Raw genomic sequence first — 226,650 nt, forward strand, 5'->3', positions numbered from 1 at the left:
TCCTGGCTCGATGGCTATGCCGAAGGCGGAGACAGCATCTATCGGCTGACCTATGGCGATCAAACCGTGGACACCGTCACGGGTGTGGTTGGTTTGCGCGCCAATTACGCCATCGACTATTCGTGGGGGCGCCTGACCCCCGGTGTCCGCGCCGAATATGCTCATGATTTTCAGGGCTCGAGCCGGGCCGCCATGGGATATAGCGCGCTTGGCGGGCTTCCCTATGCGCTCGATGTTGAAGGCGCGAGCAGCGATAGCGCCAATGTGGGGCTGTCGCTCGATTTCAGCTTTGATAATGCCTGGACCACAGGCGTCGAGTATCAAACCGGCTTTGGTGGCTCCGGCGCGCGAAACCACGCGATTGCACTGCGGGTTGGTGCGAAGTTCTAGTTTTTTGCCAGCAGGCTAGCAACGGGTGCTGACAGATAGAAAGCGGGGCTTAGGCTCCGCTTTTTTTCGTGAGGGAATATTAGCGATTCAGCGACTTACGGGGCGCTTTTTTATAGTATGTTGCCAGTTATTGGGGGCACATCGCATGTTTAATTTGCTTAGGATTTTATCTTTATGCGTCGCGACGTTGTCCGGATTTATCTTAATTAGCGGCGCAAACGAGCAACCATGGCAACGCGCAAAGAACGTGCCATTCCAGATCAAATCTGGACTTTTGCTTGCAGACGAGGCCTCTCAAAGGCGGTCCGCTACATTAAGTCTGGTTTGCGATAGCGACGGGCAATTGAGGCTTGTGTTAGTCACACGCTTGCCAGGACGCGATTTCGGGATTGTCCTCGGCCAAAACGTGCCAGCATCTCTCTTTGTTAACGGCATCAAACAAGAACAGGAAATTGCAGTAGATGTTGTTGCCGTTGGCAGACCTCTGGGGTTGGTTGAATCGTGGTTCAACGAGGAAGACGAGGCCGAACCTGACACCATAACAAGTCCACCACTTAGCCCCGGAGTTCTTAACAACTTGGAAAACTGGTTCATGCCGTCGCGGCCGAATAGGGTCTCCGTTATGGGAATCTACGAAACTGGAGTGTTTATGAAAGGGGTAGTCGACGGGTCCGAAATCAAACAGTTTCGAACGATTTGCAGATAAGTTGCTGAAAAAGATTGTCTAAATACGATGCACTACGATTGGTGCTGGGAGGGCGGGAGAAACCCGTCTGCTGGCAAGCCAGCACCAGCTGATCCACTTCCAAGTCTTTCCTACTGGCCTGGCTATGCGCGCGAAATCTCCGCCACCGTGCGGGGTTTTTCATCTCGATGAGATGCCAAGGCCTTCAATTAACTCGGGTCGGCCCAGTGCGTTAAACGCTTCCGCAACCGCTCGTCGAGTTGCGAGATGCTGCATTTTACTGACTCCGCTCGACCGCGAAGCTTGGGGCATCTTCGCCTTTCCCTTCCTGCAGAAAGTCCATCAGTTCGCCCATTAGAACCTCGGCGACCGGCTTTATCATACCAAGCTCAATGACACCCTTATCGGTCTTTATACTGAGAATTCCGAGCAACGGGTCATGATTTAGAACCTTGTATTTTGCGCCCAGCAGTTTATCGAATTGATAAGGTCCAAACTTTGACATTTAATTTCCCTTCGAATGGCATTTCCCTGCGCATCATAACAGGAAGGCGGTACGTCGTTCCTCTCTTTTTTATCCAGCGGCACAACCTACCGTCACAATCAAAATACAACCATAGGTAACGCGTAAGTGAGGTGCGTAGAGTCGATTTTCTCTGCTTCAACTCTACGCAAATGCACGCTGCTAAATGTGCGCAATCATCCTCATAGAGAGATTGCGCACTTGAGCGCGCAGCGCATCAAGTTGCGTTTTTTAACTTTACGCACTTTACGCACTTGCGCGGCAAGAAAAATACAACCTGATTTGAGGGCGGCCAAAATATTTGCCGGGCTGCGTCGGCCATTAACACCACATTTATTGAGACGTTCCACACTCCTCTTGCCGCCACCAACGGCATACCGCAATCAACACGAGGAGCTCACATGGCACGCAACCGCACGCGCGCGCCTTCGTCTACGACCACAACCGCCAGCAAAACCCAAATCGTCCGCATCAATGGCGCGCGCGTCAAGATTACCACCAAGGCAGGGAAGGTGACGACAAAGCCAGCCTTGCCGCTCGAATGGGAACTACAGGCGGCACAGGTGTCCGCACTTCGTCGCTTGCCACAGTTCCAGCGCCAGTTCCTGCTGGCGGGAGACATGAACGCCAGCAAGCGTGGGCCAAGGGCTCAGGCACTGGCACTCGCAACGGGAATGACCAGCGGCGAGCCTGACCTACGCATCTATGGCGAATACGGGCGTCTGCTGATGATCGAGAACAAGGTCGGGCAGGGAAGACTGTCACCAGCCCAGAAAGACCGCCACGCGGCCCTTGAGCGGCTTGGCTACACTGTTTTGGTCATTCGGGCCTCCACAACGACAGAAGCCGCTGAGCGGGCCGTTACGGCGGTTCTGGGGTGGCTGGCACAGGAGAAGGGGAAAGCAGTATGAGGCAGAAACTGAAAGACAAATACTTCGCCGCAAATGACAACTGCCCGATCGATGAAGACCAGCATTCATCACCTCCATATGCACGAGATTTGGAGCTAAGAGGCTGGCAGATCGCGGCAATAAAGCGCCGGGAAGAGTTCGAGTTCTACGCCGTCGACGGGGTTTATCTCGCAGACCTTTTGGAGGAAGCAGCTTGATGGGAAATGTGATCTATCTGGACCGAGCAGCACGGGCCAAGCAGGAAACCAAAGCAATGGCCACGCAACTGCGACGCATCAAACAGCGCCAGTCCATTGGAGATCCTTCCGCTCCTGCGAATGATAACGAGGATTTCCCACTGCTGGCGGTTTTGCGCCGGGACAAGCTGCACGGCTACATCGAACAGGTTATGCAATATCGTCGGATGGTCGCGATCGCCGAAGCGGAGCCCCTCAAAGGTCAGGACTATGGGTATGATGCTGGCCTGCACGCTGCTCAAGAAAGCAAACGCTTGAAAGGCACTGAAGAGGTTGAGGCTGCCGCGGCGCGGAACTGGGAAGGCGGAGTGAAGGGTGGAGATATCGAATATTCCGGCAAGCTTCGCAGAAGCAAGGGAGCATATGCCCTTCCTGCCATGCGAAAGGTGAATGTGAAAGTTGACGCCTACTTCGAGAACGACGATGGCACGGTTCCAATACCCAAGACCGGTAAGACGCCGAGCCTGAGTTTGAAATTCACCGACGATCTCCTGCTGGAGAAAATTGATACAAGACCGATACTTGCCTATCTGCGGTCAAGACTCGGGCCGCTCATCGAGCCATTCGAGGATGCGGTGCTTGGTGGGCAGACGCTAACCAAGATCGGGGAAAAGGAAGGCGCTAAGGGTGTCCAAGCCCCAGCTGTCGGACGGGCTCTGGTTCTGCGAGCGCTGTCAGCAGTGCAAGGAGCGATGGACGATCTGGAGCTTCACCCACTGGCGTATCGAAACATCTGGGAACTCGAAGACGCAGCTTAGCCACTTATAAGCCAATCCCCGCCAACTCCCCAATGAGGGGAAGACTACATCAAGGCCGCCATGCGCGGCCTTTCTCATTTCAGTGCGGTTACAAGAGCCGCCCCTGTCGGCATTGCCGGTGGGGTAACTATTCCAGCGCCGTTTCTCCTCCGGCTGCTGGTTCGGCGGGTTGAGTAGCCGTCGTTTTAGGTGCTACTCCCCGCCGATTGTATTTTAGCCAAGCGTGAAGAAGTCAAAGCCGTCTTTGTGGAAATACATAAACTCAATGACTTTACCGTTTTCGACGGTTGTCATTCTTTTCTGCATTGGGCTCACATACGGGAATTTCTTTTTGACAGCATTACCAAGTTGTACATGGTAGATCAGCTTATCCGACTCTGGAGTGTTGGCCCTTACCTTCACCAAACAACCCATCTTCCCTGGCCAGTATGTCACGAACATTGATTGGTCCGAGTTCGTGCCGCTTTGATATTGATAGGGTCCAAACATCCCCTTGCCGTGCTTGGTCTCGAAGTTTTTGATGCCGTGTCTAGCCGCAGCCGACTTGAGCGCAGATTCATTAGTTGGATAGCTGTTTAGGCAAATATCTTCAAAAATTTTGATAGCTGGATGTTGGGGTACGGCGTCGGCTTGCTGCTGAAAAGTGTTTGATGGAGTTTGGCAACCCGCAAGAGTTACAGCCACGAATACCGCACCAGTGAGCGTCAAGAACTTCATGATTTCCCCTACACAACCCGAATTAGCACGACTCATTTATGAGTCGATCTAGAAAATCAAGGATCGCAATTCTGAGTTGCGGGTGTGTTCACCATCTGATTTTATGCGGAGTAGAGAAGTGGTCATCTCGCCTGGCTCGTAACCAGAAGATCGTCGGTTCGAATCCGACCTGCCGCAACCAATCGACCTGTTCCAGGGCCTGGCCCGCGAGATCGCCTTTGCGGTCGCAGGTCAACCAATTGCCCGTGTAGCTCAGATGGTAGAGCAGCTGCCTTGTAAGCGGATGGTCCGGGGTTCGATCCCTCGCTAGGGCACCAGTTCGAAGGTAAGCATGGCCAGACGTGATCAGCGCAGCACGGAAGCAGCTGCTTACCGCAAGCTCTACAAGACCGCACGCTGGCAGCGCTTACGTGAGCGGCAACTGACCGCGCAACCCTTGTGCGCCTACTGCCTGCAGCAAGAGGATGTCACGCCAGCAACGGTGTGTGACCATGTCAGGCCACATAAAGGCGATGAGGCGCTGTTCTTCGACCCTGACAACCTCCAAAGCCTCTGCGCACCGTGCCATGACCGCATCAAGCAGCGGGAAGAGCTAGGGCAGGACGTTATCCGGTTTGGTCTGGACGGGTGGCCGGTCAGCTGACCACCCGGGGGGGGCATCAAAAAGTCCAAAAGCCAACAATTCCCGGACCGGCGGGGAACTCGAACGCGTTATCCCGCAAGTTTTGAAGTTTATTTTTGACAGGTGATATTTATGGGCGCCAGGGGTCCAAGGCCCGAAACGCCCGAAATGCAAGCGCTGAAGGGCAACCCGGGCAAACGAAAGAAAAGGGCGGCTTCGATCCGTCCTTCCGGTGATGTTTACATACCGAATTATCTGGATGATGACGCTCGCGAATGCTTCGAGATGATCGTTTCGGCCATGCCGCCAGAAACGTACGCCGCCACCGATGCGGGCGGTATTGCTGTTTATGCTGCGGCATGGGCCGACCACAAACGCGCGACTGAAGCACTTAAGACAGAACCGGCACTCGTTGCTGGTTCGACCGGCAATCTCACCGTGAATCCTTGGTTCAAGATCAAGAACGAAGCAGCGCGCATCATGATGAGCATGGGCGACAGGCTAGGCCTTGATCCAAAGGCACGCGCGGCTTTGACGCCGCAAAAGGAAAAGCCGAAGAGCAAATTCGCCGGGCTTATTGGCGGGGAGAAGTGATAATCCGTGAGTTTACAGCGGCCTGATTGGGCAAAGCGCGGACAAGGCGTCGACCAAGCGGGGCTGGACCGTGCGGAACAGGTTATTAAGTTCATCGAACTGCTACGCGTCCCCAGCGGTGAGGGACAGGGCGGGCCTATGCGGCTTCGTCCTTGGCAAAAGCAATTCATTCGAGATTTGTATGCGCCGCATGTTGACGGAAACCGGCGTGTTAGGCGCGCAATTCTCTCGGTTGCTCGTAAGAACGGCAAGACAGCGATTATCGCTGCAATCGCATTGGCTCATCTCATTGGCCCGGAAGCCATCAAGAATGGCGAAATCTATTCTGCCGCAAATGACCGCGAACAGGCGGGGCAGGTGTTCAAGTTTCTGCGTCAGCTAATTGATGCCGACGAGGAGCTTTCACAGGTTCTCGACATCGTGCCATCGACAAAGACGGTGGTTTGCAAGCAAAACGGTTCGTTCTATCGAGCGCTGTCGGCGGACGCCGGTACTAAGCATGGTTTGAACCCGTCTGTCTGGATTTATGACGAACTGGCACAGTCGCGTAATCAGGAACTCTACGAGGTAATGAACACTTCGCAGGGCGCCCGAAAAGAGCCGCTGGGCATAGTGATTTCCACACAGTCGCCAGATCCTGAGCACCCGCTTTCAAAATTGATCGACGATGGCTTGGTCGCAAATGATGCCACTGTTCTTGTCCATCTTTATTGCGCCCACGACGAAGCGGAAATTATGAACGAGGATGCGTGGAGGGCGGCGAACCCGGCGCTGGGAGACTTTCGTAGTGTCGAAGACCTGAGCGCGCTGGCTATACAGGCAAGCAGAATGCCGTCGATGGAAGCCAGCTTTCGGAACCTCTATCTGAATCAGCGCGTCGACCAGAATTCGCCGCTTATCCCGCGTTCTGAGTGGAAGGCCTGCCAAACCGGCGACACGCTAATGCTGGGCGAAGATATCTATCTCGCGCTCGATCTGTCTGGCGTGCACGATCTTACGTCACTGGTCGGCATATCCGCAGCGGTTGGCGAAGAACGGGTAAAGGCCTGGCACTGGAAGCCGCATGATTTCCTGTTTGATCACGCCAAGCGAGATCGTGCCCCATATGACTTGTGGGCGAAAGACGGCTGGCTCGAAACACCGCCCGGCCGTGCGATTGACTATTCCTATGTAGCCAGCCGCATCGCTGAAATCCGTGAGGACTATTCCATTCGCGGATTGGCATACGACCGCTGGCGCATCGAACAGCTACTGGTCGAATTCCAGCGGATCGGCGTCGACGCTTATATCGACGGCAAGGACAAGCCTTTCGACGGCGCGCTGCGGTTGGTGCCGTGGGGTCAAGGCTATCGCGATATGTCGCCAGCAGTAGAAGCGCTTGAGGCGTCATTTATCCATCGGCGCTTCAAGCACGACGGCAATCCAGTGCTAGCCTTCTGTTTTGCCAATGCAATCGCCGTCTCCGACGCCAGTGGCAATCGCAAACTCGACAAGAGCAAGACACGCTTTCGCATCGACGGTGCAGTCGCGACCGCAATGGCAGCAGGGCTTAAGGCTCGCGAGGTTGAGCCCGAGCAAATCGAGTCCGTCTACAAGAAACGCGGCATCCGAATGGCCGGCTAATCGGAACAAGGAATATCTATGGGAATTCTTGACCTGTTCCGGTCCAAACCGGAGGCAGCGCCTTCGGTCGCGCCGAAACGAGCGCCGCGAGCTGACTGGCAATATTTCGACGGCTTGGACGATCCAAGGTTAGCCGCCTTTCTTGGCGGAGGCGCAGAAACCGCAAGCGGCATGGCGGTGACGCCCAAAGCTGCTCTGTTCAACACAACAGTTTTTCGCTGTGTCGACCTCATCTCAGGCAGCATCGGGATGCTGCCTTTTTACTTGATGTACAAGGACGGGAAGGGGCGACTTCACCCAGCCGATGATCATACTCTGTTTGATGTTCTTCTTACGCAGCCGAATAACTGGCAGACGGCGTATGAATTCCGCCGACAGCTCCAGTCGCATGCACTGACCTACGGCAATGCCTACGCCCGTATTGTTCGAAGCGGTAGGCGCGTCGTTGCGTTGCAGCCTTTGCACCCGACCAATGTCACCGTCGAGCAGAAAGACGATCTGACCGTCATCTACAAGGTCGTATTGAAGGGCGGTCGGTATGTCGAGCTGCCCCAGTCGGAGGTATTTCATCTCCGTGACATGACGGACGATGGCGTCATCGGCCTTTCCCGTGTCCAGCAGGCAAAAGAGGCTATCGGCCTTGCCATGCAGACCGAGAAAGCCGCGGCTCGTCTGTTTAAGAACGGTACTATGGTCGGCGGTGCGCTCACGCATCCCGGCAAGCTTGGTGATGACGAGTTCGAAAACCTGGACACCAGCCTTAAGGATAAGTTCTCCGGTGCGGAGAACGCACATAAGTGGCTAATCCTCGAAGAGGGCATGAAGGCCGAGCCGTTCTCGCAGACGGCAAGAGACAGCCAGCAGATCGAGACAAGAAATCATCAGATCGAGGAGGTTGCGCGCGCTTTTGGTGTGCCGCGGCCGCTTTTGATGATGGACGACACATCGTGGGGCAGCGGTATTGAAACCCTTGGCCAGTTTTTCGTTCGCTATGGCTTGGCGCCGTGGTTCATCGCTTGGGAGCAGGCGGTTTCTCGGTGTCTGCTGACGCGCGAAGAGCGTCGATCGTATCAGGCTGACTTCGACGAGCGCGAATTGCTGCGCGGTTCGATTAAAGATCAGGCCGAATTCCTCGCCAAAGCGCTGGGTTCTGGCGGTTCCCGACCGTGGATGTCCCAGAATGAAGCTCGCGATTATGTGGGCTTGAGCCAGAGCGACGATCCAGACGCGGACAGCCTCAAAAATCCAATGACGCAGCCAGAAACTGGCCGCCTTCCTTCAGGAACACGCAATGAGCCTTAACAGAACGCCGGTTGCAGCCGTTGCGCGACCGAAGTCGTATCAGTGGGATGTGCCTCTCTCCGCCTTGGAGCGGTGGGAGAGCGCTCCACAAGCGGCAGAAGCTGACGATCCGAACACAATTTCGATCTTTGACGTGATCGGAGAGGATTATTGGAGCGGAGGCGGGTTTACGGCCAAGCGAGCCGCTGCCGCTCTTCGATCTATCGGGAAAAATCCAGTTACCGTGAACGTGAATTCGCCAGGCGGCGACATGTTCGAAGGGCTGGCGATTTACAATCTCCTCGCAAGCCATCCCGGCGAGGTCACCGTCAACGTAATGGGTTATGCGGCGTCTGCGGCATCAATCATCGCGATGGCTGGCGACAGGGTGATCATGTCGACCGGTTCGATGATGATGATCCATCGAGCGTGGGGTCTCGCGGTCGGCAACACGCATGATTTTACCGACGCTGCGACGTTGTTTCAGTCCTTCGATAGTTCAATGGCAGATATTTACGCCGCCCGAACCGGACTGGCGCAAGACGTCGTGCTTTCTCTATTGGATGGCCCGTCAAAGGCGTCGGACGGCACTTGGCTGTTAGCTGATGAGGCAATTGAAAAGGGCTTTGCGGACGAGAAGGGCGCCGGAACTGCCAAGTCTGACGCAAAAGCTGAACTTCCCGCACATATCGCAGCGATGCGCCGGATTGACCGGGCGTTGGCTGCCGCAGGTGAGACGCGCCGTTCGCGTACTCAACTTCTCCATGAAATTCGAGGCGAGCGCGATGCCGCCGAGAACGCCACGCGCGACGCTGGCAAGACCAGAGCCAAGGACATGACCGGCATCAAGGCCGCTCTTGTCAGCACAACGAATATTCTTTCCAAGGGATAACCAAATGGAACCCGATGAAATCAAGGCGCTCATTGAAGCGCAAGGCCGCGCATTTGAAGCGTTCAAGGCAGAACACAGCGCAGCTCTTAATGACGTAAAGAAGGGCACAGAAGATGTCGTTCGCACCGAAAAGGTCGAGCGCATCAATGCCACTGTAAGCGACCTTCAGGCGGCTCTCGATGAGCAGGCGCAGAAGCTCGCAGCTCTCCAGACGGCAGGTGCGTCCAAGCCTGGCGATGCCGTCAAGAATGCCGAATATACCAAGGCGTTTGACCGCTTCTTCCGTAAGGGCGATGAGGCAAGCATTGACGCATTCATTCAGGCCAATCCACAGGCCGCGATGAGCGTCGCCGTTCCAGAAGACGGCGGTTATACGGCTCCGACCGAATGGGACCGCACCATTACCGACAAGCTGAAGATCGTTTCTCCGATGCGCGGTATCGCTTCGGTCATTCAGATTTCTGGTAACGGCTTCTCCAAGCTCTACAATGACCGCGCTACGGCGTCTGGCTGGGTAGGCGAATCCGCTGCCCGTCCTGAAACCCCGGCTGCAAAGTTCGCCGAGGTGAAGTTCAACACCGGCGAAATCTACGCGAATCCTGCGGCAACGCAGCGCCTGCTGGATGATTCCGAAATCAACCTCGAAAACTGGCTTGCCGGTGAAGTCGAGACTGAGTTCGCATATCAGGAAGGCATCGCGTTCGTATCCGGCAATGGCACCGACAAGCCTAAAGGCTTGCTGACCTACACGACTGCGGCCTCGCATCCGTGGGGCGCAATCCCGACGGTGAATAGCGGTGACGCAGCTGGTCTTACGACCGATGGCCTCATTGATCTGGTTTACGACCTGCCAAGTGAGCGCACTCCGAATGCGCGGTTTACTATGAACCGCAAGACGCAGGGCGCCATCCGTAAACTGAAGGACGGTCAGGGCAATTACATCTGGCAACCGGGTCTGGTTTCTGGCCAGCCTGCGACGATCCTTGGATTCCCGGTCAGCGAGCTTGCTGCAATGCCGGACATTGCCGCTGACGCCATCCCGGTTGTCTTCGGTGACTTCCAGCGCGGTTATCTTGTGGTTGACCGCACGGGTATTCGCATCCTTCGCGATCCGTACACCAACAAGCCTTTCGTGCAGTTTTACACCACGAAGCGCGTTGGCGGCGGCGTTACCGATCCGACGGCCCTGCGTTACCACAAGATCGCAGCTGCTTAACAATACAAGGGCGCCTTCGGGCGCCCTTCCTACAGGAGGCGCTGATGGAAGTGCGTGTTGCGAAGGCATTCAAGGCGGTGCCTGAAGGCGAGGTTTATCCCCGCCAGTTTGAGGTTGGCGATACTGTGACTGGTCGCATGGCCGAGGTTGCGCGAACGCTGGGTTGCGTCGCAGATGAGCCTGCCAAAAAGAAGGGCTTCGACCGTGGCGGTGGATCTTGATCGGTTAAAGCGACATCTTCGAATTGAATTCGATGATGAGGATACGGAGCTTGAAGGTTATTTAGCCGCCGCTCAAGGGTCTGCGTTGCGCTATATGAACCGCGACGCCGTACCCGCAGGCGCCGAAGCCGAGGTGGATGCGGCTATCCTGCTTATTGCGGGAGACCTCCACGAGAACCGCGAGCGACAGTCGACTGTTGAACTATTCGAAAACAGGTCGGCGCGCTGGCTGCTTGATCCATATCGGCTGTTGAGGGTTTGAGATTGTTATCGTTCTAGCAATTGTGGAACATATGGACCTCTGAATGATTGGAGATCGCAATGGCCCGCACAGACAAGAATGATACCGGCTTTCGTCACGAGGTTGCAGAACGGTCGCTCAGGTACTTAGGGCGATCTGCGGATACACTGACAGCAAGAGAACAGTCTGTCCTAGCGCGATTGTCTGAGCGTCAAACGATTGCACGCGATGTAAACAGGTCGTTTGACGAGAAGCTGACCTATGGTCAACGGCTCGCAGATAAGGTCGCCGAATTCGGTGGTTCATGGACATTTATAATGCTTTTTGCTCTCGTGCTCGTCGCGTGGGTGGCTGCAAATTCAATTGTGGCGGCATTCGCTTTCGATCCCTATCCGTTCATCTTTCTCAATCTCGTGCTTTCGATGTTGGCCGCGGTGCAAGCGCCGATAATTATGATGAGTCAGAACCGCCAAGCTGCAAGGGACCGGCTGGATGCTGCACATGATTACGAAGTGAACCTCAAAGCTGAAATTGAAATAATGGCGCTACATGAGAAGTTTGACCAGTTGCGTTCGAACGAACTCAAGGCGCTCATTGAAAAGCAGCAAGAGCAATTGGATATTCTTACATCGCTGCTTGCGAAATCCACGCCAAATCAAAATTGAGGCTTCATGCCCTGGCTCCATTTCACAGCCACCTACGACTTCATCCCCAAGCCCGCGGTGACCATCCGCTATCCGGCAGGCTACGTCGGTTTAGTGACCACGCCTTGCGCTAATCGCGCCATCGCTGCTGGCAAGGCCGAGCAGCTTCCCACTCCTACGAAAGACGAGGCTGTAGCATGGCGAAGCGCGCAGGTGCCGGCAGCCTGAATTGCCGTTTGACGTTTCAGGTTCGGCAGGACGTGGATGATGGTTTCGGCGGAACACGCGGTGAGTGGGTTTACCAGTTTACCGTGCCCGGGAGGCTGGAACCGCGATACGGCAGCAATGCAGAAAGCATCATGGCCGCGCGAATGCAGTCAATGCAGCCCTACAATCTGACCATTCGCAGTAGCGCAGCGGCAAGACAGATTACGGCATCATGGCGGGCATACGACGCTCGGGCGGGGAAGACTGGGGGCAAGCCTAACCGGGTTTTCGGAATCAAGACCGTCGTCAATCCGGACGAGCGTGGGCAGTACATCGAGATGCTAGCGATTGAAGGCGAGGAAACTTGATGGCGGTAAAGATTAAAGGTCTGGACCGCCTACAGATCAAGCTAACGAAATTTCCGGAAGTTGCTGAAAAGCTTGTCAGAGCGGCGATGGAGCAAGGCGCTCAGGAAATCGTCAACATGATGCAAAACTTGGTTCCCGTCGATGATGGCGAGCTAATGGAAAGCATCGGCTGGACGTGGGGTAAAGCTCCAAAATACAGCCAGCGAATTGGCAGCGTTAAGTCTAACGATGGCAAGCTGACCATCACGATTTACGCTGGCAATTCTAAGGTGCGCTATGCCCATCTGGTCGAATTCGGCAGCGCGCCACATGTGAACGGCGGCATGTATCCGGGCACGATCAACCCTGGGGCAAAAGCACAGCCGTTCTTTTACGTCTCGTGGCGAGCCAAACGACGAAGTGCACGGGCCCGAGTGTCGCGCGCTATCACCAAGGCAGCCAAACAGATTGCGGCGGATCGCTAATGGACCCGGTTTTAGAACTTCAGGGCGCAATTATTCAGCGATTGCGCAGCTTTCCCGCGCTTGTCTCGCTGATTGATCAGCGTAGCTACGATAACCCGCCTACAAATGATCAAGGGCAGGTTTCGCCCTCTATCTTTCCTTACGTCAGTATCGGTGCGTCGAGCGCTCAACAGGTCAACGCCGACTGCATCTACGCCGACGATATCATTTTCCAACTGGATGTCTGGTCGATTGAGCCAGCAAAGAAACAGATGCGCGACGTCGCAAACGCAGTGCGTCTCGCAACGCGAGGGTGGGTTCCTGTTTTGACAGTAAACGCCCTCGTGACATTCGAATATTGGCGAACTGACTACATCAAGGACGGCGCAATCAATCACGCGTCGATCCGTTACACGGCGATTGTCGAGCAGCCTTAAGGCCTCCACGCCGATCACCCCGAAAACTACTAATGGCCGCCCTTTGGGTGGCCTTTTCGTATGGAGGCCTCAATGGCTCAACCTACTACGATCAAAGGCGGCAAGGTCCGCGTGAAGCTCGGCAAGGTTGGTGTGGGAGGTGAAATTACCTATACCGCACCGTGTGGTTTCACGCAGCGCTCTATAACCCTTACCAAAAACCTCAATGAAGTTTCGATTCCTGATTGTGAGAATCCTGACAAGGTGGACTGGATCGGTCGCGACGCCGCGTCGCTGTCGATGGGTATTAACGGTGAAGGCGTCTTGGCTGCGGAATCGGTCGAAGATTGGCTTGATGCAGGTGAAAGCATTGATTCCGTTCCCGTCCAGGTTGAATTGGAATTCCCTGCCACGACGTACACATACACCGGCAATATGCATGTCGAGAACCTCGATATTGGCGGCAATAACGGTGAGCGCGCGACGAACAATGTCTCGCTGCAGTCCGATGGCGAAATGGTGCGCACCTCTGCTCCCACGGCTCCGTAATGAGCAGAGATGCGAAAATAGAACTCGACTGGGCGGATGGTACTTATACCTTCCGCCTCGGTTGGGGCGAATTGGAAGCATTACAGGAGGCGTGCGATGCGGGTCCGTGGGTCATTCTGGAACGGCTATTCACCAAACAATGCCGCGTCGGCGATATCGCCCATGTTATCCGCCAGGGATTGATTGGTGGAGGCTTGGAGCCCACGGCGGCCACGAAACTGGTGAGAACCTACATCGAAAAACGCCCGCCTGCTGAGAACATCGTATTCGCCACCATCATTTTGCAGGCAGGTATTCAAGGCGTGCCGGAGGAGCCGGTGGGGGAGCCAGCGGCGGCAAATCAGACGGAGAACAACTTGACAGTCTCCCCAACGGAAAAGTCAGATTTGCCGCGGTCTACGGCAATGGTGCGGCGCTCGGCTTCACGCCGCAAGAAGTAAGACGAATGTCCATGTGGCAGTTCATGGCTGCCGTTGACGGTTACGTCAAAGCTAACTCGACCGACGATGGCGGTTTGAGCCAGGCGGAAAAAGACGAGCTTTGGGAGTGGGTGAGCGAGGGGTAGGGTGGGTTACTAATAGCAACCCAACTGCGTTGCCTCGGCCTGCGCCTGTGCGCGCTCCGCTTCCAGCAATCTTGGGATGTTAGCCCGGCTAAGCAGTTGCTGGCATCTCAGTTCTTTGTTCGCCGGGTCAGATGCCTTATTGCTGGCGCAACCGCCTATAGCCAGCATGATGGTGCAAATAGTGACGATGGCTTTCATGTGTGTCCCCCTCCTCGGACAATTTTCTAAGTTAATGGGTTAAAACCCGCACGCGCAATGATGTTTTCTTCCGCTCGGATCGCGTCAGCTTTCTGATAGATTCGGGTTCTAAGAGCATCGAACAATCTACTGTCTTGCTCATATATGATGATGTCATTGAGCGTTCCCATGCCGCCATAGCAGTGCAGGATCCGTATCACGCCGTGAAAGTCAGAAAGCCTGATTTCTGATGCGCCTTTTTCGAGCACACTCGCCCATCCATGCACATTATGGGCACGCAATATTGCTACGATCTCATCTACATCGGAGCAAAGAGACTCTAAGTCCGGGTGCATCGTAAATGCTTTCGCTAAAACGTCGGTTCCTTCACGCGAGATCCAGACTTGGTGCCGTCGACTCCCGTGGCAAATCCTTCGAAATCACGACCGATAATAATCAGCGGCAACGACGCCAGTGATGCGATGCCGCCAATGATCAGTAGCGCATACGGCATCAACATACTTTGATTGTAATAGCCGCCAAATTGGACGTTCTTCGCAACGGTCGCGATCATATCCCAGTAGCCATAAGCGGACACCAGAGGGCCGACGAATAGGAACGCGATTCCTAACCAGCCCACTCCATTAAATCTCTGTTCTATTTTCATAGGTGCCCCACCATGGCCACTGACTTAGAGACTCTTGTCGTTCAATTTTCCGCCGATTTCAAGCGATTGGAGAACGCGATTAATCGGCAGCGTGGTCAATTCACGCGGCAGATGGGCCAGATGGAGAAGTCAGCAAACGCAAGCGTGCAGCGCATAAATGCGGCGCTTGGCAACATCGGCAAGGGCGCGATGCAAGACCTCGCTGCTCCCATAACCGGCATTACTGCCGCATTGGGCACGCGCGAGTTGATGCAGTATGCGGATGCTTGGACGCAGGCTGGAAACCTCATTCGTTCGTCAGCGACGGCAGCTGGTGTTGGCGCACGTTCGCTGAATGAGTTGAAGGACGGTGCGAACGAAGCACGCACAAGTCTTGAAGCCTATACTGACTTATATGCTCGGCTGATCCGATCGGCCTCCGCCGTAGCCAAGTCGGAAGACGAGATCGCTTTGGCAACGTCGCTTGTTTCGAAAGCCTTTAAGGCTGGCGGTGCGTCCGCACAGGAACAAGCTGCTGGCATTCTCCAGCTCGGGCAAGCTTTGGGTTCTGGCGTGTTGCAGGGCGATGAACTCCGGTCGTTGCGTGAAAACGCGCCGGTAATTGCGAAGGCAATTGCTGACGAGTTCAAGACCACGATTGCTGGCTTGAAGCAGCTTGGCGCCGATGGAAAACTGACGTCCGATCGCGTGTTCAAGGCTATCCTGAATGCTCAAAAGGGCATTGAGGCTCAGTTCAAGGCCACCAACGCGACGATTGCCGACGCCTTCACGCAGATTAATAACGAGTTTACCGCTTATATCGGCAATGCCGATAAGTCAGCTGGCGTGAGTAGGCAGCTGGTTCAAGCGCTGCAGTATGTAGCTGACAACTTCAAAGAAATAGCGGATGTCGTCGCAGCCTTTGCGACAGTGCTGATTACCGCGTTCACCGGTCGGGCAATCGCTGGCGTAGTCGTCGGACTGGGCCAGGCCGTTGTTGCATTGGGCTCGTTCCTGACCGCACTTCGTACAGGTACGAGCGTAGTTGCCGCCTTCAGTGCATCGCTCGGCCCTATTGGTCTTCTGGCTGGTGCAGCCGCCGGGGCCGTCTATTTGCTCTATAACAATATGTCGTCTGGCGACCGTGCTGCGAAATCATTCAGCGATGCTGTCGACGAAAACAAGGTTGCGCTGGAAAATGCTGCTTCAGCTTCTCGTCAGTATCAGACTGAACTGACGAAGCAGATTAGTCTGCAGCTTGAAGCAGCCAAGGCGGCGTACACGCAGGCAAGCGCAGACGCCGACGCCGCCGACGAAAGAGCCAAAACATTCTATAGAATGACGGGTTTGAAATTCGAGCCGTTTGAATATGCCGCTGAAAGCGCTGGCAACAATGCTATCGCATTAGCCGGCGCGGTCGATAAGCTCGAAGTTCAGCAGAAGCGTGCCGAAAAGATCCTCGCCTCAACGCCTTCTGGCTACGGCGGCGGTATCGCGACCACACCAGACGACAAGAAGAAGGGCCGCACGAAGAAGACACCCGCGGAGCGGTTCGACAGTGACATCCAACGTATCACCGACCGCACATCGGCTCTTGTCGCGGAGACTGAAGCGCAGCGTCAGATCAACCCGCTGATTAATGACTATGGCTTTGCCATGGAGAAGGCGCGCACAGAGCAGGAACTGCTCAACGCCGCCCAAAAGGCGGGCGTTGCGCTCACTCCTGAGCTGCGAGCGCAGATTGCCCAGACCGCCGATCAGTGGGCACTTGCGAGTGCGGAGGCTAATAAGCTTGCCGAGGCGCAGAACCGTATTCGGGAAAACGCCGAAGACATGGCGGCCTTTCAGAAAGAATGGGTTGGAGGAATTGCCAGCGATCTTTTGAACGGGGCTGACGCAGCGGAGATATTTGCTAACTCTCTCGGACGCATCGCAGACAAGTTTATCGAGATCGGCCTTGCGAACATCTTCGATACCGACAAGGGCGGCTTCAACCTATTCGGCGCTCTGGGTGGCATTTTCCGCAAGAACGGTGGACCGGTAAAACGCGCAGGTGGTGGCATTGTCCGCGGTCCTGGCGGGCCGCGTGGCGATAAAATACCGGCGATGCTGAGCGACGAGGAGTTCGTCGTGAACGCAGCCGCCACTAAGCGCAACCGCGCCTTGCTGGAAGCCATCAACAGCGGCCGTGTTATCGGGCTGAAGGATGGCGGCCCACCTTTGCGCGCCCCATCCATGCCGATCCTGCGGTCATCTGCTGCGACGCAGCAAGCGCAATCCGGCATTGCCGACGTTCGTGTCTTTGTGGATCGCGACGGCAACTGGCAGGCCGAGGTCGAACGCATCTCGCAGCGGAACGTGAAACAGGGGCTTACTGCTTTTGACAAAACAGGCGCCATGCGAACTGCACGCGATCTACGGCAAGTCAATTCAAGGGGGCTGGCAAGGTAATGGCTGAACTTCTTCCGACTGGCCTTCGATATCAGCCGACTTTCCCGGTCCTGAATCGCCCGGTTTCCATGTCTCAGTACGGGGATCGGGCGATTTCAGCGATTGAGAACGGCGATCCTTTCTGGACTTGGACGGCCAAGATTACAGCGTTGACGAATGCCAAGCGCAATTTGCTCGAGGCGTTCATTGATCGGTGTCGGGGCGGTCTGGTTATGGTGCATTACACCCCAAAGCATGTTTGCATCCCGCAGGCTTATTGGAGCGACGCTAATAACCCGGCAATAACTGGCACCGCTACGCTGGCTGCGATCAACGGCAACTCGCTCACCTTAAATGGCGCGGTGGTCGGATTGAAACTGAAGGAAGGCGATTTGGTCGGGTTTACGGTCGGCGATTACAACTTCATCGCCCGCATCGTTGCTGATGCCACAGCAGCCAGCACGAGCGTGCAGGTGAAGATCGAGCCGTTCTTACCGTCCTACATCACCGTCGGCGCGGCAGTTCGCTTCAAGAGTCCGGTGATGAACATGCGGCTAATGCCGAACACGTGGGAAATTGGCGATGGCAAGTTTCCCGATGCGTCGTTTCAGTTGATTGAGGTGCCGAAGTAGGCTTGCCTACCGTTGGCGCCGAGCGCGAATAGCACGAATCCAAGTGTTGTTGAACATAATGGCGCCTATGACCAATGCGACGGCGCCAAGGGCGATCATGCCGAAAGCTACGCCTTGGTCTCCGAACTGCTGATATAACCAGCCCGTTTTTTCTACTGCTTGGGCTGGATTTCCAAGGCGAAGTACACCTTGGATCAAGGCACCAAAACCGACAATCAACATGCAAACGCTTCTAATCATGCCGGCCAGATATCATCTGGGCGCGGTTCAATCCACCCTTTCGATGATTTGGCGGTAACTAATGGCCTTCCCATCACGTCTACAGCAATTGCTCGACGAGGGCAGGGGTAAGATTGCCTCGGCCGTCAAAGTCGAATTCGGTACCGGCACCTATGGCTTTTTCTCTGGCAAGGGGAGCGTGAGTTATGCTGGCCTTACGTACAACGGAAACACGCTGATCGACATCGACGAGCCTATGTATGCGCTCGGTACGGCTGCCCAGCCGGTGACGATGCGGTTGCCCGCTGCTGCTGATTTTGGGCTCACACCCGATAAGCTGAAGCTGATTGAGCAGGAAGATTACAAGAACCGCCCTGTTACGTTCTATGACTTTTATTTCGACCCAGACACGAACGCGTTCCTTCACGCCGAGCCGACCTGGTACGGCTATGTCGATACCATCGACCACCGAGAGGAGGGCGACAATGTCTGGCTGGAAGGCAATATCGAGACCGGTGCAGTCGACAATTTCCGCGAAGGCTATCGTTATGCCTCGCACGAGGATCAGCAGCTTGTTTCGTTAGGCGACATGCTTTTCGAGTACGCAGCGAGGATCAAGAATGAATTCTTCAAAATCAGATTCGGCTAGGGTGCAAGGATGGGATCGGGCGCTGGAAGATATTGCGACGGCCCACGTATCCATCACTCCCGAATGGGGCATCTCGGACTGCCTCATGACTGCGGCAGATGCGATTGAAGCGGTTATTGGTGAACATCCGCTCGCCGAGTTTCGCGGCAAATACAAAACGGAAGCCGGCGCCGCTCGCAAGATGCGCGCCAATGGCTGCGAGAGCGTCAAGGATGTGTTCGAAACCTATCTCCAGCTTGAGCCCGTCAATCGACTTTCTGCCCGTCGGGGGGATGTCGGCGTGATGCTAATCAATGACGAATACGTCGCGGGGTTCATTTGCGGTTCTGGCTTTGCGGTCAAACAGCCTGCGGGCCTTGCGTTCTTTCCGGTGACCGAAATCGAGCAGGCCTACAGGGTCGGCAGCTAACCACCACGACAATCAGCGCCTTTGAAGGTCCGCCAGCAGCGGGCCTTTTTTGTTGCGCCTGCATGAGGTCGCCGTATGCCATTTTTAGCGCCTATCTTCACCGCTATCGGCGGCATCGTGTCGAGCGTGGCCGCGTGGGCTGCTGCCAGTCCGATTCTCGCCGGTATTGCTCAGACCGCATTCGGCATTGCACTTAAATATGCTGTAAACGCGTTATTCCCTCCTAAGACGCAGAGCCGCGCTTCCGAGCTGGAAACCCAGTACGGTGCGAATATCCCGCGTTCGGTAATTCTCGGCACGTGTGCGACCGAAGGCCATCATATTTATCGAAACAGCTACGGCAGTGGCGGGCGTCTCATTCAGGATGTGTTTGTTCTGTCGAGCTTTCGCATTACGTCTGTGCCTCGTGTTCGCTACAACGGTGAGTGGCGTACACTGATTGCGCAAGACGCTGACGGCTATTGGCATGTGCCGAACGAAGGCACCAGCGGCGACGATCACGATAACGTCCGCGTCAAGTTCTTCTATGGCACGATGGATCAGCAGGCGGAACCGACGCTGATCAATAATGCCCGACCTGCGGGTCGCTGGACTGCAAGCCATCGCGGCGCAGGCGTAGCCTATGCGATCGTGTTTTCGGAGTTGCGCAAGAATGGCGATGGACTGACCTCGCCCGCAAAGCTGTTGTTCGAAGTCGTTGGCGCGCCGCTCTATGACTGGCGCAAAGACACCACGATGGGCGGTGCGGGCGCACATCGCTGGGACGATCAGAGCACGTGGGAATACTCCGATAATCCGGTTGTGCAGATTTATAACCTGGAGCGAGGGTTCTTCAACGGTACGCAGCGCATGGTCGGCAAGGCGGTTCGTGCAAGCCGCCTGCCATTGGCAGAATACACCCAGGCGGCGAATATCTGCGATGAAGGTATGCCGGACGGTTCTAAGCGGTATCGCGCGCACGCGATTGCCAAGGACGGTCCCGGCGCGAACCACGACGCCAACCTGACGCCGATACTCGAAGCCATGTGCGGCTCGTGGGTGGAGCGTGTTGACGGCGAATTCCCGATTGCAGGCGCTCCACAGGCCATCGTTGCAACCATCACCGATGCCGATATCAAGCGTGGTGCACCGCTTCGCTTCAGTGCGAAACGCAAGCGCACCGAGCTAATCAACACGGTTGCGGCCTCTTACGTTTCGCCGGATGACTTCTATGAAACGAAGGACGCGGCAACCCGCATCGATGCTGGTGCATTAGCTGAAGATCGCGAAACGCTTGCCAGCGCCATTCCATATGCAGCCGTCACTGACGTGCGGCAGGTAGACAGGCTGGCTGATATCGCGATCCGTGGGGCGCGTTATCAGGCATCAGCGGAAATCGTCGTTCATCCGAAATTCCTCGACACAATCAAGGAAGGTCGATGGGTTCGCTGGAATAGTGCAAAATATGGCGACCGCACGTTTCAGGTGCTGACGCGCCAGCTTGGCGGGATCAATACCGATGGCGCTCGCGATATCTCACTGTCGTTGCAGCAGATCAGCAATGGTGTCTTTGATCCGACAGCTTACGAAACAAACCCGCCGAACATCATAGTCGTGCCGCCGCCACAATATCTGGCCGAAGTGCAGAATTTCTTCGCCATTCCAATTGTTGTCGTTGCAGATGGACAAGGCGAACTGCCCGGTGTGCGGCTAATCTGGGATCCGATTGATGATATCTCGGTCGTCGGCGTCGATATCGAATATTGGCCAGCGAACGACCCGTCGCAGGTGTTTAACAAGTTCGTGACTTGGGACGTGATCAACGTCCCAATAGTTGAAGGCCTGACTTCGCTGACTGACTGGTTCGTCCGGACTCGGTTGCGTGTCGACAATGGCCGGTCGGTCGCTTGGTCGACAGAAACGCCATTCACGACACTTAAGGCGGCAGGCGATGATAGCCCAGTCGATTACGAGCGCCTCGACGGTGACGTGAAGGGCCTCATTAACTGGATGACCGACGACCGGCGCGAAGCGCTTCGCCAGGCTCAGGAAAACGCCACCAAGACCGCTGACGGCATGCTGGCCGGTTATGCAGATAGTCGGTCGCTTCGCCGCGAGCTTGCCAGCACCTACGGCAAGGCAAGGGCTTCGTGGTCGGAAGATATCTATGTAGCGACCGGGCCCAACAGCGCCATTGTCCAGCAACTGACACAGTTGAACGCCGAGCTTGACGACAAGGCAGACGCAAGCGTTGTGACGCTTCTGTCCACGCGAGTGGATAATGTCGAAGGGCAGTACACAGCCGTCGCAGATGCGATCACTGACGTGAACGCGTCGGTCGACGGCACGGTGGCTAACTCGGGTTGGCGCATGACGGCGACGGTTGGCGGCGGTGGCACATCGGCCAGAATATCGGCTTACGCCCGCATCAACACAGGCGACACTTGGAAACAGGCAGGCTGGTTTATCAATGTCACCCCGACGGGTAGCCAGTTCATTGTTGTGTCCAACCAGTTCGCGATTGCCGATCCGAACAATAACGGCACCTTCACCTATCCGTTCGTTGTGCAGAATGGGCAGGTCTACATTCAGAATGCCCGTCTCGGAACGCTGTATTTCGACGTGCTCCAGTCCAACAACGGCAAGTTCATCATGCGCGGCTATGACAACTTAGCCGATCTGCGGATATTCACATGACCCAGACATTTATTGGCTACAAACCGGGCGTCGGCCCGGTTTTGAAGTGCCTGAAATATGACACGGATGATCCGCTGACACTGGCCAACACGGCATTTGACAGGTTCTTCTTCAATTCGGAGACGCAGAACCTGTCTTATGTGTTCCCGACCAACCCGTTTTTCTATCGCTCGGCAGAGCTATCCGCGCTTCCGGCGACATTCAACATCACCAATGATCGGGGCAATGTTGTTATTTCAGGTAGCAATGTTGGCAGTACGAGTGACGCGTTTTTTAACGTCAATACGTTCTATCGAATAACAAATGCGTACCCAAATATGGGGTATGTTCCGATGTCTGAATTCAGACAGGTTGATCTTCTGACCAATCGAGTTGAATGCGGTGCTTTTCAAAGCTACTACGCACTGGTCGGATCGACAAACCACAACGTTGTCACAGCAAGACAGTTTTATACTGTCATGGGAAGATTGGTTGGAACCACTAGCGGACAAACGACTTTCCCGACGGTCTACAATGGGATTATCAGCAGTTCACAATCCGGTTTCGTTGGGATGGGCGAGTGGTTTGTTTGGAAACAGCAGTTAATCTATAACGACAATAGAAATCCCAACGCCATTTATCCAAGTGTATGGGACTTGCCCGCCGACGCATCGGCCATGCGGACTTATACATCTGCTCCGAACCTCCTGTCGCTGGAGGCGAGTTCCAGCCGGTTTGTGCTGTCCAGACCAGGCTATGATGTGAACACGACGAATGAGTTCGGCACGATCATAAGCTCGAACAATCGTTCACCGGCTCTCTGCGTCATGAACGGAACGGAAAACAATATCCCGGCCAATGGATCGAGAACTATTGCAGCACCGGCTGGCGTCATTCTCTCGCAAAGGGCAGTTGTTGACGTGATGTTCCGTGTCTCCGGGCAGACGTGGCGCGTACCTGGGCTGCTGACCGATACAACGGCGGCGGGAACTTGGCAGCTGTCCTATGCCGTGTCAGGCAACAGCATCACGTTCTACAATTCTGAGAAAGATGCGGTTGACCTGCGGTACGTCGTCTTCAACGTGGATGACCAGCCGAAATCGACGGGCGGCAATCAGGTCATATTCCGGGGCAATGATGGAACGCGTGACTATGTGCAAATCAAAAAGCCGGGCACGAGTGACCCTGCCAGCCGTCCGAACGATATCCTGTTTGACAGCCGCTATCCGCAATTCCAGATCATCGCACAAGGCTTTATCCCGATATCGAGCTTTGGCAACTCGTCGGCAGGAGACGCGGTATATAAAGGCGTGAGAACCTATCGGCTGAACTTCAATAATGCCGGTTTCGTGCCTTACCTAAAATACTCAACCGTGTTCCCGAACTGTGTAACGACGCCGATCTATCGGGCCGAACGCGGGGTTGATGTTTCCAACATTTCCATGCTGGCCGAAGTGAACGACACCTATGTCGATTTCTTCTGTTCGCCCGATAGCGGTTGGTCTGATGCATTCAGTCAGGCCGGCAGCTGGACGCGACTTGATTACGGTGCCCGTATTCAGGGTGTCCGGTACTACATTTTTGGCATAACGCCGAACTGATCTCAGGAGAAAAATCTATGGCTACTTTGTCCGACTACATGTCGGGAACGATTTCGCTCGCCAATGGGTCAGTGACCGTTACGGGAACCGGCACGCTGTTCGAGGTAACGCGGTTTCGCGAAGGTGACACTCTTCAAATCCAGAACCTGACCGCTGTCATTGCCAGCGTCGATAGCGACACGCAACTGACGCTTGCAGAGCCGTGGACGGGCCTCGATATCGTCAACGGCGCCTACCGTGCCCGACAGCTGGGTGACGGCACGCGGGTTTCGACGCAAGCCGCAACCATTATCGAACTGCTTGGCAATGGCGTGTTGATGAACTTGGCCGAACTCGGCGTCGAGGAGGGGAAGGTTCCGGTCGGTGGGCCTACGGGTGAGTATGAGTTGGCGGACCTCGTGACAGACCCGAACGGCAGTCTCGACAAGCTGGCGGCGCTGACGTTGGCGGCGCGCCAGATATTGCAGACGGATGCTACGGGCGATCTGAAGCAAGTTGCACTGGCAGCCAATAAATTCTTGCGCACCGATGCGAATGGCGATCTGGCTGTAAGCGATTTGGGCGCGGCAGCAATCGCATTGCTTAATCTCAGCGGTACTGCTGCGGCAAACACGATGCCGTACCTAACAGCAGGGGATGCAGCGGGCTTAACGCCCTTGACGCCATTCATGCGCACTATTCTCGACGATCCAGATGTAGCCACTTTGCGAGCTTCTATCAGCGCCAATCGCCCGGCATTTCATACTCGACTGGCTTCAAGCGTAAATATCGCAAACGGCGACACTCTTATTTCGTTCACATCAACCCAGTTCAACATCGGTAACCACTGGAACGGAACGACATTCACAGCACCTGTTGCGGGTGTGTATTGGTTTGGCCTTTGGGTGCAAATCATAGACGGCACAACAAATATCGGGCAGGGAGGCTGCGCTATCCGCTTGAATGGTGCGACATACAACAGTTCGTTTCAAGCCAAAACGGGTTACTACATGCCGAATTCGGTTTCGTGCGCGATGAACTTAGCAGCTGGTAATACCGTGCAATTTTACACATCTCTGGACAGTATGTCTGGAAACCCTGCACTCCAGGGCGGTCGCACCTGGGCATCTGGCTTTCTTCTAGGGTGACGAAATGAAAAAGATCGTTTTCGGAACAGAGGGCTATCCGCTCTATTTTTATGACGACGCCACATATCCACCAAGCGACGACGGCAAGGAACACCCCGGCATACCGGGCAATGCTGTCGATGTGACGGACGAACAGTGGGAAGATGCGGCGCAAGGCTTGCTGTGGATATCGCAGGATGGTGTGTTAGGAAGCCCACCACCAATAAGTTCGACTGGCATGTCGCTGCAAGACTATGCAGCCGCCAAACGCTGGGAGCGCGAAGTTGGCGGAACCGTCTGGAATGGCTGGCCGGTTCTTTCCGACCGCAAAAGCCAGAGTAAGATCATTGCTGAGGCTGTTGCCATCGAAAAATGCGAACGTGTCGATGGCGATCCGTGGAAGTTTGCCGACGGTGGGTTTCGCCCCCTGACGAACGAACAAATGGACGATCTTGCCGCAGCCGTCCGCCTTCACGTCCGAAACAGCTACGGGATCGAGGCGCAATTGCTGGCCGCTATCGCATCTGGATCAATCACCACGCAAGCCCAGATCGACGCCGCATTTCAAGTTAAAATTTGAAGCAAATAACGAGCGATGCAGTTGTTTTTCCTCAAACTTAGAGTTTGGCCGAATATAATTAAATGCTTCGTCTACGACCGCAGTGGTAGGGTGCCGCGGCAATAATTAGTAGGTCCATCCGGTACGTGGAGAAAGAACTAGAATGAGATTGCTTTCTATGAGAGCAGGTGTTTTTTGACTATATTGAGATGTTTTTCCGGGGAATGCTGGTTACGGATTATTCGCAATGCATTTCTCCCTAGGGTGCACCGAACCTCTGGGCTGCTTCGAATGTGGCGAATGGCTTCGATATAGGCATTTACTAATCCATCGTCGGCCAAATATGGTTCTACGAGTACGCCTGTTTCTCCATCTATCACGATCTCAGGAATGCCACCCAAGCGGGGTGCGATCACCGGCATACCTACAGAGAGTGCAGACAGGATTACGGTCGGTATTCCGTCAAACCTAGAGGTATATATGAAAGCATCAGAACAACCGTACGGGATTTCTTCAAATGATTGGTAGGTGCCCTTTAGCTCGATATTCTTATGAGCAGCCAATTGGGAAATGTCGCCAGTCCCCAATACAGCGGCGCCCCATACCTCCAGTGTCACCGATGGAAACTCTTTTTCGAGGGCTTCTGCAAGTAATGGCAAGAGTTCCGGTCGCTTCTGATGGTCGAATCGAGATGCCCAAATTACCCTATCATGAAGTTGATCGTATCGCTCGTCTAACTCATCTTCCGTCGCAGCCGGGGTGGCAACGGAGTAAAGGACATCTTGCTTGCCCGATAGATGGGGCAGGCGTGCATGGTCTGCATCGTTGATGTAGCGATTGTCAGAAAGGATAAGCGTTAGAGTATCGCTGTACTCGGAGATGAAATTGAAATCGAAGCCCACCGTGAACGGCAGCGACTGCATTTCAAACGAACCATCGCAGAAGCGAAGTAGAGTGCTTTTTTGCCCGCTCAGGAGATCGCCGTAGCGCCCCCAGAAACGGTAAGCAAATGGTGAACTCTTAATATAGAGATTTGCACCAGGAGCGAACGCTTGAATAATTCTTAGGGTAAGCAGATCAACCGTTTCTTCGCGTGAAAGGCTGCAGAACTGCGACATATCGCAGATTGTAACTTGCTTTGGGAGCGTCTCTAACCACTGCGGCGCACTGGATTGCATGCCAAAAATGAACAATATCTCACGGTTCGCATCGACCGAAAGAATATCCTCGATGATATTCATAATGACCTTTTCAGCCCCGCCCATTGTGAAAAACGGCAGGATGAAAACATCAGTGTAGTTGGTTCTACCATTGAAGTGTTCACATATTTTGTAATAGGCACTTCCTGCGGTAAGATCGTCTTTGCGATTAGAGAATGAGTTTCCAGGCGATAGATGGCGAATATCGACGGCAGGGTCAATGACGTTGGCGGAAGAACATAGCTCTACTAAAGCTGTTGAAGATACGAATGAAGAGTAGATCATATCTGGAGGAACCTCAGTCCCCTCCATCACGCTTTTATAGTGCTGTTGCGCGGGGGCGCAAAGCTTCAAGAACTTCTCAGGAGCGAAATAGTCCGAAAACGGAATAACCTTGCTTGAAGATGCATTCACCGTATTCAACAAACTGACGCCCTTCTTGCGATAGAAGAACACGGTGTCTGGACATGTAGTCAGTTCAAATCCATTCGCAGCCAAGGTGGCGTTGTGGTGCCAGTCCTCATAAGCATATTGACCATTTGCCGGGACATCCGCCAGACGAATTTCTCTAGCGTGATCGCGGGCCAAAAATGAACGGGAAATAAAAGGATGGTGATCGAATAGAGCTAGTTCACTGACCTGATTAAGCGGGAACATTTTATAGAGGTGATGTTGCCCACCAAATGCAACAAGCCAACCCGGGAAAATGACAATCTTTCCACCATGTTTCTCAGCCTGCTGAAACATCTCTGAGATCATGTTGTAGGAAATTAAGTCATCCGCATCACTCAGTGCGACGTATTTCCCATAAGCGGCATCAATGCCGGCTTGGCGACACGGGCCAAGCGAGCCAACCGAAACCATCACTCTTTGCACATTAGCAAATGCAGAGTAGTCGCACTGGTCTAGTGCATGGGGTACCGTATCGTGGTGGTTGTCAAGAACTAGCACCAGCTCAGTTGAAATGCCCTGTAGGGATGCGAAATTTGCCGCCTCGGCGAAAGACCATATTGTCCGCGCCAAGAATTTTGCATCATTGTGAATGCTTACGATAATAGAAACATCATATTTGATTGGAGAGTACATAGACTTACCTAATAAAAATGTTAGAGATTTTTCTAGTAAGTCTTAATGCATGGCCGATAACTGGAACGCTATATAAACGGTTAACCAACCTTCCCGCTCGAACGAATTTCGATCTTCTATACATTTCTAATTCAGCTGTAAGCTGCTGAATTTGTTGAGCATTAGAGGAAAATCGAATGCCAGATTGTAACTTCTCAAAATCTAGCTCTTTCGCAAGGCGCAAGACCTTGGTCTTATAAGTGCTAGCCTCGGAGCGGACTTCGTTCAAGCGCTGGCTCAACGTTTCAACCATTTCTGTTCTGGCGGCCAGAGTTTTTTCGAGATGTTCAATTTTTACCCAAGGCGATATGAATGCGGGGTAGGATACAGGAGAAACGATCGAAGACCTTTGAGGTCGAGTACCCCACATGCCAACGAAGTACAAACAGTTCTGCTCGGAAGGGCTGATGTGCGAGGCGGGTGCAATAAACGACGATGAGTGGATATCTGCAGCTTCAGTAATATCCAATAGCTTCGCGTCTGTTTTTAATGCTAAGCTATCATTGAACGAGAAATTTACCATGCCTTGGGCTGGCGTGCCAAATAGCCATCCGCTTGCTTTGCCAAGAATCTTTTCGGTCAATGACTGGAACTCGTGGAACGAGTAAGCGGCAAGGTGATAAGGATTATCGTTTTCGCCAGAGAAATCGTTTTTCTCATTTGGGCAGCTTATGACGATTATCCCCTTCTTGTTTAGAAGCTTTTTAACGGCATAAAGGAACTTGGCAGGATCCTTTAGGTGCTCGATAGTCTCGAAACAAGCGACGATATCAAACTTCTTCGGTTTCAATCGTTCGTCAATCAAGTGGGCGTCGTGTTTAATAAAACTGACTGTTTCGCTTGCGAATAATTTGCTGGCGTTAGTTATCGCGTCGTCTGACACATCAACGCCGACGACTTCTCTCGCGCCCCACCGAGAAAGGAGTGCTGAGCCATAACCCTCGCCACAAGCAACGTCCAGAATAACCTTCCCTTCACAAAAGGGGCGCAACATCTCATAACGAGCTACGTGTTGGCTCGCATAGAACGGATCATAATGAGCATTCTCTAAGTGCATGCGTTCTTCGGACATTTGCCCCTCCAGAGGCGAAATCAAAATTGATAATTTGGATGGTGATGGAAATAGACGTACGAGCTTGCGCATTGCTTGTCGCAAATGCCAACGGTTGTCCAGAGTTAATCTGGAATTACCCATCGAAATCTGAAGTAACCGTTGTCGTTCATTGTCAAGAGCCATTATCTAGCGAGTTAAGTATTCGGTCTGATCAGGAGGGCATGTCCCGACACGTTGATCGTCGTAAGGGACATTAACCGAGTTTACAATGCCTTGTGTCGACAACATTCGTATTTCGGTGAATGGTACGCTAGCATGAGGTGATTATTCATCTCATGCAAACAACAATAGTATCATCTGTCTTCTCGATGCTCCAAAAAAGCGGGGAAGGGTTCACTTCGCAGGAATGTTCTGGAGGAAGAACACGGGTGTACTTGATCTGACTATTCAACCACAGTATGTTGTTGTTGCTCCAGTTCGTGGAGAAAGCGGATAGTCCGTTGTCGATGGAAATATAAGGGTTGATTGTGACGCCATTTTTCCAAGTGCTTTTTACAGCAATCTTCGTTTGTGGAGTGATAGCCGTTACTTTGTCGATATCTGACAGAATTTGTTTTGCTGCGAATTCATCAACCAGATTTTGAGCCATGGCTCCCGACATAACCTTGATTTGATGAGAAGACGAAACAGAGATAAATATAACAAAAGCTGCAAGAAGCCACTGCGCCTTCAGATACTTACTGTACCAGTTTATGAGAATGAAGAGCAGCCCTATTAAGAAAAACACGCTGGCGGAAATGCTTCTCGGCGACGGCCAGAATAAATCCGAAAACAAATTCAATGGGCTTGGAAATATCAAGTAAGCGCATCCTAAGGCGGTTACGGCCACAAATCCAGAAATGACGCTATGTCGTGAAAGATTGCGAATTACCGTGGCTAGACCGACAACAAATACAATGATGACGGCGATGCGCTGGATATGAGGATATATATTATTCGTTGCGGTAAGGCCGAATAGCATTTCCTTCAAGGTATAAAGGTAAGGCGGAATATTCTGGAAGAAGTTGCCGGGATCGACCGCCCTGCCTGTTCCGTCTGATAGCGCTTTTACGGTGAGTAGAAAGATTACCACGCCGCCAACAAAAGCAATCGGTGCCCTAATAACATCCTGAAAGATATCAGGGAAGTCTTCGGAGGCTCCGAGCCAGCGAGCCAAATAGCTAAGCGCTGCAGCGTGTAGAATGATGAGCGCAGCCGGTTGGTATGACATCAAAGCCAAGCCGACCAATACCGCAGAAGGGGCGGTCCAGAGCCAACCTTTTTTTGCTAGGCAGAGCACCGCAAGGCCCGTAAAAAGAAAGCCAAATCCGAAAACGGAATACGACATCGGATAGTAGAATATGTTCGTAAAGTAGCCGTGGACTGTTACAATAGCGATAAAGAAGGGAAGATATGACAGCGGCAGTTTGCAATATTTCAAAGTCGCAAAACACGCTACAGATATTCCGGTCACTAATGAAAAGACCCATAATGGCATGAATTCGTTGTAGTGAACGCCGAACTTCACAAATGGTTGAGAAATCACCACGATGAAATACCGGAAATTGTTCCAGTGAGTGACGATTGCCGAGAATGAAGTTGCCGGCTGCGCATTCTGGTGAATGTCATCTGGACTATTTACGCCGAGAAACAACGATATTACGGAAATAAGTCCGAGAATTGAAACCGCTGTCCATAACAGCGTTTCTTTGCCAAGTTTTACAGAGTTCACTTCTTAAACACCCAAGCCCGTGAAAGAATGAAAAATAGCACCGTGTATGAAGCCATTGCGATCAGTTGAGGTGTTAACACCTGATACTGAGCCAGCGGCAATGATAGATGCAAGATGTAGACATTTACGGCATAACAGATACCGAAGGCGACCAAAAAACGGATAGTTCGTCTCCAACTGGTATCAGATTTGAACGTCCACTTCATGTTTCCGAAGTAGCTATTCACAAGACCAGCACCGTAACCAATTGCATTTGCGACAAATGGAGAAGCGCCGAGCCACGTTAAAACAGCAATTACGATAAGTGTGATGAACGTGTTCAGAAGGCCCACCAGCCCAAATCGTCCAAACTGGATTATCACATTCATCGCGTGCCCGAGAGATTCTGTTTGAAGCCGCTTCTGACAGTTGTTAATCCACGGAGCAAGGGAATTTCGGGGCTTCTTATGATTTCTATTTCCATTATCGTGCCAGTTTACTCGGGGGAGGCTTATCTTCGACAGATTTGCCAGCGTGTGGCATCTGTGCGGACAAGGTTTCTCGATGACGGCGCACCGTTTCAGGTGTCAGAACTTATCTTTGTCGAGGACGGGGCAAAGGACGCGTCAGGTGCGATCATTGATGATCTTGGAACAGAATATGAGTGGGTGAAGCCGTACCACCTGTCGCGGAATAACGGCCAGCACGCCGCAACGGTGGCGGGCATCATGAAAAGTTCTGGCGACTGGGTTGTGACGATGGATGAAGATTTGCAACATCCACCAGAAGAAATCGAAGGCTTACTTGCCAAGACCGTTAAGATGGGTGGCGATGTTGTCTATGCCAACCCGGAAGAGGCGGTTCACCAGAGCTTTATGCGCGACTGGACGTCTAGAACATTCAAGTATCTGATGGTTCGTCTAAGTGGCAATCGAAATATCACGGTGTTCAACAGCTTTAGACTTATTCGCGGCAGCATAGCTCGTGAAGCCTCGCAGGCGTGCGGACACAGCACCTATTTCGACATGACGCTTTCGTGGTTCACGCAGCATTAACCGGGGCAGGCGCCTTAGGAAATCTAGCTGAAAGCAACGATAAGCGCCCCGTCCCAGATTAAAGGCACGATTGTTAGGATTTTAATTCCTGCTCAAAAAAAACCTCGGTGCGCGGAACGTCACATCCGAGGTAGCGCTGCAAGGGAGGGTAACCTCAGCGCGCTAACCCCAATTATCTCACAATTTAAAGTATAAACAACTGGCGGCTGTAGTGTTTACAGCGTCCATCCGTACACAGCGAGAGCAACGCCGCCGACCGCACCGATGACTGACCATCCAATCATGCTGATACCCATGAAGCTGTGATACGTGTCCGCTGAAATCTTCTTGAAAGCCGCAACCACCAAAAGGTTTGCTAATGCGCCAGCAATGAGACCGATACCGTTTGCGACATATGCCGCTGGATGAAGTGCCATGGTCTGCATGAAATACGGTCTCAACAGGAAAGTCGCCCCCAGCATACCTGCGATCAACACAAAAACGGAAACCATTCCGAAACCGGACCATCTTACGAGCATTTGGTGAATTACCTTTGTCTTGGAGAAGATCAGGCGGTAATGGCCCTTGCTCGCTCACCGGGCAACCCACCGATGACAAAATCCTCAAGAAAAACCCCGGCACAAGCCGGGGCTATTTGTCAGCGAACTTGCAGTACCTCGCCGGAATACCGGTCGATGACTACCCGCATTTCATCATCGTAACGGTCCACTCCGCGGACGATATAGACATTGCGTTTACGTGAGACGCTGTCAATTTCATCCATGCCCTCTCTCTGAGCGATGCGTGCCGCACGACGTTCGCTGATATCTTCGCGATATCGCGGGCGATCACTTTCAGGTTCTACTAGGCGGATGCCGTTCGGGCCGATTTCTATACTCTGCGCATGCGCAGGAAGAGCGGAAGCCAATACTGTTATCAGTGCTGCGAAAGCTGCAGTTTTGTACATTGTCTATCCAACATTCAGTGGTTCATATCGCCCGCCAATTACCGGCGGCTTTGTACATCGCCTCATCTCCGGTGAACACTGGCTTGTGGCTCAATTACGCTAACAAAGCGAATGATCCTGTGATGTCTTCAAGGCAGCCGACCGGATCCGCATTCTTGGTGGCGTTCGATATACTTCCGGTTCAGCAAATCGACAGCCTCCTTGGCGTCACTTTCGCTGAGACCGGACTGTTTATGGCCTTCAATAGAGACAATCTCGCCGTTGAACACGTCATACACGCACCAAGTCATATCGCTCTCCCGACGCATGTCGAAACCATTTCTAATCATACCCATTCCTCCAATGATCAGACTAACGGTCTCGAAATAACGAACGGGAGGATCTTTCGTTCGTTCAATTGGAATTACGCTTCAGAACGAACCGTGCGCACGGAGCGCTAATTGAGCTCCCAACTCCATTACAGGACATCCCCATGAACAAAACAACGTTCTTCGCGTATGCGAGGCGCGCGCCTTTTGGCGGGCGCTTGAGCCAAGCGCAGGTCGACGGCACGTCGGCAATTCTGGCTGAAGCTGAGCGCCGAGGCCTGCCTGACGAGCAGACCGCTTATGTGCTCGCGACGGCATTCCACGAGACCGGCGGCAAGATGCAGCCGATCGAAGAAAACCTCAATTACACCAGTTCGGCACGCATCCGGCAGGTCTGGCCGTCGCGCTTCTCCACTGTGCAGAGCGCCCAGCCTTATGTCCGCAACCCGCAGGCTTTGGCTAACAAGGTCTATGGCGGCCGCATGGGCAATGTTGGCGCGAACGATGGCTGGATATATCGTGGCCGCGCCTTGGCGATGATCACCGGCAAGGACAACTATAAGAAGTATGGCCTCTGCGATAACCCCGACGCTGCGCTGGAGATGGCCACGGCTATCAGCATCCTGTTCGACGGGATGATCAACGGCAAGTTCACGGGCAAGCGGCTGGCAGACTATTTCGGCGCCGGTAACGCTAACCCAGTGGGCGCCCGCGCTATCGTCAACGGCAGCGACAAGGCCAGCCTAATCGCCGGTTATTACCGCAATTTCCTCGACAGCCTTGTGGCTGCCCGTGAAATGAAGCCCGCCGCGGCCGAGGACGCCAAGCCTGATGATGTGCCGCTTCTCGAAAGCCCGGCCGTAAAGCTGATGCTGACAGGCGGGGCGGGCACTATGGCGACCAGCCTTATTGGCGCTGTGGCTAACCCGTGGGCATTCGCAACTGTCGCGCTTCTGCTGGTCGCAGCAGGCGCGGGCTTCTGGCTCTGGAAGAGCGGCAGGCTTGAGCTGAAGAGGGTGGCGGCGTGAGCATAATTACAGCAGCCATACAGTACGACACCGAAACCGAAGTAGCGTTGGTGCGGATCGGCAATAACCTACAGGAATGGCGCGACGCCAAGCTGACCTTCGCTCAGGGAATCACCGAGACGCGAGATGGCTACCTCATCCGCCGCGAATGCGACGGCAGTGCTTCCATTATGTTAACTGGAGTGCCGACATGACCCGGCTCTTATCCCTGCGCTCCAAGATCACAGGCTGGGCCGTGGCTATCGGTGCGGCCCTTGCGATTCTGGCGGGCGCTTACCTCAAGGGCAGGGCGGACAACGCCACAAGCGCAACTGCCGACCGGCTGAAGGCCGCCAACAAAGCAAGGAAAATCGAAGATGAAACCAGCAAGCTTGGCGGCGGTGATGTTGACGCTGCTCTGTCTCAGTGGATGCGTGACAGCCGGTAGCTACTGCGACATCGCGCGGCCTGTCCGCCCGAGCATCGAGGACAGCCTGACCGACGGCACGAAGCGCCAGATCCTCGCGGAGAACACGAAACTGGAAAAGCTGTGCGGGGTGAAGCCGTGAGGGCGCGAATGTGGCTGGCCTGCCTTTGGCTGGGTGTGGCAGCAAGGGGGATTATTGGATGACCGGCGCTGAAATCATGGCCGTTGTCGGCTTTATCGTGATGCTGATGGGCTTTTTGTTCGGGCTTTGGAAGTACGTCGAAAGCCAGATCGCGAAAGCTGAAACGCGCAACGCGGCGAAAGCGGACGCTGCAACGGCTCTTGCCAGCCTGACGCGGCAAGAGCTTTCCGACTACAAGCTGCGCTCGGCCGAAACTTTCGCCACGAAGGCGGGCATGCAGGAACAGACGTCCCAGATCATGCGGGCCATCGAAAGCGTGGCGCACCGCATCGATGGGCTTACCGAGCGGATTGATAATCTGATGCAGCCAAAATCAGTGAGAAGTAGAAATTAATTCCTAAAAAGTGGGAACAAAAGATACCGCATGCGCATTATACGTTCGCAAATGCCAAATATGAATGGAGAATAAAATATGCGTCGTATTTTGTTAGCTGCTGTTGCAACTGCCGCACTTGTTTCTTTTGCAAATGCGCAGAGCGCTACCGCAACGCAAGAAGAGGTATTTGTTACTGCAAAGCCTACCGACGTTATTACTAGTAATATTCTTAACCTTGATGTTACGAATTCTAACGATGAGAGCATCGGCAAGATCCAGGATGTAGTGATGGGCGACGGTGACGTCGAAGGCTATATCGTATCGGTTGGCGGCTTCTTGGGCGTCGGCGAAAAGTACGTAGTCGTTGATCCGGATGCCATCGAGATTGTCTATTCTGAGAATGATAAGAAATGGTCGGCGAAAATGAACGCCACCAAGGAACAGCTCGAAAAGGCCACCGAGTTTAAGTACGAAGGCCGATGGGCCAAGTAACTAGTTTTTGAGAGAGCGGCTTTCGGGCCGCTCTTTTCATTTTTGGTAAGCTGTAGGCGCCAAGAGCTCACTGCTGTTTTTCAGATAAGAGTACTCTTCGGATCATGTGAATGCAGACGGCTTAAAGAGAGCTGTCAGCCCCGCTGGGCCGTGGTTCCTATTTATGCAAGCGTGTAGAACCAGATAACTGGCGCCACGATGAGGAATGCGAGAACACTCCAGAAAGCGCGCCAGCCCACGCTCTTCGTTCCCAAGAATGCCGTTATGGCTATAGCCGCCGCTATCATCACGGTAATCGGCCAGTAGATTGACATATAGACGAGGGCGGCAACCCACCAAGAAATTGAAATCATACGCGCTTCTAGCTGGTGGGTAGTGCTTCGGCAATATTGTGGTTGTTGATAGCAAGCAAAAAAATATGACAACTATCGGGCCACTGTTTTTACTCTGGCGTCATAAACGCGGCGGAGGGGCCACAAGTAACGCATTCCGTATGATGTCGGATTTCAATCGTCCCGGACTGAGACCGTGACGTAATTTTCGTAAATTTCGACATATATCAGCGGCGTTCCGTTTAGCACCGCGCTTTCGGCGCCACCGAGGTAATGGCCGTTGGCGATCATTCGTTCGAGTCGGGCGCGGTTAGCCTTGTCAGAAAACGTATAATCCGAATCATCTTCACGATCGCGCTTCCCATAAACATGGAAGTTTGCTCGATCCTGCCGAATAATCGCTGCCGCTGTAGTTAGGCGCTCACCCGCTGAATTGAAATGATCTTCGGCGCTTAATCGAGCGTAGTACGACTCGATGGGTTTTTCTGCCGCGCCCACATAAATACTGGATACAAGTAACGCGCCTAGGGCCAAAATCGCACGCATTTAAACACCTATGTTGTTTAATTTTGAAGTATTTATGGTGAGTCGGCGGCCGTACTCCAGCCCAAATTTTAATTATGAAATCGTTTCTTACATGAATATTTATTACTGAAATCATTCTTTCATGCGCCGTTAACACCACATTTATCGAGACATTCCATCCTTCCTTTTGCGCCGCTCACCACGGCTACCAACCAAACACGAGGAGACTGTATGTCCCATGACAGACAGGGCGCGGGTGCGCGCCTTTCACACGAAGAACTCCTACGGCGCGCGGAGGCTTACCGCGAGCACGGCACGCTGGTTAAGGCTGCCGCTGCGCTCGGCATTAAGAAGTCGGCATTCCACGAGAGCATCAAGCGGGCGGCTGAACTGGGGCTGTTGGGTCCGTCGCCGACGTTGCCCGGCTATGCGATCAAAAGCCTGACCGAGACGCCGAACGGCACTTACATGCGCCAAACGAAAGAGGCTGGTCCGGTTTACGAGCCGACGGCCGGCCTCGCGGTCAAAGGCAAGACGACGCTCGTCAATGCCGAAGGCAGGGTGATCACTCAGCACATAATGGAGCGGGCTGACGTGCAACAGCAACGCGCCATTCTGGATGCAACTGTTGCAGCCCTGTCCGAAAGCCTGCCGCGTGTCAGCATTATGCCGGCTCCGCGCGGCACGAATGCCGACCTTCTCAATTTCTTCTGCTTGACGGATGCACATTTTGGGATGCTGGCATGGCGTGAAGAAACCGGTGCCGATTACGATATCGAGATTGCAGAGCAGCTTGTTACGGACTGGTTCGCTGCCGCGATTGATCTTGCGCCAGATGCGCACACCGCTGTTTTGGCGCAACTCGGTGACCTTGCCCATTACGACAGCATGGAAACGGTCACGCCTGCCAGTAAGCACGTGTTGGATTCGGACTCACGACTGCAGAAGATAATTCGCGTCATCATCCGGACCGTTCGGCGTGTCATCGACATGCTGCTGCAAAAACATCAGCACGTGCACATCATTATGGCGCAGGGCAACCACGACCCGGCCTCCTCGGCATGGCTTCGAGAAATGCTTGCAGCGATGTACGAAACCGAGCCCCGCATCACCGTCGATAACTCGCCCAGCCTTTATTACGCCTACGAGTGGGGCAAGACAGCGATCTTTGCGCATCACGGTCATAAGCGCGGCGTCAATAACGTCGATGCGACGCTCGCTGGCATGTTCCGCGAAATGTATGGACGGAGCAAATATGCCTATGCGCACATCGGCCATTTGCATTCGGACGAAGGGCGCAAGTCTGGTCTGATGTATGTCGAGCGCCACGAGACGCTGGCGGCGCCAGACGCATATGCTGCCGGCGGAGGTTGGCTGTCAGGCAGATCGGCGAAGGTCATCACGTACTCAAAGCTGTACGGCGAAGTTTCGCGCCTGACGCTCAGGCCTGAAATGGTCCAAGGCGCTGCGCGTTTGCTGGTGGCCGCGAATGATAACCAGCCTAAGCGGGCTGCAGCTTAAAAAGAAAAAGGCGGGTTTTGCCCGCCTCTCACTTCGTTGTCCTATTGTGCAGCAAGAATGCCTGCAATCAATCCGGTGGCACCTGCAATGAGAAGGTACTGATTATCGACCTTAACCCAATGTTGGCCACGACCAGGCTTACGAAGACCGTAGCGATTGTAGTCGCGGATTTCCTGATGGCGGCGCCAATCGCTGTAACGCTGACCCTTTGACCACTGATGACGGCCGTAGTCGCGGCGATCATGGCGATAGAACTCCTTGCCGTGATGCGGGCGCTGCGGCTCATAGCGCTGTGGAGCAGGCTTGCCGTGATGGTAATCGCGGGCCTGTGCCATTGGAGCGGCAACGAACGTCATAGCGATGGCGGCTAGTACAGCTTTCTTGAACATGAATGCTCTCCTTTGTTGTCCGCAAGATATCGGGCGCGAACTGAACGCTAGATGAACAGACGAAGGTGCAAACATTAAATAAAATCAATGTGATGTTAGTAAAATATTAACCAAAATACTAACCACCGCAGCCAAAAACACGAGGAGAGAATATGCTTGAAGAAGCAGAAGACCGCGCTGCACGAGCGGCTGTTGAAGGCCGGCAGATGAGGGCGGGTGGAGTGGTTATAAGTTTCCTGCCAAAACCTTATAACAACAACCCGCCAACTACCGGCAAGCCACTCGTCATCATCGAAAGCCCGTACGGGGGCAACGTCGTGCGCAATACCGAATATGCGCGCGCTTGCCTTCTAGATAGTCTGCGCCGGGGCGAAGCACCGATTGCGAGCCATTTGCTGCATACGCAGGTGTTGGACGACTTGCGGCCTGATGAACGTGAACTCGGCATCGATGCTGGCCTCGCGTGGTATCGGGTGGCGGATAAATGCGTTGTTTACGGTGACCGTGGCATTAGCGGTGGTATGATCGAGGGCATCGAGCGGGCCAAGCGGTACGGAGTGTTGGTCGAGTTCCGCAATATTGAAGCAAGCGCCGCAGGAGAAAACCCATGAGTAACCTTGAAACAGCAATTGCGGTAGCGGCAGCGGCGCATATGGACCAGAAGAGCGACAACGGCGACCCGTACATTCTGCATCCGCTGCGCGTCATGATGGCTCAGGAGACGCGTGAAACGCAGATCCTCGCAGTTATGCACGACATGATCGAGCACACGAATACCTCGCTGAACGATATCTATTCGTTCGGTTTTGATGACGACATCGTGCTCGCTCTAAACGCGATAACTCGGCGCGATGATGAAGACTATCTCGTCTACGTCAAACGGGCCTGCTCTAACCCTATCGCGCGACCGGTGAAGATTGCAGACCTGCGCGACAATCTACGTGCCTATGGCGACGATGAAGAGCACCGAGCGCGCTATACAAAAGCTCTCGAAATGATCGGGGAGGCGCCATGATCCCCTTCAAAGTTGGTGATCAGGTGGTCTGTATCGATGCCAAAGTCGGCTTCGAACAGTTCATCGAGATCAAAGAGGGCGAAGTTTATACCGTAAGCTGGATCGGCCCGTTCGAACACTACACGCAGGGCAGCTACATCGGCGTTCGTCTGAAAGGCGTCGATCGAGGAATCTGCCCGCAGTTCGGTTATGACAATCCGCCGTTCGCGGCGCGTCGGTTTCGCCCGCTTGTTCGCGATAAGCTTTCGTCAGTTCGCGGGTTACTCGCAGGCGGGCCAGTAACTGAGAAGTTCGAAGAGCCGAAGCGGAAGGTGAGGGAAGAGGTATGAGTTTCATCGTCGACAGCACAGCGCCTATTTATGCCGACCTCAAGTTTAAATCAGTCACCTCCGACGGCGGCAGCACGAGCTATTACGAGCTGCCTCCCCATGCGACCGAGCTAAACGACCTGATCGAGCACAAAGGCATGTCCTTCGCGCTCGGCAACATCTTCAAGGCTTGCTATAGGTTCGGTGAGAAAGACGCGGCCAGCCGAATGTACGATCTGAATAAGATTATTTATTTCGCGGAGAGGCTGAAGGCTTTGGAAACGAGAAGAAAAACGTAGCCAGTAACGCGGCTCCCTTGGGTTCTTATCTACGAAAAGAACGTTTTCGCGATGAGCCTCCGCACGACCGCCTAAGTATATTCGAAAGCTTTGTCCAATCTTCTGAGGGGGATGACATCTGTTTATGCGCGTCTTCAATATCGCGCTGCGTAGCAACAGCATTTTTCACCACGCTAAAGTTACTGTTCGGAATGGTAATTCCGATATTCACTTCATGGTTATTCATTCTAATCTCTCTTTCGTGTTGGCTCCCTTGCCGGGCAATAAAAAAGGTCGGGCTATTGCCCGACCCCAAAAGTCAACTTCTTCCGATTGTGCCAGTACATCCGTGGTCACTAGAAAGAAGAAACTTCATTCAAGCCGCCTGCAAATTACAAACGGACATTTTTCCAGACTTGCGATCCTGTTCAAGATCATAAGTCAGCTTCTGACCTTCACTGAGCGTATGCATACCTGCTCGCTCAACAGCGGAGATGTGAACAAACGCATCCAAACCGCCGTTTTCAGGCTGAATGAAACCAAAGCCTTTTGCTGCGTTAAACCATTTAACTGTGCCGGTGCTCATATGAACCCCTTTCATAGCAATATTGATATCCGCGTTTGAATTAAACGCAGAGATGAAACGATTTTTTAAAGGGAGTTTTCGTTCGGCGCGCAGTGCTAATCGCGCAGGGAGCAAATCTCAGCAAGAAAATCTCGATTTCTAGCTTTTATCAGCTTAAATAAATTTTGTCAAATTATTAATATCTCACGATCTCTTTCATAGAGAGAAAAACTTAAATCTATTACTATTTCTGTTGTCTTCATATAGAAGTAACGAGTTATTTGAGAGGCCCGGTGCGGGCTCCCTCAAATGATGATTGTTAAGCTGTGCCGTAAGAGAATGAGCCATCAGTGTGGGGGCCTGCATTCGCTTGAATGTCGCCCATGACCTCAGCCATAAAGCTATTTAAAATCAATACCGAGTCATTGTAATGAGGACCCGGCAGTGGCTTCATCCTGGCTGTTAGATAACCGGCTTTCATAATCATCTGCTTCAGTATGCGATGGTTTGAGTGAAAATCAATATTATGGATGTTGGAAGACATAGCGTCCTCCTTTCAAATTGCGGGCAAGGGCAGTTCAGCCCGCGTCAGCTGAGCCCGTATTCAATCAAAAGCTGACAACCTATGGTGGACGGACTGCACGCGAATAGCAAGCGGACAATTAAGGTCACTTAAGGGCAAACCGTACTTTGTACCAACGGCCCTACAATTGATTCATTAGCGGAAGTTTAATTCGTATCAAAAAGAACCCCGCAGCGAAAAACGCGCGGGGTAAGGCTACTGAGCCCTCTCTCCCAAGGGCGACAAAAATTTACCCATCTGGTCAAAAAAGTAAAGCCTGACATGAAGTCAGGCTTCAAACTTTCTGCCTTTCAGGGATGTAGGCCGCCTTCTTCGGCGGCTCGATGGCCGGCGGCCAAAGAGGTTGTCCATCTGGGAAAAAAATCAAAAGGGCCCCGGATTCCTCCAGAGCCCTTTTCGCCTAAGCGGATTGGTTATCTGTGGTAAGATAAGCCACCCCAAATTCTGCCTTCGTCGCGATGACGGCCTCCGTGTATGGCTCCGATGTAGGCTGCCACAGCGGCAACGAGAGCAGATGCTGCAAGCAGGAATGCAGTGAGAATGCCAGTTATTCTGGCCTTTTCAGCAGTTTCAGCCGCTTGAGCCTTTACTTCTTCAGCAGCTTTCTCGGCCTGTGCTTGAGCGTCGGCGAGTGCCTTCTTTGCTTCTTCCACTTTCGCCTGAGCTTCGGAGCGCAGAGCCTGAACGCGCTCAACGGTCTGGTTCACTCGCGTCTGGGCGTCATTTTGACTAAGTCCCGTCCGCGTGGCGACTTGGTTTGTGAGCCAAGCGCGGTCAGCGTCAGAAATTTCGCCAGTACTAAGCAGGTTTCCCAGAATGCCGCTTATCTGACGTTGGAAATCGGCCAAGTTCTGTGCTTCCTGACCGGCCACAGAGCTTCCTTGGGCGTCTGTGCGCAGCAGGCTATCTGTAAGATAGTCTAATGGGTTGGTTTTCAGTCCTTGCGGCAACATCTGCTCTACGGATGGAGCGGCCGCTTGCCCTGCGCCTTGCGCAAGCCCCGAGACAGCTTGCCCTGCACCTGAAACGATGCCGCCCGCTAACTGACCGGCGCCCTGAGCGGCGCTGCCAACAACTGTACCAGCGGTTTGTACTGCTGTCTCAGCCGCGCTTCCAACCGCTTTTGCGCCACCTGAAATAGCGCTGACGAGTAGTAGCGTGGAAACGATCGTTCCCAAACCCCATACAACCAAGCCGTTCAGGCCGTCCCGAACGGTTAGTTCGTCACGAGTTGCGGTTCCAGCGGGGCGGCGCATTCTTCCGGTGATATATCCGCCGAGCATATAAGAGGCGACCGTCGATATGACGATAAAGAGCGCCGTAATAACGAGCCATACCGTACTTATATCCCCGCCTTCATCGACGGAAAATGAGCTTGAGCCAAGGCCGCCGGCGAATGTGGTCAGGACGGCCATCACACCTGATGCCACTGTAGCGCCAGCAAAGATTGCCGCCCAGTCTACATAGCCGCGATCAGACGTCTTTTCTACGACAGTTGGATCTACCATCAACGTAACCCCAGAAAAGAGAGAATGAACAACACGATGACAACTAGTCCTACTAAATAGATGATAGAGTTCATGTTGATTGTCTCCTTTGCATAGATAAAAAATGCCCGAAGGTCGGGATTTTAGTGATCGATGGATTGTGCTCTGGAGATGAGAACTCGGCAGCTATTAAAAAGTTTCATTCAGTATGAATTTTATTTATTCTAAAAATACTTAGTCGGGTCGGTGGGCACTGTCCGAACTGCTTACTTCGACTTTCGTGTCTCGTTCTTCAACGAATTCCGCAAAGTGTCCATGATGTTAATCATAATCGGCTGGTTCCATATTGGAGTTTGCGGCGGGAAAATGATCTTCTGGATGCCGGAATTGATATTTCTGGTGTGTCAATTTGGCGGCCAATTCTGACATGTAGCCGAGGTCTCGAAGCCCGCTCTCATAAAGCATGATAATTGTGCCAGAGAGATCTATCCCCACATACTCTCTTTCGCTTTCATCGAGCAGGACAACAGCATCGGAATAAATCCGTCGCATAAAGTTCACTTCCTCGATTGTATAAATGCGGCTTCCCTCGCTAAAAAACGGCATGATTAGCCTCCCTTCAGTCCTCAACCAAAGCAAAAGCCGTGGGGCATTGATTCAAGTGATATAGGTTAATGCGGAACGGCCCAGAAGGTTTCTGAAAAGTATGCCCTTGGCGCAGAAAAGGCTATTCCATGGGTTTGATAGGTTCCATGGTGTCATCGCCAGTGTAGCGACTGTTGTTAACCTGGGGCGACACGCGCCACGCTTGCAGTACGTCGTCATTTGCGGGTTTGAGCAAATCTTCACGTGGCTCTGACAACCAGAGGTGCCAGTCCTTCTCGTCCAAGATGACGGGCATTCGGGTGTGAATTTTTGCCATGAAGTCGTTAGCGGCACAGGTGATTATCGTGCAGCTTTTCACCTCTTCGCCGGTGGTTCGGTCGCGCCATGTCTCATGCAGGCCTGCGAACGTCAGGGGCTTCCCGTCCTTAGCAGAGATGAACCAGGGGTGGCGCGCTTCTTTCGGGCCCGTCCATTCAAAAAAACCAGAAGCCGGGATAAGGCAACGGGTGCTTTTGAAGGCGGAGCGAAACATTGGCTTGCTGGCGATCTCTTCAGACCGAGCGTTGAAAGTAGCCGGTACACTCTTCAGATCCTTCGACCACCAGTTGGGCACGAGCCACCAACGCATTTCTGAATAGTCGAGTGCGCCGTCTTTCTGCGTTATGACGCCCACCTGCGTGGTCGGCGCGATATTGTAGCGAGGCTGGATATTCCGAGGCGTAACTGCCGTCAGATTGTACATCGCGTGGATTTCAGCCCACGTATAGGTCTGGGTAAATCGTCCGCACATGCGCGCCTCCGGTTGCTGGAAATGTAGTGCGCTTATTGTTTTCGTCCAGCCAGCGCGAAATACGGCGGATGGCGTATTTAATCTACAAGCCTGAATTGGTTGAATGTACTCCAACCTTCCGCAGGGGAAGGGAATATTGGAGGGTGCTATGAAATTTGCAATTATCGCGATGGCTTTACTCTTGGCTGGGGCATCTACAGCGTCGGCTATGGCTAGCTGGAAGCCAGAAAGTCACTGCCGTACCGGCAAAGGATGCAAGACTGGAAGGTAATTCCAACGGGCGCCTGTGAACGGGCGCCTATTTCTTTCTGCCTGCCAGCGCGTCTTCGCCTTCCTGTTTATGCTCACGGCAAAACCAGAGCTGTCCAAAGGCCGTCTTGTAGCCAAACGAACCCCACGCTTTGCAGCCCTTCGAATCACAGTAGTGCTCAAAAAGCTTGCCGCCTTTGGTTGCGACGGTGTTCTCGCTCTTATATCCGCTCATTTTATCTCGGTGCCTTTGTTATCCCGAATTGAGCATCGCCCTTGGCCGTGCAGGCCTTGCACCGCATTCGAGGGTGCAGATCCACGAAATAGGTGTGCGTACCGAATTTTCGCAGAATGATGGTTCTGTCTACGGACCCGATATGGCCGCATCGGCAGCAATAGCCGTAAAGCTCGTACCAGCCGAACAGATCCATTATCCGTGCTGAAGCAGGCATTTCCTTCAGGAAGGTCGGTCTTATTCTCATTTCTCAAAATACGTCTCCCACGGCTTGGAAGACTTGTCGTGCGGGTTATGTGCCTTGCCGCCATAAAGCCGGATGAATTCTTGCTGGCCTTCCTCGGTCTGGAACATGGCCGCGCTGAAATCTTTCTTATCGTGATACACACTTCTCCATAGCCGATACCCGCCTAATCTCTCCCGGTCGTTCAACATCTGAACGAGGTTTGTTCGGTGCCAATCTGTGAGGTAAAGCACGACTTGAAACGGATATTCTTTGTTGATGAGCGTCTTAGGCGGCTCACCGCGTGACCTGCCGCTCATTTTACGAACACCGTCGGCTTCCATCCGCGGGCAAAGCCCATCGACATTGCGAGGCTAGCATATTCGATTTCCTTCACCAGAAAATCGCGGTCTTTCAGCAAGGTCTCTATTGCAGCTCGCACGTCACCGTCATGGAAGGCGAGTACCAGATCAATTTCGTCCTGGTATCCTTCTTTTTGCGCAAGCGCGTTCATTTGTCGTGCTCCTCATAAGCAGACATCTTCATTTCCAAACCTGTCTGAAATTTTATTACCGGTGCCTGCCCTGTTTTCAGGCGCAGGCTCATTCATTATCGCACGACGATTTTTTCCCACTTGTCGGCAGATGCAGAGCCGCCGAATGGCTTCCCGCCGTGCCGTCGCATAAAGGCGCCCATGAGCCTTTCTGTTGGGAAGCTGAATACGCAGAAATCCACGCCCGACTTTCGCGCCATGCGATGAGGCAAACGGGCGCCAAGACGGTCAGCATCGCGATGCACTTCGCGCCGGGCACATTTCAGAGCGTAAGCTTCAGGAAGAGCGACTTGGAACGTTTTCATCACGCAGCCCTCTTAAAAAGGTCGGCGCGTTGGCCATGTGTTACGGCAAGGCGAGCGAGTTCAACTTCACGCGCCAGAAAGTCGCGGTCTTTCAAAAGCGCTTCAATGGCCGCGTGCACATCGCCACCGTGGTAGGCGAGAACCTGCTGAATTTCATCTTCGTAATTTTGCACAAGAGCGTTCATGGCTTCCTCCTGCTAATTTAGATGTTCCTATTTTGTTCTCATTGTACTCCGTCGTCAAGACGCTAAATTTGACGTACTTTAACGTGCAACAACCTGTGCAACTAATTGTGTAACAAACTGTGATACAATTACGGATGCGTAATTAAAATAATATAATAAAAACAATGACTAAGAGGTTAGTTTGATACCAACCGACCGTACCATTTTTCTCAGCCACTCATCAGAAATTATAGTGCTATGTCAACCGCTTAGGCGGATTGATTGCCGTCCCGGCATAGACACCCTAATGAGGCAGGCGCCACAAAAGAATGCCGCCAGCCACTGCGGCGACAATTGCGCCGATGAGCAGGAATATGTGGTCGTATAAAGCGATATCGAACATCGTTAGTCTCGCTCTCGTTCAGCCCAAGCCGTGAATCCGATGAGCGCGAACAGCGACACCATCATTGTGCCAATGAACCATAAAAACCAGCTCATACCGGGTTCCTCCGGCGACCAAACAACCCCGACCGGCAAAAGTTCATCCGACTTACGCAAATTGAACGAAAAACCCCGGCGACGCGGCGCGTTACCGGGGTTATGTCGTCAGCGCACTTCGAGCACTTCGCCCGTGCGGCGGTCTATCACAACGCGCATATCGTCATTTCGACGGTCCACGCCCCGAACAACATACACGTTTCGACGTCGCGACACGCTTTCTACTTCATCCATACCCTCGTTGCGTGCGATTCTGGCAGCTCTACGCTCGCTTATCTCGTCGCCGTAACCGCGTCGATCACGATCCATGCGCCGATTATCGTCTGGATTGACCTGAATCCCGTTGGGCCCGATTTCGATGCTTTGGGCCTGTGCTGGAACGGTCGCCACAAGCGCTGTCACCATCACCGCTGCGATTGCCGAAAACTTATACATGGCACCTATCCTTATCTCGCGCCCGCCGTGCAAATGAACGGCCAGACCCGCCTGTGGTTCCTGTTGGCGCGGTCAACTCTTTATAACGGGGCGATATATTGATCGTTGCGCTGTTGGGCGTGGCGCGGTGCAGCGTCCATGAGAACGACAACGGGGGCGAGAGGCATAAGTGGTGTAGAAATTATGCCTCTCGCGGGGGCGGGCAATTGCTTAGGCTGCCCGGCTCGGGACTTAATACTCACGTGTTTTAGCTGCAACTTTTAAACGCATAGCGTGTGTCTTATTCGATCAGAACGGGACATTTCTGGCACGATTAGACAAGAAAGGGGGCCAGTCCGCTGCTTGTGCCGCAGAACGGCCCGAGCGGATGAATAAAAAACCCCGGACAAGCCGGGGTTTCAAGCTATTGCCGCCGTCTGGTATCCCAGAAAAGCATCGATACGACCCAGAGAAACGCAAAGAGGATCGTTCCCTCAATCAGAAAATACCAATGCATTGCCATTCCCTCATACAGGAACGCGGCCACCGCCATTGCCATGCGAAATCATCCACGGCATGGCGGCTTCAGGTTTTTCGAGAATATTTCGCTTTCGCGCAAATCCTTCAAATGCGTTTTGCGCCACGATCAGCGGCTTTTGTCCGCTGTGAGCGTCGCAACAGGCGCTCCATGCCACTTCATAGATGATATCGCGATCATCCTGTGGCCATTCATAAAGAAAATCGATTGCGTCGATCGGGCCTGCAATCTCCCTGATTAGAAATTTGCCGTCCTTCACAAAAACAGGACTGTCAAACAAACGGTCGCTCATCGGAACCTCCATTTGATCGAACGATAAAGTTGGAATGACGGCTTCGATTTAGTAATCGCTCCGACGGTTTCAAGAACCCCACAGCATGAATTTCACGAAAGTGCAGCGAGCAAAACAACACGCTTCGCAGATGCGAGGCGCGTGTTTTTAGCGACTATAAGAGGCGGCAGGCTTCAGCTGCAGAGGGGCGCGGCCCTGCTGCATGTGCAGATCAGTTTGCGGCAAGCAGCGCGCTTATTTTCTTCGTTCAGCCATGTCGAAATACGACAGATGACGTATGGCGTTTCATCCGGCTTTGTCGTCCTCTGTGTCAAGATCGTGCACGTCACCTGCACGGTCGTTTCTGTGTTTGGCGAATTGCTGGCGAGACCAGCAGAGGAGGGCATATGAAAGCCATAGCGATAATAGCAATCGGATCGATGATGGTGTCTGGCACTGCGCTTGCTGCGGCACCGGTCGTGGGCGCACAAAAACCTGCGGTAGCGACCAGCAAGGAAAACGGTAAGCCTGTTTTGCTGGCGGTCGGACCGACGCGAAATATAGGTCCAGGCAAAATATTTGGTACCAAAGGCGCTTAGCAGAGGCATTTGCCCCGGTTGACAGCGGGGCAAGTCTTCTATGACCCCATTCGTATACCAACGGCATTTCAGCGGGATTGGACAATCCCGCCGTGAAGCCGTTGTCGCTTGCGCGAAATCTCGCTAAATATGGGGCCACAAACGGGTGCACTTATGGGTGCACAAATATCGGATCGTGTTTGTAGGACCTCGCAATGATTGGATGCCTGCCGCCGCTTATCCTGCTGATTTTAGGGGCTGGCATTGGGGCATTGATCGGCGGCAACACCGATGCCGTCTATGGCGGTTTGATTGGTTTGGCGATCGGCCTCGTCGTAATGATCGTTCTCATCTGGATTCTGATGAAGGCCCGCAACCGATAGGCTCAGAGGCGCGCGTCGTCCTCATGCGCGCGCACTGGTGATAGCCTTTCATGGGCGCAGAAATAGTGAACTATCTCTGGCAGTTTTCTGTGCAATATTAAAAATATAACTATGCGTCATCTGTTACAGGAGTGGCGCATGCAGCGTATCGTTTTATCAATATTCTTATTGTTTTTAAATTTTCCTTTGGCCAATGCTGCGGACAAGGCCGCGGGGGTTCAATATACAAATATAGACAAAAGCTTCACCTTTTTAGGCGGTGTCGGCTACGCTTGGGTCAAGGCGGACGAAATCGTCTACAATGGCGGAAACCGCATGAGCCATTTGTTTTGGCAGTCGCAAATGCCTGTGCTGACCGGCGCTTTCAGGGCCGAGCCCATGAATAATATAACTGTGGTTGGCCGTGTGAAAATCGGGCTGGGTGGCACCCACAAGATGGAAGACTACGATTGGTTAGCGCCATATTTGAAAAGTTATGATTTTGATGACTGGACAGATCGTTCGGTTAGCGATGAGACAGATCTGGATCGTTACATCAATCTGGATATTGCCGTTGGGCATGATTTCGAGATCAATCAACATAACGTCTTCAATCTGCATGGCGGGTTCAAATATACGAATGTGAAATGGACCAGCGGTAACTCGCAATATGTCTACAGCGAAGAGGGATTTCGCGATAAAACGGGCGTCCTCTCTGGGAAGGGGATCAGCTACGAGCAAAGTTTGCCAGCGCTGTTTGTGGGCGGCGAATGGCGTTCAACATTCGAAAAATGGTCTTTTTCGTTGCTGGGGCGCGTAGGAGCAACTGTCGCTGCCAAGGACATCGACGATCATTGGCGCGGGGATAAGCGTTTTACCGATACGTTCGGAAGCCGGGCGTTTCTGGATACGCAGGCCGAAGTCGCTTATGCCTTTACCGAGCGCACAAATGTCTATCTCTCGGCGGCTTATGAAAAATACTTCCGCATGAGGGGCGACACGATGATGGAAAACAGAACAACGGGGGAGGTTAAGAGCTTCCCCGATGATGCAGGCGCCGGCTTGCAGGCGTTCACGCTTGGCGGCGGCCTGAAAGTCAGTTTCTAACATTGCAAAAAGAAAATCGGCCAGAGTTTTGCTCTGGCCGATTTTTAGGAATACTGAGGCTGGCGGCTTACCGGCCAGCGAGAATGCCCGCGATGATGCCCGTTGCCGTGGTGACCAGCAGGAACTGGTTGTCAACCTTCACCCAGCGCTGGCCCGGACCCGGACGGCGCAGACCATAACGCTTGTAGTCGCGCACTTCCGGCTGGCGGCGCCAGTCATTGTAGCGCTGGCCCTTGGACCAATGCTGACGGCCATGGTCACGCGGGTCTTTACGACCGAATTCCTTGCCATGCGGCGGACGCGGCTTCTGGTCCATGCGGTGCGGACCCGGCTTGCGCTGATAATCCTGCGCCTGTGCGGCCAGCGGTGCGCCGATGAAGGAAAGGGCTACGGCTGCAAGAATGACTTTTTTGAACATCATGTTCTCCTTTGCTGTTGGGTGGACACTATTGGGAGACGAATGAACGGAAGATGAATGTCTGCATTTTGAAACATTAAATAAAATCAATGTGATATTAACGCTTTGTTAACCATGGCTTTATGCGCTTGGGCAAACCGCCAAATGGAAACAGAGCCACTTGACCTCAGCGCAATGCGAACGTAATAGTATTACGACGGTTCCCCGACCGAGAGTGAAGGGGATTAATAGGGAACACGGTGAGGACGACCCGAAAAGGGACCGAGACCGTGGCTGCCCCCGCAACTGTAAGCGGATTGCTGTTCATCCTTGTGACGCCGACGGGCGTCATGCCACTGTGTTCAACCGGCGAAAGCTGAAAGACACGGGAAGGCAGATGGAAGCGATTATCTGCAAGCCAGGAGACCTGCCGTCATAGGGCCTTTGGGCCATCATTATCCATTGTCACGGGCGGGGATGCCCGGAGCAGGAGCAGGTTATGACAGCACATCGCGCCGCAAGGCGCTTTCTTTCATCGTCATCCATATCCCCGGATATCTCCGTTTGCTCACGGCGTCTTATCGCCGTCGCTTGCTGACGTGGCCATTTCTCTCACCATTTCGGGGTTTCCCATGACATTGCACGGCAAGACGTCGTTTCGCATCGCTTTATGCGCTCTTTTTCTGTTTGCAGGCGCGCCAGCACTGCAGGCGGCGGAAACGCAATATCCGCTGACGCTGAAGAACTGCGGACGCGACGTTACTTTCAAACAGGCCCCGACGCGCGCAGTGGCTGTCGGTCAAAGCAGCACGGAGATTTTGTACAGCCTTGGTCTGGGTGACAAGGTGGTCGGTACGGCGGTGTGGTTCGGCCCGGTACTGAAAGGCTTTGAAGAGGTCAACGCCAAGGTCAAGCGACTGGCCGATAACGACCCGAGCTTCGAAAGCGTGCTGGCGCAGAAGCCCGATATTGTGACGGCGGATTTCCAATGGCATGTCGGGCCGAATGGCATTGTCGCCAAGCCGGAGCAGTTCGAGGAACTGGGCATCCCGGCCTATACCTCGCCTTCGGATTGTGTCGGCAAGGATAATTCCGGCGGTGGCGACGGCGTGCGCACGGCAGCCTTCACGATGGATATCGTCTATCAGGAAATCGGCGAGCTGGCCGCAATCTTCAACGTGCAGGATCGCGGTGAAAAGCTCATTGCCGAGCTGAAAGGGCGCGAAGATGCGGCGCGCCGCAAGATTGGCGCCAGCGGGGCCAAGCTTTCCGCTGCGGTGTGGTTTTCCAGCACGCAGATTGACGCCGATCCCTATATCGCCGGAAAATTCGGCGCTCCGGCCTATATCCTGTCGGCGCTCGGCATCAGGAATGTGGTCGACAGCCAGGAAGAATGGCCGACCATCGGCTGGGAAACCATCGCCAAATCTGGCCCGTCGATGATCGTGGCAGCAAAACTTGATCGTCGCCGCTATCCGGCGGACGATATTGCCGTGAAGCGCAAATTCCTCGAAAGCGATCCGGTGACAAGCCTGATGCCTGCCGTCAAGGACGGCCACGTCTTTGACATGGATGCGCAGTCGATGAGCACCTCGCTGCGGGTGATTGAGGGCATCGAAACGCTGGCGGCGGCCATCGCTGCCTCGGACCTCAACAAATGACGGCATTGGTAGCCATAGGAAGGCTTCCGTTCAGCAACAAGGTGAGCGCCGGGGTTCTGGCGCTCATCCTGCTGCTTGCCGCCTTGTGGCTGGGCGCAGCGATTGGCGAAACCGCCATACCGCTCGATGTGGTGGCAAAGACCGTCGCCAACCGGCTGTGGCATGCAGGCTATGTGCTCGATCCCATCGATGAAGGGATTGTGTGGAGCTATCGTCTCAGCCGTGCCGTGGTGGCGGCGTGCTGCGGGGCGGCGCTGGCGCTTTCCGGCGTTGTGCTGCAATCGTTGCTGCGCAATTCTCTCGCTGACCCTTATATTCTTGGCATTTCCGCCGGGGCCTCGACCGGGGCTGTCAGCGTCGCCATTCTTGGCATCGGCGCTGGCGTTCTCACTTTGTCGCTTGGCGCATTCATCGGGGCGATTTTTGCCTTTGTGCTGGTGTCGCTGCTGGCGTTGAAGGCGGGGCGGGGCAACAGCGCGATCATTCTGGCCGGTATTGCCGGATCGCAGCTTTTCAACGCGCTGACCTCGTTCATCGTGACCAAGGCGGCCAATGCCGAGCAGGCGCGGGGCATTATGTTCTGGCTGCTTGGCAATCTGTCCGGCGTGCGTTGGCCGGATGTGACGCTGGCGCTGCCTGCTTGCCTGATCGGGCTGGTGGTCTGCCTGTGGCATGCGCGTGCGCTCGACGCCTTCACCTTCGGCGCGGAATCGGCTGCTTCGCTGGGCATTCCAGTGCGGCGTGTTTATGCCGTGCTGATTGGCGCAAGCGCCATGATGACGGCGGTTATGGTCTCCATTGTCGGGTCCATTGGCTTTATTGGCCTTGTCATTCCCCATGCGGCGCGGATGGTGGTGGGTGTCCGGCATGGCGTTTTGCTGCCCACATCCGCTTTGATCGGTGCGATCTTCATGATCGCAGCAGACATCGTGTCGCGCATCATCGTGCCGGGACAGGTGCTGCCCATCGGTGTGGTGACGGCGCTGGTCGGCGCTCCGGCCTTTGCGCTGCTGCTTGGACAGAGGAGGGCGCGGGCATGATGCTGTCGGCACAGAATCTTTCATGGTCGGCAGGCAGCGTCGAAATCCTGCGCGGGGTTTCGCTCGATGTCGTTGAAGGCGAGTTTCTTGGCATTATCGGGCCGAATGGTTCCGGCAAGACCACGCTTCTATCGCTGCTTTCAGGTCTGAAGCGCCCGCGCAGCGGTACGGTTTATCTCGGCGAGGCGCCGATTGAACGCTTCAACCGCCGCGAGATTGCGCGCTTGCTGGCGCTGGTCGAACAGCAGGCGGAAACGACCGAGCGCATCACCGCCCGGCAGGCAGTGGAGCTTGGGCGCACGCCTTATCTCGGTGCGCTTTCACCATGGTCTGCGGAGGATGACGCCATCGTCGATCAGGCGCTTGCGCATGTGGACATGTCGCATCTGGCCAAACGCAACTGGCACACATTGTCGGGCGGTGAACGCCAGCGCCTGCATATTGCCCGCGCTCTGGCGCAGCAGCCGCGCATCCTGTTGCTGGACGAGCCGACCAATCATCTCGATATCGGCCACCAGATCGGCCTTCTCGATCTCGTCCGGCGTCAAAGTCGAACGATGGGCCTGACGGTAGTGGCAGCGCTGCATGATCTTAATCATGCAGCCATGTTCTGCGACCGCATTGCGGTGATGGACCGGGGGCGTCTGGCGGCGCTGGGCGCGCCGCGAGAGGTTTTAACCGTGGAACGCATTCGCTCCGTGTTCGGTGTCGATGTGGAGGTCGAGCATAGCGGCGAGCGCGGCTGTCATATCCGTTACTGCGCCTGCGCCGCTTGACGGCTTACAGCGCCGCTTTCAACCGGCGCTGTTCCAGACCGAGCCCCAGCTCTTCCGCCCGCGCGATGATGGGCGCAAAGCGGCGCTGCTTCTTTTCCGCGTGATTGGAAGCAATATCGGCGATGCGGTGCTTCAGGAACGGGTTGAGAAAACGATTGCGCACGGAAACCACATAGGCTTCCGCTTCCGCGCCAAGCCCGTCTGCTGCGAAAACCGGCAGCACTTCCTCACGCCACAGGGCTTCCAACTCGCTGCGGATGGTTTCATCCTGCATGGCTTCCAGCACGATTTCGTCTTTCGGGCGATTGCCCTTCAGCCAGCGTTCGGCAATGAAACTATGGCCGAGATTGAGCAGATAAAGCTTCAACCGCTCATAGCGCGCCAGATCGTCGGTGACGACGATATCCTTGTGACGGCACGGCAATGTCAGTCCGTCGGCCTGCTCGATGGCCCAGATCGCATAGGGTTCGGCAATAGCACCGACCGGTTCGATGGCCTCGGAGACGATGCGGTCCACCAGACTATTGGCAAAGATGCATCGCGTTTCCAGCCAGTGGGCAAAGCTGTCCGGCAGTTTCCAGTCCTGCGTCAGCCTGATCAGAATTGCGCGCAGCTTGTCGCCATTGCGGGAAATCAGCTCGCACGGAAAAATCGAGAGCGGTGCATCCGGGTTGTTCTGCCAGCGATGGTGCAGAAGCACGAGCAACTTGGCCGGAAAGCTTTTCGGCAGGGTCTGCGGATTGGCGATGAGCGATGCGTCGTCGCTTGCATCCAGCTCATAACCTTTGTCGCCGGTGTTCGAGAGAATCACCTGGACCGTCGCGCCGAGATCGAGAATCGCGGCCCAGTCGGTATGCGCGGAATAGGCAGCGGTCACGCCCCTGGCGTTGTGCTCTGTTTCCGACGGCTTGCCATCGACCAGACCACGGATCACGACCGGATAACCCTTGCCCTCGTTCAGTGCGGCGATGCGTTGCGCGCTTTGCGGATTGGAGGTGGTCTGCACCACGGCAATCGTGCCGATTGCATCGCCCGTTGCCAGCGCTTCGGCGACGAAGAAATCGGCATGGGCGAGCAGAAAACGGCTGGTGCCGAACTGAAGAATCGCTGGCTTGTCTTGCATGGAATGCTCCCGAATTTGCAGGACACAACTAAGCAATCCGCACTAAATTGGTCAAGCCAATAGGCTTTATAGCCCGAAAATAGCGTTGAACTTTTCGGTGGTACTGCGCGATTTGCCGCATTTTCGCACCGATTCAGGCATATTGCGCTTCGGGCTGACCGGAATTATGGTAAGGCCAATTTGGGAGCGACCATGAGCGACTTTGCGGCCACAGCGGAACCCCGCAGGCTTTACCAGCAGATTGCCGACCGGTTGAGAGGTCTCATTCAGGCCGGGCAGTTTCCGGCGGGAAGCAGGCTTCCGGCTGAGCGCGAGCTTGCCCAGCAATTGGGCGTGTCGCGCCCGTCGCTGCGCGAGGCGCTGATCGCTCTCGAAATTGCCGGCAATGTCGAAATCCGTATGGGTTCCGGCATTTATGTCAGCGCCGAGCCGGAAAAGCGCGTTGTGACGCAAGGCGTTTCGATCGGCGAAAGCCCGCTTGAAATCATGCAGGCGCGCGAGTTGATCGAAGGCAGTTTGGTGGTGATGGCCTGTGCGCGCATGACGCCGGAGACCTTGGCTGCCTTGCGCGCCACGCTCGACGAAATGCGCGCCCAGGTGCATGTCGACCGCCGGGCGATGGAGCTTGACCGGCAGTTTCACCTGTTGTTGGCCGAACAGGCAGGCAATTCGGTGGTGGTACGAATTATCCGCGATCTCTTCGATGAGCGGCACAGCCCGCTGACGTCGCAGATCAGAACGCGGTTTGAGAATAACGATACGTGGGTTCTGGCCTTGGCAGAACACGAAATCGTCTATGCAGCGCTGGAGGCGAGGAATCCGCTTCAGGCGCAGGCGGCCATGCGAACGCATCTGGAGCAATCCAAGCAGCGTTGGATGGATAACGAGCCGCGCGACAGATCGCCTATAGCGACATGACCGCGACGACATGAATTGGGAGTGAGGTCAGACCCATGAATATTTCCGTTTCTCCGGCTGCCGCAGCGCCGGTCATTCTCTTGCATCCGTCCGACGATGTCGCGGTTGCGCGTATTTCCGTTCGTGCTGGCGACCCCATCGGTCTGGAAGGCATCAATGCACGCGAACTGATTGGACGCGGCCACAAGGTGGCGATCCGCGCCATTCCAGAAGGCAAGGAAGTTCTGAAATACGGACAGGTCATCGGCGTTGCCACCAAGGACATTGCGCCCGGAGAGCATGTGCATCTGCAAAACCTCGCCATGCTGCCTTCCGAACATGAACACCAGTTCTCCATCGATATCGAAGAACGCGGCATGTTGCCGGAAGCCGAACGCCGCCATTTCATGGGCTATGACCGCGGCGCTGGTGGCGTGGGCACGCGCAACTATATCGGCGTCATTTCCTCGGTAAACTGTTCGGCCACCGTGTCGCGCTATATCGCTGACTATTTCAACCGCATGGGCGGTCTCGACGGATTCGACAATGTGGATGGCGTTGTGGCGCTGACCCATGGCAGCGGTTGCGCGCTCAACACCAAGTCTGAAGGCTATCGCCTTTTGACCCGCACCATTCAGGGTTATGCCAAGCACCCGAATTTCGGCGGTATCCTGCTGATTGGCCTTGGCTGCGAAACGAACCAGATCGCGCCGATCCTCGAACATTACCGCATGGAAGAAGGCTCGCGCCTGCGCACCATGACGATCCAGCAGCACGGCGGCACACGCAAGACCATTGATCATGCGATTGCCGAGATCAAGGAAATGCTGCCGCTGGTCAATTCGGCGGTGCGCACCAAACAGCCGTTGTCGAAGCTGAAAGTGGCTCTGGAATGCGGCGGCTCGGATGGTTATTCCGGCATTTCGGCTAATCCGGCGTTGGGCTATGCCTCTGACCTGATCGTGCGTAATGGCGGCACGACCGTTCTGGCTGAAACGCCGGAAATCTATGGTGCAGAACATCTTTTGACGCGCCGCGCCGTGACGCCTGCGGTGGCGGAAAAGCTGCTGCAGCGCATCCACTGGTGGCGTGATTACACGGCGCGCAATGGCGACGAACTCAATAATAATCCATCGCATGGCAACAAGCTTGGCGGCCTGACCACCATTCTGGAAAAGTCGCTCGGTGCCGTTGCCAAGGGCGGCTCGATGCCGCTCAAGGCGGTCTATGAATTTGCCGAAACCGTCACGGAGCCCGGCTTCGTCTTCATGGATACGCCGGGCTATGATCCGGTTGCCGTGACAGGACAGGTGGCGGGCGGCTGCAATGTCATTTGCTTCACCACGGGCCGTGGTTCGGTTTCCGGCTTCAAGCCCTCGCCCTGCATCAAGATCGCCACGAATTCCGAAATGTACGAGCACATGAAGGAAGACATGGACATCAATTGCGGCGGCATCGTCACCGGCGAGGAGACCATCGAGGAATCCGGCACGCGCATCTTCGAATATATCATCGCGGCCGCCTCCGGCGAAAAGACGCTGAGCGAAATCTACGACTATGGCGACAATGAATTCGTGCCATGGCAGGTCGGCGCCGTTACCTGATCCGCATCTTTCAATCTGTAACCGACAGGAATATCCGATGGTCAAAGCTCTGCGTATAGAGAGCGAAAACGTTACCCGCTTCGCCGAAATCGACGAAGCGCCGCTGCTCCCCGGTCATGTGCGCGTCAAGGTGCGCCATGTCGGCCTCTGCGGCAGCGATCTGAACACCTTCAAGGGTCTCAATCCGCTGGTGCAGCTGCCGCGCATTCCCGGCCATGAAATCGGCGGCGAAATCATCGAGGCCGGTGCGGGCGTCAGTGCGGCCTATGCCGCAGGCACGCGCGTCATCGTGCTGCCCTATACGAATTGCGGCGAATGCTCGTCCTGCCGCAAGGGACGTCTCAATGCGTGCCGCTACAACAAGACGCTCGGCGTGCAGCAGAATGGCGGTCTGGCCGACCAGATCGTGCTGCCAGCCGAAAAGCTGATCCTCAACGATACGCTGGAACCACGCCATTTGGCGCTGGTCGAGCCGCTTTCGGTCGGTTTCCATGCGGTTGCTCGTGGCCGCGTCGAGGCGGGCGATACGGTTGCGGTGCTGGGCTGCGGCATGATCGGCATGGGTGTGCTGATCGGCGCTGTGGCGCGCGGCGCCAAGGTGATCGCCATCGATCCGAGCGCCGAAAAGCGCGAGCTGGCGCTGCAATTCGGTGCCACGCATGTTCTGGCGAGCGGCGAGGATGTGGTGCAAAAGGTCTTGGAACTGACCGGCGATGACGGCGTGGATGTCGCTTTCGAAGCGGTTGGCTTGCCCATCACTTTCACGCAGGCCGTCGATCTTGCGGGCTTTGCGGGACGTGTGGTCTATGTCGGCTACTCCAAGGCACCTGTCACCTATCAGACCCAGTTCTTCAATCTGAAGGAACTCGACATCATGGGCTCGCGCAATGCGACGCTGACCGATTTCGAGGCGGTGGTTTCGCATCTGGAGAAGCTTGGTGCCGACGCCGACAAGCTGATTTCAAAGGTGTTCCCGTTCGATGAAGCCGAACAGGCGCTGCCCTATTGGGATGGCGATCGCAATGTGCTGAAAATCGTGATCGAGCGGGCGTAAGCCGTGGCAAATCGAATAAAGGGGAGCCGGTCTGGCTCCCCTTTTTTTATCGCTTTAGGCAATGCCGATTCTCTTTCAGACCGCATTTGCCGGACCTTGCGTAAAAATTTTTTTGGGCGCTGCCGCGAGAAACCGGCAGATACTTTCCTTCTGCCATCGCAAGGCCGTGCACCGAAAAAATACGGGCTTCGTCGGCCATAAGAGATACCGCTAAAAATAGCGGATTCAGCCCGTTTGGGCGCAAATGGGGCAGGTTTCTGCCCATTTTCATGTATAGACCAATACATATCGGACGACAGTATAATCATACTGTTTTTCTATAATTATAGCGATTTCGTCTTCAATCTATAGTCGTCGGTCTGATGTCGCAGCTGATGGCATATTTGTCGCATGCCGTTCGTGCAATTGAGTGGCGGAGGACTACTATTGTCCTCATGCTGGCCGACTTCGACCTACTTAAGTAATGCCCCGGCCAGCCTGCATATTTCGTCGCGCAACCTTTCAAAAAAGCATTAAAGGGGATGGGTGCGCTTGGATGAATTCACCGCAGTGGGTGGACATGTCGGGAAATGACCTATATAGAATCAGGCAATCTTTCGCTAATCATTCCGTGCGAACCGTTCGCGGTTCGCAGATTGTGTGTGCGCGATTCGCGCTGGAATGAAGTCATATCAATCTTGAAAAGGAGATTAAGTCCGCCAGCACAGCGGGGTTAAACTTAATGCATGGTATTTTATACAAGGATGAAAGTATGAAGTCGCCGGCTAAGACAAAGATAAGCTTGAATGGCGTGTTTAAAGTCTTCGGCGACGACCCGAAGCGTGCAATGGAAGCGTTGCGCGCAGGCAAGTCAAAAGCGCAGATTTACAGCGATCTCGGGGCCACAATCGGCGTCGATGATGCAAGTTTCGATATTTATGAAGGCGAAGTATTCGTCATCATGGGTCTGTCCGGCTCGGGCAAATCGACCCTCCTGCGCCTGCTCAACCGGCTTATCGAACCGACCGCCGGATCCATCGAAGTGGAAGGCCGCGATATCGTCAAAATGACGAAGCGCGAGCTGATCGATCTTCGCCGCCGCGACATGAGCATGGTTTTCCAGTCATTCGCGCTGTTGCCCAATCGTTCGGTGCTGAACAACGCCGCCTTTGGCCTTGAAGTGGCCGGGATGGGCGAAGCCGAGCGCCACGCCAAGGCGTTGACCGCGCTCGCAGCCGTCGGTCTCGAACCCTATGCCAACAGCATGCCGGACCAGCTTTCCGGTGGTATGAAGCAGCGCGTCGGCCTGGCGCGGGCTCTGGCCAGCGAGCCGACGATCCTTTTGATGGATGAAGCGTTTTCTGCGCTCGATCCGCTGATCCGCACCGAAATGCAGGATGAGTTGAAGCGCCTTCAGGCCGAGCATAGCCGCACCATCATCTTCGTCAGCCATGACCTTGATGAAGCGATGCGCATCGGCGACCGTATCTGCATCATGCAGCACGGCAAGGTCGTGCAGGTGGGCACGCCGAACGAGATCGTCTCGGAGCCTGCCAATGATTATGTCCGGTCCTTCTTCCGCAATGTGGATGTGTCGCGTGTCTTCAAGGCCGCCGATGTCGCCCGTGAGGATGAGTTGATCGTGTTTGAACCCGAACAGCTTGCCACCGCTCTTGAGCGCTTTGACGCCAGCGGCAAGACCTTTGGTGTGCTGATCGATGCAGACCGCACCTATCGCGGTCTTGTCAGCCGGGATGCGCTGGCCAAAGGCGTCCCCGCCGAGGCAGGAACGCGACTTGACGATGTGGCCGCCATCGAGGCGGAAGCGCCACTGTCGGGTCTCCTGACGCAGGTTGCCGCCAGCCCGTGGCCGATGCCCGTCACCGACCAGCATAACCGCTACGTGGGCGCGATCAGCAAGTCGGCATTGCTTGAAACCTTGGGCCGGGCGGGCTGATTGCCCGTCGCCAATTCGCTCTCGCACGCTTTGTGTGACGCATTTCCAGCAAAACCGGTTACCACTTTTGCTGGAAATGTTTCCCACCCAGTCCAGAAATACGGAAATGGACGGTAAAACATGGATTTGAATTTCAGTGTTGGTGGTGCGGCTGATGTTGTGGTCAATTACATTCTCGACCACTTCACGCCTGCACTCGACATAATCGCAGCGACCATCGGTTTTGTGACCGATGGTATTCAAAACGCTCTCATCGCTATTCCACCCGTTGCTGGTGTGGCCATCCTCACCTTGCTCGCGCTGTGGCGCGTGGGCTGGAAGTTTGCGATCTTCACCCTTCTCGCATTGGCGCTCATCATCCATATGGAATTGTGGAGCGGCACAATGGAAAGCCTGTCGCTGGTGCTGGCATCGACCGTCATCGCGGTGGTGATTGGCATCCCGCTTGGCATCGCCATGGCGCGCAGCGACACGGTGGCGTCAGTCGTGCGCCCGGTGCTCGACCTGATGCAGACGATGCCAGCCTTCGTCTATCTTATTCCGGCGGCGATGTTCTTCGGCCTTGGCGCCGTGCCCGGCACGATTGCGACGGTAATTTTCGCCATGCCGCCGGTGGTGCGCCTGACCAATCTCGGCATTCGGCAGGTTCATGCAGAATTCGTCGAAGCGGGTCTAGCCTTCGGCTGCACATCGCGCCAGCTTCTGTTCAAGGTGCAACTGCCAAACGCCATGCCGTCGATCATGGCCGGTGTAAACCAGACGATCATGCTGTCGCTGTCGATGGTGGTCATCGCATCGATGATTGGCGCGGGCGGCCTTGGAAATACGGTCCTGACCGGCATTCAGCGCCTCAATGTGGGGCTTGGCTTCGAAGGCGGACTGGCCGTGGTCATTCTGGCGGTCATTCTCGACCGGATTACCCAGAGCTTCGGCAAGGGAAATGGCACCGGTTTCTTCAAGAGACTGGCATCGTTGAGAAAGGCGGCGGACACACAATCCGCCTCATCCTTTCGCAAGCAGGAAGCATGAGACAACCAGAAACAATAACGGGAACTGAATCCAATCGAAAAGGAGTAGGCATGTTGAAGAAACTTGCAGGTTTCGGTCTGGCTGCAGTGGTGGCGGGTACCATGACAATGGGCGCGGCCTTTGCGCAAGATAGCAAGACGGTGAAGATCGGCTGGGCCCCATGGTCCGACGCCGAATTCGTCACCAAGCTGGCGAAGAAGCTGATCGAAGACAATCTCGGCCAGAAGGTCGAACTGGTGCAGACTGATGTTGCACCGCTTTATCAGGGCGTCAGCCGTGGCGATATCGACGCCATGATGATGGCCTGGTTGCCGGAAACCCACGCCGATTATTACAAGCGCGTCGAGGGCAAAGTCGAAGATCTCGGGCCGCTCTATGAAGGCGCAAAGCTCGGCTGGATCGTGCCGGATTATATTCCGGAAAGCGAAATCAGCTCCATCGCCGATCTGAAGAAGCCGGAAGTGAAGGAAAAGCTGAAAGGCGAAATTCAAGGCATCGATCCGGGCGCCGGTCTGACGCGCCTTTCGCAGGAAGCGATCAAGAAATACGGGCTTGATTACAAGCTCAATATTTCGAGTGAAGCGGCAATGCTCACGACTGTTGACCGCGCGACGCGCTCGGATGGCTGGTTCGTGGCAACCTCGTGGAGCCCGCACTGGATGTTCGGCAAGTATAAGCTGCGCTATATTGCCGATCCGGAAGGCGCGCTGGGTGGTGCTGAACATATCAACGCCATTGCACGCAAGGGCTTCAAGGAAGACAACCCGAAAGTTGCTTCGCTGCTGACCAAGTTCAGCATTCCGATCAGCGAACTCGAAGCGGCGATGTTCGATGCGCAGGAAACCTCCTACGAGAAGGCTGTCGATAAATATATCGCCGATCATCCGGACCGCATCAAGGAATGGCTTGCCGAATAATTAGGTAAGCTCTGACAGGAAAAAGCCCCGCTCACGCGGGGCTTTTTTAGCCCCTGCGGGCGATCAGAATACCGGCAATGACGATTGCGCCGCCCAGCCCCTGCATCATGCCGAGCGGTTCGGACAAAATGGTCCAGGCGAGAAACGCCGCCACCACCGGCTGAAGCAGCAAGGTGAGCGACGAGAAGGAAGCCGGCAGAAATGCAAGCGCATAGGCGATCATGCTTTGTCCGGCGGCATGGGTGAGCCATGCAAGTCCTGCCAGTATCAGCCAGCCGTAGAGCGTGGTGGGCACGATCTGCCCTTCGGCAAAATAGGCGACTGGCAGCGAAACGATCGCCGCTATGGCGCTGCTCCAGAGCATGATGCGCATGGTCGAAAACCGGTTGCGCAGGCGTCCGACCGCCAGAATGTAACCGGCATAGAACACGGCAGCCAGCAGTGCGAGCGCATCGCCCGATGATTGCGAATGCAGGAGTTCGCCCGGCCCGCCTTTCAGCACGACCACACCCAGAATGGCCACAACCAACCCGATGATGAAGGACTGGCTGACACGCGCCTTGTAGAGCAGCCATGCGGCGAGCGTGACGAAGATCGGCGCCATATTGGCCAGAAGCGTCGCATTGGCGACCGACGTATAATGCAGCGACAAATGCCACGCGCCGAGATCGGCGGCGATGAACAGGCCGGGCACGGCCAGCAGCAGGCAATCCGTGAGGGTGAGGCGCTTGTTGTCTTTTATGTCGCTGCGTTCGCGTCCGCTCATCAGCAGCAGCGGGATGACCGCCAACGCCACGCGCCAGAAGCCGGTGGCAAGGGGGCCGACTTCCGACAGGCGGACAAAGATCGGCGAACTCGCAATGGCAAAGCCACCGGCCACCAGAATGGGCATGGCCCAACGCTGGCCAAAGGTCTGGGCGCTTGAAGGGGACGGGCCCGTTACGGGGCTTTCTGGAGCGGTCGTCTGCGACATTATCAAACTCGGGTCAAACTCGGGCGAAACCGGCGTTGCAGAGCGAATTCAGCATATTTTTTCTGCAACACATGTTCTGAAACCGTCTGTCATGTCGCAAAGCAGTCGAATTATAGAAATTCTTGACTGTTGGCATGCAGACGCCGAGATGCTTATTCCTGTTTGATGACAGCGTCCAGAAGAAAGAATGCGGGCATGACTGCTTTGCAGCCGTTGCTGCCACAACGCTTTCAGGAGGACGGTGCGTACAAAAAAGCGCCCCGCAGGGCGCTTTCCGATTGTCGATCTATGGCGCGTTACCGATAGGGCGAGACACATTGTCTGCGCGGGCCGCTGTTCGGCTGGAAGGTGTTATCCGATACGCGATAGGTGCGATAACGGTTCTGACACCAACGAACGTGGTTGTTGCTGTGAACAACGCGGGGCTGGTTCAGCGCGCCGCCGACGATTGCGCCTGCCGTGAAGGCTGCCAGCGGATACCACCAGCCATCACTGTGGCGGCGATAGCCGTTGCGGTAGTAGCGCGAGCCGTGATGGCCATGCCAGTAACCGGGACGGTTCGACGGACGGTGGCTGCTATGGGGCGGGCGACCGGGGCGATGGGCATTGCTTGGAGGGCGGCCCGGCCTGTGGGCGTTGCTCGGCGGACGTTTGTGGCGCTGGGCATGACCGCGCGGCGGACGGCGATCATCGCGAACCTGTTCGACGTTCTGATTGAGAGCAGGACGCTCAAGTTTCATCGGCGCAGCCATGGTTGGTACGATGGATGTAAATCCAAAGACCAGCGCCAAGGTCCCCGCGCACGCCTTTTTCAGAATTTTCATATGCAACCCTCCGTATGGAATGACGCAACTAAACGCCTGAAAACACAATTGGTTCCGTTTCCAGGCGATGATTGGCCCACAATTTTGACCGGAGGATTGTGAAATCTATTCCGTGCCGATGCGCACGATCTTGTCGACCAGAGCGGACGCCAGATGGAGCGCGCTGCCGGTAGCAGCCACGATCTGGGGCAGGATCATCCATTCCAGCATCCATGCCGCGCCCGAACGTTCCTGCTCATGCACCATGGATTGATGCAGGCCGGAAACTTGCACCGCGTTGAAACGGGCAAGGCTGACCAGCACTTCCGCGCCGACCGGATTTTGCTTGTGCGGCATGGCCGATGATCCGCCGCCGCCCGAAAGCGAAAGCTCTGCGCCAAGTTCGGCCATCAGCGCAATGTCCTGCCCGAATTTGCCGAGCGTTCCCGTGATCAGCGACAGAAGGCTGCCGAATTCCGCGATGAAAGCGCGCTGGCTTTGCCATTGCGGGCGGTCGTGCAGACCAAGTTTCTCTGCCAGAAGCGCGCGCAGGGCTGGGCCGCTCTCGCCGAACTTTTCAAGCGTTCCCGCCGCGCCGCCAAATTGCAGCGGAAAGCCGAGGGTGCTGAGCTTCTGGTCGTAACCGCCGAGCGGCGTCTGCCAGCTCGCAATCCGGTCGGAAACCGTGACGGGAATGGCGGCCTGCATCCGGGTATAGGCGGTGAGGCTGTTTTTGCCGAAGGTCGCGTCAAGCCATTTGAAGCGGTCGGAAAGATGATGCAGCCGACCGCGCAGAATACCATTCACCGCCTGCAGCCGCAGCATCAGGCTTGTGTCGATGACATCCTGACTGGTTGCTCCGAAATGCAGCTGTGCGGCGAATTCCGGGCCTGTCGCCTTGCGCAGTTCCTTCACGAGTGCCGGAACGATCACGCCATCCCGTGCCGTCCCGCTTTCAAGAACGGACAGGTCCGGTTCGAAAGTCTCAGCCGCCAGCCTGATCGCATTGGCGGCTTCGACCGGGATTATGCCGAGCGAAGCCTGGGCATCCGACAATGCCACCTCGAAGCGGACCATTCCGGCGATGTCAGCCGCAGCCGTGAAGAGACTTAATATCTCTTCGTCATCGCCGAAAAGCCCGGCCAGAAACGGATGTTCGAATACCGAAATGCTCATGCGTCAAATATCGAAAAAGACGGTTTCTTTTTCGCCCTGCAAATAAATGTCGAAGTGATAGATGTCACCTTCGCGCTGGCCGATCAAGGTCTCAACGCGCGCACGATGCTCGACGCGCGCCAGAACCGGATCTTCCGCATTGGCGTCTGCCTCATCGGAAAAATACATCCGCGTCTGCAAGCCGAGATTGATGCCGCGTGCAACGATCCAGAACGTGATATGCGGCGCCATCAGGCGTCCATCCCGGAAGGGAACGCGACCGGGCTTGATCGTCTCGAACACGAACTCGCCAGTTTCCATATGGCTGGGGCAGCGGCCCCATCCACGGAAATTGGGGTCGGCCTTGCCGCCGGTTTCCGAAGGGCTGTTGTAAAGCCCCTTGGCGTCGGCCTGCCAGATTTCCACCAGCGCATCGCGCAGCGGCGCGCCCATGCCGTCGATAACGCGACCCTTGATGGTCACACGCTCGCCGGACGTCTTGTCGTTGGTGAGCGGGCCGGACCCGAGATCTTCCGCGAAAACGCCATTGATTCCGACGAAATTCGGCGTCAACCCGATATGGACGTAAGGGCCCGCAGTTTGCGATGCGCTTTCCTTGAGATAACCCAGTGGCTGTACCATATCAGTTGCCCTCCGGCCGGTTTTCAAAGAAGGTCGAGCGGCGTCCGCGCAACACTATGTCGAACTTGTAGGCCAGCATGTCCATCGGCAGGCTCGCATTCATGTCGAGCGGCGCAATGAGGCGCTCAACCGCGCTTCTGTCGGGAACAGTCTTGACGATCGGGCAACGCCAGATCAGCGGATCACCTTCGAAATACATTTGGGTGATCAGACGCTGCGAGAAGCCATGACCGAAGATCGAGAAATGGATATGCGCCGGGCGCCAGTCATTGACGCCATTTGGCCACGGATAAGCGCCGGGCTGGATCGTCTTGAACCAGTAATAGCCATTCTCGTCGGTGATCGTGCGGCCCACGCCGCCGAAATTCGGATCGATGGCCGCGAGATAGGTTTCCTTCTTGTGCCGGTAGCGACCGCCAGCATTGGCCTGCCAGAATTCGACAAGCGCACCAGGGATCGGGCGATTGCTTTCGTCCAGCACACGACCATGCACCAGAATGCGCGGGCCGACCGGCATTTCGCCGGGGCGCGCATAGTTGCGGATCAGGTCGTTATCGAGTTCGTTCAACATGCCATGGCCGAAAACCGGGCCGGTAATCTCGCTCTTGGTGCCTTCCAGCGAAAGCAGCGCGCGGGTGGGCGAGCGCAGAACGGATGTCTTGTACCACGGCGTATAGGCCGGTGGATGCATGGTGAGATCACGAGCGAAAAAAGGGCTCGTTTCCGGCGGTGTGTTTTTCATTTCTCGGCTTCCTCCGCTTCCATCTGCGCGTAGGTCTGTTTGGCGATCTTGAACGCGTGGTTCGATGCAGGCACGCCCGCATAAATCGCAACATGCAGCAGAGCTTCGCAGATGTCTTCCTTGGTTGCGCCCGTATTTTTCGTGGCGCGGATATGCATTGCAACTTCATCGTCCTGGCCAAGAGCGGCCAGAAGCGCAATCGTCACCATGGAGCGCTCGCGCTTTGTCCATTGCGGACGCGACCAGACCGTTCCCCATGCCGTTTCGGTAATAAGCTCCTGAAAGGGCGCATCAAGTCCCGTGGCAGCCTTCGATGCCCGGTCCACATGCGCATCGCCCAGAACCGAGCGACGGACGCTCATTCCAAGCTTGTAACGCTCGGAGCGCTCGACAGTGTCACCCATGGCTATTCTCCCTGTGGAAGCTTAATTTGAAAGTCGGGTTGAAAGAAAATCGCGCAATAGCGAGACATAGGCGTCTGGCTGTTCAACGCAGGGTATGTGGCCGCTATGCGCAATTTCAGCGAAATGCGCGCCGGGCACGAGGCTTGCCAGTTCCTTGACGAGCGCTGGCGGTGTTGCGCCATCCTGATCGCCGACGACACAAAGCACGGGCACGGCAATCGCCTTGGCCGCTTGCGTGAAATCCGCATCGCGCAGGGCTGCGCAGGTTGCCGCATAGCCATCGAGTGGCTGGCGCACGAACATGTTGCAATAGGCGCGGAAGGCGTCATTGTCGGGCTTGCGGAAATCGTCTGTGAACCAGCGCGGCATCGTGCCGTCGAGAATGCTGGCAAGACCGTTTTGCATAATGGCGTCGATGCGGGCGTTCCACATCTCCGCGGTGCCAATCTTGTGGGCGGTGTTGGACAGGACCAGACCGGCGACGAGATCGGGACGGGCGGCATAAGCGCCCTGCGCAATCAGTCCGCCGACCGAAAGGCCGCACAGAACCACGCGGCGGATGGACAGTTTTTCGAGAAGCGCGATCAGATCCTGCGCCAGAAGTTCGATGCTGTAGGGCGTATTGCCAATATCGGAAAGGCCGTGCCCGCGCTTGTCGTAAACCAGCGTCGGGATATCGTTGCCGAGCTTCGCCCTCACGTCATCCCAGATGCGCAGGTCGGTTCCCAGTGAATTGATGAAAACCAGAACGGGCTTTTCATCACCACTCCACTGCAAATCATAGTGAAGGACGATATCGTTGACGTTTGCGAACTGCACGGCTTTCTCCTCTTGATCAGCACTGTTGCGCTTTCCAATTGGTTAAGTAAAATGATATTATCAGTCAAAAACATAACTCATAGGTTATCCAATAAGTGATCGGAAACAGGATCAAGTTTCGCCATCTGCACACCTTTGTTGAAGTGGCGCGGCAGAAGAGCGTGGTCAAGGCGTCGGAAATTTTGAATATCAGCCAGCCCGCCGTCACCAAAACTATCCGTGAGCTGGAGGAGGTGCTGGGCGTTCCGGTTCTGGAGCGCGACGGTCGCGGCATTCGTATCACGCGGTTTGGCGAGGTATTCCTGCGCCATGCGGGCACGGCGCTGACGGCCTTGCGGCAGGGGCTGGATTCGGTCTCGCAGGAGCTCGACGGTTCCGGCCCGCCCATTCGTGTCGGCGCCTTGCCGACAGTTTCCACACGCATCATGCCCAAGGCCATGAGCCTGTTTCTGGCGGAAAAGGCGGGCAGCCGCGTGAAGATCGTCACGGGCGAGAATGCGGTTTTGCTGGAGCAGTTGCGCGTCGGCGATCTCGATTTGGTTGTCGGGCGTCTGGCCGCGCCGGAAAAGATGACCGGCTTTTCCTTCGAACACCTCTATTCCGAGCAGGTGCGGTTTCTGGTCCGGGCAGGGCATCCGCTGACCGACGGGCGACCCGTCTTCGACCATCTGGCGGATTATCCGGTGCTGATGCCGACTCAAAATTCGATCATCCGTCCTTTTGTGGAGCGGTTGCTGATTGCCAACGGCATTGGCGCGCTGCCCATTCAGGTTGAAACCGTGTCGGATGCTTTCGGGCGCGCTTTCGTTCGCGAGAGCGATGCAATCTGGATCATTTCCGAAGGTGTCGTGGCGCGCGATGTGGCGGAAGGCAAACTGGTCATGTTACCGATCGATACCAGCGAGACTGTCGGGCCGGTTGGTCTGACAATGCGGACGGATACGGTCAGCTCCGGGGCGCTGCAAATGCTTATCCAGATATTGCGCGACGTGTCCGGCGCGTCTCTGTCCCGCTCGTCCACAAGCAGACTGCGATGAGGCTAGTGGATTGAATTTGACGTTTGAATCCCGGCTGACATAGATGCTGTTTCAAACGTCAAATTCGAAAAATCCACTAGATACATATACTTGCTAGTGATCTTTTTGATTCCAACATTTGCTCAGCGCGTGAACCGAGGGATGCAAATGTTGGAATCAGACCACTAGTGGTGCAATAGTTCGCCCAGAAATTTGCGCGTGCGTTCCTGCTTCGGATTGGCGAAGAATTCGTCCGGGGGCGCCTGTTCAATAATCGCGCCTTCGGCCATGAAGATCACGCGGTCGGCCACCTGACGGGCAAAACCCATTTCATGGGTGACGCAGATCATCGTCATGCCTTCTTCGGCAAGGCTGACCATGGTGTCGAGCACTTCCTTGACCATTTCCGGATCAAGGGCCGAGGTCGGTTCATCGAAGAGCATGACCTTCGGCTTCATGCAGAGCGCTCGCGCAATCGCAACGCGCTGTTGCTGGCCGCCCGAAAGCTGCGACGGATATTTATCGGCCTGCTCGAGAATTTTCACCCGGTCCAGAAGCGCCCTGGCGCTTTTTTCCGCATCGGCCTTGCTGGCTCCAAGCGAGCGCATGGGCGCCAGCATGCAGTTTTGCAGCACAGTGAGATGCGGGAACAGGTTGAACTGCTGAAACACCATGCCGACCTCACGGCGCACCGCATCGATGGTTTTGCCCGCATGGCCGAGCAACATGCCGCCAACGTGGATTTCACCCTTCTGGTAGGTTTCGAGATGATTGATGCAGCGGATGAGCGTGGATTTTCCACTGCCGGAGGGACCGCAGAGAACGATCTTTTCTCCCTTGCGCACCGCCAGATTGACATCGTGCAAGGCTTGAAAATGGCCATACCATTTCTCGACATTCTGCAAGCGGATCATCGCTTCGGAGGGCTCGGCGGATGGCTGGTGGATCATCGGGTCACTCCGGGCATGGGTCAGGCTCAGCGGCTCGACGCGGCAAATTTACGTTCAAGATGCGCGCCGAAGATCGTCAGCGGGCAGCACATCAGGAAGTAGAGAATGCCCACAATGCCGAAGACGGTGAGCGGCTCGAAAATCTGGTTCGAAATGATGTTGCCAGCCCGCGTCAGCTCGGTGAAGCCGACGATGGAGGCAAGCGATGTTCCCTTGATAAGCTGCACCAGAAAGCCGATGGTTGCGGGCAGCGAAATGCGGATCGCCTGCGGCAGGATTACATCCTTCATGCGCCAGAAATAGCGAAGGCTCAGCGCTTTCGCGGCCTCCATCTGTCCCTTGGGAACCGCCTCAATCGAGCCGCGCCAGATTTCGCCAAGATAGGCGCTGGCATGCAGGGTCAGGCCGATGGCGACGGCCAGCCATGCATCGAGTTTCAGCCCGATCAGTGCAAGGCCATAATAGACGACGAAGAGCTGCATCAGGAGCGGCGTGCCCTGAAAGACCGCGATATAGCCAGCGGTCAATCGTTCCAGCACAGGAAAGCCCGATGTGCGAAGCAAGGCAATGCCAAGACCGGCCGTGCAGCCGCAGACGAAGCCCACGGCGGAGAGCGCGACCGTCCACTTCAATCCGATCAGCAGGAAGACGAATTCATCGTGACCCATGGGAATGCTCCTACTTGACCGGATAGGCGAAAAAGCGCGCCGAAATGAAGGAGAAGAGGCGCATCATGACCCAGGAAATCACCAGATAGAACGCCGTGACGGTAAAATAGACCTCGAAGCTGCGGAAGCTGTCGGATTCGATGCGCTGGGCAACTGAGGTCAGTTCATAGGCCGAGATTGCCGAGGCGATGCTGGTCGTCAGCGTCAACAGGATGAACTGGCTGGTCAGCGATGGGAAAATTGCCCGCAAGGCCGGTTTCAGCACGATCAATCGGAAGACCTGCGCCTTATGCAGACCAAGCGCGATGCCCGCCTCGATCTGGCCTTTCGGAATGGATTGAACACCGCCACGAATGATTTCGATGGCATAGGCGCCGCCATTGATGCCGAGCGCAATGATGGCGGTCGGCGTCGGGTCGAGCCGGACACCGGCCAGCGGCAGAGCGAAATAGATGAAGAATATCTGGACGAGAAAGGGCGTGTTGCGGATGAGTTCGACAAAGCCGATGACCAGCCATCGCAAAAACCAGTAGCGCGAACCGCGCAGCAGAACACCGCCAATGCCGATGACGATTGCCAGCAACATGCCGAATATGGCCAGGGTAAAGGTGCCCAGACAGGCAAGCAGCAGGCTGGGGAGGCCATCGATGACCGGCGTGAAATCCAGAGTATAATTCATCGTTCGCTCTGTCTGTTTTTATCAAGGCGCGGCGAGATCGCCGTTGCTCTCTTGCTCCAATTGACCGGCGCGGCTGGCCAGATGTCTGTCGGTCAGTCCTTGTCGACCATTTTCGCCATGGCTTGCACGGCCAGTTCATACCCATTCGCGCCGAACCCGATCAGGATACCGGTTGCGACACGCGAAATGAGCGAATTGTGGTAGATGCTCTCGCGGGCATGGACGTTTGAGATATGCAGCTCGATCTTCGGGCCGTCGAACATTTTCAACGCATCGAGCAGGGCGACCGACGTGAAAGTATAGCCCGCGGGATTGACGATGATGCCGCAGGCTCCTTTGCGCGCCTGATGCACGCTTTCCACCAGTTCGCCCTCGAAATTGGTCTGGCGAAAATCGACCGCAAATCCCAGCGTCTCGGCCACCTGTGTCGCGCGGTCGCGAATATCGGCAAGCGTCGTGGTGCCATAGACTGTCGGCTCCCGCTCGCCGAGCAGATTGAGATTGGGGCCGTTCAAGATAAAGATTGTTCTGGACATGGTGCTTCCCGAAACGGCGGGTAAGCCGTTTTTACGACATGAGGAAACGGTTGCAGACGCTGGCGTTTTTAGGATCGGATTGGCGCCCCCCGGTGCCAATCCAAATCTTGTTTTTATGCATTTGAACGCAAAGCGGCTTCGCGCTTTTGCCGGGAATGCTTTTTAGCCAGCGTCTGCAATCGGGATCGCTGAATTATCAGTTCGCCGTGAAGGAAACGCCTTCAAGCTTTTCCGGGAATTCCGGAACCGGCACCTTCATCCACTTGTCGTAGATTTTCTTCAGCTCGCCATTGTCCTTGATCTTGTCGATGAAGCTGTTGATGGCGGCGTTGAGTTCCTTTTCGCCCAGACGCGTGCAGGCGCCGTTATAGAGCTTCTGGAATTCCAGCTTGTTTTCGAATTCGCCCGGACGGGCCTTCTCGACGCGGTCCATGTAGAAGATGTTTCCGCCCAATGCCTGCACCTGACCCGAAGCCAGAGCCTGAACGCTTGGCGCATCGCCGTCATAGCGGCGGATGGTGGCGCTGGATGGTGCGTTCTTGGTCACCTGCGTGTCCTGCGCAGCGCCCTTCGCAACCGCGATGGTGAGATTGGCCATATCTTCATTGGTCTTGATCGACATGGATTTCGGGCCGATCAGCACAATGGCATTGGCCACATAGGGCTTGCTGAACTGTACCGCCTTGGCGCGTTCCGGCAGCATCGCCATGGTTGCGAACAGCACGTCGACGCGACCGGTGGTCAGCGCGGGAATGCGGTTGTTGACTTCGAGCGGTACGAATTCGACCGGCACGCCCAGTTCCTTGCCGAACAGATTGGCAATATCGGCGTCAAGACCGTCCTGCTGGCCAGCGCTCGTCACGAAACCCCATGGCGGATTGTCGCCCTGAATACCAACGATCAGCTTGCCGCGCGCCTTGATTTCCTCCGGCGTGATGGCGGATGCGGGCTTGGTCATCCCGGCGGCGGCAACCAGCGCCGCCGCACCCAGCATCATGTTGCGACGTGTCAGCATCGATTTAAACATTCGTTCCTCCTCCCAAAAACTGGCGCTCTGTCGATCCTCTCCCGTGGATCAGATGGCCGTATGAGTATATTTTTGTCAGATGATGCTTGGCAAATCAACCGAGTTTATAAAAATCATATGAGATTTTGTATTTTGCACAAAACGCATTTTTCCGACAGACAACCGACGGATATGTACGAGCGAATGCGGTTCAGACGATGCGCCCGCTTTTGAGAATATGATCCATGCCGCTCAGGATATGGCGGCGCACAACGGCTTGCGCGCCTTCGACATCGCGCGCCACGGCCAGTTCGAATAGCAATTTGTGGTCATCCACGACGGGCCGTCCGCGAAAGGTCTGCGCCAGCATGTGATAGCGCAAAAAGCGGTCGAACACCGAGGACAGCGCCGTCAGCAGTGTTTGCGAATCGCATGCCGAGACGATGGCCTGATGAAACTCCCAGTCGTAACGCACCCAGTCCATGGTGCGCGATGCATCGCCCGCAAGCAGCACTCTTTCCGCAGCGGCGAGCTTGTGGTGGGCCGCAACGATACGCCCTTCCCATTCCAGATCGCCGACCGCGAAGGAAAGCCCGATGGCGTGGGTTTCGAGAACCGAGCGCAGATCGGCCAGTTCCTCAAGCTCCTTGCGGGAAGCCGGGCTCACTTCAAAACCGCGCTGCCCTTCAGCGACGACCAGATTTTCCGTGGTCAGCCGGTTGAGGATCTCGCGCAGCGACGAGACGCTGATCGAATAGCGCTCCTTTGCCTGTTCCAGCTTGATCTTGGCCCGTGGCGGTAATGTCCCGGAGATGATGTCCTTGCGGATCTGCCGGAAAACTACATCGCTGACGGTTTCGGTGGGTGCGCTTTCTTCCCGCAGCATGGTGTTTCCTTTTCCGTGGCGGTCACGATCAACGGCAGTGGCAAATCAGGGCAAGGTGCCCCCGGCCAGCGCATGTTGGACGCCGCCATCTATGTGCTTGATAAGAATAGCTTTTGCTTCGGTCGCATTGCGCGCTAGCGCAGCGTCGAGCAATTGCTTGTGTTCCTTTTCGGCGACATCGCCGCGATAGGACAACGCAACCATCTGATAGCGCAGATATTTGTCGAAGACGGTGGCGTGGGTTTCCATCAGCAATCTTGAACCGCAGGCGGAAATTAGCGCCTGATGAAACTCCCAGTCATAGCGTTTCCATTCTTCCGCCCGGCTGGCGTCGCCTGACGCCATGATCTGCTCCATCCGCGAAAGCTTGTAGTGCGCGGAGACCAGTTGCGCCTCCCAATCCATCCCGCCGAAAGCGAAGGATTGCTCCAGCGCGTGGGTTTCGAGCAACAGGCGCAATGCAGCGATTTCCTTGAGATCGGCATCCGACATGGGCGCGACTTCGAAGCCGCGCTGGCCTTCGGCAACGACAAAACCTTCCGATGACAGCCGGTTGAGGATTTCGCGCAACGTACTCACGCTGGTGTCGTAGGAATCCTTCAGGCTTTCCAGCCGCAACCGCTGCGCAGGCGCCAGCCGCCCGAAAATAATATCGGTCCGAATGCGGCGATAGCAGCTTTCAGCAATGGACTCATTGGAAGATTCGTAACGCATTTGGAGATATCTCAGATATTCGACACTTTATCATACATGTCTCGCGCTGCGGTTACAATGTGATATCCTGTCTTGCGGCAAGGTCCGACATTTTCTCGGATGATTTTTGGATCGTCCCTGAATACGGAGGCTGACCGGCCTCCACGGAATATCGCGGCAGCAGCACGATACGGACAGATCATTTGATATATTGCTGTTGGTGGATCGTGCTTACGGTTGGCGCTGTTGCAAGCTGATGGCTCCGCCTCGTCTTCGACTTGGATGTGGTTGCGGGATAGGCGCTGTTAGTGAAATCCGTAAAGAAGTCGGCGAAGCGAAGCTGATAGTACGAGCGGCTTGGCTCTTCCTTCTTGGGGTGTAAACTCTCAATAGTTGCATCTTTAGGTGGCAAAATGTGGGAAGAAGAATTAATAGAGGAAGTCGGCGTTACCGGCGAGGTGATTGCCGCCAGAGAATCGCGTGCTGCGGCAAAAGGAATGCGCGGCAACTCATCGTCGCCGCTTCGGCGAACCCAAAGCTTATCGAGCGGCAGTCGCGATGTTATTGGGAGCTTTAGCGTTGAACCAGTAAGTTATGGAAAAAACTCTAAGGTTCTTGGGCGTGTCCCGACCAATGTGACGCATCGCGCAAGCAACGGTTTCTTTTCAGAATTGCAGGCTCGCTCGTCGGAATTTGGAAAAGCGGCCAAAGACATAAACGACCGATATTTGAATCATATTGAGGCGGCATGGTCCAAATCAGAAGAGATATTAATAAGCAGATTAACATATCCTATTCCTGTGAATATTTTGGCAGATTTTGCAAAGTTAAATTATGAGGAAGCGTTGTCAAAAAAATTTGGGTTGTTCTCTAAATCGAATCATATCTTCGCAATAACGATTCTATAAATTGGCATGGTGAAGGTATTACTCTACCAGAATTAAATTTAAGATGGAAAAAGTTTATTAAATGGAAAGATAGAGTAACTAGGGCTGAAGAAGGTATAAGGCCAATAATTGATGAGCTTTCTGAATTCAATCGAATAATTGTAAATCATAAATAATAACTTAAAATATGTTTTTTTTGGATAGTGATATTTTATGATTTTACATTCGGATCTTTGGATCTATATTATTTCTACGAGACGAAGGTTATTTGACTTCGCCCGACGTGGAGTTATCGTGCTACGAAAGCTTCAATAGCAACCGGCAGAAACCGGTGCTACGACTTCTGCCGATCTTCATTTCGTTCCCGGTAGAAATAGCATGACCTCACAAACACCTATCCGTAAACCGCGTGGCCGCGATCTTGGCATCCCTTTCACCGGGCGCACTGGTCCGCATAATGCGATCACCGATGTTGATGGCGTCGGTGTCGGCTTTCAAACGATCATCGAGAACGAGCCGCGCCCGGGCCGCAAGCGTCCTGTCCGCAGTGGCGTGACGGCCATTCTGCCGCACATGCAGTCGGAAACGCCTGTTCCAGTCTATGCTGGTGTGCATCGTTTCAACGGCAATGGCGAAATGACCGGCACGCACTGGATCGCGGATGGCGGTTATTTTCTGGGACCCGTCGTCATCACCAATACGCATGGCATTGGCATGGCGCATCACGCCACCACCCGCTGGATGGTTGACCGCTATGCCTCGACCTACAAGACCGACGATTTTCTCTGGATCATGCCCGTTATTGCCGAGACCTATGACGGCGTGTTGAACGACATCAACTGCTTTCCGGTTACCGAAGCCGATGTGCGCAAGTCGCTCGACAGCGTTGCCTCCGGCCCGGTGCAGGAAGGCAATTGCGGCGGCGGCACGGGCATGATCGCCTATGGTTTCAAGGGCGGCACGGGCACGGCATCGCGCGTCGTGGAATTCGGTGGTCGCAGCTTCACCATTGGCGCGCTGGTGCAGGCCAATCACGGCCAGCGCGACTGGCTGACCATTGCCGGTGTTCCGGTTGGCCAGCATATGCGCGACGGCACGCCGCAAAGCCAGTTGCAGGAGCGCGGTTCCATCATCGTGGTGCTGGCAACGGACCTGCCCTTGATGCCACATCAGTTGCAGCGGCTGGCACGTCGCGCAGCGATCGGCATCGGTCGCAATGGCACGCCGGGCGGCAACAATTCGGGCGATATTTTCCTGGCCTTCTCGACGGCCAATCAGCGCCCGATGCAACACCGTTCCGCGCCGTTCCTCCAGATGGAAGTGGTGAATGACGAGCCGCTCGATCCATTCTATCTCGCTGCGGTCGATAGCGTGGAGGAAGCAGTGGTCAATGCGATGCTGGCAGCTGAAGATATGGGCGGCACGCCTTACGACCGTCTGCGCGTTCAGGCTATCGATCACGACAGGCTGCGCGAAGTGCTGGCCCGTTACGGACGGCTGTCTGCATAAAGACGGCTGATTGCAAATATAGAAAGCAGCGACAGATGCGGGTTCTGTCGCTGCTCCCCCTTTTGTGATGCCCTTTTGACTGGAGGTCAGATCATCACAAACTGGTAGTGTTGGTGGGGCCCATTTTTGCCACTAGAACGACCGCTGGAAGCGCACCGTGCCGCCCCAGGCATCGTTGACCTTGTTGTCGCGAAAATCGGCTTCGTAACGCCTCCAGTTCCCACCGAATTTGGTGTAGTTGACTTCCGGCGTGATGGTGAAGCCGGGGACAATTTGGTAGGCAATATTGGCGGCAGCAGCCGTCTTGCCCCAATCGTCATGCGCACCTTGGAGATTGAACGCGACCTTGTCGGTTGCCAGGAATTTCAGGCCGCCCCAAACAGCCCAGTCGCCGCCCCATTGGCCGTACATCTGGTCCGGGTCTTCTTCCGAAGCATAGCCGCCCTGTAACCAGAGCGAGAAACGGTCGGTCAGATTGACGTCGCCGCGAAGCTTGGCCGCCCATTCTTCGATAACGGAATCATACGCAACGACGCCCGCAATAGAGCCCCAGCCGCCTGCATATTTCAGGCCGCCGACGACATGCGGCACATAACCGTCGATCGTGTAATGATGGCCTGTCGGATTTCTGTAACCGTTATCGTTGTCGCCGCCCTCTTCGAGAGCGATCACTGCGGAGAAGCCGCTGCTGCTTGCGAATGTGTAAGAGATCTTGCCTGTGCGATAGGCGCCGGGAGAAACCACGTCGTCGTTAATGACGTCGCCGAGATAGCCGGTGAAAGTGTGGAATTCTGACTCGTCGATGCCGACTTTGAGACCACCCAGTTCGATATAGGCGAATTGGAGAACGACTTCCGAGCCGCTCCAGCCATAAACGTCGGTTCTGCGCGAATTATTTGCCCAATAGTTGAATCGGGTCTCGGTGAAAGTCTTCAACGTGCCCAGTTCGGTTTCGGAAGCAGTCGAGGTGCGCAACGCAAAACGGGCGCCCTTGTCCCAGCCTTCTCGATCTATGCCCGAAAAGACATTATCAGCGCCATTCATGTCGTAACGCACATAGCCATGAATGCGCAGGCAGGTCTCGGTGCCGGGGATGTAAAAATAGCCCGCGCCATAGGTGTCGCAAACACGCACATATTCAACGGCTTCCGGCTCCGGTGCGATGATTGCGTCGGCAGCGTAAGATGAAAAAGACATCATCGTCGCTGCCGAAGAGATCAGAACGGTCTTCATTTTCATAAGAGTTGCCTCGATTCAGCGTGAACTTTGAGAGAGTTCATGTATATCGCGGCAAAGCTTCGGTCTCAATGGAACTTAAAGTAATTAAATCCAATAGAGTTGTTATGTTGCATAAGAGATACCAATTTATATAATAAATATCGATTTGTATTTTTACTTTTACATGATTAGATATGGATTACCAATAAATCAAACTATGAAATAGTTATATAACTAATTATAAAATTCTCATTATTTTTCAAAAAGTTGCGATTTTGCGAATTTGATTGATAGTATAATCATGCATTTCAAAATGAGAGGATTTAATCGTTCCTTTGGAGCGGCTAATTGGAAAAGAAGTTTATCGATGACGATTGACGCAGAAAAAATGATTTTATTGCGCGACTTGATGGCGAATATACTTGTCTCCGCGAAAATATGGCGATCACTGGCCAATGAGGCGCTGCTGGACCTTGGACTTGATTCCGGGGTTGCGGCCTGCCTGTTCTGGATCGCCTATGTGGGCGATGGCGCCAAGCAAATCGATATCGCGACGGAAATGGGGCTGACGGCTGCATCGCTGGTGCGGATGATCGATTCACTCGAAGCGCTGCAGCTGGCGCGCCGCGAGGTGGATGAGAACAACCGGCGGGCCAACCGGATCAGGCTGACCGACGAGGGGCGTCGTGTCGTTTCCATCATGCAGACGATCCTGGATAGTGTGCACCAGAATCTGTTCCGGGAATTTGAGAGTTCCGATATCAACACGGCCAATACTCTTTTGCGGCGCGTCATCAGTGAAAGGGCGTGATCCCTGTTCGATCACGGCCGAGCCGGCACGGTGTTGAAGAAACTGCGCCTGGTCCGGTTGTTGCCGGACAGGCGGTTCAAGGCTCATTTGTTGCGGAATGTTTCTGGCTTCGACGCGGAAATATTCGGTTACAAAAAAATGAAAACCGCCCGCCGTGAAGTGGCTATAGTGTTTTTCAACAACACCTGATTGATAACGTCACGAGCCCGAATGAGCGTTCCGCCCCATATACTGATCGTCGATGACGACCCGGAAATCCGCTCGTTGTTGTCGCGCTATATCAGCGAGCAGGGTTTTCGCGTTTCGGTGGCGGGCGATCGCCGCGAATGCGAAAAGCGTCTCACGGAGACCAACCCCAATCTGATTGTTCTGGATGTCATGTTGCCGGATGGTTCGGGCCTCGACATTTGCAGGCGGCTGCGTGACCGGGAGCCTAGCATTCCGGTCATCCTGCTGACTGCATTGAAAGAGGATGTGGATCGCATCATCGGTCTGGAAATCGGCGCGGATGACTATCTGGGCAAGCCGTTCAATCCGCGCGAACTGACGGCTCGCATCAAGGCTGTGCTGCGCCGCAGCCAGCATGTTCCATTATCCACTAATGATGATGTTACGCTTTTCCATTTCGGCGCCTTCGTCCTCGACCCGCAGCTGCGCAAGGTTGCGAGGGATGATGGCGCGCAGGTCGATCTGACGGCGGCTGAATTCGATCTGCTCAAAGTATTCGTGGAGCGTCCTGGTCGGCTATTGTCGCGTGACCAGCTGCTCGATTTCACACAGGGGCGGGGACGCGGCCCGCTTGATCGCTCGATTGACGTTCTTATGAGCCGGTTGCGCCGCAAGCTTGATGACAGTCAGGCTGGCGATGTATTCAAGACCGTGCGCAATGGCGGCTATCAGCTGACGATACCGGTCAAAACATCGGTTGTGACGCGATGAACACATTGCGCAATCGCATCGCTCTGTTGTTGATCTGCGCCATCGTCTCCGTTGTGGGACTGGCGACATTTGCGGCGGACCGCGTACTCAGTCCGCCGCCGCGCGAACTGACGTCTGATCCGCTGGCGCGCCAGATCATGCTGCAGGTGTCGCTGTTCACTCAGAACCCGGCAGCAGCGCAAGCCTATGGCCTTGTCGTTCAGGACAAACCCATTGATACGAATGTCGATGAGAGGGGAACCCGCTTCATCTCGCGCGCGCTGGCTGCAAACGGTAAGGACTGGCCGCTGATCGTCAGCCATGCGGACACGCCGAGGACGGACAATGTCTCGGTCAAACTTGGCGAGGATCGGTGGATCATTTTGCAAATTCCGCAAATGGGGCCGCCGGAAGGCGCCGCTCGCGTGCTGGCTTTGTGGGTCTGCCTGATTGTGCTGGGCAGTGCTGTCATTTCATTGTTCGCCGCTGCCAAGATCACGAAGCCGCTGCGCCTGCTCGAAGGGGCGGTGACGCGCATCGGGCCGGATGGCGTCCTGCCGCTGATCCCCGAAACCGGATCGGGCGAAGTGCGCGCAACTGCAAAGGCCATCAACCACCTGTCAACGAGGCTCAAGACGGCAATGGAAAGCCGCATGCGGCTGGTTGCCGCCGCCGGTCATGATCTGCGCACACCGATGACGCGGATGCGGCTGCGCGCCGAATTCGTCGCAGATGAGGCGGAGCGTGCGAAATGGCTGGCAGATCTCGAAGAGCTCGATTCCATCGCCGACAGCGCCATTCGTCTCGTGCGCGAGGAAGTGGACAGCAACGGCGCGACGGAGATTTTGCAGCTCGACCGCCTCGTGACCGAACTGGTCGCGGAACTGCGGGCGATTGGCTATTCGGCAGAGTTGCAGCCGGTGAAAACCGCGCAGCCCCTCGTCGTGCAGGCCAACCCGATTGCGCTGACGCGCGCCTTGCGCAACCTGATGATCAACGCGGCAACCCATGGCCATCACGCTGTTGTGTCGAGTGTTGAGAAGAACGGCGAAGCAGTCGTTCTTATAGAAGATAACGGTCCGGGCATTCCTGAAGAATTGATAGGGCGCATTTTCGAGCCCTTCTTCCGGGTCGATGCGGGACGCCGGAAAATGCATCCCGGTGCGGGGCTTGGGCTGGCCATCGCCAAGGAAATTATCGAGCGCATGGGAGGGCGCATCGATATCGCCAACAAAACGCCGAACGGCATCGCGCAAACCGTGACGCTGCCGGTCGCAACCAAATCGCTCAGTAAACAAGGTTTATAGTATGGTTCAGCCGCTGATTTCCCGTAGCAAACCGTGTCGCTTCCTCCCAGATGCGCGGTCTTTCGGAATGGCGCTGGCCGCCGCGTCGCTTCTGCTGGTTTCTGCCTGTTCGCAGGAGCAATCCCAGAAGGCGGGCACCAATGCCGCGGCGCTGCCGAAACCGGAGGTTGGCGTTGTGACCTTGCAGCCGCAATCGGTCTCGATCAATGCCGAAATGCCGGGGCGCACCACCGCGTCGCTAGTGGCGGAAGTCAGACCACAGGTTGGCGGTATCATCGAGCAGAGGCTGTTTACGGAAGGCAGCGAGGTCAAAGAGGGCGATGCGCTCTATCAGATCGAACCTGCCAGCTATAAGGCTGCCTATGAGAGTGCAGCTGCCGATCTCCAGCGGGCGGAAGCGACTGTACCCAGCGCGCAATCCATGGTGACGCGCTATCAGGGGCTGATCAAGCAGAACGCCGTCAGCAAGCAGGACCTCGACAATGCGGTTGCATCGCTGGCGCAGGCCAAGGCCGATGTTGCGGCAGCGAAAGCCGCGCTGGAAACGGCGCGTATCAACCTTGATTATACGTCGATCAAGGCGCCGATCAGCGGACGCATCGACCGCTCGACCCTGACGCCCGGCGCGCTGGTGACAGCCAGCCAGGACACGGCGCTGACCACCATCCGCACGCTTGACCCCATCAATGTCGATGTGACGCAATCGAGCACCAATCTGCTCAATCTTCGTCAGGCCATCCAGGATGGGCGCATCAAGATCAGTGGTGAAAATGTCAGCGTGCGGCTCAAGTTGGAAAACGGCGCGATCTATCCGCTGCCGGGCAAGCTGGAATTTGCAGAATCCGCAGTCAGCGAGACGACGGGCACCTTTACGCTCCGCGCCACATTCCCCAATCCGGATCGACTGCTTCTGCCGGGCATGTACGTGCGCGCGCTGGTGGAAGAGGGCGTTGCGCCCAACAGCTTCCTCCTGCCGCAGCGCGGCGTTTCGCGCAATGCCAAGGGCGAGCCGACCGGCCTTTTCGTCAATGCCGAGAACAAGGTAGAGGAGCGCGTCCTCGAAGTCCGCCAGAGCGTCGGCAATAATTGGCTGGTCAACGGCGGCGTTGCGGCTGGCGACCGGGTCATCGTGGAAGGATCGCAGCTCGTCCGCGCCGGTCAGGAAGTGCAGGCGGTCGATGTCATTGTTGATGATACGACCGGCGAGGTGCGCGAGCGCAAACAGGCGCAGACGACCGATGGCGCTGGCAGTCAGTTGACCCAGAACCAGACCGGCAACGCGGCGGTGAAGGAATAGACCATGTCGAATTTCTTCATCAACAGGCCCAATTTTGCCTGGGTCATTGCGATTGTCATCATGCTTGGCGGTTTGCTGGCGCTGAGTTCCCTGTCGATCTCGCAATATCCGCAGATCGCGCCGACCACGGTGCGCATCAGCGCCACTTACGCGGGCGCAGATGCCGAAACGGTCGAAAACTCGGTTACCAAGGTGATCGAGCAGGGCATGACCGGCATCGACAATCTGGATTACATGACGGCCAACTCGACCTCGACCGGCTCGGCAACGATTACGTTGACCTTCACCAGCGCCGCCGATCCCGACGTGGCGCAAATGCAGGTGCAAAACAAGCTGCAGCTCGTCCAGTCGCAGCTGCCGGAGAGCGTACAGAGCACGGGTCTGACAGTCAGCAAGTCGTCCGAAAGCTTTCTGATGGTCATCGGCTTTGTCTCGACCGATAGCAAGCTGACAGCCAACGATCTGGCTGACTATATCGACAGCTCGCTCAACGATACGCTGAAGCGCGTCGAAGGCGTGGGCGATACGCGCATTTTCGGTTCCGGCTATGCAATGCGCATCTGGCTGGACCCCGACCAGCTTGCGAAATATGCGCTGATGCCGGGCGATGTCGCTTCGGCGATTGAGGCGCAGAACACGCAGGTTTCGGCTGGTCAGCTGGGCGCAATGCCAGCCAATAAGGGTCAACAGCTCAATGCGACGGTGACGGCGCAAAGCCGTCTTCAAACGCCGGAACAGTTCCGCAACATTATTTTGAAAAGTACGACCGATGGCGCGCTGGTGCGGTTGAACGATGTGGCCCGCGTGGAACTGGGTTCGGAAAGCTATACGAGTGAATCCAGTTATAACGGTCTGCCTTCGGGCGCCATCGGCATTTATCTCGCCACCGGCGCAAATGCGATCAGCACGGCGGAAGGGGTGCAGGAAGCAATCGGGAACCTGAAGGAAACGCTGCCAGCGGGGGTGGAGGTCGTTTATCCTTATGACACGACGCCCTTCGTGCGCTTGTCTATCGAGGAAGTGATCAAGACACTGATCGAGGCGATCATTCTGGTTTTCGTCGTGATGCTGGTGTTCCTGCAAAACATCCGCGCCACGCTTATTCCAACGCTGGCCGTTCCGGTGGTTCTGTTGGGCACGTTCGGGGTGCTGGCGATCTTCGGCTATTCCGTCAATACGCTCACCATGTTCGCCATGGTGCTGGCCATCGGCCTTCTGGTGGATGACGCGATTGTCGTCGTGGAAAATGTCGAGCGCGTGATGGAGGAGGAAGGACTTCCGCCAAGGGAGGCCACGATCAAATCCATGGGCGAGATCACCGGCGCACTGGTTGGCATCGCGACGGTGCTTTCGGCGGTGTTTATTCCGATGGCCTTTTTCGGCGGATCGGTCGGCGTCATCTATCGCCAGTTCTCGGTCACCATCGTATCGGCGATGATCCTGTCGGTGGTGGTCGCGCTGATCCTGACGCCCGCTTTGTGCGCCACGCTTTTGAAGCCGGTCCAAGGCCATGCGAAGCAGCGCGGCATTTCCGGTTGGTTCAATCGCGGTTTCGACCGGACAACGAATGCCTATCGCCGTGGCGTGAATGGAATCCTCACGCGGTCATTCCGTTACCTTCTGGTCTTCGCGCTGATCGTGGTTGCCATGGGCTGGATGTTCAACCGTCTGCCAAGCTCGTTCCTGCCGCAGGAAGATCAGGGCACGCTGATGACCAGCGTTCAGCTTCCCGTGGGCGCTACGCAGGACCGTACCGAACGGGTCATGAAGCAGGTGACGGATTTCTATCTCAATCAGGAGAAGGATGCGGTCGAAGGCGTGATGAGCGTAATCGGCTTTGGTTATGGCGGGCAGGGACAGAATGTCGGTCTGGCCTTCGTGCGTCTGAAAGATTTCGAAGCGCGCCAATCTGCTGATCTGTCGGCAAGCGCGGTCGCCGGACGCGCCATGAAATTCTTCTCGACAATTCGCGACGGCAAGGTTTTTGCGCTGGCGCCGCCTGCCATTCAGGGCATGGGCAATTCGAGCGGCTTCGATTTCTTTCTGCAAGATGTCAATGGCGCCGGTCACGCCAAGCTGATCGAGGCACGCAACCAGTTGCTGGCGCTGGCGGGCAAAAGCAACCTTCTGGCCAATACGCGCCCGAACGGGCAGGAAGATACGCCTGAATTCGCGATCAATATCGATCAGGAAAAGGCGAGTGCTTTGGGCGTTTCGCTGGCCGATATCAACAGCACGCTGTCGACAGCCTGGGGCAGCGCCTATGTCAATGATTTCATCGACAGGGGTCGCATCAAACCGGTCTATGTTCAGGGCGACAGCAATTTCCGCATGCAGCCGGAAGATCTGGAGAAATGGCAGGTCCGCAACGCCGATGGCATCATGGTGCCGTTTTCAGCCTTTGCAACCGGCTACTGGAAATATGGCTCGCCGCGACTGGAACGCTATAACGGCTCGTCCGCCGTGGAAATTCAGGGCGAAGCGGCACCCGGCGTCAGTTCCGGTGTCGCTATGGATGAAATAGACAATCTGATGACGCAATTGCCGTCCGGATTTGCCCATGAATGGACCGGACTTTCCTATCAGGAACAGCTTTCCGGCAATCAGGCAGCCTCACTCTATGCGATTTCGGTTCTGGTGGTGTTCCTATGTCTCGTCGCGCTTTATGAAAGTTGGTCCATCCCGTTTGCAGTCATGCTTTCCGTGCCGATCGGCATTTTCGGCGCACTTTTGGGCGCAACGATTTTCGGGCAGAGTAACGACGTTTATTTCAAGGTCGGTCTTCTCACCACCATCGGTCTTGCCGCAAAGAATGCTATTCTGATCGTCGAATTTGCGATAGAGCGGCAAGCGGCAGGCATGGGGCTGGTCGAGGCGACGCTGGAGGCCGCTCGACAGCGCCTGCGACCGATCCTGATGACATCATTCGCCTTCATTCTGGGCGTCACTCCGCTGGCCATTGCAAGCGGTGCCGGTTCGGGTGCGCAGAACGCAATCGGTATCGGCGTCATGGGCGGGATGATCGCCGCAACCGTGATAGGTGTCTTTCTTGTTCCGCTGCTCTTCGTTGCCGTTCGGCGCATCTTCAAGGGCAAATCCAGTCAAACTCAATCGGTGTCGCCGCAGACGCAGACGGAATCAAACCATGTCGACAAATGATCTCACCCGCCTTGCAGCGACTTTTGACCACAACCCCTGCACCAGACAGGATCAGCGCGTCCGCCGCACGATGAAAGTGCTGGCCACGTTGTGTCTTGTTGCGACCGTCAGCGGTTGTGTGGTCGGGCCGGACTATCAGTCGCCCCTGATCAACATGCCTTCCAACTGGGGCAACAAGAAGCAGCAAAAACCGGCAAAGCCCGCGGAACTGGCCGAATGGTGGAAGCGGCTCAACGATCCATTGCTCAATGCTTTCGTAGAGGAAGCGGTTGCGGGCAATCTGGATGTTGCAACCGCCAAGGCCCGCGTGCGCGAGGCGCGCGCTACCTATCGTCAGTCGGTCGGCACGCTGCTGCCGTCACTGGACGGTTCCGCTTCGGCGACCCGCAGCCGCACAGGCTCTTCGGTCAGTGGCACGGCGAGCACCAGCAGCCAGTTCCAGAGCGGACTGGATGCAAGCTGGGAAATAGATCTGTTCGGCGCCAACCGCCGGTCGGTGGAAGCCGCCAAATACGGCATGGATGCCTCGGAAGAAGACCTGCGCAATACGCTCGTGACGCTGATTGGCGATGTAACTACGAATTATGTCGAAGCACGCGGTTATCAGGCGCGTGCCGCGCTGGCCCGGCGGACCGCCGCTTCACAGCGCGAAACGGCGACCCTGACGCGCAACAAATTCGAGGCGGGCGCATCGTCGGCGGTCGATCTTTCCAACGCATCCGGTCAGGCGGCTTCGACAGAGGCCAATATACCGGACCTTGAAGCGGCCTATGCCGCTTCCGTGCATCGGCTTTCTGTGCTGACAGGTCGCGCGCCTGCCGCACTTGCCGAGCGCATGAAGAAGGTTAAGGCGATCCCCAAGCCGAAACTGCCGATGCCCACGGGCATTCCGGCAGACATTCTTCTCTCCCGCCCGGATGTGCGGCTGGCTGAACGTCAATATGCGCAATACACGGCCAAGGTCGGTCAGGCGGAAGCCGCCCGCTATCCAGGTCTCAGCCTGACGGGCGATATTGCGACCTCGGCCACCAAGATCGGCGATCTCGGCAAAAGTTCGTCGATCAGCTGGTCGTTCGGCCCAACCCTCACGGTTCCGATCTTCAATGGCGGCCAGCTGAAGGCAGCCGTCGAGATGGCGCAGGCGCAGCGCGACCAGTATTTTATCGCCTACCGCTCTTCGATCCTGACCGGGCTTGAAGACGTCGAAAACGCTATCGTTTCGCTGGCGCAGGAGCGCATCAAATCGTCCAAGCTTGCAACATCGGCTCGCCATTATCGCGAGGCGGCGTCGCTTGGACGTTCGCTCTATCAGTCGGGTACGCAGAGCTTCCTCGATCTTCTGGAGGCCCAGCGTTCGCTCTATTCGGCGGAGGATTCACTGATCGCCAGCCAGGTTCTGATCACTACCGACTATATCGCGCTCAACAAGGCGCTTGGCGGTGGCTGGAGTGGCGCCATTGAAGTTTCCAAACCGGAAGTCGTGGACGTGAATACGGGTCCGCGTCTTCCGAAGAGAAATGCGGTGGCCACTGCCGCCGCCAACTAAGTTAAATCCCCCTCATACGGATTTGGTGGTCGCATTCCGGCATGTGCTGCCAATGTCACACATTGGCCAAGGCAGATGCCGGAATTGAAAAGATTGCCAGCAATTATAGATTTCTACTGGATTTTTCGAATTCGACCCTTGATCATGCGGCCCTGTGAGGCCGGTTTCCGAGGTCACGTTCAATCCACGAGCATATGCAAGGTTCCCTGAATGCGCTTTAAACGTCTCGTCGTCACGACCGCAGTCCTCATCGCTGTGGCCGTGTGCGGATATTTTTACTGGCGCAGCCAATCGTCGTCCCAAACACCATCGATGATGACCGCCACTGCGACCCGCAGCGACATCGAAGTCACGGTGCTTGCCACGGGAACCATTAAGCCGGTTCGTCTGGTTGCGGTCGGCGCGCAGGCATCGGGCCGCATCACATCGGTCAAGGTGAAGCTTGGGCAGGTCGTGAAGGCGAATGACCTCATTGCTGAGATCGACTCCACCACGCAGAAAAACGACCTGCGAACATCCGAGGCGTCACTTGCCAACATGCAGGCGCAGTTGAAGGAAAAGCAGGCGACGCTGGCGCTGAACCAGCAGACGCTGAACCGCCAGAAAGCCATGCTTGCCAAACATGCTGTTTCGCAGGCCGATTACGACACGGCTGCTGCCGATCTGAATGTGACGCAGGCGCAGATTGAATCGCTCAGGGCCCAGATCAAGGCAGCCGAAGTTGCCGTCGAGACCGCCAGAGCCAATCTCGGGTATACGCAGATCACCGCGCCGATTGAGGGAACCGTTCTTTCCATCGTCAGCCAGGAAGGCCAGACGGTCAACGCAACGCAATCCGCACCGACGATTGTTATTCTCGGCCAGCTTGACCGGATGACGGTTTATACGGAAATTTCCGAAGCTGATATCGTCCGGGTGAAGCCCGGCCTGCCGCTTTATTTCACGGTGCTCGGCGATCAGGACCGCCGCTATGAAGCAAGCCTTGAATCGGTGGAACCGGCGCCGGAATCGATCAAGAGCGACAGCAGCTTCAGTTCCTCAAGCTCGTCCTCGTCGTCCTCTTCGAGCAGTACGTCGTCGGAGGCGATCTATTATAATGGCCTTTTCACCATCCCGAATGAAGACGGGCATCTGCGCACCTATATGACGGCGGAAGTGCACATCGTTCTCGGGCAGGAGAACAATGTCCTGACCATTCCGTCCTCTGCCTTGGGTGCGCCCGATGCGGATGGCCGCTATACGGTGCGCGTGGTCGATGACAAGGGCCAGATCTCACGCAAGAAGATTGAAATCGGCCTGAACAACAAGGTGATGGTTCAGGTGAAATCGGGCCTCGATGAAGGCGAACGCGTCGTCACCGGCCAATTGGCGGCAGGTGCTGCGGCAAGCCCCAGCCCGGGTGGCCGTCGCGGCCCGCCGATGGGCTTCTGATCATGACGGAACCGTTGATCCGCCTCAGAAAAGTCCGGCGGGAGTACCCGTCGGGGGACAGTTCCATCGCGGTCCTCAAAGACATCGACCTCACCATCAATTCTGGCGAGATGGTGGCGATTGTCGGTGCGTCGGGGTCGGGTAAATCCACGCTGATGAATATTCTCGGTTGTCTGGACCGTCCAACGTCCGGCAGCTACGAAATCGGCGGTCGCGAAACCGCCTCCATGGATGTGGATGAACTGGCCGCGCTGCGGCGTGAGCATTTCGGCTTCATCTTCCAGCGTTATCATCTGCTGCCAGAGCTGACGGCCATCGGCAATGTCGAGATACCGGCGATCTATGCTGGTATCGACCCGTCGGCGCGTGCCAAGCGCGCCGGGTCCTTGCTGACGCGTCTTGGCATGGGTGACCGGCTGCATCACCGGCCCGGCCAGCTTTCCGGCGGGCAGCAGCAGCGCGTCTCTATTGCGCGCGCGCTGATGAACGACGCTAGCCTTATTCTGGCCGACGAGCCGACCGGCGCGCTCGACAAGCATAGCGGCGAAGAGGTGCTGCGCATTCTGGGTGAGCTGCATGCCGAAGGGCGCACGGTCATCATCGTCACCCACGATATGTCGATTGCCAGCAAGGCAGAACGCATCATCGAAATCAGCGATGGCGAGATCATCGCCGACCGTCCGGTGGAAAAGACCGAAATCGTGGAAAGCGCCGTCAGCCCGGAAGATGCGGCCTCGAAGCGCAAGCGCGCGCTGTCGCTCTATGGATTGATGGGTTCGATCCGCGAGGCCTTTCTGATGGCATTGCTCTCGATGCGGGCGCATAAGCTGCGCACCTTCCTGACCATGCTGGGCATTATCATCGGCATCGCTTCGGTCGTCAGCGTCGTGGCGCTAGGGCGCGGTTCGCAGGAGCGGGTGCTGGCCAATATTTCCAGCCTCGGCACCAATACGCTGGAAATTTTCGCAGGCAAGGATTTCGGCGATGTGCGATCCGGGAAAATCACCACGCTGGTGGTTTCGGACGCTTTGGAACTGTCCAAACAGCCCTATGTCGCGGCTGCCACGCCAACAGTCTCGACAAACAGCACGGTGCGTTTCGGCTCGCAGGAGTCCAATGCGCTGGTAAATGGCGTCAGCGAGCAATATTTTGTCGCCAAGGGCAGCAAGATTGCCGATGGACAGTTTTTCGACCGCGAAAGCGTGCGAACCACGGCGCAGGATGTGGTCATCGACCAGAACACCAAAAACGCGCTGTTTGCCGATATCAATCCGGTGGGACAGGTGCTGCTGATCGGCAATGTTCCCGCGCGCATTGTCGGCGTGATGGAGCCGCAGCAGGGCGGTTTCGGCTCCAATCAAAACCTGTCGCTTTATCTGCCATACACCACCGTTCAGGCACGGTTTCTGGGAAGCAATTCGCTGCGCAGCATTACCTTGCAGGTCAAGGACGGGATCGATACGGCGCTGGCCGAGCAGTCGGTCACCGAATTTCTGTTGCAGCGCCACGGCACCAAGGATTTCTACATCCTGAACACCGACGATATTCGCAAGACGATCACCAGCACGACCCAGACGCTGACGCTTCTGGTGGCGGCAATCGCCATTATTTCGTTGATCGTCGGCGGCATCGGGGTGATGAACATCATGCTCGTCACGGTGTCCGAACGTGTTTCGGAAATCGGGGTACGCATGGCGGTCGGCGGGCGACAGAGCGATATCTTGCAGCAATTTCTGATCGAGGCGGTGCTTGTCTGCCTGATCGGCGGCGTTCTGGGCATTCTGACGGCGCTCGGCTTCGGCTTGCTCTTCAGCTTGTTCAGCTCGAATTTCAGCCTTGTCTATTCAACCACGTCGATTATCGCAGCTTTCCTGTGTTCGACGCTGATCGGTGTCGTGTTCGGCTATCTGCCAGCGCGAAACGCTTCGCAACTGGACCCGGTCATCGCGCTTTCCAAGGGGTAAGTGCGACGACTAGCGCCAAACGCAGGTTTGCAGCGGCACTCTTAAAAAAAATCAGCGGCAATAAAAGAAAATGCGTGTGTCTGTAGGGATTTTTGCTAAATCCCTACAAAATAATAAAAATTTATAAGCTGAACTCTGCCCCCGATCCTTTAAAAATACGGATAAAGGTTGCAGTGCTCACTGTTCGTCATCTGATTGTAACAGAAATGGGCGAAGCATCCGGACATTCGCAGTTCGTTGGGGGACAACGGCTGCGGGGATGTATTGAAGAGGGGTGAAATATGGCGGGTTTGGCTACCATCGAAAATGTTGAGGCGATGTCTTGCACGCTGCCAAGGCGGTGCATGATGTCGCTCGCTTGCACAATAGCTGCCCGCGGCATGTAGCGTTTCCACCATCTGCACGGGTTCCACCGGGAAGCTGCAGAAATCCTCAAAACAGCGCTCCGGGCATCCGGGGGATCGAAAATCCAGATCCCGCAAAAGTGGGAGAGCGGCGGGCCATGGCTAATTATGACTGTTGCAGAATTTCAACGGTCGCTAATGAAGTAACGGTCTGTATCTTATTGGGAAAAAACGCCATTGACTAACGAAACCATCAATGAAAATCGTATTATGCAATCGTAAAAAACGACTCGTAAAAAAATCGAAACTTCTATCAACTTGATCCTGGAGGTCAGAAATGAACATCAAGAGCCTTCTTCTCGGCTCCGCTGCAGCGCTCGTTGCAGTTTCCGGCGCACAGGCTGCCGATGCAATCGTTGCACCGGAACCTGAAGCAGTTGAATATGTCCGCGTTTGCGATGCTTACGGCGCTGGCTACTTCTACATTCCGGGCACCGAAACCTGCCTGCGCATCAGCGGCTACGTCCGTTACGACGTAAAGGGCGGCGATGACGTCTACACCGGCGTAGACCGTGAAGGCTGGGACAAGGGCGCACGCTTCACGCTTCGTACCCACACGGCTTCGGAAACCGAACTCGGCACCCTGAAGACCTACACCGAAACCCGCTTTAACTACGGCGCCAACAATAGCCGTGAAGATGGTGATTACGGTTATACGACGCAGGGCGTTGATTTCCGTATCGGTTACATCCAGCTCGGCGGCTTCAAGGTTGGTATCGACGAATCCGCATTCCACACCTTCACCGGTTACCTCGGCGGCGTCATCAACGATGACGTGGTCGGCGCAGGCAGCTACACCACCGGTCAGATTTCGTACACCTACAAGGGCGGCAACGGCTTCTCGGCTATCCTGGCTGTTGAAGAAGGCGGCTCGGGCTACGTCATCGACGGCTACACCCCGCACATCCTCGGCGGTCTGAAGTACGAAGGCGGCTGGGGTTCGATCGCAGCTGTTGCAGCTTACGACTCGGTCATCGAAGAATGGGCCGCCAAGGTTCGCGGTGACGTGAACATCACCGACCGCTTCTCGGTTTGGTTGCAGGGTGGTTACGCTTCGGAAGAATCTCCGGTGCAGAACTACGGCCAGTGGGGCGGCGATTGGGCTGTCTGGGGTGGCGCGAAGTTCAAGGCAACCGACAAGGCTACCTTCAACCTTCAGGGCGCACACGACGACTGGGGCAAGACTGCAGTTACGGCTAACGTAGCTTACCAGCTCGTTCCTGGCTTCACGATCACCCCGGAAATTTCGTACACCAAGTTCGGTGGCGAATGGCGTGATCTCGCTGTCGAGAAGGACGCTTGGGGCGGTATCGTTCGCTTCCAGCGCTCGTTCTAATAACACATATCAAGATCGGATATCGGGGCATCGTCCCGATATCCGGACAGGTTTCGTCTAGGTTTATGTTCGCAGTAATGTGTCGGGTTATCTGACGAAGCTTGAAAATATGAACTGATAATAATGTGACCTCCAGTCCATTGTTATAGACAGGCGACAGGTCTCCGATCTGTCGCCTGCTTTTTATCGGGGCGGCGGTATTGCCATTTGGGTTGCCCTTTGAAGCGCACCAGTTCGGGTCGAGCAAAGCGGCTCCCCGGCCGTAACTCCCGCTATTTTTCAGAAAACTGCTTTCCGTTTCGCCTCATCACGCGCCGATCACATTGGCGTGCCCTCAAGCGAATGGAACTCCCGCGCGTGCAGATTTTTGTTATAAATTTGTCACGGAGGATTTACCGCGCGTGAACATCATCGTAACAGCACCCCGGACGGACGGAACAGTGACGCAAACCGGTTTGAGCAATCTTCAGGTGGAAGTTGCGCATAAGATGCTGGCGCTTATCACCAAGGAGCGCTGGCAGATCGGTGATCGCATTTCCGATGCCGCGATTGCGCGCGAATTGCATGTCTCACGCTCGCCGGTCCGGCAGGTTTTGCATCTTCTGGTGGAGCGGGGGATCGTCGCGCAGGCACCGAACCGTGGTTATCTGTTGCAGCGTTTTCCGAAACAGGACGAGCTGTCGAACGAGATTTTGCCGCCGTCCGATTTCGAAGACCTCTATCACAGGCTGATGAGCGCGCGTGCTTCCGGTTCGATCGGCCTGGAAGTTTCTGAAGCAGCCCTCGCGGAACAGTTCGAAGTGACCCGTGGAACGGTGCGCCGCACATTGATGCGCTTTGCCGCCGAAGGACTGGCCGAGCGGCTTCCAGGCTACGGCTGGCGCTTTGCCGAAGCGCTCGACAATGAACATGCCGTCAATGAAAGCTATTCTTTCCGGGTGGTCATCGAATGCGGCGCGCTGACACAAGCTGATTACAGCCCGGTTCTCTCCGAGTTGCAGGAACTGCACCGCGAACAGCTTGAAATACTCGAACGCCCGATATCCGATTTTCCGGATGGGTTTTGGTTCGACGTCAATGCGAATTTCCATGAAACGCTGGTGTCATGGGCCAATAACCGGTTTCTCACCCAGGCTCTGCGCTGGCAGAACCATTTGCGGAGACTGACGGAATCCTGTGAGTTTGAGCGTATGGGCGAAGCGCGAATTCGTCAGGCCTGCGCGGACCATCTGGAAATTTTGCAGGCTATCGAGGCTGGGGATTTCGAATTTGCAGCCGCATTGCTGAAGCGGCATATCGCGCGTCCAGCTCACGATAGCGTTTGATTCCGCGCGGCATTTTTCAACGAATGAAATGGAAAAGGCCGGGATCCGAAGCGATCCCGGCCTTGTTCTTGGTTAGATTTTGGCGGCCTGCACAAAGCGCGGATCGAAAGTCTGCGCAAATGAAATATCCGCGCTGGAAAGCTCCGGATCGAGCGCCTTCAACATTTCATAGAGGCTCTTGAAGCCTTCTTCGGCAATCAGGCCCTTTTCGGAATACATGGCGCGGGATTTCTCAAAGCCGGTTTTGTAGAGTTCGCGGTCGCCAAGCAGATATTCCTCCGGCACGGCGTCGGCAACGTCGTCGGCGGATGCCTTGTGAATCCAGTCCAGCGACTTGACGAAGGCATTGACGACGCGCTGCGTGGTGATCGGGTTTGCGTCGATAAAGCTCTGCTGCACATAAACTGTCGCGGCCGGATTGGTGCCGCCGAACAGCTGTCGCGTGCCTTCTTCTGTGCGGGTGTCGATCAGCAGAGTGATATCGCCATCGACTTCGAGGCGGGTGATTACCGGATCGAGATGGACGAGAGCGGCGATTTCGCCTTTCTTGATGGCTGCAACCGCGCTTGCGCCGCCGCCAACGCCGATAATCGACGCGGCATCTTCCGACAGACCGTTCTTCATGAGTGCATATTGCAGGAACAGCGACGTGGAGGAGCCGGGCGCCGTAACGCCGACATTCTGGCCCTTCAGGTCGGCAATGGTCTTGATTTCGCCTGCGAGGTCCTTGCGCACGCCGATGCAGATGCCCGGGAAACGTCCAAGTTCGCAGACTGCCTTGATGTCCTGGCCCTTGTTCTGCATGCGGATCGTGTGTTCGTAAGCGCCCGTCACGACATCGACCGAACCACCGATCAGAGCCTGCAACGACTTCGCGCCGCCGCCAAAATCGTTGACCGTTGCCTTCAGGCCCTGTTCTTCAAAGAAGCCTTTGCGCTCGGCAATCGTTAGCGGCAGGTAGTAGAAAAGCGGCTTGCCGCCGACGCCGAACATCAGTTCGGGTTTTTCTGGCGTTGCCGATGCGTCCTGCGCATAGGCGGGCAGGCGGGAAGCAATGCCGGCCAGTCCAAGAGCTGCGGCGCCCAGCAGGGCGTCTCTGCGATTAATCTTCATGATTTTCCTCCTAGAGCATTTCCAGCAAAAGTGCGTAGCGGTTTTGCGTGGGATAATGCGTGAAAACAAATAGATAGAGCGGTTCCATGATTCCATTTTGACCGGAACCGCTCTCGTAGGCGCGACGCGCCGTTATGCGTTGTGGCTTGCGGCTTTGGGGCGCCAGACAAGCAGGCGCTCCTCGATGATGGTGACGCCCCAGTCGATGATCAGCACAAAGACGGTCAGCACGAGCATACCGGCGACAACGCCGGTCACGTCGAACACGCCTTCCGCCTGATGAATGAGGTAGCCAAGCCCCGCCGAAGAACCGAGATATTCGCCCACGACCGCACCCACGACGGCGAAGCCGACAGCGGTATGCAGGCTCGAAAACATCCATGACAAAGCCGAGGGCAGGTAGACGTTGCGCAACAATTGCCGCTCGTTCATGCCGAGCATGCGGGCATTGGACAGCACGGTCTGGTTCACTTCCTTCACGCCCTGATAGACGTTGAAGAAGACAATGAAGAACACCAGTGAAACGCCAAGCGCTACCTTGGACCAGATGCCGAGGCCAAGCCACAGCGCAAAAATCGGTGCCAGAACAACACGCGGCAGGGAGTTGGCGGCTTTCACATAGGGATCGAAAACAGCTGCCAATATGGGCTTGCGCGCAAACCAGAAGCCGATCAGGACACCCGCAATCGAGCCGATGGCAAAGGCGAGCATGGCTTCGAGCAGCGTGATGCCGAGGTGATACCAGATCGTGCCTTCGGCAAACCATTTATAGGTGCGCAAGGCGACATCGCCCGGCGTGGCGAAGAAGAATTTCGCCTTGGCGGGGTTGCCGAAAAGATGCGTGGCGGTAAAGACATGCCACACGAGAATAACGGCGACAGCAATACTGAGCTGCGCCAGAAACAGCATTGGCTTTTTCATGAACGTCCTCCGGCGCGGTCTCCACTCGTCTGCTGGTAGCCCTTGAGGACTTCTTCCTTGAGCGCGCTCCAGATTTCCCGGTGGATTTCGTGAAACTGGTTGTCGAGGCGGATTTCGGAAATCTCGCGAGGGCGTTCGAGCGGAATGCGATATTCCGCCATGATGCGCGCCCTCGGACCGGCAGACATGATGACAACGCGGTCAGCAAGCGCGATGGCTTCTTCGAGATCATGCGTGACGAACATGACCGCCTTCTTGTCTTGCGACCACAGATCGAGCAGCAAATCGCCCATGATGACGCGGGTTTGCGCGTCCAGCGGGCCGAATGGCTCATCCATCAGCAGATATTTCGGATTGCGGATCAGCACCTGCGCCAGACCCACACGTTTGCGCTGGCCCCCGGAAAGCATATGCGGATAGCGGTCGCCGAAGCTTGCAAGCCCGACACGGGCCAGCCATTCCTGCGCATGTCTGCGGGCTTCGGCCTTTATCGAGCCCGCGATTTCAAGACCGATGGCGACATTGTCGAGCACCGTCTTCCAGGGCATCAGCGCGTCCTGCTGGAAGAGATAACCCGCCTTGCGATTTAGCCCTTGCAGGCGCTGGCCGTTGATCTCGACAATACCCTGCGCGGGCGTCAGAAGACCGGCCACAGCATTCAGCAAGGTGGATTTACCGCATCCGGTTGGGCCGACAATGGCGACGAATTCGTTTTCCGCGACCTTGAGATTGCTTTCGGCAACCGCATCGAACCGACCGCCATCGGCCAGTTTGAACGAAATCTCTACATTCTTCAGCTCGATGGCCGTCTTGTCGGTTCCACCCGCCTGCGCGTGCTTTACTTCGGCGCTCATCGTCTTCTCTCCTTGGGAAGTCGACGAGACGCCTTGCCGCAATATTGCATATAATCACTCCTCCGAAGGCGCACTTCAACGATGGGGGTTGGGCAAGACGGCCAGAAGTCAGGGTCCTGCACGTCGCGAATGAAGCGCGCGAACGTTTAATTTCAGCCTTCCTATACCGCTCTTGCAACAAGGCGCAATGGAAAGCTGACCGCGCTTTGCATTATATCTACATAAATAAGTCTATACGAAATAATATTGCCGTCTGGCAATGTGCCGCAAATTGGCAGCGCATATCGCCTCTTTCGTCCGTCGAAGCGGGGCTTTAAAGTCCCAATTTAAAAAGCCGTCCGGCGATGTTGGGAGGAGCTAGGCGTGACGCTTCGATATCAGATTCTGGCTCTGGCCATTGTGCCGTTGATCGTCGCGATCCTGACGGTCACGGCCTTCATCACGTGGCAATCGGCCAATCTCGTGCAGAGCAGCATCGCGACTTTTGAGAAAAACATGCTGAAGGCGAAGGAGACCGAGCTTCTGAACCTCACCAATCTGGCTCTGTCAGCAATCCAGAAAATCTATGACGAGGCCGGTCCCAACGATACAGCGGCCATGCAGAAGGTGACGAGCATTCTCACCTCGCTCGATTATGGGCGGGACGGCTATTTCTTCGTTTATGACTATGACGGCAACAATGTCGTGCATCCGCGCCAGACCTTTCGTCCCGGTCAGAACTGGCTCAATCTAGTCGATCCTGATGGTGATCATGTCATTGCCAATCTGATCGACAAGGCAAAGCAGGGGGGCGGGCTGCACCAATATAAATGGGAAAAGCCGTCGAGCGGCGAAATGGCCGACAAGCTGTCCTTTGCGGTTGGGCTGGATAAGTGGAAATGGATGCTGGGAACCGGCGTTTATCTGGATGATGTTTATGCGCAGACGGCGGCGGCCAATGCCGATTTTCGCGCCAATATCCGCAACACGTTTCTGGTGGTCAGTCTCATCGCCGTGCCTGCCGTCATGCTGGTTTTCGCAACATGCATGTTGTTGAACATTCGCGAGCGGCGCATGGCGGACAGCAAGCTCAAGGAGCTTGCCCAGCGCATCATCGATACGCAGGAGGAAGAACGCGCCCGTCTGGCCCGCGAACTTCACGACGGCATTTCGCAGAATCTGGTGGGCGTGCGCTATGCCATCGATCTGGCCAGCCGTCAGGTGCATACGGGCAGCGACGGTGCGCCGAGGGCCATTGAGAAGGCATCGGATGTGCTGAACGGCGCGATCAAGGAGGTGCGGCGGCTTTCGCATGATCTGCGACCGCGCATTCTGGACGATCTCGGCATGACGGTGGCGCTGAAAGCGCTCTTTGAGCATTTCGCGGAGCGGACGGGTATCGAGACCCGCTTTGAGGCCGATACGCTGCGGGTCAATCTGAAACCGGAGCCGAGCACGGCGCTCTACCGGGTGGCGCAGGAAGCGCTGACCAACATCGAGCGCCATTCGGGCGCGAGCGCGGTCTCTGTGCGCCTTTGGGATTCGAACGGGCGCGTGACGATGACGGTGAGCGACAATGGCAATGGATTTGCCGGTCATGATCTGAAAGGGGCGGCGTCGGGACTTGGCCTCAGAAATATGCAGGAGCGCATAGCACATTTCGGCGGTGTGCTCTTGGTGGAAACCGGCAGTGATGGTACGCAGTTGACCGCGCGCCTGCCGCTTTCGGCAGTCGAAAGACCTATGACGAAGCCGTCCATGTTCAAACCGGAAGTCGCATGACGAAAGAATGCAAGATTCGCGTATTGCTGGTCGATAATCATCCGCTGGTTCTCGACGGCTTGCGCGCCGTGCTTGAAACCTATGACGACATTGAAATCGCGGGCGCTGCATCCAATGCGCGGCTGGCGCTGGATATGGCGCAGACCGCCAAGCCCGATGTCGTGCTGATGGATATCAATATGCCGCTTCTCAACGGTATCGATGCCATCGAGCTTTTCAAGCGGCAACTGCCGGGTACGCGCATTCTGATGCTCTCCATGCATGACAGTCGCGAATATATCTCGACCTCGATCATGCGCGGTGCTTCGGGCTATGTGCTGAAGGATGTTTCGACGAGTGAAATCGTCGCCGCCATCCATGCGGTCGCATCGGGCGGAGCCTATTTTTCCTCCGGCGTTTCGGAAGCACTTCTCGACAATGCCGAGAAGAAGGCGGAAGGCCTGTCGTCGCGTGAAAACGATGTGCTGGTTCTGGTTGCCGAAGGTAGCAGCAATCGCGAGATTGCTTCCGCGCTCGGCATATCGGAAGCAACAGTCGAGACTCACCGCAAGAACATCAAGAAAAAACTCGGTATCGCCAGCACCGCCGGATTGACCCGTTATGCCATTGAAAACCGGCTTGGCTTTTCAGAAAGTTAGCCGCCGGAAGACGGGAAAGCTCTGCTTATTACCCACTAGTGGGTAATTGTGCTTTTGTTGCGACTATCGTCTGCTTGCGGGTGGATTCCCGCGCACTTATTCTCTTTTGCAAAACGGCTTGAGGAGGCCGAAACAAAAGGGGAGGAGCAATGTCAGTTTTGCTGGCGTTGTCGCGCGCTATTGACGCGGCCAATAATTTCATCGGAAAAGCAGTATCCTGGCTGATACTCGTGGCGGTGCTGATCAGCGCCATCAATGCGGTTTCGCGCAAGCTTTTCAATCTCAGTTCCAACGCATGGCTGGAAGCGCAATGGTATCTGTTTTCGGCGGTTTTCCTGATCGCCGCCGGTTACACGCTGCTACACAGCGAGCATGTGAAGGTCGATCTGCTCTACAGCCGTTATTCGCGCCGCACCCAGCTGCTGGTCGAGATTTTCGGCACTATCGTCTTCCTGCTGCCCTTCTGCCTCATCACGATCTATCTTTCATGGCCCATTGTGGAAGCGAAGTTCGCCAGCGGTGAAACCTCCAACAATACAGGCGGGCTGGTTCTCTGGCCTGTCTGGACGCTGATCCCCATCGGTTTCGGACTCTTGGCGCTGCAAGGCCTGTCCGAACTCATCAAACGCATTGCCATTCTGCAAGGGCGTCTACCGGACACGGTGGCAGCTGAAGACGCAGAAGCCCAAGCGCTCTGAGGGGGACGGATATATGGTTGCTTTCTTCGCGGAAAATCTCGCGCCGCTGATGTTCCTCTCGCTGATCGTCGTGCTTTTGCTCGGCTATCCGGTGGCTTTTGCGCTTGCCTTTGTCGGGTTTGCCTTCGGTTTCGTCGGCATCGAAATGGGGCTTTTGCCGGTCAATCTGTTCGGGGCCATACCCGACCGCATCTTTGGCCAGATGTCGAACGAAACCCTGCTCGCCATTCCTTTCTTCACCTTCATGGGGTTGATATTGGAGCGAAGCGGCATGGCCGAAGACCTGCTCGACACGATCGGGCAGTTGTTCGGCCCCGTGCGCGGTGGCCTGGCCTTTGCGGTGATTATTGTCGGCGCACTTCTGGCGGCGACCACCGGCGTCGTTGCCGCTTCGGTGATTTCGATGGGCCTGATATCGCTGCCGATCATGCTGCGCTACGGCTATGATCGAAAAGTGGCCAGCGGCACTATTGCCGCTTCCGGCACATTGGCGCAGATCATTCCGCCGAGCCTCGTTCTGATCGTTCTCGCCGACCAGCTCGGTCGGTCGGTTGGGGATATGTATAAGGGCGCGCTCGTGCCGGGCCTGATGCTGGTCGGCTTTTATTGCGCCTACATCATCGGCATGTCGATCCTACGGCCTCAGACTGTTCCAGCCTTGCCGTTGCAGGCCCGCACCTTGAAGGGGTGGAAACTGGCGCAGCGCGTGGTGGTCTCGCTCGTGCCGCCGCTGGTGCTGATCTTCCTCGTTCTGGGCACGATCTTCATCGGTGTCGCTACGCCGACGGAGGGCGGCGCAATGGGCGCGGTCGGTGCGCTTCTGCTTGCGATCATCAATCGCCGCCTGAACATGAAGATGCTGACCTCGGCGCTTTACGCCACGGCGAAGCTTTCGTCTTTCGTCATTTTCATTCTGCTTGGCGCACGTGTGTTTTCGCTCACCTTCTACGGTGTCAACGGTCACGTCTGGGTTGAGCATCTGATGACGTCGATTCCCGGCGGCGAAGTCGGCTTCCTGATCGTCGCCAATATTCTCGTCTTCTTTCTGGCCTTCTTCCTCGATTATTTCGAGCTGGCCTTCATCATCATCCCGCTTCTGGCGCCGGTTGCCGACGCGCTCGGCATCGATCTCGTCTGGTTCGGCGTCATGCTGGCGGTAAACATGCAGACATCGTTCATGCATCCACCGTTCGGCTTCTCCCTGTTCTATCTGCGTTCGGTGGCGCCGTCGCGCGCCTATAAGGACAAGGTAACGGGAGCCACGATCCAACCGGTCACGTCGGGCCAGATCTATATGGGGTCAATCCCGTTCCTGCTGATCCAGCTGGTGATGGTCGCGATCATCATCGCGTTTCCCGGTATCGTTACCCATTACAAATCCGGCCATCCGGTCGCCGATCCGTCGACGATCCAGATCAACGTGCCGATGCCGGGTGCGGATGGCGGCAATCCGTTCGGCACTGCGCCCGCCCCATTCGGTGCGCCTTCGCCGTCCACGGACCCGCTGCCCGCCCCATCGTTCGGATCGCCGCAGCCAAGCTTCGGACAACCGGAAAAGCCAGCGCAGTAACCGAGGGGAGACCAGTTACCGCGCCGGTGATAAGTGAAACAGTTTTGGAGGAGGAAAACATGAAACAGGATTTGAACCGCCGTACATTTCTAACCAAGGGGGCGGCCATCGGAGCCGCCGCCGCCACAAGCGGTGCGGCGCTGGCCACACCGGCAATCGCAGATGAATTGCCGAACATACGCTGGCGTCTGACATCGGGCTTCCCAAACAATCTCGACACGATCTATGGCGGCGCGGTCTTTATGGCCAATGCTCTGTCGAAGATGACGGACGGCAAGTTCCAGATACAGGTGTTTCAGGCGGGCGAACTGGTGCCCGGTCCGCAGGCTATTGACGCGGTGCAGGCCAATACCGTCGAAATCGCCCATACCTGCGGCTATTATTTCACCGGCAAAAACCCGGCTTTCGCCATCGGCACCGCTATTCCCTTCGGCATGAACACGCGCCTGCAAAATGCATGGCTCTATCATGGCGGCGGCAATGAGCTTTATAACGAATTCCTTTCCGATTACGGCGTTGTCGGTATCGTCGGCGGCAACACCGCTGCACAGATGGGCGGCTGGTATCGCAAGGAAATCAAGAGCCTCGAAGACCTGAAAGGTTTGAAGATGCGCATTGCCGGTGTGGCTGGTGAAGTCATGTCGCGCCTTGGCGTCGTGCCGCAGCAACTGCCCGGCGGCGACATCTATCCGTCGCTGGAACGCGGAACCATCGATGCCGCCGAATGGGTCGGCCCGTATGACGATGAGAAGCTCGGCTTCTACCAGATCGCGCCTTACTACTACTATCCGGCGTTCTGGGAAGGTGGCGCTTCGGTGCATTTCTTCGTCAACAAGCAGCAATATGAAAGCCTGCCGGAAGCCTACAAGGTGGCGCTGAACACCGCCGCTCAGGCTGCAACGCAGAACATGATTTCGCTCTATGACGTGAAGAACACCGGTGCAATCCGCTCGCTGGTGTCGAAGGGCGTAAACTTGCGGCCTCTCCCGCGCGACGTGCTGGATGCCGCTTACAAGGTCACCTTCGATCTCTACGCTGAATATACCGAAAAGAACCCGGCCTGGGCGAAGATCTATCCGAGCTGGAAGAAATTCCGCGACGAGGGTTTCGAGTGGTTCCGCGTCGCTGAATATACCTATGACAGCTATGTCTATGCCGCGCAGGCGGCGGGCAAATAGCGTAGCGTCAAGCCTGTTGAACTTAGAGAAGGGGTCGGTTTACCGTCCCCTTTTCCATTTGCGCATGTATGACAGTGCCCCGTGCTTGCCCCTCGCTGAACTATGCGCCTATATAACCCACCAGTTGGTACATTTTAAAAGGCGGCCAGACGATCACGATGGACAGCGCAGTCGAGCTTGCACAGGCCCGCGCGGGACGGAAAAACGATCCCGACAGCACCAGGGAAAACATCCTTGAGGTCGCGACCGAAGAATTCGTTCGGGCAGGTTTTTCCGGTGCGCGTGTTGATACGATTGCCGAGAAGACTAAGACGTCGAAGCGGATGCTCTATTATTATTTCGACAACAAGGAAGGGCTTTATCTGGCTGTGCTGGAGCGCGCCTATGCCAAGATAAGGGCGCTGGAAAACCGCCTTCAGCTTCAGGATTTCGAGCCGGAAGAAGCGATGCGGCGGTTGATCGAGGCCACATTCGATCATGACGACGCCAATCCCGATTTCGTGCAACTGGTCAGCATCGAGAACATCCATCGCGCCGAGCATCTGAAGAATTCCAGCGTTTTCCAGCGCACCAATTCCGGTGTGATCGGGATCATTGCCGAGATTCTGGCACGCGGGGAAACAAGCGGTGTATTCACCCGCAAGGTCGATCCGGTCGATCTGCATCAGATGATCAGCGCCGCCTGTTTTTTCCGGGTCGCCAACCGGCACACATTTGGCGCGCTTTTCGACCGGGACCTCATGGCCGATGAGTACCGAACGCGGCATCGTCAGCTTATCGCGGATATGATCCTGGCTTACCTGAAATCGTGAGGCTCAATAGCGGTTCCGGTTGAAACGGAATCGTTGGACCGTTCTAGATAGTTGTTTTCACGTATTATCCGACGCCAAACCGCTACGCACTTTTGCTGGAAATGCTCAAAGCACATTCAATTCGGTGTGCATTGCAAAAATAGTCGCCATGTCCGATTGACGTTACTAACCAGTTCGTACATTTTCAAAAACAAGAAACCTGCCGTGCGAAAATGGCGGGACGATAGGGGTGGAGTTTAAATTCCGTGACGGAAACAGTGACGCGGTCGGTTCGCGTGGGCTTGATTGGCAGCGGCATCGGTGCCTCTCGCACTCCAGCCATGCATATGCATGAAGGGCGCATGAACGGCATCGATTACCGCTATGACCGATTCGATCTTTCGGTGCTGGGCGTGGGCGTTGAGGCTTTGCCGCAGCTGATGGATCAGGCGGAGAAAGACGGGTTTGCAGGGCTCAACATCACCTATCCCTGCAAACAGGCGGCGATTCAGTTTGTCGATGAATTGTCGCCCGATGCGGCGGCACTCGGCTCGATTAATACGGTGACATTCAAAAACGGTCGCAGAACCGGCTATAACACCGACTGGTGGGGCTTTTCGCAGGGCTTCCGGCGCGCTTTGCCCGATGCCCCGGTCGACAATGCAGTATTGATCGGTGCCGGTGGTGCGGGTGTTGCGGTTGCGCATGCATTGGCGACAATGGGCGCGCGAAACGTGCAGGTTTTCGATTTGGATGCCGCCCGAACCGAAGCGCTGATTGCGCAACTGGCGCCGAGGCATGAGGCTTGCCGGTTTGTATCAGGCGGGGATATCGCCGCCGCGCTGGAAGTTACCGATGGGCTGGCCCATGCCACGCCGACCGGAATGGCCAAGCACCCCGGCGTGCCTTTGGATACGGGTCTGCTGACGCCACGGCATTGGGTGGCGGATATTGTTTATTTCCCGCTTCAGACGCAGCTTCTGGTCGAAGCGGCAAAGCGCGGATGCAGCATCGTCAACGGCGGCGGCATGGCCGTTTTTCAGGCGGTCGGCGCGTTTGAATTGTTCACGGGTCTGACACCCAATGTCGATCGCATGATCGAGCATTTCGGCACTCTCGGCGAGGGCGGCGGTATCTAACGAAACGGCCCGCATGAAGCGGGCCGTTTTTGTTTGCGTAGCGCTTACTCCGCTGGCTCCAGCTGCGGCATCGCATCGGTGATGGCGGGGGTGCCAGCCAATGCGGCGGCAAGCTTGTCCTGATCCAGCTCGTTTTCCCAGCGCGCAACAACGATGGTGGCGACTGCATTGCCAACGAGATTGGTCAGGGCGCGGCATTCCGACATGAAACGGTCGATGCCGAGGATGAGCGCCATACCGGCCACAGGCACAGCCGGGACGACCGACAAGGTCGCGGCCAGCGTGATGAAGCCCGCGCCGGTTATGCCAGCGGCACCCTTGGAGCTGAGCATGGCCACCAGCAGGAGCAGAATCTGGTCGCTCAACGACAGCGGAATATCTGTCGCCTGCGCGATGAAGAGGGCAGCAAGCGTCATATAGATATTGGTGCCATCGAGATTGAACGAATAGCCGGTGGGAATGACGAGGCCGACAACCGAGCGTTTGCAACCTGCCTTTTCCATCTTGTTCATCAGGGCAGGCAGAGCCGCTTCCGATGAGGAGGTGCCCAGCACGAGCAGCAACTCTTCCTTGATGTAACGGATCAGAGCGAGAATGGAGAAGCCGTTATAGCGCGCCACCGCACCCAGAACGACGAGCACAAAAAGCAGCGAGGTGAGGTAGAAGGTGCCGATCAGCATGGCGAGATTGGCGATGGAACCAATGCCATATTTGCCGATGGTGAAGGCCATCGCGCCGAAAGCGCCGATGGGTGCGGCTTTCATTAGGATCGACACCAGCTTGAAAACCGGTGCGGTCAGCACATGCAGGAAGTCGGTGACCGGCTTGCCGCGGTCGCCCACAAGCGCAAGCGAAATACCGAACAGGACCGAGAAGAACAGCACCTGCAGAATGTCACCTTCCGCAAAAGCGCCGACAATCGTCGTCGGGATGATGTTGCTGAGGAAGCCAGTAATGCTCTGCTCATGCGCCTTGGTGGCGTAGTCGGCCACGGCCTTTGGGTCGAGAGAGGCTGGGTCGATATGCATGCCAGCGCCCGGCTGCACGACATTGGCCACGACGAGACCGATAATCAGCGCCAGCGTGGAGAAGGTGAGGAAGTAGATCATCGCCTTGCCAGCAACGCGCCCCACCTTCTTCATGTCGGTCATGCCAGCAATGCCGGTCGCGACCGTCAGGAAGATGACGGGCGCGATGATCATCTTCACCAGCTTGATGAAGGCGTCGCCCAGCGGCTTCAGCTGCGTGCCAAGTTCGGGATAGAAATGGCCGAGCGTGATACCGGCGGCAATCGCCACCAGTACCTGAAAATAGAGATGCTTATAAAGCGGGATGCGGCCGCGCGGCTCATCCGCCGTGCCAGTCGGAACTGCAATCATTGTGTCCTCCATTTGGCTCAGTCTGGATCGCGTCCAGCCTCCCGAGCCTTTCAGTCCTGGATTTCAGCGGCGCTCAACCGCTGTTGGAGGTTCTAATTGCAATGTCCGTGCCAAGTTTGTGAGCGCGTACTTATCCGATTGAAAACTATGGATATTATACCATGGGCAGGGGTAGCGTTACTCAGTATTGTGCGAATTTTTACACATTCTTCTTTTCAATTTGTGCGAAATATCGCACATTGATTTGATGAACAAGTTGGTGTCCCCAATCATTGATGAAGCGGATCTGCGAGCCGCCAATCGCCGGGCCTGGGCTCTGTTTGCGCTCATCTGCGCCGTGTTCTTCGCGCTGGCATTCTGGCTGGTTGGCAACACGGCGCATGAGCGCGCCGTCGAGGACTTGAGCGAGCAGACGCGCATTGATGCCAATCTGAATACAGCGCTGCTGCGCGCTGTTCTCGACAAGCAACGCGCCTTGTCGCTTGTGCTTTCAAAGGATCGGGAGCTGGCGTCGGCACTTCTGGACAAGACGGTGGCGACGATAGACCCCGCAAACCGAAAGCTGGAGACGCTCGCGGATGGCACGCAGGCGGCGGTGATCTATCTGGTGGGGATGGACGGGATCGCGATTGCGGCCAGCAACTGGCGCGAGCGGGACAGCTTTGTCGGCAATGATTACAAGTTCCGGCCCTATTTTCGGGATGCCCTGACCAATGGCGGCGACGAATATTTTGCGCTCGGCAATGTGAGTTTCCGCCCCGGCCTTTATATCTCGCGGCGCGTCGATGGGTCTTCGGGCCCGCTCGGCGTCATCGTCGTCAAACTGGAATTCGACGATCTGGAGCAGGACTGGCGCAATGCGGGCCGTCCGACTTTCGTGACCGACGAACGCAACATCGCGCTGATAACCAGCCTTCCGTCCTGGCGCTTCATGACCATAGGCCGCATCGGTTTGGAACAGTCTCAATCTATTCGTGACAGTCTGCAATTCGGCGATGTGCCGCTGCAACCCTTGCCGCTGTCTATGAAGGCGGTGGGCGAGGGCGATGTGCTTTTGATGAATGCGCAAATGCCCGGCGAGGGGCGCAGCACGCAGTTTCTGGCTATTCATTCCACGGTGCCGTCCACGCCCTGGCAGATGTACAGCATGGCGCCGACAAAGCCGCAGATTCCAGGCGCGGTGCGCGAGGCGCGGCTGATTGCCTTCATCATTCTGGCGGCCATTGCGACCATCGCCGGGATGTTGTTGCGCAGGCGGCAGAAGGTGGTGGCGCGCATCGCAGCGGCAGCGCGCACGCAACAGGAACTGGAGCAACGCGTAGAAGAACGCACCCGCGATCTCAGTCTTGCGCGAGACCGGCTGGAAGCTGAAATCAGCGACCACCATCGCACGGAATCCATGTTGCAGGGCGTGCAGCAGGATCTCGTCCACGCTAACCGTCTCGCCATTATGGGGCAAGTGGCGGCGGGTGTTGCGCATGAGATCAATCAGCCGGTCGCGACGATAAGGGCCTATGCGGACAATGCGAAGACGTTCATCGAACGAAAGCGGCTGGAGGCCGCAACCGAGAATCTCGATGAAATCGCCGCGCTGACCGATCGTATCGGCACTATCACCGGCGACCTGAAGGCCCTTGCCCGCAAGGGACGTTCACCTTCGGAGCCGACACCGCTCAGTCAGGTCATATCGGGCGCGCTTGTGCTGCTGCGCAGCCGTTTTTCCGGTCGGATGGATCAACTGGATATCGAATTGCCGCCGCCCGATCTGCGCGTTGTCGGACATTCGCTTCGGCTGGAACAGGTGCTCATCAATCTGTTCCAGAACGCGCTGGAGGCGGTGGAACTCAAAGGCAATGACGGACGCATCGAAGTGCGCGCAACAGAACAGCGCGAGACGGTGCTGGTCACCGTGTCCGATAACGGACCGGGCATGCCGCAGCATATTCGCGACAACCTGTTTTCGCCCTTCAATACATCGAAGGAAAAGGGCCTCGGCCTTGGTCTGGTGATCGTCAAGGAAATCGTCACCGATTATGGCGGAACCATATCTGCGGAAAGCAGTGCCGACGGCACAGTCTTCCGCGTCGAATTGAGAAAAGCATGATGAACCCTCCTCACTCCGTTATCCTGGTCGATGATGACAGGGCATTGCGCCGCGCCACCCGGCAGACACTGGAGCTTGCCGGTTTTTCCGTCGCCGATTATGGCAGTGCCGTGGACGCGCTGGCCGATGTGACGGCGGATTTTGACGGCGTGATCGTATCCGACGTGCGGATGCCGCAGATTGATGGGCTGCAATTTTTTACGCGGATCAAGGGCATCGATCCCGATCTGCCGGTGATCCTCATCACCGGTCATGGTGATATTCCGATGGCGGTTCAGGCCATTCAGGATGGCGCCTATGATTTTATAGCCAAGCCTTTTGCTGCGGACCGGCTGGTGCACAGCATTCGACGCGCCGGTGAAAAGCGCCAGCTTGTGCTTGAAAACCGCGCCTTGCGCGCCGCTGCAATCGACGCCGAAGGCGATCTGCCGCTGATCGGCCAGACGTCCGTGATGGAAAACCTGCGCCGCACACTGCGCGATATTGCGGATACAGACGTGGATGTGCTGGTGGCGGGCGAAACCGGCAGCGGCAAGGAGGTCGTGGCACAACTGCTGCACAATTGGAGCCGCCGTCGCAAAGGCAATTTCGTTGCGCTCAATTGCGGCGCGCTGCCGGAAACTGTGATTGAAAGCGAATTGTTCGGCCATGAGGCGGGTGCCTTCACCGGCGCGCAGAAAAAGCGGCTGGGACGCATCGAACATGCAAGCGGCGGCACGCTGTTTCTCGACGAGATTGAAAGCATGCCAGCCGCAACGCAGGTAAAACTGCTGCGCGTGCTGGAAATGCGGGAGATTACCCCGCTCGGTACCAATGAAATCCGCCCGGTCGATTTGCGCGTGGTGGCTGCCGCGAAGATCGATCTCGGCGATCCGGCGCAGCGCGGCGATTTTCGTGAAGACCTTTACTATCGGCTCAATGTTGTGACGCTATCGATACCGCCGCTGCGGGAGCGCCGCGAGGACATTCCGCTGCTTTTTGCGCATTTTTTGACGCGCGCGGCAAAGCGCTTCAATCGCGATGTACCGGTGGTTGACGCCGCCACGCATCGCCATCTGATGAGCCATGTCTGGCCGGGCAATGTGCGTGAACTGGCGCATTTTGCTGACCGGGTGGCGCTTGGCGTCTCATCTTCCAATGGCGTGGGCCGTTCCGTGGCGGATGATCAGGAACCTTTGCCGAAACGTCTGGAGCGTTATGAAGAAACGCTGATCCGCGAAACGCTTGCCGCTCATAGCGGCAATGTGCAGGAAACGATCAAGGCGCTCGGCATTCCGCGCAAGACCTTTTACGACAAGATGCAACGTCACGGCATTACCCGCGCTGATTATCGAGCCAATGACTGACGTCAGAGCGCGTTTCGATCCGATTGTATCAGATCGGCACTCTAACTGTTTGTTTTAACACACATCTTATCCGAAAACCGTTTCACACTTTTCGGGATGTGCTCTAAAATGAAGGAGAGCGGGTTCCTCCCCAAGAACCCGCTCTCCAGATGCATCGCCCCCCGCTTCGGTGCGATGCTTGTTTTGTCGGCCTAACTATTAGCTGTCTATATTTTTCTTGCAAGCAAAACGTTACACAGTTTTGCGGGAATTGCCGCCGGTCAATTCTTGCCGGACAAGGCGCTTTCCAGAAGCTTCAGCGCGCCTTCCTTGGTAAGCTCAATCGGGTTGCCGCCAGCCGTCGGATCAACGATTGCCATCTCTGCAATCAGGTCCTTGCGAGCGCTGTCCATCTCCAGCCCTTTGATGAATTCCGGCAATGTGTCCGGCACGCCGAGGTCCTTGCGCAGTTTCATGATGGCAGCGACGAAGCCGTCGAAACCGCCCTTGATACCGAGATAATCCGCAAGGCGTTCAATCCGCTTTTCGATAGCGGCGCGGTTATGATGCAGCACATAGGGCATGAAAACGGCGTTGGTCATGCCGTGATGGGTGTCGTAGAGCGCGCCAATCGGGTGCGACAGCGAATGGATCGCGCCGAGCCCTTTCTGAAAAGCGGTTGCGCCCATCGCGGCTGCGGCCATCATATTGGCGCGGGCTTCAATGTCGTTGCCGTTGGCATAGGCCCGGGGCAGATTTTCGAACACAAGGCGGATACCTTCGAGAGCGATGCCATCCGCCATCGGGTGAAAGCCCGGCGCGCAATAAGCTTCAAGACAATGTGCCAGTGCATCCATGCCGGTGCCGGCAGTGATGAAAGGCGGCATGCCGGTGGAAAGTTCGGGATCAGCAATGACCGTGACCGGGAGCATTTTCGGGTGGAAAATGACCTTTTTCGTGTGCGTCGCTTCATTAGTCAACACGCCCGCGCGGCCCACTTCCGAGCCGGTTCCAGCGGTGGTTGGCACGGCAATCACCGGCGCGATGGCGTTGCTGTCGGCGCGGGTCCACCAGTCGCCAATATCCTCAAAATCCCAGACCGGGCGCGTCTGGCCCGCCTGAAAGGCGATCAGCTTGCCAAGGTCGAGCGCAGAACCGCCACCAAAGGCGATGACGCCATCATGTTTGCCGTCCTGAAAAACCTTGACGCCCGCATAGAGATTGCTTTCGACCGGGTTAGGCTTCACATCGGAAAAGACGCCATATTGCACACCTGCCGCATCGAGAACGGCCAGCGTGGAAGCAACCACGGGAAGTTTCGCGAGACCCGGATCTGTGACGAAAAGCGGGCGCGCGATACCTGCCGCCTTCAGAACAGCAGGCAGTTCCTTGATGCGCCCCGGCCCGAAAAGAACGGTGGTCGGGAAGTTCCATTTAGCGGTCAGTGTCGTCATATCGATTGCTTTCAAAGTAGGGCAGAACAGGGATCAGATCAGATTTTTTCACGTAGGTGGAAGGATTTAGGCCGGGTCAGATTGCCGTATCCGATGGGCGAAAGGGAAGCGCCTTTGCCGGTATCCTTAACGCCGGTCCAGACAAGGCCCGGATCGAGATAGTCGCAGCGATTCATGAAAACAGTGCCGGTTTCGATGCGGTCGCCGAGCGTTGCCGCGCGGTCAGTGTCCGTCGTCCATAGCGAAGCGGTGAGGCCATAAATGCTGTCATTCATCAAAGCGAGCGCTTCCTGATCGTTGCGTACCTTCATGATGCCGACGATGGGGCCGAAACTTTCCTCGCGCATGACGCTCATCTGGTGATCGACATGGGTGAGTACTTCCGGCGCGATATAGGGTGAGCCGGCGACGTCATTTTCAACTTTCATGTTCACATGCGCCTTGGCACCCTTGCGCAGCGCTTCGGCCTTCTGCTCGCGGATAAGATCGGCAAAACGCGCCTGCGCCATGGGGCCGAGCGTTGTACCAGCGTCCAGCGGGTTGCCGACGACATATTGGCGGGTCAGATCGATGAAACCGTCCACGAAACGATCATAGACATCTTCATGCACATAGATGCGCTCGATGCCGCAGCAGCACTGGCCCGAATTGAAGAAGGCACCGTCCACCAGATTGGCGACCGCATGATCGAGATTGACGTCCGGCAGGACATAGGCCGGGTCTTTGCCGCCAAGCTCCAGCCCCATGGTCATGAAGGTGCCTGCGGCAGCCTTTTCAATCGCCCGTCCGCCGCCGACCGACCCCGTGAAATTCACATGATCGACCGTGCCGGAAGCCAGCAGTTTTTCGGTGGAGGCATGATCCAGAACCACATTCTGGAAAACACCCTTGGGAAGCCCCGCCTTCTCAAAGGCTTGGGCGAAGCGCTCGCCCGCCAGAAGCGTCTGCGTCGCATGTTTCAGGATGACGCTATTGCCCGCCATCAGGGCTGGGATGATGGTGTTGACGGCAGTAAGATACGGATAGTTCCACGGCGCGATCACCAGCACGACGCCAAGCGGCACATGTTTGACATAGCGGCGGAAACCGTCCTTTGGCGCGGGGAGATAAGGTTCCAGCGCTTCCGCGGCAATATCGATCATATACTGACCGCGCTCCTGCACGCCGCCATTTTCGCCGCCATAGCGAGTCGGGCGACCCATCTGCCAGGCAATCTCCGGCACGATTTCGTCCTGCATGGCGGCAAGCGCTGCAAGCGCGGCACGGCAATAGCGCGCCCGCTCCGCAATGCTCAGTTCAGCCCAGGCGGCTTGTGCCGTTCGCGCCGCCGCAACGGTGGACTGAATGGCGGCTTCGCTCAAAAAAGGGCGCTCGGCATAGACCGAACCGTCGATAGGCGAGATGATTTTCGCAGTGCCGCTCATTGGGCAGGTCCTTCATAGCTCATTCTGGATATCCATGGACGGTCAGTAGCGCTCGAAACCGCGATGCAATTCCCAATCGGTGACGCGGCGGTCATATTCGATCTGCTCCCAATGGGCGGTGTGGACATAATGGCTGACCACCTCCTCACCGAGTGCTTCCTTCAGGAAAGACGAGTTCTTAAGCGCAAGCGCTGCTTCGCGCAGCGTGTAGGGAATTTCCTTCAGCTTCACCGCGCCATAGGCATCGCCGACAAAAGGTTCTTCCAGTTCAAGCTTCTCATCGATCCCTTGAAGACCAGCAGCGATCAATGCCGCAAAGGCGAGATAAGGATTGAGATCGGCCCCGCCGATGCGGCACTCGATGCGAATGCCCTTGGTGCCTGCACCACAAAGCCGGAAACCTGCGGTGCGGTTGTCCTCGCTCCACATGATCTTGGTGGGCGCGAATGTGCCCGCCTGAAAGCGCTTATAGGAATTGATGTAGGGCGCGAGGAAATAGGTGTAGTCGGTTGCATATTTCAGCTGTCCGGCCACCCATGACCGCATCAGCGGAGTCATCGTATGTGGCGCCTTCGGGTCAAAGAACAGCGATTCCTTGCCGTCAGCGCTCCAGATCGAATTGTGCACATGGCTGGAACTGCCAGCCTTGCTGTAATCATACTTCGCCATGAAGGTGATGCATTTGCCATGCTGCTCGGCAATGTCCTTCATCGCCGTTTTCATGATCACATGCCGGTCAGCCATTTCCAGCGCTTCGGCATAGCGCACATTCAGCTCTTCCTGACCCGGACCCCATTCGCCTTTCGAATTCTCAACCGGAATTCCGGCTGCGGCCAGTTGATTGCGCATGGCGCGCAGGACCGGTTCTTCCTTGGTGGTGAGGTGGATCACATAGTCCTGCACATAGGGCGAGGCCGTTTCCATGGCCTGCCAGTGCTTGTTGCGGGCGGTCTTGTAGGTCTCGTCGAAGAGATAGAATTCCAGCTCGGAGGCAAAATAAGCGCGATAGCCGCGCTCTTGCAGGCGGGTGAGCTGCTTCTTCAAAATAGCGCGCGGCGAATGGGCGAGATCGTCATGGTGATGGTCCTGCACGTCGCAAAGAACGAGGGCGGTCTTTTCCAGCCATGGCGCAAGCCGGATGGTGGAAAGATCGGGTTTCATGACGAAGTCGCCATAACCCTTGTCCCAACCGGCGGCTTCATAGCCGGGCACCGGTTCCATGTCGATATCGTCGGCGAGGAGATAGTTGCAGCCATGCGTTTCGTCATAGGCGGATTCCACGAAGAACGGCGCATAGAAACGCTTGCCGATCAGGCGTCCCTGCATATCCACGATGCAGGCCAGAATGGTGTCGATCTCTCCGGCGGAAACGGCTGTTTTCAGCGCGTCGAAAGTCAATTGTCCGGCCATTTATATGCCTGCTCCTCAAAGCATGAAAGGATAGACCGGGATCGGAGACTTTCCCGTAAGCCTCCGATCCCTCGCTGGTTCGTTATGTTCACCGTCAGCTGTAGCGATACGGCGCTCCGGCATTGCGCATGGTTTCCTGATATTTCTTCAGAATGGCCACGACCTTGGCGTTGCGCTCGCTCTGCTTGGAAATGTCGTCCCAGAACTCCTGTGCCGCATCTTCGATCTGCTTCCATTCCGATTCCGGAATGGTGGTCAGTTCCAGCTTGCCGCCGGTAGTGCGGTAATGCGCTTCGCCCCACCAGTACCAATGCTGACGGTAGTAGTGCGAGGAATCCATCGCCAGCTTGAAGAGCGCTTTCAGGTGTTCCGGTACGGCATCCCACTTTTCGGTGTTGGCGAAATAGGAACCGGCCCATGCGCCGTTGATATTGTTGGTGAGGTAGTACTTGTTGATATCCGCCCAGCCAACGGTATAGGCCTCGGTCGCGCCGCACCAGGCCACGCCGTCGAGTTCGCCGGTCTGGATGGCGACTTCAATATCTTCCCAGGGCAGCGTGACAGGCACCACGCCGAACTTGGTCAGGAAACGACCGCCTGTCGGGAAGGTGAAGACGCGAAGGCCCTGCAAATCGGCAACGCTGCGGATCGGTTTTGTGGTGACGAAGTTGCACGGGTCCCACGAACCGGCGCTGAGCCAGGTGACGCCGGGAATTTCCTTATAGGCTTCCTCCCAGATTTCGTTCAGCCCGTACCAGTTGAAGAGTGTCGGCACGTCGAGGCTATAGCGCGAAGCGAAGGGGAAATAAGCGCCGAACACCGCGACATCGACGGGCGATGCCATGGAATCGTCATCGCTTTGCGCGGCATCGATGGTGCCCGACTGCACGGCGCGGAAGAGTTCGCCCTGCGGCACCAGCTGGTCAGCGGTGTAAAGTTCAATTGTCATTTCGCCGTTCGCCGCCTTGTTGAAGGCGTCAATCGACGGCTTAATGACATGTTCGGCCAGTGCCGGGCCTGCATAGGTCTGCAATCGCCACTTGATCGGGCTTTGTGCTTTGACATAGGGCGTCGCAAGTGTGCTGGCACCCAATGCTCCAACCGTCGTCAGCCCGGCCTTCTTGAGAAAGTCACGTTTATTAAGCTTGTTATTCTCGCTCATGCCCATTCTCCCGTTTGTTTGAAGTTCACCCTTTCACATGAGCCGGGCCGGTCCATTCGGACTCTTGTCACCGGATTATTCGTATTTCCTCCATCGTTTCTCATCGCCCGGTATACCAGTTCGGCAGCCACAGCGCGATTTGCGGGAAAATCATCAAGATGATGATCGTCAGCACCATAAGGAAGAAGAACGGCACGATGGATTTGTAGATGTCGATCAGCGTGATTTCCTTGGGTGCCAGCGCTCGCATCATGAAGAGATTGTACCCGAAAGGCGGCGTGATATACGCAATCTGGCAGGTGATCGTGTACAGAATGCCAAACCAGATCGCATTGAAGCCGAGGCTCTTGACCAGCGGAATATAGAGCGGCGCCACGATCACCAGCATGGCCGTATCATCCAGAAACATGCCGAGCAGAATGAACGACAGCAGCATCAGGATGAGAATGGTCCACGGCGACAGATCGAATGTGCCAAGAAGGATCTTCTCGATTGCCTTGACGGCGCCCAAACCGTCATAAACCGACGAAAAGCACAGCGCGCCGAGAATGATCCAGAGGAACATGCAGGTGACGGTCAGGCTGTTGCGGGACGTCGTTTCCCACACCTGCTTGTTAAGACGCCCGGTGAACAGCGCCGCCAATGTGGCGAGCAAAGCGCCGACCGCCGCACTTTCCACCAGGCTGGTAATGCCCGTCAGGAACAGGCCCATCATCGCGCCGAAGACGACGAGTGGCAGCAGACCGGCGCGCAACACGGAAAAGCGTTCGCTCCAGCTGAATTTCTCCAGCTCTTCTTTTGGCAGGGCTGGTCCAAGTTCCGGGTTCAGGCGGCAGCGTATATAGATATAGATCGCGAAAAGTGCCGCCATCAACAGGCCGGGGCCGATGCCAGCCAGCCAGAGTTGCAGCACCGGCTGGCGAGCGATCATCGCATAAAGCACCAGCACGACGCTCGGCGGAATGAGAATGCCGAGCGAACTGCCCGCCTGTATGACGCCGGTGACCATGACCTTGTTGTAGCCACGCTTGAGAAGCTCCGGCAGCGCCACGGTCGCCCCAATGGCCATGCCTGCAACGCTGAGGCCGTTCATGCAGGAGATGATGACCATCAATCCGATGGTGCCGAGCGCCAGACCGCCGCGTATGCCGCCGAACCAGACATGGAACATGCGATAAAGATTGCTGGCAATGCCGGATTCCGACAGCATATAGCCCATGAACACGAAGAACGGCACGGTGATCAGCGGATACCAGTTCAGGACCGCGAAGGTCGCGTTGAACGGCATTTCAAACGAGCCTTTGCCCCAAAGGAGCAGGGCCGCCAGCGATCCGACAAAGCCGATGACGCCGAAAACCCGCTGACCGGTCATCAGCAGCGCCATCATTGTGGCGAACATGAAAAGTGTTATGAGTTCAGAGCTCATATATGATGGCCCTCCTCAATGGCCGGACCGGCAAGCGTGTCGATGGGCTGGCCGCGCAGCGATGCCCAGTCCTTGAAAAAGTTGGAAAGGCATTGCAGCAGCAGGAGCAAAATGCCGGTCGTCATGATGAGCTTGATCGGCCAGAGCGGAGGCGCCCAGGCGGTATAATTCTTCTGCCCATAGACGATGGCGTAATTCGTGGAAGAAATGCCGCCCATCACCATGACGCCGAGATAAAACACGATGAACAGAATGGTGATCAGGTCGGTCAGCGTCTTTTTGCGCGGGGGCAGACGGTCGAAAAAGAGGTCCATGCGGACATGCGCGCCCTGTTGCATCGCATAGGCGCCGCCGAGCAGATAATAGGCCGACAGCAGAAACTGCGACATTTCAAGGACCCAGTTGACGGGCACGCCGAAAGCAACCCGCGAGAAGGTGGAATAGAGAAGGCAAGCCGCCAGCACGAAAAGCAGATACATCGAAAAGCGCCCGACACGATAATTCAGCGCATCCACATATTTGACGAAAAGCCTGATCGGCTTGGGCATTTCCCTCTCCTTCAGTTCTTCGTTCCGTTCGGTTGCGCTGCGGGGCAAAGCGTCTCGCCAATCCGGCTAAATATCGGCGCCAGCCGCTCGGCCCATGCTCTTTGAGCCTTTGCATCGGCGATTTCGTTATTGCGGATTTCGATCATGGCGCAGGGCGCATTGCGCGGGCGCGCATGGCGCTCCAGCGTGTAATAGACGCGGTCGGACGGCGCATAAGGCTCGTTGACGCCGACATTGAGCGTTTGGTCCTGCTTGAGTGCGGCAATCAGCGGCGCTGCAACCCGGTCATCCGCATCGTGGATGATGCCGACATGCCATGGGCGCGATATGGCGCGATAGACCGGCGTGAACGAATGGATCGTGACCATCCATGACGGAAAGCCGCGTGCGGCGCGCGCCGCAATAAGCTGTTCGATCCGGGCATGAAACGGGCGATGCGACAGGTCGATGCGCGCGGTGCGCTCCAGCGAGTTCAGCTCGTGATTGCCGGGAATGACCGTCATTTCGCTGATTTCGGGGATCAGGTCCGGCGCATCAAGCGGGCGATTGCAATCGATCAGCAGGCGCGACAGACACGACTCTACGAGCGGCGCATCAAGCGCGGCGCTGAGATGTCGGGCAACCTCCACCGCTCCGGGATCCCAGGCGATGTGGGCACGAAGGGCATCCTCCCCCAGCCCCAGGCCGTCGAAACCGTCCGGCACATGGTTGGAGGCGTGTTCGCAAACGAAAAGCCAGGGACTTGACCCTGTTTCGTTGACGACAAAAACCGGCTCATGCGAAGCCGGGCGTTTCTTTCGCTCGTCCGCCATTTGGTTTGTTCCCCGCGCTGTAACTTATGTTACGTTTTTTAAAATTATGCGCTATTGCGGATTATTTGATACGTCGTATGATAATTTGTCAAACACAATTTTGCCCGAATTGAATTGGGCATCGGGATGGAAAATATCGTGCCGGAAAGCGCCCCGGAAAACACCAGCGTTGCCGAACGCATCAATGAACGGATCGATACGATGCCTGCCGGCGAACGGGCCGCAGCGCAGACTTTGATCGCCAATTATCCGATACTCGGATTGAAGACGGTGGCGGAATTTTCAGCGCAGGCGGGCGTCAGCTCGCCGACGATCCTGCGCTTTGTAAATCGGCTCGGTTTCCAGAATTATCCCGAGTTTCAGGCGCATCTGCAAAACGAACTTGCGGCGCAATTACAATCGCCGCACCACCGCAATGAAAATCCGGACAAAGCCCCCGATACGGCCTATCCGGCGGTAGAGCACACACAGGAAAATATCCGCGAGACATTCCGGCATCTTGGCGCCAGACAGTTGCAGCAGGCGGTGGCCGCACTGTCGAATGCCAAGGGCAATATTTATCTGATCGGGGGCCGGTTCACCGATCCCATCGCGCAATATATGACGGCGCATATGACGATCATCCGCCCGCAAGTGTTTCATCTCGGCGGTCAGGAAAGTGTCTGGCGCGACCGGTTGCTGGATATGGGAAAACGCGATGTGCTCGTCGTTTTCGACATTCGCCGCTATCAGGACAGCCTGTTGGGGCTGGCGGAAAAAGCACGGGCGCGGGGTGTCGAGGTTATTCTTGTCACCGACCAGTGGTTGTCGCCGATTGCCCGCGTTGCGCGCCATGTTCTGGCGGGTCGCACGGCGGTGCCCTCTGCCTGGGATTCGTCGGCGGCCCTGTTTGTACTGGCCGAAACGCTTATCCGCGAAATGACGCGCATGCTGGAAAAGGATAGCGCCGCGCGCATCGCAGAACTCGAAGGGCTGCGATAATTACTCCAGCCCGCATGCCCGCAGAAACAGCGCCGAGACTTCCTTTTCGATGCGCTCGAAATCCAGCGGAACGTCCTCGCCCACTTCCATCATGCTGCGCACCTGCGTTTCAAAATCGGCATAATGCTGCGTCACGGCCCAGATATGCATCTGGAACAACAGCGGATCGACCGGTTTGATGCGCCCGTCATCCACCCATGACTGGATCAGTTTGACCGCGCTGTGGGTGGCTGCGACATGCTTGTTCCAGTGGCGGCTGAGATAGGGCGCACCATTGGCGATTTCGGTGGTGAAAAGCCTCGATGCCTTGGGGTTCTTCTGGCTATAAGCGAGCTTGGCCCGGATATATTGGCGGATCACCTTGGCCGGGTCATCCTCGGCGCTGGCATCGAGGAAAATATCTTCCCACTGGTCGAGGATGAAGACGATGATGTCTTCGTAGAGCTCTTCCTTGCTGGAAATATAATAATGCAGCTGAGGCTTGGTCAGTCCGGCACGGTGCGCAATGCCTTGGGTCGATGCGCCGACCAGACCCTTTTCCGCGAATTCGTCAATCGCGGCAGTGCGGATCGCGCCGAGAATGCGCCGCCGGCGGTCGAGAACCTTGTCTCGCCCGGTCGGCTCGATATCGTCATTCTCGTCGTCGATAGCCATGTCTCTAACCGTGGTCGGGAGGGAAAGCCGCCGGGCATTCAAACAGGCGGGCGACTTTCCGTTTTCGTCGGGGGCTTACTGGCCCAGCTGCTTCTTGATGTCGAGGCCTGCGCCCTTGTTGACGAAGGCGTCGGTTGCAACCTTGCTCATGTCGAGTTCTTCGCCGCTGACGATGCCGGACTTGCGCGCCAGCTCGTAGAACGACTTGACGCGGTTCATGTCGATGGCGCCAATGCCCTTGGTCAGCGTGTCGCCGCTGTCGATGAGCTGCAGTTCCTTGAGATTGGCCAGTTCTGCGTCGAGCGTTTCCTTGCTCATATCCGCATTGTCCTTGAGGATCATCTCATAGGCCTTGCTGTGGTCGCCATACATGAAGTTGACCCAGCCTTCGATCGAAGCCGTCACAAAACGCTGCACGAGGTCGGGGTTCTTGTCGACCAGTTCCTGACGCGTCTCAATGGTGTTTGCGTAGGTATTGTAGCCCTGATCAGCGAGCAGGAACGTCTTGACCTTTGCGCCTTCCTTGGCCGCGTAAAGCGGTTCGGCGGTCGCATAGGCCTGCTGCACGGTCTTCTTGTCGCCGAGGAACTGGGCGAGGCTATAGCCATAGGGACGCAGCTGTTCGTCCTTGAAACCAAATTCCTTCACCAGCCAGGGCCAGAACGAGAACTGGCCGTCCTTGGAGATAAGGATCGTCGGTGCGTTCACCAGATCCTTGAAATCCTTGTATTCGCCGTCATGCGCCATCAGGGCCTGCGGGTCCTTCTGATAGAAGGCAGCCACAACCGTGGTCGGCACGCCATTGGCGACATTGTTGAAGGACAAAAGCAGATTGCCGGTGAGCAGGAAGTCGAGGCGGCCTGCGGCCAGCATCGGGCGGTTGTTGACCTGCGGCCCGCCCATCTCGATCTTCACGTCGAGGCCGTATTTTTCATAGGTGCCATCGGCGAGCGCCTGATAGAAGCCGCCATGACCGGCCTGCGCCAGCCAGTTGGTGCCAAGCGTCACCTTGTCGAGCGCAAAGGCCATCTGCGCCGAAAGGCCAAGCGAGAAAGCGGCGACTGCCACAAAGAGTGCTTTTTTCATTAGTTTCGTTCCCCTATTATCAGTTCGAAAGTGCCATGTCGGCGGTCCAGCCGCGTGTTTTACCGGGATTGAGCAGACCATAAGGGTCGGCCAGTTTCTTGAATTCGATCTGCACACTGTCGATCTCCTTCATGCCGCCATCCTCGATGGTATAGGCATGGGGATCGTAGATGTCGCAGCCGTCAACCTGTTCCAGCTCGCCGATGAGCTTATACATCGCGTCGCGGTCCTCGAAGCGCACCAGTGGCAGGCCGAAAATCTGCACTTCGCCTTCAAGGCGCGCCATTTCATGGTGCATATATTGCGTGTCGCCATAACGCTCGATCTGGCGATTGACCAATGCCGGGTCGAAGGGGCGCGGATAGGCGACCTGAAGATAGGTCCAGCCCGGTTCCGCCTTCAGCGCCTGAAGCGTGGTGTGGTTCCAGCCGCATTCATAGGCAGGCTGAAGGCCGGCCTTGTGCAGCTCGTCCAGCGTCATGGAGAACGACACCTGACCGTTGAACTCTGTGGCGAGCTCTGCGAACCGCTCGCGTTCTTCCGGCGCGATCATGGCGAAAACGGCATCCTTGTCGGATGGGAAAAGGTCGCCGAACTTGGTGTAGAAGCGCGCGAAGCGGCGATCCACGGTGGTCAGGAGATAGCAATCCAGGTTTTCTTCCAGCGCCTTGAGGCAGAAGTTCAGCGTTGCTTCATAGCTGTCGAAGAGCGCTGCGGTATGGATCCAGTCGGTCGCCTTGGTCAGCCCGATTTCCAGCTCCAGAATTATGCCGTTGGTGCCATAGGCATGCTGGACCTTGTGGATGTCGCGGCCCGTCAGCTCGATGATTTTCGGCTCCGGCTCGACGGTCAGAACCTTGACCGAATAGACATTGCCGTCATCGCGCAACATGCCATGTCGCAGTGATCCGATACCGCCCGAACCGCCTGAGAAGAAGCCGCCAATGGTGGCGATGCGACGGGTGGAAGGATACATCAACAGTTCTTGTCCGGTTTCGCGCACGGCGTCGTCAAGACGCGAAATGCGCGCGCCGCCTTCGACGCGCACCTTGCCCGGCTCGACGGCTATGATGCGGTCGATCTTGGTCATGTCGAGGATGATGCCGCCTTCAAGCGGAACGCACTGGCCGTAATTGCCCGTACCGCCGCCGCGAACCGTGATTGGTATGCGCAGTTTCGCGGCTGCCGCCGCCACACGGCGCACTTCGTCCTGATCCTTCGGAATGACGACGAGGTCGCCGACATAATGGCCGATATCTTCGGTCAGGATCGGGCTGTACCAGAAGTAATCGCGGGAACGCAGTTCGACCTGCTTGGGGTCGTCATAGATGCGGATGCCGTCGATTTCGGCGCGGAATGCGGCCCAGTCATAGATGCGCTGCGGGGCGACAGAATTCATGGGTTTCTCCCGTAAACATGGTCCGAGGCAACGCCGTCGCGCCAGACACGGCGGAGGGCTTGCGGACGGCTGATGAGATCATTGAGGTCTTCGGCATCGTGCCAGATGAAATTGGCGGCACCGCCTGCGGACAGCGCCTGCACGCGCTCGCTCCTGATCAGGCGCGCGGGCAGGGTGGTGATGCTGTCGAGCCATTCTTCCGGCTCCAGATGGCAGACAGGTGCCGCAAGGCGCAGGATCGCGAGCGGATCATAGTCGCCATAGGGGTAAAAGGCATCGCGTACATTGTCGGAGCCAAGCATGGTTTCCACACCGGCCAGACGCGCTTCTTTCAGCGGGGCCACACCACGAAGACGCGGCGATTTTCCGCCGATCCGGTCTTGCAGATAGAGATTGGTGGTGGGTAGCGAGACAAGCGCGACACCTGCTTGCGCGGCGGCATCCAGAATACGCGTGAGTTCATCCACTGTTCGCAGCGAAAGCGAGCAGGCATGGCCGCACAAAACGCGGCCCGCCATATGATGCCGTGCGCTCGCATTGACAATCAGCGAAAATCCGTCCGCTTCAACATCCAGACCTTCATCAACATGAAAGTCGAGATCGAGATCGTTTTCGACAGCGAGACGGAACATTTCCTCTATCTTGGCTGCAAGATCGGCATTGCGATAGAAAAACGCGCCAAACACACCGCCATCGGCCTTCACGTGGGTCGCAATGTCACTGCCTGCTTCCAGAACCAGATCGCCGTGAACAAGGGCCGCAAGTTGAAGATCAATGCGGTCTTTCCATTCCTGTCGCAATTCGTTGAGAACAGGCCAGGCGGTCGGAACTTCCGGGCTGGTCCAATCCACATGGCTGCGAATAGCGCCGACGCCCTGCGCAAAAGCCGCCTCAAGGCCGCGCGTGGCGCGGGTGCGGATGTCTTCGGCGTTCCAGTTCTGGCGGTCGGTGTTCATCAGGTCGATGGCATCGAACAGGCACTCGACCTTCGTGTCGCCATTCTGCGCGATGCGCTGGATGGTGAACGTCTTGTCGAGATGCACATGCACATCGGCCAAAAGCGGCGTGACGCACCCGCCGCCTGTCGCTTGCGACGACGTGATCGCGGCAATGCGTCCATGCTCGACGGTGATGTCGTGGCGGCCCGGACGGCCCGCGATGGCGACGCCATTCAACATATCAGCGGTCCCGGCGAATTTCGCTTTCGTGCCAGCGTCCTAGGACAAGGCGCGACAGCCAGCTGGTGATCAGGAAGATCACGATACCCAGCAGCGAAACGAGGAAAAGCGCCGCAAACATGCGCGGGATTTCATTACGGAAGCTCGATTCCAGAATACGCGAGGCAAGGCCGGTGCTCTGGCCTGCGGTGCCTGCGACGAATTCAGCCACCACGGCGCCGATCAGCGACAGGCCACCGGCGATTTTCAGGGCCGCCATGAAATAGGGCAGCGCGCTCGGGGCCAGCAGATAGCGCAGGCGCTGCCACGGCGAGGCGCGATAAAGCTTGAACAGATCGCGCAGATTGTGGTCGGCGCTGCGCAGTCCGATCACCGTATTGGACAGAATCGGGAAGAAAGCGACAATCCACGCGCAGATAAGCAGGGCCGAGAAAGTATCGCGCACATAGATCAGGATCAGCGGCGCGATGGCGATGACCGGCGTCACCTGAAGGATGACGGCGAAGGGGAAGAACGCCATTTCGATCGGACGCGAAAGCGCAAACACCATGCCGAGCAAAACGCCGCCAATGATGGCGCAGGCCAGCGAGATGAGCGTCAGCTTGACGGTGAACCACATGGAGGCCATCAGCGACGGGCCGTCCTTGAACAGCGTTTCGGCAATCAGTGACGGGGCCGGGATCAGGTAATGTGGCACTTCATAGAAGCGCACCAGACCTTCCCAGATGCCGAGCGCGATAATGATCGCCAGCGTCGGCATGAGAATGCGCAGCGTGCGTTCGCGTCGTGCGAGACGATCCTGTTCGGAATTGAGGACTGGCAGTTCGTTTTGCATCTGGTTCATTTGCATGTCCTCAGTGATCGATATCTTCAGAGGAAAGCGTCGCGGTCAGCGTATCGGAAACCTTGGCGCAATATTTCGCGTAAGAATCCGTGGTGCGGTAGTTTTCGGCCCGCGGATAAGTGCCGATGATGGGAATGTCCGCGACGACACGACCCGGACGCGCCGCCATCACGATCACGCGGTTGGAGAGATAGACCGACTCATAGACGCTGTGGGTGACGAAGATCACGGTCAGTCCGTGTTCCTGCCACAGCCGCAACACGTCATTATTGAGCTTGAAGCGCGTCATCTCGTCGAGCGCTGCAAAAGGCTCGTCCATCAAAAGCAGGCGCGGGCGAGTCACCAATGCGCGCGCAATGGAAACGCGCATTTTCATGCCTCCCGAAAGCTCCCGCGGAAAGGCATTGGCAAAACGCGACAGGCCAACCTGCGTCAGCACTTCTTCAATGCGGGGCTTGGCTTCCTTGCGCGAAACGCCGGAAAGCCGCAGCGGCAGATAGACATTGTCATAGACGCTGGCCCAGGGCATCAGCGTCGGCTCCTGAAACACAAAGCCGATAGCCTGTGCGCCGGAAGGACCCTTGCCGGGCGCATGACCATTGACGCGAATTTCGCCAGCCGAGACCGATTCCAGTCCGGCGATCATGCGCAGCGCCGTGCTCTTGCCGCAGCCCGAAGGCCCAAGAAAGCTGACGAACTGGCCTTGCTCGATCTTGAGCGACATGTCGTTCACGGCCATGACGCCGGTGCCGTACTGCTTGTAGACGCCGTTGATGTCGATCAGTGGTGACTGGTTCTGCGAGTTGGGGGCCACGCTCATCGTCCTTACCAAGCGGGATTTTTGTCGAGCCAGGAGAGCGGCGCGCGCTCAATCTCGCCCAGCGCTTCAATCAGCCGGTCGGCAGCAAAATCGATGGTCTTGCGACCCTTTTCAGCGGTGGCAATCGATGCGTTGCCGGCTGCGCCATAGGCATTGATATCCTGCATCTGCCATGCGGGCTTGGCGCCGCCGCCAAGGCTGATGTGCTTGTATTCGTCGGCGAAAACTTCGGTCAGCGTGCGGAAATCCTGCGCCTTTTCCATCACCACCAGATCGGGATGCATTTCCAGCATCACCGATGTTTCCATGTCGCCAGCATGAATGCCATGCTTCAGGTCATGCTCGCTGTAAACGCCATCGGGCATGCCCAGGCCGAACCAGTTGAGGCAGAAGACCATCATATTGTGCTGCACGCGCAATTCGCGGGCGACAATGTCCATCACCGGAATATTGCCGCCATGGCTGTTGAACAGCACCATCTTGCGCACGCCGCTTGCCGCCACGCAGGTGCCTATCTCGCACCACATGCGGATGACAGTTTCGACTGAAAAGGTCAGCGTGCCGGGATAGCGCTTGTGTTCATTGCTCTTGGCAATGGCCTGTGTCGGCAGGAACAGAACCTTACTCGTGTCCGGCAAGCGTTTGATCAGTTCCGCCACCATGCCATCCGCGACGGCGGCATCCACGCACATCGGTAGATGCGGTCCGTGCTGCTCGATTGCGCCAACAGGCAACACCGCCACGAGCTTGTCGCGCTCAAGGCGCGAAAACGCCTCGCTCGTGTAATCGGACCAATATCGTTTCAAGGTGGCGCTCCAAATTTTGTCTTGAAGCAGCAACCTTACTAAACAATCTGACCGATTGGTCAAACTAAATGTTTAAAAATTGCGAGCCGCGTGCAATTAAGATGTGAATCCGTGGTAGATGCGCCACGCGACAGACCAGCACATGACTATGATGCGCGGAAATTTCCGGAGGTCCTATGGACGAGAGATGCATTATTATTGGCGCGGGCCATGCGGGCTCGCAGGCCGCAATCAGCCTTCGTCAGGAAGGCTATGCCGGAGACATCGTGCTCATCAACGATGAGACGGATATTCCCTATCATAAGCCGCCGCTTTCCAAATCCTATCTCAAGGCACCGGAGCATGGCGGCCTGGTGCTGCGTCCGGAAAGCGCCTATCGCGACAATAATATCGAGATGTTGTTCGGGCATCGGGTCGAAGGCGTATCGCTGACCGACCGCACGGTGACCCTTGATGACGGTCGCGTGCTGCACTGGTCTGATCTGGTCTTTGCAACCGGTGCCCGCGCGCGCGTTCCCGACATGCCGGGCGTCGATCTTGACGGTGTCGTCACGCTGCGCCGGATGGAAGATGCGCGCCGCATTGCTGGCCTCATGCCCACCATCAGCAATGTCGTGATCATCGGCGGCGGCTTCATCGGGCTTGAAATGGCACATAGCGCGATGGCGCTCGGCAAGAATACCGTGCTGATCGAGGCCGCGCCGCGTGTTCTTGGCCGCTCGGTCGCGACACAAATCTCTGCACATGTCGAAACGCGCAGCCGCGCCGCGGGAATTACGCTGCACACCGGGCTTGGTGTGATGGCAATCGAAGGCGAAAACGGTCGCGTGACCGGTGTAAAGGCAGCAGATGGGGCCGTGTTCCCGGCGGATATGGTTGTTATCGGCACCGGCGCGCTGCCCAATGTCGAACTCGCTGCCGCAGCCGGACTCGTCACCGACAATGGCATTGTCGTGGATGAAAAGATGCGCACATCAGCGGATCATGTCTACGCCATCGGCGATTGCGTGAGCTACGACCATTTTCATGCCGGTCGCCGCGTGCGGCTGGAATCGGTGCAGAACGCGACCGATCAGGCCAAGCATGTGGCCCGCAGCATTGTCGGGCGCGCCACGCCGTTCCGCGAAGTGGCGTGGTTCTGGTCTGATCAGGGCGACATGAAGCTCCAGACGGCAGGCCTGTCATTTGAAGCAGATCGTCATATTCTGTCAGGCAATCCCGATGATAATGCCTTTTCGATCTTCCATTTTGCCGGTGACAGGCTGGTGGCGGTTGATTCCATCAATCGCCCGGCCGACCACATGATCGCCCGCCGCCTGCTGGCGGCCGGGATCACCCCCACGGAAGCCGACATTGCCGCGGGTGCGCCGCGCCTGAAGGAACTTCTGGCCAGCGCCCCCAAATCATAAGGATCGTTCGATGAGCACTTTGCAACATTTGCTGCCTGCCGACATGGCGGCACCCTTCGCCGCCTATAGTCATGGCGTGAAGGTGCAAGCCGGTGCCGAACTGGTGTTCTGCTCCGGCCAGCTCGGTATCGCGCCGGATGGAAGCGTGCCCGAAGATGCGGCCGCGCAAGCCGAGCTTTGCTTCGAGAATATCCGTCGCATTTTGCGCGATGGCGGCATGGATCTTTCCAATGTCGTGCGCATCAACGCCTATGTGACGGATCGCGCCTATATGCGCCCCTATATGGACGTGCGCGACAGGCTGTTTCCGCAGCCAGCGCCCGCCTCGACGCTGATGATCGTTTCCGGCTTTACCCGCGAGGAATTCAAGGTCGAAATCGAAGTCGTCGCCGCAAGTTGATCTCTCGCGCGCATCTTATCCGAAAACCGCTTCGCGCTTTTCGGGATGCGCTTTCGAACTTTACGCGTGACAAGAAGGCGTATCGCCTTTGCATGAAATGGGTGGTAGGTGTGCGAGACTCCTACACTCCCTTCAGGCCTATTCATGTCACAATTTCAGTCTTCCGCTGCGATGCGGAAATCTTCGCCACGCTCGTCCCAACGCATGGCGGAAATCGCGCTTGCCATTGGTGGCTTCGGCATCGGCACCGGCGAGTTCGCCATCATGGCACTGCTCCCGGATATTGCCCGCGACCTCAACGTCACGATCCCGCAGGGCGGACATCTCATCAGTTCTTATGCACTGGGCGTGCTGATCGGCGCGCCGGTGCTGGCCGTCATCGGCGCGAAGCTCGACCGCCGCAAGCTCCTGTTCCTGCTGATGGGCCTGTTTGCCTTTGGCAATCTCGCCAGCGCTTTCATGCAGGATTATTCCAGCCTTTATATAATGCGTTTTATCGCAGGCTTCCCACATGGCGCTTATTTCGGCGTCGCATCGCTGGTTGCCGCATCGCTGGCCGAGCCGGGCAAGCGCGCGCAGGCGGTTGGGCGTGTCATGATGGGCCTGACGATTGCCACGCTGTGCGGCACGCCGCTGGCCACATGGCTGGGGCAGGTGGCGGGTTGGCGCGCCATGTTCGGCGCGGTCGGCCTGATCGCCATTCTGACCATGGTGATGGTGACGCTTTATGTGCCAAAGCTGCCCGCCGCAGAAGGCGCATCGCCGCTGCGTGAGCTGGGTGCGCTGCGCCGCAAACAGGTGCTGCTAACGCTTGCCATTGGCGCCATCGGCACGGGCGGGCTGTTTTCCGTCTTTTCCTATGTCGCCGCCACCGTGACGGAAGTTTCACATATCGATATGAAATGGATGCCGCTGGTCTTTGTCATGTTCGGTCTCGGCATGGTGCTGGGCAACATCGTCGGCTCCCGGCTGACTGACCGTTCCGTCATGGGAACCGTTGGGATCGTGCTGCTTTATGACATGGCGGTGATGCTGGCATTCCCGCTGCTGATGCAGCATCCGCTCACCGCTTTCCTCAATGTGCTTCTGGTCGGCGGCGGTTTTGCGCTGGTGCCTGCACTGCAAACCCGCCTGATGGATGTCGCAGCCGATGCCCAGACGCTCGCTGCGGCGCTCAACCATTCAGCGCTCAATCTCGCCAATGCACTCGGTGCATGGCTCGGCGGACTGGCAATTGCATGGGGCTATGGCTGGACATCGACCGGTACGGTCGGCGCGCTTTTGGCTCTGGCCGGTCTGGTTGTGTTCGGAATTTCGATGCTGCTGGATCGGGGAACTGCGACGACGCCTGCCTCACAGGAAAGCTGAACAGGTCGGCGCAAACGAAAACACCCGTCGCGGGAGGAGCGACGGGTGCTTATGGGGAAGACCGGACAATGGGGGGAGGAGGATGTCCGGTCTTTGGATCGCCAGGGAAAAATGGGAGGAGGAAACCCCGGCGATAACTCGTTTGAGCCATTGAATGCTCTGGAAACTATAAGGACCGCGCGGTTTGGAGGACGCGATCCTGAAAGAAGGCTGATGCCTTCGGATGGCGCTTTTCCCGCTGATTAGCGAGCAGCAGCCTTGCGTGCGACGAACGGAATTTCCGAAGGCAGGATGCCGAGGTCGTTCAGTTCACGTGGGCTCAGGCGGCTCAGTTCGTTTACGGTTGTACGGTAACGGCGCCAGTTGTTGTACGAGCGGATCAGGTTCATTTCTCTCACCTAGTAAAATCTATCTCTCTGTGTTGCAGACAGCATATAGGCTGGTGCGATCTGAAAAAGGAGAGCCAGATTTGCATAGCTGATGTGCAATTAAGCTTGGAGATTGCATGTTTTTTACGCAGATCGGTCATTATGTTATCACAATTGCCGTTCTCCATGGCCAAATCACCAAATTTGAGGCCGTAAAGAGCCTCCATCGCTATCATTTTCCGCATAGCTAGTGAAAAACTCCGATTTATACATGCATGTCGGCTGATCCTTGGGCGGCGGGCGCAATGGCTCAAGTTTTGTCGCAAAACTTCTGGAAATTGTCGGTTGAAGACTACAATTCTACATGACTCCCAAAGCGGATTAAGCTAAGGGATTTGTGTCGGGTGCCGAAGCATGCGTTTTACAAATGCTTTTTCACTGTCTGTCTGCGGGAGAGCGCCAATTGGCCGCCGAAGGGGAAATCGCCCGAAATCTCTCAGGTACAAGGAACCGCAGACGGGTAAGACAACTCTGGAAAGTCGGGGGAAACTCCGCGCCGAAGGTGTAAGTATAGCGCTTTGCTATGCGAGTCTCTCAGGCCTGAGACAGAGGGGCACGAAGCTACCGCATTTTGCGGAAGGCACACGTGCGACTCTGGAGTTGTTATGGGCGATACCGCACATTTGAATATCCTGCCTTTGCAGGACTTGCATGAACAGGCTGGCGCGCGCTTTGGCGGCTTTGCCGGCTGGAACATGCCGATCACCTATCCGCTGGGCGTCATGAAGGAACATCTCCATACGCGTGACCATGCGGGCCTTTTCGACATTTCTCATATGAAGCTGGTCGAAGTTTCCGGCAGCGATGCCGCAGCGCTTCTGGCGGAAACCTGCCCGCTCGACCCGACCGTGCTGAAGCCTGGCCAGTCGAAATACACTTTCTTCCTTAATGACAAGGGCGGCATTCTGGACGATCTCATCGTCACGCGTCTTGGCGACGACCGCTTCATGGTCGTCGCCAATGCGGGTAATGCCGAGGCCGATATCGAGCATTTGAACGAAGCCGCTTCCGGCAAACAGGTTACGGTCAATCCGCTCGACCGCGTATTCCTCGCCATTCAAGGGCCGGAAGCCGAAAGCGTTATTAACGATGCCGGTCTTACCGGTGCTGCCGATCTCGCCTTCATGAGCGGCTTTGAGCCGAAGCCGGGCTGGTTCATGACCCGCTCGGGCTATACCGGCGAAGACGGTTTTGAAATCGGCCTGCCTGCCGATGAGGCGCGCGCGCTGGCGACCAAGCTTCTCGCCGACGAACGCGTTGCGTGGATCGGCCTTGCCGCTCGCGACAGCCTGCGCCTCGAAGCCGGGCTTTGCCTGCACGGACAGGACATCACGCCGGAAACCGATCCGGTCTCCGCCGGTCTCACCTGGGCGATCACCAAGGCCGTGCGCGAGAAAGCCGCCTTCAACGGTGCCAAGCCAGTGCTCGACACTATTGCCAAGGGCGCTGCCGCCAAGCGCGTCGGCCTCAAGCGGGAAGGCCGGCAGCCGGTACGCGGCGGCGCAGACCTGTTCGATGAAAGCGGCCGCCAGATCGGCACGGTCACATCGGGCGGCTTTGGTCCCTCCGCCGGTTTCCCGGTCGCCATGGGCTATGTCGAGGCCAGCCTCGCCACGCCCGGCACACGTATTTTCGCTGAAGTTCGCGGCAACAAGGTTCCCGTTGACGTTTCGGCGCTTCCCTTCACACCGCATCGCTATCGCAAAGGATAATTTCCATGGCCAAAATCCTGTTCACCGAAGATCACGAGTGGATCAGCGTCGAAAACGGCGTCGCCACTGTCGGCATAACGATCCACGCACAGGAACAGCTGGGCGACCTCGTTTTCGTCGAGCTGCCGGAAGTCGGTCGCACCGTTTCCAAGGGCGAGGGCGTCGTGGTTGTGGAATCGGTCAAGGCCGCTTCCGACGTTTATGCGCCGGTTGACGGCGAAGTGGTGGAAGTCAACGAAGCCGTGTCGTCCGATCCGGCTCTGATCAATCAGGCTGCCGAAGGCGATGGCTGGCTGTTCAAGCTGAAGCTTTCGGATGAAGGCCAGCTTTCCGGTCTGCTCGACAAGGCCGGTTACGACGCTCTGGTAGGATAAAGCGATGACCCAGCAGGTTCTTCCCTTTGTTGCCCGTCATATCGGGCCGAGAATTGAAGACGAGCGCGCCATGCTGGCCGCGCTCGGCCTTCCTTCCATGGAAACCCTCATCACGCAGGCCGTTCCGGCGTCCATCCGTCTCAACCGCGCTCTGGATTTGCCAGCGCCGTTGAGCGAACATGCGGCGCTGGCCGAATTGAATGAAATCATGGGCCGCAACGTGGTGAAGAAGAGCTTCATCGGTGCGGGCTATCATGGCGTGCATACGCCGCCGGTGATCCAGCGCAATCTGTTTGAAAATCCAGCCTGGTACACGGCTTATACGCCTTACCAGTCGGAAATCAGCCAGGGCCGTCTGGAGCTGCTGTTCCACTTCCAGACGCTGGTTGCCGAGCTGACCGGCCTGCCGGTTGCCTGCGCCTCGCTGCTCGATGAAGCAACCGCCGTTGCGGAAGCTGTCGGCGTTGCCTGCCGTCATCATCGCGACAAGCGCAGCCGCGTGCTTCTGGCGGGCGATCTGCATCCGCAGACCGTCGATGTCGTCAACACGCGCGCCGAGCCGCTCGGCTGGCTGGTTGAAGCTGGCAGCACTGTCGATGACAACACCGCTGCGGTCATCGTGCCGTGGCCGGATACCAAGGGCGTTTATGGCAACTTCACCGGCGTTATCGCCGATGCAAAAGCCAAGGGTGCGCTGGTTATCGCCGTTGCCGATCCGCTGGCGCTGACCATCATGGAAGCTCCTGTCAAATGGGGTGCCGACATGGCTGTCGGTTCCATGCAGCGTTACGGCGTGCCGATGGGCTTTGGCGGCCCGCATGCCGCTTATCTCGCCGTGTCCGAGCCGCTCACCCGCATCATTCCGGGCCGCATTGTCGGCCAGTCGGTCGATGCGCATGGCCGCGCGGCCTATCGGCTGGCGCTCCAGACCCGCGAACAGCACATCCGTCGCGATAAGGCGACCTCGAACATCTGCACTGCGCAGGCGCTGCTCGCCAATATGGCTGCATCCTATGCCATCTGGCACGGTCCGGCTGGTTTGCAGGCGATTGCCACACGCATTGCCGCTCTTGCTGCCCGTTTTGCTGCCGGTCTCAAGGCCGCTGGTGTCGAAATCGCAGGCGAAAGCCTGTTCGATACGGTTTCGGTCAAGGTCGCCGGCAAGGCTGCGAAAATCGCTGACGAGGCCGACAAGGGCGGTCGTCTGCTGCGCATCATCGATGCCGACACGGTTGGCGTGACCTTCGACGAAACCTCGACCGAAGACGATCTTGCGGCACTCGCCGTTCTGTTCGGCGCGAAGGTAGTCGAAGGCGACGCGGTTCTCGTTCCGGGCAAGGGACGCGGTGAGGGCTTCCTGACGCAGGATGTGTTCCATTCGCACCGTTCGGAAACCGAGATGATGCGCTTCCTGCGTCGTCTGGCCGACAAGGATCTGGCGCTTGACCGCGCGATGATCCCGCTTGGTTCCTGCACCATGAAGCTCAATGCGGCGGCAGAAATGATGCCGGTGAGCTGGAACACGGTTGCGAACCTGCATCCCTTCGCACCTGCGGCACAGACCGAAGGCTATGCGAAGATGACGGCTGACGTCGAAGCATGGCTTTGCGAAATCACCGGCTTTGCAGGTGTTTCGCTGCAGCCGAATGCGGGCAGCCAGGGCGAATATGCCGGTCTCTTGGCCATCCGCCACTATCACCAGTCGCGTGGTGAAGGTCATCGCAACATTTGCCTGATCCCGTCGTCTGCGCATGGCACCAATCCGGCCAGCGCCTCGATGGCAGGCATGAGCGTTGTCGTGGTCAATTGCCGCCCGGATGGCGACATCGATATCGATGACCTCAAGGCCAAGGCCGAGAAGCATCGCGATAATCTTGCCGCCTTCATGATCACCTATCCGTCGACCTATGGCGTGTTCGAAGAAGGCATCAAGGCTTTCTGCGAAATCGTCCATGACAATGGCGGTCAGGTCTATTTCGACGGCGCAAACCTCAATGCACTCGTTGGCCTTGCGCGTCCATGCGATATCGGCGCCGATGTCTGCCATATGAACCTGCACAAGACCTTCTGCATTCCGCATGGCGGCGGCGGTCCGGGTGTCGGTCCGATCGGCGTTGCCAAACATCTGGTGCCTTATCTGCCAGGCCACGTTGATCTTGGTTCCAAGCACGCCGTTTCGGCAGCTCCCTTCGGCAGCGCGTCTATTCTGGTCATTACGTGGATGTATATCCGCATGATGGGCGGTGCAGGTCTTAAAAAGGCGACCGAAGCTGCGATCCTCAATGCCAACTACATCGCGCATCGCTTGAAGGACGCTTATCCGATCCTTTATACGGGCGCGCATGACCGCGTGGCGCATGAGTGCATCGTGGATACGCGTGTTCTCAAGGATAGCGCGGGCGTAACCGTGGAAGATGTGGCCAAGCGCCTCATCGACTATGGTTTCCATGCGCCGACCATGTCGTGGCCGGTTGCGGGTACGCTGATGATCGAGCCGACAGAATCCGAGCCGAAGTCGGAAATCGACCGTCTCTGCGACGCTATGATTGCCATTGCTGGTGAGGCGAAGAAGATCGCCGAGGGTGTCTGGCCGCAGGATGACAATCCTCTTGCCAACGCACCGCACACGGCAGGCGATACGCTGGCCAGCGAATGGACGCATCCTTACACCCGTGAGGAAGCGGTGTTCCCGGCCATTGCCTTGGGCGGCGAATTCGACGCCACGGCAAAATACTGGCCGCCGGTCAGCCGCGTGGACAATGTCGGCGGCGACAGAAACCTCATCTGCTCGTGCCCGCCGGTTGCAGCCTACGGTTGATTGCCAGTTGGATGACTGAAAACACGAAGGCGCCGCAGAAATGCGGCGCTTTTTTCTGTCCGGTTTGTTGGGGTTTTCAGAAAACGCCGCTTTTGCAATTATCTGCTGATCGCAAATAGAAGAAAACATATCGGACGGATTTATCATGAAGATAATAGTTTTAGTCTTGTCTCTCTTTCCGATCTTTATCGGCTTTTCTTCCAGAGCGGCGTTCGCGAAGGATAATGCTGCCAGATTAGAATCCACATTACAGTGCTGGCGCTACGGCGAGAAATTGTGTTGTTTTGATCATTACGGTGAGAATGTATGCTTCCCGAGAATGTGAAGCATTTATTATAATTCAAATATTGAAGCTCTACTGCGGTGGAGCTTCTTTTATTTGGCGCTACAGGAATTCAGGCAAAAAAAGAGCCGGACTAGGAAGTCCGGCTTAGTTATGAAGGTGCCACTTGGGCAAACCTCCAGAGGGGAACACTTACCGCGCGCAATGGGAGGAGGCACAGCGGTAAGTAACCCCGATATGGATCAGTCAGCCGCATTGTTCAACCCCTTAGTCGACTTTTTTTGTCGATTTCGGAAGATTATGAACTTTTTCACGGGTTTATGATCGCGCTACCGCAATGCAAACGGGGGTTGTGTTTCATTTCGGTTCAGGTTGCGGCACAGAAAAATTCAAAATCTTTTCCGTGGGATAGGGCGTGAGTCGCCCCGGCCTGTCTGCCGCGGTTCGTCAGCCGTGCCTTAATTGCTCCCATAAACGCATGAAATCGTTAGAATAATTCTAAAACATTCCTAGCGTGGTCATGTTCATTTGTCTTGCAGTGGGTGTAAGCTAATTATAAAAGGTGACCAATTGACGAAGGCTTAGGCTGATCGAGAACTGGTCAAAAGGGGCGGGCCGGTTTCTCTGTCTGTTTGGATAGAACGAAATGCTCGTACCGTTTCTCATCATGTTCCGCGAAGGCGTGGAGGCAGCGCTGATCGTTGGTATCATCGCGAGCTATCTGCATCAGACGGGACGCAGCGCCTGGATGCCCGTTGTCTGGATCGGCATTCTTCTGGCGCTTGCCATGTCGCTGACCGTTGGCGCGATCCTGCAAATTCTGAGCGCAGAGTTTCCGCAAAAGGCGCAGGAACTGTTCGAAGCCATCATTGGATTGATCGCCGTTTTCGTGCTGACTTCCATGGTGTTCTGGATGCGCAAGGCAGCGCGCTCGATCAAGGCCGAGCTGCATCATTCCATCGACGCTGCTTTTGAAACGCCGACGCATAAGGGCGTCGGCCTTATCCTGATGGTGTTTTTCGCTGTTGCCCGCGAGGGGCTGGAGTCGGTCTTCTTCCTGCTGGCCGCATTCCAGCAAAGCGAAGGCGCTGCCGCCCCGCTCGGTGCGCTTCTGGGTGTGCTGCTTGCCGCTGTCGTCGGCTATGCCATCTTCAAGGGTGGTTTGAAGCTCAATCTGCGCCGTTTCTTCCGCTGGACTGGCGTTTTCATCCTGATTATCGCCGCCGGTATTCTGGCCAATTCGGTGATGGCGTTGCACGAAGCCGGTCTCTGGAACCATTTCCAGACGGTGGTTTTCGACGCAAGCGACATTCTACCGCTGGACAGCACGCTCGGTTCGGTTCTGGCCGGTATCTTCGGCTATATCGCAACGCCGACGGTTAGCGAAGTCGTGGCCTATGTCGCCTTCCTTGTTCCAGCACTCGTTCTTTTCCTGATGCCATCCTCCGCGCCTGTTCAGGGCGCTGAGGCCAAGCATAGCGCTTAGTCGAAGAGATTTTTCATGACGAACCCTAAAGCCACCGAACCTTTCTCCCGCAATCTGGTTCGCATCGGGCTGGTGCTGGCCGTGCTGCTGCTCGTGGCGGCGGGGGCGGCCTTCTATTACGCCTCCCGCGTTTCGGACAAGGCGCGCCATGCCGATGCAGAAGGCAAAATTCAGGTGGCGATCAATGCCAAAAGCTGCGAGCCGAACGAGTTGTCCGTTCCGGCGGGCCGCTCGGTGTTCGAGATCGTCAACAAGTCCGACCGCACCGTCGAGTGGGAAATTCTGGATGGCGTCATGGTGCTGGAAGAGCGCGAAAATATCGCGCCCGGTTTCAAGCAGACAATCACGGCAAAGCTTGCGCCCGGCGAATATCAGATCACCTGCGGCCTGCTGTCCAACCCGCGTGGCAAGCTGACGGTGACGCCGTCCGCTGCCAGCGATGCCGAGAAGGGCAAGAAGCTGCCACTGACCGCCTTCATCGGCGCGCTGGCGGAATACCAGATTTATCTTGCAGCAGAAGTGGCTGAATTCCAGAAGGAGACAGGCGATCTGTCGGCTGCTGTCACCAGCGGCAATCTGGAAGCAGCGCAGGCAGCCTATGGTCCGGCCCGCGCCGCCTATGCCCGCATTGCGCCGGTTTCCGAAGCCTTCTCCGATCTCGATACGGCCATCAATGCGCGCGCTGATTATTTTGAAAAGCGTGAGCAGGATGCTGCTTTTGGCGGCCTGCATCGTATCGAATACGGGCTGTTCGAGCAGAAATCGGCAGACGGTCTGGCTCCGGTCGCGACTAAGCTGGCGCAGGATGCCGGTGCCTTGAAGGAGCGTATTCGCGCCCTGCGCATTTCGCCGGATCGCATGCTGGCAGGCACTGCATCGGCGCTTAATCGCTTTGCTTCGACGGCGGGCGATACGGGTGAAGACCGCTATGCCCACACCGATCTGCACGCATTCGCCGGTCTCGTTGAAGGCGCGGCCAAGACGGTGGATGTGTTGCGTCCCATCGTGGACAAGGTCGATGCGAAGGCATTTGAAGGCATCGACAAGGAACTGGCTGCGGTGAACGCTCTTTTGAGCGCCAATGCCGAAGGCAATGGTTTCAAGACCTATGACAATCTTTCGTCTGATGAAAAGGCGAAGATCAAGGACGGTGCCGCTTCGCTCGCCGCCCAATTCTCTAAACTCCGCGATCAATTGGGAGTGGATTAATGACCAAGAAATTTTTGAAAACCGATAATCCTGTTTCACCTTCACGCCGCGCATTGCTGCTGGGCGCTGGGGCAACCGGCGTTGCCGGCGCGGTGGCGGGCGTGTTGAACCCGCAACCGGCCCATGCACTGTCTTCCGACAGCGTGACCAACGCGCCGGAAAGCGACAAAATTCACGAAAGCCAGCCGTTCCATGGCGTTCACCAGCCGGGCATTGTCAATGCGCGTCCGGCGGCTGGCCTGGTTGCCGCCTTCGATGTTCTGGCGCGGGATCGCGGTGAACTTGAGCGCATGTTCAAACTCCTGACCGAGCGCGCTGCCTTTCTCATGAAGGGCGGCGAGCCGCCGGTGCTCGACGCAAAATTTCCGCCGTCTGATTCAGGCATTCTCGGCCCGACGGTGACGCCGGACAATTTGACGATAACGGTCGCGCTCGGCAATTCGCTGTTCGATGACCGTTTCGGCCTGAAGCCGATGAGACCGAAGCGCCTTCAGCGCATGACCGGCTTCCCCAACGATGCCTTGCAGAAGGACATCTGCCATGGCGATCTGATGATCCAGTTCTGCTCCAACACGCCGGACACCAATATTCACGCGCTTCGCGATATTATGAAGAATATGCCGGACTTGCTGATGGTGCGCTGGAAGCAGGAAGGCACTGTGCCGGTGCAGCCGCCGCATTCGCCGAAAGCCAAGGAAAGCGCGCGTAACTTCCTCGGTTTCCGCGATGGGTCGGCCAATCCGGATGCATCCGACAAGAAACTGATGCAGCAGGTTGTCTGGGTGCAGAAGGAAAGCGACGAGCCGGATTGGGCCGCCAATGGCAGCTATGTCGCGGTGCGCATCATCCGCAATATGGTGGAGCGCTGGGACCGCACGCCATTGCAGGAGCAGGAGACGATTTTCGGTCGTCGCAAGGATAGCGGTGCGCCGTTCGACGGTAAGACAGAAGCCGATGTGCCGGATTTTGCCAAGGATCACGATGGCAAGGTCACGCCGATGGATTCGCATATCCGTTTGGCCAATCCGCGTGATGCCAAGGCGCATGAGAACCTGATCCTGCGCCGTCCGTTCAACTATTCGAACGGTGTCACCAAGTCGGGCCAGCTCGATATGGGGCTGCTGTTCATTGCCTATCAGGCCAACCTCGAAAAAGGTTTCATCACGGTCCAGAACCGCCTCAATGGCGAGCCGCTGGAAGAATATATCAAGCCCATCGGCGGCGGATATTTCTTCGCGCTGCCGGGCGTGACGGACGATCAGGACTATTACGCGCGTGGATTGCTTGCGGCGAGCGGGCCGCAAAACGCCCGCGGGTGAGGTGGAGGCATTTCCCCCACAACTGCCCAAGCTGTTTGGAGAAATGCACAAACAAGATGACAGAGCGTTTTGACGGTTGAGGCCGGAGCGCTCTGTCCATCATCATGGAGAGGCTAAACATGAAGTATCGTCTGCCCCTGTATGTTTCTGGGCTTGCTTCGGCTTGCGCCGTCGCGCTCTCGCTCAGCTTCGGCGCTGCCAAGGCCGAGGTTTCGCCGCTGGATCTCGTCCAGCCGATTGCCGACTACAAGGTCTATGTGCAGGAGCACCTCGACATTCTGGTGAAGGACACCAAGGCTTTCACGGATGCGATCAAGGCTGGCGATCTGGCGAAGGCCAAAGAACTCTATCCGTCCTCGCGCGTCTCCTATGAAAAGATCGAGCCGATTGCCGAACTTTTCGCGGATCTCGATGCATCCATCGATAGCCGCGCCGACGATCATGAGAATGGCGAGAAGTCGGAAGATTTCACCGGCTTCCACCGCCTCGAATATGGCCTGTTCGCACAGAACACGACCGATGGCCTGACGCCTTTTGCGGACAAGCTCTATGCCGATGTTCTGGAACTCCAGAAGCGTGTAAAAGACCTGACTGTTCCGCCCGAAAAGGTCGTGGGCGGTGCAGCCGCACTCATGGAGGAAGTGGCTGCTGGCAAGATTTCCGGCGAAGAAGACCGTTACAGCCACACCGACCTTTGGGATTTCAAGGCCAATGTCGATGGCGCGCAGAAGATTGTCGAGTTGTTCAAGCCGCTGATCGAGAAGGAAAATCCTGACCTGATCAAGAAGGTCGAAGCCAACTTCAAGACCGTTGACGATATTCTTGCCAAGTACAAGAAGGGCGACGGCTACGAAACCTATGACAAGCTGTCGGAAGACGACCGCAAGGCGCTTGCCGGTCCGGTGACGACGCTGGCCGAAGACCTGTCCACGCTGCGCGGCACGCTTGGCCTGAACTAATCCGTTCCAGTAATGGAAAATGAAAATGGCGGGCAATGCCCGCCATTTTCTTTTGGTCAGATCGCGCCCGGATAGACTCTGACGGGGCGATTGTCCTTGACGGATTCCATCACCACGAAGGTCGATGTGCTTGCCACATTGGGCAGGCTGGAAATCTTCTCGCCCAGCACTTCGCGATAGCGACGGATATTTGGTGTACGCACTTTCAAAAGATAATCGAACGAGCTCGCGATCATGTGGCACTCTTCCACCTCGCGTATCTTGCGCACCGCCGTGTTGAAGGCGTTGAGCGCCGCCTCGCGTGTGTCGGACAGTTTGACCGTCGTGAAGGCGATGTGATCGATGCCAAGTTTCTCCGGATCGATAGCCGCGCGAAAGCCCAGAATATAGCCTTCATCGACCAGCCTTTTCAGTCGCGCCTGACATGGCGTCTTGGAAAGACCGACCTTTTTAGACAGCTCGGTTACCGGAATTCTGCCGTCTTCGCTGAGAACTTCCAGAATGCGCCGGTCGAACTGATCCAGATCGTCTATAGACTCTATCTTTCGCATTCATTTTGCCTTTATAGATCGCGATAATAAGATCGTTTTTCCTTTATATGGTTCAAATCAAGGCAGAATGCAATTTGCGCCGATGATAGTGTGCACCCAAATAAAACAGAGGTAAACTGGGCGTTACGCCCGGGCCTGTTCTCTTTTGCGAGCCTTGCACCATGACCGATAAAATTCCAGCTCCCACAAATCCGGTTTTCCAGAATTTTGCGCCGCCGATCCGCGAGCAGAGCGCTCTGCGTCAGATCATCACGAGCGCCTATCGTCGTTCGGAAGCGGAATGCGTGACGGCTCTGGTTGAGCAGGCGACACTGCCGGATGAAACCCGCAAGGCGGTGCGCGCAACGGCGCGCAAGCTGATCGAGGCGCTGCGCGCCAAGCACAAGGGCACCGGCGTTGAAGGTCTGGTGCATGAATATTCGCTGTCGAGCCAGGAAGGCGTGGCGCTGATGTGCCTTGCCGAAGCGCTGCTGCGTATTCCAGACATGGCGACCCGCGACGCGCTTATTCGCGACAAGATTTCCAACGGCGACTGGAAGTCCCATATCGGCGGCGGTCGCTCGCTGTTCGTCAATGCTGCCACCTGGGGCCTCGTCGTCACCGGTAAGCTGACCAACACCGTCAATGATCGCGGCCTTTCGGCTGCGTTGACGCGCCTGATCGCCCGCTGCGGCGAGCCGGTTATCCGCCGTGGCGTCGATATGGCCATGCGCATGATGGGCGAGCAGTTCGTCACCGGCGAAACCATTGATGAAGCGCTGAAGCGCGCCAAGCCGCTCGAAGAACGCGGCTTCCGTTACTCCTACGATATGCTGGGCGAGGCCGCGACCACCGCTGCCGACGCCGAGCGCTACTACAAGGATTACGAAACCGCCATTCATGCCATTGGCCGCGCTTCCGCTGGTCGCGGCATCTATGACGGCCCCGGCATTTCCATCAAGCTTTCGGCGCTGCATCCGCGTTATGTCCGCTCGCAGAGCGAACGCGTCATGGGTGAATTGCTGCCGAAGGTGAAGGCACTCGCGGCCATCGCCAAGTCCTACAATATCGGTCTGAACATTGACGCCGAAGAAGCTGACCGTCTGGAACTGTCTCTCGATCTGTTGCAGAGCCTGATCGAAGATCCGGATCTGGCCGATTGGGAAGGCATCGGCTTCGTGGTGCAGGCCTATGGCAAGCGCTGCCCGTTCGTGCTCGATTTCATCATCGATCTGGCCCGCCAGAACAAGCGCCGTGTCATGGTGCGTCTGGTGAAGGGCGCTTATTGGGACGCCGAAATCAAGCGCGCGCAGGTGGACGGTCTGGAAGACTTCCCGGTCTATACCCGCAAGGTGCACACCGACGTTTCCTACATTGCCTGCGCTCGCAAGCTGCTGGCGGCAACCGATGCCGTCTTCCCGCAGTTCGCGACCCACAATGCGCAGACGCTGGCGACGATCTATCACATCGCCGGCCAGGATTTCAAAACCGGCAAGTTCGAATTCCAGTGCCTGCACGGCATGGGTGAGCCGCTTTATGACGAAGTTGTCGGCCCGTCCAAGCTTGGCCGTCCGGCCCGCATTTATGCGCCGGTTGGCACGCATGAAACACTGCTGGCCTATCTGGTGCGCCGCCTGCTCGAAAACGGCGCGAACTCATCCTTCGTCAATCGCATTGGCGATGAAAATGTGTCCGTTGATGAGCTGGTCGCCGATCCGGTCGAGGTCGTGCGCTCCATGGCCGTCGTCGGTGCGCGCCATGACCAGATTGCGCTGCCGGAAGGTCTCTATGGCGCTCGCCAGAATTCCGCCGGTTTCGACCTGTCCAACGAAGTGACGCTCGATGCGCTGAGCAAGAAGCTTGAAGCGACGGCAGATCGCAGCTGGACGTCCGAGCCGCAGGTTGCAGGCGTCAAGGTAAAGGGCGCAAGCCGCCCGGTTCTCAACCCCGGCGACCACGAAGACGTTGTCGGCACGGTCACGGAAATCGACGCCGCTGATGTTGCCAAGGCGATGGCCATTGCAAAGACGGCGACTGCAAGCTGGTCCGCCGTTGCGCCCACCGAACGCGCCGCTTGCCTTGATCGCGCTGCCGACATCATGCAGCGCGACATGCCGGAACTGCTCGGCCTCGTGATGCGTGAAGCGGGCAAGTCCATGCCGAACGCCATTGCCGAAGTGCGCGAAGCCATCGACTTCCTGCGCTATTATGCCGAACAGACCCGCCGCACATTTGGCGTTGCGCATAAGGCGCTCGGTCCAATCATCTGCATCAGCCCGTGGAACTTCCCGCTCGCTATCTTCACCGGCCAGATTGCAGCCGCGCTTGTCGCTGGCAATCCGGTTCTGGCGAAGCCTGCTGAGGAAACGCCGCTGATCGCAGCGCAGGGCGTGCGTATCCTGCACGAAGCCGGTATTCCCGCTGACGCGCTTCAGCTCCTGCCGGGCGATGGTCGCATCGGTGCGGCACTGGTTGCAGCGTCGGAAACCTGCGGCGTGATGTTCACTGGCTCGACGGAAGTTGCGCGACTCATTCAGGCGCAGCTTGCTTCGCGCCTGCTGCCAAACGGCAAACCGATCCCGCTGATCGCCGAAACCGGCGGCCAGAACGCCATGATCGTCGATTCTTCGGCTCTGGCCGAACAGGTTGTCTTCGACGTGATCGCTTCTGCCTTCGACAGTGCCGGTCAGCGCTGCTCGGCGCTGCGTGTGCTTTGCCTGCAGGAAGATGTGGCCGACCGCATTCTGGTCATGCTCAAGGGCGCGCTGCGCGAATTGTCCATAGGGCGCACCGACAAGCTGAAGGTTGATATCGGCCCGGTCATCACCGATGAAGCCAAGAGCATCATCGAAAAGCACATTCAGGGCATGCGTGAGCTTGGCCGCAAGGTCGAGCAGCTTCCGCTGGGACCGGAAACGGCCAAGGGCACCTATGTTGCGCCGACCATCATCGAAATCGAAACGCTGCGCGATCTGAAGCGTGAAGTGTTCGGCCCGGTTCTGCATGTGGTGCGCTACAAGCGCGACGACATGGAGCGCCTGATCGATGATATCAACGCCACGGGCTATGGTCTGACCTTCGGTCTGCATACGCGCCTTGATGAAACCATCGCCAATGTCGCCGACCGTATCCGCGTCGGTAACATCTATATCAACCGCAACGTCATCGGTGCGATTGTCGGCGTTCAGCCGTTCGGTGGCCGCGGCCTGTCCGGCACCGGCCCGAAGGCGGGTGGTCCGCTCTATCTCGGACGTCTGGTTGATACCGCTCCGATCCCGCCGCGCCATAGCTCGGTACACACCGATGCAGCGCTCAAGGATTTCGCGAAGTGGCTTGGCCAGCGCGGCATGAACGATCTGGCGCAGGCAGCGCGTGAGACGGGCAGCGTTTCGGCGCTCGGTCTCGATATCGAGCTGCCGGGTCCGGTTGGTGAACGCAACCTCTATGCGCTGCATCCGCGTGGTCGCATCCTGCTGGTGCCGCAGACCGAGATAGGTCTCTATCGCCAGCTGACAGCAGCGCTTGCCACCGGCAACACGGCGGCAATCGATGCGGCTTCCGGCTTGCAGGCCAGCCTGAAAGACTTGCCAGCCAGCGTTGCCGCCCGCATCGGCTGGAGCAAGGACTGGCAGGCGGATGCGCCTTTCGCCGGTGCACTTGTCGAAGGTGACAGTGCGCGCATTCTTGAGGTCAACCAGAAGATCGCGGGGCTGCCGGGACCATTGGTTCTGACGCAGGCCGCATCGACGGAAGAACTGGCCGCCAAGGACGATGCTTACTGCCTCAACTGGCTTTTGGAAGAGGTCTCGACCTCGATCAACACGACGGCTGCAGGCGGCAATGCCAGCCTGATGGCAATCGGCTAACCGGTCTCGCTCTTGAAATTGAAAAAGGCGGCTTTCGAGCCGCCATTTTCTTTTTCATAGCTCCGATGCTCAATCCACCACGCACGATATGCAATGCCGTCCCTGGCATTGGTGCAGCGGATGATCAGAAGAGAATTGCGGGACCATAAGAGAGGCTCCGGATTTCCGGGGCTTTCTTTCAGATATATTGGATTTCCCAGGGAGTTGCTACGTCAGGTGTGAAGTAAACAACCTCATCTTTTGCAGCGCTGGAAAGATACAGAGAAGCGCTTCCAGCATTCGTGATGATCGTTTTGTTGTTAGCGTTGTACTTAAGTTCCACAGGTGACGCAAAATCGGGCTTGGCAGCCCTTAGGATGGGGAATTCTTTGGGGTCACTGGAGAATGAAATCAGATGTACCCCAAGAGGCTCCATTCTTAGAATGAAGACATTTTCATCCGGGGTTACTGGAACCAAAGCCCAAGTCTCGTAAATAGTTTGACTCTGGTATCCACCAATATCCAGTGTTACGTCATACGTTCCATCTCCCACTGGCCCGCTCCCGCAGACCAAATAGCTTTCATTTTCATTATCGTATATTTTCACTTTTTTGTACATAATAACTCTATTGATTTTGTTAAATTTTGTCTCTTTATACGGATGTTTTTCATGGAATTATACTGACAGTATTGCCGGTTCTGTTTTCATCATCTGCAAGATTGGGTTATCACGCAGGAAATCGAGTTGTAGCTCGGGATGATTTTTGAAGCAGCCCCTTCGCAAGGGGCGGGGTTGCCATCTCATGGTCGCAATAACGTCTCACGCCGTAGGCAGTTAGGAAGATCGTTGAGAACCTGCTTGTAGCGGGAGACACGTTCATACGCGACCGTTCTGGAGCACTGATGATTGCCTATGTGGCTGCGGCGCGTTTGGTTTTTGTACCCGTTCCCGGTGCAGTAGATGATCCGAAGATGGCTGTTGGACTATAAGAAAATCCAAATATTAAATTGTCTTATTCCAGTCATACTGGATTTCCCAGTATTTCTGCGGTTCTATATCAAAATAAGCGAAAGATTCTTTGAGGTCGCTGGTAAGATACAGAGAGGAGCTTCCAGCATTTGTTTTGATGCTATTTTCTTTCGCGTTATATATAAGTTCTACGGGCGATTTATAGCTGGTTTTGGCGGCCCACGCGGTGTGTGCCGTTGGTATAGGATTAATCGGGCTTTGGGGATCGAACATAAACAGATTCACTTGAATGGGTGCTATCTCGAGAATGAAGACATGCTGATCTTGCCAAGCTAGGGTCCAGGTTTGGTAAAAATCTTCAATTGAGGGGTTTTTATTTAATTCTACTGGGTGAATTCCATCCCATGTTGATCTCCGGCAAACCAAGTATGCTCTATGTTCAGAGTTGTATATCTTAACATGCTGCGACATTTTATTCCCTAAAAAATGATTTTCTTTAGATTTATACCTAAAATATTTTTTTCATTATGGTACTGACAGTACTGCCGTCTTCCGCTCTCATCTTTTACGAGGTTGGATTATCGCGCTGATAAATCCAGTCGTGATCGGGGTGGTTCTTGAAGCGCCATTTGCGCAAAGGTCCGGCCATGACGTTGAGATAATACATCTCATAGCCATAGGGCGAGCCGCAGGGGTGGTGCCCCTTCGGGACCAGCACGACATCACCATCTGAAACAGCCATTGTTTCATCGAGGCTGCCATCTTCGGTGAAGACGCGCTGGATGCCATAGCCCTGCGCCGGATTGAGCCGGTGGTAATAAGTCTCCTCCAGATAGGTCATATCCGGATAATTGTCCTCGTCATGCCGGTGCGGCGGATAGGACGACCAGTTGCCCTGTGGCGTGAAGACTTCCGTCACCAGCAGGCTGTCGGCAACATCGCGGCCTTCCATCGCGATATTGTGAATGTAGCGCGTGTTGGAACCCTTGCCGCGCTGCTCCAGCGTCAGGCCTTCGGGGCCAAGTTTCTGCGCCTTGCGTCCGGGCTTGCCGGGTGCTGTGCAGACGGCGAGGACGCAATCGCTTGTCGCTATGGCGAGCCAATCGCTTTCCGCCGGAACATAGACGCAATGCGGCGGCAGCTTGTCGAACACGCTCATGCGTTCGCCCATTTCGCCAAAATCTTCGCCCGATGCGGTGATTTTGGCCTTGCCTTCCACCAGCACCAGAATGACTTCGTTGACATCGGTCCGCTCGGAGACCGTGTCGCCCGGTTTCAACCGGTAGAGACCGAAACCGACATAACCCCATTCGGCACTTTCCGGCGTGATGTCGTGGACTTTGCCATGCGTGCCTTGCGGCTTGCGTAACAGATTAGCCATGTCTCAGTCTCCCTTGTCGAGCCCTGCGTCCCTGGCGAATGCTTTCAGCGATTTCAGCCCCAGCGTCTGATATTCGAACGGGTTGCGAATATCCGGGTCCTGTTCGGCTTCGATGACGAGCCAGCCCTGATAGCCGTGTTCGGCAGCTTGCTTGAGAACAGGTACGAAATCGACCGCGCCTTCCTTGTCGCCCGGAACCGTGAACACGCCGCGACGCACCCCTTCAAGGAAGGAAAGGCTTTGGTCGCTGACTTCGGTTGCAATAGTCGGGCGAACATTCTTGGCGTGGATATGGCCGACGCGCGCCATATGCTTTTTTGCTGCGCGCTCAGGATCGCCACCGCCAAACAGGCAATGCCCGGTGTCGAGCAGGAGTTTCGTCGCCGGGCCAGTATGGTGCATCAGCAGGTCGATTTCGTCCTCGCTTTGCACGATCGTGCCCATATGGTGATGATAAACGAGCGCAATCCCCTGTTGAGCCGCATGAGCTGCGAGCGCTTCGACGCCAGCGCCGAAAGTTGGCCAGCGCGCTTCTTCCAGCACGGGGCGTTCGGAAAGCGGCTTGTCGTTATCGCCGTGAATGGCGTTGGAGGTTTCGCAGACGATGATGACCTTCGAGCCCATGGCCTTCAGAAGGTCAAGCGCGGGCTGCATCGCGGCTTTCTCGTCTTCGACCGAATTGACGAGCAGGTTGAGCGAGTGCCAGCCGGAAACATAACGCAATCCCCGCAGCTCCAGCACAGCCTTGAGCGCTTGTGGTTCCTGCGGGAATTTATGGCCCTTTTCGATGCCGTCGAAGCCGATTTTCGCCGCTTCATCCAGGCATTGATCCAGCGTGATATGCGCGCCGAGGCTGCGGTCGTCATCATTGGACCAGGCAATGGGATTGGTGCCGTACAAGATCATCGGTCAGTTTCTTTCTTTCAGCTGAGCTTCATAGGCGCGGCGGGCAGCGCGTACCTGTTCGCGCTCCGATACTTCCGGCACGGCAACATCCCACCACCAGCCGCCAGTGTCAGGCGTCGGGTAGGGATCGGTATCGATGACGATCACACTTGTGCGTGGGCTTTCGCGTGTTTCGGCAAGGGCCGCTTCCAGCTCCGTGATCGACGTAACCTTGCGTGTATCCGCACCCATGGCGCGGGCATGCGCGGCGAAGTCGATCTGCGACGGGTTCACATGGGCGGCATGGTCGAGCAGATTGTTGAATTCCGCGCCACCAGTGGCCATTTGCAGCCGGTTGATGCAGCCAAAGCCGTGATTGTCCGTCAGGACAACGGTGATTTTCTGGCCCAGCATCACGGCGGTGGCGAGTTCGGAGTTTGCCATCATGTAGGAGCCATCGCCAACCATGACGATGACGTCGCGGTCCGGCTCAGCCATCTTGATGCCAAGGCCACCCGCAATTTCATAGCCCATGCAGGAGAAGCCATACTCCATGTGATAGGACATGGCGCGCCCGGCCTTCCAGAGCTGGTGCAACTCGCCCGGCATCGTACCGGCTGCGCACATGACAACCGTATTGTCGCGTGACTGGCGTTGTACGGCACCGATGACCTGCATGTCGGTGGGCAGGGCATTGCCCTCCGTTGGTGCAGCGGTGATCCGGTCGGCATCGGCAAACCATTTGTCTTTCAATCCCATGTCAACAGGCAAGCGCTTGTAGCCTGAAAGCGCAGTGTCAAGCGCCTGCAACCCGATCCGCGCATCCGCCACCAAAGGCAGCGCATTGTGCTTCGCCCCGTCATAGGGCTGGACGTTGAGCGACAAGAGCTTGCGGCCCGGATGCTTGAACAGCGCCCATGAGCCGGTGGTGAAATCCTGAAAGCGAGTGCCAACGCCGATCACCAGATCCGCTTCGGCGGCAACAGCATTGGCGCTGTCGGCACCCGTCACACCAACCGGGCCGAAATTGAGCGGATGATCCCATGGCAGTGCGGATTTACCGGCCTGCGTTTCGATGACGGGAATGCCGTGCGTTTCGGCAAATTGCTTCAAAGCCTCATGCGCGCCGGAATAATGCACGCCGCCGCCTGCGACGATCACAGGCTTGGATGCGTTGCGGATTGCGGCGATGGCGGTTGCGAGCTCCAGTTCATCCGGCGGAGGGCGACGCCAATGCCAGACTTTCGGCGCGAAGAATTCCAGCGGCCAGTCATAGGCTTCCGCCTGAACATCCTGACAGAAGGCGAGTGTCACCGGGCCACAATCGGCTGGATCGGTCATGGTGCGGAAGGCGCGGGGCAGGGCGGTGAGAAGCTGTTCCGGTCGGGTGATGCGGTCGAAGTAGCGGCTCACCGGGCGGAAACAGTCGTTGACGGTCATGGTGCCGTCGTCGAAATCCTCGATCTGCTGCAGCACGGGATCGGGGCCGCGATTGGCGAAGACATCGCCGGGAATAAGCAGAACGGGCAGGCGGTTCACATGGGCCAGCGCTGCCGCCGTCACCATATTGGTCGCGCCGGGGCCAATGGAGGATGTGACGGCGCAGGCGCGTTTGCGGCCAAGCTGCTTGGTATAGGCGATGGCCGCATGGGCCATGGTCTGCTCGTTATGGCCGCGCCATGTCGGCAACTGCTCGCGGATGCCGTAAAGCGCCTCGCCCAGCCCCGCCACATTGCCATGACCGAAAATAGCCCATACACCCGCGATGAATGTGTCGCCTTCCGGCGTCATCTGGTTCGCGAGATAACGCACCAGCGCTTGCGCGGCAGTCAGTCGAACGGTTGTCATGTCTCCTCCCGAGATATGAATCAGTGTCTGCGCAGTTTGTCCCAGACATCGCACAGGTTTTTGTAGCGCGCGACCATTTCGGCAACGGCCTCATCATCGCTGATCTTACCATTTAGCCATTTGCGCGCTGCGTCACCGAAGATGGTTCTGCCGACCGCAAAGCCTTTCACAAGATCGAAGCCTGCCGCTATTGCGAGGCTCGATTCCAGCTCCTCGGCTGGCGCATCAAGACCCAGAACCACGATGCCACGCGTGTAAGGATCGTTGCGGGTGATGGCTTCACAGGCATTGGCCCAGGCCGCCTTGGTCTTCATCGGTTCCAGCTTCCACCAGTCAGGATAGACGCCGATATCGTAGAAGCGCTGGATGACGCGCGCGGTGGTCTCGTCATCGACCGGCCCGGCCTTGGACGGAATGATCTCCAGCAGAAACTCCAGCCGGTTGCGGCGCGCCGCCGTGAACAGCCGTTTGACGGTCGCTTCCTGTTCGGCCTTCATATCCGCCGTATCGTCCGGGTGGTAGAAACAGAGAAGCTTCACCACATGTTCCACCGGCCATTCCACGAGTCCGCCGCAATCGGCTCCGAGGTCTGGTTCCAGCTTTAGCGGACGCGAACCCGGCCATTCGGTCGGGCGTCCGATCCATAGGCCGGAGCCAGCCGCCCGGTAGAGCGCGTCACGACCCAGCCTACCATCGCACAGGATGCCATAGCCGCCGCTTCCGCCGGAAACCTGCAAGGCGGCGTCGAGGCAGAGACGTTTGAATTCGCCGATCTTGGTGTTATCCACGCCGGCCTCGGCAGCCATTTCTTCCAGCTGGATGCGATGATCGAAAGCGAAAACCCGCATATGCGGCCAGTCGCCATTGCGGTTGGTGGACCAATGCACCTGTTCCAGTTGCGCATCCTTGCGCAGCGCATGATTTCGAATGCCGTTGCGGAAGAAATATTGCATTTCTTCGAAGCTTGGATAAGCGGGCGTGCAGCCATGCCGGGAGACGGCGAAAGCACCGCAGGCATTGGCGAATTTCAGGCTGGTCGGCCAGTCCTCGCCCTTCAGCCAGCCGCGCAACAGGCCGGACATGAAGCCATCGCCCGCGCCCAGCACATTGAAAACTTCGATGGGAAAGCCTTCTCCGCTCTGCCCCTTGTCGAGATTGTCTGGAATAGCGCCTTCGAAAACCACCGCGCCCATCGGCCCGCGCTTGCAGACAAGAACGGCATCGGTGATCTTGCGCACAGCGGTGAGGGCTGCAAGCGTATCGGTCGAGCCGCCTGCAATGTGAAACTCTTCCTCCGTGCCTACGATGAGGTCAAAAAGCGGCAGGCTCGATTGCAGCTTTGCGGTGACGGCAGCAGATTCGATGAAACGGTTTTCGCCATCGCCATGCCCTGAAAGACCCCAAAGATTGGGGCGATAATCGATATCGAGCGCGGTGCGACTGCCATTCTGGCGCGCAAGGCGCAGCGCCTTGAGGACAGCGGCTTCCGTGCGCGGATGCGACAGATGGGTGCCGGTTGCGAGAACGCATCCAGCTTCAGCGATGAAATACGGGTCGATATCATCTTCGCAAAGCGCCATGTCGGCGCAGTTCTCGCGGTAGAAAATCAGCGGAAAATGCTGCTGGTCGCGGATGCCCAGAATGACCAGTGCGGTCAAACGTTGCGGATCGGTGACGATGCCGCGGGTGTCTACACCTTCCCGTTCCAACTCGCGCAGCAGGAAACGGCCCATATGCTCATCGCCGACGCGCGTGATCAGTGCGGATTTGAGGCCGAGCCGGGCGGTGCCCGTTGCGATATTCGTCGGGGAGCCGCCGACATATTTGTTGAAGGAAGCCATATCTTCGAGAAGGCCGCCGATCTGCGCGCCATAGAGGTCCACCGAAGACCGGCCAATCGTTATCAAGTCGAGCGGCTTCTCCATGAAATGCGCTTCCTCCCTCGGCACTTCTTATGATGACCGCAATGCGATTCTGTGCGCATAGCAGTTATTCCATTTCTGATTAAAATGGATTTATTATTCCATTTCAACCGAAAAATGGAATCAACCCGACTGGCGGGCGGTGCCGACGGCAACCGCAAGCGCGATAGCGAGGCAGAGTGTGGCGGAAAGCGAGCGGAAAGCGCCGAAATCCACTTCGGAGACCAGCAAGGTTTGTTGCGCAAGCTTGCTCAGCGGGCTGACGATGGTATCCGTGATGCCGACGACATTGACGCCGCGCGCGGCAGCGGATTCCGCCATCTCGACGGTTTCAGCGGAGTAGGGCGAAAAGGTGATTGCCAAAAGCACATCGCCTTTGCGGATGGCGTGCATGTTTTCCAGCTTGCCGACGGCGCTGTGCAGCATGGCCGGAACCTGCATCTTTTCCAGCGCATAAGCGAGATAGCTTGCCACAGGAAACGCGCGGCGAATGCCAACGAGGTGGATTGTCTCGGCGCGGGCGAGAATCTCGACGGCTCTTTCCAGCGCTTCCGGTTCTATAGTCTTGAGCAGGCCTTCAAGCGACGTACGCCCCGCTTCGGCAAATTCGGCCAGCAAGGCAGGCGCGCTGTTGGCTGCCGTCTCGCGCAGATGTTCCAGACGGGTCGAATAATCCGGCCAGCCGCCAGCATAGGATTCTCGGAAAAGCTTCTGCATTTCCGAAAAGCCGGAAAAGCCCAGCAATTGGCAAAACCGCATGAAGGCCGAGCTTTGCACGCCTGCGCCATCGGCCATTTCTGCGACTGTGGAAACCGCGATGCGGTCCTGATTGGCCGCGACAAAATCCGCGCATTGTTTCAGGCGCTTCGGCAGGCGGTCGGAAACTTCCAGCAGACGCGCTTCAAATTCCTTGACGGTGGTTGGGGCTGGGGATGAAGCGGAAACTGTATCCATTGCGGACTTTCCAAAAACGGTGTCTTGACAATCTTTATGCCACATTCTAGCAAAATAGAATAAATATTCCAATATGCCTTACGCGCGATCCCCAATAAACGGGACAATTAAGTGGTAAACGCATGAATGGGAATATCAATCAGTTTTGTAACCGTTTCACAGCGGCGGTTTCCTGGGAGGGATAAGGCAATGGTGACACGTCTGGCACTGCTTGGCGCAGGTCGCATCGGCAAGGTTCACGCGGGCGCGATAGCGTCCGACAGGCGCGCCAGACTGGTCGCAGTCGCCGACGCCAATGAGGCGGCGGCGCACGCGATTGCCGACGCTGCCGGTGCGGATGTGCGCACAATCGAAGAGATCGAAAAGTCCGGTGATGTGGATGCGGTGCTGATCTGCACGCCGACCAACACCCATGCCGATCTGATCGAGCGCTTTGCGCGGGCAGGTAAGGCGGTGTTCTGCGAAAAGCCGATTGATCTCGACATTGCGCGGGTGCGCGCTTGCCTGAAAGTCATCAAGGAGACCGGCGCGAAAGTGATGCTCGGTTTCAACCGCCGTTTCGATCCGCATTTTACAGCCGTGCGCAAGGCGATTGACGATGGCCAGATCGGCAAGGTCGAAATGGTGACGATCACCAGCCGCGATCCCGGCGCGCCGCCCGCCGAATATATCAAGGTTTCAGGCGGGATCTTCCGCGACATGACGATCCATGATTTTGACATGGCGCGGTTTCTTCTCGGCGAGGAAATCGACAGTGTTTCGGCCTCGGCCTCGGTGCTGGTGGACCCGAAGATTGGCGAGCTTGGCGATTTTGATAGCGCCAGCGTCATCCTCACCACGGCTTCCGGTCGTCAGTGCGTTATCTCCAATTCGCGCCGCGCCTCCTATGGCTACGATCAGCGCATTGAAGTGCATGGTTCGCTGGGCGCTGTATCGGCGGAAAACCAGCGTCCGGTATCGATAGAAATAGCTTCGAAGGATGGTTACACCCGCCCGCCGCTGCATGATTTCTTCATGACGCGTTATACGCAGGCTTATGCGGCGGAAATTGCGTCGTTCATCGATGCGCTGGATAGCGGCAAAGCGCCGTCGCCTTCCGCCGAGGATGGCTTGCAGGCCTTGGCATTGGCCGAAGCGGCTTTGCGCTCGGTCAAAGAGGGACGCCGTGTGAAAGTTGCGGACGTTCTGGCTTAGGCATTGATTTCCGTTTGCCTTTCCCGCCGCGAGGCTGCGATATGCGGATATGGCTTACAAAATCGATGACCTGCCGCTTGAGGAACTTTTCCTTGCCGTGACCAGCGCGACCGCCGCGCTGACACGACTGGACGAGCGGCTGGCGCGTTCGCCCATCTGTGATGGATTGAAACGGCGCATGCATATGCAGGACGCCGTCTCCTCCATGTGGCTGGAAGGCGAACTGGTGCATCTGGAAGACCTGGTGCTCCATGATGCGCTGATGGACAGCCGCACGCCAAGCCATGCCCTCACGGTCGCTCATGCGGTGCTACGTATGCGCCGCCAGATTGCGGGCCGTGCGGCGGGCTGGGCGTTGAGTCCTGCTGGCATGCGGCAGCTCCTGGGGCTTAATCCTGATGTTGCTGAAACACCCGAGCCAGAGCCGTCCGCCCTGTCCGACGATGACGACAGCGATCCGCTGCTTGATGATATCGACGCGCTTCTGGCACGAACGGATGCCCTGTTAAAAGGCGTGACCAGCGAACCCCGCAAGCCGAAACCTTTGCCACGCGATACGCTGATCTATGAAGACGACTGGGACGAGGCCGAGCGTCTGCAGGAATGGCGCGAAATTTTCGATTCAACCCGGCATTTGCCGCCGCTCTTGCGTGCCGCAATCATGCATGACGCCTGGTTTTCCATGCAGGTGGTGCAGCGCTCGTCCTGGATTGGCCGACTGCTGACGGCGTCTTTCCTGAACCAGTCGGGCATCGCCGCCAATCATCTGCCAGCGATCAGTATCGGTTTGCAGACGAAAAAGCCCAATGAACGCCGTTCGCCGAACCGGCTTATGCGGCTCAAGGTTTTTCTGGCGGCAATCGAAGAGGCTTCGGAAGCGGGCATGAAGGAGCATGACCGCCTGATGCTGGCGCGCGAACAGATGCAGCGCAAGCTGAAGGGGCGCCGATCCAATTCGCGTTTGCCGCAATTGATGGAACTGATCCTGAGCAATCCGCTGGTTTCCAGCCAGATGATCGAGAAGGAATTACAGGTCACGCAGCAAGGTGCGTTGAAGCTGATCGGCGAACTCAATCTGCGCGAAATGACCGGGCGAGGCCGCTTTCGCGCCTGGGGCGTTCTGTAGTTCAGGTCAGGCTGCGTCGCTCATACAGTTGTCGCGCAGATGGCTGGCGAACAGCTGGAACTCGTTGCGCCGCGCCGCATTCGCCCGCCACGCCAGCACCAGCGAACGGAAATTGTTCTTCCCCTCATAGGGCACGATGCTGAGATCGGTGCCGCGCGCCACATTGGCCTTGACAGCCAGCTCCGGCAGCAGCGTGACGCCCATACCAAACTGCACGAGCTGAACCAGCGTCATGATGCTGGTGGCGTGCACATCACCGCCGGTTTGGGCAGGCTTGGAGCCGATGGCCGCCATCACATGTTCGCGCAGGCAATGGCCGCTTTCGAGCAGCAGGAAAGGCTCATCCAGCAGATCGTCGGCATCGACGCGATCCCGATTGGCAAGCGCGTGATCACGGCGCACGGCCAGGAAAAACGGATCATGCCCGATTTCCGCCATTTCGAACTCGTCGAGGTCATAGGGGTGGGCTACAAGCGCGACGTCCAGCGTGCCAGAGCGCAGGCTTTCCAGCAGGCTGCGGGTCAGCCCTTCACGCACGGTCAGTTGCAACTCGGGAAACGCCTTGGCCGTCGCGGGCAGGACTTTCGGCAGGAAGAACGGCGCGATGGACGGAATGACGCCAAGCCGCAGGCGCGTGGTCAACGGTCGTTCGGCCTGCCGGGCATGTTCGGGCAGCTCTTCGATCCGCGCAACGATATCACGGGCGCGGGCCAGAAAATCCTCGCCAGCGGGCAAGAGTTGCATGCGTCGGCCCGTCCGGTCGATCAATGTGACGCCCAGTTCCGCTTCCAACGCCTGAATGGCAGCACTTAATGTGGACTGGGTGACGCCCACGGCTTCAGCGGCGCGCGAAAACGAACCTGCCTGTACAAGCGAGAGAAAATAGTGGAGCTGGCGAACGCTGATATTGAGCATGAAATGAAGGGCTTATCGTTATAATCGATATGAACAATCGCTTTAATCGCTTTGACCGATAGTGGTAGGTCGACTATAGATGACTCGCAAGCAGAAAATTCAGAAAATTCTGAATTTTCTGAATAACTATAGAATTTACAGGCAGGTTTTAAGATGCTCGGTATCGGCGATAAGCTCCCCTCTTTCAAGGTCACCGGTGTAAAGCCCGGTTTCAACCATCATGAAGAAAACGGTGTTTCGGCATTCGAAGAGCTGACGGAAACGAGCTTCGAAGGCAAGTGGAAGGTCATCTTCTTCTACCCGAAGGATTTCACCTTCGTCTGCCCGACTGAAATTGCAGAATTCGCTCGTCTGGCTTCGGATTTTGAAGACCGCGACGCTGTTGTTCTCGGCGGTTCCACCGACAATGAGTTCGTGAAGCTCGCATGGCGCCGCGACCACAAGGATCTCGACAAGCTGCCGATCTGGTCGTTTGCCGACACCAATGGCTCGCTGGTTGACGGCCTCGGTGTTCGTTCGCCGGATGGCGTTGCCTATCGCTACACCTTCGTTGTCGATCCGGACAACACGATCCAGCACGTTTACGCTACCAACCTCAATGTTGGCCGCGCTCCGAAGGATACGCTGCGCGTTCTCGACGCTTTGCAGACCGATGAACTGTGCCCTTGCAACCGCGAAGTCGGTGGCGAGACGTTGAAGGCAGCTTAAGCTGTCGCGCACGACCAATCAAAAGGCGGGTTCAGGCCCGCCTTTCTTTTATCCAGCAATAAGCAATAAGAGGGTTCCATGTCGATTGACGACCTGAAGTCAAAAATCCCGGATTTCGCCAAGGATGTCCGCCTCAACCTGTCGTCCATGGCCAGCGACGAAACGCTGACCCCGCAGCAGAAATACGGTCTGTTCGTGGCTTGCGGCATTGCCTCGCGCAATGCGGATGTGCGCAAGGCGCTAACCGCCGAAGCCGCAGGCAAGGTCGACGCATCGGTGGTGCAGGCTGCAAAATCGGCTGCATCCGTCATGGGCATGAACAATGTCTATTATCGCTTCGTGCATCTGGCCTCGAACAAGGACTACCGCACATTGCCAGCCAAGCTGCGCATGAATGTGATCGGCAATCCGGGCGTGGACAAGGTCGATTTCGAACTCTGGTCGCTCGCGGTTTCGGCGATCAATGGTTGCGGCATGTGCATCGACGCGCATGAAGATGTGCTGCGCAAAGCTAACGTGACGACGGAAGTCATCCAGACGGCAGCGCGTTTTGCCGCGATCATCCAGTCGGTCGCGATTGCACTCGAAGCTGCCGACGTCGAATAGGCTTTCGGCAACGGAAACGAAAAAGCCCGCGTGGATTGCTCCACGCGGGCTTTTGTTTGGCTTTCAAACTTGGCTTTATTTGCCGCGATTGAACGAGATGAAGGCAAAGCCGACCAGCGAGATCAGGGCTGCGACCACCATGTAATAGCCGACATAGTCGAAGCTGTAATGGGTGGCGAGCCACGTCGCGATATAAGGCGCGACCGAAGCGCCGAGAATTCCGGCCAGATTGAAGGTCAGCGATGCGCCGGTGTAGCGTACCGAGGTCGGGAACGGTTCGGCCAGCGCCGCGCCGATCGGACCATAGGTCATGCCCATCAGGCCGAAACCGATGATGAGGAAGGCCAGAACGCCAGCCGTACCGCCCAGGAAAAGCGGTGCCATGATCAGGCCGTAGAGACCAATCAGGATCGTGACGACGATCATCACCGGGCGCATGCCATAGCGGTCGGACAGAATAGCCGACAGCGGAATGGTCAGGCCGAAGAACACGACGCCGATCATCTGCAGGACGAGGAATTCTTCACGGCTATAGCCCAGCGCACGCGTGCCCCAGCCGAGCGAAAACACGGTCATGAGGTAGAAAAGCACGAAGGTTGCAACGGCGGCGATGGTGCCGAGGAACAGGTTCAGCTTGTGCTGCTTGAACAGCGTGGCAACCGGCACTTCAACGCGTTCGGCCTTGTCGATGGCCTTCTGGAATTCCGGCGTTTCAGCGATCTTCAGGCGGATGAAGAGGCCGACCGCGACGAGAATTGCACTGGCGATGAACGGAACGCGCCAGCCAAAGGCGAAGAACTGTTCTTCGGTGAGAACTTCGGCCAGAAACAGGAAAATGCCCGTTGCCAGAATGAAACCGACCGGCGCGCCGAGCTGCGGGAACATGCCGTACCAGGTGCGCTTGCCTTCTGGCGCGTTTTCGGTGGCGAGCAGCACGGCGCCGCCCCATTCACCGCCGAGACCGAGACCCTGGCCGAGACGGCACAGCGCCAGCAGGAGAGCGGCCCAGACGCCGATGGATTCATAGGTCGGCAGGAAGCCGATGGCGACTGTGGAAATGCCCATGGTCATGAGCGCAGCCACGAGCGTTGCCTTGCGGCCGATCCTGTCACCGAAGTGACCGAACAGCGCGCCACCAATCGGGCGGGCAAAGAACGCGATAGCAAATGTGGCAAGCGATTGAAGCAGTGCCGAATTACCATCGCTAGCAGGGAAGAACAGATGCGGGAATACAATCACCGCTGCCGTTGCATAAATGTAAAAGTCGAAGAATTCGATCGTAGTGCCGATCATGCTTGCGGCCAGAACACGGCGCGCGGAATTTTGCTGCGGAACAACCGCTTGAGCGACAGTCATTTTCTTATCCGTTTTTGTGGGCTGTTATAATTGGGAGCAGCCTCGATGCGGTTCTTTAAAACCGTGTGATACGGAATCGCAAGCAGAAAAGGGGTTTTGCGTAATTTTATGAACGCGCAACTCTTCTTTTCGAAAGAAAAGTGAAAGTGCGAGCAAAATCATGGGATGTAAGAATAGGCCTTTCAATTGTCACATCGTGTCCCTAGATTCGGGTCGGATCAATAACCGGGCATCAATTCGGATGCGGAGATGCAGTTCGTGAAACAGAACATTGGCGGCAGACGCAATATGTGGGGTCTTTCCTTCCTGCATATGCCGTCGCGCGTGTTGCTGACGGTTTTGTCAGTGCTGTTTCTCGTTTCCACACAGCTTTGTTATGCCATGGCGCATGATACGCCGACAGCAGGCGTTTCTGTCGGCTGTCGTATGAGCAAACAACAATCCGCAGACAGCGCGATGCCCGTCTCCCACCATGGGGGACAACAGGCACCCATGGATCACGGAGCAAAGGCTCCGGTCGCTTGTGTGATGATGAGTTGCGGCTGTATTGTGCAGTTGAGCGCCGATATTGGCGCATTCGCGCCGTCACAGGATTTTGGTCATCCGCCACTCGTTGCCGCACTGAGCAGCAATGCCCGCCATGACCTTCTGCGACCTCCAATAACACTTCCGCTTTAATCGCTCAAAACGCTGTCGATCCATCGGCGGCGACAGGATTATTGTCTGGAATTCTATTTGGAGACTTCACTATGCGTGGATTAACTCGCCGCCGCCTGCTCGCGCTCGGCGCGGGCGCGGCAAGCTTCGCCGCTGTTCGCCCTTTGACCGGCTTTGCGCAGGATGCGCATCAGAATATGGGCCACGGCGCCATGGAAATGGCCCCATCGGGCAAGGCGCAGAGCCTGCCCGTTCCGCCTTTGCTGGAACCCGATGCTTCCGGCGTCGTCCGGCTCAAGATCGGCAAGGGTCGTCATTCCTTCGCGCCGGGCAGCGATGCGGCTTCTGCCGGTATCAACGGAACCTATCTCGGCCCCGTCGTCCGGCTCAAGAATGGCGAAAACGTAACGCTTGCCGTCGAAAACGACATGGACGAGGAGACGACCCTGCATTGGCACGGGCTGTTCGTTCCGTCGAACCTTGACGGTGGGCCGCACAATCTTGTTCCGGCGGGAGGCCGCTGGGAACCAAGGGTAACGGTCAACCAACCGGCTTCGTTCAACTGGTTTCACCCGCATCTGCACGGCGGCACCGCCCGTCAGGCGCATATGGGCATTGCCGGGTTGATGATCGTCAGCGACGGCAAGGATGCCGAGCGAGGCCTGCCGGAAACCTATGGTGTGGACGATATTCCGCTGGTACTTCAGGACCGCCGTGTCATCGAAGGCGACAAGGTCTATCAGCCCGATATCATGGATCTGATGCACGGTTTTCGCGGGAACCGGCTGATCGTCAATAGCGTCATCTCGCCGGAAGCGAAGGTGCCCGCGGCAGTGGTGCGCCTGCGCATTCTCAACGGTGCCAATGCGCGCAATTTCCATGTGCGTTTCAGCGATAATCGTCCGCTGCATGTGTTTGCTTCCGATGGTGGCTTTACCGGCAAGCCGGAAGCCGTCGAACGGCTAACGATCAGCCCCGGCGAGCGTTATGAGGCGCTCGTCGATTTTTCGACGGGAGGCAATAGTGTCGAACTTCTGACCGCAAGCGATGACAGCGGCGGCGACGACCAGATGCTGATGCGGTTCAGCGTCGATAGCGCGCTTAAGGGAGGGGTCAAGGACATTCCGGCAAGTCTTGAAGCACCGGAAGCGCCAGACCCCGACAAATCGGTGCGCAGGCGTTCATTCTTCTTTGATGAGCGCATGGCTGAAAACATGAAGCTGATGATGCAAAAGCCTGCCGCAGACCCCCATGCTGGCCACAGGATGGGCCCGATGGATATGGGCGCCATGCAGGGCGGGGAGATGGACCACGACATGATGCATGGTAGCCGTTCATCCGCAGATACCGGTCCGGCGCTGGATGCGATGACGTCCGGTGTGCGCATGGCGATTGCGGGCGAACCTTTCGACATGAAGCGTATCGATGTGGAGGCCAGGCTGGGCTCATGGGAAATATGGGAACTGACCACGAAGGAAATGGCGCATCCGTTCCATATCCACGGTGCCTCTTTCCGTATCCTGACGTTGAACGGCAAGGCTCCGCCCGCCCATCAGTCGGGTTGGAAAGACACAGCGCTGATTGATGGCAAGGCCGAGCTTCTGGTACACTTCGACCGTGAAGCGGTGCGCAGTCATCCATTCATGTTCCATTGTCATGTGCTGGAGCATGAAGATGTCGGCATGATGGGGCAGTTCGTAACTGTCTGATCCAATATCGGATTGCGCGGCGGAACACTGCCGCGCAATCTTTTGCAAACTTTATAAACCGAACAATTTGTCGATCCATACGTTAGTTTTTATCCCGAAACTAATTTGAGGATGGAGGAGACGATGCGCAGCTTGATTTTAGGTTCGTTACTGGCGCTTGCGACTGTGCCCGCCTTTGCGGACGACGTCAGCGTGAAAATGTTTGAGGCGCTGCCCGCAGGGCAGGGCAAGGAACTCGGCACGATTACGATTTCGCAAACCGCTGATGGCCTGCAGTTTACACCCAATTTGCAGGGCATAGCAGCGGGGGAACATGGTTTCCATGTCCACGAAAAGGGAAGCTGCGCACCGGCGGAAAAGGACGGCAAGACCGCTCCCGCAGAGGCGGCTGGCGGCCATTATGACCCCGGCCATACCAAGCATCACATGGGGCCTGAGGGCGAGGGCCATATGGGCGACCTGCCGCTGTTGAAGGCCGATGCGGACGGCAAGGTTACGGGTAGCGTGGTTTCGCCGCGTCTCAAATCGTTGGATGAAATCAAGGGTCGCGCCCTGATGGTCCATGTTGGCGGCGATAATTATGCGGATAAACCGAAGCCGCTTGGCGGTGGCGGCGCGCGCTTCGCCTGCGGCGTGATTGAATAACTCGCGCCGAATTCCCCGGAGCTGTCAGCTCCGGGGAAAGCATATTGGGCTTAGCCCCAGGTTTCGATGCGCAGTTTTGACCCATCGGAAAAGCGGGAAATATGGAACGGCGATGGATCGACCACAGGCGTTTCACCGCTCACCATATCCGCAACCAGACGGCCAGCGCCGGGGCCGATGCCGAAGCCGTGGCCGGAGAAGCCGGTCGCAACGATAAGGCCCTCAACGCCCGGAATCGGGGAAATGGTCGGAATGATATCCGGCATGGTGTCGATCAAGCCCGCCCATTCCTGTGCAATCGAGACGGAAGCAAAGGCGGGGATCGCCTGTTTCAGCTTCGACAGAATTGCTGCATTGGCGGCCCGGTGCGGTTCGGGGTCGAGCGTGCGGATTCTCTCGAAGACCGAGACCTGATCGGCGGGGCGCAGCTTCCACTGGAAGGCTTCTTCGAAGAAGCGCTTTCCGAAACGGAAACGCACATTGAACCACTCTCCACTGGATAGCGAAGGGATAAAATCTTTCAGATAGCGGAAGCTGTCGGGAACGATATCGGCAATCGAGCCGCCGAGGCTGGCGACCGTATAGCCGCCGTCCATCCGCTTGCGCAGCGCGAAATCCGAATAGGCAATGGCGGGTTCCACACCGGCATCAATCGGCGTGGTGCGGAAAACCGACGAGCGAACCTTGAGTTGCGGCAGGCGGGCATTGAACTCCGAGATAATCAGGCGCGACCATGCGCCACCAGCCACAACGACCGCCTCACAACGCACGCGGCCCTTTTCCGTCAGAACGGCAGTCACGCGGCCATTGGTCGTTTCGATGCCGCGTACCGCGCAATTCTGCATAATGACGGCACCGTCTTCCTGCGCCTTGGCGGCAAAGGCGGGCACAGCCTTTTGCGGCTCTGCGCGACCGTCAAGCGGCGTGATCATGCCGCCAGCAAGGCGACGCGTCAGGCCCGGAGCCAGCGCTTCGGCCTGCTGGCTGTTCAGAATGTCGGTTTCAATGCCATGCTCGCGCGCAGCGGCAATCCATTGTTCGTAGAGCGCCATCTGTTCGGCTTTTTCAGCCGCATAGGCAATACCGGTCACACGGAAGCCGGTTTCGCGGCCCGTGCGCTCGTTCATTCCGTCCCAAAGCCGCATGCTTTCGACGATCAGCGGCATTTCACGGGTATCGCGGCCCGTGCGGCGGCACCAGCCCCAGTTGCGGCTGGACTGTTCGCCTGCGATTTCACCCTTTTCGAACAGGGCGACCGGGATGCCACGTTCGGCCAGAAACAGGGCGGTGGAAACACCGATGACGCCGCCGCCGATAATGGCGATTTTCGTTTCTTGCGGCAGGCGTTCGGCTGTCGCGACCTTGTCCGTGACGGGGCCCATGGTCATTCTCCTAAGGTATGATAAGGCATGCGGAAAGCTTGCGGAACATGCTCCGCTTTTTGCTTGCAATCAACCAAGTTGATACCCAAAGCAATATCGAAATCCGAAAAAGATGGGGCCGCTATCCGGTTCTTGAGGAATTCTGTCCTGTTTTGGTGGCGAAGCCGCTAAACACGCTTTATAGCGAGGGAATGGACAAGGGGATTCCGGTCAGGCATGGACGTGCGAAATCAGGTTGAGCAATTGCAGGAAGAGGCCAGTGCATCCGGTCCGGCTCTGACGCTTTCCAGCGTTACCCGCCAGTTTGGCCCTGTCCTTGCGCTCAACAATGTGTCGCTTGACGTGCAGGCCGGTGAAATCATCTGTCTCGTGGGCCATTCCGGCTGCGGCAAGACCTCCATGCTGCGCATTATCGCCGGTATCGACGCGCCCGATGGCGGCTTGCTGACCATGGGCGGCAATGTGCTCGCCTCTCCAACCACATTCGTCGAACCCGATAAGCGCAATATCGGCGTGGTCTTTCAGGATTATGCGCTGTTTCCGCATCTGAGCGTTCGCGACAATGTCATGTTCGGTCTGCGCAAGATGCGCCGCGATTTGGCTGAGGGCCGCGTGCGCGAACTGCTTGAACTTGTGGGCCTGTCGCATATGGCCGACCGCTATCCGCACATGTTGTCGGGCGGCGAGCAGCAGCGCGTGGCGCTGATCCGCGCGCTGGCGCCAAAGCCGCATCTTTTGTTGATGGACGAGCCGTTTTCCAATCTCGACCGGGGCCTGCGGGCAAAGGTGCGCCGCGAGACGGTCGGCCTGTTGCGGGCGCTTGGCACCACGGCAATTATCGTGACGCATGAGGCGGAAGAAGCGCTTTCGACCGGAGACCGCGTTGTGCTGATGCGTTCGGGCGAGATCGTTCAAAGCGGCACCGCGCGTGATCTTCATGATCGTCCTGAAAGCCGCTATGCCGCAGACTTCTTTTGCGATTTCAACGTCATTCCGGGTGTGGTGCAGAGCAATGCGGTGGAAACTGTTTACGGCAATTTCAAAGCGCCGCAAGCGCTGCAATCCGTGAAAGACGTGTCCGTCTATCTGCGTCCTGCCGATCTGCATATCGTCGCGGATGATGAGGCTGATCCCACCGATCTGCGCTGCCTGATCGAGATGCGCACCTTTCTGGGTGAAACGGAGGAACTGGTGCTCCATGCCGACGCCGCGCCGCTGCGTTTACGCCTGCGCACGCCGGTCCATGTGCCGAATACGGTCAATCACGTGTTTGTTCGTTTCGACCGCGACAAGGCCTTGATCTTCCACAGCTGATTCCAATTGGTTCGCATTTGCGTGGCAGGGCGATTGACCGGGCCAGAAACTGCTCATATAAGTTGATTGCATAACTCATCATTTTATTTGGAACCATTCCAAACGGAGGTAAAATGCCTATTTTCGCGCGTGCCAGCCTTGCTCTCGTTGCAGCGACTTTTCTATCTGGAACTGCTTCCGCCAATGAGGTGAATATCTACACGACGCGCGAACCGGGCCTCATTCAGCCTCTGCTGGACGCATTCAAGGCTTCGACGGGCATCACGGTCAACACCGTGTTCTTGAAGGATGGTCTGGCCGAGCGCGTCGCATCGGAAGGCGCAAGCTCTCCTGCCGATATTCTGATGACGGTCGATGCGGGCAATCTCGTTGATCTCGCAGAAAAGGGGCTGACCCAGCCGGTCGAATCCAAGACCCTGAACGAAGCCGTGCCGGAGCAGCTTCGTGACGCCAAGGGCAACTGGTATGCCCTGTCGCTGCGCGCCCGCGTGGTTTATGCGTCGAAGGATCTGGAACTCGACGCCATCAATTATGAAGACCTGTCCGATCCGAAGTGGAAGGGCAAGATCTGCATCCGCTCCGGTCAGCATCCTTACAACACCGCGCTTTTCGCCGATTACATCGCCCATTACGGCGCTGAAAAGACCGAAGCCTGGCTGACCGGCCTGAAGGCCAATCTGGCCCGCAAGGCTGCCGGTGGTGACCGCGATGGCGCCAAGGATATTGTCGGCGGAATTTGCGATATCGCCGTTGCCAATTCCTATTATGTCGGCCTGATGCGTTCGGGTAAGGGCGGCGATGAGCAGAAGGGCTGGGGCGAGGGCATCAAGGTCATCCTCCCGACTTTCAAGGATGGCGGCACGCAGGTCAATATCAGCGGCGCAGCCGTGGCCAAGAATGCCCCGCATAAGGAAGAGGCTGTCAAGCTTCTCGAATATCTGGTTTCCGACGAAGCGCAGAAGATTTATGCCGAGGCCAATTACGAATATCCGGTGAAGCCGGGCGCTCCGGTCGATGCGATTGTAAAGTCGTTTGGCGAATTGAATATCGACAAGGTTCCGCTGACCCAAATCGTCAGCCATCGCAAGGAAGCCAGCGAACTGGTTGATAAGGTTGGTTTCGACAACTAAAACCAGAATGACAGTATGAACAAAGCGCCGGTGCTTCATGCGCCGGCGTTTCAGTATAACGAGCACAATGACACCTATGCCCGCCACAGCACGACGTTCGCTTTTCCGGCCTGCAAGGGCGGGGCGCGTCTGGCTTTGGGCTTCAGCGGTGATTGCGCTTCTTGTTTTCCTGCCGGTTCTGGCGCTCGCTCGCGAAGCTTTGCAGGGTTCGGCAGGCCTGTGGCAGCATCTGTTCGCGACATTGTTGCCGACAGCCTTTGCCGATACGATCATTCTTCTGCTTGGCGTCGGCTTCATTGCCGCGCTCGTCGGGACGTCGATGGCGTGGCTGGTGACAGCCTATGATTTTCGCGGGCGCGGTATTCTGGAATGGGCGCTGCTGCTGCCGCTGGCGGTGCCGACCTATATCGTCGCCTATACCTATCTGGACATTCTTCATCCGATAGGGCCGGTGCAGGGCGCAATTCGCTATATTTTGGGCTTTGATAGCCCGCGCCAGTTCCGCTTGCCGGATATTCGCTCGATGACCGGCTGCATTCTGCTGCTGGGCTTCGTGCTCTATCCTTATGTTTATATCCCGACCCGGGCGATGTTTCTGACGCAGTCGGCGAGCCTCATGGATGCCGCACGAACCCTTGGCGTCAGTCGCCGCGGCATTTTCTGGCGGGTGGCGTTGCCGCTGGCGCGTCCCGCTGTTGCCGTTGGTGTCAGCCTCGCCTTGATGGAAACGCTGAACGATGTGGGCGCGGCTGAGTTTCTCGGCGTTCGCACGCTGACCGTATCGATCTACACGACATGGATCACGCGATCCGATCTGCCGGGCGCGGCACAGCTGGCGCTGGCTTTGCTGCTGATCGTGGTGGCGCTGGTGTCGCTGGAGCGTTGGGCGCGGCGCAAACAGCGCTTTGCTTCCAACATCCGCCATTCGCGCGGTTTTGAACCATCGAAGGTTTCAGCAGCCAGAGGGCTGGGGCTGTTTGCTATCGGGTCTTTGCCGGTGGTCATCGGCTTTGTCGGACCGGCGCTCTATCTGCTTATCGAAGCAATCAAGCGCGCCCGCTTCGCAGGCATATCGCCGCGTCTTGCCGGGGAGGCGGTCAACACGCTGCTGCTGGCCTCGATTGCGACAGCGATTGTGCTGGTCTGTGGCATGGCGGTTGCTTATGCGGTGCGTCTGTTTCCAGGCGCTTCCTCCCGCTGGTTCTATCGCCTGTCGACCATGGGCTATGCCGCCCCCGGTACGGTGATTGCCATTGGTATTCTCGTCGTTTCGGGCAGCTTCGATCATGTGTTCAACCAACTGGCCGGGTATCTTCTCGGCGTTCCCGCCGGTCTGATCCTGATCGGTTCGGGTGCCGCTGTGGTTTATGCCTATGGGGTGCGGTTTATGGCCATCGCCGCTGGCGGCATCGATGCCGGGCTGGAGCGCATTCCGCTGTCGCTCGATCATGCATCGCGCACGCTTGGACGAAGCGTGACGGCGACATTCCGCTCCGTGCATCTGCCGCTCTCCAGAACGGCAATTGTTGCAGCCGGATTGCTGGTTTTCGTGGACTGTGTGAAGGAGCTGCCCGCGACTTTGCTTCTCCGCCCGCTCAATATGGAAACTTTCGCGACGCATCTTTACGGCGAAGCCGCCCGCGGTACATATGAAGAAGCGTCGATTGCCGCACTTGCCATTGTGGTGATCGGTATTGTGCCGGTTATCCTGCTTGCGCGGGTAGGCCGTAGGACTGTCGATTCCGCGCGTCAATATTAAAATTGTCTAATATAGTAAGTGTCTTAAGTATAGACCTTATACCCTGGTATCGCTTGGCTTTTATGCTCGAATTTATGATTGCTTAAGTAGTGTAGGCTAAAGAAAATCCTGTTATATAATAAAACTACCAATATGCTTCGGTCAGGGCCGACGCGGCCTTGCGCGAATGAGAGCGGGGGCGTGACGTGTTCAAAGTTATCGAATGCATATCCGTACAGCACGACAGATCTATCGTCATCCTGGCCGCCCTCATTTCCTTCATAGGTGTCTTTGCGTTTTTTCTTCTGCTGGCGAGAGCGGGCGAATGCGCCGATCATCGCCGTGACAGCTGGCTCGCAACCGCTGCCTTTGCAGGCGGCTTGAGCGTCTGGGCAACGCATTTCGTTGCGATGCTCGCCTATCAGGGCACGGTGGCGATCGAGTTTGACCTCATCATCACGACGCTTTCAGCTGTGATTGCCATTGCCGGTTTCTGGGTCATACTTCGCTTGCTCAATTTCGACAGCGTCAAGGCAAACCTGTTTGCAGGATTTTGTGGCGCGCTGGTGATCGCCGCAATGCATTTCACCGGCATGGCCGCAATCCGGGCTGCTGCGACAGTCCAGTTTGATGCAGTGCCTATCATCGTCGGCGCGGTTGTCTCCACCCTGTTGCTGGCTGGCGCTTTCGAGGTGATGCGTCTCTCAGGCCGTTGGATGCGCATTTCCCTTGCCACGGTTCTCGGCGTCGGCTCGATCTGCGTCCTGCATTTCACCACCATGTCGTCCAGCACTTTGATACCCGATCCAAGCCTGCCTGCGGCTGATCCGCTGGGTACGGGCCGCATGTGGATCGTCGGCGCTGTGGCGACGGTCTCTTGCTTCATCGCGTTCATGACTGTCGCTGCCGTATTCATCGACCGTTACATGACGGATTTGAAGGGCTTTGCCAATGCGACGCTGGACGGGCTTGCCGTCATCCGCGACGACCGGATCGTCGAAGTGAATGCGCGCTTTTCGCGTTTGATGAACAGCACTGAAAAGGCGCTGATCGGGCGTTCGCCAGAGGATTTGCTGCTGACGGCAGATGGTCTGCCCGCCGCCGCGCCGCGCACGGCTGCGGTCGAGGCGACTCCCCGGCAGGAAAATGACGAGCGGATTTTCGAACTCGCCGTCCACACGATTGAATATCAGGGCAAGGCCTGTGAAGTGCTCGCCGTGCGAGACCTGACGGAAAAGCACGCCGCGCAGCGTCAGATCGAGCATATGGCGAACCATGATGCGCTGACCGATCTTCCCAATCGCGCCTTTTTCGAACAGCGCCTGTCCAATGCCGTAGGCGGACGCTCGCAGCAGCGTTGCGCCGTCTTCGCGCTCGATCTCGACCGGTTCAAGGCGGTGAACGATATTTTCGGTCATGCGCAGGGCGACCGGGTGTTGAAAACCGTTGCCAATATTCTGCGGCGCACGATTAGCGGCGTCGATACGGCGGCGCGCATTGGCGGCGACGAGTTCGTGATCCTGCAGGTCGGCGTGCCGCAGCCTTCAGGCGCGCGCAAGCTTGCCGAGCGGATATTGGACGAATTTAAAAAGGAAATGAATATGATCGCCGATCAGACGGCGGTGGGCGTCAGTATCGGTGTTGCGATCTATCCGACCGATGGCCGTGATGCCGAAACGCTCCGCCACGCTGCCGACGTCGCGCTTTACCGCGCAAAGACTAGCGGCAAGGGCATGGTTGCGTTCTATTCGCCGGAAATGGATCGCGAGATTACCGAGCGGCGGCAGCTGGAAGCCGATCTGCGGCAGGCCATGTCGCGCGGTCAGATAACAATCGCCTACCAGCCGCTGATCGGAACCGCCGACGGTTCCTGCAAGGGCTACGAAGCGCTGTTGCGCTGGACGCATCCGGAGCGCGGAACCATTCCGCCGGAAGTGTTCATTCCGATTGCCGAGGAAACCGGTGTCATTATCGCCCTTGGCGAATGGGTGCTGCGGGAAGCATGCCGGACGGCAGCAAGCTGGGACCGGCACCTGACGGTCGCCGTCAATGTGTCTCCGATCCAGTTTCGCCTGACCAATCTGCCTGAGACAGTCGCCGCCATTCTGGATGAAACCGGACTTGAGGCCTATCGGCTGGAACTTGAAGTTACGGAAGCGGCACTCATCAAGGACAGGCCCACCACGCTGGAACTGCTGCGCCGGATCAAGAAACTGGGCGTGCGCATCGTGATGGACGATTTCGGCACCGGCTATTCCTCGCTGAACAACCTCCAGAGCTTCCCATTCGACAAGATCAAGATCGACCGCAGCTTCATCAATACGATGGAAACCGATGTCAGTTCCCACGCGATTGTGCGGGCAATTGTCGGGCTTGGGCGCAGTCTCGATCTGCCCGTCGTAGCGGAAGGTATCGAAAATTTTCATCAGCACCGCATGGTGATCGAAGAGGGCTGCGCACAGGTGCAGGGTTTCCTGTTCGGGCGCCCCGCACAGGCGCCAGGCATGGCCGACCCGTCAGAAATTGTTCCCTACAAGAAATTTGTGGACAAATAAAACGTTCCGCCTTGCTTGCTGCGGCGAATAAAGTGGAGCTTCGGAAGCGGCTCCCGGGCTCTCTATACTCTGCCAAATTGTTACAAGGCTGTTACATGACAGTCGCGCGATGTGCTTTCAGGGCGCGTCCGGCGGCCTGCGCGTCGGTAGCGCCAAGACAAATAATCCAAGACTATCAAAGGGGTTGCCACAGCACCCGTATCGGAGGGGAGCGGGGATAGTATAATGTTTTCAACACGATATTTCGCGTGATCGCAATAATATGTGAATTTATTACAAGGAGCTTTCCGTGCTTCTAACACGTTGAAGCCACAAATTGACAGCTCAATGGGGCTGAAGCATCGGGCAAGAAACGACATCGTTTTGGAAAGCACGGTGTAAAGGAAAGTAAACAATACCTTCGATCCGGAAGGAAAAGCCATGTGGCGGCTTTTGACCTGACGTATCGCGGCTTAAGTTGGATGATAGATACAATGCTTACTTCGCAGCAATGGCTCCCGGTCGAATTGCTCAACATCGGGCTGGCCGCGGCTCTTTTCTTCGCCTGCCTTGTCCACTCTCTGTGGAAGGCGGTCTTCGATGAACTCAATCCGGTTTTCTGGCGCCGCACGGCTGCCCTTTTGTGGGCTGGTGTCGTGGTCGTCGCGCTGAGCGGCGGGCTGGACAGCTTCGACTGGGTACAGGCAATCGGCTGGATGCTCGTCGCCGGTGGCGTTGCCGCAACGGTGGTTCGCGCCGGTCTTTCCTATTATCGCCAGTATTGCGCGCAGAACCCGCAGGGTGTCTTCGGTCGTCGCACGCGGCTTTCGGGACGGTGAGCCTTATGTTTGCAAGAACCGAAACAATGCCCTTGCGGCAACACCGCCCTTATAGCCTGCGCTCGTTCTTTATCCGCGCTTTTGGCTCTGCACGATCCCGTAAATATTCGTAGAACGGGCGCCGGAGCGGCAATAGGCGAAGAACGGCCCTTCTGCCTCGTCAAGCGCCGCCGCCATGGCATGGACATCATCCTGCGTCAGCTGGCCGCCAACCACCGGAATGTAATAGGTGGCGAGGCCAGCTTTCTCTGCAACACGCGCAATTTCTGCAAAATCCGGCTGTTCCGGGCCGCCTTCGCCATCGGGACGGTTGCAGATGATCGTCTGAAAGCCTTCTGCCGCAATGTCGCGTACGTCATCGGGCGAAATCTGGCCCGAGACTGAGTAATTATCGTCGATCTGGCGAATATCCATTTTATCCTCGCTATCGGCGCTGCCTTTCATACACAATATATTCGGGCGATGGCCGAAATACTTGTGCTGCATGCCTGTTCGCTGGCACCATACATAAAACCCGATATGATGCTACAGCAAACTGTAGCAATGTGTCGGGATGCGCAAACAGCAGGCAAGAGAAATGACAATACCCAAGATCAGTCAGGATGTGGTGCGCCTCGCACATCGCGTTTCGGGCTTCCAGGAAGGGCACCGCGCCGTGCCCGAGGAAGTGCCGGTCGCGATGAGCTACAACGGCTCCACACAGGCTGTCATGATGGCGACCCCATCCGATCTGGAGGATTTCGCGGTCGGGTTCAGTCTGACCGAAGGTATTATCGACGATGCCGGCCAGATTGAAAGCATCGAGCTTGTCGCATTCGCGGAAGGCGTGGATGTGCAGATGCGCCTTGCTGAATTGCCGGAACAGCGGCTGGCGGCGCGTCGCCGTTTCATGGCTGGCCCGGTTGGCTGCGGACTATGCGGCATCGATTCCATCGAACAGGCCTTGCGCCCGGTGAAGCCGCTCGCGGTGGACGGCTACCGTTTTTCGGCGAGCACCATTGCCATCGCGATGGCGGCACTCGGGCGTGAACAACAATTGAATGCGATCACCCATTCGGTTCACGCAGCTGGTTTCTACACACCGCAGCAGGGATTGATTGCTGCGCGTGAGGATGTTGGCCGGCATAATGCGCTGGACAAGCTCGTTGGCGCTCTGGCGCGTAGCGAGTTCGCAACCGGATGCGGCATAACCGTGATCACGAGCCGGGTATCCGTTGAAATGGTGCAAAAGGCAGTGAAGCTTGGCGCGCCGGTTCTTGCGGCTATTTCAGCGCCCACGGCACTCGCCATTCGCACGGCACAGGAGGCCAATCTCACTCTGGTCGCCATCGTGCGCGGCGAAGAATTCGATATCTACACCCATGGCGAGCGTATTGTGGTCGACTGAGATACGGCCCCGCATGGCGGGGCCGTTCCTGTGAGCGATCAAACCAATGCGGCGATACGGCTGTGTTCGCCGACGATCTGCAAGGCCGCGTGAGCGGCTTCGACACCCTTCACCTTGAAATGGTTGAAGAAGAAGTCGTGATGCTCCTTGCTGTCATGGAAATGATGCGGGGTCAGAACGACGCTCAGCACCGGCACTTCGGTTTCCAGCTGCACCTGCATCATGCCGTTGATGACGGCAGTGGCCACGAAATCATGGCGATAGATGCCGCCATCGATGACGAATGCGGAGCCGACGATGGCTGCATACTGGCCGGTCTTGGCAAGCGTCTTGGCATGAAGCGGAATTTCGTAAGCGCCGGGAACATCGAAGACGTCCACTTCGACATTGGTGCCGGTTTGGGCGGCGAGTTCCGCGATAAAGCTCTTGCGGGCTTCGTCGACAATGTCGGCGTGCCAGCGGGCCTGAATGAATGCAACTTTGAAGGAAGTCTTGTTCGGATAGCTCTGGTTCATAGGTTCCTCAAGAAACTAGAATCAGGGCGCACAAAGGAACGCATTGCTCGCGTCGGGAGACGCAATTCGTCACGCTCTTTTGCTCTCTTTCATCCGGACTATACCGTCGGCTCCGGCATCTCACCGGATCTGCTGACCCTGACAGAAGAAGCGAATCAGCTTCCTTCTTTCAGGCGCTCGCGGGCTTAGAAATCGCTTTCCATACCGCCGGTGGGGAATCTCACCCCGCCCCGAGAACAAGCCCACGCACTATTGCGAGAGCACCCTTAAATTAAGTGGCGGCTGCGATCTTGTCCAGTCGGTTCACAGGATTTTTATCCCATTAAAGAGCGTGCAGCGTCATTTTTGGTCTACGGAAATTCAAACGTTTAGGCGCTAGCCGCAACAGCTCCCCAAAAAAGCCTAAATGCCTCATTTCTCATGCGAAATTGCCCGCAGAAAAGGGCAGCAAATTTTAATCGATTAAATTTTTCACTATTTATCATATCTGCCGTATTGACACCCATCAGGGGTTTCAGCCTATCCTAAGCATTACATCTTGTCGGTTGGATGCGGTTCATCCATAAAAGACAACGTTGTCAATTGGGGTGAGGCGGCGTAAAGATGGTATGGAGGACATCGCAGCACGTCGTGTCGTTTGGCCGGGGTATCCGGCGGGGATCATCTCCCTGTGTCGGGTTGCGGCAGTGAATGAGGAGGAGCCGGTTGTATGGAGCGACCGGTTTCAGTTTGCGCCTGAAGGCGCGGACAGGACGAAGGAAATATAAGTTTCGTTTGTTTCTACGGGAGGTAGACATGCATAAACTTCTGAAACTCGCCGCTATGGGCACCGCTGCCTGCGCTTTGCTCGCCGGAATGGCGCCTGTCGCAAATGCACAGGATGCCAAGCAGAATGTTGAGGTTCTGCACTGGTGGACCGCTGGCGGTGAAGCTGCCGCGCTCGATGTTCTCAAGAAGGACCTCGAAAAGAAGGGCATCAGCTGGACTGACATGCCGGTTGCAGGCGGTGGCGGCACCGAAGCCATGACCGTTCTGCGCGCCCGCGTTACCGCTGGCAACGCACCGACCGCCGTGCAGATGCTCGGTTTCGACATTCGCGACTGGGCCGAGCAGGGCGCTCTTGGCAATCTCGATGAAGTTGCCAACAAGGAAGGCTGGGACAAGGTCATTCCGGCTCCGTTGCAGGCATTCGCCAAGTATGAAGATCACTGGATCGCCGCGCCTGTGAATGTCCACACCACCAACTGGATGTGGATCAACAAGGCCGCGCTCGACAAGGCAGGCGGCAAGGAACCGGCAAACTGGGATGAGTTGATTGCGCTTCTCGACAAGTTCAAGGAGCAGGGCATCACGCCAATCGCCCACGGTGGCCAGCCTTGGCAGGATGCGACGATCTTCGACGCTGTCGTGCTTTCGTTCGGCACCGATTTCTACAAGAAGGCCTTCATCGATCTCGACCCGGAAACGCTGGGCAGTGATACGATGAAGCAGGCTTTTGACCGTATGACCAAGCTGCGCAGCTATGTCGATGACAACTTCTCCGGTCGCGACTGGAACCTGGCTTCGGCCATGGTCATCGAAGGCAAGGCCGGTCTGCAGTTCATGGGCGACTGGGCCAAGGGCGAATTCGTGAAGGCCGGCAAGAAGCCGGGCACGGATTTCGTCTGCATGCGCTATCCGGGCACGCAGGGCGCGGTGACCTTCAACTCCGACATGTTCGCGATGTTCAAGGTTTCCGACGACAAGATCCCGGCGCAGATGGAAATGGCATCGGCTGTTGAAAGCCCGACCTTCCAGTCGGCCTTCAACGTGGTCAAGGGCTCGGCGCCTGCACGCACCGACGTGCCGAACACCGACTTCGATGCTTGCGGCCAGAAGGCTATCGCCGACCTGAAGGAAGCCGATGGCAAGGGCACGATGCTGGGTTCCATGGCGCATGGCTATGCCAATCCGGCAGCCGTCAAGAACGCGATCTACGACGTGGTGACCCGCGAGTTCAACGGACAGCTCTCTTCGGAAGATGCTGTCAAGGAACTCGTCTCGGCTGTCGCTGCAGCGAAGTGATGCGCTGAATAGGCGTCCGGGAAGTTTAAACCTCCCGGACGTTTTTTATCCGGCCCGGATTCTCCGACCGGCGCAGCAATATCGTAACTAATCAAGCATTGCATGATGTTGTCTTGCATGGTTCCATCTGAACCGGTGAAGGCATCTCGGACCAACGCATTTTGCAGCCGGGTCGCGATCCGGTCTTGCATAAATGCCGCTGAAACGATCGTCTCCAATACGCCTTCATGGGGCATCAGGAGCGGCGCAAACTGGGTGGCGCAAATATGCAGCGTAACAGCCGATTGCAGGAAATCATCCCCAAGCTGGTCTTGGCTCCGAGTTTCCTGATCGTCCTCGTCTTCGTCTACGGGTTTATCATCTATACCGGCGTGCTTTCGCTGACCAACAGCCGCATGCTGCCATCCTACGGCTTCGTGGGATTGTCCAATTATGAGAAACTCTGGGCGCTGCCGCATTGGTGGCGGGCGATCACCAATCTGGCGATTTTCGCGTCGCTCTATATCATCATCTGCTCGGTGATCGGCCTGTTTCTGGCCATTCTGCTCGACCAGAAGATCCGCGGCGAAGGCTTTTTGCGTCCGATCTATCTCTACCCGATGGCCCTTTCCTTCATCGTGACCGGCACGGCATGGAAGTGGTTTCTCGATCCGGGCATCGGGCTTGAAAACACCATGCATCTGTGGGGTTGGGAAAGTTTTTCCTTCGGCTGGATCAAGAGCAACACCATGGCGATCTACTGTCTGGTGATCGCCGCCGTGTGGCAATCGTCGGGTTTCGTGATGGCGATGTTTCTTGCCGGCCTACGCGGCGTTGATAATGAAATCATCAAAGCGGCCCAGATCGACGGCGCTTCGACCGCCACGATCTATCGCCGCATCATTATTCCGCTGATGCGCCCGGTATTTCTGTCGGCCTTTGTCGTGCTGGCGCATCTGGCGATCAAGGCCTACGATCTGGTGATCGCGCTGACCGGCGGCGGGCCGGGGCAGGCGACCGAACTTCCGGCGACATTCATGTATTCCTATACGTTCACCCGTAACCAGATGGGCATTGGTGCTTCGTCAGCGATTATCATGCTGGCGATGATCTTCTCTATCATCATTCCCTATCTCTATTCGGAAATTCGCGGAGGGTCGCGGTCATGAGCGCCCAGTCGCAAGATAACGCCATCAACAGCGGAAAGCTGACGCGAGCGCTGATCTACACCGCGCTGCTGCTCTTCGCCTTTTATTATCTGTTGCCGCTCTATGTGATGCTGGTCAACTCGTTCAAGCCGCTGGAAGAAATCCGTCAGGGCGGCATGTTGAACTTGCCGCAGCAATGGACCATCGAGCCCTGGCTTTCGGCCTGGTCCACGGCGCAGATCGGTGTGCAGCCTACCGGACTGAAGCCGTTCTTCATCAATTCCATTTTGATGGTCGTGCCTGCCGTGGCAATCTCCACGATCATCGGCGCGTTGAATGGTTACGTGCTGACTAAATGGCGCTTTCGCGGCTCGAACATCTTCTTCGGACTGCTGCTTTTGTCATGCTTCATTCCGTTCCAGATCGTGCTCATCCCCATGGCGCGTGTGCTCGGGCTTTTCGGCATTGCCGGAACGATATGGGGCCTCATCATGGTGCACGTCATCTATGGTCTCGGCTTCACGACCCTCTATTTCCGCAACTATTACGAAGCGTTCCCGACCGAGCTGGTGCGTGCCGCGCAGATTGATGGCGCAAGCTTTTTCCAGATTTTCTGGCGCATTTTGCTGCCGTCGTCGGGGCCGATCATCGTGGTGTCGGTGATCTGGCAGTTCACCAATATCTGGAACGACTTCCTGTTCGGCGCGTCCTTCTCCGGCGCGCACTCCACGCCGATGACGGTTGCGCTCAACAACCTCGTTTCGTCTTCCACAGGCGTCAAGGAATATAACGTCCATTTCGCGGGCGCCATTCTGGCGGCTCTGCCGACGCTGATCGTCTATATCGTATCTGGCCGCTACTTCGTGCGCGGTCTGATGTCCGGTGCCGTCAAGGGATAAGTTCAATATGTCATTTCTGAAAATTACCGATCTCTACAAATCCTATGGCACCGTCTCGATCCTGAAAAACATCAATATCGAGATTGAAGAAGGCGGCTTTCTGGTTCTCGTTGGCCCGTCGGGTTGCGGCAAGTCCACACTGCTCAACACGATTGCCGGTCTTGAGCCGATCACCTCCGGCGACATTGCCATCAACGGCAAATCGGTTGCCGGCCTGCATCCATCTCAGCGCGATATCGCCATGGTCTTCCAGTCCTATGCGCTTTATCCGAACATGACGGTTGCCGGAAACATCGCTTTCGGCATGGAAATCCGCAAAGTTCCGAAGCCCGAGCGCGACAAGGCCATTCAGGAAGTGGCCGACATGTTGCAGATCGGGCATCTGCTCGACCGCAAGCCGAGCCAGCTTTCCGGTGGTCAGCGCCAGCGCGTCGCCATGGGCCGCGCATTGGTGCGCAATCCGCAGGTCTTCCTGTTCGATGAACCGCTGTCGAACCTCGATGCGAAGCTGCGTGTGGATATGCGCACCGAAATCAAGCGGCTGCACAACCGCATGAAAACCACCATTGTCTATGTCACGCATGACCAGATCGAAGCCATGACGCTGGCAACCAAAATCGCGGTGCTTAAAGACGGCGTCTTGCAGCAGTTCGGCACGCCTGCGGAGATTTATAACAATCCGTCCAACATGTTCGTGGCGGATTTCATGGGTTCACCGGCGATGAACCTGCTGTCCGTTGCAGTGGAGAAGAACGGCACGGATTATGCAATCTCGCTTGATCGCGGGGATGGGCAGGCTTTGACGCTGCCGCTGAAGAACGCGCCGCAAGCGCTTGGCGATTACGTGGGCAAACAGGTTGTCTTCGGCATTCGTCCGGAAGCCTTGACTGATCCCGACGGCGCGGATCGCAATGCGGGCGCTGTCGTGGAAGGCGACTGCCTGATTGACGTGGTCGAACCGGCAGGGTCGGACACGTTCGCGGTAACCCGTCTTGGCGGCAAGCATGTGGTCGCCCGGCTGCGCGCCGATGCGCGCATCGTTGCCGGGCAAGCATCGCGGCTCGCCTTCAATCTCGACAAGTCGGTGTTCTTCGATCCGACGAGCCAGGCACGGATTCTGTAGAACAACATTCGCCAGATACGGGAAATCGGTATCTAAACCGCTTCCCCATTCTGGCTCGCCGTTCAAAGCCAAAACGAAAAGAGCGCTTCCGACCAATCGGAAGCGCTCTTTTTCATAATTTGCCTGGAGGGCAAAATCAAATTCGATCTATGAACATCGCAAGCACTGGACCAGCCTCATCGGGCGGTCAACTCAGCGCAGAAAATCCAGTCCCAGAAGACCGACCGCAAGCGCCGTGTTCAGCGAAATGATCATCATGCCATAAACAAGTGCAGTTCTCGTAATATCGTTCATTTCCTACCTCCTTGAGCCGGGACCACCCCTTCCAGACTCGAAGCCTCGTGAAACTGTTACCGAATGTAACAGTCCGTTACGGAGAGCGCAACCCCGCTTTACACAATTGTGAACGATTGAAATCTGCCGTGAGAAAATTGGCTGCCGGCAGCCCGCGCTCGCGGTCCGGTCGCAAAAATCGCCACCAAGTCACCACAATGTGAGAAAAAATTGGCTAGCAATCTATCTATAAGCTCGACATAGCTTCGGCAGGCTTTATGTAAAAAGCACGGCTTATTCGGATATTCATCGTGAACCGCATCATTCCACTTGTGCTGGCTATTGCTCTTTTCATGGAGCAGATGGATTCGAATGTCATCTCGACATCTTTGCCAGCAATTGCCGCAGATATCGGCACCAGCCCGATTGCGCTCAAGCTGGCGCTGACGGCCTATCTCGTCGCGCTCGCGGTGTTCATCCCAGTCAGCGGCTGGATGGCCGATCGGTTTGGCGCCAAAAATGTCTTTCGCGCGGCCATTGCCGTCTTCGTCGTCGGTTCGATTGCCTGTGCAGCAGCAAACTCGCTGACCGCCTTCGTGGTTGCGCGCTTCTTGCAGGGCATGGGCGGCGCGATGATGACGCCGGTGGGGCGTCTTGTGCTTATTCGCTCCACACCGCGCAGTGAGCTTGTCTCCGCCATGGCGTGGCTGACGATCCCGGCCATGGTCGGCCCGTTGGTTGGTCCGCCGGTTGGCGGCTTCATCACGACCTTTCTCACCTGGCACTGGATATTCCTGATCAATGTACCCATCGGCGCTGTCGGTATCTGGTTTGCAACGCGCTTCCTGCCCGATAATGACGAGCGCATCGTCAAGCGTCTCGACTGGCCGGGTTTCGTTCTTTCCGGCATCGCCATGTCTGGTGTGGTCTTCGGCCTCTCAGTGGTCAGCCTTCCGGCGTTGCCGCCCGCCGTTGGCTTGGTCACTCTGGCTGTCGGTCTGATCTGCTCGGTGCTTTACATCGGCCATGCGCGGCGCAGCGCCGATCCGCTGCTCGATCTGCGGCTGTTCGACAATCAGGTTTTCCGTTCGGCAGTGTTCGGCGGCAGTATTTTCCGCTTTGGCATTGGCGCAATTCCGTTTCTGCTGCCGCTGATGTTCCAGCTCGGCTTCGGGTTCTCTCCGTTCCAGTCGGGCATGATAACCTTCGTGTCAGCCATCGGCGCTATCAGCATGAAGTTCGGTGCAAAACGGATTTTCGCTCGGATCGGTTTCCGGCGCGCCTTGATGGCGGGCTCGATCATTTCGGCGGGCTTCATCGCGGTAAACAGCCTGTTCACGCCTGCAACGCCGATCTGGTTCATTCTCGGCTTCCTGCTGGTCGGCGGCTTTGCGCGCTCCCTGTTCTTTACCGGCGTCAATGCGCTGGCCTATGCGGAAATTCCGGATGAGAAGACCAGTCAGGCCACGCCGATGACCGCTGTTGCACAGCAGGTTTCGCTGGCGATTGGCGTTGCGCTTGCCGGCGGCGTTCTGGAAATCAGCAGTGGCTTGCGCGGTGCGCCGCTTGCTTTGGTCGATTTCCACGTCGGCTTTATCGTGGTGGCTTTGGTCTCCGCAGTGGCATTCTTCTGGTTCGCGCGGCTTTCGCCCGATGCCGGTCACGAATTGGCCGGGCCGACTGTCGTTAAACCGAAGAGCACTGAGCGTGCTGTAGTCGAAGCGGCAAACTCGTCGGCGGGTAAATAAAAGGGGCCGTGGGGCCCCTGTCGTGACTTTGCGATTTCGTTTGAAAATCAGCCTTTAAAATCCCGTGCGAGCAGATAAAGCTCCACCGATTCCGCGCGCGATGCGGGCGGTTTGACGTGATGCACGGAGCGGAATTTCTGCTTCAGCATGGCCAGGAGCTCGTTTTCCGTGCCGCCCTGAAATGTCTTGGTCAGGAAGTGGCCGCCGGGCTTGAGCACCGAGACCGCAAAATCAGCCGCCACTTCACACAGATGCACCGTGCGCAGATGGTCGGTGCGACGGTGACCGGTGGTAGGTGCCGCCATATCGGAAATGACGAGATCTGGCTTGTCGCCAAGCGCTTCCATCAGCTTCTGGGGTGCTTCATCGTCGAGAAAGTCCATTTCCAGAAGGATAACGCCCGGCAGCGGATCGACATGCAGATAGTCGATGCCGACAACATGCGGGTCTTCATCGGTGGAGCCGACGATCTTGGCCGCAATCTGCGACCAGCCGCCCGGTGCTGCGCCAAGATCGATGATCTTCTGCCCCTTCTTGAGCAGGTCATAGCGGTCGTTGATTTCGATCAGCTTATAGGCCGCGCGCGAACGATAGCCATCCTGCTTGGACTTGTGCACATAGGGGTCGTTCAGGTGACGCAGCAGCCAGCGACGCGAGGATTCCTTGATCGTGCCTGCCTTTTTCTTCACGCGCACGTGCAGATTGCTGGTGCCCGCACCACCACGCCCACCAGTTTTGGCGCCCGTCTTCGTGCCGCCCTTGTTTCCGCCTGCTTTGCTCATTTTCAGTTGCCTGTTCTAGCGCCAACAGCGCATTTATTGGCGCAATTGCGCACGATTGTGCCGCCATGCGCCGTCGCGCGACATCAGTTCGGTCAGGATGCCTTCACGCAAACCGCGATCCGCCACCAGAAGTTTTTCACTCGGCCAAACCTTGCGGATGGCATCGAGAATGGCGCAGCCTGCAAGAACCAGATCGGCCCTGTCCGCACCGATGCATGGATTTGCCACCCGCGCCTCGAAATCCCAGGAGAGGAGGCGGCTCGTCATCTGCGTCACATCTTCCGAGCCCATCCACATGCCATCGACGCGGCGACGATCATAGCGTTCGAGACCGAGATGAATACCCGCCAGTGTGGTCACCGTACCGGATGTGCCGAGCAAATGGAAACGCGGGCTTGAAGCCAGTTGGCCCAAGCAGTGCCGTTCGGCAAAGCTGGACAGAAGCTCGGTCACATGACCGACCATCGCCTCGAAACTTTCCTGCGTGACATTGCGCCCACCGAAACGCTCGGCAAGGGTCACGACCCCAACGGGCAGCGACGTCCATGCCATGATGTGTTCGGCAAGACGCGGCGAACGGCGTTGTGAAACGTCGATCAGCGCGATTTCGGATGAACCGCCGCCAATATCGAACAGCACCACGGCTTCCGTTTCGCGCGCCACCAGCGTTCCGCAGCCCGAAACGGCCAGACGCGCCTCGGTCTGGCGATCGACGATTTCCAGTTCAAGTCCGGTTTCCTCGCGGACACGCTCCAGAAACTCTTCGCCGTTGGAAGCCGCGCGGCAAGCCTCCGTCGCAATCAGACGCGAACGGCGAATTTTCTTGCCCGCCAGCTTGTCGCGGCAAATCTTGAGCGCTTCAATGGCGCGCAGCATGGCGTTGTCGCTCAGTCTGCCAGTCGCGCTCAAGCCTTCGCCGAGGCGCACGATCCGCGAAAAAGCATCCACAACGCGAAACTGTCCCGGCCGGGTCGGCGATGCAACCAGTAGGCGGCAATTGTTGGTGCCAAGGTCGAGCGCGGCATAAAGCGGCGCTTCGGCGTGGTAGTGCCGTGGAGGCTGTGCCGTGCCGTTCTTGCGCTTGGCTTGAGACGATGCCTGCGCATGGTTGTCACGGCGCGGGGTTTCGTGGCCTTGCTTGGCGGTGTGTTCAGCGGCCCGCGGCGCGGCATTCGTCTGCTGCTGCGCCTGCTTCTTCTTGCGGGCGCGTCGGCGACGATTCGAAATTTTGCCGGGAGACTTGGCTTCCTGATGCGCGGCTTCTTCCGCAGCTTTCTGTGCAACAGCTGCTTCCGATCGCCGTCCCGCTTTGCCACGGTGACGACGGCGCGCACGCTTCCGCTGGCTGCCGGAACCCTTGTCGTCCGCTTCACTTTGCGGCTTTGGGCATCCTGAATCGGGTGCGCTACGCGCATTGCCCGCTTCTGCAACGGCTTCCTTGCGCGCTTTGCGCTTGCCGTTGTGGGACGGACTCCGGGCTTGAGCATTTCCCGATTGTCCGCCGGACGCCCCTTGATGCGCCTTTTCTACGGGGCGCTCCTCGGGGTTTTTCAAGGTACTGATCCTTATAAGCGCCGCGCGAACCGTCAGGACGCAAGCTGGACACTTCAATTATTACGTTGCCCTTAATGTAACAGCGGTTTCCTCTTTTACCAAGGGGCAGGCCGGTGAGACTCGGCGGAAAATTTTGAAAAGAACGAATGAATTGCGCCAAGGCGAAAAATGAGAGGGCCTTCGCAAACACGAAAGCCCTCTTTTGAAAGCAAAATGTCCGGTCAGATGTCGTAAGTGTGCGCGGCGTTGATGGTTGCGACAAACTGCTTGGTACGCTCGCGGGATGGGCGCGTGAAAACTTCATGCGCAGAGCCGGTCTCGACAATATTGCCCGATTCCAGAAACACCACATTCTGCGAAATCTTCGAGGCGAGGCGCAGATCGTGGGTGGCAATCACCATCGTCGTGCCTTCCTTGGCAAGTTTGCTCAGCACATCCACCACTTCCGAGGCAAGTTCAGGATCGAGCGCCGAAGTGGGTTCGTCGCATAGCAGCACGCGTGGCGAAGGCGCCAGCGCACGGGCAATCGCGATGCGCTGCTGCTGCCCACCGGACAAGGTCGATGGCCAGGCGTCGGCCTTATGGGCCATGCCCACTTTCTGCAACAGTTCCATCGCGCGTTCGCGGGCCTTGGCTTTCGGCCATTTCAGCACGGTGACGAGGCTTTCCATGACATTCTGGATCGCGGTCTGATGCGGAAACAGCTGGAAATTCTGAAACACCATGCCGGTCTGGCGGCGAATGGACTGAATGGCCTGCCAGCTTGGCTTGCGCCCCGGCTCGAAAGTCAGCGTCTGTCCGCCGAGCGACAACGTGCCGGATGTCGGTACTTCCAGCAGGTTGATGCAGCGCAGAAGCGTACTCTTGCCGCCACCTGATGGGCCGACAAGGGCCGTCACCGAGCCTTCAGAGATCGTGACATTGATGTCGTTGAGGATAACAGCGTCGTCGAAACGCTTGACGATGTGTTTCAGCTCGATCATGCGTTTGTCTCCAGCGTGCCGCCATAGCGCCCGAAGCGTCGTTCAAGCCGTACCTGAAGGGCAGACAGAACCGAACTCAGCGCCAGATAGATCAGCGCGGCCTCGATATAGAGGATCAGCGGTTCGTAGGTTGTAGCGACGATGCGCTGTGCCGACTGGAAAAGCTCCGGCACGGTGATGGCGGCGGCGAGCGAGGTATCTTTCACAAGCGAAATGAACGTGTTGGAAAGCGGCGGCACAGCGATTCTCGTCGCCTGCGGCAACACGGTGCGGGTCAGCGCCTGACGCCAGCTCATGCCAATGGAATAGGCGGCTTCCCATTGGCCCTTGGGCACGGACGAGATGACCGCGCGGATAATTTCCGAACTATAGGCACCGACATTCAACGTGAAGCCAATGAGGGCTGCCGGGAACGCATCGAGATAAATGCCAATGCTCGGTAAGCCATAGAAGATCACGAAAAGCTGCACCAGTAGCGGCGTGCCACGGAATATCCAGACATAGAAGCGAGCAATTGATGAGAGCCAGACCGGCGCGAAAAGCCGGACGAGGGCCGTCAGAAGCGCCAGCGCCAAACCAAAAACGAAGGACAGCAATGTCAGTGGAATTGTGAAGATCAGCCCCGCCCAGAGAAGGGTCGGGAGCGACTCGATCATGAGTTGTAGCCAATCAGGCACTTAGGTCTGCTCCTTCGCACGCAAAGCAGTGTCGGTTCAAATCGAGATGATCAGGCACCGGCAAGGCACTCTCATTCATCTTATACTGTTTGTGGAAAACGATCTCTGAAATTCAGTGGGAATAATTTTCTACTACACAATAAAAGAAGCCGGAAATGAATTCCGGCTTCATCGTTTATGTATCCGGAAGCTTACTTGGAAACGTCCTGACCGAAATATTTCTGCGCAATCTTGTCGTAGGTGCCATCGGCCTTGATATCGTCCAGCGCCTTGTTGATGGCTGCGACGAGGTCGTCGTCGCCCTTGCGAACGATGATGCCCGAAGCGTCAGCATTTTCCTTCTCTGCGGCGATCTTGACCGGAGCCTTCGGCTGCTGCTTCTTGAAGTCAAGGAAGGATAGGCTGTCATTGAGCGTCGCATCGGCGCGGCCCGTCAGCACGAGCTGGATCGACTGGTCGAAACCATCGGTCGCCACAAGTTCCGCGCCGGCTTCCTTGGCGAGCTTGCCGTAGTTGCTGGTCAGCGACTGTGCCGACTTCTTGCCCTTCAGATCGGCAAAGTCCTTGATCGTGTCGTTCTTGTCGTTGACGATCAGAACAACCTTGGAAACGATGTAAGGGTTGGAGAAGTTGAACTTCTTCTTGCGCTCTTCGGTGATGCCAACCTGATTGATGACGGCATCATAACGATTGACGTCGAGACCGGCGATGAGGCCGTCCCACTTGCCTTCGATGAATTCCGGCTTCACGCCGAGCTTGGCAGCCACGGCTTCACCGATTTCCACGTCGAAGCCGACGAGCTTGTTTTCCTTGTCGTGATAGGTGAAAGGCGCATAGGTGCCTTCCGTGCCGATCTTCAGAACGCCCGCCGACTTGATGGCGTCGAGATTTTCTCCGGCCATTGCGCCGGTGAAGAGAGCTGCCTGAATGATGCCTGCGGTAGCGATGATCTGAGCGAATTTCATTTTCGGTATCCGTGAACTGGTTGATGTTCTATTGATCGCAGAAATTTAATTCTAAAGATGCGTCCAAAACGACGGTAAAGACGCAATTATTAGGATTGAATCCTAATTATAGATCGAATTTTGGTGAATAATTCTAACATTTTTCGGGGTGGACCGAAAGGGTGGAAAAACCGTTCGCAAATGCGTCGGCACGCATTGATTTTGCCCGGTTTTATCCCGGTTGAATGCACAACGCCGCCAGACATGAGCTGGCGGCGTTGTGCTTTGTTAATATTCATCTCGGTTATTCAGGCTTGCCGTATCCGCCACCAGTCGGCGTGATGACGGTGAAGGCTTCACCTGCTTCCAGAACAGTCTGGTCGCAATTTCCTAATACGTCGATGGACCCGTCCTTGCGACGCACTTCATTACGGCCGGTCTGGCCAGCTTCGCCGCCTTCCAGACCGAAAGGCGCCACCCGGCGATGACCGGAAAGAATGGCAAATTCCAGCGTTTTCAGCGCGCGGATCGTGCGCCTGGTGCCGTCGCCCGCGTGCCATTTGCCCCTGCCGCCGGAGTCCTTTCGAATATGGAAGTCTTCCAGCAAGACGGGGAAGCGGGTTTCCAGAATTTCCGGGTCGGTCAGGCGCGAATTGGTCATGTGGGTGTGCACAGCATTGGCACCGTTGAAACCGGGACCGGCGGGCGCGCCGGAACAGATGGTTTCGTAATACTGATATTCATCATTGCCGAAAGTTAGATTGTTCATCGTGCCCTGCGCTGCGGCCATCGCCTTGGTCGCGCCGAACAGGCAGTTGGTGACAGCCTGACTGACTTCGACATTGCCCGCCACGACCGCCGCTGGATATTGCGGAGAGAGCATCGAGCCTTCCGGCACAATGATCCTGATCGGTCGCAGGCAGCCCGCATTCATCGGAATGTCGCCCTCAACCAGCACGCGGAAGACATAAAGCACAGCCGCGCGGGTGACGGGCTCTGGCGCATTGAAATTGTCGGAACGCTGTTCCGACGTGCCGGTGAAATCGACCGTCGCTTCGCGCTTTTCCTTGTCGATGGTGACGCGCACCTCGATTTGGCAGCCCTGGTCCATCTCATAGGTGAAATGGCCGTCCGGCAGCTTGTCGAGTACGCGGCGCACGCTTTCGGCGGCATTGTCCTGAACGTGGCCCATATAGGCTTTCACGACATGCTCGCCGAATAGGCCGATCATCTTTTTCAGCTCGGTCACGCCCTTTTCGTTGGCCGCGATCTGCGCCTTCAGGTCGTTGACGTTCTGCGTCAGGTTACGGACAGGGTAGGTCGCGCCAGTCAGCAGAGCGGCAAGCGCCTCTTCGCGGAAGGTGCCGCGATCGACCAGCTTGAAATTGTCGATATAGACGCCTTCCTGCTCGATATTGACCGCAAGCGGCGACATGGAACCCGGCGCAATGCCGCCAATATCCGCATGGTGCCCACGGCTTGCCACCCAGAAGCGGATTTCACGATTGTCGTCGTCGAAAACCGGCGTGCAGACGGTGAGGTCGGGCAGATGGGTGCCGCCATTATAAGGTGCGTTGATGAGGAACACATCGCCCGGCTTGATGTCGCTGTTTTCGCGGATGGCGGTGGCGACCGACGCATCCATGGAACCGAGATGCACCGGCATATGCGGCGCATTGGCGACAAGATTGCCTGCCGCGTCGAAAACCGCACAGGAAAAGTCGAGACGCTCCTTGATATTGACCGAATAGGCAGTGTTTTGAAGCGTAACGCCCATCTGCTCAGCAATGGACATGAAGAGATTGTTGAAAATCTCCAGCATGACCGGGTCGGCTTCGGTGCCGATGGCCGTGCGCGCAGGCAGCGCCTTGATGCGCGTCAGCACGACGTGGTCATGCGCAGTCAGGCGGGCCTGCCAGCCATCTTCGATAACGATAGTCTGGTTTTTCTCGATGATGATCGCCGGGCCGGTGACAGTCTGGCCGCGTTGCATCTGCTCGCGCAAGACAACGCCCGCGTCGTGCAACTCGCCCTGCGAGAAGAAGCGGGTCCGCTTGGCGGTTGCAGCTTCCAGATCGCTGTCGAGCGATTGGGCGCTTTCGGTTTCGCCTGCGCCACCACCCACGGCTTCGACTTCCACCGCGTCGATAACGAGAGCCTTGTTCTCCGCAATGAAGCCGAAACGGCGCTTATGGGCCGCCTCGAACTCGGCGCGAAGGCGGTCGGCATTGTCCTTAGCAGGGAAGGTGGCTTCAACGGAGAGCACGGTGTCGGTGCCCGCATAGCGGATGTGGGCGCGCAGATGACGCTGCACGGCTGCGGCTTCTATGCCTTGAGCCAGAAGTTCGGCCACGCATTCCTGCGCCAGTTCTTCACCCAGTTCTTTCAGGGCTGAAGGCGCTGCCGGATCGAGCGCGACGCCGAGCGCCTTTTGACGGGTGGCGCGAATATCGGCCAGACCCATGCCATAGGCGGACAGCAGACCGGACATTGGATGGAGGAGAATATTCTTCATGCCAAGCGCATCGGCAACGAGACAGGCGTGCTGGCCACCCGCACCGCCAAAGCAGTTGAGCGCATAGCGCGTCACGTCATAGCCGCGCTGGACGGAAATTTTCTTGATGGCCTCGACCATATTGGCCACTGCAATGCGGATGAATCCATCGGCAACGGCTTCCGGCGAGCGACCATCGCCAATTTCGGCTGCGAGCGCGGAGAAAAGTTCCCGCACCCGCTCCACATCGAGCGTCTGGTTCTGGTCCGGGCCAAAGATTGCCGGGAAAAATTCCGGCAGAAGCTTGCCCAGCATGACATTGGCATCGGTGACGGCGAGCGGTCCACCGTTGCGATAGCAGGCCGGACCGGGATTGGCGCCCGCCGAATCCGGGCCGACGCGGAAACGTCCGGCGTCATAATGCAGGATCGAGCCGCCGCCTGCGGCAACGGTGTGGATCAGCATCATCGGTGCCCGCACGCGCACGCCAGCCACTTCCGTTTCGAAAGCGCGTTCATATTCGCCATCGAAATGCGCGACGTCCGTGGAGGTGCCGCCCATGTCAAAGCCGATGACTTTCGGAAAGCCTGCCGTTTCGCCGGTTCGGGCGAGGCCGACAACGCCACCAGCCGGGCCGGACAGGATTGCATCCTTGCCCTGAAACAGATCAGCGGCCGTGAGACCACCCGACGACATCATGAACATGACGCGCGCGCCGGTGCGCTCGACATCCAGCTCATTGGAAACCTGCGCAACGTAACGGCGAAGAACCGGCGACAGATAGGCATCGACGACTGTAGTGTCGCCACGACCGACCAGCTTGATCAGCGGCGAAACCTCGTGGCTAACGGAGACCTGCTCGAAGTCGAGACCGCGCGCAATGCGAGCAATTTCAGCCTCATGTGAGGGAAACTTAAAAGCATGCATGAGCGCGATGGCGACGGATTTGTAGCCCTGTTCCTTCAGCGCAACCAGTACGGCTTCGGCCTCGGAGGGATCGAGAGCCGTTTCAACCGTGCCATCCGCCTGAACGCGCTCATTCAGTTCCACGACCTTTTCATAAAGCGCTTCCGGCTTGATGATTTCGGTCGCGAAGATGTTCTTGCGTTCCTGATAGCCAATGCGCAGCGCATCACGGAAACCCCTTGTGGTAACAAGGGCCAGCCGCTCGCCCTTGCGCTCCAGAAGCGCATTGGTGGCGACCGTCGTGCCCATGCGAACTTCGCCGATGGCACCGGCGGGAATCGTTTCACCGGAGTTCAGGCCCAGATGCAGGCGAATGCCGTGAACGGCGGCATCCTTATAGGCAGACGGGTTTTCGGAGAGAACCTTGCGTGCATGGAGCTGGCCCTGCGGATCCCGCCCGATGACGTCCGTAAACGTACCGCCGCGGTCGATCCAGAAATCCCATACTCCGCGTCCCGTTCCGCTCATCGCTGGCTCCCTCACACAAGTTATAAAGCGGGTCGCATTTATCCTATTAGGGTGACGCGCTCTCAGTATTTGTTTATACGCACATCCCGAAAACCGTTTCACCCTTTTCGGGGTATATTCCAAAATCTTCTTGGCGACTGGCTGCGCGACAGCCTTGACCCCGCTTTGATCCCATTGGCAGGACTTCCCGATGAGCGTGCTTTTTGAGAAAACCTATCCGCGTACCGTTCATGCGCTTGTCGATCATTTTCTGAAACCGGAAATGCGCGACGCGAAGGTGGAAGCCTGGCTGTTCGATGACCAGCCGAGCCGCTTTGCAGCGGAAACGAAGCTGCGCGAAGCAGGCGTCGAGGCGCGCCTGCGCTCGGCTTACAAGCCGCTCCTGCATTTCTTTCTGGAAGAAGTCGATGGCGCGGCGCTGAAGTCGGCTGCGATCCGCTATCCACGCCACGAAGCCTGCGTGCAGAACCGTTTCCTGCTCGAAACCTATCCTTTGTCAGTGCTGCTGCCGGAGGCGGAGGTGGCTTTTGCAGCTTCGGACAAAGACGATTTTCATTATGAAGTCGATCTGACCTTTACCGATGGTCATAGCGAGAAGCACCGGGTTTTTGCCCCGAACCGCGTGCATGTGGATTTCATCGGCGAAACGCTGGTCTCGCCAACCGGCTGGCTGACGGTCACGCAAGGCGGCAAGACTGAAAGCGCGCGCTATGAAACATCCTATGAAAAGCTCTTTCATGACACGGTTTCGACCATCGCGGCCCATGACTGGAAGCGTGGCGAACCTTATTTCGATGAACTGAACATTACGGTCAGCTTGCCCATCACCGACCGTCGCCTGCCTTACGATGAGGAAACGCTGAGCCTCACCGAAGCCATGCACGAGGATATCTATTTCTCGCTGCTTGAAGTATTTCAAAAAAAGTCCAGTCGTCCAGTGGGTGATCGTGGGTTGCAACCGGGCCAGATTGTGCCAGAAGTCTGCTTTCGCGATGCCGAGCCGTCGGTCAGAGTGGAAACGAGACCGCTTTCCACCGATGACGCGCTGACGGCAGAACAGGTGCTGGAGACGGCGCAAGCGCCGCTTTCCGCCGATCAGATCCGCCGTGAACTCGCCCGTCTGGGCGGTGAGCCGTTCGAGGCAAAAACCCGTTCGGGCAGAGCGGTGCGCGCGACCTATCGCAAGGGCAGCGATGCCGCGATGATGATCAGCGCCGGTCAGCATGCCAATGAAACGACGGGCGTTGTCGGCGCGTTGCGTGCGGCCAATCGGCTTGTCACGCGCGAAGGCGCGCATTTCACGATCTCCCCGCAGGAAAACCCGGATGGATACGAGATACACAAGCGGCTTTGCGCACTGCAGCCGCACCACATACATCATGCGGCGCGCTATACGGCGCTGGGTGATGATCTGGAATATCGCAGCGGCGAGGGGCTCTACGAAAAGGCCATTCGTGTCGAGGCTGAAAGGCTGACGGATGCGAAACTGCACGTCAACCTGCATGGTTATCCGTCGCATGAATGGACGCGCCCGCTCTCAGGCTATGTGCCGCGTTCCTTTGCCATGTGGACGCTGCCGAAAGGCTTTTTCCTGATCATCCGCCACCATGCCTCATGGGAGAGGCACGCAGAGGAACTGATCGACCGCGTAACGAAACATCTGGCCGCGATTGACGGGCTGGTCGCTTATAACAACGCCCAGATCAGGCTTTTCGAGCAGCATGCAGGCGAAACGGGTTTCCGCATCATCAACGGATTTCCGTGCCTTGTCGGCGTCGATGACCGACATACGGTGCCAATGACGCTCATCACCGAATATCCGGACGAAACGGTCTATGGTGATGCTTTCGTCAAGGGCCATACCGCGCAGATGGAAACCGTGCTGGCATCCTACGATGCCTTGCAGGCGCTGTTCCCATCCACGCCGGTTGCCTGAACGGTCTCGATTTCGAGAGTGAACTTTTATAAAGGAAAAAAAGCGCCGTTTAGCGGCGCTTTTTCATGTTTAACATCTGCTGGTTGAGATCAACCGCTGATCAGCTTCACTTCCATGAAGTCTTCGAGGCCCCATTTGCCGCCTTCGCGACCGTTGCCCGACTGCTTGTATCCGCCGAACGGGCTGCCCGGAGCGCGGGACGTGCCGTTGATCTGGATCATGCCTGCGCGAAGTTTGCGCGCAACGCGCTTGGCGCGTTCCGGGCTGCCGGTCTGGATATAGGCGGCCAGACCGTAAGGCGTATCGTTGGCGATGGCGATAGCTTCTTCTTCCGTTTCAAACGGGATCATGGCCAGCACTGGTCCGAAGATTTCTTCGCGGGCGATGGTCATGTCGTTGTTCACATCGGCGAAGACGGTCGGCTTGACGAAGTCGCCTTCGGTGAAGCCATCCGGGCGGCCAGTGCCGCCGGCAACGAGGCGTGCGCCTTCATCGATGCCTTTCTGGATCAGCTTTTGGACCTTTTCGAACTGAATCGACGAGGAAAGTGGCCCGATATGATCGCCTTCTTCCGCAGGATCGCCAACCTTAGTGCCTTCGGTGACCTTCTTCGCGAGTTCGACGGCCTTGTCATAGACCGAGCGCTCAACCAGCATGCGCGTCGGCGCATTGCAGGACTGGCCGGTATTCTCGAAGCAATGGGCAAGGCTGCGCTCGATGGTCTTTTCCAGATCGCTATCGGCAAAGACGATGTTCGGCGACTTGCCGCCGAGTTCCAGCGAAACGCGCTTGACGGTTGCCGCTGCGGCGCGGGAAACCGCCGTGCCTGCGCGCGTCGAGCCGGTGAAGGACATCATGTCCACATCCGGGTGCTGCGACAGCGCTTCGCCGACCACCGGACCTTCGCCATTGACGAGGTTGAACACGCCCTTCGGCAGACCGGCTGCATCGACGAATTCCGCAAACAGCATCGCCGACATCGGTGCGATTTCGGACGGCTTGAGCACGACCGTGCAGCCAACCGCAATCGCGGGAATGACCTTCAGCGCAATCTGGTTCATCGGCCAGTTCCACGGGGTGATCAGCCCGCAAACGCCGATCGGTTCGTGCACGATGGTCTGGTTTGGAAATTTCGGAGAAAGAATTTCTTCGAACTCGAAACTCTCGAAGGCAGCGACAAAAGCCTTGATATGCGACACGCCAACGGCAGCCTGCGATTCACGCGCAAGCGTGATCGGCGCCCCCATTTCGTGCGAAATGGCCTTGGCCATTTCATCCATGCGGGAATCGTAGATTTCAGCAATACGGCGGATATAGGCGATACGCTCCTTCGCGGGCGTTTCGGCCCATGCAGGGAAGGCTTTGCGCGCTGCCGCAACCGCGAGATCGATATCGGCAGCCGAACCGCCAGAGATCACCGCATAGGGCTTTTCATTGGCCGGATTGACGACTTCGATGCTCTTGGCGTCGATTGGAGCCCGCCAGGCGCCGTCGATATAAAAATCCGTTTTCTGAACCAGGTTCTTCTGAAGCATGGCGCTTTCCTCCGTCGTTTTTGAATTCCCATATGTTGTTCTGCAAGCGGATCCAGATCGAACCGGTTACATTTGCGGGCAACTCTAATGCCCGGATATGGCAGCGTCAAAACAGAAGGACGGATGGAACCATCAATTTTTCTTATTCATTATCGTAGGCTTCGACATCGATGCCGAGCGACACAAGGCCTTCCTCGATATAATCGCCCAGAAGCGGTGTTCCGATCAGGTATTTTGCCTCGCGCCCATTATGGCGTTCGCTTGCGGTGGATAGCGCGTCGTCCCATTCCTCTGCCGAGAAATCGCCGCGCCCCACCCAGATCAAGGCGAGCAATTCGATACGCTGATCTTCGTTCAGCGAGCGGATGGCGGCGAAAAGCTCTTTCCGGGTTGGGTTGTCAATTGACGCATCGAGAATATCGACATCCCTGTCGTCGCCGGGATTGGAGCCGGAATCCTCGTCCACCGCAGGCACTTGCACGTCATATTCGCGCGCCTTTGATATAATGAATTCCAGATTCTCCAGATTGTTCGTCAGCTCGACCATCGAATACCTCCGTTACCGGTTTTCTCAGCGTCTTTCTGATTATAGGGCGTCCGCTTCACGCAGGCGATAGCCAACACCGGTTTCGGTGAGAATATATTGCGGCTGGTCGGGCAGGGCTTCGATCTTGTGACGAAGCTGGCGCACATAGATGCGCAAATATTGCACCTCTGCCGCCGGACCCCAGACGTAATTCAGAATAAATTGATGCGTCAAAACCTTGCCCGCATGCTGCACCAGAAGGCGCAGAATATCGTATTCTTTGGGCGAAAGCTTGATGTCGTTGCCATCGACCCTGACGATGCGCCGCACCAGATCGACCGAAAGACCACCGCTCTGGAAAATCGGCTTTTCGCCTTGCTGTTGCAGCTTGTGGCGGAGCGCAACGCGCATGCGTGCCGCAAGTTCGCGCATACCGAAGGGCTTGGTCACATAATCGTCGGCGCCGAGTTCGAGAGCTTTCACAATGCCCACTTCGTCGGTGCGGCTCGAAAGAATGAGGATGGGCAGGCTGCGCCCTTCCTGTCGCCATTGCAGCAGGAGCCGGTGCCCGTCCATATCCGGCAGGCCGAGGTCGAGCAGTACCAGGTCTGGACTTTCTGCCTCAATCTTTTCGATCGCTTCGGTAGCATTGGCGGCTTCAACGGTCGTGTAACCCTCGGTGGTCAGCCCGACGCGCAGAAGTTTGCGGATCGGCGGTTCGTCATCGACGATCAGCACTTTGACGCTTTGCATATTCATTGCGTTGTTTCCGTTTCAGCGTCGCCGGATGGAAGCGGCAGGGATATGACGAAGACCGCGCCCGCACTGCTGTGGCCGCGATTGCGGGCGGATAAGGTGCCGCCCATCGCTTCGACAAAACCGCGCGCGATAGAAAGGCCAAGGCCTGTACCCGCTTGTACGTGATCACCCTTGCGAACGCGATAGAAGCTGTCGAAAATCCGTTCCGTGTCGTCGGCGGGGATGCCCGGCCCCTGATCGGCAATTTCCAGAATAAGCCGCGTGCCGCTGATATGGGCTTCGATGGTAATTTCAGAGGCGTCCGGCGCATATTTCGCGGCATTGTCGAGAAGATTGAACAGAACCTGTTCAAACAGCACCGCATCCAGCCGCAGCATCGGCAGATCGGCGGGTACTGATACGCGCACCGCATGGCGCACAAGAATTTTGGCGGCGCGGTGCAGGGCAGCGCCGACAATATCGCCGATATAATGCGGGGAAAGGTTCGGCTCCATCGCGCCTGCTTCAATCCGGGTCATGTCCAGAAGATTGGCGATGAAGCGGTTGAGACGTTCCGACTGATCCACGATGGTCTGATAAAGATCGGCCTGATCTTCAGCGGGCAAAGAGCCGTGATATTCACGCAATGTGGTGGCCGCACCCATGATGGCCGCGAGCGGGGTCTTGAGGTCGTGCGAAATCGAAGTGAGAAGTGCGGAGCGCAACTTGTCGGTTTCCGCAGCAAGCTTCGCCCGCTCGACATCCTCCACCAGTTGCACGCGCTCGATGGCGATGGCGGCCTGATCGGCCAGCGCTTCGAACAGTCTCTGCTGCTCTGGCGTGAGTATCGGTCCCTGCCGGTCATTGTCGAGACCGATAACGCCGACCGAGGTTCGCGCCGTGCGCAGTGGCAAGTAAAGGCGGCGCGCGCCGGGCAGCGTATCCGCACCACGTCCTGCGGGCAGATTGTGCTCCCATGCCCAATGGGCAGCGGCGATATCGGCATCGTCGAGCGTGTCGTCCGGCGGATATCCGGCGCGCACCGCGATGCTTTCGCGTTCCGGCAGCAGGATGACGGCTCGCACCTTCAGCATGGACGCGATCTGGAACGCCGTTGCCCAAAGGACATCGTCCAGCGAACCGGTGCCCGCGAGCTTTTTGCTGAAAAGATAGAGATCCTCCGTCATGCGCGCGCGCTGGCGCGCCGATGCCGCCTGACGCTGCACGCGGCTTGCCAGATTGCTGGCCACGAAACTGACGAGCAGGAAGAAGACGAGGGCGACCACGCTTTCCGGGTCCGCAATGGACAGGGTGTAAAGCGGCAGGAGAAAGAAGAAATTATAGGCGAAAGCGCTGATGACGGACACAAACAGCGCTGGCCACAGGCCAAGCGTTACTGCAACGCCGAGAACGCCGACCACGAAGACCAGCGCTATGCTGCGCACGTCGAGAAACTGGTCGAGCAGCAGCCCGACGGCGAGCGCCGCCGTGATGACCGCCATGCCAATCACATAGGGCAGGAGTTGCAGGCTCGCGGTTGGCGCGGCGGTCTTGACCTTGCGGGCAGCATTTGCCGCCTCCTGATCAATGCCAGCGGTGATGTGAACATCGATGGCGCCTGCCCGGCGGATCAGATCGTGCCCGACCGAACCTTCGATGATTTCACGCCAGCGCGGCTTGGCCGATTTGCCGACGACAACCTGCGTGAAATTATGCGTGCTGGCATAGCGGATAATGTCTTCGGCCACCGACTGGCCGGGAATGATGATCGGTTCGCCGCCCAACTGTTCGGCAAGGCGCATGGTTGCCGACAGCCGGTCTTTTTCATCCTCCGACATGGTGGCCGAGCGGGGTGTTTCAATGTAAATGACCGCCCATGGCGCGCGCAGCCGGTCGGCAAGACGGCGCGCATAGCGCACGAGAGACGCGCTACGCGGTCTTTCATCCACGGCAACAAGAATACGGTCGCCGGCAGCCCACGGACCCTCAATAGCATGGGCGCGCATATGGGTGAGAAGCTGTTCGTCCACCCGCTGCGCAGTGCGCCGCAGTGCCAGCTCGCGGAGCGCCGTCAGATTGCCGGGCGAGAAATAGTTGCGAATTGCGCGCTTCGCGGTCTTTGGAAGATAGACCTTGCCTTCATTGAGCCGTTTGATGAGGTCGCCCGGCGTCAGGTCGATCAGCTCTATATCGTCGGCGCGGTCGATAATGCTGTCCGGCACGGTCTCACGAACGCGAATGCGCGTGATCTGCGCCACCACATCATTCAGGCTTTCGACGTGTTGAATGTTGAGCGTGGTATAGACGTCTATCCCTTGCGCGAGGATTTCCTCCACATCCTGATAGCGCTTGGGGTGTCGGCTTCCGGGCGCATTGCTGTGGGCGAGTTCATCCACCAGAACCAGCTGCGGACGGCGCGCCAGCACGGCGTCAATGTCCATCTCTTCCAGTTCATGGCCATGATAGGCGACGCGGGCGCGCGGAATGATTTCCAGCCCATCGACCAGTGCTTCGGTGTCGCGGCGGCCATGGGTTTCGACAACGCCGATAACGATATCAACGCCATCGGCCTTGCGCGCCCTGCCGGACATCAGCATTTCATAGGTTTTGCCGACACCGGGTGCTGCGCCCAGAAATATCTTCAGGCGGCCACGCGTTTCGCGCTCCGCCTGTTCGAGCAGGGCATCGGGAGAGGGCCGTGTGTTGTCAGCGCGAATGTCGTCCGACATCAATGATAATGCTCCTGCGAAGCGGGCGGCGACATGAGCGCCACCCGCAATCTACCTCATTTTGCTGCGGTTCTGTCCAGAACTAGATTGAGTTTCAGGACATTGACCACAGCTTCGCCGAGAAAGCCGAGTTTTCGGTCTTCCACCTGCTGCTCCACAATGCCGCGCAGCGTGGCTTCGCTGATACCCCGCGCCTTGGCGACACGCGGTATCTGATAAAAGGCTGCTTCCGGCGAAATATGCGGGTCGAGACCGCTGGCCGAAGTGGTCACGAGATCGATAGGGATCGAGGCGGCAGGCGCTGACTGTTTTAACGATTCCGCCTCGCTCTTGATCCGCTCGACCAAGGCGGGATTGGTCGGGCCGAGATTGGAGCCGCCGGAACTGGATGCATCGTAGCCATCCTTGCCTGCGGCAGATGGGCGACCGTGGAAATAACGGTCACTGGCAAAATTCTGGCCGATCAGTTCAGAGCCGATGACCGTTCCATCCTTCTCGATCAGGCTGCCATTGGCCTGTTGCGGAAAGATTGCCTGCGCAAGGCCTGTCATGCCGAGCGGATAGATAAACCCGGTAATCACGGTGAGTGCGACGATCATGACCAGTGCAGGGCGAAGTTGCTTCAACATGGGTGAAAATCCTTATGCAAGGCCAAGGGCAATGAGGGCCATGTCGATGGCCTTGATGCCGATGAACGGAACGATGACTCCGCCGAGACCGTAGATGAGCAGGTTGCGGGAGAGCAGGGCGCCTGCGCCAACGGCCTTATACTTCACGCCTTTCAACGACAGCGGGATCAGCGCCACGATGATGAGGGCGTTGAAGATGATGGCCGAGAGAATAGCGCTTTGCGGCGTGGCGAGGTTCATGATGTTCAGCGCGCCAAGCTGCGGATAAAAAGCCAGAAACATGGCCGGAATGATCGCGAAATATTTCGCGATATCGTTGGCGATGGAGAAAGTCGTGAGCGCGCCGCGCGTCATCAGAAGCTGCTTGCCGATTTCAACAATCTCGATGAGCTTGGTCGGATCGCTGTCGAGATCGACCATATTGCCCGCTTCGCGGGCGGCAACCGTACCAGTGTTCATGGCGACACCCACATCGGCCTGCGCAAGCGCTGGCGCATCGTTGGTGCCATCACCACACATGGCGACCAGTTTGCCCTTGGCCTGTTCCTCGCGGATAAGCGCCAGCTTGTTCTCCGGCGTTGCCTGCGCCAGAAAATCATCCACGCCCGCTTCCGCAGCAATTGCTGCTGCCGTCATGGGATTGTCACCGGTGATCATCACCGTGCGGATGCCCATGCGCCGCAATTCGGAAAAACGCTCACGAATGCCGCCCTTGACGATATCCTTCAGATGGATAACGCCGAGCAGCTTGTCATCCTTGATCACGGCAAGCGGCGTGCCGCCACCCTTGGCAATGGTGTCGGCGATGGCTTGCAGTTCGTGAACGGTTTTTGCATCCGAAGTCGCGTTTTTCAGCACGGCATCCACGGCACCCTTGCGAATGGACGAACCGTCAATATCAACGCCGCTCATGCGGCTCTGCGCCGTAAAGGGCACAAAAGTCGCATGCAGGCTTTGCATATTGCGACCGCGAATGGCGTATTTTTCCTTGGCCAGAACCACGATGGAACGACCTTCCGGCGTTTCATCGGCAAGGGAGGCGAGTTGTGCTGCGTCGGCCAGTTCCTGTTCGCTTACGTCGGTGATGGGCATGAAGGCTGTTGCCTGACGATTGCCAAGCGTGATCGTGCCGGTCTTGTCCAGAAGCAATGTGTCTACATCGCCTGCCGCCTCCACCGCACGGCCCGACATGGCCAGCACATTGAAGCGCACCAGACGGTCCATGCCTGCAATGCCGATAGCTGACAGCAGCGCACCGATGGTGGTCGGGATCAGCGTAACGAACAGGGCAACCAGCACGATGACGGGGATATAGCCGCCCGCATAGGTCGCGAAGCTTGGAATTGTCACCACGGCCAGAACGAAGATCAGCGTCATGCCTGCAAGCAGGATGTTGAGCGCGATTTCGTTCGGCGTTTTCTGGCGTTCAGCACCTTCCACAAGGCTGATCATTTTGTCGATGAAGGTCGAGCCCTGCGCTGCCGTGATGCGCACCCTGATCCAGTCGGAGAGGACCTGCGTACCGCCGGTGACGGCGGAACGGTCGCCGCCGGATTCGCGGATGACCGGTGCGGATTCGCCGGTGATGGCGGCTTCGTTAACCGAGGCGACACCCTCGATCACTTCGCCATCGGAGGGGATGATGTCACCTGCTTCAACGAGAACGATATCGCCGACCTTGAGGCTTGTTCCGGCCACGGTCTTGTAATCGGTCTTGCTGTCGCCGCTCAGAAGCTTGGCCTGGGTTTCAGTGCGGGTGCGGCGCAATGATTCCGCCTGCGCCTTGCCGCGCCCTTCGGCAACGGCTTCGGCAAAATTGGCGAACAGCACTGTAAACCAGAGCCACAGCACGATCTGGGCAGAAAAGCCGACATTGCCGCCGCCTGTGGCAATGTCCTTTGCAAGCAGTACCGTGGTGAGCGCCGAAACGACGGCCACGACGAACATGACCGGGTTTCGGGCGAGGCTTTTCGGGTTCAGTTTGCGGAAGGCATCGCCGACCGCCGGGATAAGAATACGGGCATCGAGAATGCTCGCAGATTTGGACTGGCTCATAACGAGGCTCCAGTGGATGTTTTGCGAAGCGGACGCTCAGATCAGCCGGATGGCGAGAAACAGGATGAGCATCACGGCAAGGATCGACAGAATGCAGTTCGATGGTTTCAGCATCACAAGGTCTTTCCCTGGATCAGAGCGAGGTGTTCGGCGACGGGGCCGAGCGCCAGCGCGGGGAAGAAGATCAGCCCGCCGACAACCAGAATGACGCCGATCAGCAAGCCCACGAACAATGGACCATGGGTCGGGAAGGTGCCGGCCGATTGCGGAGCGATTTTCTTGGCGACCAGCGATCCGGCAATGGCCATGGCGGGAACAATGACGAGAAAGCGCCCCATCAGCATCGCAAGCCCGATGGTGATATTGTACCAGGGCGTATTGCCGGAAAGCCCGCCGAAAGCCGAGCCGTTATTGGCCGTGCCGGACGTATAGGCATAGAGGATTTCCGAAAAGCCGTGCGGTCCCGGATTGGCGATGGAGCCAAGGCCAGCCGGAATGACGGCAGCGATTGCGGTAAAGCCGAGGATCGACAGCGGCAGGCACAGCACGGCCAGCATCGCCATTTTGACTTCCCTGGCCTCGATCTTCTTGCCCAGATATTCCGGCGTGCGACCGACCATCAGGCCAGCCACGAAAATCGCCACCACAACGAACAGGATAATGCCGTAAAAACCTGCGCCGACACCGCCGATGATGATTTCGCCGAGCATCATATTGATCATCGGGATCATGCCGCCGAGCGCCATCATGCTGTCATGCATGGCGATCACCGCGCCACAGGATGCGGCAGTCGTGACCACGGCGAAAAGGGCGGTCATGGCGATACCGAAACGGGTTTCTTTGCCTTCCATATTGGCACCGTCGATGCCGAGTGCGTGGATCAGCGGGTTGCCGGCAGCTTCTGCCCAGTAACAAATGGCAACGCCTGCAACGAACAACACGCCCATGGCCGCGAAAATGGCCCAGCCCTGCTTTTCATTGCCGACCATGCGGCCAAAGACATTGGTCAGCGATGCGCCGATGGCGAAGATCGCAACCATCTGGATCATGTTCGAAATGGCGTCCGGATTTTCAAACGGATGCGCGGAATTGGCGTTGAAGAAACCACCGCCATTGGTGCCCAGCATCTTGATCGCCAGCTGCGATGCAACCGGCCCAAGCGCGATGACCTGCCGCGCGCCTTCAAGCGTCGTGGCCTGCGCATAGGCGCCAAGCGTTTGCGGAACGCCCAATGCGACGAAGGCAAGCGTCATCACGATGCAAATTGGCAGCAGGATATAAAGCGTGCAGCGCGTGAGATCGACCCAGAAGTTACCAAGCGTTTTCATGGATTTGCGAGAGAAAGCGCGGATAAGCGCTATCGCGATCGCCACACCCGTTGCAGCCGAGACGAAGTTCTGCACCGTCAATCCGGCCATCTGCGTCAGATAGGACATGGTGCTTTCGCCGCCATAGTTCTGCCAGTTGGTGTTTGTCACGAAACTGGCGGCGGTGTTGAAGGCGAGGTCAGCGGGCACATTGCTCATGCCCATGGGGTTGAAGGGCAATGCACCCTGAAACCGCTGCATGGCATAAAGCAGAACGAACCCGGTCAAGTTGAACAGCAGCATGGCGGCGGTATAGCTCGTCCAGTGCTGTTCCTCGCGTTCGCCAGTGCCTGCAAGGCGGTAGAGCCCGCGTTCGACCGGAACGAGAATTGGCGAAAGGAACGTTCGTTCGCCGTTGAAGACGCGCGTTAAATAGAAGCCAAGCGGCTTTACGAGCAGAATGATGATCCCGCAAAAAACGAGGATCTGTATCCATCCATTGATTGTCATGGTTTTTCCCAAGCCCCATTGGGCTGCAGCTCAGAACCGCTCCTCAGAACCGCTCTGGGCGAATGAGCGCATAAAGAAGGTAGATCGCGATGAAGATGGCGACCAAAGCGCCAGCGATATATTCGATCAGCATGTCACGCCCTCAAAGCTTTTCGCAGACGCGCAGATAACCAAAGAGCAGACCGAAAAAGCCGATGCCGATTGCCAGGACGGCGATGTCCATAATGTCGTCCCCTTGCGGGGCTCCCTGTTGGTGAAGGCTTTCGCCAGGCAGGGATTATGTGACGTTACGGCATAGGGTTTCGAGACAGGGAAACGGGCCGCGATATAAAAATCTCATATAGAAAATGGAATAGTGGACGGCAGCTGTCCGGCTGACGATCCAGAAAAAATCACGTAAAATCGAATTGTTACGGAATGGTGCTCACGCTTCAGATCGAAGCGACTGCCCGGCCTGCCGCCCGCCCGGAGAATATACAGCCGCCCAAGAATGTGCCTTCCAGCGCGTTATAGCCGTGATAGCCGCCACCGCCAAAACCGGCGGCTTCGCCTGCTGCATAAAGGCCGGGAACCGGTTCGCCGTCCTCGCCCAGAACTGCCGATTGTAGGTTGGTGTGCAGGCCACCCAGCGTCTTGCGGGTCAGGATATGCAGTTTGACGGCAATCAGCGGGCCGTTGGCAGGGTCGAGCAATGCATGCAACGGCACGGCCCGCGTCAGCCGGTCGCCGATATAGGCGCGGGCATTATGGATCGCCATGATTTGCGCATCTTTCGTGTAGCGGTTGACCACTTCAAGATCCCGCGCTTCGATCTGGTCGCGAATGCGCCGCACATCGAGCAGTTTATCGCCGCTCAAAGTGTTCATGGCCGCGACCAGTTCTTCAATCGTCTTGGCGGTGATGAAATCCGCACCTTTGTCGATAAAGGCCTTCACGGGCGGCGGTGGCGCTTTGCCGAGGCGACTTTTCAGCAGCAGCTTCCAGCTTTTGCCGGTCAGGTCCGGGTTCTGTTCGGAGCCGGATAGTGAAAACTCCTTGCGGATGATCTTCTCAGTCAGAATGAACCAGGAATAATCATATCCGGTGGAGAGAATATGTTTGAGCGTGCCGAGCGTATCGAAGCCGGGCAGATAGGGAGCCGGTAGCCGGTTGCCGCGCGCGTCGAACCACATGGAGGAAGGACCGGGCAGAATGCGGATGCCATGATTGGGCCAGATCGGGTTCCAGTTGCGGAGACCTTCGGTGTAATGCCACATGCGGTCGGCATTGATGACGTGCCCGCCTGCATTGACAGCCATATCGATGCCGCGTCCGTCCACATGGGCTGGAACACCAAGCACCATTTCCTTCGGCGGATTGCCGAGCCTTTCGCGCGGCCATGCCCGGCGCACGCGTTCTGGATCGCCGCCAATGCCACCGGATGTTACGATAACGCTGTCAGCGCCAAAGGCGAATTCCCCAATGATCTCGCGGGATGATGGTTGCCCGCGCTCAACGGTGGAAGGGGCCAGCACTTCTCCGAAAACGCCGGTGACGCGTCCGTTTTCGGTGGTGATTTCATTGACGCGGTGACGGCATTTCAGAGTCACCAGTCCTTTCGCCATTGCCGTCCGCAGCCGCTGTTCGAAAGGGGCCACCACACCCGGCCCGGTTCCCCAAGTGACGTGAAAACGCGGCACGGAATTGCCATGCCCATGGGCCTCAGCGCCGCCACGTTCGGCCCAGCCGACAACGGGAAACCAGCGCATGCCAAGGCTATGTAGCCATGGGCGCATTTCTCCGGTTGCAAATTGCAGATAGGCTTCGGCCCACTTCCGGGGCCATAGGTCTTCCGGCCTGTCAAACTGCGCCGAGCCGAACCAGTCCTGCGCGGCAAGATCGAAACTGTCCTTGATGCCGAGACGGCGTTGTTCCGGCGTGTCGATCATGAACAGGCCGCCCAGCGACCAGAAAGCCTGACCGCCGATGGAATTCTCGCCTTCCTGTTCGAGCAGGATGACTTTTTTGCCCGCGCTGGTCAGCTCGCTCGCTGCGGTAAGGCCCGCCAGCCCCGCACCGATAATGATCGCATCCGCATCAGCCATTCCCACATCCTCCCCGCATTTTGTGCGCATGGTGGCGGAAGCGGAAGCATCTGGCAAGAACCGGCGAAAGCCTCTCAACCAAAGAAATACGGCATGACCCAATCGGCGATCAGCTTGATGGAAAGGCCGAACAGCGTCAGTTGTACCAGCAGGAAGAAGGGACCGTCAGGAAGAAGCCGCGTCAGTTTGGCGCCGGCAAAAGTGCCGATGACTGCCGACGGTATCAGCCAGAGGCCCATCGACAGGTCGAGATTGGAAAACTGCTGCAACTGCCAGTATGGCACCAGCTTCACGGCGTTGACGATGGCGAAGAGGATCGTCGATGTGCCCGCGAAAACAAGCTTTTCCAGATGCTGCGGCAGCACATACATCTGAAAGGGCGGCGCGCCGGAATGCGACACGAAACTGGTGAGGCCGGTGAGAATGCCCCAGAAGACGCCGCCCGGAACATCGGCCTTGCGGGCTTTTCTGCGATAGCGGGCGCCGATCCAGGCATTGAGGCAAAACAGGATGCCGACCAGCCCGACCAGCATGCCAATGAAAGTGGCGGAGAGGTGCGAGCTGAACACCCAGCCCACACCGACACCAACGATGGCCGCTGGCGTAAGGATGGCGAGATTGCGCGCTGAATAGTGATGTCGGTAGAGATAAAGCCCGAACATGTCGCTGATGACATAGATCGGCAGCAGCAAGGCGGCGGCTGTCACAGGCGAGATGACAAGCGCCATCAGCGGAACGGCAAGCGTACCGACCGAGGGCAGGCCGCCTTTCGACATGCCGACCAGAAAGGCCGCAGTGACAGCGATTGCCAGATAAAGGGGGGTATGTTCGATCATGCGGCCGCCGCTGTCGGGGATAGGCTCCGGGCAGGATGGCCCGAAGGGTCAGGAGAATGGAATTTCGTGACGGAAAATCAGGCGTGCGCCCATTCCCAATAGAGGCTGCGGGCGCGCTTGGTCACGGCACCGTAATCGAGCTTGCAGTCGTCAAAGCCGATGATCGGCACAACCTTGCTCATATTGCCGGTTGAGAAAATTTCATCCGCCTGACGGAAATCTTCGATCTTCAGCGTGGTTTCATGCACCGTCACGCCTGCGGCGCGCAACAGCTTGATGACGCGCTGGCGCGTGATGCCGTTGAGGAAGGTGCCGTTTGGCACCGGGGTGAAGACTTCACCGCCGCGAACCAGGAAGATATTGGAGGTCGCCGTCTCTGCGACGTTACCCAACACATCGGTCACGATTGCGTTATGAAAGCCCTTGGCCTTGGCTTCGAGCAGCATACGGCCATTGTTCGGATAGAGGCAGGCCGCCTTGGCATTGACCGGCATTACTTCCAGAAAAGGACGACGAAACGAGGTCGTGGTGATGGTGAAGCCCTTCGGCTCAACCATCGGAATGGCTTCAAGGCACAAGGCGAAATCGGTGGAAGAGGCAAGTGGCGCAACCGTGCTGCTGTCACCCTCCTCGGCCCAATACATGGGGCGGATATAGACATCCGTGCCGGGGGCGAATTTCTTCAGGCCTTCCAGCGCCAATGCTTCGATGTCATTGGCCGAAAGCGTCGGCGACAGACCGAGCGCGCGCGCGGAATCATTGGCGCGTGCGGAATGCAGGTCGAGGTCCGGCGTAACACCTTCGAACAGGCGCGCCCCGTCGAATACAGCAGAACCGAGCCAGGTCGCGTGCGAGGCCGCACCCAGAATGCGCACGTCGCCTTCGCGCCATTCGCCCTTGTAATAGGTCCACATTGCCTTCGAGGCCTGCTTGTCGGTCATTTCTCTCGTCCTTAATTCGTTTGTCTTGCGACGGTAACCCATGGCACCGGCGAGCGTGGATACGCTGTTGTCTGCTGCTGATCTGTCGGGGAAAGGTGCAGTCGGCCGGTGAGTTTTGGGTATCGTAGGATCGCTTGTCGGTGGAAACAAGCGGGAAGCGGGCAACGAGAACAGTTTTTATCGGGCAATGCCGTAAAAACGAAGAAGCCAGCCGGGTGGGCTGGCTTCCGGTAAAATTCTGAGTGAATGGCTCAGAACATCGTATTGTTATTCTTGGACGTTTCCGGCACCGCCTGGATTACGTCCCAATGTTCGACGATCTTGCCGTTATCGACGCGAAAAATATCCACGATGGCGCGACCGCGATCCTCTTCATTCATTTTCGACTGGAGATGCAGGAAGACAAGATCGCCATCCGTGGCGCTGCGCACAATGCGTGCGGTGGCCTTGGGATTGTCCTTGAAGCGCTGCGTGAAAAATTTCACGAAAGGCGCTTTACCGTCGGGTACGCCCGGATTGTGCTGGATATAGTTTTCAGCAAGTACTTCGGAGTATTTTTCCACTTCATGCTTATTGAAGACACCATCGTAAAATTCAAGAACGAGTTTGCGATTGGCTTCTTCTTTGGCAATGTCCCGCGTTTGCTGGGCAAATACTGGTGTGGAAACCGATGCAACACTGATCAGCAAGGCACTGCAAACGGCAAGAATGGATATTTTCATGGGAGAGGCCTCTTTGTTAGGCTGGGAGGAAGCCTCTATTCTAGGGCATTCTGGCGATTGGAAAAGGCCTTATTCAGCATTTCGCCAGATTCTCAGAAAGCTGGCGATCGATGCGTCGATCAGTTTTTGATTGACCTGTTCGTCGGGATCAACCGTGCCAAGCAGCAGACGGGGAAACAGAAACCCGCTGATACTGCCCAGAAAAAGCATAACCTGCGTTTCCGGGTCCTTTACATGAAACTCGCCGGTCCTGGTTTTTGCCTCCAGATATTCGATCATTTTTTTCAGGACCTGGCCGGTTTGATCCGATCGCAGACTGACGCTGATCTCAGGAATGTCCTCGACGGCCTGAATCATTGCGCGCAGCAACTTGGCCATTGCCAGATCCAGAAAACTATCCGCTACAATACGCGCGATCACCGGGAGCAGAACTTCGGGTTCAGCGTCCCATGGAGCATTGTCAAGACGAGCATGAATCTGCTGGCGCAGATCGTCGAAAGCAGCGCGGAGAAGGGTTTGCTTACTGCCAAACCGGTTATAAAGGGTCTGGCGCGTCAGTCCGGCCTCGGCGGCCACGAGTTCCAGACTGACGGCAGAACCGTGTTGGGACAGCATCTTTCTCGTGGCGTTGAGAACCGTTTCGGTACTCACATTCAATTTTCTATCCATGTTTCTCAGGCCCTCCCACGCCCCGTGCGTTCGTCAAGAGACTGATATCACAGAAGATATTTTCACTTTACTGTAAAGTCAAATATGTTGAAGGCTAACAATTAACTGCCATTCGACCTGACGCGTGGGAGAGAACGCGGTGTGGAATCAAGCGCGATAGACTGCTGCGCCGCCCATCATTCCGGCACCTGCGGCGGTTAGCAGGATGGTTTCGCCATCTGCAAAAGCTTTGCTTTCATTGACAATCGACAGCGATAGCGGAACTGTCGCAGCGGAGGAATTGCCAAAGGTTGCGATTGTCCGGACCGTTTTAGCCGGATCGATTCCCAGATTATGTGCCACAGCATCGAACATGCGCGCATTGGCCTGATGCGGGATGAAGCGATCAATGTGTGCCGATTCGATTCCGGCTTTCGCAAGCGCATTTTTGGAGGCGACGGTCATAAGATCGACCGCGCGGGAAAACACCTCGCGACCATCGCTCATCGTCATCAGAAATTGCTCTGGCGGCAAATCGGGAGAAAATGGCTGGTTGCTGCCGCCGGACGGAATCGAAATCAGGTCATAACCGCTTCCGTCGGAAGACAGATCAGCCGAGAGGATGCCGCGTTGCGGGTCTTCATCCGGCACCAGTACAACGGCTCCGGCCGCATCGGCGAAGAGGACGGCGCTTGCGCGTTCAGCGGGATTGATGCGGCGGCTCAAAATATTGGCGGCGACCACAAGGACAGGCCGCTTATGGCTGCGCACAAAGCCATCGGCCAGCGTCAGCGCATAGAGAAAGCCCGCACACGCCCCCGCCAGATCGATGGCGCCGGATCGTGCAAGGCCGAGCTTTTGCGCCAGCAGCGGCGCTGACGGCGGCAGCAGATGATCCGGCGTGGAGGTGGCAAGCAAAGTCAGCGCGACGTCTTCGCGGGCGATGGCGGCATTGTTGAGCGCCATGTCTCCAGCCATGGCTGCAAGCCTGCTCAATGTCTCGCCATCGCCTGCCCAATAGCGCGTGCGGATACCCGTGCGGCGTTCGATCCAGCCCGGTTCCAGACCGAGTTGCTGTTCGATCTCACCGTTTTCCACGCGGCGTTTTGGCACTGCATGACCAAACCCCACCATGCGGGAGGAGCGGCACGAGCTCATAGTGCCCGCCCCGTCACGATGGATGCCACATCGTCAATCGCGTCGTAGAGGGCGGTCAACTCCTCGCTGGTTACACAATAGGGCGGCATCAGATAGATCACATTACCAAGCGGGCGGATCAGCAAGTTCCGCTCGCGAAACAATTTGCGCATCTGTTGGCCGATTTCTGCAAGATAGCCGCCGGAAGGTACGGCAATATCAAGCGCGGCAATCGTTCCCGCCTGCCGGATGCTGGCAAAGCGCCGGTCGCCTGCAAATCGCGTCAGATTGTGTTCGTGAAACTCCTCGATGGAGCGAATGCGGCTCAAGACCGGCTCCTGCTGCCAGACTTCGAGATTGGCGACAGCGGCGGCGCAGGCAATCGGATTGGCGGTATAGGAGCTTGAGTGAAAGAAGGTCTTGCGTCGGTCGGTCGACAGATGCGCATCGAAGATCGCCGGGGTGCAAAGTGTTGCCGCGAGCGGCAACGCCCCGCCTGTCAGCCCTTTGGAAACGCATAGGATATCCGGCGTGATGCGCGCCTGTTCACAGGCAAAGACGGTTCCGGTTCGTCCCCAGCCGGTCATGACCTCGTCGGCGATCAGCAGGCATTCGAAACGTTTGGCGATCTGTTTCAGTTCTGTCAGGAGCGCTGGGCGATAGGTTTTCATGCCGCCCGCACCGAGAACAAGTGGCTCGATCAGCAAGGCCGCTACGTGACCTGACCTGCAATACTCCTCGAACATATCGAGTGTGCGCTGTTCATTGCCTTTTTCGGGAAAGGGCAGCCGGTCAACGCCAAACAGCAAGGGTTCATAGGCGGCATTGAACACGCCGCGCTCTCCAGTGGACATGGTGCCGATGGTATCGCCGTGATAGCTGTGTTCCATCACGACGATACGGTCGCGCTTTTGCCCGGTATTGTGAAAATAGCCGAGCGCCATTTTCAGCGCCACTTCCACCGCGGTCGAACCGCTGTCCGAATAAAAGACGTGCTGCAGGCCGGGCGGTGCGATTTCAATCAGCCCTTCCGCCAGCTGTTCGGAAGGCGCATGGGAATATTCGGCAAAGATGATCTGGTCGAAGCTTTCCGTGGCGTCGCGGATTGCCTGCATGATTAAAGGGTGTCGGTGACCATGGGTGATGACCCACCAGGAGGAGATTGCATCAAGAATGCGCTTGCCGCTCTCGTCGATCAGATAAGCGCCCTCCGTCGAAACGATGCGCTGCATCTCCGGTTCCAGCGCGTGCTGGGTGAAGGGGTGCCAGACGGTCTGCCGCTTCATGCCCACACCTCCACGAAGCTGCCGAGATCGAAATTTTCTTCGAAGGCATGCATCAATACGCCTTCGGAAAGTGACGGCAACAATGGCAGGCGACCGAGAATGCGCACACCGCTCATTTTGGCGACGATGCGCTGGGTTTCGGGATTCTCATCGCCGATAAAGGCAATGCCGCATATTGGCGTCCGGCGATGCTTCAGCGCTTCGACCGACAAGAGCGTGTGATTGATCGTGCCGAGATTGGTGCGGGCGCAGACAATGACAGGGATTTTCCACTGCGCGAATATATCGGCAAAAACCAGATCGTCCGAAAGCGGCACCAGCAAGCCGCCAGCGCCTTCGATGACCAGCGGTCCGTCGGTTGCGGGGACAGTGAGTGCGTCGGCGGAGATTGCCGCGCTGTCCAGCGCTGCCGATTGATGAGGCGAAAGCGGTGCGGAAAGCCGGTAAGCTTCCGGTAAAATGCGGCTTTGGGGCAGGCCGACGAGCTTTGCTACCGCTTCACTGTCCGTCTCCGCATCAAGGCCGGATTGCACCGGCTTCCAGTAATAGCCGTCGAGGGCGGCGGTGAGTGCGGCTGAAAAGACCGTTTTCCCGATGCCGGTATCTGTGCCGGAGACGACGAGGCGCGTTGTCATGGTCTGTCTTTCCCGATTGCGATGGAAAGCCGTTCGAACATCTCGGTGATCTGGCTTTCATTGGCATTGAGCGTGATGGATAGTCTGAGCCGGGCGGTCCCTTCCGGCACGGTCGGAGGGCGGATCGCCCTGATATCGAAACCATCGGCGCGCATGGCCTCGGCGATGCGCATGGCGCGGAAATTATCGCCGATCAGGATCGGCATGATTTGCGAACCACTGGGTGTGAGACCCAGAAGCGAAACGACCAGCGATCCAGCATGGCCGGTCAGCGTCTGCAATTGCTGACGACGCTTTGGCTCGTCTGCGATCATCCGCAGGGCCTCGCGCACGCCCGCTGCCATCAAGGGCGATGGCGCGGTCGAATAGATGAAGTTGCGGGCACGGTTGACCAGATAATCGCCGAGTATGGCGGGCAATTGCAGCAATGCGCCGGACAAGCCCAAAGCCTTGCCACACGTATGCAACACCAGCACATTGTCGCGATTTTCGAGGTCTGCCGCCAGTCCACGTCCTTGCGAGCCATAAATGCCCGTGGCGTGGGCTTCATCGATGACCAGAAATCCGTCGTGGCGGGTCGACAGTGCGGCCAGCTCTGCGATGGGGCCTAAATCGCCGTCCATGGAATAAAGGCTTTCAACGGCAATCCACGGATGGCCCTTGCCGCCCTTGCGTCGCCAGCCATTGATTGCCGTGTCGAAAGCATCGACATCATTGTGTTGCACGAAGACCGCGTCTGCCTTGCTGGATGAAATCCCTTCATGGGCGCTGGCATGGATCAGCGCGTCGCAAACGATCAGATCCCCGCGTTGCGGCAGGGTCGCGAAAAGCGCCGTATTGGCAGCAAAACCAGTGCCGAAATAGAGCACTTTTTCTGTGCCGAAAAAGGCGGCTGCTTCACTTTCGAGCGCTTCATGCTCGACGTGATTGCCGCGCAACAGCCGCGATCCGCCAGCACCCGCCGGGACGCCCCGGTAGAGAGCCGCAGCGATTGCGGCCTTGAGGCGTGGTGAATTGGCGAGGCCCAGATAATCGTTCGAGGTGAAATCGACGCCCTTTTGCGGGGAAAGGGTGCGCAGGCGCGATTTCCGCTCAAGACCCTCAAGCGTTGCCTGATAACGGGCGAGTGCGGGAATGCTCAACGCATCTGCTCCAGTGTCATCGGCTTGAGACCGAGCCGCCGGAAGAGCGCGCTGTCGTGATCCTCGCCGGGATTGTCGGCGGTCAGCAGCGTGTCGCCGACAAAGATCGAATTGGCCCCGGCTAAGAAGCATAGTGCTTGCGTTTCATCGCTCATATCGGTGCGCCCGGCGGAAAGCCGCACATAGGAGGTTGGCATCAGAATGCGGGCCAGCGCGATGGTGCGGATGAAATCGAACGGGTCGATGGGCGCGGCATTGGCAAGGCGCGATCCGGGGATGGGGATCAGCATGTTGATCGGCACGCTCTCGGGCGGTGTCGGAAGGCTGGCCAGTGTGACCAGCATCGAAATGCGGTCATCGACGGTTTCGCCCATGCCGAGAATGCCGCCCGCACAGACCTTGATGCCTGCCTCGCGGACATTCGCCAGTGTTTCCAGCCGGTCTTCGAAAGTCCGGGTGGTGATGATTTCAGGGTAAAACCGCTCCGACGTGTCGATATTGTGGTTGTAGTAATCGAGCCCGGCGTCGGAAAGGCGTGCCGATTGTTCCGGCGTCAACATGCCAAGCGTCATGCAGGTTTCCATGCCCATCGCCTTGACGCCTTCGACCATGGCGACAAGCATGTCCATGTCGCGCTCCTTGGGGCTGCGCCATGCCGCACCCATGCAATAGCGCGTCGCGCCGCCTTCCTGTGCCTTGCGCGCTTCCGCCAGTACGCGCTCGACTTCCATCAGCTTGGAGGCTTTCAGCCCGGTCGGATAATGCGCCGACTGGCTGCAATAGCCGCAATCCTCCGCACAGCCGCCCGTCTTGATGGAAAGCAGCCTGCTCATCTGAATGGCATCGGGGTCAAAATGCTGTCGATGGATTTCCTGCGCGCGGAAGATCAGCTGGATGAAGGGTAAATTATAGATAATTCTAGCAAGATTGAGCGACTCATTTTGTTCGCCTGGTGAATCAACGCCACGTTTTTGGCCAATTATCTCATTAATCTCAGTCATATAGCGGCTCTTCCCATCTTTAATAGATTTGATTCTTAATTTATCTATATTTTAGATGGGCGCATTCATGCAAGCGGCTAAAGATTGCCAGATGTCGACATTGGTGAGCTTCTAGGGAGCGCGTCACTGGCTGGAACGCTGCGTTCCGCGTAGTGCAAGGCGGTGGACACGAAACTGGCGAGGGAAGAAGAGAGCGCTTCAGAGAGGAAGTCAGAACAGCTGAAGCCGCATATCCCCGCGCTCTGAAGCGCGGGGAGGGAGGGGAATTCATTTCACCCAGATGACGCGGCGCGTCTGCGGCTCAACGAGTGCCGGGCGCTGATCGATATAGACGTAGGAATAATTCGGCTGATCCGGGACGGCCACCAGTGGCACATCTTCCGGTATCACCATACCTTCCGTCACCTCGCCTTCGATGGTGATGGGCTCAATTGGATGGCTTTCAATGAAGGTCACGACATCATCCGGCACAACGGGCACGGGCGGTCCTGCATTGGGTCCTTCGTCATAATAAACCACCTGCCGGTTCTGCATCGAAACGATCACCGGTTCGCCATTCACATAGATATAGCCGAAGTCGGGATTGTCTGGGATGGGGCGCACGACAACAGCTTCCGGCACCACATAGCCCTGAGCGATATCGTCCTGAATAACAACCGGATCGACGGGATGGGCGATGACATAATCGCGTGCGGACTGGGGCACTTCGATGATGACAGCATCCTGCGCGGCGGCCAGACCGGTTGTCGCAAGAAACGCTGCCGCTGTAAGAATAAGAGCCTTTTTCATTGCATCGTCTCACTTTCTGTCTTGCCCCGCAGCGGTGGATAAACCTGCACGCGGACAATCTGTTCCCCCTGCGGCGCGCACATCGTGCAACAGGCTGCAATATTCGACCCGTCGCTAGCGATCAGGGCCATGCAAAAAGCGAGCAAAGAGGAAGGGTAAGCGTAGGACGCTCCCTCAACCATAAACTGCGTGAAATCGAGTTTCCGTTGCGACTGGCAAAAAATAGTTGGCTTTGTTGTGGTAATCCGCCGTCGTTCGGATTACTCAGACTTATCCCCTCAAGACAGACCGTCACCCGTTTCGGGCGGCTTAGAGTATGGCGTATGACCCCCAAGAGCCAAGGCTACTTCTTCACGATCCTCGCGGTGACCATTTTTGCGGCGCAGGACGGCATATCGAAATATCTTGGCACGCATTATTCGCCGATTTTCATCACGATGATTCGCTACTGGGTGTTCGCAATTTTCGTCATTCTGCTGGCCATGCGGTCTGGCGGAATCGTCAAGGTCGCTTCCACGAAGCGCCCCTTTCTGCAGATTACTCGTGGTGTGTTATTGGCGGCGGAAATCGTCACCTTCATTCTCGGCCTCAGCCGGGCCGGAATGGCCATGGCGCAGTCGGTCTTTCAAGGCGCGCCACTGCTGGTCACCATGCTTTCCGTGCCGTTTCTGGGCGAAAAGGTCGGCTGGCGTCGCTGGACGGCGATCATTATCGGCCTGTGCGGCGTGCTTTTGATCATCAACCCGGTCAATGCGCATTTCGATGCCAATATCCTGTTTTCCGTGGCTGCGACCTTCATGTTCGCGATCTATGCCGTGGCAACGCGTGCGGTGAGCAAGGATGACGACGCCATGACCAGCTTCTTCTATACGGGGATCGGGGGTGTCGTGGTGCTGACGGCGGTGGGCGTTTTTTATCTCGTACCCATCGCGCCGCATGACTGGTTCTGGATGGCCGCGCTCTGTGTTTGCGGCATTTCGAGCCATTATTGCCTTATCCGCGCTTATGACATTCTCGAAGCGGGCGAAGTGCAGCCGCTGACCTATCTCCAGCTGGTCATCGGCGCTTTTATCGCCACGCTTGTTTTCCACGAAACCTTGACATGGAACGTTATCGCTGGCGCTTTCATCGTTGTTGGCGCTGGTCTGTTCTCCATGTTCCGCGAGCGGAGCCTGTCGCTGAAACGCACCACAAGCGCGACGACGCCCTAAACCAAAAATGAATTTAAAATTCCTCTGCTGCCGACGACGAAAAATAACGGGTTTCGTTGTAGCAATCTGTGATGGCGGGGATTACTCAAAACTATTCCTTTAAGCAGATTTTCACCTGTTGCGGGCGGCTTTGAGTATTGCGTATGACCCCCAAAAGCCAAGGCTACCTGTTCAAGATTGCCTCCGTGTCCATCTTTGCGGTGCAGAATGGCCTGTCGAAATATCTTGGCACGGCCTATTCGCCAATCTTCATTGCGATGGTCCGTTACTGGGTGTTCGCGGCCTTTGTCATTCTGCTGGCCATGCGGTCCGGGGGCATCGTGAAGGCTGCGTCCACGAAGCATCCCTTTCTCCAGATTGCCCGGGGTGTCATATTGGCTGTTGGTGTTGTCGCAGCGATTTTTGCCTTGAGCCGGGCAGGCCTTGCCGTAGCGCAAACGATCTTTCAAAGTTCGCCTTTGCTGGTCACCATGCTTTCCGTACCGTTTCTGGGCGAAAAGGTCAGGTGGCCGCGTTGGATGGCGGTCACCCTTGGTCTGGGCGGTGTGCTTTTGATCATCAACCCGGTCAATGCGCATTTTGATGCCAATGTTCTGTTCGCCGTGGCGGCTTCCTGTCTCTTGGCGATTTATGTCGTGGCAATGCGTGCGGTCAGCAGGGATGACGACACTATGACAAGCTTCTTCTATACGGCGATCGGCGGCGCTGTGGTGCTGACAGCCGTGGGTGTCTTTTATATCGTACCTATCGCGCCGGAGGATTGGCTGTGGCTGGAAGCGTGCTGCGTGTGCGGCATTGCGAGCCATTGCTGCCTCATCCGGGCTTACGAAATCCTTGAAGCGGGGGAATTGCAGCCGCTGACCTATCTCCAGCTGCTCATAACCGCTTTTATCGCCACGCTGGTTTTCCACGAAATGCTGACATGGAACGTCATTGCTGGCGCTTTCATCGTTGTTGGCGCTGGTCTGTTCTCCATGATCCGCGAGCGGAACCTGTCGCTGAAACGCACCACAAGCGCGACGTCGCTCTGATCCATAAATGAATCCGAGGTCAAATTCTCTTGAGCGGCTATGTTTCGCCGTGATCTGTGATATATGCCGTCAACGGTGGAGGACTGAGTTTACTGCTCGCAGTTTTGTGTGAGTCGTCCATTGTTTACTCGCTGATCGGCATTGTCTCGGCGAGCGAGACCGCAGCGCTGGAATAGCCATGAGTGTCAGCCTCGAGAGCCAGAATTCAACCGCCGAAGCCGCAGCTTCGGAGGGCAAAAGCAATTTTCGCATCATCGCACTGATCGTCGCCAGCGCCATGCTGATGGAACAGCTCGATGCGACCATTCTGGCCACGGCACTGCCGACCATGGCGCGCGATTTCAATGTCGGGGCGCCTTCCATGAGCGTGGCACTGACTTCCTATCTGCTGAGCCTTGCGATTTTCATCCCGGCCAGTGGCAAGATCGCCGACCGCTTCGGCACGCGCACGGTTTTCCGCTTCGCGATTGCAATCTTCATTCTGGGTTCCGTGCTCTGCGCGCAGGCGCCGAACCTGCCCTGTCTGGTCGCGGCCCGGCTGTTGCAGGGCGCAGGCGGCGCGATGATGCTGCCGGTCGGTCGTCTGGTGCTGATCCGCTCCGTGGAACGCAAAGACCTCATCGCCGCCATGTCGTGGATGCTGGTGCCAGCCCTTATGGGCCCCATTCTCGGGCCGCCGCTTGGCGGTCTGTTTGTGACATATCTGGACTGGCGCTGGATTTTCTACATCAATGTTCCCATCGGCATTCTGGGCATGATTTTCGTGTCGCTTTATATCGGCGAATATAAAAGCGAAACGCGTGAACCGTTCGATTTCATGGGCTTGATCCTGTCCGGTATTGCGCTCGGTGCCCTGCTGTTCAGTCTGGAAACGGCGAGCAATCACGAAGGCGGGAACCTGGCGCTGAAACTCTTTGTGGTCGGCATTGTCTTCGGGGTTGCCACAATCGTCCATTCGCGCCGTCATCCGGCGCCGATGCTCGATTTTTCTCTGCTGCGGATTGAAAGCTTCGGAACCTCGATGATTGCGGGGTCGATCACTCGTATCACGCAGGGCGCGCATCCGTTTCTGCTGCCGCTGATGCTTCAGATCGGCTTTGGCCTGTCTGCCGTGGCGGCGGGCAATATGGTGCTTGCGACTGCGCTTGGTGCGCTGGCCATGAAGGCCTTCGCGCCGCGCATTATCCGGCAGTTCGGCTTCCGGATGTCGCTGGTCGTCAATGGCATATTCTCTGCATGCAGCTATGCGATCTGCGCCTTTTTCACGCCGGACTGGCCGCACTGGCTGATCTTCATCGTGCTGGCCATGTCGGGCTTTTCCATGTCGTTCCAGTTCACTGCCTATAACACCGTGGCGTATGACCGGGTGGACGCAAAGCGGATGAGTTCCGCCAACAGCTTCTATTCAACGTTCCAGCAGCTCATGCTGTCGGTCGGCGTTTGTGTGGCGGCACTGATACTGCATGCATCCATGAACCTGCATGCCCGTGACGTGCCCGTCATCTCCGATTTCTCGACGGCGTTTCTCGTCGTCACCGGCATTTCGCTGACGGCAACCTTCTGGAACCTGCGTTTTGCCAAAAATGCAGGCGAACAGATGCGGGGCAAGTAAGCGACAACGAAAAAAGCCTCCTTGCCGAGCGTTCCCGACAAGGAGGCTTTTGTTCAGATACGCTTCTTGTGTTCGGTCGATTATTCCTCGAACCAGATTTTTTCCGCCAGACGATAGCCGCTCATATCGCCGCCGGATGGCGTCGGGGTAAAGCCCTTGATCTTGTCCGTTGCTGCGGCAAGGTTGTCGGCAAAGAGCGGGATAAGCTCGCCGCCTTCATCCACCATGATTATCTGAATGTCATGGTAGATTTTCTTGCGCTTTCCCTCGTCCAGTTCGACGCGGGCTTCAGCAAGCAGCTTGTCGAAGGCTTCGTTCTTCCAGGCGGTTTCGTTCCACGGCGCATCCGATTGCAGGATCATCGACAGCATGGCGTCGGCGGTCGGGCGAACGGCCCAGTTGGAGGCGACGAACGGGCGCTTCAGCCAGATTTCGTCCCAATAGCCGTCGGACGGCACGCGTTCCACGTCGATGGTGATACCGGCCTTGGCGGCTGCTGCCTGATAGACCTGCGCCGCATCAACCGCGCCGGGGAAACCGTTTTCGGAAACGACCAGCGGAATATTTCCGCTATAGCCTGACTTCTTGAAGTGGAAGGCCGCCTTTTCCGGGTCGTAGGCGCGCTGCGGAATGTCCTTGGAATAATACGGGTTTGACGACGAAATCGGATTGTCGTTGCCAATTGAGCCGGTGCCGCCGAGAATGCTCTTCTGCAGTTCTTCGCGGTCGATGGCGTATTTCAGCGCCAGACGCACATCGTTATTGTCGAAAGGCGCCGTGTCGACCCGCATTGGCAGGCAATACATGGTGTTTTCCGGCGTTTTCAGGATCTGCACGCCGGGACGCGACGAAACGAGACCTACCGAGCGGGCGTCTACGCGATTGACGACATGCACCTGCCCGCTCAGCAATGCGGCCATGCGGGCGGTCGCATCGCTCATGGCGATGGTTTCGACGGATTCCACATTGGCGCGATCCGGCGCCCAATAGTTCGGGTTGCGGCGAGTCAGCGCCCGGACGCCCGGCTGGAAATCTTCCAGAATGAAAGCGCCGGTGCCGATACCCTTGTCGAAATCCGCATCGAGCGGCGTGATACCAAGATGCACGTCGGTCAGAGCTGCCGGGAAGTCGGCATTGCCCTTGTCGAGCGTGATCGTCACTTCGTAAGGATCGGTAGCCTTCAATTCCGTCACGGCGAGCAGGAAGCCTTTGCCACCGGAATTGCTGTTTTCGCCGCGATGATGGTTCAGCGAATAGATGACGTCCTCGGCCTTCAGCTCTTTGCCGTTATGGAACTGGATGCCCTTCTTGAGCTTGAAAACCCACTGCGATGCATCGGGCTTGGTCGCTTCCCAGCTTTCGACAAGCGCACCGTAGAGGCGACCGTCCGGGGTCGGTTCAAGCAGGGTGTTGAAGAGCTGGAAACCCACCGAATACATATAGGCTTCCGGATAATAGGCCGGATCGAGGCGGTCTGAACTCGACGCCGTGTCGAGACCCATGATCAGGTGGCCGCCCTTGCGTGGCGCGGCATCCTGCGCGCGCGCCTGACCGGGCATCCAGAAGCTGCCGGTCGCGCCAAGCGCCAGCGCGCTGCCTGCTCCAAGCAAAAACTGACGGCGATTTGGGGAAAGAGAGTTGGGGTTGTGATCCGACATGGCGGGTACTCGCATTGTATGAATTGGGCCTGGGTTGCAGGCGTACTCCTGGGTTCCGTTCTATCGGGACCGCTGGTTGCATTCGTGGTAATTTTTTCTAATTTCTACGCAATTTCTGTAATAATTTTCAATAGCTATTATCATGATCCTGCGTGTACGGAGCGTTTCGCGTAACTTATGATTGCCTGCTTCCATTTGGAATTTGACTGCGCGGTATCACACTGTCAAACGTCTGCGTGAAATCCTGCTGGTGTTTTCCTGATCGTGCCTTTCAGTGAACCGCGGCATATATGAAATGATGCGATTGAACAGTCGAATGCGCAGATTGCCGGATCAGAACATTGTTATCGTCGGAGCAGGGCTGGTGGGCTCGGCCATTGCCTGGGGGCTACTCCGCTCTGGCATACGCCCGCTGCTTCTTGATGGTGAAGACCTTTCGTTGCGCGCATCACGTGCCAATTTCGCGCTCATCTGGGTGCAGGGAAAGGGTGTCGGCGCTCCACATTATGCGCGTTGGACGATGCAATCGGCGCGGCTGTGGCCGACATTGGCAGATGATCTGCGTGAAGTAACCGGCATCGATGTCGCCTTGAAACAGAAGGGCGCCTTCATTTTCTGCTACGACGAGCGAGAGCTTGAAATGTACACGGGCGATGTAGAGGCCGTTGCACGTGAACTGGGCCATGACGCGCCGGAGCATGTCGTGCTCGACCACAGCGGAACGGCAAAAATGCTGCCGTCAATTGGTCGTGATGTTATCGGCTCGATCTATTCCCCCATGGATGGCGACGTGAATTCACTGCGTCTGTTTCATGCTTTGCATGAAGGCATGTTGAAGCTCGGCGCTTCCTATCAGCCGCACAGCGAAGTGACCTCGGTTACTCCGCAAGACGGCGGGTTTCTGCTGCGTGGCACTTGGGGCGAAGTTTTCACCGAGCGCGTTGTCCTTGCGGCTGGCAATGGCAACCCCGTCCTGGCTCAAGGTGTCGGCTTGCATACGCCGGTGGTGCGCAGCAAAGGGCAGATTCTGGTGACGGAAAAATGTGCGCCATTCTTTCCCTATACGGCGGCGACGCTGCGCCAGACCGATGAGGGCGGTGTCATGATCGGCGATAGTCAGGAGACGCATACGGACCGGATTGCCACCAATCAGGATATCAGCGCGGTTCTCGCCAACCGGGCTGTGCGGGCCTTTCCGCATCTGGCGGAGGTCAATGTCGTGCGAAGCTGGGCCGGGTTTCGCGTCAAGACACCGGATGGCTTGCCGATCTATGAGCAGTCCGCGAGCCATCCCGGCGCTTACGTGGTCATGTGCCATTCCGGCGTAACGCTGGCAGCCAATCACGCCATTACGATTGCGCAGCAAATCGCAACCGATGCAAAGCATCTGGCGGATGATGCATTCTCCGGGCGGAGGTTCCATGTTTCGTAAAACCGACATTCCGAACGAAACCGTGTCGATTACCTTCGATGCGCGCCCGCTGACCGTGTCTGCACATGTAACGGTCGCCGCCGCCTTGCTTGGCGAGGGCATAACCAAGCTTAGAAACAGTGTCGTGGGCGATCAACCACGCGCCGCCTATTGCCTGATGGGCGTCTGTTTCGAGTGCCTTGTTACCATCGATGGCGTGCAGAACCGGCAGGCCTGCATGACACAAGTGTCTGACGGAATGGTCATTTCATCCCAAAGTGGCGCTCGCGCTGTGGAGGGGAGTGATAATGTTTAGGACAATTTCCGACATTCACGCGCTCGATATGTTGTACGACCTCGCCATCATTGGTGCAGGCGCGGCAGGCATGGCTGCTGCTGCCGAAGCGAGCGCAATCGGCGCAAAGGTGGTGCTGTTCGACGAAAATCCGGCAGCGGGCGGGCAGATTTATCGTGGCATTGAGCAGAATAGACCTGAGCGCCGACCCTTTCTCGGCAAAGACTATTGGCACGGCAAGGATGTTCTGAAAGCTTTTCTGGCAAGCGAAACAACCTATGTGCCGCAGGCGCTTGTCTGGAGCGTCGAACAGCGGGAAGAACCGAACGGAACCGGCGTTGAACTGCGGGTGTCGGCAGGCGGCAAAAGCGGGATCGTTCATGCGCGCCGCGTTGTCTTTGCGACCGGAGCGATGGAACGCCCGATGCCCGTCAAAGGCTGGACATTGCCGGGCGTGATGACCGTTGGTGCGGCGCAGATTGCATTGAAGGCTGCCGGGCTCATTCCAGAAGGGCGCGTCGTGCTGGCGGGAACAGGGCCGCTGCTCTACCTGTTCGCAGAGCAGCTTTTGAAAGCTGGTGGCAAGATCGCTGCCTTGCTCGATACGACACCGGCGGAAAACTGCCGAAAAGCCATGCCGCATTTTCTGTCGTTCCTCACCTCGCCTTATGGATTGAAGGGGCTTTCGCTGCTCTTGAAAGTGCGAAAATCGGTGCCTGTCTTTTCCGGGGTTACGAGCATCGCCATTTCTGGAGAGGAGAGGGCCGAGGCCATCGTTTTTACGGCAAATGGCAAGGAACACAGCCTTGCCGTCGATAGTGTGTTTCTGCATCAGGGTGTTATTCCGAACAATAATCTCGCCAATGCGTCCGGTTGCGCGCTTGTCTGGAACGATGGGCAGAAGTGCTTCCAACCGAAACTGAGCGAGAACGGTCGAAGCTCGGTCGAGGCGATCTATGTTGCGGGCGATGGCGGCGGTATCGGCGGTGCCCTGCTTGCTGAGGTGAGCGGGCGCATTGCGGCACTGGCCGCCTGTCAGGATATTTTTCCGGAACGAGCAGCAGGCTTGCAACCGAAGATCGATGTTCTGCGCAAGCAGGGCCGACGGTTGGGGCGGGGGCGGGGTTTCATTGATGCGCTTTATCAGCCGGGGCAGGCCTTTCGCGCCCCAGCGGATCGCGGTGTGATCGTCTGTCGCTGTGAAGAAGTGACCGTGGGAACAATCCGCGATGCCGCGCCGCATGTCGTTGGTCCCAACCAGCTCAAGACCATGGTGCGCTGCGGCATGGGGCCATGTCAGGGACGTCTTTGCAGTTCCACGGTGACTGAAATTCTGGCCGAAGTGCGCAATTGCACGCCGGAACAGATCGGTTTTTATCGTCTGCGCGCGCCGGTAAAGCCGGTGCCGTTGGGCGAGATTGCCGCTTTGCCGCAAACACCAGATGCGATTTGCGCTGTGGCGGGGGAGTATTCGGAAACAGTCGAAACCCCTTGAAAAGATTGAAGATAAAACATCGGGGGATGCTTGATTTTTATTGGCTCGGTTCGGGTCAAGAAGTAAAAAATTTCTGCCCGCCGCGCGGTGGCAGTAAGAATTTGATCTTAACTTAAATAAGTAAGTATCGATTCTTTGGCATTCTGTCGCTAAACTCCCGCTTCAATATGGGCGAGAGCACGCGCCGAAAACCGCGAAAGACGGGTCTCGGGCAGAATGTGCGCGACAATAAATAGTTAGAGCGCCGATCCGGCACTGTCGGATCGCAAGCGCTTTACAGGGGTGCGGAGTTAATCTTGGAGCTAGACCAGAACACGCTATTCTTCGCAGCGGGCTTGTGTTCGCTTGCGGTGGCGCTGACGATTTTGAGTGTCTGGTATCAGAACCGGATGGACAGGTTCCTGCTCTGGGGTTGCCTGGGCATGATCCTGCTCGGCGCGGGCGCCGTGCTCAACTATTCCGGCCTCCTGGCGCTGGTTCCGTCGCTGGTCATTGCTTTCAGCGTCATGACGGTGGGCTTCGTTTTGCTGTTTGTCGGCGCAAGGCAGATATCCAGCAATCCGGTCAACAGGAAGCAACTCGTCGCATTTTCGATCATAGCGATTGCCGCTGTTCTGGGGCCGATTGTCTTGGGCGTTGCCGGTATCGGCATTGCGCTCTTCAACTTCATTGCCGCATTTCTGCTGTTCATCACCGCCAGGGAATATGTCTCGGTCTATGAGGAGGCTCCGGTTCCCGTTGTTGGCATGATGGTGCTTTATCTGCTGACGGCCATATCGTTTTTGCTCTGCGGTTCCGTCATTGTCTTTGACCGGCAATGGACGCTGACCAGTATGCCGAGCAATCTGGCGGAAGATTTCAATGCCATCATGGCGATCATCGGCATTACGGGGATCGGGGCGCTATCACTGACCTTCACGCAGTCGCGTGTGGCGCGTCGCCATGCGAACGAAGCGCGCACGGACAGCCTGACAGGGTTGCTCAACCGGCGGGCGCTTTACGACAGTCTGGCCATCGATGTGATGCGCATCGGCGATTCCGTTATCGTGTTCGATCTGGATGCCTTCAAGTCGATCAATGACAGTCACGGCCATACGGTCGGGGATCGCGTATTGCTGGAATTCGCAGGCATCATTCGTGCCTATGCCGGGCAGGATGCGCTGATTGCGCGCATAGGCGGCGAGGAATTCGTGCTCATCCTGCGCCAAACGTCCAATGTGAATGTTCTGGCGATCGCGGACAAAATCCGCAAGGCTTTTGCTTCGGCGTCTTTCGATACGACGCATGCTCCTTTCAGCACCACCACCAGCGCCGGTATCGCTTTTCTGACCGCGGCGGATACCGGGTTTGAGACGGTTTTCCGTCGCGCGGATGCCGCGCTTTATCGCGCCAAGGATCTGGGACGTAACCGTATCTGTACGGAATTGCAGATTGTAGCCTGATTATTTCTTCCAAAATGGAAGGAATTAGCTTCGTTTCACCCGGCTAATCAGCGGGTGTTTTCTCTGACAATATCCGGTTCAATAATCAATGGTTTGAAACGAGGCATCTATCCGGCGTCTCGTACTTCATGCGAACATCAAGGACAGACGCCATGCTGGTAGACGGAAAATGGACTGAAGACTGGCAGCCGGTTCAGGCCAAGGATGAGAAGGGCGGCTTCGTGCGCCAGATTTCCGGTTTCCGCAACTGGGTCACACCGGATGGCAGCGCGGGACCGACCGGCGAGGCGGGTTTCAAGGCGGAAGCCGACCGCTATCATCTCTATGTCGCCTATATCTGCCCATGGGCCTCGCGCACGCTGATCGCGCGCAAGCTAAAAGGGCTGGACAAGCTCATTTCGATCTCGGTGGTAGAGCCTGCGCTGACGGATCAGGGCTGGCGTTTCGGTGACTATCCGGGGTCCAACCGCGACAGCCTCAATGGCGCAACCTATATGCATGAGCTCTATACCAAAGCCGATCCCCACTATACGGGACGCGCCACCGTGCCGGTACTTTGGGACAAAAAGACCAAAACCATCGTCAACAACGAATCCGCCGACATCGTGCGTATGTTCAACACCGGTTTTGGCGATCTCGCCAATAACGATATCGACCTTTATCCCGAGCCGTTGCGCGGCGAAATCGATGCGCTCAACGAACACATCTATCCGAGCCTGAACAACGGCGTCTATCGGGCGGGCTTCGCCACCACGCAGATCGCCTATGACGAAGCCTTCCGCGACGTGTTCCGCACGCTTGATGAACTGGAGGCAAGGCTTTCGGCCAAGGGGCCGTTCCTGTTCGGGGAACAGTTCACCGAAACGGATATCCGCCTCTTCGTTACTCTGGTGCGCTTCGATGCGGCCTATCATGGCCTGTTCAAGTGCAATCTGCGTCGGCTGGTTGATTATGCGGCGCTCAGCGCCTGGCTGACGCGCATTTTGGATATTCGCGGCATTCGGGAAACGGCCAACATCGACCATATCAAGCGCGGTTATTATTCCATCAAGGCGCTGAACCCCACCGGCATCGTGCCGCTTGGCCCTGATCTTCCGGGACTGGCTCCCGTCCAAATTTGAAAGCGAATGACAGACAAATGCGTTCTTTGGTAATTTTCCTTCACGGTGTCGGCAGTCGCGGCGCGGACCTCGCTTCGCTTGGCACGTTCTGGGCCGATAGCTTGCCCGGCACCGTATTTGCAGCGCCTGATGCGCCTTTTGCCTTCGATCAGGGGGGCTCGGGCCATCAGTGGTTCAGCGTCAGCGGCGTCACCCCGGCCAACCGTCCGCAGCGGATTGTTGAGGCGCGTGCGCCTTTTGATGAAACACTGACAAGGATCATTTCCGAACACGGCTTCGCCGACAAACTCGACCGCGTGGCACTGGTCGGTTTTTCGCAAGGAGCGATCATGTCGCTTGACGCTCTGGTTTCGGGTCGCTGGCCCATTGCCGCTGTGGTTGCCTTTTCTGGCAGGCTGGCTTCGCCAGAACCGTTTACGCCGACGCTTGCGACGCAGGCCATGCTTGTGCACGGCAGCGCCGATCCGGTTATTCCGGCAAGCGAATCCGAAAGCGCGAATGCGCGCCTTGGCGAGATTGGCGTGAATTCCACCTGCCACATCTTTCCCGGTGTCAGCCATACGATATCAGCCGACGGAGCCGTCATGGCTGCAGCCTTTCTGCGGTCTGCTTTGAAGCTTGGATAATTTCCATATTCAGCTATTTTCCTGTTCTTAAGCGGAAGAAAATAGCTGAAATGGAAGCAATCGATGGATCGGCTTGACTGCGAACGGATGTTCGTTGCGGTGCTGGATACGGGCAGTTTTTCTGCGGCGGCGCAACGGCTTGGAACGAGCAGCGGTCAGGCGTCCAAACTCGTGTCACGGCTGGAAGCCGATCTGGGTGTCCAGCTTATCAAGCGCACCACGCGCGCCTTGTCGCCGACCGAGGTGGGGTACGCCTATTATGAGCGCATGAAAGGCCTGTTGCAGGACTTTGACGCGCTGGAAGCCGCGGTGCGCAATGCATCGGGCGCTCCGACTGGACGCATCCGGCTGACGGCTCCCTTGTCATTCGGCACCTTGCGGCTGACGCCCGTATTGCTGCAATTCGCGCAATCTTTTCCAGATATCCAGATTGATGTGAGCTTTTCTGATCGGGTTGTCAGTCTGGTCGATGAAGGTTTCGATATCGGGGTTCGGATCGGAAAGCCGCTCGACAGCAGCCTGATTGCCCGCAAACTGTGCGATGCGCGGGTGGTTCTGGTGGCCGCACCCTCCTACCTTGCCGAACATGGAACGCCGGTTCATCCACAGGAACTGACGCAGCATAGATGCATCATTGATACGAATTTCCGCGATCCTTATGTCTGGCGTTTCGCTTCCTCACAAGGCGGCGAGGGTGAGGCGGTCAATGTTGCAGGCCGGTTGCATTTTTCCAATGGCGAAGCCTGTCTCGATGCGGCCCTTGCCGGATTGGGCATAGCCCACGTCCCAACATTCATTGCCGGGCCGTCCATCCGTGAGGGGCGGGTGCAGCGGCTCCTTGGCGAGTTTGAAAGCGCGCCGCTTGGCATCCATGCAGTCTATCCGCCTGCGCGCCATCTGGCGATCAAGGTACGCACCCTCGTCGACTATCTAGCGGAGAGTTTTCGCGGTGAGCCTGACTGGGATCGCGGTTGGAACTAAACAGGTTGCGGCCGCCGGAAGGCGGGCGTCGGCTCGCAGGTTTTAGCCTGCGGTGTCTTGTTCAAGCCGGCGCCAGTTGACGACAAGCTCTTCACGGAAAGCAAAGCGCACCAGATGCCGCACGACCACATCCTGCAACTGTGTCAGCGAAGGCTGATCGGGCGAGGTGAGGGCGATATGCAGAAATGCATCATCGGCCCGTAACCGGCAGTCGCCGATGGAGAAGCTGATCTGCCCCGCTGCCGGATCGAAAGTGACCGGCAGCTTATGCGCAAAATGCTTGGCCAATTGCTGCAAATAGCGGCTGGCATGGGCGGTCGCGATGGACGCTTCAGAATCCACAACCGTATTCGACGTGTCCATCAGCTTTCCTCCACAATGCGGGCAGCTTCGTTGAGTGCGGTGACGATGGCTTCAGCGCTTGCGGCATCCATCGGTCCACGATGCAGCCTTTGGCGAACCGTCATCTTCAGACTTTTCAGCGCGTGAATGACGGTGTGCGGCATCTCGCCGTTGTTTTCGGCAAAACTGCTTATTCTGCTCAAAAGCGCATCGGCTGCGGCACGGTTTGCGACCAGAAAGGCCTCACCCTCTGCCGTGATGCGATTGAGCTTCTTGCCTGAAACGCCGGGTTCGGTGACGGTGTAGCCCATGTCGTCCAGCCATGAGAGCGTCGGATAGATCACGCCTGGGCTTGGCGTGTAAACGCCTTGCAGCCGTTCGGAAATATCCTTGATCAGCTCATATCCATGACGGGGACGTTCGGCGATCATGGTAAGGACCAGCAGGCGCAGGTCGCCATAATCGAAAATCCGCTCACGACGGTGACCGCCTCGGCCACCACGTCGTTCGCCCCGATGGTCGTCATGTTCGCCATAGGAATGTTCCCCGCGATGACGGCCATGCCCACCGAAGGGACCACCCCGGTGACCGCCGCGATGATCGCCATGGCGACCGTGACGATGGCGGGTTTCTTCTTGTTCCGGATGATTTGGGCGATCCGGATCGCCATTGCTTGTGTTTGTCATGACCACAAGATAAATCCCGATATATCGAAAAACAAGATATATCGGGATTAATTTTTCGTAATGCGTTTCGGTCTGTCACTTGAACAGAAGGTCGACCTGCGCTTCGAACATGGTTGCGCTGTCGATCAGGCTATCCTGTCCGAGAAGGCCGTTATGGACGATGCTCATCCACACGGGCGCGGTCAGCAGATGCGGATAGGTTTTCAGGATGGTGCCCTTCAGCTCTCCGCGTTCTTCAGCCACGTCGATCAGCCAGCGTATCCGATCCAGAAAAGGCTCGTAGACCTCGGTGCGATAAACTTCCGTGAGATAGGGAAAGGCATGTCCTTCGGCGAGCACAAGCCGCGCCACAGTCGCGCGCCCCTTGTCCTCGATGGTCCGCATCACCGGGATCATGGTGCGTTTGCAATAATCGGAAACCCGCTCGTCCGCCCTGATCGGGAAGTTTTCAATCTCACCGAGCGGGTTGGTCACGATATCGCGGACGATGCCAGCAAAGAGATCTTCCTTGGTGTCGAAATAGCGGTAGGCCGTGCCTTTGGCGAGGCTGGCGCGTTCGGCGATACCGGCCATGGTCGCATTGGCATAGCCCTTGTCCAGAAACTCACGCATCGCAGAGCGAATGATCTGCCTGCGGGTGCGCGCCGTCTTCTCTGGGCTGGGACCGCGCGTTCTGGGCACCCTTGTTGCCGTGCGAGGCTCGGTCTTCTGCGCTTCAGCACGATTGGTCGTCGGATTGTTGACCATGGCTGTATTCCCTTCCTCATGGCATCGTCGTGTCAAAGCAGCTTGCAGAACGATTCCAGTTGAATTGGTGTTTTTGCGTGCTCCATCTTAGTGTTGTCGCGCATTATGCCACACAGAACTATTGCAGTTTTTTGCCGGGAATACTTTACGTGCACTATTGGCGATTAATTTTTGAAACCGCACCTACAGCGCGATTACATAAAACTTGGAGTCCACCGCCATGACAGGAAAACTCTCTGGCAGGGCAGACCGTTCCACCACGGTAAAACCATTCTTTTCATAAAAACGGTGTGCGCCGAGAAACTTATCCGTTGTTCCAAGATAAATGCGGCGAATGCCTTTTTCCCGGGCATGAGCGAGCAGGGCAGACAACAACTTGCTGGCAGTCCCAATCCCGGAACCCCGATAGGCAGCGGCGACGAACATTTTCCGCAGAGCGGCTTCGTTGTTGCCGATATCCTTGAGCGCGATTGTTCCTACGACATGCCCATCGTGTTCCGCAACCCAGAACTCCCCGCTGCCTAACCGATAAAAGCTGTCGATGGAATTGAGGTCGGGCTGGTCCTCGGCGGTTATGGCGATGCCATATTCGTCCCGCTGGATCGGCAGGATAACGGAAAATACGCCTTCCAGATCAGTTGGTTGAAAAGGGCGAACGGAGACGAAAACGGGTGTGGTGGTGTCGGCCATAAGGGGAGCATTTCATCAAAGGAAAGGATGACGGATTGTTAGCGCAAAATCAGCTGAGATCAATCGGTTCTGACGAGCGTGGGTGTGTCGCTCCGCAGTCAGAACTTGCGATAGATAAAGCTATCCGGGATGGGAGCAGCGGCGTTTTCCTGCGCCATGGCCGTCACCGTATCGCGCAGCGGTGAGCGTACACAGACCGGATCGGTCGCGCTTGCATCACCAGCCAGCGCCATCGCCTGACAGCGGCAGCCGCCGAAGTCTATCTCCTTGCGCTCGCAACTGCGGCAGAGGTCGGGCATCCAGTCATCGCCGCGATAGGCATTAAAGGCCTCGCCATCAAACCAGATATCGGCCAGTCCCTTATCGCGAACATTGTCGAAGCGAAGCGACGGGATTGTTTCTGCGGCATGGCACGGCAGCACGCGCCCGTCGGGCGTAACATTGAGGCCAACCCGGCCCCAACCGCCCATGCAGGCTTTCGGATAGGACGAATAATAATCAGCCGGAACATAGTCGATCACAAGTCGGCCTTCGAGACGCTTGCGCGCTTCAGCGACGGTCTGGTTGGCTTTGGCGACCTGATCGCGTGTCGGCAAAAGCGCCGCCTTGTTTTTCTCCGCCCAGCCGTGAAATTGCACGGTTGCAATTTCGATGCGGCGCGCGCCAAGCGTTAGCGCAAGCTCCAGCATCGCGTCGAGCTGGTCCATGTTCTGCTTGTGGCAGACGGCATTGACGGTCAGCGGAATGCCCGCCGTCGTGACCCAGTTCGCGACGGCCATCTTGCGTTCGAACCCGCCTTTATATCCGCCGATACGGTCAGCCGATGCGGCGTCGGTGCCTTGTATGGAAAGTTGCACATGGTCGAGACCAGCTTGCCCGAGTGCGTCCACACGCGCTTGCGTGAGACCGATGCCCGAGGTGATGAGGTTCGTGTAAAGCCCAAGCTTGACTGCGGCCCCAGTCAACTCAAGAAGATCGCGCCGCGTAGCCGGTTCTCCACCGGAAAGGTGCAGGTGCAAAACGCCCATTTTGGCGGCCTGACGAAAGACCTCTATCCACTCTTCAGTCGAAAGCTCCTGCTTTACGCCAATCAGTTCCAGCGGGTTGGAACAATAGGGGCAGGCAAGGGGGCAGCGATGCGTCAATTCGGCAAGCAAAGCTATCGGCGGCGGTGCCAGCCGTTTCAGCTTTGCTTCCTGAATTGCCAGATTCATGTCTGAACCTCGATCATGCGGCGGTTGGCCAGTTCCTGAACGAAGGCCAGCACATCGCTGCCGACCTGTTCGCGTGGCGCATTGAATTCCAATGCAAAAGCATCGCAAATCGCATCGATGCTGCGCACACCATCAAGCGCATTGACGATCAGGATCGCAATATCGTCGAGCGCCATGGCGCGCTCTGGCGCCAGAAGCACGGTTTGTCCGCGCACCTCATCGACGCGCAGTCTCACACCACGCGCAAGCGTTACGATATCGGCCGGTTTGATGGCGACGCTGCCTGTCTCGCTCATGCGGAAACCCTCTTTTCTGCCAGAGCCTTGTCCCATGCGGCATTCACGCCTTGCCTGCCATCCCACGCGCCAGGCGGGATCATGCCGGGGGCCACATAGGCCGCATAAAGCGCATCAAGCTGCGCCCACAGCACATCCGTTTTGAAGGTCAGGGCAGCGGCCACAGCATCCTGCTTTTCCAAAGTGTCGGCATGTTCCAGCACATAGGCAAGACCATATTCGACATCGACCGGCGCTTCGTTGAGCCGCTGGCGGAAATAGGACAGCGCGTCTTCATCGGCAAAGGCATAATGCTTCAACAGACCCGCAATGCGGTCTTTATGGATCTTCGGTGCGAAGAGTTCTGTCAGCGACGATGCGACCGCATCCAGCAGCGGCTTGTCACGGACATAGTGGACATAAGCACCCACCGCAAAGCGGGTTGCCGCCAGAATGCCCTTGCCGGACGCCACATAGTTGGGATCAAGGCCAACGGCTTCGGCCAGCTTGAGCCAGCGCCGGATGCCGCCGCCTTCATGGATGCCGCCGTCGTGGTCTTCGATCCGCGAGCGCCAGGCGCGGCGCATATCGACATCCTCGCAGCGTGAAAGGAACGCTGCATCCTTCATGGGAATGCTGCTTTGATAGCAATAGCGATTGATTACCCAGGCGCGCACTTCCGTGATGGTGCATTCGCCGCCATGCAGCCGGATGT

Annotated in this window: 223 protein-coding genes, 1 tRNA gene, 1 pseudogene and 3 riboswitches (1 of these 228 only partly in view); of the genes and pseudogenes, 116 read left to right on the top strand and 109 right to left on the bottom strand. The window is 56.9% G+C overall.

What is annotated here, in order from left to right; translation table 11 throughout:
* Both D8666_RS11665 and D8666_RS11670 read left to right on the top strand, forming a co-directional pair.
* Positions 1-390 (top strand): autotransporter domain-containing protein (locus D8666_RS11665; RefSeq protein ID WP_147437998.1); only part of this gene is annotated, 390 nt, incomplete at its 5' end.
* Positions 391-535: 145 nt separating this feature from the next.
* Positions 536-1,096 (top strand): hypothetical protein, encoded by a 561-nt coding sequence (locus D8666_RS11670; protein WP_121538084.1) that lies wholly within the window; start codon positions 536-538, stop codon positions 1,094-1,096.
* A 256-nt stretch (positions 1,097-1,352) separates the two neighbouring features.
* Here the strand turns inward: D8666_RS11670 and D8666_RS11675 are convergent, their stop codons facing one another.
* Positions 1,353-1,580, bottom strand: coding sequence for a hypothetical protein (locus tag D8666_RS11675; RefSeq protein WP_121538086.1), 228 nt, complete (start codon positions 1,578-1,580; stop codon positions 1,353-1,355).
* Between the two features lie 419 nt (positions 1,581-1,999).
* Here D8666_RS11675 and D8666_RS11680 point away from each other — a divergent pair, with 419 nt between their 5' ends.
* The 3 genes from D8666_RS11680 to D8666_RS11690 are packed head-to-tail and all read left to right on the top strand — an operon-like array spanning position 2,000 to position 3,503.
* A complete protein-coding gene (locus D8666_RS11680; RefSeq protein ID WP_121538088.1) occupies positions 2,000-2,509 on the top strand; it encodes a VRR-NUC domain-containing protein in 510 nt (169 codons plus the stop codon).
* The gene (locus tag D8666_RS11685) at positions 2,506-2,706 is read left to right on the top strand and encodes a hypothetical protein (RefSeq protein WP_121538090.1); all 201 of its coding nucleotides are present in this window, start codon (positions 2,506-2,508) and stop codon (positions 2,704-2,706) included. The genes D8666_RS11680 and D8666_RS11685 overlap by 4 nt, the downstream gene beginning before the upstream one ends.
* Complete coding sequence (locus tag D8666_RS11690; protein ID WP_121538092.1) at positions 2,706-3,503, top strand: hypothetical protein; 798 nt, start codon at positions 2,706-2,708, stop codon at positions 3,501-3,503. Before D8666_RS11685 ends, D8666_RS11690 begins: the two co-directional genes overlap by 1 nt.
* 213 nt (positions 3,504-3,716) lie before the next feature.
* On the opposite strand, the gene D8666_RS11695 is transcribed toward D8666_RS11690, so the two are convergent.
* Positions 3,717-4,220: a hypothetical protein gene (locus tag D8666_RS11695; RefSeq protein ID WP_121538094.1), complete on the bottom strand. Its 504-nt coding sequence runs from the start codon at positions 4,218-4,220 to the stop codon at positions 3,717-3,719.
* Positions 4,221-4,324: 104 nt separating this feature from the next.
* On the opposite strand from D8666_RS11695, the gene D8666_RS11700 reads away from it, so the two are divergent.
* The 15 genes from D8666_RS11700 (at position 4,325) to D8666_RS11775 (ending at position 13,977) form a co-directional block, all read left to right on the top strand.
* Positions 4,325-4,401: transfer RNA gene (locus D8666_RS11700), tRNA-Thr, on the top strand.
* A gap of 150 nt (positions 4,402-4,551) precedes the next feature.
* Positions 4,552-4,863 carry an HNH endonuclease gene (locus D8666_RS11710; protein ID WP_121538096.1) on the top strand — a complete coding sequence of 104 codons (312 nt, stop codon included), beginning with the start codon at positions 4,552-4,554 and terminating at the stop codon, positions 4,861-4,863.
* Positions 4,864-4,974: 111 nt separating this feature from the next.
* The gene (locus D8666_RS11715) at positions 4,975-5,436 is read left to right on the top strand and encodes a phage terminase small subunit P27 family (protein WP_121538098.1); all 462 of its coding nucleotides are present in this window, start codon (positions 4,975-4,977) and stop codon (positions 5,434-5,436) included.
* 6 nt (positions 5,437-5,442) lie between these two features.
* Positions 5,443-7,059: a terminase large subunit gene (locus tag D8666_RS11720; protein WP_235858946.1), complete on the top strand. Its 1,617-nt coding sequence runs from the start codon at positions 5,443-5,445 to the stop codon at positions 7,057-7,059.
* 18 nt (positions 7,060-7,077) lie between these two features.
* Entirely contained in the window at positions 7,078-8,361 is a 1,284-nt protein-coding gene (locus tag D8666_RS11725) for a phage portal protein (protein WP_121538100.1), read from the top strand.
* Positions 8,351-9,232 carry a head maturation protease, ClpP-related gene (locus D8666_RS11730; protein ID WP_121538102.1) on the top strand — a complete coding sequence of 294 codons (882 nt, stop codon included), beginning with the start codon at positions 8,351-8,353 and terminating at the stop codon, positions 9,230-9,232. The genes D8666_RS11725 and D8666_RS11730 overlap by 11 nt, the downstream gene beginning before the upstream one ends.
* 4 nt (positions 9,233-9,236) lie before the next feature.
* The gene (locus D8666_RS11735) at positions 9,237-10,448 is read left to right on the top strand and encodes a phage major capsid protein (protein WP_121538104.1); all 1,212 of its coding nucleotides are present in this window, start codon (positions 9,237-9,239) and stop codon (positions 10,446-10,448) included.
* Positions 10,449-10,492: 44 nt separating this feature from the next.
* Positions 10,493-10,669, top strand: coding sequence for a hypothetical protein (locus tag D8666_RS24205; RefSeq protein ID WP_021587338.1), 177 nt, complete (start codon positions 10,493-10,495; stop codon positions 10,667-10,669).
* Positions 10,653-10,931, top strand: a complete 279-nt coding sequence (locus tag D8666_RS11740; RefSeq protein ID WP_167836072.1) for a head-tail connector protein — start codon at positions 10,653-10,655, stop codon at positions 10,929-10,931. The genes D8666_RS24205 and D8666_RS11740 overlap by 17 nt, the downstream gene beginning before the upstream one ends.
* Positions 10,932-10,990: 59 nt before the next feature.
* Positions 10,991-11,575 carry a DUF1003 domain-containing protein gene (locus tag D8666_RS11745; RefSeq protein ID WP_109367081.1) on the top strand — a complete coding sequence of 195 codons (585 nt, stop codon included), beginning with the start codon at positions 10,991-10,993 and terminating at the stop codon, positions 11,573-11,575.
* 176 nt (positions 11,576-11,751) lie between these two features.
* Positions 11,752-12,129: a head-tail adaptor protein gene (locus tag D8666_RS11755; RefSeq protein WP_121538110.1), complete on the top strand. Its 378-nt coding sequence runs from the start codon at positions 11,752-11,754 to the stop codon at positions 12,127-12,129.
* Positions 12,129-12,593 (top strand): HK97-gp10 family putative phage morphogenesis protein, encoded by a 465-nt coding sequence (locus tag D8666_RS11760; protein ID WP_109367084.1) that lies wholly within the window; start codon positions 12,129-12,131, stop codon positions 12,591-12,593. The genes D8666_RS11755 and D8666_RS11760 overlap by 1 nt, the downstream gene beginning before the upstream one ends.
* The gene (locus D8666_RS11765) at positions 12,593-13,009 is read left to right on the top strand and encodes a DUF3168 domain-containing protein (RefSeq protein ID WP_121538112.1); all 417 of its coding nucleotides are present in this window, start codon (positions 12,593-12,595) and stop codon (positions 13,007-13,009) included. Before D8666_RS11760 ends, D8666_RS11765 begins: the two co-directional genes overlap by 1 nt.
* A 72-nt stretch (positions 13,010-13,081) precedes the next feature.
* Positions 13,082-13,537: a phage tail tube protein gene (locus D8666_RS11770; RefSeq protein ID WP_121538114.1), complete on the top strand. Its 456-nt coding sequence runs from the start codon at positions 13,082-13,084 to the stop codon at positions 13,535-13,537.
* Positions 13,537-13,977: a gene transfer agent family protein gene (locus D8666_RS11775; RefSeq protein ID WP_121538116.1), complete on the top strand. Its 441-nt coding sequence runs from the start codon at positions 13,537-13,539 to the stop codon at positions 13,975-13,977. The genes D8666_RS11770 and D8666_RS11775 overlap by 1 nt, the downstream gene beginning before the upstream one ends.
* Positions 13,978-14,111: 134 nt before the next feature.
* Here the strand turns inward: D8666_RS11775 and D8666_RS11780 are convergent, their stop codons facing one another.
* The 3 genes from D8666_RS11780 to D8666_RS11790 are packed head-to-tail and all read right to left on the bottom strand — an operon-like array spanning position 14,112 to position 14,946.
* A complete protein-coding gene (locus D8666_RS11780) occupies positions 14,112-14,300 on the bottom strand; it encodes a hypothetical protein (protein ID WP_121538118.1) in 189 nt (62 codons plus the stop codon).
* Between the two features lie 26 nt (positions 14,301-14,326).
* A complete protein-coding gene (locus tag D8666_RS11785) occupies positions 14,327-14,635 on the bottom strand; it encodes a DUF6966 domain-containing protein (protein WP_109367089.1) in 309 nt (102 codons plus the stop codon).
* Between the two features lie 14 nt (positions 14,636-14,649).
* Complete coding sequence (locus tag D8666_RS11790) at positions 14,650-14,946, bottom strand: hypothetical protein (RefSeq protein ID WP_147437999.1); 297 nt, start codon at positions 14,944-14,946, stop codon at positions 14,650-14,652.
* A gap of 120 nt (positions 14,947-15,066) precedes the next feature.
* On the opposite strand from D8666_RS11790, the gene D8666_RS11795 reads away from it, so the two are divergent.
* Positions 15,067-17,376, top strand: coding sequence for a tape measure protein (locus D8666_RS11795; RefSeq protein WP_235858947.1), 2,310 nt, complete (start codon positions 15,067-15,069; stop codon positions 17,374-17,376).
* Complete coding sequence (locus D8666_RS11800; RefSeq protein WP_121538124.1) at positions 17,376-17,987, top strand: hypothetical protein; 612 nt, start codon at positions 17,376-17,378, stop codon at positions 17,985-17,987. Before D8666_RS11795 ends, D8666_RS11800 begins: the two co-directional genes overlap by 1 nt.
* 6 nt (positions 17,988-17,993) lie before the next feature.
* Here D8666_RS11800 and D8666_RS11805 read toward each other — a convergent pair whose 3' ends face one another.
* Complete coding sequence (locus D8666_RS11805; protein ID WP_121538354.1) at positions 17,994-18,209, bottom strand: hypothetical protein; 216 nt, start codon at positions 18,207-18,209, stop codon at positions 17,994-17,996.
* 79 nt (positions 18,210-18,288) lie between these two features.
* Here D8666_RS11805 and D8666_RS11810 point away from each other — a divergent pair, with 79 nt between their 5' ends.
* The 6 genes from D8666_RS11810 to D8666_RS11835 all read left to right on the top strand — a co-directional run bounded on the left by D8666_RS11810 (position 18,289) and on the right by D8666_RS11835 (position 25,206).
* Positions 18,289-18,855 carry a hypothetical protein gene (locus D8666_RS11810; RefSeq protein WP_121538126.1) on the top strand — a complete coding sequence of 189 codons (567 nt, stop codon included), beginning with the start codon at positions 18,289-18,291 and terminating at the stop codon, positions 18,853-18,855.
* The gene (locus D8666_RS11815; RefSeq protein ID WP_121538128.1) at positions 18,827-19,264 is read left to right on the top strand and encodes a DUF6950 family protein; all 438 of its coding nucleotides are present in this window, start codon (positions 18,827-18,829) and stop codon (positions 19,262-19,264) included. Before D8666_RS11810 ends, D8666_RS11815 begins: the two co-directional genes overlap by 29 nt.
* Before the next feature lie 75 nt (positions 19,265-19,339).
* Positions 19,340-21,940: a phage tail tip fiber protein gene (locus D8666_RS11820; protein ID WP_121538130.1), complete on the top strand. Its 2,601-nt coding sequence runs from the start codon at positions 19,340-19,342 to the stop codon at positions 21,938-21,940.
* A complete protein-coding gene (locus tag D8666_RS11825) occupies positions 21,937-23,520 on the top strand; it encodes a hypothetical protein (RefSeq protein ID WP_121538132.1) in 1,584 nt (527 codons plus the stop codon). Before D8666_RS11820 ends, D8666_RS11825 begins: the two co-directional genes overlap by 4 nt.
* A gap of 17 nt (positions 23,521-23,537) precedes the next feature.
* Positions 23,538-24,647, top strand: a complete 1,110-nt coding sequence (locus tag D8666_RS24210; RefSeq protein WP_167836073.1) for a C1q-like domain-containing protein — start codon at positions 23,538-23,540, stop codon at positions 24,645-24,647.
* A 4-nt stretch (positions 24,648-24,651) separates the two neighbouring features.
* Positions 24,652-25,206, top strand: a complete 555-nt coding sequence (locus tag D8666_RS11835; protein ID WP_121538134.1) for a DUF4376 domain-containing protein — start codon at positions 24,652-24,654, stop codon at positions 25,204-25,206.
* Between the two features lie 155 nt (positions 25,207-25,361).
* On the opposite strand, the gene D8666_RS11840 is transcribed toward D8666_RS11835, so the two are convergent.
* The 4 genes from D8666_RS11840 to D8666_RS11855 form a co-directional block, all read right to left on the bottom strand.
* A complete protein-coding gene (locus D8666_RS11840) occupies positions 25,362-27,470 on the bottom strand; it encodes a glycosyltransferase (protein ID WP_121538136.1) in 2,109 nt (702 codons plus the stop codon).
* Between the two features lie 4 nt (positions 27,471-27,474).
* Entirely contained in the window at positions 27,475-28,581 is a 1,107-nt protein-coding gene (locus D8666_RS11845) for a class I SAM-dependent methyltransferase (RefSeq protein ID WP_167836074.1), read from the bottom strand.
* A 310-nt stretch (positions 28,582-28,891) separates the two neighbouring features.
* Entirely contained in the window at positions 28,892-30,334 is a 1,443-nt protein-coding gene (locus tag D8666_RS11850; RefSeq protein WP_121538140.1) for a glucosyltransferase domain-containing protein, read from the bottom strand.
* Positions 30,331-30,702, bottom strand: coding sequence for a GtrA family protein (locus D8666_RS11855; protein WP_121538142.1), 372 nt, complete (start codon positions 30,700-30,702; stop codon positions 30,331-30,333). Before D8666_RS11855 ends, D8666_RS11850 begins: the two co-directional genes overlap by 4 nt.
* Positions 30,703-30,723: 21 nt before the next feature.
* Between D8666_RS11855 and D8666_RS11860 the strand changes: the two genes are divergently transcribed.
* Positions 30,724-31,368, top strand: coding sequence for a glycosyltransferase (locus D8666_RS11860; protein ID WP_147438000.1), 645 nt, complete (start codon positions 30,724-30,726; stop codon positions 31,366-31,368).
* A gap of 215 nt (positions 31,369-31,583) precedes the next feature.
* On the opposite strand, the gene D8666_RS11865 is transcribed toward D8666_RS11860, so the two are convergent.
* The 3 genes from D8666_RS11865 to D8666_RS11875 form a co-directional block, all read right to left on the bottom strand.
* Positions 31,584-31,859 carry a hypothetical protein gene (locus tag D8666_RS11865; protein ID WP_109367098.1) on the bottom strand — a complete coding sequence of 92 codons (276 nt, stop codon included), beginning with the start codon at positions 31,857-31,859 and terminating at the stop codon, positions 31,584-31,586.
* Between the two features lie 146 nt (positions 31,860-32,005).
* Positions 32,006-32,314: a PepSY domain-containing protein gene (locus D8666_RS11870; protein WP_121538146.1), complete on the bottom strand. Its 309-nt coding sequence runs from the start codon at positions 32,312-32,314 to the stop codon at positions 32,006-32,008.
* Between the two features lie 128 nt (positions 32,315-32,442).
* The gene (locus tag D8666_RS11875; RefSeq protein ID WP_021587312.1) at positions 32,443-32,643 is read right to left on the bottom strand and encodes a hypothetical protein; all 201 of its coding nucleotides are present in this window, start codon (positions 32,641-32,643) and stop codon (positions 32,443-32,445) included.
* A 143-nt stretch (positions 32,644-32,786) separates the two neighbouring features.
* Between D8666_RS11875 and D8666_RS11880 the strand changes: the two genes are divergently transcribed.
* From D8666_RS11880 to D8666_RS11900, 5 genes are all read left to right on the top strand, one after another.
* Positions 32,787-33,650: a chitinase gene (locus D8666_RS11880; protein ID WP_121538148.1), complete on the top strand. Its 864-nt coding sequence runs from the start codon at positions 32,787-32,789 to the stop codon at positions 33,648-33,650.
* On the top strand, positions 33,647-33,844 hold the full coding sequence (locus D8666_RS11885) for a hypothetical protein (protein ID WP_121538150.1): 198 nt from the start codon (positions 33,647-33,649) through the stop codon (positions 33,842-33,844). Before D8666_RS11880 ends, D8666_RS11885 begins: the two co-directional genes overlap by 4 nt.
* Positions 33,841-34,077 carry a hypothetical protein gene (locus D8666_RS11890; protein WP_121538152.1) on the top strand — a complete coding sequence of 79 codons (237 nt, stop codon included), beginning with the start codon at positions 33,841-33,843 and terminating at the stop codon, positions 34,075-34,077. The genes D8666_RS11885 and D8666_RS11890 overlap by 4 nt, the downstream gene beginning before the upstream one ends.
* Positions 34,078-34,256: 179 nt before the next feature.
* Positions 34,257-34,592: a hypothetical protein gene (locus D8666_RS11895; protein WP_109367960.1), complete on the top strand. Its 336-nt coding sequence runs from the start codon at positions 34,257-34,259 to the stop codon at positions 34,590-34,592.
* 78 nt (positions 34,593-34,670) lie between these two features.
* Complete coding sequence (locus tag D8666_RS11900; protein WP_025089957.1) at positions 34,671-35,066, top strand: PRC-barrel domain-containing protein; 396 nt, start codon at positions 34,671-34,673, stop codon at positions 35,064-35,066.
* A gap of 161 nt (positions 35,067-35,227) precedes the next feature.
* Here D8666_RS11900 and D8666_RS11905 read toward each other — a convergent pair whose 3' ends face one another.
* Positions 35,228-35,419 (bottom strand): hypothetical protein, encoded by a 192-nt coding sequence (locus D8666_RS11905; RefSeq protein ID WP_121538154.1) that lies wholly within the window; start codon positions 35,417-35,419, stop codon positions 35,228-35,230.
* Between the two features lie 153 nt (positions 35,420-35,572).
* Positions 35,573-35,944: a hypothetical protein gene (locus D8666_RS11910; RefSeq protein ID WP_109367105.1), complete on the bottom strand. Its 372-nt coding sequence runs from the start codon at positions 35,942-35,944 to the stop codon at positions 35,573-35,575.
* A gap of 210 nt (positions 35,945-36,154) precedes the next feature.
* Here D8666_RS11910 and D8666_RS11915 point away from each other — a divergent pair, with 210 nt between their 5' ends.
* A complete protein-coding gene (locus D8666_RS11915; protein ID WP_121538156.1) occupies positions 36,155-37,444 on the top strand; it encodes an oxidoreductase in 1,290 nt (429 codons plus the stop codon).
* A 41-nt stretch (positions 37,445-37,485) separates the two neighbouring features.
* Here D8666_RS11915 and D8666_RS11920 read toward each other — a convergent pair whose 3' ends face one another.
* Positions 37,486-37,833 carry an RcnB family protein gene (locus D8666_RS11920; protein ID WP_121538158.1) on the bottom strand — a complete coding sequence of 116 codons (348 nt, stop codon included), beginning with the start codon at positions 37,831-37,833 and terminating at the stop codon, positions 37,486-37,488.
* A gap of 152 nt (positions 37,834-37,985) precedes the next feature.
* On the opposite strand from D8666_RS11920, the gene D8666_RS11925 reads away from it, so the two are divergent.
* Genes D8666_RS11925 through D8666_RS11940 form a run of 4 tightly spaced genes read left to right on the top strand, consistent with a single transcriptional unit; the run spans position 37,986 to position 39,455 of the window.
* Entirely contained in the window at positions 37,986-38,444 is a 459-nt protein-coding gene (locus D8666_RS11925; protein ID WP_121538160.1) for a DUF7768 domain-containing protein, read from the top strand.
* The gene (locus D8666_RS11930) at positions 38,441-38,848 is read left to right on the top strand and encodes a GTP pyrophosphokinase (RefSeq protein WP_121538162.1); all 408 of its coding nucleotides are present in this window, start codon (positions 38,441-38,443) and stop codon (positions 38,846-38,848) included. Before D8666_RS11925 ends, D8666_RS11930 begins: the two co-directional genes overlap by 4 nt.
* Positions 38,845-39,177, top strand: coding sequence for a hypothetical protein (locus D8666_RS11935; protein WP_121538164.1), 333 nt, complete (start codon positions 38,845-38,847; stop codon positions 39,175-39,177). The genes D8666_RS11930 and D8666_RS11935 overlap by 4 nt, the downstream gene beginning before the upstream one ends.
* Positions 39,174-39,455, top strand: a complete 282-nt coding sequence (locus tag D8666_RS11940) for a hypothetical protein (RefSeq protein WP_235858949.1) — start codon at positions 39,174-39,176, stop codon at positions 39,453-39,455. The genes D8666_RS11935 and D8666_RS11940 overlap by 4 nt, the downstream gene beginning before the upstream one ends.
* 355 nt (positions 39,456-39,810) lie before the next feature.
* Here D8666_RS11940 and D8666_RS11950 read toward each other — a convergent pair whose 3' ends face one another.
* The 11 genes from D8666_RS11950 to D8666_RS12010 all read right to left on the bottom strand — a co-directional run bounded on the left by D8666_RS11950 (position 39,811) and on the right by D8666_RS12010 (position 46,936).
* Positions 39,811-40,020: a cold-shock protein gene (locus tag D8666_RS11950; RefSeq protein ID WP_167836075.1), complete on the bottom strand. Its 210-nt coding sequence runs from the start codon at positions 40,018-40,020 to the stop codon at positions 39,811-39,813.
* A 298-nt stretch (positions 40,021-40,318) separates the two neighbouring features.
* A complete protein-coding gene (locus tag D8666_RS11955; protein WP_109705692.1) occupies positions 40,319-40,543 on the bottom strand; it encodes a hypothetical protein in 225 nt (74 codons plus the stop codon).
* 452 nt (positions 40,544-40,995) lie between these two features.
* The gene (locus D8666_RS11960) at positions 40,996-42,090 is read right to left on the bottom strand and encodes a hypothetical protein (RefSeq protein WP_121538169.1); all 1,095 of its coding nucleotides are present in this window, start codon (positions 42,088-42,090) and stop codon (positions 40,996-40,998) included.
* 300 nt (positions 42,091-42,390) lie between these two features.
* Positions 42,391-42,675, bottom strand: a complete 285-nt coding sequence (locus D8666_RS11965) for a hypothetical protein (RefSeq protein WP_109367109.1) — start codon at positions 42,673-42,675, stop codon at positions 42,391-42,393.
* A 121-nt stretch (positions 42,676-42,796) separates the two neighbouring features.
* Positions 42,797-43,465, bottom strand: a complete 669-nt coding sequence (locus D8666_RS11970) for an SOS response-associated peptidase (protein ID WP_121538171.1) — start codon at positions 43,463-43,465, stop codon at positions 42,797-42,799.
* 298 nt (positions 43,466-43,763) lie between these two features.
* Positions 43,764-43,949 carry a hypothetical protein gene (locus tag D8666_RS11975; RefSeq protein WP_109705688.1) on the bottom strand — a complete coding sequence of 62 codons (186 nt, stop codon included), beginning with the start codon at positions 43,947-43,949 and terminating at the stop codon, positions 43,764-43,766.
* A gap of 243 nt (positions 43,950-44,192) precedes the next feature.
* Positions 44,193-44,492, bottom strand: a complete 300-nt coding sequence (locus tag D8666_RS11985; protein WP_235858950.1) for a hypothetical protein — start codon at positions 44,490-44,492, stop codon at positions 44,193-44,195.
* The gene (locus D8666_RS11990; RefSeq protein ID WP_121538175.1) at positions 44,489-44,686 is read right to left on the bottom strand and encodes a hypothetical protein; all 198 of its coding nucleotides are present in this window, start codon (positions 44,684-44,686) and stop codon (positions 44,489-44,491) included. The genes D8666_RS11985 and D8666_RS11990 overlap by 4 nt, the downstream gene beginning before the upstream one ends.
* A 343-nt stretch (positions 44,687-45,029) precedes the next feature.
* Positions 45,030-45,215: a CUE domain-containing protein gene (locus D8666_RS12000; RefSeq protein ID WP_109367115.1), complete on the bottom strand. Its 186-nt coding sequence runs from the start codon at positions 45,213-45,215 to the stop codon at positions 45,030-45,032.
* 585 nt (positions 45,216-45,800) lie between these two features.
* Positions 45,801-46,127, bottom strand: a complete 327-nt coding sequence (locus tag D8666_RS12005) for a hypothetical protein (protein ID WP_109367116.1) — start codon at positions 46,125-46,127, stop codon at positions 45,801-45,803.
* 506 nt (positions 46,128-46,633) lie between these two features.
* Positions 46,634-46,936: a DUF982 domain-containing protein gene (locus D8666_RS12010; RefSeq protein ID WP_109367117.1), complete on the bottom strand. Its 303-nt coding sequence runs from the start codon at positions 46,934-46,936 to the stop codon at positions 46,634-46,636.
* A 386-nt stretch (positions 46,937-47,322) separates the two neighbouring features.
* On the opposite strand from D8666_RS12010, the gene D8666_RS12020 reads away from it, so the two are divergent.
* From D8666_RS12020 to D8666_RS12025, 3 genes are all read left to right on the top strand, one after another.
* Positions 47,323-47,514, top strand: coding sequence for a hypothetical protein (locus tag D8666_RS12020; RefSeq protein WP_109367119.1), 192 nt, complete (start codon positions 47,323-47,325; stop codon positions 47,512-47,514).
* A gap of 194 nt (positions 47,515-47,708) precedes the next feature.
* Positions 47,709-47,876, top strand: a complete 168-nt coding sequence (locus D8666_RS24215; RefSeq protein WP_167836071.1) for a hypothetical protein — start codon at positions 47,709-47,711, stop codon at positions 47,874-47,876.
* Positions 47,877-48,014: 138 nt separating this feature from the next.
* Positions 48,015-48,962 carry an omptin family outer membrane protease gene (locus D8666_RS12025; RefSeq protein WP_109367120.1) on the top strand — a complete coding sequence of 316 codons (948 nt, stop codon included), beginning with the start codon at positions 48,015-48,017 and terminating at the stop codon, positions 48,960-48,962.
* A 67-nt stretch (positions 48,963-49,029) separates the two neighbouring features.
* On the opposite strand, the gene D8666_RS12030 is transcribed toward D8666_RS12025, so the two are convergent.
* Positions 49,030-49,380, bottom strand: a complete 351-nt coding sequence (locus tag D8666_RS12030) for an RcnB family protein (protein ID WP_109367121.1) — start codon at positions 49,378-49,380, stop codon at positions 49,030-49,032.
* 180 nt (positions 49,381-49,560) lie between these two features.
* A riboswitch (cobalamin riboswitch) is annotated at positions 49,561-49,808 on the top strand.
* A 183-nt stretch (positions 49,809-49,991) separates the two neighbouring features.
* On the opposite strand from D8666_RS12030, the gene D8666_RS12035 reads away from it, so the two are divergent.
* Genes D8666_RS12035 through D8666_RS12045 form a run of 3 tightly spaced genes read left to right on the top strand, consistent with a single transcriptional unit; the run spans position 49,992 to position 52,836 of the window.
* A complete protein-coding gene (locus D8666_RS12035) occupies positions 49,992-51,020 on the top strand; it encodes an ABC transporter substrate-binding protein (RefSeq protein WP_109367122.1) in 1,029 nt (342 codons plus the stop codon).
* The gene (locus tag D8666_RS12040; RefSeq protein WP_109367123.1) at positions 51,017-52,060 is read left to right on the top strand and encodes a FecCD family ABC transporter permease; all 1,044 of its coding nucleotides are present in this window, start codon (positions 51,017-51,019) and stop codon (positions 52,058-52,060) included. Before D8666_RS12035 ends, D8666_RS12040 begins: the two co-directional genes overlap by 4 nt.
* Complete coding sequence (locus D8666_RS12045) at positions 52,057-52,836, top strand: ABC transporter ATP-binding protein (RefSeq protein WP_109367124.1); 780 nt, start codon at positions 52,057-52,059, stop codon at positions 52,834-52,836. Before D8666_RS12040 ends, D8666_RS12045 begins: the two co-directional genes overlap by 4 nt.
* 4 nt (positions 52,837-52,840) lie before the next feature.
* On the opposite strand, the gene D8666_RS12050 is transcribed toward D8666_RS12045, so the two are convergent.
* Positions 52,841-53,959: a mannitol dehydrogenase family protein gene (locus tag D8666_RS12050; RefSeq protein WP_121538177.1), complete on the bottom strand. Its 1,119-nt coding sequence runs from the start codon at positions 53,957-53,959 to the stop codon at positions 52,841-52,843.
* A 192-nt stretch (positions 53,960-54,151) separates the two neighbouring features.
* Between D8666_RS12050 and D8666_RS12055 the strand changes: the two genes are divergently transcribed.
* The 6 genes from D8666_RS12055 to D8666_RS12080 all read left to right on the top strand — a co-directional run bounded on the left by D8666_RS12055 (position 54,152) and on the right by D8666_RS12080 (position 61,396).
* Positions 54,152-54,877: a FadR/GntR family transcriptional regulator gene (locus D8666_RS12055; protein ID WP_109367126.1), complete on the top strand. Its 726-nt coding sequence runs from the start codon at positions 54,152-54,154 to the stop codon at positions 54,875-54,877.
* A gap of 35 nt (positions 54,878-54,912) precedes the next feature.
* The gene (locus D8666_RS12060; protein ID WP_121538179.1) at positions 54,913-56,460 is read left to right on the top strand and encodes a UxaA family hydrolase; all 1,548 of its coding nucleotides are present in this window, start codon (positions 54,913-54,915) and stop codon (positions 56,458-56,460) included.
* A gap of 37 nt (positions 56,461-56,497) precedes the next feature.
* A complete protein-coding gene (locus D8666_RS12065; protein WP_121538181.1) occupies positions 56,498-57,514 on the top strand; it encodes a zinc-binding alcohol dehydrogenase family protein in 1,017 nt (338 codons plus the stop codon).
* Positions 57,515-58,265: 751 nt separating this feature from the next.
* On the top strand, positions 58,266-59,450 hold the full coding sequence (proV, locus tag D8666_RS12070; protein ID WP_121538356.1) for a glycine betaine/L-proline ABC transporter ATP-binding protein ProV: 1,185 nt from the start codon (positions 58,266-58,268) through the stop codon (positions 59,448-59,450).
* Positions 59,451-59,570: 120 nt separating this feature from the next.
* Positions 59,571-60,479, top strand: a complete 909-nt coding sequence (locus D8666_RS12075; protein ID WP_121538183.1) for an ABC transporter permease — start codon at positions 59,571-59,573, stop codon at positions 60,477-60,479.
* Between the two features lie 50 nt (positions 60,480-60,529).
* Positions 60,530-61,396, top strand: a complete 867-nt coding sequence (locus D8666_RS12080) for a glycine betaine ABC transporter substrate-binding protein (RefSeq protein WP_109367130.1) — start codon at positions 60,530-60,532, stop codon at positions 61,394-61,396.
* A 46-nt stretch (positions 61,397-61,442) separates the two neighbouring features.
* On the opposite strand, the gene D8666_RS12085 is transcribed toward D8666_RS12080, so the two are convergent.
* The 7 genes from D8666_RS12085 to pcaD form a co-directional block, all read right to left on the bottom strand.
* Positions 61,443-62,369 (bottom strand): DMT family transporter, encoded by a 927-nt coding sequence (locus tag D8666_RS12085; RefSeq protein WP_121538185.1) that lies wholly within the window; start codon positions 62,367-62,369, stop codon positions 61,443-61,445.
* Between the two features lie 296 nt (positions 62,370-62,665).
* Positions 62,666-63,193 (bottom strand): BA14K family protein, encoded by a 528-nt coding sequence (locus tag D8666_RS12090; protein ID WP_121538187.1) that lies wholly within the window; start codon positions 63,191-63,193, stop codon positions 62,666-62,668.
* 105 nt (positions 63,194-63,298) lie between these two features.
* A complete protein-coding gene (locus D8666_RS12095; protein WP_121538189.1) occupies positions 63,299-64,348 on the bottom strand; it encodes a 3-carboxy-cis,cis-muconate cycloisomerase in 1,050 nt (349 codons plus the stop codon).
* 3 nt (positions 64,349-64,351) lie between these two features.
* Entirely contained in the window at positions 64,352-64,969 is a 618-nt protein-coding gene (pcaG, locus tag D8666_RS12100) for a protocatechuate 3,4-dioxygenase subunit alpha (RefSeq protein ID WP_121538191.1), read from the bottom strand.
* 1 nt (position 64,970) lies between these two features.
* Positions 64,971-65,711 (bottom strand): protocatechuate 3,4-dioxygenase subunit beta, encoded by a 741-nt coding sequence (pcaH, locus tag D8666_RS12105; RefSeq protein WP_121538193.1) that lies wholly within the window; start codon positions 65,709-65,711, stop codon positions 64,971-64,973.
* Positions 65,708-66,115 (bottom strand): 4-carboxymuconolactone decarboxylase, encoded by a 408-nt coding sequence (gene pcaC, locus D8666_RS12110; protein WP_121538195.1) that lies wholly within the window; start codon positions 66,113-66,115, stop codon positions 65,708-65,710. Before pcaC ends, pcaH begins: the two co-directional genes overlap by 4 nt.
* 21 nt (positions 66,116-66,136) lie before the next feature.
* A complete protein-coding gene (pcaD, locus tag D8666_RS12115; RefSeq protein ID WP_109367137.1) occupies positions 66,137-66,934 on the bottom strand; it encodes a 3-oxoadipate enol-lactonase in 798 nt (265 codons plus the stop codon).
* Between the two features lie 95 nt (positions 66,935-67,029).
* Here pcaD and pcaQ point away from each other — a divergent pair, with 95 nt between their 5' ends.
* A complete protein-coding gene (gene pcaQ, locus D8666_RS12120) occupies positions 67,030-67,971 on the top strand; it encodes a pca operon transcription factor PcaQ (protein ID WP_109367138.1) in 942 nt (313 codons plus the stop codon).
* 164 nt (positions 67,972-68,135) lie between these two features.
* Here the strand turns inward: pcaQ and D8666_RS12130 are convergent, their stop codons facing one another.
* From D8666_RS12130 to D8666_RS12160, 7 genes are all read right to left on the bottom strand, one after another.
* On the bottom strand, positions 68,136-68,864 hold the full coding sequence (locus tag D8666_RS12130; RefSeq protein ID WP_109367965.1) for an amino acid ABC transporter ATP-binding protein: 729 nt from the start codon (positions 68,862-68,864) through the stop codon (positions 68,136-68,138).
* 62 nt (positions 68,865-68,926) lie between these two features.
* On the bottom strand, positions 68,927-69,568 hold the full coding sequence (locus D8666_RS12135) for an amino acid ABC transporter permease (RefSeq protein WP_109367139.1): 642 nt from the start codon (positions 69,566-69,568) through the stop codon (positions 68,927-68,929).
* A 10-nt stretch (positions 69,569-69,578) separates the two neighbouring features.
* Entirely contained in the window at positions 69,579-70,247 is a 669-nt protein-coding gene (locus D8666_RS12140; protein ID WP_121538197.1) for an amino acid ABC transporter permease, read from the bottom strand.
* Between the two features lie 92 nt (positions 70,248-70,339).
* On the bottom strand, positions 70,340-70,783 hold the full coding sequence (locus tag D8666_RS12145; RefSeq protein ID WP_109367141.1) for a type II 3-dehydroquinate dehydratase: 444 nt from the start codon (positions 70,781-70,783) through the stop codon (positions 70,340-70,342).
* 196 nt (positions 70,784-70,979) lie between these two features.
* Positions 70,980-71,810 carry a transporter substrate-binding domain-containing protein gene (locus D8666_RS12150; RefSeq protein ID WP_109367142.1) on the bottom strand — a complete coding sequence of 277 codons (831 nt, stop codon included), beginning with the start codon at positions 71,808-71,810 and terminating at the stop codon, positions 70,980-70,982.
* A 190-nt stretch (positions 71,811-72,000) separates the two neighbouring features.
* Entirely contained in the window at positions 72,001-72,675 is a 675-nt protein-coding gene (locus D8666_RS12155) for a GntR family transcriptional regulator (RefSeq protein WP_109367143.1), read from the bottom strand.
* Positions 72,676-72,720: 45 nt separating this feature from the next.
* Positions 72,721-73,389, bottom strand: a complete 669-nt coding sequence (locus D8666_RS12160) for a GntR family transcriptional regulator (RefSeq protein WP_109367144.1) — start codon at positions 73,387-73,389, stop codon at positions 72,721-72,723.
* 392 nt (positions 73,390-73,781) lie between these two features.
* Between D8666_RS12160 and D8666_RS12165 the strand changes: the two genes are divergently transcribed.
* Together D8666_RS12165 and D8666_RS12170 are read left to right on the top strand one after the other, a co-directional pair.
* A complete protein-coding gene (locus D8666_RS12165; protein WP_109367145.1) occupies positions 73,782-74,276 on the top strand; it encodes a hypothetical protein in 495 nt (164 codons plus the stop codon).
* Positions 74,277-74,633: 357 nt separating this feature from the next.
* Positions 74,634-75,764 (top strand): DmpA family aminopeptidase, encoded by a 1,131-nt coding sequence (locus tag D8666_RS12170; RefSeq protein ID WP_121538199.1) that lies wholly within the window; start codon positions 74,634-74,636, stop codon positions 75,762-75,764.
* Positions 75,765-75,896: 132 nt separating this feature from the next.
* Here the strand turns inward: D8666_RS12170 and D8666_RS12175 are convergent, their stop codons facing one another.
* Positions 75,897-77,003, bottom strand: coding sequence for a porin (locus tag D8666_RS12175; protein ID WP_109367147.1), 1,107 nt, complete (start codon positions 77,001-77,003; stop codon positions 75,897-75,899).
* Positions 77,004-77,283: 280 nt separating this feature from the next.
* On the opposite strand from D8666_RS12175, the gene D8666_RS12180 reads away from it, so the two are divergent.
* The 11 genes from D8666_RS12180 (at position 77,284) to D8666_RS12225 (ending at position 92,480) form a co-directional block, all read left to right on the top strand.
* The gene (locus tag D8666_RS12180; RefSeq protein ID WP_121538201.1) at positions 77,284-77,793 is read left to right on the top strand and encodes a MarR family winged helix-turn-helix transcriptional regulator; all 510 of its coding nucleotides are present in this window, start codon (positions 77,284-77,286) and stop codon (positions 77,791-77,793) included.
* 30 nt (positions 77,794-77,823) lie between these two features.
* Positions 77,824-77,982 carry a hypothetical protein gene (locus D8666_RS24220; protein ID WP_167836076.1) on the top strand — a complete coding sequence of 53 codons (159 nt, stop codon included), beginning with the start codon at positions 77,824-77,826 and terminating at the stop codon, positions 77,980-77,982.
* Positions 77,983-78,003: 21 nt separating this feature from the next.
* On the top strand, positions 78,004-78,732 hold the full coding sequence (locus tag D8666_RS12185) for a response regulator (protein ID WP_109367149.1): 729 nt from the start codon (positions 78,004-78,006) through the stop codon (positions 78,730-78,732).
* Complete coding sequence (locus D8666_RS12190; RefSeq protein WP_121538203.1) at positions 78,729-80,018, top strand: ATP-binding protein; 1,290 nt, start codon at positions 78,729-78,731, stop codon at positions 80,016-80,018. The genes D8666_RS12185 and D8666_RS12190 overlap by 4 nt, the downstream gene beginning before the upstream one ends.
* Before the next feature lie 67 nt (positions 80,019-80,085).
* Positions 80,086-81,315 (top strand): efflux RND transporter periplasmic adaptor subunit, encoded by a 1,230-nt coding sequence (locus D8666_RS12195; protein WP_235858951.1) that lies wholly within the window; start codon positions 80,086-80,088, stop codon positions 81,313-81,315.
* A gap of 3 nt (positions 81,316-81,318) precedes the next feature.
* Positions 81,319-84,474, top strand: a complete 3,156-nt coding sequence (locus D8666_RS12200; protein WP_121538205.1) for an efflux RND transporter permease subunit — start codon at positions 81,319-81,321, stop codon at positions 84,472-84,474.
* A 70-nt stretch (positions 84,475-84,544) separates the two neighbouring features.
* Positions 84,545-86,020 (top strand): efflux transporter outer membrane subunit, encoded by a 1,476-nt coding sequence (locus tag D8666_RS12205; protein WP_121538358.1) that lies wholly within the window; start codon positions 84,545-84,547, stop codon positions 86,018-86,020.
* Positions 86,021-86,230: 210 nt separating this feature from the next.
* The gene (locus D8666_RS12210) at positions 86,231-87,451 is read left to right on the top strand and encodes an efflux RND transporter periplasmic adaptor subunit (RefSeq protein ID WP_121538207.1); all 1,221 of its coding nucleotides are present in this window, start codon (positions 86,231-86,233) and stop codon (positions 87,449-87,451) included.
* Between the two features lie 2 nt (positions 87,452-87,453).
* A complete protein-coding gene (locus tag D8666_RS12215) occupies positions 87,454-89,415 on the top strand; it encodes a MacB family efflux pump subunit (protein WP_121538209.1) in 1,962 nt (653 codons plus the stop codon).
* A 681-nt stretch (positions 89,416-90,096) separates the two neighbouring features.
* Positions 90,097-91,155, top strand: coding sequence for a porin (locus D8666_RS12220; protein WP_109367155.1), 1,059 nt, complete (start codon positions 90,097-90,099; stop codon positions 91,153-91,155).
* A gap of 401 nt (positions 91,156-91,556) precedes the next feature.
* Positions 91,557-92,480, top strand: a complete 924-nt coding sequence (locus D8666_RS12225; RefSeq protein WP_235858952.1) for a GntR family transcriptional regulator — start codon at positions 91,557-91,559, stop codon at positions 92,478-92,480.
* Between the two features lie 72 nt (positions 92,481-92,552).
* On the opposite strand, the gene D8666_RS12230 is transcribed toward D8666_RS12225, so the two are convergent.
* The 3 genes from D8666_RS12230 to D8666_RS12240 form a co-directional block, all read right to left on the bottom strand.
* On the bottom strand, positions 92,553-93,593 hold the full coding sequence (locus D8666_RS12230; protein WP_109367157.1) for an ABC transporter substrate-binding protein: 1,041 nt from the start codon (positions 93,591-93,593) through the stop codon (positions 92,553-92,555).
* A gap of 132 nt (positions 93,594-93,725) precedes the next feature.
* Positions 93,726-94,514, bottom strand: a complete 789-nt coding sequence (locus D8666_RS12235; RefSeq protein WP_121538211.1) for an ABC transporter permease — start codon at positions 94,512-94,514, stop codon at positions 93,726-93,728.
* On the bottom strand, positions 94,511-95,368 hold the full coding sequence (locus D8666_RS12240; protein ID WP_121538213.1) for an ABC transporter ATP-binding protein: 858 nt from the start codon (positions 95,366-95,368) through the stop codon (positions 94,511-94,513). The genes D8666_RS12235 and D8666_RS12240 overlap by 4 nt, the downstream gene beginning before the upstream one ends.
* Positions 95,369-95,731: 363 nt before the next feature.
* Here D8666_RS12240 and mctS point away from each other — a divergent pair, with 363 nt between their 5' ends.
* The 7 genes from mctS to D8666_RS12275 all read left to right on the top strand — a co-directional run bounded on the left by mctS (position 95,732) and on the right by D8666_RS12275 (position 103,143).
* A complete protein-coding gene (gene mctS / locus D8666_RS12245; protein WP_121538215.1) occupies positions 95,732-97,129 on the top strand; it encodes a two-component system sensor histidine kinase MctS in 1,398 nt (465 codons plus the stop codon).
* A complete protein-coding gene (gene mctR / locus D8666_RS12250) occupies positions 97,126-97,767 on the top strand; it encodes a two-component system response regulator MctR (RefSeq protein WP_121538217.1) in 642 nt (213 codons plus the stop codon). Before mctS ends, mctR begins: the two co-directional genes overlap by 4 nt.
* Positions 97,768-97,916: 149 nt before the next feature.
* Positions 97,917-98,465, top strand: a complete 549-nt coding sequence (locus D8666_RS12255; RefSeq protein ID WP_109367162.1) for a TRAP transporter small permease subunit — start codon at positions 97,917-97,919, stop codon at positions 98,463-98,465.
* Between the two features lie 13 nt (positions 98,466-98,478).
* The gene (locus D8666_RS12260; RefSeq protein WP_109367163.1) at positions 98,479-100,035 is read left to right on the top strand and encodes a TRAP transporter large permease; all 1,557 of its coding nucleotides are present in this window, start codon (positions 98,479-98,481) and stop codon (positions 100,033-100,035) included.
* Positions 100,036-100,094: 59 nt separating this feature from the next.
* The gene (locus D8666_RS12265; protein ID WP_109367164.1) at positions 100,095-101,213 is read left to right on the top strand and encodes a TRAP transporter substrate-binding protein; all 1,119 of its coding nucleotides are present in this window, start codon (positions 100,095-100,097) and stop codon (positions 101,211-101,213) included.
* Positions 101,214-101,371: 158 nt separating this feature from the next.
* Positions 101,372-102,025 carry a TetR/AcrR family transcriptional regulator gene (locus D8666_RS12270; RefSeq protein ID WP_109367165.1) on the top strand — a complete coding sequence of 218 codons (654 nt, stop codon included), beginning with the start codon at positions 101,372-101,374 and terminating at the stop codon, positions 102,023-102,025.
* Between the two features lie 245 nt (positions 102,026-102,270).
* Positions 102,271-103,143, top strand: a complete 873-nt coding sequence (locus D8666_RS12275) for a shikimate dehydrogenase (protein WP_109367166.1) — start codon at positions 102,271-102,273, stop codon at positions 103,141-103,143.
* Positions 103,144-103,187: 44 nt separating this feature from the next.
* Here the strand turns inward: D8666_RS12275 and D8666_RS12280 are convergent, their stop codons facing one another.
* A complete protein-coding gene (locus tag D8666_RS12280; protein ID WP_109367167.1) occupies positions 103,188-104,522 on the bottom strand; it encodes a dicarboxylate/amino acid:cation symporter in 1,335 nt (444 codons plus the stop codon).
* Positions 104,523-104,769: 247 nt separating this feature from the next.
* Between D8666_RS12280 and D8666_RS12285 the strand changes: the two genes are divergently transcribed.
* Together D8666_RS12285 and D8666_RS12290 are read left to right on the top strand one after the other, a co-directional pair.
* Positions 104,770-106,626 (top strand): sensor histidine kinase, encoded by a 1,857-nt coding sequence (locus D8666_RS12285; RefSeq protein ID WP_109367168.1) that lies wholly within the window; start codon positions 104,770-104,772, stop codon positions 106,624-106,626.
* Positions 106,626-107,972, top strand: coding sequence for a sigma-54-dependent transcriptional regulator (locus tag D8666_RS12290; protein ID WP_109367967.1), 1,347 nt, complete (start codon positions 106,626-106,628; stop codon positions 107,970-107,972). Before D8666_RS12285 ends, D8666_RS12290 begins: the two co-directional genes overlap by 1 nt.
* Before the next feature lie 260 nt (positions 107,973-108,232).
* Here D8666_RS12290 and D8666_RS12295 read toward each other — a convergent pair whose 3' ends face one another.
* The 7 genes from D8666_RS12295 to D8666_RS12325 form a co-directional block, all read right to left on the bottom strand.
* Positions 108,233-109,405, bottom strand: coding sequence for an iron-containing alcohol dehydrogenase (locus D8666_RS12295; RefSeq protein ID WP_109367968.1), 1,173 nt, complete (start codon positions 109,403-109,405; stop codon positions 108,233-108,235).
* Between the two features lie 38 nt (positions 109,406-109,443).
* On the bottom strand, positions 109,444-110,829 hold the full coding sequence (locus tag D8666_RS12300) for an aldehyde dehydrogenase family protein (protein ID WP_109367169.1): 1,386 nt from the start codon (positions 110,827-110,829) through the stop codon (positions 109,444-109,446).
* A 42-nt stretch (positions 110,830-110,871) separates the two neighbouring features.
* The gene (locus D8666_RS12305; RefSeq protein WP_109367170.1) at positions 110,872-112,239 is read right to left on the bottom strand and encodes a glutamine synthetase family protein; all 1,368 of its coding nucleotides are present in this window, start codon (positions 112,237-112,239) and stop codon (positions 110,872-110,874) included.
* A gap of 94 nt (positions 112,240-112,333) precedes the next feature.
* Positions 112,334-113,401, bottom strand: coding sequence for a TRAP transporter substrate-binding protein (locus tag D8666_RS12310; RefSeq protein ID WP_109367171.1), 1,068 nt, complete (start codon positions 113,399-113,401; stop codon positions 112,334-112,336).
* Positions 113,402-113,501: 100 nt separating this feature from the next.
* A complete protein-coding gene (locus tag D8666_RS12315) occupies positions 113,502-114,827 on the bottom strand; it encodes a TRAP transporter large permease (RefSeq protein ID WP_109367172.1) in 1,326 nt (441 codons plus the stop codon).
* The gene (locus D8666_RS12320; RefSeq protein WP_109367173.1) at positions 114,824-115,375 is read right to left on the bottom strand and encodes a TRAP transporter small permease subunit; all 552 of its coding nucleotides are present in this window, start codon (positions 115,373-115,375) and stop codon (positions 114,824-114,826) included. Before D8666_RS12320 ends, D8666_RS12315 begins: the two co-directional genes overlap by 4 nt.
* Positions 115,376-115,386: 11 nt before the next feature.
* Positions 115,387-116,187: an N-formylglutamate amidohydrolase gene (locus tag D8666_RS12325; protein WP_109367174.1), complete on the bottom strand. Its 801-nt coding sequence runs from the start codon at positions 116,185-116,187 to the stop codon at positions 115,387-115,389.
* Positions 116,188-116,388: 201 nt separating this feature from the next.
* Between D8666_RS12325 and D8666_RS12330 the strand changes: the two genes are divergently transcribed.
* Positions 116,389-117,168 (top strand): MurR/RpiR family transcriptional regulator, encoded by a 780-nt coding sequence (locus D8666_RS12330; RefSeq protein ID WP_371830816.1) that lies wholly within the window; start codon positions 116,389-116,391, stop codon positions 117,166-117,168.
* Here the strand turns inward: D8666_RS12330 and D8666_RS12335 are convergent, their stop codons facing one another.
* The 7 genes from D8666_RS12335 to D8666_RS12365 all read right to left on the bottom strand — a co-directional run bounded on the left by D8666_RS12335 (position 117,169) and on the right by D8666_RS12365 (position 123,955).
* Positions 117,169-117,822, bottom strand: a complete 654-nt coding sequence (locus tag D8666_RS12335; RefSeq protein ID WP_121538219.1) for a TetR family transcriptional regulator C-terminal domain-containing protein — start codon at positions 117,820-117,822, stop codon at positions 117,169-117,171. It abuts the gene before it with no gap.
* 75 nt (positions 117,823-117,897) lie between these two features.
* Entirely contained in the window at positions 117,898-118,908 is a 1,011-nt protein-coding gene (locus D8666_RS12340; RefSeq protein ID WP_109367176.1) for an ABC transporter substrate-binding protein, read from the bottom strand.
* 19 nt (positions 118,909-118,927) lie between these two features.
* Positions 118,928-120,307, bottom strand: coding sequence for an FAD-binding oxidoreductase (locus D8666_RS12345; RefSeq protein WP_109367177.1), 1,380 nt, complete (start codon positions 120,305-120,307; stop codon positions 118,928-118,930).
* A complete protein-coding gene (locus tag D8666_RS12350; protein ID WP_109367178.1) occupies positions 120,304-121,485 on the bottom strand; it encodes an amidohydrolase family protein in 1,182 nt (393 codons plus the stop codon). The genes D8666_RS12345 and D8666_RS12350 overlap by 4 nt, the downstream gene beginning before the upstream one ends.
* Position 121,486: 1 nt before the next feature.
* Positions 121,487-122,329 carry an ABC transporter permease gene (locus tag D8666_RS12355; protein WP_171058738.1) on the bottom strand — a complete coding sequence of 281 codons (843 nt, stop codon included), beginning with the start codon at positions 122,327-122,329 and terminating at the stop codon, positions 121,487-121,489.
* A gap of 10 nt (positions 122,330-122,339) precedes the next feature.
* On the bottom strand, positions 122,340-123,149 hold the full coding sequence (locus D8666_RS12360) for an ABC transporter ATP-binding protein (protein ID WP_121538221.1): 810 nt from the start codon (positions 123,147-123,149) through the stop codon (positions 122,340-122,342).
* Positions 123,150-123,154: 5 nt separating this feature from the next.
* Positions 123,155-123,955, bottom strand: a complete 801-nt coding sequence (locus D8666_RS12365; protein ID WP_109367180.1) for a creatininase family protein — start codon at positions 123,953-123,955, stop codon at positions 123,155-123,157.
* A gap of 176 nt (positions 123,956-124,131) precedes the next feature.
* Between D8666_RS12365 and D8666_RS12370 the strand changes: the two genes are divergently transcribed.
* The 3 genes from D8666_RS12370 to D8666_RS12380 all read left to right on the top strand — a co-directional run bounded on the left by D8666_RS12370 (position 124,132) and on the right by D8666_RS12380 (position 127,132).
* On the top strand, positions 124,132-125,364 hold the full coding sequence (locus D8666_RS12370) for an NAD(P)/FAD-dependent oxidoreductase (protein ID WP_109367181.1): 1,233 nt from the start codon (positions 124,132-124,134) through the stop codon (positions 125,362-125,364).
* A 10-nt stretch (positions 125,365-125,374) separates the two neighbouring features.
* Positions 125,375-125,764, top strand: a complete 390-nt coding sequence (locus tag D8666_RS12375) for a RidA family protein (RefSeq protein ID WP_109367182.1) — start codon at positions 125,375-125,377, stop codon at positions 125,762-125,764.
* A 144-nt stretch (positions 125,765-125,908) separates the two neighbouring features.
* On the top strand, positions 125,909-127,132 hold the full coding sequence (locus tag D8666_RS12380; protein WP_109367183.1) for an MFS transporter: 1,224 nt from the start codon (positions 125,909-125,911) through the stop codon (positions 127,130-127,132).
* A 242-nt stretch (positions 127,133-127,374) separates the two neighbouring features.
* Here D8666_RS12380 and D8666_RS12390 read toward each other — a convergent pair whose 3' ends face one another.
* Positions 127,375-127,521 (bottom strand): DUF1127 domain-containing protein, encoded by a 147-nt coding sequence (locus D8666_RS12390; protein WP_078336788.1) that lies wholly within the window; start codon positions 127,519-127,521, stop codon positions 127,375-127,377.
* A gap of 418 nt (positions 127,522-127,939) precedes the next feature.
* A riboswitch (glycine riboswitch) is annotated at positions 127,940-128,023 on the top strand.
* A 142-nt stretch (positions 128,024-128,165) separates the two neighbouring features.
* On the opposite strand from D8666_RS12390, the gene gcvT reads away from it, so the two are divergent.
* The 7 genes from gcvT to efeO (D8666_RS12425) all read left to right on the top strand — a co-directional run bounded on the left by gcvT (position 128,166) and on the right by efeO (D8666_RS12425) (position 137,720).
* Complete coding sequence (gene gcvT, locus D8666_RS12395) at positions 128,166-129,272, top strand: glycine cleavage system aminomethyltransferase GcvT (protein ID WP_121538223.1); 1,107 nt, start codon at positions 128,166-128,168, stop codon at positions 129,270-129,272.
* A gap of 5 nt (positions 129,273-129,277) precedes the next feature.
* A complete protein-coding gene (gene gcvH, locus D8666_RS12400; RefSeq protein ID WP_109367186.1) occupies positions 129,278-129,646 on the top strand; it encodes a glycine cleavage system protein GcvH in 369 nt (122 codons plus the stop codon).
* A 4-nt stretch (positions 129,647-129,650) separates the two neighbouring features.
* Positions 129,651-132,464, top strand: a complete 2,814-nt coding sequence (gene gcvP, locus D8666_RS12405) for an aminomethyl-transferring glycine dehydrogenase (RefSeq protein ID WP_109367187.1) — start codon at positions 129,651-129,653, stop codon at positions 132,462-132,464.
* A 929-nt stretch (positions 132,465-133,393) separates the two neighbouring features.
* The gene (efeU, locus tag D8666_RS12410) at positions 133,394-134,233 is read left to right on the top strand and encodes an iron uptake transporter permease EfeU (RefSeq protein ID WP_109367188.1); all 840 of its coding nucleotides are present in this window, start codon (positions 133,394-133,396) and stop codon (positions 134,231-134,233) included.
* A gap of 15 nt (positions 134,234-134,248) precedes the next feature.
* Positions 134,249-135,442: an iron uptake system protein EfeO gene (efeO, locus tag D8666_RS12415; protein ID WP_109367189.1), complete on the top strand. Its 1,194-nt coding sequence runs from the start codon at positions 134,249-134,251 to the stop codon at positions 135,440-135,442.
* Positions 135,442-136,761 carry an iron uptake transporter deferrochelatase/peroxidase subunit gene (gene efeB, locus D8666_RS12420; RefSeq protein WP_109367190.1) on the top strand — a complete coding sequence of 440 codons (1,320 nt, stop codon included), beginning with the start codon at positions 135,442-135,444 and terminating at the stop codon, positions 136,759-136,761. Before efeO (D8666_RS12415) ends, efeB begins: the two co-directional genes overlap by 1 nt.
* 119 nt (positions 136,762-136,880) lie before the next feature.
* Complete coding sequence (gene efeO, locus D8666_RS12425; RefSeq protein WP_109367191.1) at positions 136,881-137,720, top strand: iron uptake system protein EfeO; 840 nt, start codon at positions 136,881-136,883, stop codon at positions 137,718-137,720.
* 56 nt (positions 137,721-137,776) lie between these two features.
* Here the strand turns inward: efeO (D8666_RS12425) and D8666_RS12430 are convergent, their stop codons facing one another.
* Positions 137,777-138,271 (bottom strand): Lrp/AsnC family transcriptional regulator, encoded by a 495-nt coding sequence (locus D8666_RS12430; protein ID WP_109367192.1) that lies wholly within the window; start codon positions 138,269-138,271, stop codon positions 137,777-137,779.
* Between the two features lie 161 nt (positions 138,272-138,432).
* Between D8666_RS12430 and putA the strand changes: the two genes are divergently transcribed.
* Positions 138,433-142,116 carry a trifunctional transcriptional regulator/proline dehydrogenase/L-glutamate gamma-semialdehyde dehydrogenase gene (gene putA, locus D8666_RS12435; protein ID WP_109367193.1) on the top strand — a complete coding sequence of 1,228 codons (3,684 nt, stop codon included), beginning with the start codon at positions 138,433-138,435 and terminating at the stop codon, positions 142,114-142,116.
* 178 nt (positions 142,117-142,294) lie between these two features.
* Here putA and D8666_RS12440 read toward each other — a convergent pair whose 3' ends face one another.
* Entirely contained in the window at positions 142,295-142,714 is a 420-nt protein-coding gene (locus D8666_RS12440; protein ID WP_109367194.1) for a hypothetical protein, read from the bottom strand.
* 215 nt (positions 142,715-142,929) lie between these two features.
* Here D8666_RS12440 and D8666_RS12445 point away from each other — a divergent pair.
* Positions 142,930-143,031 (top strand): annotated as a pseudogene (locus tag D8666_RS12445) (inositol monophosphatase family protein); the annotation flags it as partial.
* A 67-nt stretch (positions 143,032-143,098) separates the two neighbouring features.
* On the opposite strand, the gene D8666_RS12450 reads toward D8666_RS12445, so the two are convergent.
* The 6 genes from D8666_RS12450 to D8666_RS12475 all read right to left on the bottom strand — a co-directional run bounded on the left by D8666_RS12450 (position 143,099) and on the right by D8666_RS12475 (position 150,055).
* Complete coding sequence (locus tag D8666_RS12450; RefSeq protein WP_109367195.1) at positions 143,099-143,536, bottom strand: hypothetical protein; 438 nt, start codon at positions 143,534-143,536, stop codon at positions 143,099-143,101.
* Positions 143,537-143,630: 94 nt separating this feature from the next.
* The gene (gene iolB, locus D8666_RS12455; RefSeq protein WP_109367196.1) at positions 143,631-144,446 is read right to left on the bottom strand and encodes a 5-deoxy-glucuronate isomerase; all 816 of its coding nucleotides are present in this window, start codon (positions 144,444-144,446) and stop codon (positions 143,631-143,633) included.
* Positions 144,447-144,449: 3 nt separating this feature from the next.
* Entirely contained in the window at positions 144,450-145,352 is a 903-nt protein-coding gene (iolE, locus tag D8666_RS12460; RefSeq protein WP_121538225.1) for a myo-inosose-2 dehydratase, read from the bottom strand.
* A 3-nt stretch (positions 145,353-145,355) separates the two neighbouring features.
* Positions 145,356-147,179: a 3D-(3,5/4)-trihydroxycyclohexane-1,2-dione acylhydrolase (decyclizing) gene (gene iolD, locus D8666_RS12465; RefSeq protein ID WP_121538227.1), complete on the bottom strand. Its 1,824-nt coding sequence runs from the start codon at positions 147,177-147,179 to the stop codon at positions 145,356-145,358.
* A gap of 20 nt (positions 147,180-147,199) precedes the next feature.
* Positions 147,200-149,104: a bifunctional 5-dehydro-2-deoxygluconokinase/5-dehydro-2-deoxyphosphogluconate aldolase gene (locus tag D8666_RS12470; RefSeq protein WP_109367199.1), complete on the bottom strand. Its 1,905-nt coding sequence runs from the start codon at positions 149,102-149,104 to the stop codon at positions 147,200-147,202.
* Positions 149,105-149,224: 120 nt separating this feature from the next.
* Positions 149,225-150,055 carry a MurR/RpiR family transcriptional regulator gene (locus D8666_RS12475; RefSeq protein ID WP_109367200.1) on the bottom strand — a complete coding sequence of 277 codons (831 nt, stop codon included), beginning with the start codon at positions 150,053-150,055 and terminating at the stop codon, positions 149,225-149,227.
* A 189-nt stretch (positions 150,056-150,244) separates the two neighbouring features.
* On the opposite strand from D8666_RS12475, the gene iolG reads away from it, so the two are divergent.
* Positions 150,245-151,249 (top strand): inositol 2-dehydrogenase, encoded by a 1,005-nt coding sequence (gene iolG / locus D8666_RS12480; protein ID WP_109367201.1) that lies wholly within the window; start codon positions 150,245-150,247, stop codon positions 151,247-151,249.
* 49 nt (positions 151,250-151,298) lie between these two features.
* Complete coding sequence (locus D8666_RS12485; RefSeq protein WP_109367202.1) at positions 151,299-152,375, top strand: RHE_PE00001 family protein; 1,077 nt, start codon at positions 151,299-151,301, stop codon at positions 152,373-152,375.
* Between the two features lie 6 nt (positions 152,376-152,381).
* Here the strand turns inward: D8666_RS12485 and D8666_RS12490 are convergent, their stop codons facing one another.
* Positions 152,382-153,290 carry a hydrogen peroxide-inducible genes activator gene (locus tag D8666_RS12490; protein WP_109367203.1) on the bottom strand — a complete coding sequence of 303 codons (909 nt, stop codon included), beginning with the start codon at positions 153,288-153,290 and terminating at the stop codon, positions 152,382-152,384.
* A gap of 153 nt (positions 153,291-153,443) precedes the next feature.
* Between D8666_RS12490 and D8666_RS12495 the strand changes: the two genes are divergently transcribed.
* Positions 153,444-153,998 (top strand): peroxiredoxin, encoded by a 555-nt coding sequence (locus D8666_RS12495; protein ID WP_109367204.1) that lies wholly within the window; start codon positions 153,444-153,446, stop codon positions 153,996-153,998.
* A 78-nt stretch (positions 153,999-154,076) separates the two neighbouring features.
* Positions 154,077-154,604, top strand: coding sequence for an alkylhydroperoxidase, AhpD family (gene ahpD, locus D8666_RS12500; protein ID WP_121538229.1), 528 nt, complete (start codon positions 154,077-154,079; stop codon positions 154,602-154,604).
* A gap of 75 nt (positions 154,605-154,679) precedes the next feature.
* On the opposite strand, the gene D8666_RS12505 is transcribed toward ahpD, so the two are convergent.
* The gene (locus tag D8666_RS12505; RefSeq protein WP_121538231.1) at positions 154,680-155,960 is read right to left on the bottom strand and encodes an MFS transporter; all 1,281 of its coding nucleotides are present in this window, start codon (positions 155,958-155,960) and stop codon (positions 154,680-154,682) included.
* A gap of 249 nt (positions 155,961-156,209) precedes the next feature.
* On the opposite strand from D8666_RS12505, the gene D8666_RS12510 reads away from it, so the two are divergent.
* The 3 genes from D8666_RS12510 (at position 156,210) to sodC (ending at position 158,971) form a co-directional block, all read left to right on the top strand.
* Entirely contained in the window at positions 156,210-156,638 is a 429-nt protein-coding gene (locus D8666_RS12510) for a hypothetical protein (protein ID WP_121538233.1), read from the top strand.
* A 71-nt stretch (positions 156,639-156,709) separates the two neighbouring features.
* Positions 156,710-158,326 carry a multicopper oxidase CueO gene (gene cueO, locus D8666_RS12515; RefSeq protein WP_121538235.1) on the top strand — a complete coding sequence of 539 codons (1,617 nt, stop codon included), beginning with the start codon at positions 156,710-156,712 and terminating at the stop codon, positions 158,324-158,326.
* A 123-nt stretch (positions 158,327-158,449) separates the two neighbouring features.
* Positions 158,450-158,971 carry a superoxide dismutase family protein gene (gene sodC, locus D8666_RS12520; RefSeq protein ID WP_121538237.1) on the top strand — a complete coding sequence of 174 codons (522 nt, stop codon included), beginning with the start codon at positions 158,450-158,452 and terminating at the stop codon, positions 158,969-158,971.
* 50 nt (positions 158,972-159,021) lie between these two features.
* On the opposite strand, the gene D8666_RS12525 is transcribed toward sodC, so the two are convergent.
* Positions 159,022-160,353 (bottom strand): NAD(P)/FAD-dependent oxidoreductase, encoded by a 1,332-nt coding sequence (locus D8666_RS12525; protein ID WP_109367210.1) that lies wholly within the window; start codon positions 160,351-160,353, stop codon positions 159,022-159,024.
* 216 nt (positions 160,354-160,569) lie between these two features.
* On the opposite strand from D8666_RS12525, the gene D8666_RS12535 reads away from it, so the two are divergent.
* From D8666_RS12535 to D8666_RS12555, 5 genes are all read left to right on the top strand, one after another.
* Positions 160,570-161,667 carry an ABC transporter ATP-binding protein gene (locus D8666_RS12535; protein WP_109367212.1) on the top strand — a complete coding sequence of 366 codons (1,098 nt, stop codon included), beginning with the start codon at positions 160,570-160,572 and terminating at the stop codon, positions 161,665-161,667.
* Positions 161,668-161,780: 113 nt separating this feature from the next.
* Positions 161,781-162,797, top strand: coding sequence for a Fe(3+) ABC transporter substrate-binding protein (locus D8666_RS12540; protein WP_109367213.1), 1,017 nt, complete (start codon positions 161,781-161,783; stop codon positions 162,795-162,797).
* Positions 162,798-162,864: 67 nt separating this feature from the next.
* Positions 162,865-164,556 carry an ABC transporter permease gene (locus D8666_RS12545; RefSeq protein ID WP_109367214.1) on the top strand — a complete coding sequence of 564 codons (1,692 nt, stop codon included), beginning with the start codon at positions 162,865-162,867 and terminating at the stop codon, positions 164,554-164,556.
* A gap of 185 nt (positions 164,557-164,741) precedes the next feature.
* Entirely contained in the window at positions 164,742-167,090 is a 2,349-nt protein-coding gene (locus D8666_RS12550; RefSeq protein WP_109367215.1) for a bifunctional diguanylate cyclase/phosphodiesterase, read from the top strand.
* 473 nt (positions 167,091-167,563) lie between these two features.
* Positions 167,564-167,908: a hypothetical protein gene (locus D8666_RS12555; RefSeq protein WP_121538239.1), complete on the top strand. Its 345-nt coding sequence runs from the start codon at positions 167,564-167,566 to the stop codon at positions 167,906-167,908.
* Between the two features lie 69 nt (positions 167,909-167,977).
* On the opposite strand, the gene D8666_RS12560 is transcribed toward D8666_RS12555, so the two are convergent.
* Positions 167,978-168,322, bottom strand: a complete 345-nt coding sequence (locus D8666_RS12560; RefSeq protein ID WP_109367971.1) for a protein tyrosine phosphatase family protein — start codon at positions 168,320-168,322, stop codon at positions 167,978-167,980.
* 163 nt (positions 168,323-168,485) lie between these two features.
* On the opposite strand from D8666_RS12560, the gene fdhD reads away from it, so the two are divergent.
* The gene (fdhD, locus tag D8666_RS12565; protein WP_109367217.1) at positions 168,486-169,295 is read left to right on the top strand and encodes a formate dehydrogenase accessory sulfurtransferase FdhD; all 810 of its coding nucleotides are present in this window, start codon (positions 168,486-168,488) and stop codon (positions 169,293-169,295) included.
* A gap of 38 nt (positions 169,296-169,333) precedes the next feature.
* Here fdhD and D8666_RS12570 read toward each other — a convergent pair whose 3' ends face one another.
* Positions 169,334-169,810: a 6,7-dimethyl-8-ribityllumazine synthase gene (locus D8666_RS12570; protein ID WP_109367218.1), complete on the bottom strand. Its 477-nt coding sequence runs from the start codon at positions 169,808-169,810 to the stop codon at positions 169,334-169,336.
* A 77-nt stretch (positions 169,811-169,887) separates the two neighbouring features.
* Positions 169,888-170,052: riboswitch (FMN riboswitch) on the bottom strand.
* A 553-nt stretch (positions 170,053-170,605) separates the two neighbouring features.
* On the opposite strand from D8666_RS12570, the gene D8666_RS12575 reads away from it, so the two are divergent.
* The 5 genes from D8666_RS12575 (at position 170,606) to D8666_RS12595 (ending at position 177,044) form a co-directional block, all read left to right on the top strand.
* Positions 170,606-171,874, top strand: coding sequence for an ABC transporter substrate-binding protein (locus tag D8666_RS12575; protein ID WP_109367219.1), 1,269 nt, complete (start codon positions 170,606-170,608; stop codon positions 171,872-171,874).
* Between the two features lie 266 nt (positions 171,875-172,140).
* Entirely contained in the window at positions 172,141-173,022 is an 882-nt protein-coding gene (locus D8666_RS12580) for a carbohydrate ABC transporter permease (RefSeq protein ID WP_109367972.1), read from the top strand.
* Complete coding sequence (locus tag D8666_RS12585; RefSeq protein ID WP_109367220.1) at positions 173,019-173,900, top strand: carbohydrate ABC transporter permease; 882 nt, start codon at positions 173,019-173,021, stop codon at positions 173,898-173,900. The genes D8666_RS12580 and D8666_RS12585 overlap by 4 nt, the downstream gene beginning before the upstream one ends.
* 7 nt (positions 173,901-173,907) lie before the next feature.
* On the top strand, positions 173,908-175,023 hold the full coding sequence (locus D8666_RS12590; RefSeq protein ID WP_121538241.1) for an ABC transporter ATP-binding protein: 1,116 nt from the start codon (positions 173,908-173,910) through the stop codon (positions 175,021-175,023).
* 584 nt (positions 175,024-175,607) lie between these two features.
* Positions 175,608-177,044 carry a DHA2 family efflux MFS transporter permease subunit gene (locus tag D8666_RS12595; protein WP_109367222.1) on the top strand — a complete coding sequence of 479 codons (1,437 nt, stop codon included), beginning with the start codon at positions 175,608-175,610 and terminating at the stop codon, positions 177,042-177,044.
* A 47-nt stretch (positions 177,045-177,091) separates the two neighbouring features.
* Here the strand turns inward: D8666_RS12595 and D8666_RS12600 are convergent, their stop codons facing one another.
* The 6 genes from D8666_RS12600 to D8666_RS12625 all read right to left on the bottom strand — a co-directional run bounded on the left by D8666_RS12600 (position 177,092) and on the right by D8666_RS12625 (position 185,912).
* Positions 177,092-177,826, bottom strand: coding sequence for an RlmE family RNA methyltransferase (locus D8666_RS12600; protein WP_109367223.1), 735 nt, complete (start codon positions 177,824-177,826; stop codon positions 177,092-177,094).
* Between the two features lie 33 nt (positions 177,827-177,859).
* Positions 177,860-179,380, bottom strand: a complete 1,521-nt coding sequence (locus tag D8666_RS12605; protein WP_109367224.1) for a Ppx/GppA phosphatase family protein — start codon at positions 179,378-179,380, stop codon at positions 177,860-177,862.
* Positions 179,381-179,601: 221 nt separating this feature from the next.
* On the bottom strand, positions 179,602-180,363 hold the full coding sequence (locus D8666_RS12610) for an amino acid ABC transporter ATP-binding protein (protein ID WP_109367225.1): 762 nt from the start codon (positions 180,361-180,363) through the stop codon (positions 179,602-179,604).
* Positions 180,360-181,040: an amino acid ABC transporter permease gene (locus D8666_RS12615; RefSeq protein WP_121538242.1), complete on the bottom strand. Its 681-nt coding sequence runs from the start codon at positions 181,038-181,040 to the stop codon at positions 180,360-180,362. Before D8666_RS12615 ends, D8666_RS12610 begins: the two co-directional genes overlap by 4 nt.
* Positions 181,041-181,231: 191 nt before the next feature.
* A complete protein-coding gene (locus D8666_RS12620; RefSeq protein WP_109367227.1) occupies positions 181,232-182,005 on the bottom strand; it encodes an amino acid ABC transporter substrate-binding protein in 774 nt (257 codons plus the stop codon).
* Positions 182,006-182,288: 283 nt separating this feature from the next.
* Positions 182,289-185,912, bottom strand: coding sequence for a hydantoinase B/oxoprolinase family protein (locus tag D8666_RS12625; RefSeq protein WP_109367228.1), 3,624 nt, complete (start codon positions 185,910-185,912; stop codon positions 182,289-182,291).
* A gap of 190 nt (positions 185,913-186,102) precedes the next feature.
* Here D8666_RS12625 and D8666_RS12630 point away from each other — a divergent pair, with 190 nt between their 5' ends.
* A complete protein-coding gene (locus D8666_RS12630) occupies positions 186,103-187,848 on the top strand; it encodes a M14 family metallopeptidase (RefSeq protein ID WP_109367229.1) in 1,746 nt (581 codons plus the stop codon).
* 89 nt (positions 187,849-187,937) lie between these two features.
* On the opposite strand, the gene D8666_RS12635 is transcribed toward D8666_RS12630, so the two are convergent.
* The 19 genes from D8666_RS12635 to D8666_RS12725 all read right to left on the bottom strand — a co-directional run bounded on the left by D8666_RS12635 (position 187,938) and on the right by D8666_RS12725 (position 209,098).
* Positions 187,938-189,383, bottom strand: a complete 1,446-nt coding sequence (locus D8666_RS12635; protein ID WP_109367230.1) for an aldehyde dehydrogenase family protein — start codon at positions 189,381-189,383, stop codon at positions 187,938-187,940.
* A 142-nt stretch (positions 189,384-189,525) separates the two neighbouring features.
* Positions 189,526-189,930, bottom strand: a complete 405-nt coding sequence (locus tag D8666_RS12640) for a DUF3775 domain-containing protein (RefSeq protein WP_121538243.1) — start codon at positions 189,928-189,930, stop codon at positions 189,526-189,528.
* 39 nt (positions 189,931-189,969) lie between these two features.
* Entirely contained in the window at positions 189,970-190,668 is a 699-nt protein-coding gene (locus tag D8666_RS12645) for a response regulator transcription factor (RefSeq protein ID WP_121538245.1), read from the bottom strand.
* A complete protein-coding gene (locus D8666_RS12650; RefSeq protein WP_109367233.1) occupies positions 190,665-193,376 on the bottom strand; it encodes a DUF4118 domain-containing protein in 2,712 nt (903 codons plus the stop codon). The genes D8666_RS12645 and D8666_RS12650 overlap by 4 nt, the downstream gene beginning before the upstream one ends.
* A 56-nt stretch (positions 193,377-193,432) precedes the next feature.
* Entirely contained in the window at positions 193,433-194,005 is a 573-nt protein-coding gene (gene kdpC, locus D8666_RS12655) for a potassium-transporting ATPase subunit KdpC (protein ID WP_109367234.1), read from the bottom strand.
* A gap of 12 nt (positions 194,006-194,017) precedes the next feature.
* Positions 194,018-196,060 (bottom strand): potassium-transporting ATPase subunit KdpB, encoded by a 2,043-nt coding sequence (kdpB, locus tag D8666_RS12660; protein ID WP_109367235.1) that lies wholly within the window; start codon positions 196,058-196,060, stop codon positions 194,018-194,020.
* A gap of 113 nt (positions 196,061-196,173) precedes the next feature.
* Entirely contained in the window at positions 196,174-197,877 is a 1,704-nt protein-coding gene (kdpA, locus tag D8666_RS12665) for a potassium-transporting ATPase subunit KdpA (RefSeq protein ID WP_109367236.1), read from the bottom strand.
* A gap of 43 nt (positions 197,878-197,920) precedes the next feature.
* On the bottom strand, positions 197,921-198,010 hold the full coding sequence (kdpF, locus tag D8666_RS12670) for a K(+)-transporting ATPase subunit F (RefSeq protein ID WP_078336841.1): 90 nt from the start codon (positions 198,008-198,010) through the stop codon (positions 197,921-197,923).
* Positions 198,011-198,308: 298 nt separating this feature from the next.
* Positions 198,309-199,961 carry an FAD-binding dehydrogenase gene (locus tag D8666_RS12675; RefSeq protein ID WP_109367237.1) on the bottom strand — a complete coding sequence of 551 codons (1,653 nt, stop codon included), beginning with the start codon at positions 199,959-199,961 and terminating at the stop codon, positions 198,309-198,311.
* A gap of 74 nt (positions 199,962-200,035) precedes the next feature.
* Positions 200,036-200,797 carry a sulfite exporter TauE/SafE family protein gene (locus D8666_RS12680; RefSeq protein WP_109367238.1) on the bottom strand — a complete coding sequence of 254 codons (762 nt, stop codon included), beginning with the start codon at positions 200,795-200,797 and terminating at the stop codon, positions 200,036-200,038.
* A gap of 77 nt (positions 200,798-200,874) precedes the next feature.
* Positions 200,875-201,738, bottom strand: coding sequence for a branched-chain amino acid aminotransferase (locus tag D8666_RS12685; RefSeq protein WP_109367239.1), 864 nt, complete (start codon positions 201,736-201,738; stop codon positions 200,875-200,877).
* 251 nt (positions 201,739-201,989) lie between these two features.
* Positions 201,990-202,460, bottom strand: coding sequence for a nuclear transport factor 2 family protein (locus tag D8666_RS12690; RefSeq protein WP_109367240.1), 471 nt, complete (start codon positions 202,458-202,460; stop codon positions 201,990-201,992).
* A 69-nt stretch (positions 202,461-202,529) separates the two neighbouring features.
* Complete coding sequence (locus tag D8666_RS12695; RefSeq protein WP_109367241.1) at positions 202,530-203,129, bottom strand: TetR/AcrR family transcriptional regulator; 600 nt, start codon at positions 203,127-203,129, stop codon at positions 202,530-202,532.
* Positions 203,130-203,276: 147 nt separating this feature from the next.
* Positions 203,277-204,266, bottom strand: coding sequence for a 3-oxopimeloyl-[acyl-carrier-protein] synthase BioZ (gene bioZ / locus D8666_RS12700; protein ID WP_121538247.1), 990 nt, complete (start codon positions 204,264-204,266; stop codon positions 203,277-203,279).
* Positions 204,263-205,531 (bottom strand): adenosylmethionine--8-amino-7-oxononanoate transaminase, encoded by a 1,269-nt coding sequence (locus D8666_RS12705; protein ID WP_121538249.1) that lies wholly within the window; start codon positions 205,529-205,531, stop codon positions 204,263-204,265. Before D8666_RS12705 ends, bioZ begins: the two co-directional genes overlap by 4 nt.
* Positions 205,528-206,166, bottom strand: coding sequence for a dethiobiotin synthase (bioD, locus tag D8666_RS12710; RefSeq protein WP_121538251.1), 639 nt, complete (start codon positions 206,164-206,166; stop codon positions 205,528-205,530). The genes D8666_RS12705 and bioD overlap by 4 nt, the downstream gene beginning before the upstream one ends.
* A complete protein-coding gene (locus tag D8666_RS12715; protein ID WP_121538253.1) occupies positions 206,163-207,308 on the bottom strand; it encodes an 8-amino-7-oxononanoate synthase in 1,146 nt (381 codons plus the stop codon). Before D8666_RS12715 ends, bioD begins: the two co-directional genes overlap by 4 nt.
* Positions 207,305-208,309, bottom strand: a complete 1,005-nt coding sequence (gene bioB / locus D8666_RS12720; protein ID WP_121538255.1) for a biotin synthase BioB — start codon at positions 208,307-208,309, stop codon at positions 207,305-207,307. Before bioB ends, D8666_RS12715 begins: the two co-directional genes overlap by 4 nt.
* Positions 208,310-208,576: 267 nt before the next feature.
* On the bottom strand, positions 208,577-209,098 hold the full coding sequence (locus D8666_RS12725; RefSeq protein WP_121538257.1) for a DUF1236 domain-containing protein: 522 nt from the start codon (positions 209,096-209,098) through the stop codon (positions 208,577-208,579).
* 323 nt (positions 209,099-209,421) lie between these two features.
* Between D8666_RS12725 and D8666_RS12735 the strand changes: the two genes are divergently transcribed.
* The 3 genes from D8666_RS12735 to D8666_RS12745 all read left to right on the top strand — a co-directional run bounded on the left by D8666_RS12735 (position 209,422) and on the right by D8666_RS12745 (position 212,952).
* Positions 209,422-210,309: a DMT family transporter gene (locus D8666_RS12735; protein WP_121538259.1), complete on the top strand. Its 888-nt coding sequence runs from the start codon at positions 209,422-209,424 to the stop codon at positions 210,307-210,309.
* A gap of 143 nt (positions 210,310-210,452) precedes the next feature.
* Complete coding sequence (locus tag D8666_RS12740) at positions 210,453-211,340, top strand: DMT family transporter (protein ID WP_121538261.1); 888 nt, start codon at positions 210,453-210,455, stop codon at positions 211,338-211,340.
* A gap of 178 nt (positions 211,341-211,518) precedes the next feature.
* Entirely contained in the window at positions 211,519-212,952 is a 1,434-nt protein-coding gene (locus D8666_RS12745) for a DHA2 family efflux MFS transporter permease subunit (protein ID WP_121538263.1), read from the top strand.
* 80 nt (positions 212,953-213,032) lie between these two features.
* On the opposite strand, the gene D8666_RS12750 is transcribed toward D8666_RS12745, so the two are convergent.
* Positions 213,033-214,610 (bottom strand): ABC transporter substrate-binding protein, encoded by a 1,578-nt coding sequence (locus D8666_RS12750; RefSeq protein WP_121538265.1) that lies wholly within the window; start codon positions 214,608-214,610, stop codon positions 213,033-213,035.
* A 316-nt stretch (positions 214,611-214,926) separates the two neighbouring features.
* Here D8666_RS12750 and D8666_RS12755 point away from each other — a divergent pair, with 316 nt between their 5' ends.
* The 7 genes from D8666_RS12755 (at position 214,927) to D8666_RS12785 (ending at position 221,981) form a co-directional block, all read left to right on the top strand.
* Positions 214,927-216,042, top strand: a complete 1,116-nt coding sequence (locus D8666_RS12755) for an NAD(P)/FAD-dependent oxidoreductase (RefSeq protein ID WP_109367253.1) — start codon at positions 214,927-214,929, stop codon at positions 216,040-216,042.
* The gene (locus D8666_RS12760; RefSeq protein ID WP_109367254.1) at positions 216,032-216,337 is read left to right on the top strand and encodes a (2Fe-2S)-binding protein; all 306 of its coding nucleotides are present in this window, start codon (positions 216,032-216,034) and stop codon (positions 216,335-216,337) included. The genes D8666_RS12755 and D8666_RS12760 overlap by 11 nt, the downstream gene beginning before the upstream one ends.
* On the top strand, positions 216,330-217,811 hold the full coding sequence (locus tag D8666_RS12765; protein ID WP_121538267.1) for an FAD/NAD(P)-dependent oxidoreductase: 1,482 nt from the start codon (positions 216,330-216,332) through the stop codon (positions 217,809-217,811). Before D8666_RS12760 ends, D8666_RS12765 begins: the two co-directional genes overlap by 8 nt.
* Positions 217,812-218,107: 296 nt before the next feature.
* A complete protein-coding gene (locus tag D8666_RS12770) occupies positions 218,108-219,253 on the top strand; it encodes a GGDEF domain-containing protein (RefSeq protein WP_109367256.1) in 1,146 nt (381 codons plus the stop codon).
* Positions 219,254-219,405: 152 nt separating this feature from the next.
* Positions 219,406-220,374, top strand: a complete 969-nt coding sequence (locus D8666_RS12775; protein WP_109367257.1) for a glutathione S-transferase family protein — start codon at positions 219,406-219,408, stop codon at positions 220,372-220,374.
* Positions 220,371-221,000: an alpha/beta hydrolase gene (locus D8666_RS12780; protein WP_268967059.1), complete on the top strand. Its 630-nt coding sequence runs from the start codon at positions 220,371-220,373 to the stop codon at positions 220,998-221,000. Before D8666_RS12775 ends, D8666_RS12780 begins: the two co-directional genes overlap by 4 nt.
* Before the next feature lie 63 nt (positions 221,001-221,063).
* Positions 221,064-221,981 carry a LysR family transcriptional regulator gene (locus D8666_RS12785; protein WP_109367259.1) on the top strand — a complete coding sequence of 306 codons (918 nt, stop codon included), beginning with the start codon at positions 221,064-221,066 and terminating at the stop codon, positions 221,979-221,981.
* 42 nt (positions 221,982-222,023) lie between these two features.
* On the opposite strand, the gene D8666_RS12790 is transcribed toward D8666_RS12785, so the two are convergent.
* From D8666_RS12790 to pqqC, 7 genes are all read right to left on the bottom strand, one after another.
* Complete coding sequence (locus tag D8666_RS12790; protein WP_109367260.1) at positions 222,024-222,344, bottom strand: DUF2218 domain-containing protein; 321 nt, start codon at positions 222,342-222,344, stop codon at positions 222,024-222,026.
* The gene (locus D8666_RS12795; protein WP_121538269.1) at positions 222,344-223,009 is read right to left on the bottom strand and encodes a PadR family transcriptional regulator; all 666 of its coding nucleotides are present in this window, start codon (positions 223,007-223,009) and stop codon (positions 222,344-222,346) included. The genes D8666_RS12790 and D8666_RS12795 overlap by 1 nt, the downstream gene beginning before the upstream one ends.
* Positions 223,010-223,084: 75 nt before the next feature.
* The gene (locus D8666_RS12800) at positions 223,085-223,756 is read right to left on the bottom strand and encodes a TetR/AcrR family transcriptional regulator (RefSeq protein WP_109367262.1); all 672 of its coding nucleotides are present in this window, start codon (positions 223,754-223,756) and stop codon (positions 223,085-223,087) included.
* A 183-nt stretch (positions 223,757-223,939) separates the two neighbouring features.
* A complete protein-coding gene (locus D8666_RS12805) occupies positions 223,940-224,446 on the bottom strand; it encodes a GNAT family N-acetyltransferase (protein ID WP_109367263.1) in 507 nt (168 codons plus the stop codon).
* A gap of 98 nt (positions 224,447-224,544) precedes the next feature.
* Positions 224,545-225,660: a pyrroloquinoline quinone biosynthesis protein PqqE gene (pqqE, locus tag D8666_RS12810; protein WP_109367264.1), complete on the bottom strand. Its 1,116-nt coding sequence runs from the start codon at positions 225,658-225,660 to the stop codon at positions 224,545-224,547.
* Entirely contained in the window at positions 225,657-225,956 is a 300-nt protein-coding gene (gene pqqD, locus D8666_RS12815) for a pyrroloquinoline quinone biosynthesis peptide chaperone PqqD (RefSeq protein WP_109367265.1), read from the bottom strand. The genes pqqE and pqqD overlap by 4 nt, the downstream gene beginning before the upstream one ends.
* A protein-coding gene (gene pqqC / locus D8666_RS12820; protein ID WP_109367266.1) for a pyrroloquinoline-quinone synthase PqqC crosses the window boundary here: on the bottom strand, positions 225,953-226,650 show its 3' portion. The gene runs 85 nt beyond the window's last position; the window shows 698 of its 783 coding nt (coding positions 86-783); its start codon lies beyond the right edge, outside the window; its stop codon occupies positions 225,953-225,955. The genes pqqD and pqqC overlap by 4 nt, the downstream gene beginning before the upstream one ends.

Source organism: Ochrobactrum soli (genome assembly GCF_003664555.1).
GTDB lineage: Bacteria > Pseudomonadota > Alphaproteobacteria > Rhizobiales > Rhizobiaceae > Brucella > Brucella teleogrylli.

What these genes read in the sequence shown, in the direction of transcription:
- D8666_RS11670 (WP_121538084.1), top strand. Translation starts at nt 536, where the DNA reads ATGTTTAATTTGCTTAGGATTTTATCTTTATGCGTCGCGACGTTGTCC.
- D8666_RS11675 (WP_121538086.1), bottom strand. Translation starts at nt 1,580, where the DNA reads ATGTCAAAGTTTGGACCTTATCAATTCGATAAACTGCTGGGCGCAAAA.
- D8666_RS11680 (WP_121538088.1), top strand. Translation starts at nt 2,000, where the DNA reads ATGGCACGCAACCGCACGCGCGCGCCTTCGTCTACGACCACAACCGCC.
- D8666_RS11685 (WP_121538090.1), top strand. Translation starts at nt 2,506, where the DNA reads ATGAGGCAGAAACTGAAAGACAAATACTTCGCCGCAAATGACAACTGC.
- D8666_RS11690 (WP_121538092.1), top strand. Translation starts at nt 2,706, where the DNA reads ATGGGAAATGTGATCTATCTGGACCGAGCAGCACGGGCCAAGCAGGAA.
- D8666_RS11695 (WP_121538094.1), bottom strand. Translation starts at nt 4,220, where the DNA reads ATGAAGTTCTTGACGCTCACTGGTGCGGTATTCGTGGCTGTAACTCTT.
- D8666_RS11710 (WP_121538096.1), top strand. Translation starts at nt 4,552, where the DNA reads ATGGCCAGACGTGATCAGCGCAGCACGGAAGCAGCTGCTTACCGCAAG.
- D8666_RS11715 (WP_121538098.1), top strand. Translation starts at nt 4,975, where the DNA reads ATGGGCGCCAGGGGTCCAAGGCCCGAAACGCCCGAAATGCAAGCGCTG.
- D8666_RS11725 (WP_121538100.1), top strand. Translation starts at nt 7,078, where the DNA reads ATGGGAATTCTTGACCTGTTCCGGTCCAAACCGGAGGCAGCGCCTTCG.
- D8666_RS11730 (WP_121538102.1), top strand. Translation starts at nt 8,351, where the DNA reads ATGAGCCTTAACAGAACGCCGGTTGCAGCCGTTGCGCGACCGAAGTCG.
- D8666_RS11735 (WP_121538104.1), top strand. Translation starts at nt 9,237, where the DNA reads ATGGAACCCGATGAAATCAAGGCGCTCATTGAAGCGCAAGGCCGCGCA.
- D8666_RS24205 (WP_021587338.1), top strand. Translation starts at nt 10,493, where the DNA reads ATGGAAGTGCGTGTTGCGAAGGCATTCAAGGCGGTGCCTGAAGGCGAG.
- D8666_RS11745 (WP_109367081.1), top strand. Translation starts at nt 10,991, where the DNA reads ATGGCCCGCACAGACAAGAATGATACCGGCTTTCGTCACGAGGTTGCA.
- D8666_RS11755 (WP_121538110.1), top strand. Translation starts at nt 11,752, where the DNA reads ATGGCGAAGCGCGCAGGTGCCGGCAGCCTGAATTGCCGTTTGACGTTT.
- D8666_RS11760 (WP_109367084.1), top strand. Translation starts at nt 12,129, where the DNA reads ATGGCGGTAAAGATTAAAGGTCTGGACCGCCTACAGATCAAGCTAACG.
- D8666_RS11765 (WP_121538112.1), top strand. Translation starts at nt 12,593, where the DNA reads ATGGACCCGGTTTTAGAACTTCAGGGCGCAATTATTCAGCGATTGCGC.
- D8666_RS11770 (WP_121538114.1), top strand. Translation starts at nt 13,082, where the DNA reads ATGGCTCAACCTACTACGATCAAAGGCGGCAAGGTCCGCGTGAAGCTC.
- D8666_RS11775 (WP_121538116.1), top strand. Translation starts at nt 13,537, where the DNA reads ATGAGCAGAGATGCGAAAATAGAACTCGACTGGGCGGATGGTACTTAT.
- D8666_RS11780 (WP_121538118.1), bottom strand. Translation starts at nt 14,300, where the DNA reads ATGAAAGCCATCGTCACTATTTGCACCATCATGCTGGCTATAGGCGGT.
- D8666_RS11785 (WP_109367089.1), bottom strand. Translation starts at nt 14,635, where the DNA reads ATGCACCCGGACTTAGAGTCTCTTTGCTCCGATGTAGATGAGATCGTA.
- D8666_RS11790 (WP_147437999.1), bottom strand. Translation starts at nt 14,946, where the DNA reads ATGAAAATAGAACAGAGATTTAATGGAGTGGGCTGGTTAGGAATCGCG.
- D8666_RS11795 (WP_235858947.1), top strand. Translation starts at nt 15,067, where the DNA reads ATGGAGAAGTCAGCAAACGCAAGCGTGCAGCGCATAAATGCGGCGCTT.
- D8666_RS11800 (WP_121538124.1), top strand. Translation starts at nt 17,376, where the DNA reads ATGGCTGAACTTCTTCCGACTGGCCTTCGATATCAGCCGACTTTCCCG.
- D8666_RS11805 (WP_121538354.1), bottom strand. Translation starts at nt 18,209, where the DNA reads ATGTTGATTGTCGGTTTTGGTGCCTTGATCCAAGGTGTACTTCGCCTT.
- D8666_RS11810 (WP_121538126.1), top strand. Translation starts at nt 18,289, where the DNA reads ATGGCCTTCCCATCACGTCTACAGCAATTGCTCGACGAGGGCAGGGGT.
- D8666_RS11815 (WP_121538128.1), top strand. Translation starts at nt 18,827, where the DNA reads ATGAATTCTTCAAAATCAGATTCGGCTAGGGTGCAAGGATGGGATCGG.
- D8666_RS11820 (WP_121538130.1), top strand. Translation starts at nt 19,340, where the DNA reads ATGCCATTTTTAGCGCCTATCTTCACCGCTATCGGCGGCATCGTGTCG.
- D8666_RS11825 (WP_121538132.1), top strand. Translation starts at nt 21,937, where the DNA reads ATGACCCAGACATTTATTGGCTACAAACCGGGCGTCGGCCCGGTTTTG.
- D8666_RS24210 (WP_167836073.1), top strand. Translation starts at nt 23,538, where the DNA reads ATGGCTACTTTGTCCGACTACATGTCGGGAACGATTTCGCTCGCCAAT.
- D8666_RS11835 (WP_121538134.1), top strand. Translation starts at nt 24,652, where the DNA reads ATGAAAAAGATCGTTTTCGGAACAGAGGGCTATCCGCTCTATTTTTAT.
- D8666_RS11840 (WP_121538136.1), bottom strand. Translation starts at nt 27,470, where the DNA reads ATGTACTCTCCAATCAAATATGATGTTTCTATTATCGTAAGCATTCAC.
- D8666_RS11845 (WP_167836074.1), bottom strand. Translation starts at nt 28,581, where the DNA reads ATGTCCGAAGAACGCATGCACTTAGAGAATGCTCATTATGATCCGTTC.
- D8666_RS11855 (WP_121538142.1), bottom strand. Translation starts at nt 30,702, where the DNA reads ATGAATGTGATAATCCAGTTTGGACGATTTGGGCTGGTGGGCCTTCTG.
- D8666_RS11865 (WP_109367098.1), bottom strand. Translation starts at nt 31,859, where the DNA reads ATGGTTTCCGTTTTTGTGTTGATCGCAGGTATGCTGGGGGCGACTTTC.
- D8666_RS11870 (WP_121538146.1), bottom strand. Translation starts at nt 32,314, where the DNA reads ATGTACAAAACTGCAGCTTTCGCAGCACTGATAACAGTATTGGCTTCC.
- D8666_RS11875 (WP_021587312.1), bottom strand. Translation starts at nt 32,643, where the DNA reads ATGATTAGAAATGGTTTCGACATGCGTCGGGAGAGCGATATGACTTGG.
- D8666_RS11880 (WP_121538148.1), top strand. Translation starts at nt 32,787, where the DNA reads ATGAACAAAACAACGTTCTTCGCGTATGCGAGGCGCGCGCCTTTTGGC.
- D8666_RS11890 (WP_121538152.1), top strand. Translation starts at nt 33,841, where the DNA reads ATGACCCGGCTCTTATCCCTGCGCTCCAAGATCACAGGCTGGGCCGTG.
- D8666_RS11895 (WP_109367960.1), top strand. Translation starts at nt 34,257, where the DNA reads ATGACCGGCGCTGAAATCATGGCCGTTGTCGGCTTTATCGTGATGCTG.
- D8666_RS11900 (WP_025089957.1), top strand. Translation starts at nt 34,671, where the DNA reads ATGCGTCGTATTTTGTTAGCTGCTGTTGCAACTGCCGCACTTGTTTCT.
- D8666_RS11905 (WP_121538154.1), bottom strand. Translation starts at nt 35,419, where the DNA reads ATGATTTCAATTTCTTGGTGGGTTGCCGCCCTCGTCTATATGTCAATC.
- D8666_RS11910 (WP_109367105.1), bottom strand. Translation starts at nt 35,944, where the DNA reads ATGCGTGCGATTTTGGCCCTAGGCGCGTTACTTGTATCCAGTATTTAT.
- D8666_RS11915 (WP_121538156.1), top strand. Translation starts at nt 36,155, where the DNA reads ATGTCCCATGACAGACAGGGCGCGGGTGCGCGCCTTTCACACGAAGAA.
- D8666_RS11920 (WP_121538158.1), bottom strand. Translation starts at nt 37,833, where the DNA reads ATGTTCAAGAAAGCTGTACTAGCCGCCATCGCTATGACGTTCGTTGCC.
- D8666_RS11925 (WP_121538160.1), top strand. Translation starts at nt 37,986, where the DNA reads ATGCTTGAAGAAGCAGAAGACCGCGCTGCACGAGCGGCTGTTGAAGGC.
- D8666_RS11930 (WP_121538162.1), top strand. Translation starts at nt 38,441, where the DNA reads ATGAGTAACCTTGAAACAGCAATTGCGGTAGCGGCAGCGGCGCATATG.
- D8666_RS11935 (WP_121538164.1), top strand. Translation starts at nt 38,845, where the DNA reads ATGATCCCCTTCAAAGTTGGTGATCAGGTGGTCTGTATCGATGCCAAA.
- D8666_RS11940 (WP_235858949.1), top strand. Translation starts at nt 39,174, where the DNA reads ATGAGTTTCATCGTCGACAGCACAGCGCCTATTTATGCCGACCTCAAG.
- D8666_RS11950 (WP_167836075.1), bottom strand. Translation starts at nt 40,020, where the DNA reads ATGAGCACCGGCACAGTTAAATGGTTTAACGCAGCAAAAGGCTTTGGT.
- D8666_RS11955 (WP_109705692.1), bottom strand. Translation starts at nt 40,543, where the DNA reads ATGTCTTCCAACATCCATAATATTGATTTTCACTCAAACCATCGCATA.
- D8666_RS11960 (WP_121538169.1), bottom strand. Translation starts at nt 42,090, where the DNA reads ATGGTAGATCCAACTGTCGTAGAAAAGACGTCTGATCGCGGCTATGTA.
- D8666_RS11965 (WP_109367109.1), bottom strand. Translation starts at nt 42,675, where the DNA reads ATGCCGTTTTTTAGCGAGGGAAGCCGCATTTATACAATCGAGGAAGTG.
- D8666_RS11970 (WP_121538171.1), bottom strand. Translation starts at nt 43,465, where the DNA reads ATGTGCGGACGATTTACCCAGACCTATACGTGGGCTGAAATCCACGCG.
- D8666_RS11975 (WP_109705688.1), bottom strand. Translation starts at nt 43,949, where the DNA reads ATGAGCGGATATAAGAGCGAGAACACCGTCGCAACCAAAGGCGGCAAG.
- D8666_RS11985 (WP_235858950.1), bottom strand. Translation starts at nt 44,492, where the DNA reads ATGAGCGGCAGGTCACGCGGTGAGCCGCCTAAGACGCTCATCAACAAA.
- D8666_RS11990 (WP_121538175.1), bottom strand. Translation starts at nt 44,686, where the DNA reads ATGAACGCGCTTGCGCAAAAAGAAGGATACCAGGACGAAATTGATCTG.
- D8666_RS12000 (WP_109367115.1), bottom strand. Translation starts at nt 45,215, where the DNA reads ATGAACGCTCTTGTGCAAAATTACGAAGATGAAATTCAGCAGGTTCTC.
- D8666_RS12005 (WP_109367116.1), bottom strand. Translation starts at nt 46,127, where the DNA reads ATGTATAAGTTTTCGGCAATCGCAGCGGTGATGGTGACAGCGCTTGTG.
- D8666_RS12010 (WP_109367117.1), bottom strand. Translation starts at nt 46,936, where the DNA reads ATGAGCGACCGTTTGTTTGACAGTCCTGTTTTTGTGAAGGACGGCAAA.
- D8666_RS12020 (WP_109367119.1), top strand. Translation starts at nt 47,323, where the DNA reads ATGAAAGCCATAGCGATAATAGCAATCGGATCGATGATGGTGTCTGGC.
- D8666_RS24215 (WP_167836071.1), top strand. Translation starts at nt 47,709, where the DNA reads ATGATTGGATGCCTGCCGCCGCTTATCCTGCTGATTTTAGGGGCTGGC.
- D8666_RS12025 (WP_109367120.1), top strand. Translation starts at nt 48,015, where the DNA reads ATGCAGCGTATCGTTTTATCAATATTCTTATTGTTTTTAAATTTTCCT.
- D8666_RS12030 (WP_109367121.1), bottom strand. Translation starts at nt 49,380, where the DNA reads ATGTTCAAAAAAGTCATTCTTGCAGCCGTAGCCCTTTCCTTCATCGGC.
- D8666_RS12035 (WP_109367122.1), top strand. Translation starts at nt 49,992, where the DNA reads ATGACATTGCACGGCAAGACGTCGTTTCGCATCGCTTTATGCGCTCTT.
- D8666_RS12040 (WP_109367123.1), top strand. Translation starts at nt 51,017, where the DNA reads ATGACGGCATTGGTAGCCATAGGAAGGCTTCCGTTCAGCAACAAGGTG.
- D8666_RS12045 (WP_109367124.1), top strand. Translation starts at nt 52,057, where the DNA reads ATGATGCTGTCGGCACAGAATCTTTCATGGTCGGCAGGCAGCGTCGAA.
- D8666_RS12050 (WP_121538177.1), bottom strand. Translation starts at nt 53,959, where the DNA reads ATGCAAGACAAGCCAGCGATTCTTCAGTTCGGCACCAGCCGTTTTCTG.
- D8666_RS12055 (WP_109367126.1), top strand. Translation starts at nt 54,152, where the DNA reads ATGAGCGACTTTGCGGCCACAGCGGAACCCCGCAGGCTTTACCAGCAG.
- D8666_RS12060 (WP_121538179.1), top strand. Translation starts at nt 54,913, where the DNA reads ATGAATATTTCCGTTTCTCCGGCTGCCGCAGCGCCGGTCATTCTCTTG.
- D8666_RS12065 (WP_121538181.1), top strand. Translation starts at nt 56,498, where the DNA reads ATGGTCAAAGCTCTGCGTATAGAGAGCGAAAACGTTACCCGCTTCGCC.
- proV (WP_121538356.1), top strand. Translation starts at nt 58,266, where the DNA reads ATGAAGTCGCCGGCTAAGACAAAGATAAGCTTGAATGGCGTGTTTAAA.
- D8666_RS12075 (WP_121538183.1), top strand. Translation starts at nt 59,571, where the DNA reads ATGGATTTGAATTTCAGTGTTGGTGGTGCGGCTGATGTTGTGGTCAAT.
- D8666_RS12080 (WP_109367130.1), top strand. Translation starts at nt 60,530, where the DNA reads ATGTTGAAGAAACTTGCAGGTTTCGGTCTGGCTGCAGTGGTGGCGGGT.
- D8666_RS12085 (WP_121538185.1), bottom strand. Translation starts at nt 62,369, where the DNA reads ATGTCGCAGACGACCGCTCCAGAAAGCCCCGTAACGGGCCCGTCCCCT.
- D8666_RS12090 (WP_121538187.1), bottom strand. Translation starts at nt 63,193, where the DNA reads ATGAAAATTCTGAAAAAGGCGTGCGCGGGGACCTTGGCGCTGGTCTTT.
- D8666_RS12095 (WP_121538189.1), bottom strand. Translation starts at nt 64,348, where the DNA reads ATGAGCATTTCGGTATTCGAACATCCGTTTCTGGCCGGGCTTTTCGGC.
- pcaG (WP_121538191.1), bottom strand. Translation starts at nt 64,969, where the DNA reads ATGGTACAGCCACTGGGTTATCTCAAGGAAAGCGCATCGCAAACTGCG.
- pcaH (WP_121538193.1), bottom strand. Translation starts at nt 65,711, where the DNA reads ATGAAAAACACACCGCCGGAAACGAGCCCTTTTTTCGCTCGTGATCTC.
- pcaC (WP_121538195.1), bottom strand. Translation starts at nt 66,115, where the DNA reads ATGGGTGACACTGTCGAGCGCTCCGAGCGTTACAAGCTTGGAATGAGC.
- D8666_RS12130 (WP_109367965.1), bottom strand. Translation starts at nt 68,864, where the DNA reads ATGATCCGCTTGCAGAATGTCGAGAAATGGTATGGCCATTTTCAAGCC.
- D8666_RS12135 (WP_109367139.1), bottom strand. Translation starts at nt 69,568, where the DNA reads ATGGGTCACGATGAATTCGTCTTCCTGCTGATCGGATTGAAGTGGACG.
- D8666_RS12140 (WP_121538197.1), bottom strand. Translation starts at nt 70,247, where the DNA reads ATGAATTATACTCTGGATTTCACGCCGGTCATCGATGGCCTCCCCAGC.
- D8666_RS12145 (WP_109367141.1), bottom strand. Translation starts at nt 70,783, where the DNA reads ATGTCCAGAACAATCTTTATCTTGAACGGCCCCAATCTCAATCTGCTC.
- D8666_RS12150 (WP_109367142.1), bottom strand. Translation starts at nt 71,810, where the DNA reads ATGTTTAAATCGATGCTGACACGTCGCAACATGATGCTGGGTGCGGCG.
- D8666_RS12155 (WP_109367143.1), bottom strand. Translation starts at nt 72,675, where the DNA reads ATGCTGCGGGAAGAAAGCGCACCCACCGAAACCGTCAGCGATGTAGTT.
- D8666_RS12160 (WP_109367144.1), bottom strand. Translation starts at nt 73,389, where the DNA reads ATGCGTTACGAATCTTCCAATGAGTCCATTGCTGAAAGCTGCTATCGC.
- D8666_RS12165 (WP_109367145.1), top strand. Translation starts at nt 73,782, where the DNA reads ATGTGGGAAGAAGAATTAATAGAGGAAGTCGGCGTTACCGGCGAGGTG.
- D8666_RS12170 (WP_121538199.1), top strand. Translation starts at nt 74,634, where the DNA reads ATGACCTCACAAACACCTATCCGTAAACCGCGTGGCCGCGATCTTGGC.
- D8666_RS12175 (WP_109367147.1), bottom strand. Translation starts at nt 77,003, where the DNA reads ATGAAAATGAAGACCGTTCTGATCTCTTCGGCAGCGACGATGATGTCT.
- D8666_RS12180 (WP_121538201.1), top strand. Translation starts at nt 77,284, where the DNA reads ATGCATTTCAAAATGAGAGGATTTAATCGTTCCTTTGGAGCGGCTAAT.
- D8666_RS12185 (WP_109367149.1), top strand. Translation starts at nt 78,004, where the DNA reads ATGAGCGTTCCGCCCCATATACTGATCGTCGATGACGACCCGGAAATC.
- D8666_RS12190 (WP_121538203.1), top strand. Translation starts at nt 78,729, where the DNA reads ATGAACACATTGCGCAATCGCATCGCTCTGTTGTTGATCTGCGCCATC.
- D8666_RS12195 (WP_235858951.1), top strand. Translation starts at nt 80,086, where the DNA reads ATGGCGCTGGCCGCCGCGTCGCTTCTGCTGGTTTCTGCCTGTTCGCAG.
- D8666_RS12200 (WP_121538205.1), top strand. Translation starts at nt 81,319, where the DNA reads ATGTCGAATTTCTTCATCAACAGGCCCAATTTTGCCTGGGTCATTGCG.
- D8666_RS12205 (WP_121538358.1), top strand. Translation starts at nt 84,545, where the DNA reads ATGAAAGTGCTGGCCACGTTGTGTCTTGTTGCGACCGTCAGCGGTTGT.
- D8666_RS12210 (WP_121538207.1), top strand. Translation starts at nt 86,231, where the DNA reads ATGCGCTTTAAACGTCTCGTCGTCACGACCGCAGTCCTCATCGCTGTG.
- D8666_RS12215 (WP_121538209.1), top strand. Translation starts at nt 87,454, where the DNA reads ATGACGGAACCGTTGATCCGCCTCAGAAAAGTCCGGCGGGAGTACCCG.
- D8666_RS12220 (WP_109367155.1), top strand. Translation starts at nt 90,097, where the DNA reads ATGAACATCAAGAGCCTTCTTCTCGGCTCCGCTGCAGCGCTCGTTGCA.
- D8666_RS12230 (WP_109367157.1), bottom strand. Translation starts at nt 93,593, where the DNA reads ATGAAGATTAATCGCAGAGACGCCCTGCTGGGCGCCGCAGCTCTTGGA.
- D8666_RS12235 (WP_121538211.1), bottom strand. Translation starts at nt 94,514, where the DNA reads ATGAAAAAGCCAATGCTGTTTCTGGCGCAGCTCAGTATTGCTGTCGCC.
- D8666_RS12240 (WP_121538213.1), bottom strand. Translation starts at nt 95,368, where the DNA reads ATGAGCGCCGAAGTAAAGCACGCGCAGGCGGGTGGAACCGACAAGACG.
- mctR (WP_121538217.1), top strand. Translation starts at nt 97,126, where the DNA reads ATGACGAAAGAATGCAAGATTCGCGTATTGCTGGTCGATAATCATCCG.
- D8666_RS12255 (WP_109367162.1), top strand. Translation starts at nt 97,917, where the DNA reads ATGTCAGTTTTGCTGGCGTTGTCGCGCGCTATTGACGCGGCCAATAAT.
- D8666_RS12260 (WP_109367163.1), top strand. Translation starts at nt 98,479, where the DNA reads ATGGTTGCTTTCTTCGCGGAAAATCTCGCGCCGCTGATGTTCCTCTCG.
- D8666_RS12265 (WP_109367164.1), top strand. Translation starts at nt 100,095, where the DNA reads ATGAAACAGGATTTGAACCGCCGTACATTTCTAACCAAGGGGGCGGCC.
- D8666_RS12270 (WP_109367165.1), top strand. Translation starts at nt 101,372, where the DNA reads ATGGACAGCGCAGTCGAGCTTGCACAGGCCCGCGCGGGACGGAAAAAC.
- D8666_RS12280 (WP_109367167.1), bottom strand. Translation starts at nt 104,522, where the DNA reads ATGATTGCAGTTCCGACTGGCACGGCGGATGAGCCGCGCGGCCGCATC.
- D8666_RS12285 (WP_109367168.1), top strand. Translation starts at nt 104,770, where the DNA reads ATGAACAAGTTGGTGTCCCCAATCATTGATGAAGCGGATCTGCGAGCC.
- D8666_RS12290 (WP_109367967.1), top strand. Translation starts at nt 106,626, where the DNA reads ATGAACCCTCCTCACTCCGTTATCCTGGTCGATGATGACAGGGCATTG.
- D8666_RS12295 (WP_109367968.1), bottom strand. Translation starts at nt 109,405, where the DNA reads ATGACGACACTGACCGCTAAATGGAACTTCCCGACCACCGTTCTTTTC.
- D8666_RS12300 (WP_109367169.1), bottom strand. Translation starts at nt 110,829, where the DNA reads ATGAGCGGCACTGCGAAAATCATCTCGCCTATCGACGGTTCGGTCTAT.
- D8666_RS12305 (WP_109367170.1), bottom strand. Translation starts at nt 112,239, where the DNA reads ATGGCCGGACAATTGACTTTCGACGCGCTGAAAACAGCCGTTTCCGCC.
- D8666_RS12310 (WP_109367171.1), bottom strand. Translation starts at nt 113,401, where the DNA reads ATGAGCGAGAATAACAAGCTTAATAAACGTGACTTTCTCAAGAAGGCC.
- D8666_RS12315 (WP_109367172.1), bottom strand. Translation starts at nt 114,827, where the DNA reads ATGAGCTCTGAACTCATAACACTTTTCATGTTCGCCACAATGATGGCG.
- D8666_RS12320 (WP_109367173.1), bottom strand. Translation starts at nt 115,375, where the DNA reads ATGCCCAAGCCGATCAGGCTTTTCGTCAAATATGTGGATGCGCTGAAT.
- D8666_RS12325 (WP_109367174.1), bottom strand. Translation starts at nt 116,187, where the DNA reads ATGGCGGACGAGCGAAAGAAACGCCCGGCTTCGCATGAGCCGGTTTTT.
- D8666_RS12330 (WP_371830816.1), top strand. Translation starts at nt 116,389, where the DNA reads ATGCCTGCCGGCGAACGGGCCGCAGCGCAGACTTTGATCGCCAATTAT.
- D8666_RS12335 (WP_121538219.1), bottom strand. Translation starts at nt 117,822, where the DNA reads ATGGCTATCGACGACGAGAATGACGATATCGAGCCGACCGGGCGAGAC.
- D8666_RS12340 (WP_109367176.1), bottom strand. Translation starts at nt 118,908, where the DNA reads ATGAAAAAAGCACTCTTTGTGGCAGTCGCCGCTTTCTCGCTTGGCCTT.
- D8666_RS12345 (WP_109367177.1), bottom strand. Translation starts at nt 120,307, where the DNA reads ATGAATTCTGTCGCCCCGCAGCGCATCTATGACTGGGCCGCATTCCGC.
- D8666_RS12350 (WP_109367178.1), bottom strand. Translation starts at nt 121,485, where the DNA reads ATGTTGAATGGCGTCGCCATCGCGGGCCGTCCGGGCCGCCACGACATC.
- D8666_RS12355 (WP_171058738.1), bottom strand. Translation starts at nt 122,329, where the DNA reads ATGAACCAGATGCAAAACGAACTGCCAGTCCTCAATTCCGAACAGGAT.
- D8666_RS12360 (WP_121538221.1), bottom strand. Translation starts at nt 123,149, where the DNA reads ATGAGCGTGGCCCCCAACTCGCAGAACCAGTCACCACTGATCGACATC.
- D8666_RS12370 (WP_109367181.1), top strand. Translation starts at nt 124,132, where the DNA reads ATGGACGAGAGATGCATTATTATTGGCGCGGGCCATGCGGGCTCGCAG.
- D8666_RS12375 (WP_109367182.1), top strand. Translation starts at nt 125,375, where the DNA reads ATGAGCACTTTGCAACATTTGCTGCCTGCCGACATGGCGGCACCCTTC.
- D8666_RS12380 (WP_109367183.1), top strand. Translation starts at nt 125,909, where the DNA reads ATGTCACAATTTCAGTCTTCCGCTGCGATGCGGAAATCTTCGCCACGC.
- D8666_RS12390 (WP_078336788.1), bottom strand. Translation starts at nt 127,521, where the DNA reads ATGAACCTGATCCGCTCGTACAACAACTGGCGCCGTTACCGTACAACC.
- gcvT (WP_121538223.1), top strand. Translation starts at nt 128,166, where the DNA reads ATGGGCGATACCGCACATTTGAATATCCTGCCTTTGCAGGACTTGCAT.
- gcvH (WP_109367186.1), top strand. Translation starts at nt 129,278, where the DNA reads ATGGCCAAAATCCTGTTCACCGAAGATCACGAGTGGATCAGCGTCGAA.
- gcvP (WP_109367187.1), top strand. Translation starts at nt 129,651, where the DNA reads ATGACCCAGCAGGTTCTTCCCTTTGTTGCCCGTCATATCGGGCCGAGA.
- efeU (WP_109367188.1), top strand. Translation starts at nt 133,394, where the DNA reads ATGCTCGTACCGTTTCTCATCATGTTCCGCGAAGGCGTGGAGGCAGCG.
- efeO (WP_109367189.1), top strand. Translation starts at nt 134,249, where the DNA reads ATGACGAACCCTAAAGCCACCGAACCTTTCTCCCGCAATCTGGTTCGC.
- efeB (WP_109367190.1), top strand. Translation starts at nt 135,442, where the DNA reads ATGACCAAGAAATTTTTGAAAACCGATAATCCTGTTTCACCTTCACGC.
- efeO (WP_109367191.1), top strand. Translation starts at nt 136,881, where the DNA reads ATGAAGTATCGTCTGCCCCTGTATGTTTCTGGGCTTGCTTCGGCTTGC.
- D8666_RS12430 (WP_109367192.1), bottom strand. Translation starts at nt 138,271, where the DNA reads ATGCGAAAGATAGAGTCTATAGACGATCTGGATCAGTTCGACCGGCGC.
- putA (WP_109367193.1), top strand. Translation starts at nt 138,433, where the DNA reads ATGACCGATAAAATTCCAGCTCCCACAAATCCGGTTTTCCAGAATTTT.
- D8666_RS12440 (WP_109367194.1), bottom strand. Translation starts at nt 142,714, where the DNA reads ATGTACAAAAAAGTGAAAATATACGATAATGAAAATGAAAGCTATTTG.
- D8666_RS12450 (WP_109367195.1), bottom strand. Translation starts at nt 143,536, where the DNA reads ATGTCGCAGCATGTTAAGATATACAACTCTGAACATAGAGCATACTTG.
- iolB (WP_109367196.1), bottom strand. Translation starts at nt 144,446, where the DNA reads ATGGCTAATCTGTTACGCAAGCCGCAAGGCACGCATGGCAAAGTCCAC.
- iolE (WP_121538225.1), bottom strand. Translation starts at nt 145,352, where the DNA reads ATGATCTTGTACGGCACCAATCCCATTGCCTGGTCCAATGATGACGAC.
- iolD (WP_121538227.1), bottom strand. Translation starts at nt 147,179, where the DNA reads ATGACAACCGTTCGACTGACTGCCGCGCAAGCGCTGGTGCGTTATCTC.
- D8666_RS12470 (WP_109367199.1), bottom strand. Translation starts at nt 149,104, where the DNA reads ATGGAGAAGCCGCTCGACTTGATAACGATTGGCCGGTCTTCGGTGGAC.
- D8666_RS12475 (WP_109367200.1), bottom strand. Translation starts at nt 150,055, where the DNA reads ATGGATACAGTTTCCGCTTCATCCCCAGCCCCAACCACCGTCAAGGAA.
- iolG (WP_109367201.1), top strand. Translation starts at nt 150,245, where the DNA reads ATGGTGACACGTCTGGCACTGCTTGGCGCAGGTCGCATCGGCAAGGTT.
- D8666_RS12485 (WP_109367202.1), top strand. Translation starts at nt 151,299, where the DNA reads ATGGCTTACAAAATCGATGACCTGCCGCTTGAGGAACTTTTCCTTGCC.
- D8666_RS12490 (WP_109367203.1), bottom strand. Translation starts at nt 153,290, where the DNA reads ATGCTCAATATCAGCGTTCGCCAGCTCCACTATTTTCTCTCGCTTGTA.
- D8666_RS12495 (WP_109367204.1), top strand. Translation starts at nt 153,444, where the DNA reads ATGCTCGGTATCGGCGATAAGCTCCCCTCTTTCAAGGTCACCGGTGTA.
- ahpD (WP_121538229.1), top strand. Translation starts at nt 154,077, where the DNA reads ATGTCGATTGACGACCTGAAGTCAAAAATCCCGGATTTCGCCAAGGAT.
- D8666_RS12505 (WP_121538231.1), bottom strand. Translation starts at nt 155,960, where the DNA reads ATGACTGTCGCTCAAGCGGTTGTTCCGCAGCAAAATTCCGCGCGCCGT.
- D8666_RS12510 (WP_121538233.1), top strand. Translation starts at nt 156,210, where the DNA reads ATGCAGTTCGTGAAACAGAACATTGGCGGCAGACGCAATATGTGGGGT.
- cueO (WP_121538235.1), top strand. Translation starts at nt 156,710, where the DNA reads ATGCGTGGATTAACTCGCCGCCGCCTGCTCGCGCTCGGCGCGGGCGCG.
- sodC (WP_121538237.1), top strand. Translation starts at nt 158,450, where the DNA reads ATGCGCAGCTTGATTTTAGGTTCGTTACTGGCGCTTGCGACTGTGCCC.
- D8666_RS12525 (WP_109367210.1), bottom strand. Translation starts at nt 160,353, where the DNA reads ATGGGCCCCGTCACGGACAAGGTCGCGACAGCCGAACGCCTGCCGCAA.
- D8666_RS12535 (WP_109367212.1), top strand. Translation starts at nt 160,570, where the DNA reads ATGGACGTGCGAAATCAGGTTGAGCAATTGCAGGAAGAGGCCAGTGCA.
- D8666_RS12540 (WP_109367213.1), top strand. Translation starts at nt 161,781, where the DNA reads ATGCCTATTTTCGCGCGTGCCAGCCTTGCTCTCGTTGCAGCGACTTTT.
- D8666_RS12545 (WP_109367214.1), top strand. Translation starts at nt 162,865, where the DNA reads ATGACACCTATGCCCGCCACAGCACGACGTTCGCTTTTCCGGCCTGCA.
- D8666_RS12555 (WP_121538239.1), top strand. Translation starts at nt 167,564, where the DNA reads ATGCTTACTTCGCAGCAATGGCTCCCGGTCGAATTGCTCAACATCGGG.
- D8666_RS12560 (WP_109367971.1), bottom strand. Translation starts at nt 168,322, where the DNA reads ATGGATATTCGCCAGATCGACGATAATTACTCAGTCTCGGGCCAGATT.
- fdhD (WP_109367217.1), top strand. Translation starts at nt 168,486, where the DNA reads ATGACAATACCCAAGATCAGTCAGGATGTGGTGCGCCTCGCACATCGC.
- D8666_RS12570 (WP_109367218.1), bottom strand. Translation starts at nt 169,810, where the DNA reads ATGAACCAGAGCTATCCGAACAAGACTTCCTTCAAAGTTGCATTCATT.
- D8666_RS12575 (WP_109367219.1), top strand. Translation starts at nt 170,606, where the DNA reads ATGCATAAACTTCTGAAACTCGCCGCTATGGGCACCGCTGCCTGCGCT.
- D8666_RS12580 (WP_109367972.1), top strand. Translation starts at nt 172,141, where the DNA reads ATGCAGCGTAACAGCCGATTGCAGGAAATCATCCCCAAGCTGGTCTTG.
- D8666_RS12585 (WP_109367220.1), top strand. Translation starts at nt 173,019, where the DNA reads ATGAGCGCCCAGTCGCAAGATAACGCCATCAACAGCGGAAAGCTGACG.
- D8666_RS12590 (WP_121538241.1), top strand. Translation starts at nt 173,908, where the DNA reads ATGTCATTTCTGAAAATTACCGATCTCTACAAATCCTATGGCACCGTC.
- D8666_RS12600 (WP_109367223.1), bottom strand. Translation starts at nt 177,826, where the DNA reads ATGAGCAAAGCAGGCGGAAACAAGGGCGGCACGAAGACGGGCGCCAAA.
- D8666_RS12610 (WP_109367225.1), bottom strand. Translation starts at nt 180,363, where the DNA reads ATGATCGAGCTGAAACACATCGTCAAGCGTTTCGACGACGCTGTTATC.
- D8666_RS12620 (WP_109367227.1), bottom strand. Translation starts at nt 182,005, where the DNA reads ATGAAATTCGCTCAGATCATCGCTACCGCAGGCATCATTCAGGCAGCT.
- D8666_RS12625 (WP_109367228.1), bottom strand. Translation starts at nt 185,912, where the DNA reads ATGAGCGGAACGGGACGCGGAGTATGGGATTTCTGGATCGACCGCGGC.
- D8666_RS12630 (WP_109367229.1), top strand. Translation starts at nt 186,103, where the DNA reads ATGAGCGTGCTTTTTGAGAAAACCTATCCGCGTACCGTTCATGCGCTT.
- D8666_RS12635 (WP_109367230.1), bottom strand. Translation starts at nt 189,383, where the DNA reads ATGCTTCAGAAGAACCTGGTTCAGAAAACGGATTTTTATATCGACGGC.
- D8666_RS12640 (WP_121538243.1), bottom strand. Translation starts at nt 189,930, where the DNA reads ATGGTCGAGCTGACGAACAATCTGGAGAATCTGGAATTCATTATATCA.
- D8666_RS12645 (WP_121538245.1), bottom strand. Translation starts at nt 190,668, where the DNA reads ATGAATATGCAAAGCGTCAAAGTGCTGATCGTCGATGACGAACCGCCG.
- D8666_RS12650 (WP_109367233.1), bottom strand. Translation starts at nt 193,376, where the DNA reads ATGTCGGACGACATTCGCGCTGACAACACACGGCCCTCTCCCGATGCC.
- kdpC (WP_109367234.1), bottom strand. Translation starts at nt 194,005, where the DNA reads ATGTTGAAGCAACTTCGCCCTGCACTGGTCATGATCGTCGCACTCACC.
- kdpB (WP_109367235.1), bottom strand. Translation starts at nt 196,060, where the DNA reads ATGAGCCAGTCCAAATCTGCGAGCATTCTCGATGCCCGTATTCTTATC.
- kdpA (WP_109367236.1), bottom strand. Translation starts at nt 197,877, where the DNA reads ATGACAATCAATGGATGGATACAGATCCTCGTTTTTTGCGGGATCATC.
- kdpF (WP_078336841.1), bottom strand. Translation starts at nt 198,010, where the DNA reads ATGCTGATCGAATATATCGCTGGCGCTTTGGTCGCCATCTTCATCGCG.
- D8666_RS12675 (WP_109367237.1), bottom strand. Translation starts at nt 199,961, where the DNA reads ATGGCTGATGCGGATGCGATCATTATCGGTGCGGGGCTGGCGGGCCTT.
- D8666_RS12680 (WP_109367238.1), bottom strand. Translation starts at nt 200,797, where the DNA reads ATGATCGAACATACCCCCCTTTATCTGGCAATCGCTGTCACTGCGGCC.
- D8666_RS12685 (WP_109367239.1), bottom strand. Translation starts at nt 201,738, where the DNA reads ATGACCGACAAGCAGGCCTCGAAGGCAATGTGGACCTATTACAAGGGC.
- D8666_RS12690 (WP_109367240.1), bottom strand. Translation starts at nt 202,460, where the DNA reads ATGAAAATATCCATTCTTGCCGTTTGCAGTGCCTTGCTGATCAGTGTT.
- D8666_RS12695 (WP_109367241.1), bottom strand. Translation starts at nt 203,129, where the DNA reads ATGGATAGAAAATTGAATGTGAGTACCGAAACGGTTCTCAACGCCACG.
- bioZ (WP_121538247.1), bottom strand. Translation starts at nt 204,266, where the DNA reads ATGAGCTCGTGCCGCTCCTCCCGCATGGTGGGGTTTGGTCATGCAGTG.
- D8666_RS12705 (WP_121538249.1), bottom strand. Translation starts at nt 205,531, where the DNA reads ATGAAGCGGCAGACCGTCTGGCACCCCTTCACCCAGCACGCGCTGGAA.
- bioD (WP_121538251.1), bottom strand. Translation starts at nt 206,166, where the DNA reads ATGACAACGCGCCTCGTCGTCTCCGGCACAGATACCGGCATCGGGAAA.
- bioB (WP_121538255.1), bottom strand. Translation starts at nt 208,309, where the DNA reads ATGACTGAGATTAATGAGATAATTGGCCAAAAACGTGGCGTTGATTCA.
- D8666_RS12725 (WP_121538257.1), bottom strand. Translation starts at nt 209,098, where the DNA reads ATGAAAAAGGCTCTTATTCTTACAGCGGCAGCGTTTCTTGCGACAACC.
- D8666_RS12735 (WP_121538259.1), top strand. Translation starts at nt 209,422, where the DNA reads ATGACCCCCAAGAGCCAAGGCTACTTCTTCACGATCCTCGCGGTGACC.
- D8666_RS12740 (WP_121538261.1), top strand. Translation starts at nt 210,453, where the DNA reads ATGACCCCCAAAAGCCAAGGCTACCTGTTCAAGATTGCCTCCGTGTCC.
- D8666_RS12745 (WP_121538263.1), top strand. Translation starts at nt 211,519, where the DNA reads ATGAGTGTCAGCCTCGAGAGCCAGAATTCAACCGCCGAAGCCGCAGCT.
- D8666_RS12750 (WP_121538265.1), bottom strand. Translation starts at nt 214,610, where the DNA reads ATGTCGGATCACAACCCCAACTCTCTTTCCCCAAATCGCCGTCAGTTT.
- D8666_RS12755 (WP_109367253.1), top strand. Translation starts at nt 214,927, where the DNA reads ATGCGCAGATTGCCGGATCAGAACATTGTTATCGTCGGAGCAGGGCTG.
- D8666_RS12760 (WP_109367254.1), top strand. Translation starts at nt 216,032, where the DNA reads ATGTTTCGTAAAACCGACATTCCGAACGAAACCGTGTCGATTACCTTC.
- D8666_RS12765 (WP_121538267.1), top strand. Translation starts at nt 216,330, where the DNA reads ATGTTTAGGACAATTTCCGACATTCACGCGCTCGATATGTTGTACGAC.
- D8666_RS12775 (WP_109367257.1), top strand. Translation starts at nt 219,406, where the DNA reads ATGCTGGTAGACGGAAAATGGACTGAAGACTGGCAGCCGGTTCAGGCC.
- D8666_RS12785 (WP_109367259.1), top strand. Translation starts at nt 221,064, where the DNA reads ATGGATCGGCTTGACTGCGAACGGATGTTCGTTGCGGTGCTGGATACG.
- D8666_RS12790 (WP_109367260.1), bottom strand. Translation starts at nt 222,344, where the DNA reads ATGGACACGTCGAATACGGTTGTGGATTCTGAAGCGTCCATCGCGACC.
- D8666_RS12795 (WP_121538269.1), bottom strand. Translation starts at nt 223,009, where the DNA reads ATGACAAACACAAGCAATGGCGATCCGGATCGCCCAAATCATCCGGAA.
- D8666_RS12800 (WP_109367262.1), bottom strand. Translation starts at nt 223,756, where the DNA reads ATGGTCAACAATCCGACGACCAATCGTGCTGAAGCGCAGAAGACCGAG.
- D8666_RS12805 (WP_109367263.1), bottom strand. Translation starts at nt 224,446, where the DNA reads ATGGCCGACACCACCACACCCGTTTTCGTCTCCGTTCGCCCTTTTCAA.
- pqqE (WP_109367264.1), bottom strand. Translation starts at nt 225,660, where the DNA reads ATGAATCTGGCAATTCAGGAAGCAAAGCTGAAACGGCTGGCACCGCCG.
- pqqD (WP_109367265.1), bottom strand. Translation starts at nt 225,956, where the DNA reads ATGAGCGAGACAGGCAGCGTCGCCATCAAACCGGCCGATATCGTAACG.